This window comes from Cyclobacterium lianum, assembly GCF_900143075.1.
GTDB classification, from domain to species: Bacteria; Bacteroidota; Bacteroidia; order Cytophagales; family Cyclobacteriaceae; genus Cyclobacterium; species Cyclobacterium lianum.
Genome location: NZ_FRCY01000003.1, coordinates 230,685 through 461,370 on the forward strand (window position 1 = coordinate 230,685; position 230,686 = coordinate 461,370).

At 46.3% G+C, this 230,686-nt stretch carries 155 protein-coding genes and 1 tRNA gene (2 of these 156 only partly in view); 58 read left to right on the forward strand and 98 right to left on the reverse strand.

Annotation, left to right across the window (positions count from 1 at the left end):
• Positions 1–1,275, forward strand: partial view of an FAD-binding and (Fe-S)-binding domain-containing protein gene (locus BUB19_RS05995; RefSeq protein WP_073093611.1) — the final stretch only. It extends 1,605 nt beyond the left edge of the window; the window shows 1,275 of its 2,880 coding nt (coding positions 1,606–2,880); its start codon lies off the left edge, out of view; its stop codon occupies positions 1,273–1,275.
• A gap of 199 nt (positions 1,276–1,474) precedes the next feature.
• A complete protein-coding gene (locus BUB19_RS06000) occupies positions 1,475–2,953 on the forward strand; it encodes a Gfo/Idh/MocA family protein (RefSeq protein WP_073093613.1) in 1,479 nt (492 codons plus the stop codon).
• 45 nt (positions 2,954–2,998) lie between these two features.
• On the opposite strand, the gene BUB19_RS06005 is transcribed toward BUB19_RS06000, so the two are convergent.
• The 5 genes from BUB19_RS06005 to BUB19_RS06025 form a co-directional block, all read right to left on the reverse strand.
• Positions 2,999–3,871 (reverse strand): SMP-30/gluconolactonase/LRE family protein, encoded by an 873-nt coding sequence (locus tag BUB19_RS06005; RefSeq protein WP_073093617.1) that lies wholly within the window; start codon positions 3,869–3,871, stop codon positions 2,999–3,001.
• A gap of 156 nt (positions 3,872–4,027) precedes the next feature.
• Positions 4,028–4,912 carry a sugar phosphate isomerase/epimerase family protein gene (locus BUB19_RS06010; protein ID WP_073093622.1) on the reverse strand — a complete coding sequence of 295 codons (885 nt, stop codon included), beginning with the start codon at positions 4,910–4,912 and terminating at the stop codon, positions 4,028–4,030.
• Positions 4,913–4,923: 11 nt separating this feature from the next.
• The gene (locus BUB19_RS06015) at positions 4,924–5,715 is read right to left on the reverse strand and encodes an SDR family NAD(P)-dependent oxidoreductase (RefSeq protein ID WP_073093801.1); all 792 of its coding nucleotides are present in this window, start codon (positions 5,713–5,715) and stop codon (positions 4,924–4,926) included.
• Between the two features lies 1 nt (position 5,716).
• Positions 5,717–6,742, reverse strand: a complete 1,026-nt coding sequence (locus BUB19_RS06020; protein ID WP_073093626.1) for a zinc-binding dehydrogenase — start codon at positions 6,740–6,742, stop codon at positions 5,717–5,719.
• Positions 6,743–6,752: 10 nt separating this feature from the next.
• Positions 6,753–7,466 carry an orotidine 5'-phosphate decarboxylase / HUMPS family protein gene (locus BUB19_RS06025; RefSeq protein ID WP_073093630.1) on the reverse strand — a complete coding sequence of 238 codons (714 nt, stop codon included), beginning with the start codon at positions 7,464–7,466 and terminating at the stop codon, positions 6,753–6,755.
• A gap of 467 nt (positions 7,467–7,933) precedes the next feature.
• On the opposite strand from BUB19_RS06025, the gene BUB19_RS06035 reads away from it, so the two are divergent.
• Complete coding sequence (locus BUB19_RS06035) at positions 7,934–8,290, forward strand: hypothetical protein (protein ID WP_073093638.1); 357 nt, start codon at positions 7,934–7,936, stop codon at positions 8,288–8,290.
• Positions 8,291–8,299: 9 nt separating this feature from the next.
• A complete protein-coding gene (locus BUB19_RS06040; RefSeq protein WP_073093640.1) occupies positions 8,300–9,442 on the forward strand; it encodes a geranylgeranyl reductase family protein in 1,143 nt (380 codons plus the stop codon).
• Between the two features lie 27 nt (positions 9,443–9,469).
• Here BUB19_RS06040 and BUB19_RS06045 read toward each other — a convergent pair whose 3' ends face one another.
• The 3 genes from BUB19_RS06045 to BUB19_RS06055 are packed head-to-tail and all read right to left on the reverse strand — an operon-like array spanning position 9,470 to position 13,524.
• Positions 9,470–10,513 (reverse strand): SMP-30/gluconolactonase/LRE family protein, encoded by a 1,044-nt coding sequence (locus tag BUB19_RS06045; RefSeq protein WP_073093641.1) that lies wholly within the window; start codon positions 10,511–10,513, stop codon positions 9,470–9,472.
• 3 nt (positions 10,514–10,516) lie between these two features.
• On the reverse strand, positions 10,517–11,683 hold the full coding sequence (locus tag BUB19_RS06050) for an aldose epimerase family protein (RefSeq protein ID WP_073093642.1): 1,167 nt from the start codon (positions 11,681–11,683) through the stop codon (positions 10,517–10,519).
• On the reverse strand, positions 11,680–13,524 hold the full coding sequence (locus BUB19_RS06055) for a glycoside hydrolase family 2 protein (RefSeq protein ID WP_073093643.1): 1,845 nt from the start codon (positions 13,522–13,524) through the stop codon (positions 11,680–11,682). Before BUB19_RS06055 ends, BUB19_RS06050 begins: the two co-directional genes overlap by 4 nt.
• 408 nt (positions 13,525–13,932) lie before the next feature.
• On the opposite strand from BUB19_RS06055, the gene BUB19_RS06060 reads away from it, so the two are divergent.
• From BUB19_RS06060 to BUB19_RS06090, 7 genes are all read left to right on the forward strand, one after another.
• Positions 13,933–16,971 (forward strand): PVC-type heme-binding CxxCH protein, encoded by a 3,039-nt coding sequence (locus BUB19_RS06060; RefSeq protein WP_178371442.1) that lies wholly within the window; start codon positions 13,933–13,935, stop codon positions 16,969–16,971.
• A gap of 111 nt (positions 16,972–17,082) precedes the next feature.
• A complete protein-coding gene (locus BUB19_RS06065; protein ID WP_245802786.1) occupies positions 17,083–22,818 on the forward strand; it encodes a PKD domain-containing protein in 5,736 nt (1,911 codons plus the stop codon).
• On the forward strand, positions 22,815–23,846 hold the full coding sequence (locus BUB19_RS06070; RefSeq protein ID WP_073093645.1) for a PorP/SprF family type IX secretion system membrane protein: 1,032 nt from the start codon (positions 22,815–22,817) through the stop codon (positions 23,844–23,846). The genes BUB19_RS06065 and BUB19_RS06070 overlap by 4 nt, the downstream gene beginning before the upstream one ends.
• A 93-nt stretch (positions 23,847–23,939) precedes the next feature.
• A complete protein-coding gene (gene tyrS, locus BUB19_RS06075; protein ID WP_073093646.1) occupies positions 23,940–25,229 on the forward strand; it encodes a tyrosine--tRNA ligase in 1,290 nt (429 codons plus the stop codon).
• A gap of 50 nt (positions 25,230–25,279) precedes the next feature.
• The gene (locus BUB19_RS06080; protein ID WP_073093647.1) at positions 25,280–25,978 is read left to right on the forward strand and encodes a TetR/AcrR family transcriptional regulator; all 699 of its coding nucleotides are present in this window, start codon (positions 25,280–25,282) and stop codon (positions 25,976–25,978) included.
• A 266-nt stretch (positions 25,979–26,244) separates the two neighbouring features.
• Positions 26,245–26,445, forward strand: coding sequence for a hypothetical protein (locus BUB19_RS06085; protein ID WP_073093648.1), 201 nt, complete (start codon positions 26,245–26,247; stop codon positions 26,443–26,445).
• A 143-nt stretch (positions 26,446–26,588) separates the two neighbouring features.
• On the forward strand, positions 26,589–27,356 hold the full coding sequence (locus tag BUB19_RS06090; protein WP_073093649.1) for an SDR family NAD(P)-dependent oxidoreductase: 768 nt from the start codon (positions 26,589–26,591) through the stop codon (positions 27,354–27,356).
• On the opposite strand, the gene BUB19_RS06095 is transcribed toward BUB19_RS06090, so the two are convergent.
• The 5 genes from BUB19_RS06095 to BUB19_RS06115 all read right to left on the reverse strand — a co-directional run bounded on the left by BUB19_RS06095 (position 27,357) and on the right by BUB19_RS06115 (position 31,517).
• Positions 27,357–28,319: a YihY/virulence factor BrkB family protein gene (locus BUB19_RS06095; protein WP_073093650.1), complete on the reverse strand. Its 963-nt coding sequence runs from the start codon at positions 28,317–28,319 to the stop codon at positions 27,357–27,359.
• Positions 28,320–28,414: 95 nt separating this feature from the next.
• Positions 28,415–28,972: a 1-acyl-sn-glycerol-3-phosphate acyltransferase gene (locus BUB19_RS06100; RefSeq protein WP_178371443.1), complete on the reverse strand. Its 558-nt coding sequence runs from the start codon at positions 28,970–28,972 to the stop codon at positions 28,415–28,417.
• Entirely contained in the window at positions 28,969–29,772 is an 804-nt protein-coding gene (locus BUB19_RS06105; RefSeq protein WP_073093803.1) for a patatin-like phospholipase family protein, read from the reverse strand. Before BUB19_RS06105 ends, BUB19_RS06100 begins: the two co-directional genes overlap by 4 nt.
• 56 nt (positions 29,773–29,828) lie before the next feature.
• Entirely contained in the window at positions 29,829–30,776 is a 948-nt protein-coding gene (locus BUB19_RS06110) for an acetyl-CoA carboxylase carboxyltransferase subunit alpha (RefSeq protein ID WP_073093804.1), read from the reverse strand.
• Between the two features lie 87 nt (positions 30,777–30,863).
• Positions 30,864–31,517, reverse strand: coding sequence for an ABC transporter ATP-binding protein (locus BUB19_RS06115; protein ID WP_073093652.1), 654 nt, complete (start codon positions 31,515–31,517; stop codon positions 30,864–30,866).
• 247 nt (positions 31,518–31,764) lie between these two features.
• Between BUB19_RS06115 and sucC the strand changes: the two genes are divergently transcribed.
• Both sucC and BUB19_RS06125 read left to right on the forward strand, forming a co-directional pair.
• Entirely contained in the window at positions 31,765–32,979 is a 1,215-nt protein-coding gene (gene sucC / locus BUB19_RS06120; RefSeq protein WP_073093653.1) for an ADP-forming succinate--CoA ligase subunit beta, read from the forward strand.
• 37 nt (positions 32,980–33,016) lie between these two features.
• Positions 33,017–33,090 (forward strand) — tRNA-Arg (locus BUB19_RS06125).
• A gap of 266 nt (positions 33,091–33,356) precedes the next feature.
• Here the strand turns inward: BUB19_RS06125 and BUB19_RS06130 are convergent.
• Entirely contained in the window at positions 33,357–33,779 is a 423-nt protein-coding gene (locus BUB19_RS06130; protein WP_073093654.1) for a hypothetical protein, read from the reverse strand.
• 520 nt (positions 33,780–34,299) lie between these two features.
• Here BUB19_RS06130 and BUB19_RS06135 point away from each other — a divergent pair.
• The 3 genes from BUB19_RS06135 to BUB19_RS06145 all read left to right on the forward strand — a co-directional run bounded on the left by BUB19_RS06135 (position 34,300) and on the right by BUB19_RS06145 (position 39,236).
• Complete coding sequence (locus tag BUB19_RS06135) at positions 34,300–36,795, forward strand: M56 family metallopeptidase (protein WP_073093805.1); 2,496 nt, start codon at positions 34,300–34,302, stop codon at positions 36,793–36,795.
• A 112-nt stretch (positions 36,796–36,907) separates the two neighbouring features.
• Positions 36,908–38,116: an alpha/beta hydrolase family protein gene (locus BUB19_RS06140; RefSeq protein ID WP_073093655.1), complete on the forward strand. Its 1,209-nt coding sequence runs from the start codon at positions 36,908–36,910 to the stop codon at positions 38,114–38,116.
• Entirely contained in the window at positions 38,109–39,236 is a 1,128-nt protein-coding gene (locus BUB19_RS06145) for a mannonate dehydratase (RefSeq protein WP_073093656.1), read from the forward strand. Before BUB19_RS06140 ends, BUB19_RS06145 begins: the two co-directional genes overlap by 8 nt.
• A gap of 4 nt (positions 39,237–39,240) precedes the next feature.
• Here the strand turns inward: BUB19_RS06145 and BUB19_RS06150 are convergent, their stop codons facing one another.
• Positions 39,241–40,503, reverse strand: a complete 1,263-nt coding sequence (locus tag BUB19_RS06150; protein ID WP_178371444.1) for a hypothetical protein — start codon at positions 40,501–40,503, stop codon at positions 39,241–39,243.
• Positions 40,504–40,774: 271 nt separating this feature from the next.
• Between BUB19_RS06150 and BUB19_RS06155 the strand changes: the two genes are divergently transcribed.
• The gene (locus BUB19_RS06155) at positions 40,775–41,230 is read left to right on the forward strand and encodes a DUF1801 domain-containing protein (RefSeq protein WP_073093657.1); all 456 of its coding nucleotides are present in this window, start codon (positions 40,775–40,777) and stop codon (positions 41,228–41,230) included.
• A 44-nt stretch (positions 41,231–41,274) separates the two neighbouring features.
• Here the strand turns inward: BUB19_RS06155 and gap are convergent, their stop codons facing one another.
• The 5 genes from gap to BUB19_RS06180 all read right to left on the reverse strand — a co-directional run bounded on the left by gap (position 41,275) and on the right by BUB19_RS06180 (position 46,419).
• Complete coding sequence (gene gap / locus BUB19_RS06160) at positions 41,275–42,279, reverse strand: type I glyceraldehyde-3-phosphate dehydrogenase (RefSeq protein ID WP_073093658.1); 1,005 nt, start codon at positions 42,277–42,279, stop codon at positions 41,275–41,277.
• A gap of 271 nt (positions 42,280–42,550) precedes the next feature.
• Positions 42,551–43,582: an aldo/keto reductase gene (locus BUB19_RS06165; RefSeq protein WP_073093659.1), complete on the reverse strand. Its 1,032-nt coding sequence runs from the start codon at positions 43,580–43,582 to the stop codon at positions 42,551–42,553.
• An 11-nt stretch (positions 43,583–43,593) separates the two neighbouring features.
• Positions 43,594–45,441 carry a TonB-dependent receptor gene (locus BUB19_RS06170; RefSeq protein WP_073093807.1) on the reverse strand — a complete coding sequence of 616 codons (1,848 nt, stop codon included), beginning with the start codon at positions 45,439–45,441 and terminating at the stop codon, positions 43,594–43,596.
• A gap of 5 nt (positions 45,442–45,446) precedes the next feature.
• Positions 45,447–45,860, reverse strand: coding sequence for a phosphoribosyltransferase (locus BUB19_RS06175; RefSeq protein ID WP_073093660.1), 414 nt, complete (start codon positions 45,858–45,860; stop codon positions 45,447–45,449).
• A gap of 34 nt (positions 45,861–45,894) precedes the next feature.
• Positions 45,895–46,419 carry a hypothetical protein gene (locus BUB19_RS06180; RefSeq protein ID WP_073093661.1) on the reverse strand — a complete coding sequence of 175 codons (525 nt, stop codon included), beginning with the start codon at positions 46,417–46,419 and terminating at the stop codon, positions 45,895–45,897.
• Positions 46,420–46,589: 170 nt separating this feature from the next.
• On the opposite strand from BUB19_RS06180, the gene BUB19_RS06185 reads away from it, so the two are divergent.
• The 3 genes from BUB19_RS06185 to BUB19_RS06195 all read left to right on the forward strand — a co-directional run bounded on the left by BUB19_RS06185 (position 46,590) and on the right by BUB19_RS06195 (position 50,407).
• Positions 46,590–48,128, forward strand: a complete 1,539-nt coding sequence (locus tag BUB19_RS06185) for a GH3 family acyl-acid amido synthetase (RefSeq protein ID WP_073093662.1) — start codon at positions 46,590–46,592, stop codon at positions 48,126–48,128.
• Between the two features lie 102 nt (positions 48,129–48,230).
• Complete coding sequence (locus BUB19_RS06190; RefSeq protein WP_073093663.1) at positions 48,231–49,478, forward strand: MFS transporter; 1,248 nt, start codon at positions 48,231–48,233, stop codon at positions 49,476–49,478.
• A 131-nt stretch (positions 49,479–49,609) separates the two neighbouring features.
• Positions 49,610–50,407, forward strand: a complete 798-nt coding sequence (locus BUB19_RS06195) for a hypothetical protein (RefSeq protein WP_073093664.1) — start codon at positions 49,610–49,612, stop codon at positions 50,405–50,407.
• A 39-nt stretch (positions 50,408–50,446) separates the two neighbouring features.
• On the opposite strand, the gene BUB19_RS06200 is transcribed toward BUB19_RS06195, so the two are convergent.
• The 17 genes from BUB19_RS06200 to BUB19_RS06280 all read right to left on the reverse strand — a co-directional run bounded on the left by BUB19_RS06200 (position 50,447) and on the right by BUB19_RS06280 (position 79,162).
• The gene (locus BUB19_RS06200) at positions 50,447–51,505 is read right to left on the reverse strand and encodes a glycoside hydrolase family 113 (RefSeq protein ID WP_073093808.1); all 1,059 of its coding nucleotides are present in this window, start codon (positions 51,503–51,505) and stop codon (positions 50,447–50,449) included.
• A 2-nt stretch (positions 51,506–51,507) separates the two neighbouring features.
• Positions 51,508–52,968: a BCCT family transporter gene (locus BUB19_RS06205; protein ID WP_073093665.1), complete on the reverse strand. Its 1,461-nt coding sequence runs from the start codon at positions 52,966–52,968 to the stop codon at positions 51,508–51,510.
• Positions 52,969–53,061: 93 nt separating this feature from the next.
• Complete coding sequence (locus BUB19_RS06210) at positions 53,062–54,639, reverse strand: glucoamylase family protein (RefSeq protein WP_073093809.1); 1,578 nt, start codon at positions 54,637–54,639, stop codon at positions 53,062–53,064.
• 16 nt (positions 54,640–54,655) lie between these two features.
• A complete protein-coding gene (locus BUB19_RS06215) occupies positions 54,656–56,623 on the reverse strand; it encodes a glucoamylase family protein (RefSeq protein WP_073093666.1) in 1,968 nt (655 codons plus the stop codon).
• Positions 56,624–56,829: 206 nt separating this feature from the next.
• On the reverse strand, positions 56,830–57,915 hold the full coding sequence (locus BUB19_RS06220) for a LamG-like jellyroll fold domain-containing protein (protein ID WP_073093810.1): 1,086 nt from the start codon (positions 57,913–57,915) through the stop codon (positions 56,830–56,832).
• A gap of 25 nt (positions 57,916–57,940) precedes the next feature.
• Entirely contained in the window at positions 57,941–59,479 is a 1,539-nt protein-coding gene (locus tag BUB19_RS06225) for a RagB/SusD family nutrient uptake outer membrane protein (protein ID WP_073093667.1), read from the reverse strand.
• Positions 59,480–59,490: 11 nt separating this feature from the next.
• Entirely contained in the window at positions 59,491–62,580 is a 3,090-nt protein-coding gene (locus BUB19_RS06230; RefSeq protein WP_084097015.1) for a SusC/RagA family TonB-linked outer membrane protein, read from the reverse strand.
• A 411-nt stretch (positions 62,581–62,991) separates the two neighbouring features.
• Complete coding sequence (locus BUB19_RS06235) at positions 62,992–64,899, reverse strand: 7TM diverse intracellular signaling domain-containing protein (protein ID WP_084097017.1); 1,908 nt, start codon at positions 64,897–64,899, stop codon at positions 62,992–62,994.
• A gap of 101 nt (positions 64,900–65,000) precedes the next feature.
• Positions 65,001–66,443 carry a BNR-4 repeat-containing protein gene (locus BUB19_RS06240; protein WP_245802787.1) on the reverse strand — a complete coding sequence of 481 codons (1,443 nt, stop codon included), beginning with the start codon at positions 66,441–66,443 and terminating at the stop codon, positions 65,001–65,003.
• Between the two features lie 71 nt (positions 66,444–66,514).
• On the reverse strand, positions 66,515–66,895 hold the full coding sequence (locus tag BUB19_RS06245) for a response regulator (protein ID WP_073093668.1): 381 nt from the start codon (positions 66,893–66,895) through the stop codon (positions 66,515–66,517).
• A gap of 305 nt (positions 66,896–67,200) precedes the next feature.
• Positions 67,201–68,616, reverse strand: a complete 1,416-nt coding sequence (locus BUB19_RS06250; protein WP_073093669.1) for an enolase C-terminal domain-like protein — start codon at positions 68,614–68,616, stop codon at positions 67,201–67,203.
• A 236-nt stretch (positions 68,617–68,852) separates the two neighbouring features.
• Positions 68,853–71,234, reverse strand: coding sequence for a c-type cytochrome (locus tag BUB19_RS06255; RefSeq protein ID WP_073093670.1), 2,382 nt, complete (start codon positions 71,232–71,234; stop codon positions 68,853–68,855).
• 28 nt (positions 71,235–71,262) lie between these two features.
• Positions 71,263–72,711, reverse strand: coding sequence for a sulfatase family protein (locus tag BUB19_RS06260; RefSeq protein WP_073093671.1), 1,449 nt, complete (start codon positions 72,709–72,711; stop codon positions 71,263–71,265).
• Entirely contained in the window at positions 72,708–74,291 is a 1,584-nt protein-coding gene (locus tag BUB19_RS06265) for a sulfatase family protein (RefSeq protein ID WP_073093672.1), read from the reverse strand. Before BUB19_RS06265 ends, BUB19_RS06260 begins: the two co-directional genes overlap by 4 nt.
• A gap of 10 nt (positions 74,292–74,301) precedes the next feature.
• A complete protein-coding gene (locus tag BUB19_RS06270; protein ID WP_073093673.1) occupies positions 74,302–75,447 on the reverse strand; it encodes a formylglycine-generating enzyme family protein in 1,146 nt (381 codons plus the stop codon).
• 94 nt (positions 75,448–75,541) lie between these two features.
• Positions 75,542–77,443, reverse strand: a complete 1,902-nt coding sequence (locus BUB19_RS06275) for a sulfatase family protein (protein WP_073093674.1) — start codon at positions 77,441–77,443, stop codon at positions 75,542–75,544.
• A 3-nt stretch (positions 77,444–77,446) separates the two neighbouring features.
• Positions 77,447–79,162 carry a hypothetical protein gene (locus BUB19_RS06280; protein ID WP_073093675.1) on the reverse strand — a complete coding sequence of 572 codons (1,716 nt, stop codon included), beginning with the start codon at positions 79,160–79,162 and terminating at the stop codon, positions 77,447–77,449.
• A 533-nt stretch (positions 79,163–79,695) separates the two neighbouring features.
• Between BUB19_RS06280 and BUB19_RS06285 the strand changes: the two genes are divergently transcribed.
• A complete protein-coding gene (locus BUB19_RS06285; RefSeq protein WP_084097021.1) occupies positions 79,696–80,940 on the forward strand; it encodes an endo-1,4-beta-xylanase in 1,245 nt (414 codons plus the stop codon).
• Between the two features lie 2 nt (positions 80,941–80,942).
• Here the strand turns inward: BUB19_RS06285 and BUB19_RS06290 are convergent, their stop codons facing one another.
• The 13 genes from BUB19_RS06290 to BUB19_RS06350 all read right to left on the reverse strand — a co-directional run bounded on the left by BUB19_RS06290 (position 80,943) and on the right by BUB19_RS06350 (position 103,697).
• A complete protein-coding gene (locus tag BUB19_RS06290; RefSeq protein WP_073093676.1) occupies positions 80,943–82,472 on the reverse strand; it encodes a sulfatase family protein in 1,530 nt (509 codons plus the stop codon).
• A gap of 7 nt (positions 82,473–82,479) precedes the next feature.
• Positions 82,480–83,916, reverse strand: a complete 1,437-nt coding sequence (locus tag BUB19_RS06295; RefSeq protein ID WP_073093677.1) for a sulfatase-like hydrolase/transferase — start codon at positions 83,914–83,916, stop codon at positions 82,480–82,482.
• Between the two features lie 246 nt (positions 83,917–84,162).
• On the reverse strand, positions 84,163–85,617 hold the full coding sequence (locus BUB19_RS06300) for a sulfatase (RefSeq protein WP_084097023.1): 1,455 nt from the start codon (positions 85,615–85,617) through the stop codon (positions 84,163–84,165).
• A gap of 73 nt (positions 85,618–85,690) precedes the next feature.
• The gene (locus tag BUB19_RS06305) at positions 85,691–87,277 is read right to left on the reverse strand and encodes a RagB/SusD family nutrient uptake outer membrane protein (RefSeq protein ID WP_073093679.1); all 1,587 of its coding nucleotides are present in this window, start codon (positions 87,275–87,277) and stop codon (positions 85,691–85,693) included.
• 12 nt (positions 87,278–87,289) lie between these two features.
• Positions 87,290–90,652: a SusC/RagA family TonB-linked outer membrane protein gene (locus tag BUB19_RS06310; RefSeq protein ID WP_073093680.1), complete on the reverse strand. Its 3,363-nt coding sequence runs from the start codon at positions 90,650–90,652 to the stop codon at positions 87,290–87,292.
• Positions 90,653–90,752: 100 nt separating this feature from the next.
• Positions 90,753–91,751, reverse strand: a complete 999-nt coding sequence (locus tag BUB19_RS06315; protein ID WP_073093681.1) for a FecR family protein — start codon at positions 91,749–91,751, stop codon at positions 90,753–90,755.
• A 91-nt stretch (positions 91,752–91,842) separates the two neighbouring features.
• Positions 91,843–92,460 carry an RNA polymerase sigma-70 factor gene (locus tag BUB19_RS06320; protein ID WP_073093682.1) on the reverse strand — a complete coding sequence of 206 codons (618 nt, stop codon included), beginning with the start codon at positions 92,458–92,460 and terminating at the stop codon, positions 91,843–91,845.
• Positions 92,461–92,532: 72 nt separating this feature from the next.
• Positions 92,533–94,005 carry an alkaline phosphatase D family protein gene (locus BUB19_RS06325; protein ID WP_073093683.1) on the reverse strand — a complete coding sequence of 491 codons (1,473 nt, stop codon included), beginning with the start codon at positions 94,003–94,005 and terminating at the stop codon, positions 92,533–92,535.
• A 425-nt stretch (positions 94,006–94,430) separates the two neighbouring features.
• Entirely contained in the window at positions 94,431–94,766 is a 336-nt protein-coding gene (locus tag BUB19_RS06330) for a sulfatase/phosphatase domain-containing protein (RefSeq protein ID WP_143155921.1), read from the reverse strand.
• 231 nt (positions 94,767–94,997) lie between these two features.
• Positions 94,998–96,635, reverse strand: coding sequence for a RagB/SusD family nutrient uptake outer membrane protein (locus BUB19_RS06335; protein ID WP_073093815.1), 1,638 nt, complete (start codon positions 96,633–96,635; stop codon positions 94,998–95,000).
• A gap of 12 nt (positions 96,636–96,647) precedes the next feature.
• Complete coding sequence (locus tag BUB19_RS06340) at positions 96,648–99,683, reverse strand: SusC/RagA family TonB-linked outer membrane protein (RefSeq protein WP_178371445.1); 3,036 nt, start codon at positions 99,681–99,683, stop codon at positions 96,648–96,650.
• A 717-nt stretch (positions 99,684–100,400) separates the two neighbouring features.
• On the reverse strand, positions 100,401–100,802 hold the full coding sequence (locus BUB19_RS06345; protein ID WP_317041578.1) for a GlcG/HbpS family heme-binding protein: 402 nt from the start codon (positions 100,800–100,802) through the stop codon (positions 100,401–100,403).
• 117 nt (positions 100,803–100,919) lie between these two features.
• Entirely contained in the window at positions 100,920–103,697 is a 2,778-nt protein-coding gene (locus BUB19_RS06350) for an outer membrane beta-barrel protein (protein WP_073093685.1), read from the reverse strand.
• A 499-nt stretch (positions 103,698–104,196) separates the two neighbouring features.
• On the opposite strand from BUB19_RS06350, the gene BUB19_RS06355 reads away from it, so the two are divergent.
• The gene (locus tag BUB19_RS06355; RefSeq protein WP_073093686.1) at positions 104,197–104,865 is read left to right on the forward strand and encodes a hypothetical protein; all 669 of its coding nucleotides are present in this window, start codon (positions 104,197–104,199) and stop codon (positions 104,863–104,865) included.
• A 62-nt stretch (positions 104,866–104,927) separates the two neighbouring features.
• Here the strand turns inward: BUB19_RS06355 and BUB19_RS06360 are convergent, their stop codons facing one another.
• The 22 genes from BUB19_RS06360 to BUB19_RS06465 all read right to left on the reverse strand — a co-directional run bounded on the left by BUB19_RS06360 (position 104,928) and on the right by BUB19_RS06465 (position 140,071).
• Entirely contained in the window at positions 104,928–105,152 is a 225-nt protein-coding gene (locus BUB19_RS06360; RefSeq protein ID WP_073093687.1) for a hypothetical protein, read from the reverse strand.
• Positions 105,153–105,218: 66 nt separating this feature from the next.
• A complete protein-coding gene (locus BUB19_RS24110) occupies positions 105,219–105,383 on the reverse strand; it encodes a hypothetical protein (RefSeq protein WP_178371446.1) in 165 nt (54 codons plus the stop codon).
• A gap of 67 nt (positions 105,384–105,450) precedes the next feature.
• Complete coding sequence (locus tag BUB19_RS06370; protein WP_084097027.1) at positions 105,451–107,499, reverse strand: sulfatase-like hydrolase/transferase; 2,049 nt, start codon at positions 107,497–107,499, stop codon at positions 105,451–105,453.
• A complete protein-coding gene (locus BUB19_RS06375) occupies positions 107,489–108,886 on the reverse strand; it encodes a sulfatase (RefSeq protein WP_245802788.1) in 1,398 nt (465 codons plus the stop codon). The genes BUB19_RS06370 and BUB19_RS06375 overlap by 11 nt, the downstream gene beginning before the upstream one ends.
• 55 nt (positions 108,887–108,941) lie before the next feature.
• Positions 108,942–110,465, reverse strand: a complete 1,524-nt coding sequence (locus tag BUB19_RS06380) for a RagB/SusD family nutrient uptake outer membrane protein (RefSeq protein ID WP_073093690.1) — start codon at positions 110,463–110,465, stop codon at positions 108,942–108,944.
• A 13-nt stretch (positions 110,466–110,478) separates the two neighbouring features.
• Positions 110,479–113,844 (reverse strand): SusC/RagA family TonB-linked outer membrane protein, encoded by a 3,366-nt coding sequence (locus tag BUB19_RS06385; protein WP_084097029.1) that lies wholly within the window; start codon positions 113,842–113,844, stop codon positions 110,479–110,481.
• Positions 113,845–114,005: 161 nt separating this feature from the next.
• A complete protein-coding gene (locus tag BUB19_RS06390; protein WP_073093691.1) occupies positions 114,006–115,112 on the reverse strand; it encodes a FecR family protein in 1,107 nt (368 codons plus the stop codon).
• A 291-nt stretch (positions 115,113–115,403) separates the two neighbouring features.
• Complete coding sequence (locus BUB19_RS06395; RefSeq protein ID WP_073093692.1) at positions 115,404–116,018, reverse strand: RNA polymerase sigma factor; 615 nt, start codon at positions 116,016–116,018, stop codon at positions 115,404–115,406.
• Positions 116,019–116,110: 92 nt separating this feature from the next.
• The gene (locus BUB19_RS06400; RefSeq protein ID WP_218588545.1) at positions 116,111–117,607 is read right to left on the reverse strand and encodes an alkaline phosphatase D family protein; all 1,497 of its coding nucleotides are present in this window, start codon (positions 117,605–117,607) and stop codon (positions 116,111–116,113) included.
• A 188-nt stretch (positions 117,608–117,795) separates the two neighbouring features.
• Positions 117,796–119,253 (reverse strand): alkaline phosphatase D family protein, encoded by a 1,458-nt coding sequence (locus BUB19_RS06405; protein WP_073093694.1) that lies wholly within the window; start codon positions 119,251–119,253, stop codon positions 117,796–117,798.
• A 156-nt stretch (positions 119,254–119,409) separates the two neighbouring features.
• Positions 119,410–120,738, reverse strand: a complete 1,329-nt coding sequence (locus BUB19_RS06410) for a sulfatase family protein (protein WP_073093695.1) — start codon at positions 120,736–120,738, stop codon at positions 119,410–119,412.
• 43 nt (positions 120,739–120,781) lie between these two features.
• Positions 120,782–122,260, reverse strand: coding sequence for a RagB/SusD family nutrient uptake outer membrane protein (locus BUB19_RS06415; RefSeq protein ID WP_073093696.1), 1,479 nt, complete (start codon positions 122,258–122,260; stop codon positions 120,782–120,784).
• Between the two features lie 34 nt (positions 122,261–122,294).
• Complete coding sequence (locus BUB19_RS06420; protein WP_073093697.1) at positions 122,295–125,744, reverse strand: SusC/RagA family TonB-linked outer membrane protein; 3,450 nt, start codon at positions 125,742–125,744, stop codon at positions 122,295–122,297.
• 126 nt (positions 125,745–125,870) lie between these two features.
• Positions 125,871–126,839: a FecR family protein gene (locus BUB19_RS06425; protein ID WP_073093698.1), complete on the reverse strand. Its 969-nt coding sequence runs from the start codon at positions 126,837–126,839 to the stop codon at positions 125,871–125,873.
• Between the two features lie 158 nt (positions 126,840–126,997).
• Positions 126,998–127,516, reverse strand: coding sequence for an RNA polymerase sigma-70 factor (locus BUB19_RS06430; RefSeq protein WP_245802789.1), 519 nt, complete (start codon positions 127,514–127,516; stop codon positions 126,998–127,000).
• 487 nt (positions 127,517–128,003) lie between these two features.
• A complete protein-coding gene (locus BUB19_RS06435) occupies positions 128,004–129,695 on the reverse strand; it encodes a RagB/SusD family nutrient uptake outer membrane protein (protein WP_073093700.1) in 1,692 nt (563 codons plus the stop codon).
• Between the two features lie 22 nt (positions 129,696–129,717).
• Positions 129,718–133,005, reverse strand: coding sequence for a SusC/RagA family TonB-linked outer membrane protein (locus BUB19_RS06440; RefSeq protein ID WP_084097031.1), 3,288 nt, complete (start codon positions 133,003–133,005; stop codon positions 129,718–129,720).
• 738 nt (positions 133,006–133,743) lie between these two features.
• Positions 133,744–134,997: a porin gene (locus tag BUB19_RS06445; protein WP_218588546.1), complete on the reverse strand. Its 1,254-nt coding sequence runs from the start codon at positions 134,995–134,997 to the stop codon at positions 133,744–133,746.
• Positions 134,998–135,230: 233 nt separating this feature from the next.
• A complete protein-coding gene (locus tag BUB19_RS06450; protein WP_073093701.1) occupies positions 135,231–136,028 on the reverse strand; it encodes a glycerophosphodiester phosphodiesterase in 798 nt (265 codons plus the stop codon).
• Positions 136,029–136,086: 58 nt separating this feature from the next.
• Positions 136,087–137,247, reverse strand: coding sequence for a mannonate dehydratase (uxuA, locus tag BUB19_RS06455; protein WP_073093702.1), 1,161 nt, complete (start codon positions 137,245–137,247; stop codon positions 136,087–136,089).
• 37 nt (positions 137,248–137,284) lie between these two features.
• Complete coding sequence (locus tag BUB19_RS06460) at positions 137,285–138,706, reverse strand: Gfo/Idh/MocA family protein (RefSeq protein WP_073093703.1); 1,422 nt, start codon at positions 138,704–138,706, stop codon at positions 137,285–137,287.
• Between the two features lie 174 nt (positions 138,707–138,880).
• Positions 138,881–140,071: a DUF6807 domain-containing protein gene (locus BUB19_RS06465; RefSeq protein ID WP_245802790.1), complete on the reverse strand. Its 1,191-nt coding sequence runs from the start codon at positions 140,069–140,071 to the stop codon at positions 138,881–138,883.
• A gap of 418 nt (positions 140,072–140,489) precedes the next feature.
• Here BUB19_RS06465 and BUB19_RS06470 point away from each other — a divergent pair, with 418 nt between their 5' ends.
• Entirely contained in the window at positions 140,490–141,518 is a 1,029-nt protein-coding gene (locus BUB19_RS06470; RefSeq protein ID WP_073093705.1) for a LacI family DNA-binding transcriptional regulator, read from the forward strand.
• Between the two features lie 191 nt (positions 141,519–141,709).
• On the opposite strand, the gene BUB19_RS06475 is transcribed toward BUB19_RS06470, so the two are convergent.
• Positions 141,710–144,526, reverse strand: coding sequence for a S9 family peptidase (locus BUB19_RS06475; RefSeq protein ID WP_245802791.1), 2,817 nt, complete (start codon positions 144,524–144,526; stop codon positions 141,710–141,712).
• A 295-nt stretch (positions 144,527–144,821) separates the two neighbouring features.
• Here BUB19_RS06475 and BUB19_RS06480 point away from each other — a divergent pair, with 295 nt between their 5' ends.
• The 11 genes from BUB19_RS06480 (at position 144,822) to BUB19_RS06530 (ending at position 155,634) form a co-directional block, all read left to right on the forward strand.
• Complete coding sequence (locus BUB19_RS06480; protein ID WP_073093707.1) at positions 144,822–145,295, forward strand: Lrp/AsnC ligand binding domain-containing protein; 474 nt, start codon at positions 144,822–144,824, stop codon at positions 145,293–145,295.
• Positions 145,296–145,548: 253 nt separating this feature from the next.
• Positions 145,549–146,994, forward strand: coding sequence for a Fe-S cluster assembly protein SufB (gene sufB / locus BUB19_RS06485; protein ID WP_073093708.1), 1,446 nt, complete (start codon positions 145,549–145,551; stop codon positions 146,992–146,994).
• 13 nt (positions 146,995–147,007) lie between these two features.
• The gene (sufC, locus tag BUB19_RS06490) at positions 147,008–147,769 is read left to right on the forward strand and encodes a Fe-S cluster assembly ATPase SufC (RefSeq protein ID WP_073093709.1); all 762 of its coding nucleotides are present in this window, start codon (positions 147,008–147,010) and stop codon (positions 147,767–147,769) included.
• A gap of 27 nt (positions 147,770–147,796) precedes the next feature.
• Entirely contained in the window at positions 147,797–149,104 is a 1,308-nt protein-coding gene (gene sufD, locus BUB19_RS06495) for a Fe-S cluster assembly protein SufD (RefSeq protein ID WP_073093710.1), read from the forward strand.
• Positions 149,079–150,335 (forward strand): cysteine desulfurase, encoded by a 1,257-nt coding sequence (locus BUB19_RS06500; RefSeq protein WP_073093711.1) that lies wholly within the window; start codon positions 149,079–149,081, stop codon positions 150,333–150,335. The genes sufD and BUB19_RS06500 overlap by 26 nt, the downstream gene beginning before the upstream one ends.
• The gene (locus BUB19_RS06505; protein WP_073093822.1) at positions 150,335–150,766 is read left to right on the forward strand and encodes a SufE family protein; all 432 of its coding nucleotides are present in this window, start codon (positions 150,335–150,337) and stop codon (positions 150,764–150,766) included. The genes BUB19_RS06500 and BUB19_RS06505 overlap by 1 nt, the downstream gene beginning before the upstream one ends.
• Before the next feature lie 8 nt (positions 150,767–150,774).
• Positions 150,775–151,098, forward strand: coding sequence for a DUF59 domain-containing protein (locus tag BUB19_RS06510; protein WP_073093712.1), 324 nt, complete (start codon positions 150,775–150,777; stop codon positions 151,096–151,098).
• A gap of 20 nt (positions 151,099–151,118) precedes the next feature.
• Positions 151,119–151,535 carry a BrxA/BrxB family bacilliredoxin gene (locus BUB19_RS06515; RefSeq protein WP_073093713.1) on the forward strand — a complete coding sequence of 139 codons (417 nt, stop codon included), beginning with the start codon at positions 151,119–151,121 and terminating at the stop codon, positions 151,533–151,535.
• Positions 151,536–151,815: 280 nt separating this feature from the next.
• On the forward strand, positions 151,816–153,102 hold the full coding sequence (locus BUB19_RS06520; protein ID WP_073093714.1) for a citrate synthase: 1,287 nt from the start codon (positions 151,816–151,818) through the stop codon (positions 153,100–153,102).
• Positions 153,103–153,358: 256 nt separating this feature from the next.
• Complete coding sequence (locus BUB19_RS06525; RefSeq protein WP_073093823.1) at positions 153,359–155,056, forward strand: DEAD/DEAH box helicase; 1,698 nt, start codon at positions 153,359–153,361, stop codon at positions 155,054–155,056.
• 350 nt (positions 155,057–155,406) lie between these two features.
• Positions 155,407–155,634: a hypothetical protein gene (locus BUB19_RS06530; protein ID WP_073093715.1), complete on the forward strand. Its 228-nt coding sequence runs from the start codon at positions 155,407–155,409 to the stop codon at positions 155,632–155,634.
• Between the two features lie 56 nt (positions 155,635–155,690).
• Here the strand turns inward: BUB19_RS06530 and BUB19_RS06535 are convergent, their stop codons facing one another.
• Positions 155,691–156,632, reverse strand: a complete 942-nt coding sequence (locus BUB19_RS06535; protein WP_073093716.1) for a ketopantoate reductase family protein — start codon at positions 156,630–156,632, stop codon at positions 155,691–155,693.
• A 272-nt stretch (positions 156,633–156,904) separates the two neighbouring features.
• Between BUB19_RS06535 and BUB19_RS06540 the strand changes: the two genes are divergently transcribed.
• From BUB19_RS06540 to BUB19_RS06555, 5 genes are all read left to right on the forward strand, one after another.
• On the forward strand, positions 156,905–157,606 hold the full coding sequence (locus BUB19_RS06540; protein WP_073093717.1) for a class I SAM-dependent methyltransferase: 702 nt from the start codon (positions 156,905–156,907) through the stop codon (positions 157,604–157,606).
• Positions 157,607–157,849: 243 nt separating this feature from the next.
• Positions 157,850–158,686, forward strand: coding sequence for a hypothetical protein (locus BUB19_RS06545; RefSeq protein WP_143155923.1), 837 nt, complete (start codon positions 157,850–157,852; stop codon positions 158,684–158,686).
• A 210-nt stretch (positions 158,687–158,896) separates the two neighbouring features.
• Positions 158,897–159,307, forward strand: a complete 411-nt coding sequence (locus tag BUB19_RS06550) for a hypothetical protein (RefSeq protein WP_143155924.1) — start codon at positions 158,897–158,899, stop codon at positions 159,305–159,307.
• Positions 159,304–159,462: a hypothetical protein gene (locus tag BUB19_RS24115; RefSeq protein WP_178371447.1), complete on the forward strand. Its 159-nt coding sequence runs from the start codon at positions 159,304–159,306 to the stop codon at positions 159,460–159,462. Before BUB19_RS06550 ends, BUB19_RS24115 begins: the two co-directional genes overlap by 4 nt.
• Positions 159,463–159,618: 156 nt before the next feature.
• The gene (locus BUB19_RS06555; RefSeq protein ID WP_073093720.1) at positions 159,619–161,088 is read left to right on the forward strand and encodes a Gfo/Idh/MocA family protein; all 1,470 of its coding nucleotides are present in this window, start codon (positions 159,619–159,621) and stop codon (positions 161,086–161,088) included.
• A gap of 54 nt (positions 161,089–161,142) precedes the next feature.
• Here the strand turns inward: BUB19_RS06555 and BUB19_RS06560 are convergent, their stop codons facing one another.
• The 7 genes from BUB19_RS06560 to BUB19_RS06590 all read right to left on the reverse strand — a co-directional run bounded on the left by BUB19_RS06560 (position 161,143) and on the right by BUB19_RS06590 (position 174,731).
• A complete protein-coding gene (locus tag BUB19_RS06560; RefSeq protein WP_073093721.1) occupies positions 161,143–162,735 on the reverse strand; it encodes an ATP-binding protein in 1,593 nt (530 codons plus the stop codon).
• Entirely contained in the window at positions 162,719–169,537 is a 6,819-nt protein-coding gene (locus BUB19_RS06565) for a PAS domain S-box protein (RefSeq protein WP_073093722.1), read from the reverse strand. Before BUB19_RS06565 ends, BUB19_RS06560 begins: the two co-directional genes overlap by 17 nt.
• 324 nt (positions 169,538–169,861) lie before the next feature.
• On the reverse strand, positions 169,862–170,893 hold the full coding sequence (locus tag BUB19_RS06570; protein WP_073093723.1) for a Gfo/Idh/MocA family protein: 1,032 nt from the start codon (positions 170,891–170,893) through the stop codon (positions 169,862–169,864).
• An 18-nt stretch (positions 170,894–170,911) separates the two neighbouring features.
• Positions 170,912–171,916, reverse strand: coding sequence for a Gfo/Idh/MocA family protein (locus tag BUB19_RS06575; protein WP_073093824.1), 1,005 nt, complete (start codon positions 171,914–171,916; stop codon positions 170,912–170,914).
• 259 nt (positions 171,917–172,175) lie between these two features.
• Positions 172,176–173,387 carry a sensor histidine kinase gene (locus BUB19_RS06580; RefSeq protein WP_073093724.1) on the reverse strand — a complete coding sequence of 404 codons (1,212 nt, stop codon included), beginning with the start codon at positions 173,385–173,387 and terminating at the stop codon, positions 172,176–172,178.
• Positions 173,380–174,432 carry a cobalamin-dependent protein gene (locus BUB19_RS06585; protein WP_073093725.1) on the reverse strand — a complete coding sequence of 351 codons (1,053 nt, stop codon included), beginning with the start codon at positions 174,430–174,432 and terminating at the stop codon, positions 173,380–173,382. The genes BUB19_RS06580 and BUB19_RS06585 overlap by 8 nt, the downstream gene beginning before the upstream one ends.
• Before the next feature lie 2 nt (positions 174,433–174,434).
• Positions 174,435–174,731, reverse strand: a complete 297-nt coding sequence (locus BUB19_RS06590) for an antibiotic biosynthesis monooxygenase family protein (protein WP_073093726.1) — start codon at positions 174,729–174,731, stop codon at positions 174,435–174,437.
• Positions 174,732–175,268: 537 nt separating this feature from the next.
• Between BUB19_RS06590 and BUB19_RS06600 the strand changes: the two genes are divergently transcribed.
• From BUB19_RS06600 to BUB19_RS06615, 4 genes are all read left to right on the forward strand, one after another.
• On the forward strand, positions 175,269–177,701 hold the full coding sequence (locus BUB19_RS06600; RefSeq protein WP_073093728.1) for a TonB-dependent receptor: 2,433 nt from the start codon (positions 175,269–175,271) through the stop codon (positions 177,699–177,701).
• Positions 177,702–177,879: 178 nt separating this feature from the next.
• Entirely contained in the window at positions 177,880–181,830 is a 3,951-nt protein-coding gene (locus BUB19_RS06605) for a heparinase II/III family protein (RefSeq protein WP_073093729.1), read from the forward strand.
• A 28-nt stretch (positions 181,831–181,858) separates the two neighbouring features.
• Positions 181,859–184,111: a hypothetical protein gene (locus tag BUB19_RS06610; protein ID WP_143155925.1), complete on the forward strand. Its 2,253-nt coding sequence runs from the start codon at positions 181,859–181,861 to the stop codon at positions 184,109–184,111.
• A gap of 138 nt (positions 184,112–184,249) precedes the next feature.
• Positions 184,250–184,639 carry a hypothetical protein gene (locus BUB19_RS06615; RefSeq protein WP_073093826.1) on the forward strand — a complete coding sequence of 130 codons (390 nt, stop codon included), beginning with the start codon at positions 184,250–184,252 and terminating at the stop codon, positions 184,637–184,639.
• Here the strand turns inward: BUB19_RS06615 and BUB19_RS06620 are convergent.
• Positions 184,629–185,552, reverse strand: a complete 924-nt coding sequence (locus BUB19_RS06620; RefSeq protein WP_073093730.1) for an ROK family protein — start codon at positions 185,550–185,552, stop codon at positions 184,629–184,631. The two genes, BUB19_RS06615 and BUB19_RS06620, sit on opposite strands and share 11 nt — an antisense overlap.
• 148 nt (positions 185,553–185,700) lie before the next feature.
• Entirely contained in the window at positions 185,701–186,528 is an 828-nt protein-coding gene (locus BUB19_RS06625; RefSeq protein WP_073093827.1) for a CvfB family protein, read from the reverse strand.
• A 313-nt stretch (positions 186,529–186,841) separates the two neighbouring features.
• On the opposite strand from BUB19_RS06625, the gene BUB19_RS06635 reads away from it, so the two are divergent.
• The 3 genes from BUB19_RS06635 (at position 186,842) to BUB19_RS06645 (ending at position 192,485) form a co-directional block, all read left to right on the forward strand.
• The gene (locus BUB19_RS06635; protein ID WP_073093732.1) at positions 186,842–188,272 is read left to right on the forward strand and encodes an alanine/glycine:cation symporter family protein; all 1,431 of its coding nucleotides are present in this window, start codon (positions 186,842–186,844) and stop codon (positions 188,270–188,272) included.
• Positions 188,273–188,409: 137 nt separating this feature from the next.
• Entirely contained in the window at positions 188,410–190,707 is a 2,298-nt protein-coding gene (locus BUB19_RS06640) for an acyl-CoA dehydrogenase family protein (protein ID WP_073093733.1), read from the forward strand.
• Between the two features lie 8 nt (positions 190,708–190,715).
• The gene (locus BUB19_RS06645) at positions 190,716–192,485 is read left to right on the forward strand and encodes an SLC13 family permease (protein WP_073093734.1); all 1,770 of its coding nucleotides are present in this window, start codon (positions 190,716–190,718) and stop codon (positions 192,483–192,485) included.
• A 104-nt stretch (positions 192,486–192,589) separates the two neighbouring features.
• Here BUB19_RS06645 and BUB19_RS06650 read toward each other — a convergent pair whose 3' ends face one another.
• The 9 genes from BUB19_RS06650 to BUB19_RS06695 all read right to left on the reverse strand — a co-directional run bounded on the left by BUB19_RS06650 (position 192,590) and on the right by BUB19_RS06695 (position 209,212).
• Complete coding sequence (locus BUB19_RS06650) at positions 192,590–194,053, reverse strand: arylsulfatase (RefSeq protein WP_073093735.1); 1,464 nt, start codon at positions 194,051–194,053, stop codon at positions 192,590–192,592.
• A 229-nt stretch (positions 194,054–194,282) separates the two neighbouring features.
• Positions 194,283–195,473 carry an efflux RND transporter periplasmic adaptor subunit gene (locus BUB19_RS06655; RefSeq protein WP_084097037.1) on the reverse strand — a complete coding sequence of 397 codons (1,191 nt, stop codon included), beginning with the start codon at positions 195,471–195,473 and terminating at the stop codon, positions 194,283–194,285.
• A gap of 1 nt (position 195,474) precedes the next feature.
• Positions 195,475–199,806, reverse strand: coding sequence for a CusA/CzcA family heavy metal efflux RND transporter (locus tag BUB19_RS06660; RefSeq protein WP_073093736.1), 4,332 nt, complete (start codon positions 199,804–199,806; stop codon positions 195,475–195,477).
• Positions 199,807–200,140: 334 nt separating this feature from the next.
• Complete coding sequence (locus BUB19_RS06665; protein WP_073093737.1) at positions 200,141–201,514, reverse strand: sensor histidine kinase; 1,374 nt, start codon at positions 201,512–201,514, stop codon at positions 200,141–200,143.
• On the reverse strand, positions 201,511–202,176 hold the full coding sequence (locus tag BUB19_RS06670) for a response regulator transcription factor (protein ID WP_073093738.1): 666 nt from the start codon (positions 202,174–202,176) through the stop codon (positions 201,511–201,513). The genes BUB19_RS06665 and BUB19_RS06670 overlap by 4 nt, the downstream gene beginning before the upstream one ends.
• Before the next feature lie 714 nt (positions 202,177–202,890).
• A complete protein-coding gene (locus BUB19_RS06680) occupies positions 202,891–204,519 on the reverse strand; it encodes a phage tail sheath family protein (RefSeq protein ID WP_073093739.1) in 1,629 nt (542 codons plus the stop codon).
• A 94-nt stretch (positions 204,520–204,613) separates the two neighbouring features.
• Positions 204,614–205,090 (reverse strand): DinB family protein, encoded by a 477-nt coding sequence (locus BUB19_RS06685; protein ID WP_073093740.1) that lies wholly within the window; start codon positions 205,088–205,090, stop codon positions 204,614–204,616.
• A gap of 276 nt (positions 205,091–205,366) precedes the next feature.
• Positions 205,367–207,706: a hypothetical protein gene (locus tag BUB19_RS06690; protein ID WP_073093741.1), complete on the reverse strand. Its 2,340-nt coding sequence runs from the start codon at positions 207,704–207,706 to the stop codon at positions 205,367–205,369.
• A gap of 450 nt (positions 207,707–208,156) precedes the next feature.
• Positions 208,157–209,212: a linear amide C-N hydrolase gene (locus BUB19_RS06695; protein ID WP_084097041.1), complete on the reverse strand. Its 1,056-nt coding sequence runs from the start codon at positions 209,210–209,212 to the stop codon at positions 208,157–208,159.
• Positions 209,213–209,638: 426 nt separating this feature from the next.
• Here BUB19_RS06695 and BUB19_RS06705 point away from each other — a divergent pair, with 426 nt between their 5' ends.
• From BUB19_RS06705 to BUB19_RS06720, 4 genes are all read left to right on the forward strand, one after another.
• Entirely contained in the window at positions 209,639–211,267 is a 1,629-nt protein-coding gene (locus BUB19_RS06705; RefSeq protein ID WP_073093744.1) for an FAD-dependent oxidoreductase, read from the forward strand.
• 391 nt (positions 211,268–211,658) lie between these two features.
• Positions 211,659–213,035, forward strand: coding sequence for a glycoside hydrolase family 140 protein (locus tag BUB19_RS06710; protein ID WP_073093745.1), 1,377 nt, complete (start codon positions 211,659–211,661; stop codon positions 213,033–213,035).
• Positions 213,036–213,151: 116 nt separating this feature from the next.
• Entirely contained in the window at positions 213,152–213,655 is a 504-nt protein-coding gene (locus BUB19_RS06715) for a VOC family protein (protein WP_073093746.1), read from the forward strand.
• Between the two features lie 231 nt (positions 213,656–213,886).
• Positions 213,887–214,117, forward strand: coding sequence for a hypothetical protein (locus BUB19_RS06720; RefSeq protein ID WP_143155926.1), 231 nt, complete (start codon positions 213,887–213,889; stop codon positions 214,115–214,117).
• 9 nt (positions 214,118–214,126) lie between these two features.
• Here BUB19_RS06720 and BUB19_RS06725 read toward each other — a convergent pair whose 3' ends face one another.
• Both BUB19_RS06725 and BUB19_RS06730 read right to left on the reverse strand, forming a co-directional pair.
• Positions 214,127–214,381: a DUF7218 family protein gene (locus tag BUB19_RS06725; protein WP_073093748.1), complete on the reverse strand. Its 255-nt coding sequence runs from the start codon at positions 214,379–214,381 to the stop codon at positions 214,127–214,129.
• Between the two features lie 24 nt (positions 214,382–214,405).
• Positions 214,406–214,627, reverse strand: coding sequence for a hypothetical protein (locus BUB19_RS06730; RefSeq protein WP_073093749.1), 222 nt, complete (start codon positions 214,625–214,627; stop codon positions 214,406–214,408).
• 453 nt (positions 214,628–215,080) lie between these two features.
• On the opposite strand from BUB19_RS06730, the gene BUB19_RS06740 reads away from it, so the two are divergent.
• From BUB19_RS06740 to BUB19_RS06765, 6 genes are all read left to right on the forward strand, one after another.
• Entirely contained in the window at positions 215,081–216,346 is a 1,266-nt protein-coding gene (locus BUB19_RS06740; RefSeq protein ID WP_073093751.1) for a Gfo/Idh/MocA family oxidoreductase, read from the forward strand.
• 32 nt (positions 216,347–216,378) lie between these two features.
• Positions 216,379–219,786 carry a DUF1080 domain-containing protein gene (locus BUB19_RS06745; RefSeq protein WP_073093752.1) on the forward strand — a complete coding sequence of 1,136 codons (3,408 nt, stop codon included), beginning with the start codon at positions 216,379–216,381 and terminating at the stop codon, positions 219,784–219,786.
• A gap of 434 nt (positions 219,787–220,220) precedes the next feature.
• A complete protein-coding gene (locus tag BUB19_RS06750; RefSeq protein WP_073093753.1) occupies positions 220,221–221,372 on the forward strand; it encodes a hypothetical protein in 1,152 nt (383 codons plus the stop codon).
• A gap of 8 nt (positions 221,373–221,380) precedes the next feature.
• On the forward strand, positions 221,381–223,183 hold the full coding sequence (locus tag BUB19_RS06755) for an OmpA family protein (RefSeq protein WP_073093754.1): 1,803 nt from the start codon (positions 221,381–221,383) through the stop codon (positions 223,181–223,183).
• Positions 223,184–223,204: 21 nt separating this feature from the next.
• Positions 223,205–223,918, forward strand: a complete 714-nt coding sequence (locus BUB19_RS06760) for an SIR2 family NAD-dependent protein deacylase (RefSeq protein WP_073093755.1) — start codon at positions 223,205–223,207, stop codon at positions 223,916–223,918.
• Positions 223,919–223,957: 39 nt separating this feature from the next.
• Complete coding sequence (locus BUB19_RS06765) at positions 223,958–224,581, forward strand: hypothetical protein (RefSeq protein ID WP_084097043.1); 624 nt, start codon at positions 223,958–223,960, stop codon at positions 224,579–224,581.
• 17 nt (positions 224,582–224,598) lie between these two features.
• On the opposite strand, the gene BUB19_RS06770 is transcribed toward BUB19_RS06765, so the two are convergent.
• The 3 genes from BUB19_RS06770 to BUB19_RS06780 form a co-directional block, all read right to left on the reverse strand.
• On the reverse strand, positions 224,599–225,396 hold the full coding sequence (locus BUB19_RS06770; protein WP_073093756.1) for a hypothetical protein: 798 nt from the start codon (positions 225,394–225,396) through the stop codon (positions 224,599–224,601).
• Positions 225,397–225,560: 164 nt separating this feature from the next.
• A complete protein-coding gene (gene mgrA / locus BUB19_RS06775) occupies positions 225,561–226,577 on the reverse strand; it encodes an L-glyceraldehyde 3-phosphate reductase (protein WP_073093757.1) in 1,017 nt (338 codons plus the stop codon).
• 56 nt (positions 226,578–226,633) lie between these two features.
• On the reverse strand, positions 226,634–228,025 hold the full coding sequence (locus BUB19_RS06780; protein WP_245802792.1) for an exonuclease domain-containing protein: 1,392 nt from the start codon (positions 228,023–228,025) through the stop codon (positions 226,634–226,636).
• A gap of 155 nt (positions 228,026–228,180) precedes the next feature.
• Between BUB19_RS06780 and BUB19_RS06785 the strand changes: the two genes are divergently transcribed.
• Positions 228,181–228,714, forward strand: a complete 534-nt coding sequence (locus BUB19_RS06785) for a DinB family protein (protein WP_073093758.1) — start codon at positions 228,181–228,183, stop codon at positions 228,712–228,714.
• On the forward strand, positions 228,711–229,286 hold the full coding sequence (locus tag BUB19_RS06790; RefSeq protein ID WP_073093759.1) for a sugar O-acetyltransferase: 576 nt from the start codon (positions 228,711–228,713) through the stop codon (positions 229,284–229,286). The genes BUB19_RS06785 and BUB19_RS06790 overlap by 4 nt, the downstream gene beginning before the upstream one ends.
• On the opposite strand, the gene BUB19_RS06795 is transcribed toward BUB19_RS06790, so the two are convergent.
• On the reverse strand, positions 229,287–230,686 hold the 3' portion of the coding sequence (locus tag BUB19_RS06795) for an AMP-binding protein (protein WP_073093832.1). The gene runs 277 nt beyond the window's last position; only the last 1,400 of its 1,677 coding nucleotides appear in the window; its start codon lies beyond the right edge, outside the window — the gene reads right to left on this strand; its stop codon occupies positions 229,287–229,289. It lies immediately after the preceding gene.

The following is a 230,686-nucleotide window of genomic DNA, read 5'->3' on the forward strand; positions in this document are numbered from 1 at the left end:
GACCAGAACATAAATACCACGTTCCGGTATAAGGCAGAACAAAGCTTTCAGGAATCGGTGCACATGTGTACTGGTGTGGGCGAATGCCGGAAACTGATAGGAGGCACCATGTGCCCGAGTTTCAAGGCTACCAGGGATGAAGAGCATTCCACACGCGGACGTGCTAATGCGCTCAGAATGGCCATGTCCGGACAATTAAATGGAAACGGTCTGGCCAGCGAAAGACTTCAGGAAACCCTTTCCCTTTGCCTGAGTTGCAAAGCCTGTAAATCTGAATGCCCGAGCAATGTGGACATGGCAAAGATGAAAAGTGATGTCATGCAAATCTATTTTGACCAACATGGTGCCCGGCTCCGTGATAAAATGATCAAAAATGCTCCGGCTGTAGCCAGAAACCTTTCAGGTTTCCTGGCCAGAACAATCAATACCCTCCAGTCTACAAGCCTTTTCCGGAATGGCCTGGAGAAAATCGCCGGCATTGACCAAAGGCGCAGCCTTCCCACATACGCCTCAGAGCCTTTTTACAGGTGGTTTGAAAAGCACAATTCCTTTAGAGGGGAAAAGAAGGTGGTATTGTTTGCTGATACCTACCTGAACTACCATGAGCCTGAGGTGGGAAAGTCAGCTTTAAAGTTGCTGAATGATTGTGGCTATGAAGTGTTACTGGCCAACGTGGGCTGTTGCCAGCGGCCCAAAATATCGCATGGATTCCTGCGGGAAGCCCTCGGAGACGGCAAGCCCGTTTTGGAGCGTTTGGCCTCCTTGATGGATCAGGGGCTGGATATCATAGTTTGTGAGCCTAGCTGTGCCTCAGCGCTGAATGATGATTTTCCTGACCTACTGGAAGACGAGACGCTGGCCCAAAAACTCAAAAAACAGGTCATGATGATCGATATTTTTCTATTCAGGGAGATGGAAAAAGGCAAACTGCAGGTTCGGTTTAAATCCAAATCGGGGGCTCTACGGGTACACGGCCATTGTCATCAGAAAGCCATATATGGTACGCAGGCAATGAAAAAATCCCTGCTAGACCCCGGTACTTTTTCAGAAATACCCTCCGGATGTTGTGGCATGGCAGGGTCTTTCGGTTACGAAAAGGAACATTATGAACTATCGGAGAAAATAGGGAATGAAATACTGTTTCCGGCCGTATCAGCAACACCTCCCGGAGACAGCCTGGCCGCCTGTGGGTTCAGTTGCAGGCACCAGATACATCATTTTACCGGACGAAAAGCGAGGCACTGGGTGGAATGTGTCGATGTTGTTCCGGGCTGACATATCAAATTTTCTTCAATTCATAACAGGACCTCAAAATGAAGTATATAACATGTGGTACAGGATCTACGCTATCGCTCCCTTGGCGATAGGCCGACCATGAGTCGGAGATAGCTATACTTGTTTACGAAACGCTGATACCCAAAGTCCCCGCGTTACCTGGTGAGGGCTTCCGGTTTTAGACTAAAATTACAAATGCATGAAAAATAACCAAAGAAGGAGTTTTTTGAAAAAAAGCGCACTTGTTGCCAGCAGCATATTTATTGTCCCCTCGCATGTGGTAAGTGGATTGGGCCACGTTGCTCCCAGTGATAAACTGAATATAGCTGGCATAGGTGTGGGAGGCAAGGGGCGCCCCAACCTGAATGCGATGAGGTCAGAAAATATTGTGGCACTGTGCGACGTGGACCGCGTTTATGCGCAGCCTTGTTTCAATGACTTTCCCCAGGCCAAAAAATTTGAAGACTGGCGAGAGATGTTTGACAGAATGGGTAAGGACATAGATGCCGTGATGGTAGCTACTCCGGATCATACCCACGCGATGATTGCCGCTACAGCATTGCAGCTTGACAAACATGTTTACTGCCAAAAACCACTTACTCACTCTATTTACGAGTCCAGGTTACTGACCAGGCTTGCCGCAGAACACCAAGTAGCTACCCAGATGGGCAATCAGGGGAATTCAGGAATTGATGCCAGGGAAGTGATAGAATGGATCCAGAATGGCGAAATCGGAGAAGTAAGAGAAGTACATGCCTGGACGGACCGGCCTATCTGGCCGCAGGGCCTGGAAAGGCCCCAAACGAAAATGTCAATTCCCGAAGGCCTGAATTGGGACCTCTTCCTGGGCCCGGCCCCCTACCGCCCATTTCATGAAGTCTATACGCCCTGGAACTGGAGGGGTTGGTGGGACTTTGGTACAGGCGCATTTGGAGACATGGCCTGTCATGTGCTTGATCCGGTCTATACTGCGCTCAATCTAGGCTACCCTACCCAGATTGAAGGCAGTTCTTCTCCCATGAATATCGACAGTGCGCCTCAATCTGAAAAAGTAAGGTTTCGCTTTCCTGCACGAAGTGCACTTGAAAAGGTGAACCTGCCGCAGGTAGACGTATATTGGTATGACGGAGGACTACTCCCCTACCGTCCGGAAGGATTACCGGCGGGAGTGGACCTGATGGCCGATGGGCTTGGAGGTTGTATTTTTGTAGGGAGCAAGGATACGCTCTACTGTGGCTCGGGTGGAGTTGGCCGAAGATTGTTGTCGGGGAGAGAACCAGCCGTCAGTCCCCGGCTAAGGCGTATTCCTGAGGCTAAAGGCTATAAGGACGGACCCCATGAGCAGGATTGGATCCGGGCCTGCAAGGAATCTCCCGAAAGCCGTACACCTTCTTCCGCCAATTTTAATTATGCCGGACCATTCAACGAAATGGTGCTATTGGGGGTACTGGCTATCAGACTGCAAAGTCTCCATAAAACCTTGCATTGGGATGGCGCCAGCATGCAGTTTACCAATATCTCTGCCTCTGATCAGATAAGGGTCAAAGTATCCGATGGCTTCACCCGTATCGATGGAAAACCTCGCTTCAACAGCCAGTTTGCCGAATTAAACGCAGCAGAAACCGTTGCGGAATATATCCGTCACTCCTACCGGGAGGGTTGGAGCCTACCGGGGTAGATACAGATCCTCTGGATCAGAGACGCATCAGGAAGTGAAGTAGTCTTAAAAACGCGCACTATAGACTTCGGCACCTTTTACCGGCATTCTGCATAGAAAAACACCGCCGCTTTGAGGGTATTTTTCAATCATATCTTCCGTCATGTTTTCTCTTGCCGTTGTGATAAGCAGTGCATCTTTATTTTCTCCGACAAAAGCACAGGAAGTAACATTCGGAGCCGGAATATCTATCTTGTCCAATTGGAGGCCTGTTTCGGGATCCCACTGGTAAACGCCAAACCCGCCATAATGAGCCACCCATAACCTGCCGTTTTGGTCCATACACATGCCGTCGGGAGTGCCGATTTCCTCCGGAATGGTCACTACTACTTTCCGGTAGCTGATAAAGCCGGTTTCTGCGTCGAAGTCATAGGCCTGTATTTTTCGTGTCGGGCTATCAATATAGTACATGGTCCTCTGATCCAGCGACCAGCATATTCCATTTGAAATGCTCACCAAATCTATCTTTTTTCTGATCTGCAGATCCAGGTCTACACAATAAAGTGCTCCGGAGTTTTTGGTAAATCTGGTACTCATGGTACCAATCCACAAGCGGCCTTTTGCATCACAGGATCCGTCGTTGAAGCGGATTTCTTCCTTGCCGGATTCAACCTCGCCGAGCCATGTGAGCTCATCGGCCTCCGGAACAAATCTGGCCAGTTTCGCATCCAGGGCGAGCAGATAATTCTCATTCAAATCAGGCATCACCAGGGATAGCCGGTGCGGAAAACTCCATTTTTTAATGGTTTTCGTATTGGGTTCACACCGGAATAGCTGGCCTTTTTCAATGTCCACCCACATAAAACATTTCTCTTTTGGGTGCCAGGTAGGACTTTCGGCCAGTATACATTGGCTATCGACTAGCAATTCTGCTTCCATAATGATATTTTTTTACTATTTATAAAAACCGATGGTTACTTTCTTATTCGGCGAAACCACCCAGAATGGGGATTTTACATCAGACATGCACCGTCAGCACCATTCAGCGAATTGGTTCATTTTTAAAAAGAAACAAGGATCACCGAATCAGGAGATTCAAGGCCAGTAAACAGCTATTTTCTTTTTTAAAAACGAAACGCTCCTTTCCAACTGGTCCATTCCATCTACCCCATCCTCTATGCTGATCCATCCGTCAAAGCCCACACGCTTCAATTCGGTAAAGATGGCATCGTAATCATTCAGCCCCTTTCCAATTTCTCCATGGCTCAACCTTTTGGCATAGCCGACGGCACCACCTTCTTCCTTCTGCAGGTCTTCGATGGTGCCGTACTTGAGGTAGCGGTCGCTGGCATGCATCGTCACTACCCGGTTAGAAACCCTTCTCAAGAGTTCAAGTGGGTCTTCTCCAGCCAGAAAGGTATTGCTTGGATCGTAGTTTACTCCAAAATTGGGATGTTGAATACTGTCAACTAGCTGGGAGAAAACGTCCATTTTCTGTGCAAATTCAGGATATTCCCAGAAGTCATCTTTATAGTGATTTTCCAGAATCAGCGTGATGCCACGCTCCCGGGCATAAGGGATGCAGGCCATGATGGAATCAGAAGCAAGCTTCACCCCTTCTGTAATGCTCAATTCGGGTCTTTTTTGTCCTGATAGTACCCGGCAATACTTTCCTCCCAGGGCATGGGTCATCTCGATCCAGTGCTGCTGCTTTTTAATTTCGTTTTCGCGAAATTTTTTGTCCGGATGTGTAAAATCCGGTGAACAGCACATCATGGGAATCTCTTTTCCCACATCTTCTACCATTTTTCGGAATTTCGGCCAATTGGATGCATCTTCCATTTCCAGAAACCCTGCATACCACTCCAGTCCATCTATATCCAGACGGGAAGCGAGGCGGATCCACTCTTCCACTTTCATGGTTCCATCCTTACAAAGGGCCTGCATGTAGGCCTTGGGAAATGCTGCAATTTTCGGCATATTTTGTTTTTTTATTTAATTGTACTGGTATCTTTTGGTGCATTTCTACCGATAAGTGGATATTGCTCCAGCTCCATCACCTGCCCACTTACAGGGCCGCATTCATCGGAGAGCCAGAAAACTGCACCGGCAGCGATTTCCTCCGGAGCGATGATTCTACCTGCCGGTGCATACATATCGGGTAGGCTCTCGTACCAATTGTCTGAAAGCCCATGACCTTTCTTCCTTTCTTTCTCAGTCTCAGTCAGGACCCAGCCCGGGTTTATCTGGTTTACCCTGACCCCATAATCCCTGAAAAGGCTATCGCCGAGGTTTCGGGTCATGGTCATCAATGCCCCCTTGGACATGCTGTAAGCCAAAAGATTGGGCTCTCCGCTCCAGGCGTTGACAGATCCAATATTGAGTACATTTCCTTTATTGGCCTCCAGATCCGGCAAAGCGGCTTTGATCAGCAAAAATGGGGCAATGGAGTTGATTGTAAGAACCTTTTGAAGAAAAGATTTGTCCACAGACTGAAAATCTGATGAGACCACCCAGGCTGCGTTATTTACCACGGCATCCAGTCTTCCAAACGTTTTTTTGGCCAGGTCTACCAACCTTTCTGCACAGCCCTCCTGTTGAAGATCCTCAACGTGCAATACCGCTGCCTCCCTGCCAATGCTATTGACCACACTTTGGCCCCAATCATCTTCGAGTCCGTGCACCACTATTCTGGCCCCTTCCCTGGCACAGCGCAAGGCGATGGCTTTACCTATACCGGTAGTACTTCCTGTAACGATGATAACTTTATCTTGTAACCTCATGCTATACCGGTTTGAGTACACTTTTGACCACTTCTCCATGATGCATTTTCTCAAATGCTTCCAGCCATGAGGTAACGGGCCATATACCTCCGATAATTGGCTTAACGTCCAGCATACCCGAGCCCATCATGCCAATTACTTTTTCCCAGATGGGCCAGTTGTGACTAAAGCTACCCTGTAGCCGGACATTTTTCTGGACGATAGGATCTAAAGAAAAATTGCATGGTTGAGGGCCCCAACCCACCTTGGTAATCTGTCCATTAGGGCGTACCAGATTCATGGCTATCTTGAGGGTAGCACTCGCGCCTGCAGCATCTACCACAAGGTCTGCACCCAGGCCATCCCGGGATTTTGCCCATTCGGTAGCGTCTCCAATGATTCCTTCACATCCATACCCCTCTGCGATTTTCAATCTGCCGCTGTCTGCTTCCAGGCCCAGCACTGCTACTTCCGCCCCATTGAGCCTGGCCATCACAGCACAAAGCATGCCTATGGTACCGGGCCCGATTACAACCACCCTATCGCCCGGTTTCACAGCCGAATTTATGACCACGGCGTTATAGGCCACGCAGCAGGGCTCTGTCAGACAGGCTTCTTCAAAGGGTACCTGCTCAGGAACATGGTGCAGGCAACGGGCCGGAACCTTTACAAAACGGGTCATGGCTCCATTAACGCCATATCCAAAACCCTTTCGTGTGGGATCTAAATTGTACAAACCTACCCTACTCATGGGGTTCATGGGGTCAATTACCGCGGCGGTCTCACTCACAACCCTGTCACCGGATTTCCAACCTTCGACTCCCGGGCCAACTTCAAGTATTTTGCCACCAAACTCATGTCCCAGGACCACGGGATAGTTGACGGGCCAACTGTGATCTGCAGTCCATTGGTGCAAATCACTGCCACAAACCCCTACATTTGCGACTTCCAGCAAAACTTCTCCATACCCTATTTCAGGTTGTTCGATTTCTCTGATTTCGACGGAACCTTTGCTCTCCGCATAGTTTACTACTGCTGCTGCTTTCATTGAACTAAGTTTACTTGTTGGATTTATTCAGGGCTACATCACCGTGTGCGTGTACTGCTTCACATATTTTTCTCAAGGAAGCTTCCAGATCTCCATCGGCCGTTTTAAATGCATCTGCATCAATGGTCAGTGGTGCGCCAAGTACCACCAGGGGAGCACCATATGTTGGTGTAGAGATGGCTTGTTCAAGGCTCAGGCCACCCACAGCTTGCACCGGGATACTTACCGCATCCACGATCTCCTTCAATTGATCCAATGGGCTGGGCATGCGCTTCCCCTGAGCCGCAATCCCTCTCCTTTCGTCATAACCGATGTGGTGAACGATAAAATCACAGCCCAGGTCTTCCAGAAATTTCGCACCCTGAACCATGTCCGGACAGCCCAGATTGTCGCCCATTACCTTTACACCGTGATCCTTACCGGCTTGTACTACACATTTTATCGTCTCTTCGTGGGCCCTGGCCATCACCACCACATGTGTGGCCCCGGCCCTGGCCATCATTTCTGCTTCCAGATAGCCCCCATCCATGGTCTTGAGATCGGCCACTATAGGTGTATCCGGAAATGCTTCCCGTAATTTCCGTACCCCATGCAATCCTTCGGCTAGTATCAGTGGTGTGCCGGCCTCCAGCCAATCCACACCTGCCCGCATGGCCAGGGCGGCGGTTTCCAGGGCCTCGTCAATATTCGTTAAATCCAGACTGATTTGAACAATTGGTTTCATTCTTTTTGGTGTTATTTAAAAGGTTATTGATTTTTAATGTATCGCAATCGTTAGCGGGAATTGAGATCGCTACATCCCTGTTTCGCCTGCTGCTTTTTTAAAAATACAAATTTTGCTCCGACAGGCAAACCGCAACAGGTACCCCCGAAAATATGAAGCATTTTGGAGCATCAGTGAGGTTACCCTGATATTTGCTTTTATGAGGAATCTATTATTCCGAAAGTAATCCAAAATACCATTCATACATACAGGTAAAAAAAAATCTTGTTGATTTTGGGTTTGCATAAAATTTCGTCTTTTTGCTTTTACAGGCAATGATGAGTAAAGAAGTCAATTTAATTAATTATTTTTAAACCACCTTAACTTTCATCAATGAGTACATGATTGCATCCTAAAAGGACTATCGTCTCTCCATCGAATCAGCAGAACGAGGGATCATTGGAAAAAACACATAAATACGATCAGACATGCAGGAAAAATGGATTTTACGTTGTAAAGAAACCCTACATAAGCGAAAGCTGCATGAGGAAATACCTCTTATCATTGAGGAAAACAAGAAAGAACTGGCCATCTTTTTAAGCCTGTATACCAAAAGTGAGGGTGCCATCGCCGAAAATGTAAAGGTACTTGATTGGAAAAAATCAAGCTCAATTTTAAATGGTTCTTTGCGGCTGGGTTTTGACAAGGTTTTCTACAACGCCTGCATCAATATACATGAAACAGAACAGGAGCAGATGGATGTCAATTACGTTGCGAACGCTCCGACTACCGAGATCATCCTGACCGGGCCATATATTCCGGAAAGGGATCCTGATGAAATTTAATTCCGACAGATGAACGCTTTCGATATGGTAGTCACGGGATCCGGTCCGGCCGGAGCGATGGCAGCGTACACCGCAGCCTCCCGGCAAATGAAGGTATTGATTCTGGAAAAAGAAACGCTGCCCAGATACAAAACCTGCGGGGGTGGACTTGTCTATCGTGCCAGAACCCGCCTGCCTTTTGACATTTCACCGGCAGTCCAGCGGGAATTTTTTGAACTGGAAGTTTTCTTTGAGCATGCAAGCCATTATTTTTCAGCGAAAAGGACTGATCCCATTATCAGCATGGTAATGAGAGACGAATTTGATGCACTGTTGGTAAAAAAGGCAAGGGAAAAAGGGGCTCAGGTCATGGAAAATACCCGGCTGGAGCAATTAAAAACAACAAAGAGTGAAGTATTACTGCAAACTTCAGTAGGCGAAATAAAAACCCGCTACCTGATCGCTGCTGACGGAATATTGAGTCCCGCAGCAAAAATGGCCGGCTGGACAGAAAGCAGAAAACTTATTCCCGCACTGGAATACGAGGTGAGCGTTGGTGAGGAAGATTTCGAACGTTTATCCAGGAAAGTACGCTTTGACGTGGATGCTGTCCCGTATGGCTATGCCTGGTGTTTTCCTAAAAAAAATCATTTGTCTCTTGGTGTCGCCTGTCTGAAAAAACAGAAAATTAATTTGAAAGCGCTTTACGAGGCCTACCTGAAAAAACTTCAAATTGGCGAAATTCTCAGTTCCACGGCACATGGATTTCAGATACCTATAGGCCACCGGGTAACTAATTTTTCAAACGGCCCTGTTTTTCTCGTTGGAGATGCCGCCGGATTTGCCGACCCACTAACTGCTGAAGGAATATCAAATGCGCTGCTTTCAGGAGAATTGGCGGCCAGCGCCATCTGCGATAATTTCGACCAAACTACCCATGCAAACCTCGCCTACAAGAAAAAACTACAAGAAAAACTACTCCCGGAACTGAAAACATCGGCACTCATGGCCCGGATCTTTTATGCCCAACCTTCCATAAGAAACCTGCTGATCCAAAAGTACGGCCAAAGAGGATGCGAGATGCTGACCGATATTTTTATGGGCAAAACTGCTTTTCCGACCGACATCAAGAAGCGCCTGAGAGAAAAGATACCATTGCTTAAATTCCGTTGAATACGGCTTCTGGTGTGGGTATGAAGCTTATTTTAACGGAATCATCACCACATAGCTGTCGGCAGTCACAAATAATACATCTCCCTGCGCATTCAAAGCCACATTTGACGTCAATTCTCCCAATTTCAATCTCCCCAAATACTTGCCCGAAGGACCAAAAACCCAGACTCCACCCGGACCTGTAGCAAAGACCACGCCATCACCCCTTACCTTCAACCCATCAGGCAAACCAGGCTCTCCCGTTACCAATTTGCTGGCATCCTGAAAAATACGGCCTGTTGCAGGCTTTCCGTCCTCATCAAGTTGATAAATGTACCAATGTGGCTTATTGGGATCAGAATTGGCGATGATCAACTCCTTTTCACCCGGTAAGAACGCAATGCCGTTGGGTCTGCTGATGCTGTCCAGAAGCAATTCCAGCCTGCCATCCCGGCCAAACCGATATACCCCCTGAAAGGGGATTGCTTTGGCAGGATCATCCATATTTCCTTCCAGACCATACGGTGGATCCGTGAAATAGAGATTGCCCTGCCGGTCATAAACTGCATCATTCGGGCTATTGAAGGGGTTGGATTCATAAGCACCGACGATGGTCTCAAAATCCGGTGCAGGATCGGATATGGGAGCAAGCATCCGGGCCATACGTCTGTCACCATGCTGGCAGAGAACAAGCTTGCCGGCAGGATCCAACAGCAGTCCGTTAGAACCCAATTCCCCTCCCCTGCTTTCTGAGCCGGTATATCCGGCCGGATCCAGATAAACGCCGATACCCTCTCCTTCCCTCCAGGAATGAACCTTGTTGGCGGGAATTTCAGAAAACAAAAGCATTTTTTCCTCCTCCAGCCACAGTGGCCCTTCTGTCCATGCGAAATCTCTGCCGACAATTCTGGCTTTTGCCTCTGGAGAAATTATGTCTTTCAGGGCTTCATCAGCCATGTCAATGGTCAGCGGGAGAACATTTTCCTGGTTATCAGCGGCAGCGCCTTCGCCCCCAGCAGACAGGTCCTTCCTTTCGGAGGAACAGGCCAGCATGAGCAAAATGATTAGAAAAGATGAAAGGGTCTTTCTCATCAGCTAGTCCATTACTGAAAATTTGTACACGCATTCATGTGTATAGGTCTCTTCCGGCCTCAAGGTTACTGAGGGAAACTGAGTTTGATTCGGGGAATCAGGAAAATGCTGAGTTTCCAGGCAAATTGCTCCCCTTTTTCCGTAGGTCTTGTCTCCTTTGGAAGCAGAGGTACCATCCATAAAATTGCCGGTATACACCTGAACCCCAGGCTGGTCCGTATACACCTCCATTTTTCTTCCATTTTCCGGTACCCAGACCGTCGCTGCCAATAAGGTATCATCACTTCCTTCTTCTCTGTTGATCACCCAGTTGTGGTCATATCCTCCGGCAATCTGCAATTGCGGATAATCGGAATCTATCCTTTCCCCAATAAGATGCGGGCTGGTAAAATCCATAGGCGTCCCTTTAACGGGCCGCAACTCTCCCAGGGGGATCAATACCTCATTGACCGGAGTAAACCTGTCTGCCTCCAATTTCAACATGTGGTTTTTGACGTCTCCTTCTCCATGCCCATTCAGGTTAAAAAAAGAGTGATGGGTCAGGTTTGCGATTGTAGGCTTATCGGTCCTCGCCTCATAAGTGATTTTAAATTCATTGTCATCTGTCAGGAAGTAATTCATATGAACTGTAAGCTCTCCCGGGAAGCCGCCATGACCATCTTCCGATACGTACTTCATGGCTAATTTCTGGTCTGTGGCCTCGATTACTTCCCAGACGACGATGTGGTATCCGCCCGGCCAACCGTGCAGGTTGTTAGGACCATTATTAGCTTCGAGTGCATAGGTTTGCCCGTCCAGGGTAAATTGCGCATCCGCAATGCGGTTTCCATAGCGGCCTATGGGGGCGCCGTAATAGGATCCGGGATTGTTGATATAGTCTTCCAGATTGTCATAGCCCAGTACCACATCTTCAAAATTGCCCTCCTTATCAGGAGCGAAAAGCTCCACTACCCGGGCCCCAAAATTGGTGACAGTCATTTCCATACCATTCGCATTGGTGAGCCGGTAAAGTTTTACTGGCTTGCCGTCTATGGTTTTTTCAAAATTTGATTCGTCCATTGCTGTTAAAGATTGAGGTTCCTGTTTTTCATTAGCTTCCTGTGTTTCTCCCGGCCCACAGCCCAGGGTCAATACGGAGAGGAGAGAAGCGCATATTATAATTGACTTCATTTCATAGGGATTTTGATGGAATATAATTCAGAATGTTTATTCTTTAAAAAAGACGGTTCAAATTTGACCACCTCTCTATCATAAGTCATCAGTCCATTGACCTCTACCTCCACATCTGTGGTCTGGGTATAGATGGCGGAAGACAAACCTTTTGGAATCAGCGGTTTTAAATCACGGATCAATTGACTGTATCTATCCTGAAGCTCGGATTCATTTTTGAAGCTCTGGTAGCCCCAATTGTCCTTTTCCTGCCAGGTATGTCCTTCTACCGGTAATCCAAGGCCTCCGTATTCACCCAATACGATTACCTGATCTCCGCCCCAGACGGCCGGATCTGGCATGACTGGGTCAGGATAATTGTGCATGTCCATGATATGCCCTTTTTTGGTATAGTTTCCACCGCTGGCACCATTGACTAGCCTGGAGGGATCATGATCCACGGTCCATTGTACGATTTCATCTGTATCAAATTGTCCCCAGGCTTCATTGAACGGTACCCATACCACAATGGAGGGAAAGTTATGGTTGGCGTCCATAATTGCCTTCCATTCCTTTCTGAAGATGGCTTCTGACTCGGGTGTTCTTTCCTTCTCAGTACCTTTCCCGACCACTCCTGGTCTGGATTCCCAGCGATTGCCCATATCTCCACTCGGCATATCCTGCCAGACTAACATTCCCATCCGGTCACAATGGTAATACCACCTGGCGGGTTCAACCTTGACATGTTTCCGAATCATATTGAACCCCATATCTCTGGTTTTCTGAATATCAAACAGCAAGGCAGCATCAGTGGGGGCAGTATAAAGTCCGTCGGGCCACCAACCCTGATCCAGGGGACCATATTGAAACAAGAACTCATTGTTTAATAGCATGCGCTGAATACCGTTTGCATCCGGAGCCATGCTAATTTTCCGTAATGCCGTGTAGCCGGTTACCTGATCGATTTCTTTTCTACCTTCATTCAGGGTAACTTCTATGTCATATAGAAATGGATCTTCGGGATGCCAGACCCGGGGATTTGTAAGGGTAAAAACTGCATTTTCCTGATTTTTTACCGTTTTCTCGGCTACTACCTCTCCGTCGGCCAATAACTTTACCCGGACATTTTGACCCTCCCCGTAATGCGCAACTTCCGGTATCACCCTAATCTGCTTATTGTCCCAATCAGGTATGTTTTTAATATCTGCGATGTACGCTTCCGGTACCGGTTCCAGCCAAACGGTCTGCCAGATACCGGTGACTGGCGTGTACCATATGCCCCTGGGGTCATTGACCTGCTTCCCCCTGGGCTGTGGGCCATCATCTGTCGGATCCCATACCCGGATAGCGATGGATTGCGTCTTCCCAGACTGCAGGGCCTCCTGTATTTCAAAATAGAAGGGATCATAACCACCCTGATGCTGACCGACAGACTGTCCGTTGACAAAAACCTCTGCTTCCCAATCCACCGCTCCGAAATGAAGCAGTACTTTTCCTCTTCTCGACGACCTTGGAATTTCGATTTCTTTGAAATACCAGAGTTCCCGGTCTTTGCCCGACATTTTACCCACACCAGACAAGGCCGACTCTATCGCAAAGGGGACGAGAATCTGTCCATCGAAATTGTCTGGCATGGGGCTGTCCTTCCCGACGAGCGCATAATCCCACAGGCCATTTAAATTTTGCCATTGCTCTCTTTTCATCTGCGGCCGGGGATATTCGGGTAGCGGGTTCTGGGGGTCAACCTCCGCCGCCCAGGGAGTTAGAATTTTGTCTTTTACAGGTTCCCACCGGCTTTGCTGGCCGAAAGCCGGTGAAATCAGAAGGCTGGATAAAATCCAAATGGATAGCAGGTTTTTCATGGGTTTAAATTTTTTTCCGGGGAGCTGACGATTGATAAAAATCAAAACGTTTTTGATCCGACAACTAAGCCCTGGCGATTCGTTTGCTATTTGTTCTATTTATCTATTTGATTTTGTTTCATACATTTTAACCGTAACCTGCCCTACAATACCTATCGGCCGGCCTATAAGCCGGTGTGGCCTTGTACCCAGGTCCGATTTCATGATATTTTTTTTCAAATGTTTCAATCGCAAAGCTGAAAACATTTTTCGAAAAACGAAATCAAGCGAAAATATTAAAAATAACCCAGAAAAGTCTCGAAGACTGCCTAAAAATCCATAATTTAATGCGAATTATCGCCAGACTCCTTTTGACATTAGCCTCTGCTTCAAATGATTATCTTTCTATCCGTTTATGGTCGATGTAAAATGTTTTTAGCGCTTGCATTGCTGGCAACATTATCATTTCTCAATACCTCATGCCAGGAAAAAAAAATTGAACATCCCCTGGCAGCCAATGAAGATGTGGCCCGATACATGGAAAACTTCGAAGGGAGAGGTGACCTCACGGATACAGGGTCTGCGCCGACTGCTCCCCGGGATGCGGTCGCTGAATTTCAATTGCCTGATGATTTGGAAATTGAATTGGTTTTGGGTGAACCCAGTATTGTCCAACCGATACACATGAGTTTTGATCAGAGGGGAAGGCTCTGGGTGGTACAATATCAGCAATACCCCTATCCTGAAGGCTTGAAAATCACCAGTATGGACAACCACACCAGGGTAACCTTTGATAAGCAACCGGAAGCTCCTCCCGCAGGGGCACGAGGTGCGGATAAAATCTCCGTGTTTGAAGACACAAATGGAGATGGGCATTTTGATAAATCTTTTGACGCCATCACTGGGTTAAATATTACTACCTCGGTAGCCCTGGGAAGGGATAGAATATGGGTACTGAATCCCCCGTACCTTCTGGCGTTTCCAGATAGCAACGGAGATGGCCTGCCGGAGGCAGATCCAGAAGTACACCTGGAAGGATTTGGGATGGAAGATACGCACGCTGTCGCCAATAGCCTGCATTGGGGCCCTGATGGCTGGCTTTACGGGGTGCAGGGCAGTACCACCACCTCAACAATCAGAGCAAAAAACAGCAGGCCAGTGGCTTTCCAGGGGCAGGCCATCTGGAGGTATCATCCAGAGAAACAAACTTTCGAGCTCTTTGCTGAGGGAGGAGGAAACAATCCATTTTACCTGGAGTTTGACCGCAAAGGGAGAATTTTTTCCGGATCCAATGGATACGGGCGTGGACCGTACTACAAGCAGGGGGCCTATTATGTCAAAAGCTGGGGCAAACACGGCGCACTAACTAATCCCTATGCTTTCGGCCATTTGCCCAACATGAGCCTTACCGGGGAAAATAAAAGGTTTACTCATGCTGTCATGATGTATGAAGCAGATCTCCTTCCGCCAAAATACCGTGGCATGATGATGGCACTCAACCCCCTGCACCACTACATACAATTGACAGAATTAGAGGCGAGCGGATCCTCATTTGAAAATACCGATACGGATCTGCTTCTGGAAACAGGGGATAGGTGGTTCAGGCCTGTAGACATCAAGACTGGCCCGGACGGCGCGGTATACATTGCGGATTGGTATGACAGCAGACTATCTCATGTAGATCCCCGGGACACCTGGCACAAAAGTAGCGGCCGGATATACCGGATAAAACCAAAAGGACAACCTACTCAGTCCGATTCATTTGACCTGACTAACGCCAACTTCTCCGAGCTGGCAACCTGGCTGCAACATCCTAACAAATGGTACCGCCAGCAGGCACTGAGACAGTTTGCTGACCGACGTAGCCCAGGTGCACTTCCAGAATTGTACGCGCTTTTTGAATCGGAAAATGCTCAGCATGCACTGGAGGCTTTGTGGGCCATACATCTTTCTGGAGGTTTTGAGGGCGATTTTGTAGAAAAAGCCCTGCAGCACGCGGACCCCTTTGTACAGCTTTGGAGCATCAGGCTACTGGGAGATCGTGGTTCCATTCCCACTGAGATCTTCCCCATTTTTATGGAAGTGGTGGCCGAGAGTTTCTTTCCGGAAATGATCAGTCAAATCGCTTCTACTGCAAAGAGACTTCCTGCTGATCAGGCATTGCCGGTTCTCGACGGGCTCCTGCAACTTGACCTGGATCCTGATGACCCGGACATTGGACTATTGATCTGGTGGGCTCTGGAATCCAAAGTAGATAAGAATCTTCCTGAGGTATTGGCTTGGTGGGATAAGCCTGCAACCTGGCAAAACCCAGTGAGCAGGAAGTATCTTGCGGCCCGCATGATGAAGCGACTGGTTATGGATGCCCGGTATGACGCCGCCTGGGAAGTGCTGAAAAAATCTCCCGGAAGATCCTTTGACGAGCTCCTTGTAAACGGTTTTTACGAAGGTATGGCTGGCAGGGATTTAACAGATATTCCAAAAAAGCTTTTGGCGGAAATCTCGCTAAAAGAAGAGTTATCAGAACCTCTGATTATGGAAATGCGGGCGGGAGATTTGACACGTCTGCCAGATGCACTGAATTGGCTCAGGGATGAAAACCAACCGTTAAAAAAACGGATGGAGCTTGTAGCGATACTTGGAGAAATGAGACCGGCAAATGCTCCGCCGGTGTTGTTTGAATTGATCAGGTCAGGAAACAGTCCGGGCGCTTTGAAACAGGCTGCAATTCACGAGCTAAAAAAGTTTGACGATCCCAATATAGGAAAAACTATGGCATCCATATATCCAGCCATCCGGGCAGATGACTATGTACGTGAGGCCGCTATCCGTTTATTTTCCAGCCGTTCCATCTGGGCCGAAGCATTTTTCCATGAAATTACGGATACAAGGGTGATCCATAAAACAGATGTCCCAAATCATCTCATTTCAAATTTTTATGCGCTGCAATCCGACAGCATCACAGATCAAATGATAAAAATCTGGCCGGAAAGTGCGCCGTTGGAGCCCACTGAAATAAACGAAAGGATCAACCATTGGAAAGAAGTTGTTGCTAAAGGCAGCGGAAATGCCCTGGCGGGTAAAGGGATATTTGTTTCTTCCTGCGGTGCCTGTCATAGAATGGGGGCGACAGGTGGCGAAGTCGGACCAGATCTGACTGGCTACGAGCGTACAAATCTGGATTATTGGTTGCTGCATACCATCGATCCGAACGCAGCTATAAGAGAAGGCTACGAAACCATGGAAATCACATTGCTGGATGGGAGAAAAATTACCGGGAAATTGCTGCACGATGAAGCGGGAGTCAAATACATTGTGCCTCCCATGGGCGGAAAGGGTGAGCATGTGCCTGATGATGACATACGAGATATTCAGGTAAGCAAAAAGTCTACCATGCCGGAAAGAATTTTTGACAAGCTCAGCGAAAAAGATGTCAGGGATTTGCTGGCGTTTATCTTAAATTCATAAAATAAGGCTCAGACAAAATCAATTTTATTAAATCTATTGCTTAATTTTATTGCGATAAAATGAAATCTATTCATATTTTTGTATTTCACATAATTAAAAATGTTTTTTGTCGTGAACTTTTTTAGAAGGAGTCGGATTTTTTGTCCAAAAGTTAAATGGAGAATATGGGCCGCCGCTTCGCTAGTTCTGACATTCACCGTTACCATTTTACTGCAGACTCAGGCTAAGGATTGGCACTTGTTCCTACCCATTACTATTGTAGCACAGGAAGAGGTAAAAATATTTTTCGATGAAGACCTGGAAATCACGCTGGGCATGCTTGAAATTGAATACGATGGTGACCCGGCTAATTTGGTTTTGGAAGTAGAGGATGGAGATGATTACGAGCCTACAGGCAACAATAGCATTCAACATAACCTGGTACATAATGAAAGCTGGAACGCTGCCGGAGAAGAAATTGAGGTAAATATAAGGGTGACCGACGGCTTGGATGGCGTTGCAGTGTATGCGTTTAAGGTGCTGGTTATTCCTCCCCTTACCCTTGCCCTATATGACGAGAATCCCTGTATGGGTACCGTATCGTTAACGGCCAGGGCATACAAACCAGATCCGAACACTCCTTCGGCATCTTTTCCCTTTACCTTTTCTCTCCGCGACCCCCTGGATAATGTGATTTCAGAAAAGGTCGTCAACAACCTTGTTCCCGGCCAGGTAAGTGCCTCGGTTACTTTCGGGGAGGATGGACTTGCGCTGGATAGGAATGTGATCTACAGGATCGAGGTGGAAGATAACCTGGGAAGGACCTTGATCAGAGACAATGTATCTTTACCCCCTGCGTACAGTGTTGAATTTGAACTGAACGTCACAGGTCCCTTGTGTGCCGGAGATGCCGACGGAGTGGTAGAATACATCATTTACGGTGCCGAAGTCCCCCTGCGTTCATTCACTATCCTGGATGATAACAACAATATCGTAACAGAGCTCTACGACATTGTCAGCCTCACCAGTGATTATCTGGTTTTAAGTACCGATAATCTGGAACCGGGCAACTACACCATGGAGGTTGTAGACGGGTTAGGATGTCTGGGTTCTGAGCCGTTTGAGATCATTGTACCGGAACCGATAAGCACAGAAGAAACCATTGTCAATCCTACCTGCTCTGGCGCAAATGATGGCCAGATCGATTTGTTCATAACGGGAGGTTGGTCTAAACCATTCGTGCAAAGTCCCATATCGGAATGGAGAGCATACAACATTCAGTGGTTTGCGAGTGACGGGGAGGAATTGGGTACTGGCGACAACAGCTTTGTTACTCAAGCGGGCGAAATTACGGGTATGAATAGTACCCTCAGCGGACTGCCAGCAGGAAGTTATTATGCCGAAATCACAGAAAGTGCCAGGAAGGCAGAAATTCCTGACACAGAGCCATTGGGCTGCAATTTTGTAACACCCCTGATCGTCGTTGAGGGCCCTGATCCCCTGGATCTCAATGCCGATCCAAGCAACATATCATGCCATGGTGCGGGCGATGGATCGATCAGTATTTCCCCTGCCGGCGGTACCGCCCCTTACACGGTTGCCTGGTATGCGGGAAACTTTACGGATCTGGATGCGCCCGACCCAGCGGAACTTACAGATCTTCCTGCAGGAGCTACGGCTGGCAACTTGCAGCGACAGGGACTGGAAGCAGGCGAATATGCGGTATTGCTCACAGATGCCAACGGATGTATTATTGCTGAAAACTTCACGGTAAACGAGCCCGATCCCTTGTCAATGATTGAACGCGCTGACCTTAGAGAGGACGTGCAGTGTTTTGGGGAAGAAACCGGTATGATTGTACTAGAAATTGACAGCAGAACTACCGATCGATACTTTTTTGAGGCTTTCAGAAATGGTGATTCGGAGGGTATTAAAGCAGCCCCTATCGTTTCTACAGCTTTCGGTCCGGTATTTATCGACAATTTACCGGCTGGCAATTACCGGGTGGTGGTCACCGACGCCAATGGATGTACTTTTGAACTCAATGATATCCCGATAGTGCAACCCGATACCGGACTGCAAATAGAAGAACCGGTAATTTCCGATTACAACGGTTTTCAGATCTCCTGTCCCGGCCAGACCGACGGCAGTATCGAACTGGAAATCAGTGGAGGTGAGGGAGCACTCTCCTACCTCTGGACAGGACCCAATGGGTTTGAATCGTCAGAAAAGGATATTTACAACCTGGCGCCCGGACAGTATCAATTTATCGTCACCGATGAAAACAATTGTACCGCCTCGATAGGATCAGTTGAACTCGTAGCGCCCGCTCCCATAGGGCTGAATGAAGTTATTCCAGATTTGAACGGTTTTGAAATCACTTGTTTTGGTGCTGCAAATGGCCGTATCGATCCTAACCCTTCTGGCGGTACAGGGGAGTTTGCCTACGCCTGGACCGGCCCTGATGGGTTTAGCTCCACAGAACCTGTGATAGAAAATCTGTTTCCGGGAGAATATGGCCTGACCATTACCGATACCAATGGATGCACTGCAGAATCCAGCTATCTGCTGGAAGAACCGGCAGAACTTCTTGTAGAGGAGATTGCAGAAGAGCGCATAAATATTACCTGTTTCGGAGACGATACGGGAGCGATTGCTATAGCTTTCTCGCCTACTCCCTCAGTTTACCCCTATGAAATCCAATTGGGTGAAATGGGAGAAACGGAACCTCTGCGAACGCTCAATGATTTTGCAGCAGTGCGCTTGGACCTGACGGATCTGCGGGCAGGAATTTACTGGGTACAGGTGACTGATGCCAATGGCTGCAGCAAAATTATCGAAGACATACCCATTATCCAGCCAGAAGATGGTATAGAATTGACCGATATTTCGGTCTCTGACTACAATGGTTACGAAATTTCCTGCGCCGGAGCGAACGATGGTTTTATTTCTCTCGAGGTAGAAGGCACACAAGGTAATTTTAATTTGTCCTGGGCCGGGCCCGATGGTTTCGTCTCAGACAGCAATGAAATTTCCAATTTGGCACCCGGGATTTACGAACTTCTGGTTACAGATGAATCTGGCTGTACGCTGACAGAAAACTTCGAAATAACCGCTCCCGAGCCATTGGCACTAACAGATGAAGTGTCAGATTTTAATGGTTTCGGCATTCAGTGCAACGGAGGCAACCAAGGCTTTATCAATCTTGAAATTAGTGGCGGAAATGCACCACTAACGATCATCTGGTCCGGACCGGACGGGTTTACTTCCAATGCATCTTCCCTGGAAAACCTTGAAGCAGGTCAATACGAAGTGTTGATCGCAGATCAAAACGGCTGCCAGATCAGCAGCAACTATAATCTGACGGAACCCGATGGGCTGGAATTGCTGGAACTGGACAATGAGAAAATCAATGTGGCATGTTTTGGACAGGAAACCGGCCAATTGGGTGTCAGCCTCGGTGGACCCTCCTCAGGACCCTATCTGTTTAGCCTTGAAAACCAGGACGGAACCGTACAACGGTCATCTCCGGCCAGTATGGATATTAGCTGGGTGGCAAGTAACCTTCCAGCGGGAAACTACAGCGTATCGGTCACTGATGCCAATGGGTGTTTTCAGGAGATATCGGACCTGATCGTCTCACAACCTGAAGATGGTGTTCGTATAAGTTCAGTTGAAGTGTCTGATTATAACGGCTTTAACATCAGTTGTTTTGGTGCAGGTGACGGTTTTATACAGGTCGATGTTGCCGGTGGATCAGGCGCCTACACCTACGAATGGACCGGCCCTGATGGCTTTTCTTCCCCTGAGCCAGAAATCAACTCATTAAATCCCGGCACCTACCAATTGACGATAAGCGATGAAAATGGCTGTTCGGTCAGCACAGCACCATTGGAAATCATTTCTCCCGAACCGCTTGAACTGGGAGCCACAAGCAGTGATTACAGTGAATTTGGTATCAGTTGTTTTGGTGCTGATGATGGCAGCATTTCGCTATCTCCCACAGGCGGTACGGGCAATTATACGATCGATTGGACAGGTCCTTCCGGATTTACCTCTTCTGCTGATGAAGTTAGCGGACTGTCCCCGGGCAACTATACAGTGAGCCTGAACGATGAGAACGGTTGTGAAATCCGGGAGAGTTTTACGATCACAGAACCACCATTGCTTGAAGCCGAGCTGATTGGAAAAGTAGATGTACTTTGTTTCGGCGAATCTACCGGCAGCATTTCGGTAGCTGTTTCAGGAGGCATCAGCGACAGCTACAATTTTGATTGGACCAGGGACGGAACAGCCTTAAATATCAATGCCGCAAGCCTGGAAAATATCCCTGCAGGAAACTACAGGCTCTCCGTTTCTGATGGAAACGGATGTGCAGTACAGTTACCCGAAATTCAGGTTCTACAGCCAGAAACTGCTCTTGGAGCAAATCTTTTTCAGACGCCCGTTAGTTGCTTCAATGCCAATGATGCCAGCCTGTCGGTAGACATAAGTGGCGGAGAGGCGCCATACCAGGTCAGTTGGAACATTGGTTCTACCCAGACGGAATTTACCGGAATCGGCCCTGGTTTCTACCTGGTGACGGTTACAGACGCCAATGGCTGTAGTCTTACCAGAGAAACGACCATTGAAGAGGTAGCGGTTTTTGATGTAGATCCCGAAGTGAACCAGATATCCTGTAATGGAGCGGAAGATGGGAGTATCTTACTCAACCTGGAAGGCGGAGCAGCTCCGGTGCGCGCCATCTGGGAGCACGGACCCGAGCAGTCTTCCCTGTACAATCTGGGCCCTGGCACCTATAGCGTTTTGCTGGAAGATGCCAGCGGCTGCACCATCCAAAGGTCTTTCAATATCGTGGAACCAGACATCCTGGTAGTAGTGGAACAGGTTCGTGACGCACTGTCCTGTGAAGACGGACAAAGCGGTGCCATTGACCTGGTCGTCTCAGGGGGTACGCCTCCATACAACTACAATTGGAGCAATGGGGCCAGTGGTCCGGCATTATCGGGCCTGACAAACGGCAACTATGCTGTAGAGATTACTGACCAATCGGGATGCTTCGTTAGCCAGACATTCAGGGTAAACAGGCCCGGTCCCATTACCATCGATATGGTATCCACTACAGCCGTGCAGTGCGAACCCAGGGAAATCAGGGAAACATTTGATATCAACGTTGACGGGGGGGTAGCACCATACACCATAAGCTGGAGCAATGGAGACGTCTCTGAAAATGGCTATCGAATGTCCACCAACGAGCCTGGAAGCTATTCGGTGAGCGTCACAGATGGGTATGGATGTACACAAAGCAGAAGTTTTGAAGTTGACAACAGCCAAATTCTGGTATCTGCAGATTTTCTTTCCGAATCCTTTGTCAGCTTCGGAGAAAATCTTGTTAATTATGATATAGAATTTATCAACAACAGCAGTGGAAATATAGAATCTTATTTCTGGGAATTCGGTGATGGCAACAATAGCCTGGAAGAAAATCCACAGCATCGGTATCAGGAGCCGGGAACCTACCAGGTTCGGCTGACAGCCTATGATCAATGGAATTGTATCACCAGCTTTGACTTTGAAATAGAGATTTTGGATTATTTCCTGAAGGTGCCCAATGTATTCAGCCCCAATGGAGATGGTGTCAACGATTACTTCTTTCCAAAATTCCTGTATATCGAGTCGCTTTCCTTTACCATTATGAACAAATGGGGAGAAATTCTCTACCATACGGAGGAACTGGATTCGAGAGGATGGGATGGCACCTACCGGGGGGAAAAATCCATGCCCGGTAACTATGTTTACAAATTGAATTATACCACCACCGATGGACGGCAATATTCAGACACCGGTGCCTTGATGCTTTTAGAATGAGAAATTTATGGATTATGGGAATGGTGGGTGTGTTGCTTCTCATGGGAGGCAAAAACACTTGTGGACAGGATTTCCATTTCACACAATTTTACGCTGCTCCGTTAAACCTGAGCCCTGCTTTCGCCGGTGCGATGGAGACAAGCAGAGTAGGCGTAAATTACCGCAAACAATGGCCCGGTTTGGGATACGATTTCAATGCTGCAGGCTTTTATTTCGACACCTATTGGGACGCATCGAACGTAGGCATAGGCATCTCCGCCTCTCAGTTTACCGAGTCCTTTTTAAAAATAAGGTCTGCAGATATTGCCGGATACATTTCCTATCGGCTCACCTTAGGCACCGAAAGATTTCTTCGATTTGGCGGGCAGTTTGGAGTGGTGAACAGGAGTTTAACCCTACAGGAGCTCGTCTTCGGAGACCAGATTGATTTACTGAACCGCAATGTCAACCCCAATACCATAGACCGGCTTCCGGGAGAAGATAGCAACTGGTACCCTGACATTTCGTTTGGTGCGCTGCTTCAGGTGCCTGACTTTTGGTTTGGCATCAGCAGCAGCCACCTGACCCGGCCAAATATTGGTTTTCTGGATGATGGTATTGGCAATAATCTTCCAATAAAATGGGGTTTCCACGGCGGTTACGTAAAAAACCTGGACAACCGCATGTTTAAAACCCACCCTTTACGAAGGGTGTTTTCGGTATCATTCAATTACAAACGTCAAGGGACCTTTCAACAAATAGAAATGATCCCACAACTACAGGTTGAAAATTTTATCGGTGGCCTGGGATTCAGAAATATCACCCGCTTCAACGAACTACCTGATCAGAACTCAATCAATGCGGTGCTCGGATTCAACCTGCCAAGTGGCCTTACGATGGCTTACAGCTACGACTACATGCTGAACCGATTCAGCAACCCAGCACATGTATCCCACGAGATTTCCATTTATTTTACAGATTTGAAAAGGAAAGCGTTTCGGGATACCCTGCTGCCTTGCCCCCCGGGAAATGCTAACTGGAACTATTAATTTTCGAGGATCTCTTTCTATAATACCTGCCATTCTTTCCTGCATTTTCGCCGGATACCTTATATTTGCGGACTCATTTAAATAGCCGACAAGATGAATGATTTTATAGCAGAGCTAAAATGGCGGGGAATGCTTCAGGACATGACTCCCGGGATAGAAGCACACTTGAAAAAGGGAAAAGCGGTTGCCTACCTGGGTTTTGATCCGACAGCAGATTCCTTACATATCGGACACCTGGTAGGGGTAATGACACTGGTACATTTTCAGCGGTCAGGAAACCAGCCAATGGCGCTTATCGGAGGAGCTACAGGAATGATCGGTGACCCCTCATTCAAGGCGGCCGAGCGAAGCCTGCTGGACAAGGCCACATTAGACAGCAATATATCAGGTATCAGGGCGCAGTTGGAGAAATTTTTAGACTTCAATGCCGGCAGCGAAAATAAAGCCCTCCTTGTCAACAACTATGACTGGATGTCGCAATTTTCTTTCCTGGAATTTATCCGGGATGTAGGCAAATACATCACGGTGAATTACATGATGGCAAAAGATTCCGTAAAACGAAGGTTGGAAGAAGGAAACGGTCTGTCCTTCACGGAATTTACCTACCAACTGATACAGGGATACGATTTTTATCATTTATGGAAACATCGGGGATGCAGCATACAATTGGGAGGCTCAGATCAGTGGGGAAACATTGTGACCGGGACTGAGCTGATCAGGAAAAAAGAGGGAGGAGAAGCATTTGCCCTTACCGTACCGCTGATCACCAAATCCGATGGCAGCAAATTTGGAAAATCGGAAGGGGGAAATGTATGGCTTGATGCTGAAAAAACTTCTCCATATGCCTTTTATCAATTCTGGCTGAATGTCTCGGATGAAGACGCATCAAAATACATCCGGATTTTTACCACATTGGAAAAATCAGTCATAGAAGAACTGGAAATGACCCACGAAGGGGCACCTCATCAAAGAATATTGCAAAAGAAGCTTGCAAAGGAAATCACTTGTCTGGTGCATGGTGAAAAAGGATATTTATTGGCCGAAAAAGCATCTCAGATTTTATTTGGCAATTCCTCATTGGAGGATCTTGCGGCTCTGGACGAAAGGACGTTTTTACAGGTATTTGAAGGTGTACCGGTCATGACGCTTGACCGGCATACTTATTCCGGAAAAGAGAATATTCTGGAACTGGTATGTTCAGACAAAACCATTTTTAATTCCAAAGGTGAAGCCAGGAAAATGATTCAGGGAGGAGGGCTTGCGATCAATAAGTCAAAAGTGACTGACCCGACAGCCACTGTCCACCTTACATTGCTCCAGCAAAAATACCTGCTGGTACAAAAAGGGAAGAAGAATTATTTTCTGATAATCGTTCAGGATTAACATTATAAAAAGCAGTCGGTTATGCCCCGCTGCGCCTAACCCTGATAAACATGGGTGTTTACGAAAGACAACAAAAAGAAAAAAAAATACTCGAAGCCGCATTTCAAATGTTTGGCCAAAAGGGATTTCATGCCACCAAGGTGGATGATGTGGCAAAAAAGGCAAAAATCAGCAAGGGCCTGGTCTATTTCTACTTTAAGAGTAAAGAAGACCTTTACATGGCCATCACCCGAAAAGGGATAGACGAATTAAGGGATTTATTTAACAAATCTTTCGGAAAGCCCAAAGACAAAACCGGGTTAGAGGTGATGACGGATCTGGTAGAGGCTTACTTTAACTTTGTAAAAGAAAAGAAAGTGTATCATGACGCTTTGCTTTATTTTTTGTCTGTACTGAACCAATATCACCTGGATAAGGAAAAGGTCAATCCTCTGATATTAGAAAGCCAATACTTTAACAAACTGCTGCTAAGCCATCACGATCTGGCAAAATCGGGAATTAAAGCCATATCTCAGGGCATAAAGGATGGGAGCATGAGACCGGATCTGCAGGCGGAGAGTACTTTTTATACGTTATGGAGCATGATGATCGGCTACTGTGAGATCAGTGGCTCTATAGGCCTGGAACCTGCCGATATCCGGATCAATTCCGAAAGCTGGAAAAATGGTTTTTTGAAATTGTTTTACGAAATCCTGAAGGGAAGTGACAATCCATTCAAAAGTCCTCTGGTTCAGGGAAAGTTATTTTAGCAGAGGCGCCCCGTCAATACACCAATCTAAAACCGATAATTTTAGAATAAAACTTACTAATTGAAGGATTAGGCACTTTTATTGTGCTTATTGATATTCGGAGCGTGAAGGATTGGGTGCACTTCATCATAAAGGATGGAGGTATCAGGGAAAGAACCCGGAAATCCATTTTGCAAACATAATACCAGTCCAGCTGTTCTTCTATCGGGCACCAGGAGAATAGTGCTTCTTGAATTGTAAATCATTTTAAAATAAAATCGCTTAATATGGATTTGTTTATCGGAGCATTGTTTGTTTTGGCCATTGTTTTGGCGTTGTTTTTAATATTCAAACGGATATTTAACCGAAAGAAAGGTAAAGTTGATTCCAGTCAGGAAATCTCTTCCAAAGAAGTTTTGGGAAAAGAGGTTTCCAATATGGAAGACGAGGCCAGAAATGGTGAAGAAAAAAGCGAAGATCGAGGCTGATTTTTAGGATACCATTACTGTTGCCTGCACCAAAAATAATGCTTAGCAGTGTGTAATAATTTTGTTTCTGACAGCAGAAATATTGGTATTTTCCGCTTAAATTGGGAACAAAATATTTCCATCCTTTACAACGTTATTACGACATGGATTTAAGTTCATTATTTTCGTTACAGGATAAGGTGGCGATCATCACAGGAGCAAGCCGCGGTATCGGTTATTCGATTGCCCATTTTTTTGCAGCAGCCGGTGCAAAAGTGGTGATCAACAGCAGAAGCCAGGAAAGGTTGGATGAGGCGGCGCACAAATTAAGAGAGAAAGGTTACGAAGTTACTGGCTTTTCGAATAATATCGGGTATCCGGATGACCGGCAGAATCTGATCAACCAAACTATAGAAAAGTACGGGCAGATTGATATACTTGTAAACAACGCAGCCACCAATCCGGTGTATGGGCCTATTGAAGAGACGGATCTTCCCTTACTTGACAAGATACTTGATGTAAACGTGAAGGCTCCTTTTGAGCTTTCGAAACTAAGCCTGCCCTTCTTGCGACAATCATCTGCTGCTTCCATCATCAATGTGAGTTCAATCAGTGGCTTGTCCCCGGAGATCGGCCTTGGGCTTTACAGTATCAGTAAGTCGGCGTTGATATCCCTGACAAAAGTATTTGCCAAGGAATGGGGAAAATACGATATCCGGGTAAATGCGATTTGTCCGGGTTTGATCAAAACCAAATTTTCAGAAGTATTGTGGTCAAACGAGGTCATTAGGGAAAAATTCCTGGCTGAATTGCCCTTACAGCGGATTGGAGAGGAAGAGGAAATTGGATCTATGGCCCTTTTTCTGGCCTCTCAGGCTTCCGGCTACACCACAGGAGCCGTTTTTACTGTCGATGGTGGATTTACTGCCTGATCATTCCTGACCGGCATCTTTATCATCATCCCTTTGCTGATCTTCGGCATTTTCTTCAATCATTCTAACCCGCACCGCTTGTTTTATCGGTACGATTTGCCCCCCGACGTTTTCAGCGATAAAATAAGTCACCTGGGCTCCAAACAGGAAAATCAAAACAGAATAATATACCCAGATTAAAACCACAACAAGGGAACCTGCAGTACCATAGTATCCGCCCACGTCGGCATTGCCCATATAGAGTCCAATCAGAAATTTACCCAGTCCGAACAATGCCATCGTAACCACGGCACCCAACCAGACATCTTTCCATTTCACCACAGCATCGGGTAGGATTTTGTACATCAAACCAAATATCAATACCAAAATACCCTGGGTTACGAAAAAATTTATCACAGATGCCAGCTTCAGCGTTTCTGTATCGAATACTTCGGAAAAGTAATTCAGAAAAATTACAATCAGAGCATCTGCAAGCAGGGAAACCAGCAGCAGAAATCCTATGGATGCAACCATAGAAAAACTAAGCAGCCGGTTAACCACAAACTTTAAAAACCCACGTTCTGGTTTGGGCTTGATGTGCCAGATGTGGTTGATGCTATTTTGGAGACTTACAAAAACGGTAGTGGCGGAGAAAATCAATATGGCAATTCCCAAAATTCTGGCATAAAGCTTCTGCCCGCTGATCGAAACGTTTTGCATCACATCGTCCAGAGTCTGTGCACTCTCCTCACCTATCAAGTAAGTTACCTGATTTAGCAATTCCTCCTTCACCGTATCCTCACTATAAAGGACGGAAGCGATATTTAAAACGATGATCAACAATGCCGGCAATGAAAATATGGTGTAGAAAGCTGTAGAAGCCGCAAAGGAAACCGAATCGCTCTTTCCAAATCCTTTTACACTATCGATGATAATCTCAAAAAAAGAAAATCTTCTTAATTTTTTAATTTTTTTCTTTATCATTATTTAAACAATCGATTTAGAAAAGATCCGGGTTTAAAGCTCCAAAAATCATACCCTAAAACCTGAATGATAAAGAAATTAAAGAAATAAAAGAATTAACGGATGCCTTTGTCTGGATATTTCCCTGTAATGGTTCTCCCGAAGACCTTCATTTCTTCCATCTGTGCCTCCATATCACCGTTCGGGTGGATTACCGGCCCGATGCCTGCCAGTTTTCTCTTATAGTCTAAAAAACCAACCACTACGGGCACCTCAGCACCTGAAGCAATGTGATAAAACCCAGTTTTCCAGCGGGGAGCGTAGCTTCTGGTACCCTCCGGAGTCACCATCACCACCAATTCGTCCGCTTCCTTTAACATTTGGATCATGGCTTCTGTATAGGTTTGTTTTCTTCTACCGGGGATTCGCTTCCGGTCGATGGAGATACCTCCCAGGGCCCTGATCAACCAGCCCAGGGGGCCCACCATAACTTCCTTTTTGATAGTAAAGCGTACGGGGACATCCATCAGATAGAAAGCAGATCTGGCATAAAGCAAGTCCCAATTGCTGGTATGAGGAATGGCTATCAAAACAGCTTTGCGCAGCCCTTCAGGCCAGTCGCCGGATATCTTCCATCCCGTGATCCAAAAAACAAATCTAGCTAGTAATTTCATGATTTGGTAGGGTGAAAATCTTCATTTTTTCGTCCAGATAATTGAGGGTTTTGCCGGATAAATTGCCTGCCTGAGGCCAGTCCGGCATCATAAATTTCCTTGGCCTTCTTTATTTCCAAAACGCCGTACCTGGCAAGTCCGGGAGGATCAATGAAAAAATCACACATGCTTTTTCTGCTGTAGACATTGTAATTCATCGACATAATGACGGTACGTTCGATAAGTCCCTTGATATGTGCGATGGATTGAATTTCAGGAAGATTATTGCAGTTTACCCCAATGATGGTCTCGCATTTGCTTACCAGGGGTTCTACAGGAAGGTTATTCAACACACCTCCATCTACAAACAAGCCCTCCGGTATCCTGATGGGCTCAAATATTCCGGGTATACAGGAGGATGCCATTAACCTCCGGATCAGTGGTCCTTCGGAAAAAAAAATCGTTTGGCTTGTCTGTATGTTGGTTGCAGCAATAAAAACAGGTATGTTCAGCGCCGAAAAATCATCGATTGGCAGGTATTTGGCAAACAGGCCCTGCAACAGGTCCATCTTCAGCAGGGCTTTAAAACTGATGGAGGGCCTGAAAAATCTGAAATAATTTGTCTGAAGGATAATCTCGAGAATATCTGCCGGCTTATGGCCATACGCATACATAACAGCAGCGATCGCTCCGGCGCTGCTACCTGCCAGGTAATCAGGGTAAACACCCTCTTCGTTTAAAGCCTCCAGGACCCCCAAATGTGCTATACCACGCACTCCGCCACCAGAGAGCACCACACCAATTTTATTGTTGTTCTCCAAAATCAAACGGGATATACGATTAATGTCACCAGTCAGTACCAGAGATTGCAGTGCAATTATTCATTGACAATCCCCATGTTACAGAACTTTTCTATACGCTTTTCGATGCGTTTTTCGGGTTTCATTTTGTCCAATTCAGCCAAGGCAGCACTGATCTGCTGCTTTATTCTAACTGCCATATCCTGCATATTTCTATGGGCACCACCGAGGGGTTCCTCGATGATGGCATCGATAAGACCATTTTCCTGCATGTCCGGACCAGTAAGTTTTAGCGCTTCAGCAGCCTGCTCTTTGTAATCCCAACTCCTCCATAAAATAGAAGAGCAGGACTCGGGAGAAATAACGGAATACCAGGTGTTTTCCAGCATGTACACCTTGTCCCCTATCGCTATTCCCAGGGCTCCCCCCGAGGCTCCCTCACCAATTATGATACAGATCACCGGAACCTTTAATTTAAACATCTCTCTCAGGTTTCTGGCAATGGCCTCACCCTGTCCCCGTTCTTCTGCCTCTATTCCGGGGAATGCCCCCGGCGTATCGATCAGGGTAACGATCGGTTTGTTGAATTTTTCAGCCATTTTCATCAGCCGCAGGGCTTTTCTGTATCCCTCGGGGTTAGCCATTCCAAAATTTCTCTCCTGCCGTTGTTTGGTATTTCTGCCCTTTTGCTGACCAACGAACATGACAGTTCTGCCGTCTATGTCTCCCAAACCACCGATCATCGCCTTGTCATCTTTTACCGTACGGTCTCCAAACAGTTCGATAAAATCGTTGGTCATTTCATAAATATAATCCAGTGCATATGGCCTGTCCCCATGCCGGGAAAGTTGCACCCTTTGCCATCTGGTAAGGTTATGAAAGGTTTCTTTTTTTAATACCTGAAGTTTTTCCTCCAGAGATTTGATATCTTCAGAGAGATCGATATTTTTTCCTTTAGCTAAGTGGATCATTTCCTGAATCTTATGTTCCAGATCCGCTATTGGTTTTTCAAATTCTAACACCATAAATTGTACTTTTAACAATACAAAGTTAATTATTAATTTCTGATTACCTGCCTGGCCAGTGCCAAAGATACCATAACGGACCATTTTTCAATTTAAAATTCTTCCGTCTTTCATGGTAAGCATCCTGTCAGACATCCCGGCGAGATTTTGATTGTGGGTAACAATGATAAATGATTGTCCAAATTCATCCCTCAATTTGAAAAACAATTCATGCAATGCCTCCGCGTTTTGGGTATCCAGGTTACCGCTGGGCTCATCCGCAAAAATCATCTCTGGATTATTGACCAGGGCGCGAGCCACCGCCACGCGCTGTTGCTCCCCCCCTGAAAGCTCAGCCGGTTTGTGAGAAAGACGGGAGGATATCCCCAACAAGGATGCCAGCTCTGCAGTCCGCCTTTTTAGGAATGTTTCTGATTTTTTACCGATCAAACCGGGAATCCAGATATTTTCCTCCGCTGTAAATTCAGGCAACAAATTATGAAACTGAAAAATAAATCCGACGCGGTCGTTTCGGAAAGCAGCCAGCTTGTCGCCATTGAGCTTCAGCAAATCGATGCCATCTGCTTCCAGATTGCCGGAATCTGCTTTATCCAGGGTGCCAAGAATGTGCAAAAGGGTACTTTTTCCGGCACCTGATGCCCCTACAATAGATACAATTTCACTCTTTTGAATGGTCACATCTACACCTTTCAGTACATGTAGGTCACCGTAATATTTATGAAGCGATCGGGCAGTTAGCATATAAAGAAGTCAGTTCGAGTTAAAAACCTTAGCCAGGCTTCTGGTAAAATTAATCAAAAAATTAAAAAATGGACCAATAAAGGGGATTTAGCCTTGCCAAATAAGTTATTTCGCTGGTTTAGAATACTATATGTTGAATAATCGATAAAAGCGAAGCGCAAAGATTAGCCGAAACACCAAAAAGCCATCTCCAAATCTTGAATTATCGGACAATTGACATTAACTTCGGGCAAAAATTTTGACCAGAATGAATATACACGAATATCAAGCCAAGGAAGTTTTAAAATCTTATGGAGTAAAAATCCAGGAAGGTATCGTCGCCGATAGCCCTGAAGCTGCTGAGGAAGCTGCAAAGCAGCTAAATGAATCTACCGGGACCTCCTGGTATGTGCTAAAAGCTCAGATTCACGCCGGTGGCAGAGGTAAAGGTGAAATTAAGGAAACTGGTTCAAGAGGGGTAGTTCTGGCGAAATCTCTGGAAGAGGTTCCGGAAAAATCCAAAAATATTCTGAATGGAACATTGGTAACCATTCAAACAGGTGAAGAAGGAAAATTTGTCAAGAAGATTCTCGTGGCCCAGGATGTCTACTATCCGGGCAAATCAGAGCCAAAAGAATATTATTTATCCATATTGCTGGACAGGGCAACTGGCAGCAATGTGATCATGGCATCTACCGAAGGTGGGGTGGATATTGAAGATGTTGCAGAGCACAATCCGGAAAAAATCATTAAGGAATGGGTAGACCCTGCCCTGGGCATACAGCCCTATCAGGCAAGAAAAGTAGCCTTTCAGTTGGGACTGCAGGGCAATGCATTCAAAGAGATGGTTAAATTTATCATGGCACTGTATGCCGCATACGATGGCAGCGATGCCTCACAATTTGAAATTAACCCTGTCCTGAAAACATCTGACGACCAGATCTTAGCCGTAGATGCTAAAGTTAACCTGGATGACAATGCGCTTTTCCGTAACAAGAAGCTGGCGGAAATGAGAGACCTGGATGAAGAGGACCCGCTTGAAGTAGAAGCAGGAGAGTCAGGACTGAATTACGTCAAACTGGATGGCAATGTGGGCTGTATGGTAAATGGTGCAGGCCTGGCCATGGCAACGATGGACATGATCAAACTCTCTGGTGGCGATCCCGCTAATTTTCTTGATGTGGGAGGAGGAGCAAATGCCCAGACAGTGGAAGCAGGTTTCAGGATCATATTGAAAGACCCCAAAGTAAAAGCCATCCTTATCAATGTATTTGGTGGCATCGTGAGGTGCGACCGGATCGCCACTGGTGTGGTGGAAGCATACAAGTCGATTGGAGACATTCAGGTACCCATTATCGTAAGACTTCAGGGAACAAATGCCGAGGAAGGAGCAAAAATTATAGATGAGTCCGGCCTAAAGGTTACTTCTGCAATTACCCTTAAGGAAGCTGCAGAAAAAGTTCAAAATGTACTGAAAGGCTAAATAAAATTTACTATTTTTGCGGCACCAATGCCAGCAAGCACCCGTAGTTCAACTGGATAGAATATCGGATTTCGGCTCCGAGGGTTGAGGGTTCGAATCCTTCCGGGTGTACAAAAGCCCCCTTATTATGAATATAAGGGGGCTTTTTACTTTTTGTATGGTTGAAACCGCTTCCACCAAAGCGATCTACAGACTCCACTGCCTGATTGCAATTAAATCACTCAGCTTTCCATCAGATTATATGACGGCCACCAGATAAATCGGTTGGATCAGGCAAAGGTGCATTTTCAAAATTTCCAGCAAAAAATCATGGCTTTCATATAGGTCCAAAATTTGGTTTGGGACCTATTTGAATCCATACCTGAAAGGCTACTGCTTTATTGAGACTCTTTGATCCACTTGAACAGGGTTTGGTAGGTGACACCAGTCTCCTTGCTGAATTCTGCCTTGGACTTGCCCTCTGCCTCGGCTTTTTTCCAGGCATTAAGGATATTGGCTTTTTCCTGATTGGAATAAGTTCTCCTTCCTCGTCCCGATGACTTTTCACCTTTACTGTCCACCCCATATATAAATTGAACAAGGGAAATAAACCTGGCCGCTTCGGCCTTTGAATGTATGCCCAGCTCTCCCAAATCTGCCAAGGCAGTGTCTTTTACATTTTTGGTGACAAAGGGATGCTTTCCTTTTTTGTGGGCATCATCAATGGAATGAAATACCGTTCCCTCTGCATCTTCCATATAAAACACATTGTCTGTTTTTTGAAGATCTGCATGCTTGCTTAAAAACTCCTGAATTGACATAAATACTTAATTAAGATTTATTAGATGAATAGAAATTATATTTTTTCAAGTTAGTAACATTTTATATATAAATAACAAATACTATACCAATTTCAGAAATTAGCTTGTATTAATTCCCACAATATATATCCGACTAACTGTTTATGTATATAACCTGTCTTCATTTCTGAAATAGATATTGAAGCATCTGCTTGTAGATACCCATATATATAGGAGAGATTCAATAGAAATAGGGCAAGGAACGGTTAGAGGTTTTGTGACCTATGTTTAAACCTGGCGTGCGATCTCGTTGTACAATTTTTTTAAAAAAAATAAAAAAATGGCTAGGTTTTTAAAAACTAAATGGTTAAGTTTATCTTAAATTGATTTCCATCTAAGGGTTGCCGGGAATCAGTTTTGAGTGAATACATTACTTCCTGGTCTGGTAAATGAAATAGAAATGAGTCTGCCACAGGAAATGAAAAGCATTTCAGGAGTCTTTTGTTTCATTCAACATGTCAATCGTATAAAATCAAAACACATGACACAACTGATCAATTTCATCTGGCAAAGTACCTTTTGCCTCGCCTTTTTTTACGGATTGTATTGGGTCTTTTTAAAAAATGAAAAGACATTTTTGCTAAACCGGGTCTACCTGTTGGTAACTCCCCTGCTGGCCATGGTATTCCCAATTGTGAAAATTCCGGTGCCATTTGACAAACCCAATATTTCTCTGGAAAATACGGCATTTATCAGAGCCATTCAAACAGAGGATGCCAATGAAGTTATCGGAACATTTGGTTTGCCCGAAATCACTGTTACGGGAAGCAAACTTCCCCTCCTGTGGGAAGTAAAAGACTATCTCATGTTTGGGTATCTGGTAGTAGTAGTTATGTTGTTGTGCAAATTAGTATGGCAGTATTTCCAGTTGCGCCAGATCCTGGAAAAAGGCTGGTACCAAACCAAATATATCCTGAGCGACAACTATTTTAAAGTTCCAACTTTCGGCATGGCACCCGTATTTTCATTTTTTGACAAAATTTTCTGGGATGAAAACGAACAGCTCAGTGACAATGAAAAGAAACAGATCATACAACATGAACTGGAGCATGTAAAACAAAAACACAGCTATGATGTACTATATTACCAATTCCTCAGCATCATATTCTGGTTTAATCCGATGATTCATTTAATGCGTTATGCCCTGATAGACTTGCACGAATACCAGGCAGATGCCCGTGTATTGGCAGAGACCACCTGCAAGGAATCCTACCCAAGATTGCTGGTGAAGATGGCTTTCAAGGGTATCGATTTACCCATTGGTAATTACTTTATCCGGTCTACCACCCTAAAACGAATTGTGATGATGAAAAAACCCTATTCTATAAACCGGTTTAAGTTGATCATGCTGCTGCCGCTGATGATCATGCTTTTTGGCCTGGTATCCATGAAGACAAATAAAGGAATCAGATTACTCAACCAGTTTAAGACGCAGCCGACGGCCTTTTTAAAAAATCAGATTCTGGCAGCCCAGGATTCTATTCAGGTAGGAATCCGCGTGAAAAATGTCAAAAATCCATTACATTATGAAAGTATCGGCGTTCTGGAAAATGAACAGCTGGTTGCACAATTGGGAGAACTTTCCTATGAGTTTACCGGTATCAGGAATGAGAAGGACTATCACAGGGTCGTTCAATTGATCGAATCCCTGCGCAGCAACTCCACCCTGATAAAAAAATATGAAAATGTACTTCTTTTCGACGAGGTAGAGAAAAGGCCTGAGCCCTTGACAGGTTGGGGAAGCTGGCACGATTACCTCCAACAACAAATTCCACGCCATGGTGGTCATCTCCCATTTGTATCCGGACCGGTGGTTTTAGAATTTATTATTGATCAGGAGGGGAAAATTACCCATCCGTCCATCAAAAAAAGTCTGAACGTAAACATAGACCAAAAGCTGCTCGCAGCGTTACAAAACCAGGATGCGCCCAGGTGGCAATCCGGGCGGGATAATGGTAATCCTGCAGCCGTACTGGTTCATACCCACCTGTATATTTCCAATCCAGAAAGTTCCATTACCGTACCCGATCAATCAGCAATTGCTGACACAAAAGCAGACAGTAATCCTTCGGTAAATGATGATGAGAGCCAGACTATCGCCATTTCGGAATCTCCCCGGAGTTTGATGTATCCGGACAGCAGCGATCTGAAGACAGGCGCTATTAACCTGGGTATAGCGGCCAAAACTCACCTCGCAAAAAACCTGGTATACCCATTTGGGGATCGCAATGAAGCACATATTGGAACAGTACTGGTGCAACTTACAGCAAACCAGTCTGGAGCGGTAACCGATTACCAGATTGTAGAGAGCGTATCGCCCGAGACAGAAGCCATACTTTTAGAGGTAATGGAAGATTTGCCCGCCCTGGAACCGGTGATTGCCCAATCCGAATACCAGATCCTGCTGCCGGTGATTTTCCAGTTGCGGGGAAGTGGAGCCGCACTCCCTCCGTCCCAGAAGGAAAAATTCGGGGAAGAGATTACTGTAAACGGCTATGTATCAACTGGAAAACGCAGGATCAGGCCAGAACTACCTCCGCTGAAGCCTAAAATACCCCTTAAAATCATCAACGACAAATACATCAATTTCAATGGAATGACACTGCCATTGACCGAAGGACTTTCAAAAGGTATAGCAAGTATGATCCGGTATCATGACTGGGATCCTGAAAAAATGGAGGTAGAACTTTTTGCTTCCAATGACTTGAAAATGGGTACCATTCAGGATGTCCAGAATGCGCTTAAGGAAAACGGGCTAAATAGAATCCACTATGCGAAACCAGCGCAGGAAGAGCCTACAGAACTCCGGGTGGAGCCTTTGTATGTGCTCGACGGCGTGGTTCAAAATGGGAAGGAATTTCTAGAGCATACCAGGCCTGCGGATATAGAATCCATTTCAGTAATGAAAAATAACCAGATTAATTTATACGGAGAGAGAGCTAAAAATGGTGTGGTCATCATCACGACCAAAAAGTAAGGTCCCGATCGTTTATAAAGACATATTCCCTGCCATAATACAGCCTACTCACTCCTGTATTCTGGCAGGTTTTTTTATATTGCAGTTCTTGTAAACCCAACAATTGAAACCTATGTACTATAAAGCACTGCTTGCCATTAGCCTTTTATGTTTATTGTCCCGCCCGGCTTCTTCACAGGAGGAGTTTAACTATGAGGAATCTAAAGTTCCCGCCTATGCCCTTCCCGACCCCTTTGTATCTCTTAATGGAAAATTGATCGGTTCGGTTCAGGAATGGGAACACCAGCGAAGACATGAAATATTACGCTTATTTGAGGATCATGTTTACGGACAAGTTCCGGGAAGTATGGATAACATGCGCTTTATCCTTGCTTCAGAGGACGGGGAAGCCATGAACGGTGATGCCCATTTGAAAGAAATTGATATTGAGGTAAGCCGAAATGGTCAGTCCGTTACCGTTAGACTAATCCTTTTCATTCCAAAAGAAGCACCCAAACCTGCTCCGGTATTTTTATTGATCAATCATAGGGACCCGGAGAATATTGATCCTACCCGAAAAGTCAAAATGGGTTTTTGGCCGGCGGAGGCGATAGTTGACAGGGGCTATGCGGCAGCTACTTTTCACGTTATGGACGTCTCCGATGATAACAACGAGACCTTTCAGGAAGATATCCTGGAGACCTTATATCCAGAGCAACTTGAAAAGAAAAATGGTATGCGTGGTCTGGGCGCCTGGGCATGGGGAGCCATGAGAGCCATGGATTATTTTGAAACAGATCCGATGATTGACGCAGGTAAAGCTGCTGTGGTTGGGCATTCGCGCGGAGGGAAGGCTTCACTATGGACCGGTGCACAGGATTCCCGCTGGGCCATTACCATTTCGAATAATTCCGGTTGCGGAGGGGCAGCACTATCCAGGAGAAGGTTTGGCGAGACAGTTAGACGTATCAACACCAATTTTCCATATTGGTTTACAGATAATTTCAACCAATACAACGGCAAGGAAGAGTTGCTCCCTCTGGATCAACACATGCTGATTGCTGCAATTGCGCCCCGGGCTGTATATGTAGCCAGTGCCTCTGAAGATCAATGGGCAGACCCCAAAGGTGAGTACCTTTCGCTATTTCACGGTACCAGGGTGCACCGGGAAATATATCAGATGGACGGCGGGTTTTCTGCAGATCTACCCCACCCGGAATCTCCTGTACACCTGCCCTATGCCGGACATCACATACGAGCCGGAAAACATAACCTTACTCCCTATGATTGGGAGCAGTACATGGATTTTGCGAGCAAACTTTTTGGATTTTCAAATGAGTAAGGAAAGAAGAAAATTTCTTAAAAAAGCAGGTGGACTCGCCGGGATTAGCCTAGCCGGACCACTGGCTTACCCCCGACCGGCAGCCATCCCGGGTGGAACCTACCATCGGGATCTGGGTATGAAATTGTGCCTCGCTTATTTCTGGGGAGTCGAGAAGCGAAAGACCGCACTTGCAAGACAGATGGATGTATCGGGAGCGGTAGGTGGACTCAATCCCGCCATGGCCGGACTGAGCCAGCACAAACCCTGGTCAAGAGAAGTAATCAAAGGCGTTAAAGCTGCCTGGGAAAGGGAAGGGCTTCAGTTGCGTGTGATCGAAGGACCTCCTTCCCTGGGTACCAATACAAAATTGGGTCTTGAGGGAAGGGACGAAGAGATCTCGAATTTTATCAGCCTTATGAGGAATCTTTCCCTGGAAGGCATCGATACCATTTGCTACAATTGGATGCCTGTTATCAGTTGGGCCAGAACAGATATGGAAAGAAAAGGAAGAGGCGGTGCACTGGTAAGTGCTTTCGATATAGAAGACATTGAGGGCAAACCACTTATCCGGGACTATGGCGAGGTGAGTCACCCCATGATGTGGGACAACTTGCAGTATTTTTTGGATGCGGTGATTCCGGAGGCAGAAAAATACCGGATCAAATTGGCGCTTCATCCGGACGACCCTCCGGTATCCCATATTCAGGGAATTCCCAGAATCATGACGTCGGTAGACGCCTTCAAAAAATTACTTACCATGGCGCCCAGCGTTTACAATGGCATCACCTTTTGTCAGGGGAGCTTCGCATCCATGGGAGAGGAAAATAGTGGTGTAGACATCCCTGAAGCCATCCGTTATTTCGGCCGGAAAGAGGCCATTCATTTCGTCCATTTCCGGGACGTGAAGGGACACAAAAACAATTTTGAGGAGACCTTTCATGATGAAGGCAAAACGGATATGTACGAAGCCATGAAAGCATTGGATGAGATCGCTTTCAAGGGGCCAATTCGTCCTGATCATGTACCTACCATGGCGGGAGATACCAACGATAAACCAGGATACAGCACCATTGGAACGCTCTATGCTATCGGATACATCAGGGGTTTGATGGAAGGTGTAGGAAAGGCCGGACGCTAGTTTGTCAGGTGCCTACGATATCGGAAATATCCAGATAGTACATCTGCCGGCTACCTTCATGTGTAGAATCAAAAAAGACCCTTCTACCCTGCTGATCGCAGCGTGGATGAAGGTCGCAGCGCCATTCCCCGACAAACCGTTCCGGAGAATGAAACCTGCCTAAGATAACCTTCCTTTTGCCCGGAATATGGTAGAGATAGAGTGTAATGATCCTGTCTTTATCCGGATAGGTATCGTTCAGCACCCATTCTTCATTCGTGTGGGGCACGTAGGTATTGTGCCCGTTTCTGGTCATGTCTTCTGCCCCGATTAGTTCCATTTGTTCGGACTTGTCCTTTAGCAACCAGAATCCCGATTGTTTACCTATCGGTTTGGTCCATACCATAATGTGGTTCGGATCTCTCCATACGAAATGGGAGGAATTTCCAGAAGGGTCTGCGATGTACAGGTCCTTTCCTTCAGTATTTACAGTGATCATTCGGGTAACGAAGCCGGTCCTGGCCATGGTCTGATTATCAAGTATTTCGGGCCTCCACCGATGTAGAAACAGTAGCCGTTTGGAATCCGGGCTTACCAGCAGGTGATTGAACCAATGCCAGTTGTCTTCAATATCCTCACCCAAATGGGGAATCGCTGCCAGTTCTGCCAGACTCAACAGTTCTTTGGAATCTCCGGATTTGAGGTCCATGGTATACAATCCTATCGCAACGGGAGCTTTGGTCTGCCGGTATGGATCGGGGATCCCGGCATAGCCATACCCTGGTCGCAGGTTCTGAATCCTGTTAAATGCTGTACCTACTGCGTATTTGCCATTGGGTGCCAGCGCATAGACCGGTCGCGGCAAGGTACGGGTGGTCTGCTTTCTGATATGGTAGACCCGGCTTACGTACTGTCCGCTCTCCAAATCATTCCAAATGAGTTCTTCTGAAGATCCCGGAATCCATTGGAGCATGCAGGATTGTTGCCATCCCCAGGCAGATGATTCGCCGATACGTTTCCATTTATTATCCCTTTCCAAATCAATCAAGCCGATTTCCAGCTTGTCGTTCTTCCGGGGAGACCTCCCTTCGAAACCGACTTTACATCCCAGAGCATACCGCCCCGAAGGGTCAACCTGCCACTTGTCATAATAACCAAACCAGTGCCCATCCGGTCCGTCGGTAATTCTGACAGGAACGCGATTGTAATCAGGACCTAACCACTGCGGGCCATGGCTGATGCATGCTGACATCAGGAGTCCAGACTTGATAAATTTTCTTCTGTCCATTATTTGGGTTTATGTTTATTGTCAGGTGAAAACTATAAGGATGCAATCGGGCAGGTGATAATCCACTCTGGCATCGCTCCAACCTTTAAGATCGTCCCTCAAACCTATAATTGAAATAAATGAAGGCTTATCGCGATATATCTAATAAATAAATTTATACTTATATTGATGAATAGAAAAGGAAAACAGAAAATATATGCCTTCATGCCAATTCGCACATGGCGCGCCAGGTAATCTAATGGTATCAATCTCTTTAATAAATTCAACCATCATGTCAACACCTTCAGAAAGTATCAGTTCCTACCTGCAGTCCATACCCGATGAGAGAAAGGAAGCCTTTTCGAAACTAAGGCAAACCATTCTCCTACACCTACCGGATGGTTTTAAAGAGACGCTTAGTTATGGAATGATAGGGTACGTAGTCCCGCTGGAAAAATACCCAAAAGGGTATCATGTAGACCCCAGATTACCCTTGCCGTTTGTCAACCTGGCCAACCAGAAGCATTATATCGCCCTGTACCACCTGGGATTGTATACCAATGAAGCCCTACTCGATTGGTTTAAGGAGCAGTATCCCCGCCACAGCGACAGGAAGTTGGATATGGGAAAAAGCTGTATCAGGTTCAAAAAAGTCGATGCCATTCCTTTCGCACTTATTGGCGAGCTGATGGAAAAAATAAGTCTCGAAGAATGGATCGAAAGCTACGAGAGGGGACAAAAAAAATAGGGCTAAAATTGATTTCAGCCCTATTTTAAAATACCAATTTCGATTTACTTCTTTGCAATATAGCTTACCAGATCTACGACCTTATTTGAATAACCCCACTCGTTGTCATACCAGGCCACCAGCTTCACAAATTTATCACTGAGCTGAATACCTGCACCAGCGTCAAAGATAGAGGTACGCGCATCTCCGATGAAATCGTTGGAAACCACTGCATCTTCCGTATACCCCAGGATACCTTTAAGATCTCCTTCGGCAGATTCTTTCATCTTGGCACATATTTCTTCGTAGGATGCTGCCTTTGAAAGCCTCACGGTCAGGTCTACTACAGATACATCGGGGGTAGGTACTCTGAACGCCATTCCTGTCAACTTGCCATTCAGCTCGGGAATCACCTTTCCCACGGCTTTCGCTGCTCCTGTAGATGATGGAATGATGTTTTGGCCGGCACCTCTTCCACCTCTCCAGTCTTTTGCGGAGGGGCCATCTACTGTTTTCTGCGTAGCAGTAGTAGCGTGGACTGTAGTCATCAGTCCTTCCTCAATACCCCAATTGTCATTCACCACCTTGGCAAGGGGAGCCAGGCAATTGGTTGTACAAGATGCATTCGAAACAAATGTCATGTCTGATGCATACGAAGATTCATTTACACCCATAACGAACATAGGCGTATCGTCCTTTGACGGAGCAGACATCACCACTTTTTTTGCACCTGCAGCAATGTGTCCCTTGGCGCTATCCTTGGTAAGAAACAGTCCGGTAGATTCTACGACGATTTCAGCTCCCACATCAGACCACTTCAGATCTGCCGGGTTTTTTTCTGAAGTCACGCGGATGGCATTTCCATTGACGACCAATTTGCCATTATCCACGGAAACATCCCCTTTGAATGGTCCATGGGTGGAGTCATATTTAAGCATATATGCGATGTAATCAACATCGATCAGGTCATTGATACCCACTATCTGAATATCGTCTCTTTCCTGGGCAGCCCTGAATACAAGCCTCCCTATTCTACCAAATCCATTGATTCCTACTTTAATTTTTTCCATAATGTAGTTGTCTAGTCTATCGTTTTAAAAGATTGATTGTTGTTATTGAAACCCCTTTCATTGGCCGTTAAATGAAAACTATATTGAACAATTTATAATTAGCCAGATAGGAGATTTGAATAGTCTATCCGAAATTTTCAATGGTCAAATTTATAAAAATTTAATTTATCATTGAAACTTTGCTTTTGATTAGTTGAAAAAACTTGTACCCCCGGGCTTCTGTTACAGATTTTGAAATTTAAACGATATAGGTCAAAGATTTCCGGTAGACTCAAACTTTATAATACTCCACCAGATTCCCGTCAAATCGGGCTACTTTCTCAACCAGCTTGTTTCTAGTAGCCGTATCAAAAGCCCGGAAGCTTTTGGCCAGACCGATTTTCTCCTCCAGCATGCTGGCATTATCAGCCCCGGTGATCAACACGCTGATCGGCAGGGACCAGGAAAAATGCACTGCTTCCGCTACAGAAAGTGCATTGGGAATGATCTTCGGTTTGTCGCCATGGTTAAAATGGGATGTGCCTCCAAAAAATCCACCATTGGCCAGAGTTTTCATGGCCATGGGAGCCATTTTTTTTTCGACCAACACGGGCATTACATTATTGATAAAACTTTTGTAGTTTGGATCAAACGCATTGACGGGCATCTGACAGGCCTGAAGCAGGTCGGTGCTTTCCAGCATGCGCAGGTGTGCATTGTAATCCGAGTGTCCGGAAAATCCCACATACCTCACCTTGCCACTTTCCTGCGCTTTTCTGACCACGTCCAATACGCCATTTTTCAGCCGGTTGTCCACATCGCCCGGACTCGTAACGGCATGGATCAACCACAAATCCAGATAATCGGTCTTCATTCGCTTCAAAGTACCTTCCAGGTGTGCTTCTGCTGTTTTACCGTCTCGTGCTGTGGTTTTGCTTTGGATAAAGGCCACGTCCCGGTATTTTGGGGTCAGAAATTGTCCATACCTGCGCTCACCTGTTCCATTGCCGTAGGATTCGGCGTTATCAAAAAAACGTATGCCTCCTGCTATCGCTGTCTCAATGGTTTTTTCTGCCTCCGCCTCGGGCATCCTGGCTATATGCGCCCCACCCAAACCCAGCATGGTCACCGCTTCTCCGGTGTTGCCAAATTTGCGCTGAGGCAACAGGTCCCCCCATTTGTCGCGCAGCACAAATTTATCCATACTCGATCTGGCTTCAGCTCCCTGCAACTCCATTACATTCATCGGCAACATGATGCCTGCAGTCAATCCTGCCAGGGACTTTAGAAAGACTCTTCTGTTTTTATCATTTCCGGTATTCATCTTTTTCTGGGTTAGAATTCAACATTTATTCCTGCAGTAATATTTATCCCGGGCATGGGATAGCCATTTTCCAATTGATAGCTGGTATCAAACAGATTGTTGGCGAGTACATAACAGCTCACATTTTCAATAACCTGATAGTTCAAGTCAATATTCAGAAGGGTATAATCGATGGTCTCGTCTTCCGCCTGAGGACTGTTATTCAGTCCGAAAACCTGTTGCAAAAAAGGGGTGACTGAAAACTTCCCGATCTGTCTCCGGACCTGCATATTGAGGTGATGCCGCGGAGCAAACAGCACATTATCGGTCACATCCAGGAAGCTATAGTTAAAAACCAGGTCAACTGTTTCCCCCGGGCTATAACGAACCTGACTTTCCAGGCCGCGGTTTCTGAAGGCTCCGGTATTTCTATTCACCGGAGGGCTTTCCGAAGGATCTATTTGGATCAGGTTATCTCCCTTGGTATAGAAAAATACAAGGTCCATCTCCAAATCCCTGTCAGGAATGGAGCGGGTAATGGTCAGCTCGTGATTCCAAAGAGTTTCGGGATTTAATGCATCATTGGATGGAGGGAATAAAAAGAGGTCTACCACAGATGGGCTCCTGAAAGCTTTGGCAGAGGACATTTTTAGCAGGTATTTCGGGTTGAATTCATAGGAGAAGCCAAAGCCCGGTACCGTAGATTTTCCAAACTGGGCGTTGTTTATCTCCCTTAGGCCTACGTTTACATGTAGTCTTTCCCAAATCGATTGTTCCACCTGTAGGTAAATGTCAGTTTGGTTGATCCTATGTGTTATATCAAGCCCTTTAGCCGCTGCCGGCGGCAGGCTCGGGTTTACAGCTTCCCCCCCAAAGCGGTTGTGATCAATGCCCAGAGTCAGGGTTTGCCCGGGGATCAACTGCAGATTTTGATAAAGGGTAAACCCCTGGCTGAAATCGGTTGACTCAAAGCCGCTTTTAAAATCATGGTTGCCGAAATTGTGAAAGAATAAGGCCGCCCCGGAAATTCTATCCCCCTGGTTTTTTACACCCAGGGAGACTCTACCGCGCAAATAGGCTCTGCGGTCCTCGGTTAATGGGGAGGCCAAAGTTCCAGGGTGATAGTAAACAGCGTCTGACAATTGAAAATCAGCCATAAGATTGATATTTTCCTCAGCCTGAAAACTCAGTTTGTAAAAGAGTGCACTGTTTTCGAAACTATCCCGGGCATCTTTTCTGAAACCCTCCGTCTTGCTCCTGTTCAAAGAGACCAACGACTGCCATTTTCCTTTCTCAAAATTTACTTTACCTGTAAAACTATGCGTACCAAAACTACCTGAAGCAGCGCCGATTTGCCCTGACCAGCCCTCTTTGCCCCCCTTGTCGGTAATCAGATTAATGGCCCCTCCCATGGCATTGCTTCCATAAAGTACGGCGGCTGCTCCCCGAATGACCTCTACCCTTTCAAAATCTGATTTCTGATATGCATCCGCAATGGGATGCGCAAAAATCCCCATAAATTGAGGTTGTCCATCGATTAAAACCAAAACCCTGTTATTCGGGCTGCCACTGATTCCCCTGATCGAGATGTTTCCACCAGACCCCGGTCCTACTCCAAACCCCAACAGAGATCGGTCATTCACCATCAGCCCGGGCACGTGTCTCACCAGGGCAGGCAGCACGTTGATATGCCCGGAGGCGTTTAACTGGCCTTTATCGACAACGGATATACTGGAGGAGATCTGAGAGGCATCCTGTGCCATACGGGTGCCGGTCACCACTACCTGATCCAGGCCCAGGGTGTCGGATTGCTGAGCAGCCAGGGGGCTTTGCAGCAAAAAAAACCAGCCCAGGGGCAAGAGCAAAATGCTGTATTTCATCCCATTCACGTTTTTTTCCATGGCCAATTGACACAGGACTTTACTTTTGGAAATAATACCAGGTCTGCCGTTCCTTTCAACACAAAGGTATGCACTTCATTCTTTGCCAATTTCTCTTTGATCAATGCCAGTGTCTTGCCCGTAACGGCCACATCATCAACGACCAGAATTCGCGGATAGCTAAAAAAATCCCAGTTGAACTCCTCCAATATCTGAGGCTGCTGGTATTGCGGCTCATTTTCATCATTTCTGTGATTGACCCGAACCACTTTCATCGACACACCCAACTGATGTGCGATCATACAGGCCGGATACACTCCTCCCCTTCCGATACCCAGGACCAGGTCAACTTCGGGAAAATCGAAAGCATACAGCGCTTCGCTGATGGCGTCAAAGCTAATATCAATTTTATCCTGCATTTCTCTCTACGCTAATGAACGGGTTTAACCGCAGCTAGTCCCTGCGGTGATCTCTGGATGTCCCGGCTACCACAAATCCAAGCACAATCAGGACAACTGCTCCGGCCCAGCCCCTGCTCAGGGATCCGAGAAAATAATCTACCGGAGACAACGAAGCATACTGGAGCCAGACTAGGGCAGCAGCGCCAATCAGTTTGGCCACCAATAGAGAGGGTAGTACTGCCCAGCCGGTACCCAATCTATTTTTCAGATAGGCCAGAGAAAGCGTAAAAAACACCAGCTCCAAGGTAAGCAAAAGCATCAGAGACCATTGGTCGTTGCCTGAAATCAAGAAATTTAATGCCGGTGACAGGGCCGCCGCAGCCAATGCTGGAGTTTTTCCCAAAAGTACCAGGGCAATCAGCGGAACATAAAACATGGGCAACAATATAGCGCCCAAAGGGGTCCCCTGCACTGGAGGCGCAAGATGGATGGTTACAGGCAATAAAACCGCTGCTGTAAGTGTAATCAGTGAAATTAGCAGAGGCCTGCTTTTATAATAATGATGTAGGTATTGCATTTGCTGAACTGTTTGATTCCTTTGAAAATGTAAAAAAAATTACGCAGTCCTGCAATTAAAATTTAACCAAATGCCCTAACGTCAACGATTTGCGGGGAAAGCAATATGGTCTGATAATTGTTAGTCATCATGTATAAAATCGTTTAATTCTAAACTTTACACAGCAAGGTATGCCCGTCATCGGTGAATTGATAAAAAAGGCAATTGATTTAGGTGAAAAACTAAACACTGAATCCAGGCCGGAAGAGAAACAAAACAAAGTATTGCAGGAACTATTGGATAAAGCCAAAGACACCTCATTTGGAAAATACCATGGTTTTAAAAATATTGGCAAATCAGAAAACCCTATATCCAGCTTTCAGCAGCAGGTCCCATTTCACGATTATGATGCGCTGTATGATCTTTGGTGGAAAAAAATCCGTGAAGGGCATGAGGACATCACCTGGCCCGGGATCAATCGTTTTTTTGCGGTCAGCTCAGGGACCACCAGCAATAGCAAATACATTCCGGTCACAGACGATATGCTGGATTCCATCAGGAAAACAGGCATACAACAGATCATGACCCTATCTAAGTATGATCTGCCTTCAGACTTTTTTGAAAGGCAGATCATGATGCTGGGCAGCTCAACCGACCTACAAGAAGACAACGGCTTTCTGGAAGGCGAAATCAGCGGCATCAGCGCCAGCCAGATTCCTTTTTGGTTCAACAATTTTTACAAACCAGGACCTGAGATATCGGCCATCGAAGACTGGGATGAACGAATAGAAAAAATTGCAGAGCAGGCAGCAGACTGGGATATAGGTAGCATTTCGGGGATACCCTCCTGGATAGAATTGATGATGAAAAAAGTGATATCCCACCATGGAGTTGACACCATCCATGACATTTGGCCCAATCTGGCTGTCTATACACCCGGAGGTGTAGCATTCGAGCCCCACAGAAAAAGTTTTGAGCAAAATCTTGCTCACCCTTTGATCTACATCGATACCTATCTCGCATCGGAAGGATTTCTTGCTTTTCAGGCCAGGCCAGATACGGATGCTATGGCGCTTGTACTGGACAATGGTATTTTCTTTGAATTTGTCCCTTTCGAACCCGAAAACATGACCGATTCGGGGACCATTCATCCTGATGCGAAAGCGCTCACCATAGCTGAAGTCGAAGAAAATAAAGATTACATATTGGTTATTTCTACAGTGGCCGGAGCCTGGAGGTATATGATCGGCGACACGGTTTCCTTTACCAACAAAGAGAAGGCAGAGATAAAAATTACCGGAAGAACCAAGTTCTTTCTTAATGTGGTGGGTAGCCAACTCAGTGTGCATCAGATGGATCAGGCCATAGAAGCTGTGCAGGAAAAATTCAACATCACTGTTCCCGAATATACCGTGAGTGCAGTCCGGGAAAATGGCGAGTACCTGCATCGCTGGTATCTGGGCAAAGAATCAGGTGAGGCCGATGAAGCAGCGCTGACCGAATTTCTGGATCAATGCCTGCAGGAAAAAAATAAGAACTATAAGGTGGCCAGGAATAAGGCCCTGAAATCGATTGATGCAAAGCTGATTCCTGCAAGCATTTTTATTGATTACAACGAAAAGCAAAAGAAGAAAGGGGGACAGGTAAAATTTCCCCGGGTAATGAAGGAAGAGGCCTGGGAAGCCTGGGAAGATTTCGTCCGTGAATCCAATCGTCTGACAGACCATTGAAACCAAATTCAGCAAAAATCAATTGTTAATATTGTCAAAGGACAGGAATTGACGATTGATTTTTGCCTTTGACGAAACAAGCCTTATACAAATTAACGCTTCATGGCCCTGCTGATTTTTAAATCACTGTCTTCTACCAATTATCGGTTTTTCTTTATGGGGCAGGCTTTTTCCAATTTGGGCAATATGATGAAACAGGTGGCGGTCGGATGGCTGGTCTACCGGCTTACAGGATCCGCATTGCTGCTGGGCGTGGTTTCTTTTTCCAGGGAAATCGCCGCGTTTTTGTTTTCTACAGTCGCGGGCGTACTCGCAGACAGGTACAATAAACACCGCCTGTTGATGGTCTGCCAATCCCTCATCGCGGTCAACGCCATTATCCTGGCCCTGCTGACCATCACCGATGCGATCAGCTTTCAAACACTGCTTGCTTTGGAGATCGTATTTGGACTGGTCAGTGGTATGGAGATGCCCTCCCGCCATGCCTTTGTCAATGATCTGGTAGAAGATAAAACCTACCTGACCAATGCCATCGCCCTAAATTCTTCGCTTTTCAACACAGCCCGGATTGTGGGGCCAGCTCTGGCCGGCATACTCATTCCCATCATCGGTGAGGGGTATTGCTTTCTGCTCTATGCCGTTGCAAGTAGTGCAGTGGTAGTAATATTTACCTATATTGAATACCGGCCCTCCGGGAAAAAACGAAAAGGTAAAAATTTTGCAAAAGAGTTTCGGGAAGGAGCAGTCTTTTCCATCAAAACAAGACACATACGCTTTCTGATATTATTTGTCGCGGGAATTACCCTGATTGGTGTCTCTTACATGGTGATCCTACCCGTAATGGCTGCAGAGGTATTTATGGGAGATGCGGTGATTTTTGGCTACATGACCAGTGCCGTCGGAATAGGATCCTTGCTGGGAGCTTTTTTTGTCGGGGCCAGAAATAATGTAGTAGGACTGGATAAGCTGATTTTATTGGGTACATTGATTTTTGGTCTGGGATTGGCAGTTTTTTCGTTCAGCACGATATTGTGGTTGTCTCTCCTTGCGCTGATAACCACCGGGTTGGGCAGGGTGATCATCTTCACAGGTTCCAATACCCTGCTGCAAACCATAGCTCCGGAAGAAAAAAGAGGCCGGGTTTTGAGTTTCTACATCATGTTATTCATGGGTGCGCTTTCGCTGGGGAGCTTCCTTATCGGATTGCTCACTGATTGGATGGGAGCTCCATTTGCCCTGATGATGGGGAGCCTTGGTGTGCTGGTTATGGGCCTGTACTATGCCAAAAGTCTTCCCCTACTCAGAAAAAGGACCTACAGAGCAATTAAAAAATCGGAATTATTGACCTGATCCTTATACCGGAAACCTGTAACCTTTAATAGATCCGGGCAGTGCCGGGGACATGGTACCTGATTTTGAAGCCAGGCATTTTCGCTTGATCACCGGGCCTGGACAGCTAGTTTAACCAAAAAAAATAATTTATGAAACCGCTTACTTTACTTGTTTTAAATAGTTTGAGTCTGGTGTTTACCTTGACTATCAATTACCTGGGTGGAACCGGAAAGTACTTCCAAAATAGTGTCGGAGAGATCAGCAGCCTTTATCCTACGGCCATCACGCCGGCTGCCTATGCTTTCTCCATATGGGGATTGATCTACCTGGCATTGACGGCATTTCTGATATATCAGTGGTATACCTATGCCACCGGACGGCAGTCCCTCACCGTTATTCCCACCGGTATTTGGTTTACTTTCGCCAATCTGGCCAATGCTTTTTGGGTATGGGCATGGACGGCGGAGTACCTGTTGTTATCTGTATTGCTGATATCACTGCTTCTGTTTTCGCTGGTAAGGCTGATCCTGCGGCTTCGCCTGGAAATTTACGATGCTCCGCTTCAGGTTATTTTTTGGGTTTGGTGGCCCGTCTGTATCTACACCGGCTGGATTGTGTTGGCTACAGTGCTGAATATTGCTGTAAGTCTGAAAAGTTTTAATTTGCTATCCGGGGCTTTTTCCGAGACAGTATGGGCTGTGCTTTTACTGATCGTTGCCGGTATCATTTACATTTGGATAACCCTTCGAAGAAACATGCGGGAAGCAGCCCTGGTGGGTGCATGGGGCCTCGTGGCCATCGCTGCAAAACAAGGTCAAAGTTACCCCAAAGTGGCCTTTTCAGCCATTGCAATAGCAGGTTTGCTGTTGATCATCACGGTAATACATGCTTACCGCAACAGAAAAACTTCGCCTATTGTTAAGCTGATTAAGGGAGAATGGACCTGATTGGTTATCCGGGGAATCAGTTTGAGGTGTTTTACCTGGTTATAGTTTTTCCGATGAACCAGTGAAATAGTTTTTCATTACCTTCTGGGCCATTTGGTGCTGAGGGCTGAAATCAGGTTGTCTGTTGCCCCGTTCAGGGTACCATTTCCAGAAATACACGCCTTGAAACCAGGGTTGATGCCAGACTGACTCAAAAAATGCCGTATAGCAGCGGGCCTGAACCTCCTCCGACAAAACTGCCTGCTTCCTGTCCTTTGGCCAAAGCCAGGGAGCATCCGCCGCGTCGCTGGTATTGCAGTATCCGAGCTCGGTAAATAAGATCGGCTTTTTATACTTAAGATTAATTTTTTCCAGGTCTGGAATTACCCTCTCCCAGCCCAGCATAAGCTGATCTAAAGCTGGGTTCTCACCGGAAGCGAGTGGAAAATAGGCCTGAACACCGATATAGTCCAACGCATCCCAAAATCTTATGGATTCATATTCGGTAAAATTTGCGGCATAAGTCAGTTTGCCGGAGTACACCTCTCTTACTGCAGTGATGATTTGCCTCCATTCCATTTCCCGGTGGCTGGTTTTTTCCAGTTCTGTGCCTATACAAAACAAGGGCAGATTCCGCTCCTCGGAAAGGGCGGCGTAGTGTAGAATAAATCTCCGGTAATTCTCAAACCACTCCTTCCAATCTTGCTCAGACTTCATGGCAATTTCCCCGGGCCATGAGCCAGATACCCATATATGGGGCTTGATGATACTGGTTAAACCCTGGCTACGAGCGGTATCAATAGTTGCGGTCAGGCCTTCGCTTCTTTCCCCCCACCACATCCTATCGCTGTGCATTTCCCACCTGATCCGGGAGTCTGCCGGATCTTCCTGCCAGCCAAACGGCGTCTGTGATATGTGGCTTACACCTGCAGCAGTAGCACCCGCCATCTCTCCTCCTTTCAAAGGATTCCTGCTACCTACCCAGCAGACTCCGCGGTGTTTGGTATTCTCAAAACGCACAAAATTTTCAGCCTGTTTTCCTGTATGGCAGGTTGCTGTAAAAAGAACGATGCCTAAGGCAGTAATCAGCCCTGACAATTTATTTATATATGTTCCCATGCTCATTTGCTTCGGTACAAGATATAAAGAAAACTACTGATCATCAGCAGGTATACCCAACTAAATGGAAGGGCCATCAATACCAGCAGTTGACTGATCGATTCCAGGAGTTGTTCCCGGCCCACAAAAATGGTGGCTACCGTAAATAATACCAGGATCAGCCCCCATCCAAGGAGATTTCTTTTTCTGGGCTCCATGTTGCCATTATCTGCAAACATTCCCAATACATAGATGGCCGAATCAATGGAAGTAATTAAAAAAGTAAAAACCAACAGCAATCCCAATGATTTGATAATCCCTGCCATAGGCAGACTGTCAAAAAATACAAATATGGAACCATATAGCGAGTCAAACTGTCCCGCATAGGTCTCCGGATCCCCAATCAACGCAAAGGCCTGAGAGCCAAATACCGCAAACCAGAAAAAGGTCCCGAGTGAAGGCACGAGCAGCACCCCCAGAATGAACTCCCGAAAAGTCCGGCCCCTGGAGATCCGGGCGATAAATACTCCCGTAAACGGAGCCCAGGAAAGCCAGAATGCCCAATAAAAATAAGTCCAGTCCATCAGAAAGTCTTGCTCCACTTTCATTGATCCAATATTGAGACTCATGGGCAAAAAATCCTGCAAGTAACTTGTCAGTGCCAAGAAAAAAGTCACAAATACGCCAAAAAGATCTCCGGAAAACCAGGTAAAAAGCATTAAAAACAATGCCAGAGCAATATTGAACCTTGACAAATTACGGATTCCCTGGCTCAATCCCGTGAAGGCTGACAGCGTGGCGAGAGACCCCAGAAACACCACTACCCAGGCATTGTTGGTGTAGTTGACATCCAGCAGGCCAAAAAGCTCCCTAAATCCGGCCAGCAACTGCCGGCTGCCCAATCCTACCGCACCAACCACACCAAATAGCGTACTGATGATAGTGATCACGTCGATCGGTACACTCAGCCAGGGTTTTTGAAACCTGCCTGCCAGTACAGACGAACTGAGCATTAGCCTTCCCTTCCCATATACCAGATAACCGATGATCAGACCAAACATCCCATAGAAGGCCCAGGGGGTCAATCCCCAGTGAAAAAACGTATATTCCAGGGCAAAGATATCCGGATCAAGTACTGAAGGTCGCGGCGCCTGCGTATAGTAATATACCGGTTCCTGAACCGCCCTCAGCATCAAACCTGCTCCCATGCCGGTACTGTACAGCATGGCCACCCAGGAAAACCATCCGTACGCTACCGGTCCATCACCCAATCGGGTATTTCCCAGAGGAGATACCGCAATCGACAATAACGCCAGAACAATCGCCAGGCCCAGGAAAAGGTAATAGCCCCCAAAATAATCCAGCGTGCGGGCTGCCGTATCCTGAATCCAGACTTTGAACTCCACAGGAATACTAAATGCCAGAAACAAAAAAATCAGACAGGCAGCAATGGACACGAGAAACGTAGGCTTATTGGTAGGCATCAGCAGGCTATGGCTAAATTTGCCTGAATATACAATACAAATGCAAGCCTGTTCCGAAAACCACCGGTTTTTCTGCTTCGCAAATTCTGGAAATTATTCCGGGAAACTAAAACCAAGTTTCTTCAGGCCTTCCTTTATTTCCGGGGCTTGCATGAAAAGGTTCCAGCCAAGGCCGGAGCGGTAATTTTCTATCATCGCTACGACAGGACCCTGGTCAATTGCCAGATACCGCTGCGGATACCAGGCTTCTTCAGGGCTCAGAGCATCATAAAATCCATACCGGCCAAAAGTCTTCTCCCCGTAATTGTAGTAAAGATTCTTGAGAACCGCCATACTTTCCTCAGGCGTATAGGGCATGGATGACAGGGCAGCTGTAGGCGAAATGACGCCCAAATCATTGCCGGGGCGGTGGGCGGAATAGCCATTGGTAGAATAACTCGCTGTCAGGCCCCATAAATCGGGTCCGTACCCTTTATATCCTGCCTCATTCTCTATACACCATTGCCGGTTGATCAGGCTATGGTTGCGGTTATGTTCCCAATAATCAGCGTATCTATCACTTAATCCTTTCGGATTCAATCCCAGATAGGAATAATGCGCCCAAAACAAGGGACCACCGTATTCAGGGGACCCGTTGTGAGATAGGGGTAGCGGGTGCCCATAGGCGCTGCTTTCATTTTGAATGTTACCTGAGCGTGCCCACCCTTCATGATACACCTGCTCCGGCACCGAATGGGTGGGAGAAGAGGCGGCCAGAATATAAGTGATGAGACACTCGTCATAGCCCCGGATAGCAAAATTTTTCTGCCAGCCAAAATTGGGAGACCAATGCCAATAAAGTACGTTCTGTCCATCCTGCGTATGCCAGTCCCATTGCATATCCTTCCACAAATTATCGATCTTGTCCGCCAGAGATTTCTCTCTTTCGGTTCCGTCCCGGTAATATTCCCTGACTGCCAGCAGTCCCTGCATCAGGAAAGCCGATTCCACCAGATCTGCTCCATCATCATCCCTGCCAAATGGCTTTACCTTTCCCGTCTCGCCGTTGATCCAATGTGGCCAGATGCCATGAAAACGATCCGCCTGCTGGAGAAAATCAACTATTCTTTCGAACCTGGCGAGGCCTTCCGCCGCAGTAATCCAGCCTCTCTCCAAACCTGCGAGAAGTGCGAATAATCCAAATCCGGTACCACCGGTGGTCACAATGTTTTGGTCATTCTGGGGATATTCTCCGTCGATGTGAATCCGTTCCCTGGCCATTCCTGAATTGGGCTCGGCACCCTCCCAGAAATACCTGAAAGTGTAATATTGAACCATGTTCAGCAGCTCCTCCTCGCTCATGGTCTTTGTTTCTACGGCCACTTCCCCCACAAGCCTGGAACTCTCCCCGGTCCGGGCCTCTATCTTATAGTGCAGCCCCAGGTTTTTGCCCAGATCATTCACAAAATCCAGGTAGAGGGTATCGGACAATTCTGCCCTTTTGGCATATTCTCCATCTTCCTTTCGTACATAAACGACATAATTATCGGCATCAGCTATTGGATGCCAACTCAGTTCTACATGCCTGTCATAGGCTCTGGATTCCACTTCACTGTTTGCCTCGGGCTTCTGCGCACAGGAATATCCCGCCAGCATCAACAGCCATATCAGGTTACAAGCATTTATTTTCATGGTCCTGCATTTAATGTTATTCATAGGTAAAGTCTAATTTTTCCAATCCTGCGGTGATTTCCTCATTTTGCATGAAGTAATCCCAAAGCAATCCGGATCGGTGGTTTTCTATCATCAGCAAAATAGGCCCCTGATCTATGGCCAGGTAGTCAGCAGCAAACCATTGTCTTGTCAGGTCAAATGCATCCAGGAAACCCATTTCACCCCAAAGCCGGTCTCCCAGTTGATAATAAAAGAATTCAAGCGCAGCCATCGATTCCCCGGGCGTATAGGGCATGGAAGACAAGGCTGCTGTAGGCGTGATCACCCCCAGGTCACGCGATGGGGAATGCGCTGCATAGCCATCGGGGTTATCACTTGCAGTTAATCCCCAGGATCTGGGGCCATATCCTACAAATGAAAGTGGATTCTGTATGCAATAGGCCCGGTTGATCAGGCTGTGTATGCGATTCTGCTCCCAGTAGCTGGCATACCTGTCTGCAAGTTTTCTGGGGTCTAATCCCAGAAATGAATAATGGGCAAAAAACAGCGGACCTCCCCTGTCCGGGCCCAGAGGAAGTAAATAACCGTGGTAATTTTGTCCATTTCTAATAGCCCCATCTCTGGCCCAACCTTCATGGTACACCGTTGCGTCAATCGGGTGGGTAGGTGACGAAGCCGCCAGGACGTAGACGATCAATGCTTCATTATATCCGGATACTGACATATCCATGGCCCAGCCCAAATCTGCTGACCAATGCCAGTAGAGTCGGTTTTGACCTCCCCGGGTATACCAGTCCCATTCTACCTCCTCCCAAAGGCGGGTAATCTTGTCCTGCAGCAGTTTTTCCTCGGAGCGGCTTTCATCAAGATAACTACGTACAGTCAGCAGCCCCTGCATCAAAAGTGCCGTTTCTACCAAATCTCCACCATTGTCAAGCGCACTGAAGGGAATGGTCGTTCCGCTATTGCCATTCATCCAGTGAGGCCATACCCCATGAAATCGATCGGCCTGCTCCAGAAAACCAACCATTTTATTCAACCTGTCTATCCCGGCTTCCCTGCTGATAAAGTCTCTTTCTATCCCCACCATGAGCGCCATGATCCCAAATCCCGACCCACCAATTGTAACCAGGTCTCCTGAACTGCTGCGCTCTCTCGCCAGGCCACTTACAGGATGTGCAAAATCCCAGAAGTACCGGAAAGTTTGTGCCTGAACTTTCTCCAAAAGCGCATTTTGATCAATTAGAGGGAATTTGGTGTTTTCTGCAGGCTCCGTGTAGAAAGTAAGCTCAAATGCTTCTATGGGAATGCCACTACATGCATCCTCTCCTGAGGGTATCATTAGGGTAAACTGTCTCAGATCCCCAAGAGGAGCCAGGGACCGGATCTGGTAATGAAGCGAATCTTCGACATGAACCAACTGTATAGGAATAATCCCTTCTCCCGTTTCCTCCAATCTTATCGCATCCTCATTCAATGAAACGGGATACGAAAACTGTAGATCTAATTGAAATTCGAGATTGGCATCAACCCAGTGGCGACTCCCCAACCGGCTTGCATCCAAAAGTGTAAAAGAACTCACGGAGATGGATGTTACGAGGGTTGAAAATCTGAGTTCCTTACCCACGAATTCCTGGCCATCCTGACCCCGTATACCTGAGAGAATTTGCAGCGTGTACCTGGCGCCTTCCTCCAGCACGCCTACAGGCAGCAACCTGATGGATTTATTGCCATCCAGAAAGCTGGAGTTTACTGTGACCTCATCTCCGGTATCCGTATTTGTGAGTATTAGATTTCCGGTAAGAGATTCCGGCCTGAGGGGTACAGAGAAGTGAAGCTGTATAGATTGGTCAAATGGCACATTCTCGGCCATCTCCTGCCCGTCGATAGCAACGTTACCAATCGTCGCACCTGTCAAATCCAGAACAGGTGCTTCTGCCTGCTCCGACTGGCAGCAACTACATATCAGTCCGATCAATAAAAAAACTATCCGGGCTAGCATCTGATATTATTTTCTTCGTTGGGGTCAATAATGTTACCGATTCGCTTTCCCGGTACACTGTACTGCTCCAGCCTGCGCCTGAAGCCCGATTTACCAGGATATAAAGTCTGCACATGGCCTTTCAGGGAGGAAACAGGGCTATCCGTTATAAAGCAAAAACAACAGAAAGTTTCCTTCCTGTCGTTTTTTGCAATACTTCAACGGTTTCAGTTGCTCTCCTCCATCATGATGTCCTGGATCTCAGCCTGGCTCAGGGCCCTGCTGAAAATCCTTAGCTCATCCAGTTCACTTGAGGTAGACAAATGCCCCCAGCCGGTAAACCGCGGTGCACCGGAAGCTACGGAAAGGATATCGCACCCAGTCCAGTCGATTCCTGGAAAGCTACCCTGGCTGACCACTTCTCCATTGATGTAAACCGTGCACTGATCCGTTCCGATGGTAAATGCGATGTGATTCCAGGTATCAGCTCCGGGATCTATGTCAGCAGCAGCCCCACCATCAAACCAGTTTTCACCTGAACCATTGCCTACATTCAATTTAAACCGCTGCATTCCACCTGCATTTTCCCTGAATAATCTGAATCCTGCGGTTCTGTTGTTCATGGCTGTAGGATTTGATTCATCCGGAGGACCCATCACCAAAAGTCCGGCACGGTCGGGTGTACCGTTCAACTTGTACCAAAAGACTGCACTAAACTCCCCGGATTGAAGATTTTCTGCTTCGTAGGCCAGATAGGCATCTGCCGCTCCAGAATAGGCGCGACCTGAAACGCCGTCTGCAAAACCGGGAGAGCCCGACACAGTAGGGGTCTGAATGCGTACCAGCTCAGTATAATCCCCGTCAAACGGTAGATAAAATTCCTCCCCTGCGTACACGGGCTGATAGGGTTCGATTTTTTCAAAAGCTACCAAAGTACTTGTCTCTTTGCCGGACAGGTCTCTGGCTATCACTTCCAATTGGTGTTCGCCATTGGTCAGGTTGTCATAGTCGACTGTACCCAGGAATCTCCGGTAATCTCTGAAGTCCTCAAATCTGGCTATTTCCTCTCCATCCAGCTCCACTATGACGGTTTCTATTTCTATATCGTCCTCTACTTCCAGGTCAATTTCAATACTGGTGACATCCTCTGTTACCCGGATCTGGGTTCCCTCAATCGGGTAATTCACGGTGACTTCGGGAGCTTCGTTGTCTGCTCCCGGTTCTACAAATTCGATATCGTCTATATAGCCCTCGGTGCAGGCAGACAGGCAGAGCGCCAATGCCGCAATAAGGCTGATCCATTTATGTCTCATTTTGGAATAGGTTTTATGTTTCAATTCATTCTTCATTTGCGGCCTCTCTGATTTGAGGCAGGATATCCTGCTGCTCCAGCGGATAGGGCAGGTAGCGGTCACCCTCACTGAATGTCCTTCCCGCATAATTCAACTCATCGGTACGATCATATCTGATCAGATCAAAGTATCTGATGCCCCATTCCATGGCAAATTCTGCGAATTTTTCATCCAGAACTGCATCCAGGTCTACTGAAGGAAGGTTGTTTAATCCTGCTCTGGCTCTAACCTGATTTACAGCCTCGGTTGCTGACAGGACCTGACTGCTGGCTCCATTGACCAGTGCCTCGGCATGTAACAGCAGGACTTCCGCGTACCGGATGCAGGTGAAGTTTTTATTTTCGCCGTAAGTAAATCTCCCCGGAGTAAGCTGGGTAGAAGGAAGGTAGTGTTTCCCGCTGAGAAAGTTGTATCTGGGGTGGTTGTTAAATACATCGCCATCCGGACTGACATTGGATACCCAATCCGGTAAATTCTGATAGGCTGCATCCGATTGGATGGCTGCTATCCCGTCAGGGGTAAACAAGACAGAGGTAGTCAACCTCTCCTGTTCATTCCTGTCGAGCATAAACTTGACGTATTTTTCTGTAGGTTCGAAAAACCCCCAGCCTCCCCCTGCACCGGACACTGCCGGAGTCCAGCTTGAAGGACCGAAAAAATCCCACAGGTACCGGGTCCGTGTCCCGCTGGCCTGGCCAAAATCGGAATACTGCAGTTCCAGCAGGTTTTCGTCATTCAGCTTTCCTGGTATTTTAAATAGCTGGTAATAATCCGGCTCCAGCACAAACAGCCCGCTACCGATGATTTCATCTGTAGCTTCCACCACAGCAGCGTAATTGCCCAATTCCATATTAGCCCTGGCTTTCACTGCCAAAGCGGTGTAGCGGGTCACTCCTCCCCTGACATCAGCCCGTTGATTGGGCCGCACACTCGGTAAATCGGGAATCGCAGCATCCATTTCCATGGAGATATGTTGCATGACGGTCTGGTAATCGGAAAGCTCTACGTTAAAGAGGTGGCTGGGTTCTGAGGCATTGGGAATGAGCACCGAACCCCATAGTTTGGCCAGGTACATCAGTTCAAAAGCACGCATTACCCTGATTTCAGCGATGTATTGTCTGGCATTGGCCTCATTGGCCCCGGCCTCCCTGTATTTTTCGATTTCTTCCATCGCACCGTGCCAGTACAATAGGTCCGAATACAGGTTGAGCCAGGTAGAATTATACATCCAGAAATTTCTGTCATATCGAAATTCATCTGTTTCAATCAGGGGAAACTGATCGCCGGCGGCGTTGACATCGTCTCCCCGCACACTTATAAGCGGGAAGGTCTCCCATTGCAAACTGTACAATTCAGCATAGGCTCCGTATAGCAACAGGACCATGTTTTCAGTCTGGGAATAGTCTGTGTCCTCGGCGATAAATTCATTCTCCAGAGGCTCGTCCAGTACGTCCGTACAAGACGGCCCCACCAATAGGATCGAAACTGCCAAAAACAGAACGGATATATATTTGTAGGTAGTCATATTCGTCTTTTTTATAGTTTAATGTTTAATCCAACAGTATAAATTGCAGGAATAGGGTACACCTGCCTGTCGATACCATTGGCTACTTCAGGGTTGAAACCGTTGTAATTAAACATTGTCAATGGTCTCTCAGCGGTGAGCGTGATTCGGGTCTCGGGCATTTGGGTCCCGAATACCTCCTTGTCTGCAAGCGTGTAGGCCAGCCTCACATTTTGGATACGGAAATAAGAACCATCCTCCACGAAATAATCGCTAAGGTTCTGATTCCATCCCTTTCTTAGTCCGGCAGCAGAAGGATACCTGTCCGATGTGCCTTCACCTCTCCAAAGGTTATTGGCCAGCTCTGCATCTATATTGGTATCATTGGTGAAAATGATCTCTCCCCGCTTTCTGTTCAGGATCTTATATCCAGACTGTCCCTGAAAAAGTGCAGAGAAATCGAGGTTTTTATACCTAAACCCTACGTTGAATCCGTAAGTAAGGCTTGGCAGAAAGGACCCCAGAACCACCCGGTCCTGATCATTGACCACACCGTCGCCGTTCTGATCTCTGAAAATCAGGTCGCCGGGCTGAAGGTCATTGTCGTTGATAAATTCCTGACTGTATCCATAGCTGTTGATTTGCTCCTGTGACTGGAAAACACCATCTGTCTCATAGCCAAAAAATGCCTGGTAGGGTTGTCCTATGATTGACCGTTGTCTGAATTCTGCCGAACCTGCGTCCAACCCTTCGGCACCGCCGAGGTCAAGAACAGTATTTTTCAGCGTACCAAAATTGCCTCCGATGTAGTAGGAAAAATTTGTCGTGAGGTTGTCTTCCCAATTGGCAGCTACTTCTACGCCCTGGTTTCGGATTTCTCCCACACTTCTTCTTTCGCTGGCCCGGATCACCGGAGGGATGATACTCACCGCCAGATTGCGCGTGTCCCTGATAAAGTAATCGGCTTCCAGAGACAGGCGGTCCCGGAAGAGTCGGGCATTCATTCCGAAGTTTCTCTCTACAGTCGTCTCCCACTGGGCAATCAAGTCGAAGGTAGGATCCAGTCTGCGCCCGATGACCAACACGCCATTGATGGCAGCATTATTTTCAACGAGTACGGGCGCTCCCACAGAGGGACTGATACCGTCGTTACCCAATTGTCCCCAGGACCCGCGGAGCTTGAGAAAATTGACGGCATCTACATCAAAGAAGGCCTCCTCAGTAAGTACCCATCCTGCTCCAAAGGTCGCGAAATTACCCCATTTCTTTTGAAATTTATTGTTTCCATCCCGACGAAACGTTCCATACAGGAGATAACGGTCATCAAAATTGTAAGCTACCCGTGAAAAATAGGATTGGAAAAACAACCTGGAACCACCGTCACCGATGCCGTTCAGGTCAAAATCTGTAGCATTGTTCAGATACCAGAATTGTTCCTCATCCCTGTCGGGGTTAGGATTGATATTTTCTCCTCTGGCAAACAGGGATTCGTTAGTTTCACTCCTGTAGGACTGTCCCAATACCACCGTCAGGTTGTGCCGGTCAAAATTGTTTTGATAGGTAAGAAAATTGTCCCAGATCTGGTCAAACCGATTGAATGTTCTTCTGCTGATGGACGACTGCCGCTCGGTAACTCCGTCATTATAGGCAAAGCCAACACTTCTGCCGTTGACACTTTCCAGGTTGTAATTATAGGAGGTCTTGAAAGTCAGATTATTGGGAATAATTTCCAACTCAGCATAGAAATTTCCCAAAATCTTGGCGATTTTGTTCCTGTTGTCAGAATAGAACAGACTGTAGAAGGGATTTTGATTGCCTCTGTACCCGATTTGCTGGGCATTTGAAAGTTGATAGGGCTGGGCATCTGTATTCTGCTCATCGTATACCGGAATAATCGGCACAGCGAAATAGGACCTGAACCAGGCACCATTGTCTCCATTGTACTGCTCAGCAGTACTGACGTTTAGATTACCGCCAACGCTTATCCAATCCTTAAGGTCAGTATCCAATTTGATCCTGAAGTTCATTCGCTTGTAACTGTTGCGGGTGTCCTTCATCAGACCCTGCTGGTCAAAGTAACTGCCTCCCACCGAATATCTGGTCCGTTCATTACCGCCGTTAAAAGTCAGGGTATGGTTTTGAATGCTGGCGGGCTCCATCATTTCTGCATACCAGTCTGTATTCACATCCGGCAGGCTGGGATCTATCCGGCTTCTACCATATCGCTGTATGGCATTCCGTACAAAGGCGATATCAGGGGCCGAACCTGTTTCATTGATGTATCGCACAAATTGCTGGGTATTGGCCATTTTCAGAATATTCTGTGGATTTTGGATTCCGTAATAGCCATCGTACACAATCTCCGGCTCCTGATTGTAGTTACCGGATTTGGTTTCAATGACCACCACACCATTTGCGGCACGCACTCCGTATATCGCAGAGGCAGAAGCATCTTTCAAAACGGATATGGTTTCGATGTCATTTGGATTGAGAAAGTCAATATTATCGAAAAACATGCCATCTACCACATAAAGCGGAGCGGCCCCACCTTCAAAAGAGCCTACCCCCCTTACCCTTACCGTAGGCGAGGCACCAGGCGCACCGTTACTGACGATCTGCACACCAGCTACCCGGCCCTGAAGGGCCTGCATGGCCTGAGAGTTGGGCGTTTTGATGATATCGTCCGACTTGATGGTAGTAATGGCTGAGGTCAGGTCTTTTTCCCGCTGGGTACCATAACCTACTACAACTACTTCTTCCAGGTTCTGAGAATCTTCAGAAAAAACAACGTTTATCTCGCTGCGGCCATTTACACTCACCTCCTGGGTCTCAAATCCGATAAAAGAAAATACCAGAACAGCGTCCCGGGAACTGACGGTCAACTCATAGTTGCCATCCATATCGGTAACGGTACCATTGCTGGTGTTCTTTTCCAGAATATTCACTCCTGGGACCGACTCTCCTGAAGGATCTGTCACATTTCCGGCCACGGAAATTTGCTGGGCCTGCGCGCCGGTACTCCAGATGCTCAACATCAAAAGCAATAAACCGGCGTACCATCCCATTTTAATTGAAATCTTGGGTTTAAAATATCCCTTGTCGAAAGTAAAAGGAATCTTCATACATCAGTTAAATTAGGTAGTAATTAATAATTTAATTAAGAATAAATAGGATGAATTGTATTTCTCCGAAAAGGTAATCTAAAGCGTTAAGAACAACCCAATACCTTTAAAAAATGTTAAAAACAACTGGTGAAAATTCCGTTGTGTCAGAGGCAAAAAATCACATGACAATATCATTAAAACTGGCTTCCAGATTGATAAAATCGATATTTTTAGAATTTCTATCAATCGATAATAACAGGGTAAGCACAGGCTGATGATTAGCTTTACGGCATAGTCGACTCCGTTCCCCATCAGCACATTTGCAGGCGAAGAAAACCGGCACGTATCTTTTAGCCGTGGATTGGCGAGAAGCTACTACAGTACTTCTGCGGGGGACTTAAGACCGGCACATTGCCAGTAAGTAAAAGATCAGGCCTGCAAGGGTTGCAAGAGAATGAGTTCCTCCCAGCCGGGGCGTGCTCCGTCTGCCAGGGACGGTACTTTCTGGCCTACTTTTTTCCTGAAAGCCCATATGGTATTGCGGCTTATCTGCAGGCTATCCGACAGCTCGTCAAGGGTAATTTTTTCCTGCACCATAAAAGAGGCATACAGTATGTAAAATGCCTTTTCCAGGGGAATTTTTATGCCATGAAAAACAGTCCCTGCGGTCACTGAGTCAATATGTCCGCAATGGGTACAACGGCGGGAAAACCAATTTGGTCCTTTACCAAACCGGGTCCTTCCACATTGCCTGCATGCAAAACCCTTTCCCCATTTAAGTTCCTCCAGATACCTGTAGCAGGCAGATTGGTCGGGAAAAATCTTAGCAAACTCCTCCCGGGACAGCGATTGTTGTTCCATTCGTGCCTTATAGGAATCCCGTATAGAACTTTTTAGCTTCCAGTTGTCTTTATCGAGTAAGGCATTGATCCTTTTGATCTCTGCGTCTTTGAGCTGCAATTGCAGGTTTACTTGTTCCAGCAGATGGTTTTTGTCCTGCAATTCTGCAGTACGCTCCCTCACTTTGGATTCCAACTCCTTGTTTACCTTTTCCTTGAGCGCAATATTGTCCTTATATTGAGCCAGTGAGCGCTTTAGCGCCTTATCCCTGATTTCCTTCATGATTCGGATACGGTCGCCAAGGGCAAAGGACAACAATACCATTTCTATCAGAAACGCAAAATGCAGGCTGTAATAGACAACGGTGTGGTGTGGAATGATGGCATAGCTGGCCAAAACTTTTATCAAAACACCCAGGAACAGCACCCCATAAGCCATGACAAAAAACCGGGCCGCCTGGAAATTTTTCAGCAACAAATAGATCCCTGATGAGAAGATCAACATAAATGGCAGCAGGTCGTAATAGGAAATTTCAAAATAGGAAATATCGACAAAAAGACCAGCGGAGAAAATCAGGGCTTTAAAAACCAGCGAAAACCAAAGCAGGTAGTGGAATTTTCTCGCCCGTCTGCGGGTATTCAAAAAGCGGATGGTAAACAGCACGGCCCAAAACGCAATAAAAAAACTAAATAACCCATTCACGATAATATTCAGCTCCGGAAACCGGGGCCAGAAAAACTGAAACCCGATGCCATCAAGACTCATGGCGTAAAAACCCACGCTGAGCAGATATAAGATATAGTAAATGTATTTCATCTCCCTCACCGCCAGAAAAATGAGAAAATTATACAGGGCAATGATCAAAATCATGCCATAAAACAAGCCGTAGAGAAAATATTCACTGAGCGCATAATGAATAAACCGGTTGAGCGAGCGCACAGCAATACGTATATCGGCTTTCTGGCTTGAGTTTATTTTGAAGTAAAAGTTTTCAATTCTGTCTTGTCTGTTGGGAACCTCGAGCTGAAAATTTTTATGGTTGTAAAGGCGTAGCACAAAGGGGTAGCTATCTCCCATCAATTTCCGTTGGTACGCTCCGCTTTCATCAGGGTAGTAGGCTTCTATCTTATCAATACTTTGATCATAAAACTCCAACAGCCATTTCTTCTCACTCTGAGGGTTGTTTGCAATTGAAAGTTTGACCCAATAGGTATGGTTGGTATCAAAGTCGTTTTTACTGAAGTCTGCATTGATTTTAAAATGCTGCTGAAACGGCTCTTTTATGATATCCTTAAAATCAAGCGTGTCGCTGGTATCTTCGTAAAACTCAAGCTGATCTATTGCATATATTCGTTCGTTCCAGTTGTCGTCTATGCGCAAAGTTGCCTCACCGGATATTCTCTGGCTAAAACCCAGCTCAGCGAGCATTAAAAAAGCCAGCAAAGGGCAGAGTTTGATCAGGTCAATTGTTTTCCTCAAACGAAATGGGGTATACATGTTCCGTTGCCTTTGTAAAATAACCCAGGCAGATCAAAGATCAGTTCCCGTTTGCAAAACTAATCCGGATAGCAATCCCCTGACTCCGCCCTGAACCTGATTTAAAACCAACCGCTAAACCAACTATTTCTCAGTCTTTTAGGCTTCACTGCCGATCGGTCCATTTCGTAGGGAAGCATCCATACTTTCCCTGAGCTATCGCCAAAATAAAGCTGGCTTCTGCTAAATTTATCCGGATTGCCGTCGGCCCAGAAATAGTAAAAGGGATCTTGTCCATTCACCACTCTCCTGATATAGTTGTGGTTCCGCTCACTTCTTCTGGTCAGGGATTTGGTTTTGACCCAATGAGCACCCCCATCGCTACTTTTCCACATCTCCACTTCGCCGCCTGCTCCCCACTCCTGGGGACTGTTGCTGGTCGGGCCAATTACCATCCAGTCATTGCCGGAGACCCAAAGGCTTCCCATGTCATAGTTTTGGTCCGATTCCGTAATTACGTGATCTTCCCATGCAGCACCATTCCAGTGCACCACATGCCATTTTCGACTGCCATTTTCCGGGCCGGGATGATGCCCGATACCTTCCACATATAGCGCGATCGGATTGCCGTCGGCGTCAAAATTCACATCTTTCAGGTAAACATTCCTTTTTTGGCTGAAATATTCCCTGACCAAACCCGAGGAGGTTAGGTTAACCACGGGAATTTCTACCTTATTGCCTTCTACATCTGTCCAGGTCTCCCCGAAATCGACACTTTGAAAATAATACAGATTGGTTCTTAAGTCTACGTTGCCATTGGGATGCCAATTGCAAAAGAACCCAATTTTATTGCCGCTTTGGCCGCTGATCTGATAATGTCCGCTGTTGGTGTCTCCATTTCTTATGATGGCTACCAATTTGCGATCTTCAGACCAATTCATTCCATCCGCGCTGGTCTCAAAATACAACTCCCGGACGCCGGTATATTTTGTAAATAAATTGAGAAAGCCACTGCCGTTTATGTATTTTGGCTGTGGGTAGGTCATTTCTTCCTCCGATATCTGCTCAAAATCACTAATACTGTAGGGCTCACGGCTCCTGTACTTAAAACCCATTCTCCTTCTGCCTCTGCCACTTACAAATACCCATATATGTCCAGCGTCATCTATGGACAAACTGGGATTGTCATGGGGATCATCTACACCCAATTTGTCATGGACAATAACCGGCTTGCTCACCAGGCCTGTTTCATGATCAAACATGCCTATCATGCACAGAAGGTGTTTCTCACCTTCGGATCTGGTACCTCCGTAAACAAAAAATGTTCGGTTTACCTCGGGTGCATGTATCGCCAGAGGAATATGTTTGGCCGTGTAAGTACCGAGTCCACCTGAATATTTATCTCCAAATTCAGAAAACTGACCCAAGGTAAACCAAATGCCTTTGTAGCCATCGACAGCAGGAAATTTCTCCTGAGCAACCGTCGGTTGACCAAAAGAAAATAAAATAAAAATTAAGTTGGAAAGGATAAGGCGGGTCAGATGCTTCATGAGGTCTTGTATCATTGAAGCACAAAAATAAGTAATTTGTCGAAGAATTTACTCCGTATATTGCTGGTATACCGGGAATCGAAAATTTATAATTTAAATTTTTCTTTAAACTGAATAAAATCCTGAATACTGAATGGTTTAACCCAAAAATCAACGATTCTTTTGTAGTTTTTTGCCTTTCGTTTGTCCGCCGGCTCAATGGAGGAAGTGATGATGATCACCTCAATATTCTGCGGAACATTCATCGATTCAAGCATATCCAGAACATCCCAACCCGACAATCCCGGCATATTGATATCTAAAAACATGAGATAATCTTCAGACCCGGGCGCCTGGTCAGCTATAAAATCCACCAGTTCTTCTCCGTTGTTGAAAGAAGTCACTTCCTGCTCAATACCGGCCTTTTCCATCAGTTTCTTTTGGAGCAAGATAACGATGGGATCATCATCTACCAATAATATTTTCACCTTACAGCATTTAGGGTTGATACAGCAATCCTGAATTCAGCCGTAAATCCAACCTGGTATGCCAAAAAAGAAGCTGGAACAAGGAATAGATTTGACATGCAGTTTTATATATTTAAAATACATTTTTTCAAATGTAAAACAAGAAAAGTGAATTAAAAATAAATTGAAGCTATTTTTTCGCTAAAATTCAGTCATTCCGGATTTTGTGATAAAAAATGTTTGTTAAATGATAAAAAAAACCATAGTCATGCCCGTTTTATTCCCAAAAGACCTGTTAAAGGCTACTTTTCCGGAAACAGCCACCATCAAATTTCAAACAATCCTTTGTAGTGGGGGCTGATCGCCAGAATTCCGCCACTCTTTTCGTAAAATTCCGGACCTGTGGGATATACACCGTCTTTGGTATGTACCCAGGAAGCATCCGACATGGGATGGTAGCCCAACATCTGATCCCAGTTTTTGTAATATTGGTGCCCATTCGTTTCCTGCAAGCCCAGATCCATATCAGGGAAAGGAGCCAGACGGGCGGCTACATTTTTATTCCAATCTACCAAAATCGGGTTTACCGTCAAATCTGCACAGAAGCAGGGAACCTGCTTTTCATGCGCTGCCTGCACGATTTTCATGGTCATGCTCATGGTCTTTGCAATGGCTTTTACAGCGATTGCAGAATATCCCTGCTCAATTCTTTGCAGCGCGTCTTCGACCGTATGTGCGCTTTCATCAGCGGCAATACGTACACCCAGATCTCCCACATAGGTATCGTTGTCTTCCCCAAAGGGCTCCTCTATGACTGCTATCTGGTCAAAAGCCCCTATCTTTCTGGCATGGTCCAGAAACCGCTCCAGGGTTTCTTTCTGCTCATACCGCTCATTTACGTCAAAATAGTAGGGAATCTTTCCGTTGCTTGTATGGGGAGTCTCCAGGTGACCGAGGGTTTTATGCACATCAGTTAGAAATTTGATGTCCTTCTCAAGCATTTCCTTTTGGGTACCGGCTGCTCCGGTTTTTAGCTTCATGATGAAATGTCCTTTATCTGCAGCTGCCTTAATATCCTTAATGGACGCTCCTACACTGAAAGAAGGAATGCTGGCAACCTTATCATGTTTGTGTGACAATCCGGGCCGATACGCTTCCGGGATCATTTCATCAAAATTTCTCAGGCCGTTTTCCTCAGCATATACCAGCCAGGCAGCGTTGTCTACCGGAACCAGAGCATTCAAGGCAAAAGTCTTCTTTAATGCCGCATTCCCGGTGATTTTTTTTCCATAGGTATATACTTCCGGGAATATTTCGTCCAGCAATGTCACCGGATCGCTAAAGCTGGTTTCTTTTATAATTTGCAGCGCTCTTTCCGTCATTGCATACATCAGCGCATTGCCTGCTGTGGTGGAGTGAGCCTGAAACACAGCCTTGTCGGACCACAATGTACCCTGTGTACCTATTCCTATTTTTTCTACGCCTCCTTCCGAGCGCATCAGGGCTACCGTCTGCCAGGCCTGTGTGATCGCACTCCCTTTGAAACGGTAAGGGGAAAGGGGTTCTCTTTCGAAGTTCGAATCCGTATGGACGATTTTTATTTGCTTCTTCATGTTTAGCTGTCTTTTTGGCTTTCCCAGGCTAATGGAGGGAGAAATCCCCAGGCTTCCTGCAGCCAGCAAAGCTCCGGATCTATTGATAAATGTACGCCTGCTCCATCCTTTTGTGTTTTCTGAGTTCATTTCTTTGTAGTAGTTTCTTATTGCGTTCAACTTGACTAACCATTGCGTATAGATATGCCTGCTAACCTACAGGCAACACTGCTGCAAAAATTAAATCACCATTCCCCAGTCTGTTGATATCTACTTGTCCTGCGGATAAAATCATCTTTTAGCGGCTAAAGTCTGTCATTGCTTTCTTAAATTCATTTGCATGTGAACGGATAGATTCCGTAATTTCCCGGAGCTGATGCAAATGGTCACAGTTTTGCCCTGCCCCGAACCGCCACCTGTGATGGTTCAGTCGGTTTGGGAATATGATTGAGCGTGTACCAGGCTTCTGATGACCACAATGGATCTCCCGATTTACTCCTCAACTGTTCTGAGATTTTGAAATAAATCACATGTTTTTCCCTGAGCCCGCGTAGCTTCAGGTACAGTTTTTTACCGTCAGCGGACCAATCCGCCTGCTCCGGAACCAACTCCTCCAAATCCAGTTTCGGGCCACCATAGGAAGCCGTTGGTTCATATCGCCACTGTTCCAGATGAATCATTTCCGGCCTGAAATTATCCGGATTCATGGGTTGAGTAAATTCAATCTCAAAACCATCTGACCGGGCACGAATGGCGAGCATTTCAGCGGTCGGCTCACCATTGTAACTTAGTCTTTCGAGTCCAAACTGGTTTTCTTTCCAGCTCCAACCACCCACCATACCTACTTCTCCCACATACAAGGCACCATCCGGGCCCCAAACCAACCGGTTGACGCCGGCGGCAAATCCCTGGGAAAAACGAAATACTGCTCCCTGGTATTGCCCGTTTACCTTCTCCAGAAAATCCCTCTTGATACCTCCATGTGACACATCTCCATGCAGGAGTTGACCCTTGTAGGGGCCATCTTTCATCAAAACAGGCTCGGAAGGAGAATTTCCGATTTCCTTATCGGGCAGCCATATCGCCGGTGGCACCATCTCCGGAGGGTTCTTTTCCTGCCCGGCGGTAAGCCCCCATGCCATGCCATTATAGGCACCCTGTTGTACATGGATCAGCTTGTTTGCCGGGAGCCACTGACCCTGGTTGTCTGTCACGAAAAGCTCCTCGTCCATTCCAAGCCCAATTCCATTGGGAGTTCTCAGGCCGTAATCTATAGTCTCATAGCTCCCATCCCTGCTTATCTTTAAAGTGCGTCCTCTATCCGGGAGTTGCCGTTCGTTGGCCATCAGGCGCATGGCCATGGACAAGGTAATGTAAAAATGATCATCCTTGTGGACCAGCCCAAAGGCAAATTCATGGAAATCGTCCGTGACTCCCCATGCATCACATACCACCTTGTATTCGTCAATAACTTCGTCTCCGTCATGGTCTATCAATTGGGTCAGTTCGTGTTTTTGCAAAACGAAAATTTCCCCATCTACCACTTCCAGGCCCAGCGGTTCGGCCAGACCTTCTGCCACCCGCTTCACCGTTATCTCTGCGGGATCGTCTTCCCTGATCCCCTCGACCAGGTACACTGCTCCCAGGGAATCCCAGGTGCTGACCAAAAGCCTTTCGTCTGGCAGGAAAGCAAGTCCGCCCACTCGTGGTTGAAAATCCTCACGATGAAGGGTAGTAAGGTCGTAACTTGGGTGGACAGCCTGTAAAGGAGCGCCATGGCCGGGGAGCGGACTTTCCTCTTCCTCTGTGGAGGGTACATTCCGGCTGACCTGAATCTGCTGCTCTCCACTGCTTTCTTCTGTTTTAAAGGTAAAAATATAATCTAAAATGGTTTTGATCTCCTTTTCTGCCAAATCCGGATGGGGATTCATTGGCGTCTCCCCCCAGCGCCCCTTTCCTCCTTCCTTTATCTTGCTGGTAAGCAGTGCATAGCTATTTTTGTCCTTTGGATACCGGGATGCAATCTGTTCAAATGAAGGCCCCACCATGGCATTGTGTTCTTCATGGCAGGTATAGCAATCGCTATTTTCCATCCACAATATCCCCAAATGGTCATAGCTATCCCCGATCGACGGAGCCTGCTGCGCCGGCAATCTTTCAAAATAATCCCTGATCACCGTTTCATCGTCTATAATATGGCGCACGGTTCCATTTTCGCTGATCAGCTCAAGGCTGAGCCCGGCAGGCTTCCCCACCACTTGAAAAGACCTCTCAAAACCCGGATTCCCGCCCTGGTCTCTGGTGAATTCCGGACTTTCCTGCAGGGAAATCTTTCTTCCATCGTTGAGCAAGAAATCAAAGTTCAGGGTAATTCGATTATGCCTTAGTAAATAGCCCCTGAATTTGGTTTCAAACCCCAGTTCCCTGCCCCCTTCTGCAATCACCCATTTGTCCGGCAGCTCTCCTTCTTTGTAGTAGGAAGTCCCCCAACTGCCTGGCTGAATATTTTTTTTGTTGGTAAATACAGTTCCTTCAGCCAAAATCCCACCCTTCCATACTTTGTAAACCTGGCCTTTCTCCAGGTCGTAGGCTGCATAACAGGCCGTATCCAGCGCCAGGCTGAGCATCCTGGGCTTCCTGTCCAGGACAGAGCGAAATGCCCAGGGATCCCTTGGCCGCTCCGGTGCTTCTTCCGGATCCGGCGAGCAGGCCGTTAAGACAAGGATGGCAAGGACGGAGAAGAAAGGAAAACACCTTTTTATTTTCATTGTTTTGCTATTCAATATTCCTATCAGGTCAGAATGGACCCTTAGCGGTTGTGGACAATGCATCTGGTCCTCCCGGCATGGTTCCTCTTGATCTATCGATCTCAAGTGCTTTACCCGTTTCCTTATCGTACCAGTCGGGCGTGAGGTTTTCAGGCAGCGTATCATCGGTCTCTTCAATCCATCTGTCCAGTATCCCCCGCAAATGGTCCAGGGCTAATTGATCATCCGCTAGCGTTGCTCTGTTTAGCCATTGGCCGGGATCTTTACTGATAAGGTATAGTTCTTCATGTGGCCGGGGGGAGGCAAATACATCAGCCTGCACCGCATTGAGCAGACCTGCATCCCGCTGATTTTTCAGGTCTTCATAGGCCTTGCTGGAATTGGAGTCAGCAGGCCCGGGGTTTGCTGTCTGTGGCCGGCTGTTGCGAATATACAGGTAATCGCCAGCCCTGACCATGCGCTCGTGGGCTTCGTGGTCGTGCCAGTTGTGCTCTGCAAAAACATACTTCCTGAAGGGCAGGCCCGGGTTCTGCAACAGCGGACGAAAACTTTTTCCCTGAAAATTCTCTTTTGCTGTTATACCTGCCAGATCCAGAAAAGTCGGCGCCAGATCAATACTGCTGAGCAAACTTTCCGAAACCGAGCCCTTTTTGACGATACCCTCAGGCCACTTGACGATCAGCGGTGATTTGATACCTGAATCAATCAATCTGGTTTTGCTCCTGGGAAATGGCCGGCCATTGTCCGATAGAATCATGATCACCGTCTGATCCAGCACACCCTGCCCGGCCAACTCACGTTCTACCTGCCCGACAAAATCATCAAAGCGAGCGATTTCATCGTAGTATTGGGCCAAATCCTTTCTTGTACCGGTAGTGTCTACCAATTGCATGGGGACATCTACCAGGTCTTCATCATGTGTGCCCGAAAAGTCATTGGAGCCCCAGGGACGGTGGGCGTCCAGTGAAGCCAGCCAAAGAAAAAATGGCTTGTCCCTCGGTCTTTCCCTGAGCAAGGGAACCCAATATGCCTCTCCTCCATCACCGATTTGCGCTCCCTGGTCGTAGATCAGATCAAATCCCTCTCTGGGGGCCGGGCCCATGTGCCATTTTCCGGATTGGCCGGTAAAATAACCCGCTTCCTGCAAGACTTCCGGAAAGGTGAGTATAGCGGGAGGCAGGGGTGTATGCAATTCAGCGGCACCCGTATTGTGCGGGTACCTGCCGGATATGATGCTGCAACGGCTGGGACTACAGGAGCTTGAGGTCAGGTAAAAATTGGAAAACTGTATCCCTTCCTGCGCCATTCTATCAATATTGGGCGTTCTTACAAGTGTATTGCCTGTGATGCCCAAATCCTCATAGCCGATATCATCGGCGATAATCATCACAATATTCGGCCTGCTCTGCTGCGCAAAGGTGTTAGAAAAGCAGGTCGTTAGCAAACCAATCAATACTGGTAAGAATCGGTAACTCATTCCTTAAAATATTTTTCGTAGTCAGAATCGTTTACCCAGCCGGTGTTAAATTCCTCGCCCTGCATAAAGCGGCTATAGAAATTTCGCTGGCTTTCCTGTGCATATTCGTAATTGTCAAACACTTCCCCATTCCCAAACATGCGGGGATCATCCTGCGCTCTGAGTTCGTTTTCCATTTGTAAAGCCAGCTTGTCTTTGATATTCTGATATTCCGGGTGCAAGGCCAGGTTATTTATACAAAGCGGGTCTTTTTTCCTGTCATACAATTCTTCAGATGATCTTTTTCCAAAAGAAAGGTTCCAGTAGTATTTCTCCCCCGACACCCTTCTCTGATTCAAAATGACAGTTTTTGTAGCCCCACCGTCGGTATTGAGGTAACCTGTTTCGGGATTTCCGGCCGGCCAGCGGCTGGGTTCAAAATTTCTGATATAAGTAAAATCCTCGGTTACGATACCCCTGATGGGATAACCCTGATCATCGGGTCTGCCGATATCATGGCGCTCCTTGCCTATCAAAACGCTGCTTCTGGCAGGATCTGTTTTGCCGGACGCCTCGGTGTCAAAAAGCGGCAACAGGCTTTTTCCGCTCATGGCCGCCACCCCTGCACTGTCGGGATCTACTTCTGCCAGTTCCAGAAAAGTAGGCGCAAAGTCTGCGAAACTGACAAAATCAGCAATTACTCTACCGGGATGCTGAATGCCCTTTCCCCACATGATCGCCAGTGGCAGGTGGTTGGAAAGCTCATAGGCCTGACCTTTCACTCTGGGAAAAGGCATGCCGTTATCGGCCGTTACCACAACCAGGGTGTTGTCCAGTTCGCCTCTATTTTCCAGCTCCTCCAGCATCCTCAGCAGGTGCTGATCAAAATATTCCGTCTCAAAAGCATAATCCAGTAAGTCATTTCTCACTGAGTCAGTGTCCGGCCAGAACGCCGGCACCTCGTCAATCATATCCAGCGTTTTGCCGCCCAACTCCACGCCCGAGCCATAAGCATATGCCCGGTGAGGTTCTGTAGACCCATACCAGAAATAAAAAGGCTTATCTTCAGGCTTTTCATCAAGAAATTGCCGGAAATTGCCTGCATAATCTACCCGGCTGATCTGGTCCGTAGGCGGGTCAGTTGTGACCTCACTGTATCTTGTTCCGGTAAGCATTCTCGGTTTTCCGTTTCGCTCTCCCGGGTTACCGGGTGCCCAGCCCTTTCCGGTGAATCCCGTAAAGTATCCATTCTCCCCCAGCACCTCCACATGGGACAAAAACTTTGAAGGAAAATCAGGGACATGATTGGCCGCCTCCTCCAGTTGCCAGGAGTTTCTGCCTGTAAGGATAATGGATCTGGAGGGAGAACACTTCGCGTTTGGAGTGTAAGCCCGGGTAAACAACAACCCTTCATTGGCTACCCTGTCAAAGGCCGGGCTTTGAATCCAATCTGTGCCGTAAGCACCCATATGTGGGAAGGACAGATCATCCGCAATAGCAATCAGGATATTGGGGCGCCTGTGTTCTTCTCCTTTCTGCTCCTGGCAGGAAATGACCATCAGGATAATAAAAAGCCTGAAAAGGTTTTTTGGGTAACACATATTGATTCAACTAATTGGATGAAACGCAGCGAAATCCGGTGTGCTCCAGTCCGGTATCGGGGGATGATTTCATTTTGGCACTTACCCGGTAGCCTTCACAATAAGACACATTGCAGAGGAAGGAACCGCCTTTGACAACTTTCTTTGGCACGGTAGGTTCCTGTGGGTCAAAGCTGTCTCTGGGTCCCTGAGGGTTAACAGCCAGGTCCGTTTGCAAGCTGCTGTAGTAATCCTCCCTGTACCAGTCATTTGTCCATTCCCATACATTGCCGGCCATGTCATACAGGCCGTAGGGATTGGGATCATACGATTTCACAGGCGCCAGGCCCTGAAAACCATCTTCCCCTTTGTCGGTAACCGGAAATTCTCCCTGCCAGATATTGGCCATAAAACCACTTTTCTCCACCGGATCATCTCCCCAGGGAAAGGATTTTTGCTGCAGTCCTCCACGTGCCGCATATTCCCATTCCGCTTCCGTGGGCAGGCGTTTTCCGGCCCATTTGGCGTAGGCCAGGGCATCATCCCAGGCAATATGCACTACGGGGTAATTGTCCTTGCCTTCTATGCTGCTGCCTGGTCCCTGAGGCTGTCTCCAATTGGCGCCCGGAGTCCACTCCCACCATTGGGATGCATTGTTCAGGGCGACGGATCTGTCGGGAGAATTGAAGGTCAATGATGCTGCGACCAGTACCTCCTCAGGAGGTTTGGGTGTACCAGGCGGCAGTTGCTTTTTTATCTCCTCCCAATCCGGCTTCTTTTCTGCGATGGTCACATAGCCGGTTGCCTCCACAAAGGCGGCAAACTGAGCATTTGTAACTTCAGTTTCGTCCATCCAGAAACCATCTACCTTAACCTTGTGCGCGGGCAGCTCATCCTTCCTGCCCCGCTCATCGGTGGCACCTCTGGTAAATTCACCACCTTCTATCCAGATCATCCCCTCGTGAGACCGCGGCTCCTGTCTTTCGGCGATATCATTTGTACCGGCGTCTGCTTTGGGTGCAAAACGATCCGGAACGTTGTCATGACAGGAGGCCATGTCTGCGGTAGTCCCCTCTTCGGTCATTTCTTCCTTATTGTCTGATTGGGAACATGAGTATTGAAAAGAAAGGGCCAGTGCTGCGATATACACAAGGTTTCTTCTTCTAGTATTTATCATTACGAAATGCGTTTAGCTTTCAATTTAAACAAGATAGACAAAACTGCCTATTGATCGGTTTATTTTTTGATCATTGGCCAATGACGGACTTGAACTACCAGTTGCCATTCAGATAATCCAACCTGCGTTCGACTTCGGGATTGGTGTTTCGCAATACAAGTGTACTGGTATCAACGCTCCCTGCATACTTGCTGTGGTCTTTAAAATAAACGAGCGTATTCATGGCAATTAAAAGGGATACGGGATCATTCTCCTTATTCATCCAATCCAGAATTGCAGGCACGGGATTGCCCTTTTCCAGCACCCCGAACAGCTCAATTGCCCTCAATTTCACCAAACGGTCCTGCTCTGATTCCCAGGCGGGAAATTCGCTGTAATCCTTCCCGATCTCTTTTCCATGGGCTGCGGCAACCTGATAGGCCCAGTACTTTTCCAAGGCAGACCCTCTCCTCAGGATCTCCATTAAATCCTCCTTTACCCCTGCCCATGGAGATAAGGCGAGATCATTGATTGCAATGATGCGCTTCAGCTTTTGGTGATAATCTCTGCCATAAGCTACCGGATCTTCCATTCCCTCCCGGATCAAAAAACTTTCGGGTAAAAAGCCAAGGTCGTTTTTTTCCAATAACCAATGATTTAATTTTTCCCTCATTTCCCTGAGTTTTCCAGCCCATTGCGGATCCTCTGCCAGATTTCTGGTCTCAAAAGGATCATTTTCGAGGTCGTAAAGGCGCTCCACAGGCTTGGGTTCAAAAAAAGCCCCCTGCACAGCCCCCAATTCTCCAACCTCATACCTGTCTCTCCACTCTGCAAATGCCGGCATCTTATAGCGGTAGTTGTTTTGCAGCCCATCCGGGTAGATGGGCTGGAAACTGCGGATATATTTCCACCTGCCTTTGCGCAACGAACGCAACAGGTCATATTTTTCGTCAAAACGATCTGCATGCCCATATGCCTGATCCCGGCTCTCCAGCTCATGCTGCTCCAGTCCCTCCCCCAAAAATGCCCGGCCATCCATGGCTTCCGGGATGTCCAAGCCCGCCAGGCGCAACACAGTGGGGGCAAAGTCAATAAAACTCACAAATGCTTCTGGCCGCTGACCTTTTTCGTAGGGAACCAGGTGCTTCCATTTCTCCGGTACCCTGACCACCAGGGGCACATGCAGGCCGGTCTCGAAAAGGTAACCCTTGCTGCCGGGCAGTACCCCGCCATGATCTCCGAAGTAAAAAATAAAGGTGTCTTCCAACAGGCCTTCTTTTTCCAGTTCTTCGATTTGCCTACCCACCCAATCGTCTATCTCCCTGATTTTATCGCGGTGAAAGGCCGTGGTAAAACGAAAAAGAGGCGTGTCGGGATACTGAGGGAATAACTTCACCTTACCCGGATCATCAACAGGCTGATAGCTCTCCATCAGTGACAAGGGGAAATGCAGCCGGCTCTCATGGGAGCCCGTATAGGTCTCCTGATGAAAAAAGGGCTGTTCTTTCGTCCCCCTGTTCTGCCAGGAAGCGGAGTTGGATGAGGCATCCCATACCCCTTCTCCTTCCTCGGCATTGTAGTCCTTTTTCGCATTATTGGTCGTGTAATATCCTGCCTGGCGCAAGTAGGCAGGGAACATTTCCAGCCCCTGCGGCATGGGTGCTATTGCTATTTTGCGGTGCAGGTGCATGCCGGTCCGGGTAGCCAGTGTTCCGGTAATCAGCGTACTTCTGGCTACTGAGCAAACAGGGGCGTTGGAAAAAGCATGCTGATAGGTCAAACCATCAGTTGCCAATCGCTGTATGTGAGGACTTTCAACGCCTCCGGCTGCAAACAGCTTCATGAAATGCATGGAATTGTCCTCGGAGATCAAAAATACAATGTTGGGTCGATCCTGTTTTTCCGGTATATTTTTCTCCAGGCTTTCGCCCGACACTCCGGTGACCAAAAGCGCAACGAACAACCCGGCAGCGCCGGTCACCTGTGTGGTTTTTCTTATCCAATAGCTGTCAGTCATGTTTTAATCAATTTGAATCTGATGATGAAAGGGAGTGAAACCGGTCAAATAAGCCGTAGGCGCATCCATTTTGGGCAAGCCCCCTCTGATTTGTACCCAGCTGTGCCGGTGCAGGCCAGGGCCAAAGTGAATCGCCGAATTTCCGGTTGAATACTTCCCTTTTCCATCTTTGAGGAAGACCACGTCCTCCAGCTCCTCATGTGGTACGGTGCCTGCGAAAGTCCCCCCCGGGCGGAAAATCAATTCTACCGCCAAAGGTACATGATCCGTACCCCTGATATCAATTTCCAGTAAAAAGCCCTTTTCGCTTTCGGTTATGGTAACGGTACTGGTGAGCTGCTGGACTTCCGAAGTAGGCCGCTCTGATCTGGGCATTTTAGCCCAATCGCCGTCCCCGGGAATCCTGTCTTCGGGAAAAGGCTGGTAATACGGACCTTCAAGGTAACTTGTCAGCACATATTTGCCATTGTCTTCTGTCATGGAATCGGCTGCGAACTGCCCCTTTCCAAAAAAGGCACTGGCCATCCTGATGCCCTGCAAAACGACTTCTTTTTTATGAAAAGTAAAGAAAACGGTACTCCCGCCCAGTATGGAAGCATCATAATTTCCCCGTCTGATCCTGGTCAAGCTGGAATTTTCAAACGTTCTGGCATAATTGTCAGGCAGCGGTTTCGGTGCAGGCAGCTCTCTCCAGAGGTCGGGATCTTCCAGAAAATAATACAGAAAACCGGTAGTTTTAGCAAACGCAGTTTCCTCAATCAATTTGCAGGCGGCAGCAAACTGCGGGTTTCCGTCCTCAAGGGCCAGGTAGCGATAAGGGTAATAATAGTTTTCCAGCGTGCCGATGATGGAATTGTCCTGCCTGCCGGAGGCTTCGGTGACAATCTCCCCATTCGGATGCAGGTAATAAAAATTCATCTCCAGATTCTTCCTGACATGGTCCAGAAGCTCTGGCATGTCAAATCCTCTAGCAATACTGATCAATACCCGGTCGCTCAACGAAGAATAAATGTAACTGCTCTTTTCCTCATACTGACCATCTGCATCGATATCAATCCCCTCCATCAGCCACCTCTCCGCCCTCTCGGGATAGCCCTCATCCTTTTTGATTTTGTATAGCTCTGCCAGGGCCGAACAGACTACCCAGCGGTGGTTTGGGGTATGTATTCCTCCTGCTTTCAGGGCTTCGCCTCCCTGTATTAAAAACTGATAAAGGGGTTTCAGGATTTTTTCTTTCCCCGGGACATTGCTTTGGTCCAGAAGCCGCCAGACCGGTGCCAGCCATTTGACAACAAAGCCTGTGTCGGGGGTAGAATGAAAATTGGTCGAAAGCAGGTCTATGGTCCCGTCTTCGTGCTGCAAATGCAAGAGAAAGGCTGCTGAATGGGACAGCTTTTCTACCAGTGCTTCATCCTGGTAGAATCGGGATTCGGGGCTGATCAGGGAACATATGCCTGTCTTGAGGAAGCTGGTAGCCGCATGGGGCGTGGCCATACCATAGGTATCCAATATTGCTCCAAAAAAAGGAGATGATGGATCAGCTACATACCGTAGCTGTATGCGTTCTACCGCCTCGTCGTTATTTGCAATCATTTGGATCAGCCAGCCGGGCTTTTTGTCCTGCCCCGCCAAAACTGCAAGGCTGTCCAGAGAAAACGGGATCAGGGGTGCCAGGAGGCTGATTTGGCTATTTTTACGGATAAAAGATCTCCTATCCATTAATCTTGGTTTTGTTTTGGGTTTAAATGAAATGCTGAATATACCCATTTTTTGTTGGGCTGAAACATGATGACCAAACTTTTCGAAAGATCGAAATTTCAGTATTAAAAAATCAACACATAATTACAGACTTAAGTCCTCTAATCAGAGGCCTTCCTAACAAAATTTACAAATTTTGACGAGGTTAAGTACATATCCTGTTTCAAATCATAATTCATCAGAGATTCATTTTTCTTCTATCAGGTTTTCTTCCTGGTGCCAGCCATAGAAGAATCTTAAAAAATATTCCCTTTTAGGTTTGCATCGCTAAGTGGGATGCCAATTGGCGTGGCAACGGTTTATTTCCACTGGGAATGATTTTTGGCGAATCCATTTTTTATGTGATTCAAAAGAATGGAAAGAAAGGCTTGGTGCTTTAAAAAGCCTTCCCGGATACGAAACCTGTCAGGCTTCCAATTACTATCAGCTCTGTAAATTTTTACCTGTTTTAAAAAAATCGTACATTCCCTGCTGAATTAAAACCTATTATAACCATGATCCGCAAACCATTCCTATTTGTTTTCCTGAGCCTGAGCTGCATCCTGAACAGGCCGGTTGATGCCCAGAGCCTTGATGAGTCCATTGCGCAACACCGCAAGGGCCTGTTGACCATCAGGGCCGAACCGGGAACCGAAGTCACCATTAAGCAGGTTTCCCACGAATTCTGGTTTGGGGCCGCAATTGCCAATGGCCTGGGATCGGGCAGGATGCGTCCGGATGATCTGGAGCAGTACAAAAAGTATTTCTTAGAAAATTTCAACAGTGCAGTGACCGAAAATGCCCTGAAATGGGCCAGTATGGAACCCGAAAAGGGGCAGGTAAACCACCAGACGGTAGAAGGAATCCTGCAGTGGACGGAGGAGAATGATATACCGCTCAGGGGACACAATTTATTCTGGGGCATAGACAAGTTTGTGCAGCCCTGGGTGAAAGAACTAAGCGATGCCGAGCTGGAAAGTACCATCAGGGAAAGGGCCATATCCATCGCCCGCCGCTACCGGGGGAGATTTGTGGAATATGACCTGAACAATGAGATGATCCATGGCAATTATTATGAGGAGAGGCTCGGACCGGAAATTACTGCGAAAATGGCCCGTTGGGTGCTGGAAGGAGACCCTGAGGCCAAACTGTACCTCAACGATTATGATATCCTGACAGGAAACCGCCTGAATGATTACCTCGCCCAAATCAGGGATCTGCTGGCACAGCAGGTTCCCATTGCCGGTATAGGCGTGCAGGGTCACCTGCATGGCAGTACATTTGACCGGCAGGCATTGCAGGCAAGCCTGGACTCCCTGGCTCAATTCGGCCTACCCATACGGATCACAGAGTTCAACATGCCCGGCCAGCGTTCTGAATTCTATAAAGATACGGATCGGAAAATGAGCCCGGAGGAAGCATTCCGAAATGCAACGGAACTGGTAGACTATTACCGCATTTGCTTTGCCCATCCTGCGGTAGAGGGAATCCTGATGTGGGGCTTTTGGGAGGGCGTCAACTGGATCCCTGCCTCCTCCCTGTATACCCGGGATTGGCAGGCCACCCCGGCCGCAAGGGCCTATCAAAACCTGATTTTTGACGTCTGGTGGACAAGTACAACGGGTATCACCGATGCTACAGGCACACTTGTTATTCCAGCCTTTTACGGAGATTACCAGATCACCGCAGATGGACAATCCAAACAGATTTCTCATCAAAAGGCGCAGCAGGCTAAAGTAGTGGATTTCCCCGGTCGATAATATTACTTGTAATCTGCTCCCGTAAGGCTTTCCAATACGGACTGTTGCCAGGCCCTGAGTTGTTCTTCCATCTTGCCGGCAATCTCCGGATGGTGGTCCATCAAATTGTTTTCCTCGGCAGGGTCGGCATGAATGTCAAACAATTCTCTTCGGGCATCCTCACCCGTGTCACCATGAATTACCAGTTTGTATTGGTTGTCGAGCAAAGCTCTCGGGCCTGAGAAATCTTCCTCCCGAATATCTGGATACTGGTAATTTCTGAAATTTCTGGTAGCTATCCCATTCATTAGTTTGACCAGGGGGGTAGTGCCTTTCTGAAGCTCCGGATCGATGTAATCTTCCAATCCCTCCCCACCATTTCTTGGCCGGCCGTTCCAGAAAGCGATGGGCTCTGGCCTTTGGTCCATATTAGTCTCAAATAAAGGCAGTAAACTTATGCCATCTATTGGTCGCTCAGGTAAATCAGATCCGAGGATATCCAACAAGGTCGGTAATACATCGGAGGAAACTGCGTGGGTATCACTGATCATGTTTTGATCGATTCGGGCAGGCCATTCCAATACAGCTGGTACCCGTATCCCTCCTTCGTATATAGACCCTTTTTGTTCGCGAAAGGGTACGGTAGCATTGCCCTCCTGGGGCGTACCGTTGTCTCCAAAATACCAAAGCAAGGTATTGTCTCTTTGACCCGTTTCGTCCAGGTAATCTCTCAACTGGCCAATAGACCTGTCCATGGCAGTAATTTCTGCAAAACGTTCCTGCAAGACCTCCCTTTGGAGGCGCTCTACAGGTGCACCGGTTTCGTTGGAGGTCAGCCGCACCATACGGTCGCCAAAATCCTCCGGCAGGTCGGCATATAACGCGAGATCTTCTTCAGTACCGCTGTAAGGCTCATGTGGCGATCCGTACCAGATGACCACAAAAAATGGTTTGTCCTGCTCAAGTGCTTTGTCCATAAATTTCCGGGCTTCATCAACAAGTACTTCGGAACTTTCGCCCTCAAATATCACCGGTTCGGCGCCATTGCGGGACAGAGGCGGATCCATTTCAAAGAAATTGTCATGTGAAAGGTATTCTTCAAAACCCATAGCCGCAGGATTGGTGGGCGATGAGGATTTTACAGGTCCAAGATGCCATTTGCCGTAATGGGCCGTCGCATAGCCGGCTGCTTTCATCAGGCTGGCGATACTGATTTCCTCCGGACGGATAGAATATCCGGGAGTGAAGGTCCCATATCGATTGGGGTGACGTCCGGTAATGATGCTTCCGCGCGTGGGCGAACATACCGGAGAGGCAGAATAAAACCGATCCAGACGCAACCCGCCGGCTGCCATTTCATCCAGGACAGGCGTGTGAAGGTAGGGGTGCCCGTTATAGCCGGTCTCATCCCAGCCATGGTCATCCCCCAATAGCAGGACTACATTTGGCAAATTGGGTTCTGCTTGTTCTTCAGCTTGCTGCTGGCAGGAAATTGTCGCCGGAAGCAATGCCGTAAGGAATATGTATTTCAGGTTTTGGATGATTTTTCTCATAGGTTGGTTACTTTTTTCGGGCTTGTATATGTAGGCTCTTTTTCTCTCTTTGCAGATAGCTGCTGATTTCGTTTTCAATCAACCGGTGGGGCTCCTCCATTTTGCGGACGAGGTCGGGGCTTCCACCAGCTAGATCTCTGGATTCGGACGGGTCTTCGCGGAGATTAAACAGCATCCAGGAATCCTCTGGCTTCTCCCTTATTATCTTATAATCGCCCCAAATGAGGGCCTGCTGGGACTGGTAGGCAAAGTACAAAGCAGCATGAGGGGAATGAATGGTCTGGCCGGTAAGTACGGGAAGGAAATTCTTGCCGTCTATAAACCTGTCCTGCGGCATTTCTGCCGCTGTAAGCGCTGCTACACCCACGAAGATATCCGGCGACCAGAGCCGGGTGGCAATTGTGGAGTTGGCCTTTATTTTTCCCGGCCACCGGGCTATGGCAGGAACATGGATACCTCCCTCCCATAAGGTCACTCCGGCACCGCGAAATGGAGCATTGGATTGGATATCCAGATAGGGATAAAATGCGCCATTGTCTGAGTAAAAAAACACAAAGGTGTTGTCTGCCACACCCAGCTCCTCTAAATGAACCATTAACCTGCCGACGGCCATATCAATGGCTGTCACTACCGCCTGAAACCTCTTTCCGGGATCCGTTTCCTCCGGGCTGAAATCATAGGGTTCAAAAGCGTGGTCTGGTGCTTTCCAGATATTGGCCTCTCCGGGTTCGATATTTCTGTCTCCCGGATGATGAGGTGCATCGAAGGGAAGGTAAACCATCCAGGGAGTGTTTCCGGAAGATTTCTCCCGGATAAAATCAATGGCAGCATCAGCAAATAAATCCGTACTGTATTGTCCATGCCTGTTGATGGCGTTGGTGTTGTGGTATAAATCTTTCCTTCCGGCATAGACATGTGTGAAATGGTCGGCATTTCCGGAAGCGATGCCCAGAAATTCATCGAAGCCTCTTTCGGTGGGCCGGGACCCTGGAGCGAAACCAATGTTCCATTTACCAAAGGCCGCAGTGGCGTATCCATGGGGGCTTTTTTTTACTACCTGAGGCAATATGATCTCGGAGTGCGGGAGGCCTATCCCGTAGTTGCCCTCCAGACCTACCAATTGTTTGTCCAATTTGTTTCGCTGGGGGATCCTTCCGGTCAGCATCGTGGCACGAGAGGCAGTACAGGTAGGGGATGCGGTGTAGAAGTTGGTTAACCTGGCGCCCTGGCTGGCAAGCCTGTTCAGGTTTGGGGTGATGATGGCCGAATTCGGATTAAACGGGCTGAGGTCTCCATAACCGATATTGTCTACCGTAATGATCAGGATGTTGGGGGCCGGGTCTGCATTCTGGCCTGATAGCGCCAGCGGCCTTAGCCAGATGCAACAAAAGACCAGGAGCAACAATCCCTGGGTTGACAATCGATTAACCGGTTTTCCTCTCATTACAATTTTAAAGTTGTGGTTTTTGTGTCATAGGCTTAAGTTAACCCATTTTCGGAAAAATAAATATACCATTTTGCACCCTATTCCGAAAATTTGCCGGGTTTTCATGTCTGTTCATCTGCTGATTTGGCTGTCCCAGCATGGTCGCTTCCGGCTTCATTATTATTCAAAGTACCTTTTTGATGCGGCACCAATGGTTACCTTTAGAAGATTGTTTTCCCTATCCCCTGTCAGGCTCCCCAGGATTCAGGTATTGCTATCTGTCTCCGGAAGGTCATTTTCCCGAAGTTTCCGGAGCTTTTGCCGGAGGATTTCCTGCATCTCTTCTACCCTATGCCGGTAAGCTGGAAAATGGGCCAGGTTGGTGTATTGTTTCGGATCTATTTCCATATCAAACAATTCCATCCCTTCCTCACCATTCTCGCCGTACTGGATAAATGCCCATTTCTGGTTTCGGATCAGAAACGTATGGGTTCCCCTCCAGACATTGACCGAGAAAGCAAAATCTCTGGTTTGATGGGTTGGATCTTCCAATGTCCGGGCAAAGCTTATTCCCTGAATCTCATCTTCCGGTTCGACACCCGCTAGTTCGGCTATGGTAGGATACAGATCAATCAATTCTACAAATGAATCGCAGACCTGTGCTTCCTTTCCCGGAACTTTCACGATCAAAGGCACTCTGGAAGACTCTTCCTTCAGACTGACTTTCATCCAGAAATCGTGTTCGCCCAGGTGAAAGCCATGGTCTGATGTGAAGACCACAATGGTATTGTCTTCCAATCCCTCTTCCTCCAGGGTTTGCAGTATCTTTCCGACCTGTGCATCCATATAAGTAACAGATGCATAATAGGCTGCTATCGCCTTTTTCTGCTGCGCTTCCGTCATTTTCGCATTCAGCGTGGTGACATAGTTGATACCCTTTTCCGGAATATCATCCCAATCTCCCAGTACCTTAGGAGGCAACACTACCTGCTCATAAGGATATCGGTCAAAGTAGTTTTTTGGAGCAACAAAAGGAACATGAGGCCTCACCAGCCCTACAGCCAGAAAAAATGGCTCGTCCTTGAGTTTTCGGATCAGTTCAGTTGCTTTCTGTGCTGTTTTCCCATCGGAGTGTACCCCGTCATCTCCATCTGCTTTAACGATGGTCATGACATTTCCCCCCTTCCTGGGCAATAAGCCAAATGGGTTGTTTTGCACCAGCTCGGCCTCTCCTGCTGCAGTCCATTCCGGACCCTGGCTATTGTACCGTTCATTCCAGGAGGCTTCATCATCCGTACCGTTGGAGCCTTTCTCGATATCTCCGGGTACGCCCATGTGGAAAATTTTACTCACACGGGCGGTATGCCAGCCATTTTCCTTAAACAGTTGTGGCCACATTTTCTTATCCGGTCCGATATTTTCCCTTCCACTGACGTAGCCAAAGGTGCCGGTAGCATGTGGGTAATAGCCCGACATCATCGAAGCGCGGGAGGGGCCGCAGACGGGATATTGACAATAAGCCCTGGTAAAACGCGTACCCTCACTGGCCAACCGGTCAATATTGGGGGTGTATCCGGCACTGTTTTCATAGGAAGATACCGCGGTAGTGGTCAGGTCATCCGAAATGATAAACAACACATTCGGCTTTTTAGCAGTCTGGCCAATGGCGGAAAACCAACCCATCAGGAACAATCCAATCAGTAAATATTTTTTGATCATGTCTCGTTTGTTATGGCTTGTTAATTGAAAAATGGAAAAAGATCCCTCCTGATAAAATGGAGGGATCTTTAAATCAATAGCCTGCGTTTTGTGTCAGATTGGTATTCAACTCCCGCTCCCGCTGGGGAATGGGCCAAAGGTAGTCCCTGCCGGGGTCAAAGGACCTGTCAAATCCATCGAGACGGATCTGTTTCCACTCTCCATCTTCCTCATAATACCTACCCATGGGTACTCCCGGCATGACATCCTCTGCCAGCTCCCATCTGCGGATATCAAACAAACGGAAACCTTCGAAAGCCAGTTCTACCGATCGTTCTCTCCGAACGATATCGCGTAATTCTGCGGTGGTAGCCGCCATTTGCGGCATAACCGGAGGCAGATCGACGCTTTCCCGCTCCCGGACTTCATTGATGGCATCATATACTGTCTGATCGATCTCACCCAGCTCGATCTTTGCCTCTGCATAAGTCAGTAGTACCTCCGCATAGCGCATCAGAATGATATTCAGTCCGGAATTGGAAGGATTGGTGTAGTCCTCTTCATCAACGTATTTGCGGATATTGTATCCGGTGGCCGTGGAATAAACGGTGATCTGAACGGCATCCGAGCCGTCCGTCCCCGGCGTAGATCCATAAGTGCCGCCGTCAGGCAAAGGGGTACGTTCGGAGATAAATACTGAATGATACAAGCGGGGATCCCTGTTTTCCAAAGGATTCCGCGGATCATATCCACTCTGGGGATCACTGATCGGCAGGCCATTGGCCATGGGATACAAGTCGATCATGGCTTGTGTAGGAACGTAAAGGCTTCCGGTACTACCGGGAATCTGGCTCCAGGGTGCGGCAGTGGCATAAATGTTATGTGAATTGACATCAGCGGCAAATTCTCTGGCCAAAATCACCTCCTGGCTGTTTTCACCTTCATACTGAAACAATTCGAAATAGTCCGGATAAAGCGTATACTCCTGACTATCAATGATGGTTTTGGCTGCCGTTGCAGCTTCCGCATATCTTCCGGCATAGAGCATGGCCCTGGCACGAAGCCCCAGCGCCGCTCCCTTTCCTATCCGGCTTCCATTCTGGTAGGGTAACCAATCAGCTGCCTGGGCCAGCTCTGAAGAAACAAAATTCCATATTTCCTCTACCGGTGTACGCGTCACAGATCTTCCGGTTTCGATATCAATCCCTGAGGTAAGCAGGGGCACGTCCCCGAATAGCATGGCCAGCTTGATATAGTGGTAGGCCCTGAGTGTCATTACTTCCCCTTTGAGCCGGTTGATGGCATCCTGGTCATTCTCTTCTACCTGATCAATGTTGTCCATAAAGTCGTTTGCCCTGCGAATCGCCTGATAAGCATCTTGCCATTCGTTGAAATAACGGCCGGAAGCGATGGTGCCAAAACCCCGCTGCAAATCCACATTGGCATTGAATGGATGGTTGGTCAGCAGGTGATCCGAAAGGCCATCGTAAGAAAAGATGCTGGTTCCGTCAAGCGTCGGATAGACCGCATTGGCAGCAAAACCTGCATCTTCGAGGGTTTGCCAGAAAATTTCTTTGGAAATTCTATCGTTGGGTATGGTTTCCAGCAAATCGGGTTGACAAGCCATCCATGTCAAAGAAAATGAGGAAATCCATACGATTATATTGCTATATTTTTTCATCTCAAATCTTGTTTAAAATCGAACATTAGCTCCCAGTGAATACATACTAACCTGAGGATAGTACTGACCCCTGCCGGAAGGTATTTCCGGATCAAGGTCCCAGCGATTCAGTTCTGAAAAAGTCAATACATTGGTAGCGCCCACATACAGGCGGATGCGCTGGACGGACAGCTTATCGATGATTGCAGCAGGCAGGCTGTAGCCCAGTACAATATTCTTTAACCGCAGGTAGGAAGCGTCTATCAATTGTGTATCGGAGGTCTGAAAATTTCTACCATCTCCTTTAATGGGCCGTGGAAACTCGGCATTTGGATTTTCCGGTGTCCAGTAGTTATCCGTGTAAATGGCATGGGTAAAGGTTTCGTAGGTAGCGATCTGCTGAAAGGCCCCATCCAATCTGGTCTTGTGTCCCGCTGCTCCCTGAAACTGCAGGAACAGGTCAAAATTACCATAGGTAAATGTTCCGTTCAGTCCGAAATCAAATCTCGGAAAGGACAGGCCAAGGTACTGGTGGTCTTCCTCATTGATAATTCCGTCTTCGTTTACATCCAGGTATTTGACATCACCCGGAGCAGAGTTGGGCCGAAGGGTTGGATAATTGTCAGCAGCTTCCTGGGTTTGAAATACGCCATCTGTCAGATAGCCCCAATGGGAATTGATTGGCAAACCTTCTTCTATAATGAATCGGGGACCTGTAGTACCGCCCGAAATGTAAGGCCCGGAATCGACGAGGTCCATTACCTCGTTCGTATTGTCACTAAAGTTGAAACCCAGGTCATAGGTCAGCTTCTGGCCACCCCTAAGATTTAATCCGATTTCATATCCTTCATTCCTGACTTTACCGGCATTCTGGACGGGAGCACCCAGGCCGATCAAAGCAGGTATGGGCAACTGCAGGAGAATACCATCGGTAAGTTTATTGTAATAATCAAATGTCACTGATAGTCTGTCATCGAAGAGTCCCATATCAAAACCGATATTGGTCTGATAGGTAGTCTCCCAGGTAAGGTTTTGATTGGCCAGATTGGACTGGGCAAAACCCTGCACGGGGGACTCATCAAAGGAGTAATTGATGGCGCTCAGGGTTTCAAAATAGGTATACAAACCTACCGCCTGATTGCCGGTCGCGCCCCTGGACCCCCGCAGCTTGAACTCGTTAACGGTTTCCCTGAGGTCGAGCCAGAAGTTTTCTTCCGAAAGCCTCCATCCTGCTGAAAAAGAAGGGAAAAAGCTGTAACGATTGTCCTCACTAAACCTGGAAGATCCATCATACCTGCCGTTGAGTTCAAAGAAGTATTTGTTGTTGTAATTGTAATTGAATCGGGCAAAATAGGATCTCAGGCCCCATTCGGCATCAAAACCGTTGGCATCCCGATTTTCATTGGAACCCTGGCTCAGCGATTGCACGTCATTGTTGTAAAATTCCTGGCGGAAGCCGCTTACCTGGTTGCTTCGGTTGTCTATGGTAGAATAGCCCAGCAGACCTGTAAATTTGTGCGCTCCTATATCCTTTTGGTAGGTGAGCAGGCTGTTCAGGGTGTATTCGGTCAGGTACCTCCTGAATTCGGTAAGGCGATTGACCTGGCGCTGGGCGACCCGGCCGTTTAGGGGATCCCGATTGAAATACCGGTCAGAAAATGTCTTGATCTGCGTATGGTCATTCCGCATGGCATACTGGGTAGAAAAAGTGAGGCCAGGCAAAATGTCATAGTCAAACTTAATACTTCCGGTAATGTAGTCATTGAGTGTCCGGCTCTCCCCGGTCAATTCTGCGAAAATCAGCGGATTGTTTACCTGAGGACCCAGCCCGTATTCACCGGTTTCATACCTGGGCCAGGAAAACTTGCTCGCATGCAGCATGTATTGAAATACCCTGGCTTCCCCGTCGCCGGAGGCGGAAAGACCGGCAGGCTGCATGGACTCCTTGGTTCTGTAATTCAGATCTCCCGAAAACCTGATTTTTTCGGAAGCTTTTAAGTCCAGGTTGATCCGAAACTCATTTAATTTATCGCTGAAGTTTGGAGCTACTCCATCAATATTCTGATGGCGTACGCTGAAACGGCCACTGAAGGATTCTCCCCCTCCGCTCACAGAAAGGGTATGGTTTTGCTGGGGTGCTACCTTCAGCATGCCCAGTTCATCTCTTCTCCAGTAAGGATAGGGCAGCGGAAATTCCGGGCTGGGGGCATTGGCCACGTACTCCTGAATAGCCTCCTCAGTATAAGGCAATGCCCTGCCGGCATTGGCATGAGCGACGTTTTCCAGGCGCAGGTAACTTTCCACATCCATGTGTTCGGGGCGGTTGGTCACATCCTGTAGTGCGTAGTAACCGTCATAGGCTACACTGATTCTCCCTTCTTTTCCTCTTCTGGTGGTGACCAGAACAACGCCGTTGGCAGCCCTTGATCCATATATGGCAGCCGAAGAAGCATCCTTGAGTACAGTCACCGATTCAATATCGTTGGGATTGATATCATTGATTCGCTGCTCAATACCGTCTACGATGATCAAAGGATTGTTATTGCCCAGCGTAGTGATACCCCTGATGCGGATATTGATATTGTTGTTGCCTGGCCGGCCGCCCTGGTCGACTACGGTCACTCCCGGGGCAAAACCCTGCAAAGACTGCTGGAAATCTGCTACCGGCCTTTTTTCCAATACCTCTCCCGAAACGGCTGCCAGGGAATTGGTAACCGACAATTTTTCCTGAACACCATAGCCAACTACTACCACTTCGTCCAGGGAAGTTTGGTCTTCCTCCAGTATAATTTCCAACTGCGTACGGTTTCCGGGTACGATCCGTTGGGATTGGTATCCGATGAAAGATATCAGAATCACTCCACCCTCAGGCACATCTAACTGGAAGGTACCATCTATGTCGGTGACTGTGCCGGTAGACATTCCTTCGATAACTACGGTGGCTCCCGGAATAGGCTCGCCGCTTGCGCTTTTTACAATTCCGCTGATCGGGTCATCCATTTCAGACTCGTGTAGATCAACTTTCCGGATGTTCTTTAAAGATCCCACATAAATGGTGTTGTTCACCTGTTTGAACTTCAGCTGCGATACGCTGGAAATTTCAGCCAGTAAGGAGTAAACAGAATGCTTTCCCGGCTGGAGGGTGATGTATTGATCAGGATCTATTAAATCGTCCGCAAAAATCACATGATACTGTGTTTTGGCTTCCAGCTCCCTGATAATGGCTGCAATTGGCCATTCTGTCTTTTCCAGACTAATAAAGGTTTCATCGATGGGCTTGATTTGTGCTTCCGTATCGTTGGCCAGCAGGGTGGTCAGGAAGAGGGACTGAAGTACCAATCCATACAAGAGTTGACGTGATACCATCTTGATTAGGTAAAGTATGTTTCTTTTCATAATTTGACATGTTTTTATTGTTGATACATAATAAAAGCGGGCAGGGTAAACCAGGACATTTGGCGATGGAAAGGTTTATCCTGCATTTTTTTTTCATAGGCTATTGGGGATAAATGGTGACGATATCATTTTCAATATGGTGTGTGAAATTCAGGGTAAATCCCAGACCTGTAAGCATATTGTCGAGATTGTCATTAGAAAAGGTGCCGGAAACGGTTCTGTTCAGGTCAAGGTTTCCAGTCGTCCTGACAGATACCCCGTACCAGGTTTCAAGCGAGCTTATTACCTCTTTAAATTTTTCGTTTTTGTAATGGATCAGTCCATCTTTCCAAAGAAACGGATCTCTATTTTCGAATGTGGTACGCTGAAGCTTTTCCGGGTTATCCTGGCGAAAAGCAGCCATCTGACCCGGGTCCAGCAAAAGGAAGCCATCTTCAGTACGACTGGTTCTCACTTTCACTTTCCCGTCCAGCAGGGCCACATCCGTTTTATTTTGATGTGATTTCACATTAAATTTTGTTCCTAATACTTCCGTAGTCAATTCCCCGGAATGAACCCTGAATGGTCGGTTTGCATCGTGGCTTACTTCAAAAAAGGCTTCTCCCTCCAGAAAAACTTCTCTGGAATCTCTAGAAAATCTATTTGGAAAGCGGATTTTTGAATTGGCGTTTACCCAAACCTTGCTGTCGTCTGAAAGCTCCAAGGCCAATTTCTGACCAGGTCGCACCGTTCTTTCTACCCATTGCACCGGCTCAGGTGAAAGCTCAGGAGCCTGAGCATGGTCTTGTATTACCTTAAATCCCAGGAATGCAAGACCGATGATAAAGAGCCAGACTGCTGCAGACCGAATTAATGCCGGATGAAATAATGGTTTTTTTTCAATAGGCGCTCTCTTGGCAATACCGATATTGATCCGTGAAAGAAGTCGATCCCGGCGTTCAGAATTTGCCGGGATTTCTTCTTGCTGCCTCCACACCTCTTCCAGTATTTCTTCCAATTCCCGGTCTGAGCCTGGTTTGCTCAGCCAGTCTTTGACCCGCTTGGTCTCGGAAGGACTTGCCTGCCCATGGATAAATCGCCTGATAATACTTTTGTCCAATGTAGTCTTGCTTTACTTAGAATACACAGGCACTAAAAATAATACTTAACGGAATGCTGAAAAAATTGCAGCGCCGCAAATAAAAAAGAAATTAGAAGAGCATAATAACCAAATTATATATTCCAAAACAAAAAATAAACACCAATTTATCTAAATTTTTTCCCTTGAAAAACTTCTTTCCCAAATATAAATGATGTTCTATCGTCCGAACAGAAAGTTTTAATTTTTTTGCTATCTCCCTATTGCTCATGCCCTCCACCCGGCTGAGCAGAAAAACCCGCTGTTGTACCTCTGGCATTTCTCCAATGCTGCTCATGACCTGCAGCTTGCTTTCCTGAACACAAATTTGTCGTAGAATATCTGCACCATCCATCTGGGATTCGACTGGAATTGCAGTAAGCTGACAATGTCTGCTGATATTGCGCAGGTGGTTTAGTATCTGGTTTTTCAAGGATCGGAAAAGGTAAGCCCCGATATTTTTACCAGGATCCAGTTGCTTTCTTTTTTCCCAAATGTTGACAAATATGACCTGCACCACTTCTTCTGATTCATCGGGATCTCCTAAAAATGTATCTGCAAAGCCCAGCATTTTATCCACGTACCTTTGATAGAGTTCATCAAAAGCCGATTTGTCACCCTGCCGGAGCAGCAGCACGATTTCGGATTCTTTACGTTTGGAATGCTTTCTCACTTCATCCAGATCATTCAAGCAGGATTAAATTAAATAAAAAATTGTCACAATATCCAGCGGGCGGCAAAACTTCGCAGTGAATTTCCTGACTCAACCCACAAACCGTTCCTCATGCACTACTTCTCCCAAGACATCCCGATGCTCGAAAAGGATTTCAGGTTTTCCGTTTTGGCGGGCAACCCGAATACTTAAAAATCCCCCTTTGAGTCGCAAAAACCGATGCTCCGGACGCACATCTCCCTCCTTCCAGCCCTGGGAATGGAAATCGCTTACCGGACCCGATCCAAATTCCATCAAGCCGGTCTCCTTATCCTGTGACACATATTGCCAATGCCTGTCCCCATTGACCACATACATATTGGGCTGGCTTGAAAGAAAATTTCGCAACCACTCCCCCTCGTGCCGAAAACTCTCATTGGCATGGTTGTCTGTTTTATTTTCCCGGTCAGGCCCGACTACCGGAGTGGCGGTAAACAGGATCTTGAAGGTGGCATCCGAGGCTTCCACGCTTTCCTGAAACCATTCCTTTTGTTCTTCTCCCCAAATGGTCTTCTCAGGACCATCTTCCCTGGTGTTTTCAGAGCGGTATTCCCTTCCTTCTACCAGCCATACCTGCAGGTCCCTACCCCAGCGAAGCGTCCGGTAAGGCTTCCCCTCTATGGGCACATTTTCATACCAAAGTTTTAGCCCATCATCAAAGGTAAGGTCGCCATAAGGCCCTTTTCCCCGGTACATGTCATCTTTCAGCAAATCGTGGTCGTCTTTGACCATATATACCGGAACTTCCCTGTAAAAATCCCTGAGGGACAACCAGCCATCCATGGCATGCCATTTGTGCCGGGCCTTCTCCAGGTTTTTGGCCAGGGGTCCGGGCTTATCGTAATAGATGTAGTCGCCGGTATGGATAAAAAAATCCGGCTGCAGCCGTCGCATGCTATCGTACGTCTGAAATCCCCTACGCTCATCATCAAAACTCCAGAAATACTGGCAGGTAGAGGTGGTGAAAAATACAGGAGCAGGTTGTGTATCGTAAGGAGGCGTTGTGAAACTGCCGGATTCTTTCCTGATAGCACCATTCGCTGCCGGTTTTGCCTCCCATTCCACCTGATAAGCCGTATTCGGCTGAAGTCCTTTTATGGGTATTTTTACGGTAAAATCTTCAGCCGCGTCCGCAGCCTGCCAGGAAGAGTTGTAAACTGAGCGCCCACTTTTGGTTAAAACCTTTGCCCTCACCAGGCCCGGGGATCCCGATACCGCTCCATCCATTTCAGCCACAGGTTGTTCTTCATCAAAATCTATGGGATGACGGAATACTTTCTCCTGCCGCTGATGGCGCACGGGCTGGGGAAATTCCTGACCGCAAAGCCGGGTCCAGAGCATGGCTGATTCTTTACTTACCTCAGCAATTTTAAATCCATTGGTGAAATAAACACCTGTATTGGTCTTTGAAATCAGGTCCAATAGTTTTTGAAAGGGTTGGGAAATTACTTTTGGAATGGCCATTAGGGAAAGAAGGCTCAGCCCTGTTTTCTTGAAAAATCCCCTTCTGTTTGCTTTGTTCATTGGTAATTGGGTTTTATATGGGTACAGTTGATGTGATCAGAAACCGGATCATAGCACAGCATAAAGCAATATCCGTTGAAATAAAAGTTTTTTCCAACTGAACCAGAAGTTTAATCTGTTGCTATCTTTATCCGACCCTTTGCCTGCTTTGCTGATCCTGGTGGTTAAATCTAAATAAAAATCCTGTGACCTGTATGCGCTTTATACCTTAATTGGCCTAATCAACCTATTGCAATATTTGAATTTAACCCACCTTGCAAATAACAAGGAATCTTTGGAGTTAACTTTCACTGATGATTCTGAATAACATATCCTTAGGGAAGTAGGTCATTTGGGTTATTTTTTCTAATGTGATGATTCCATTCTATTGATCCTGATAAAATTAAAGCATCCTACATTACAATACAGTTACCCGCTATTGAATATCAATACCTGACACCTACATCTTCCGCCCAATCAGCGTAATCCTGGATCATTTCCTCAAGTATTTCCGGGTTTTCTGCGCCGATTTCGTTGAGTTCAGTGGGGTCCTTTTCCAGGTCAAATAATTCCCAGTCAAATTGCGGTGCTTTGGAAATGATTTTCCATTTCCCTTGTCGCATGGCCTGATGCCCAAAGTGCTCCCAATACAATTCCCGGTTTTGCTCCATTCGCTCCCCTTTAAAAACAGGTACAAGACTTTTCCCTCTCAGGGGTTTTAGTTGGTTTCCCTGGTAGCGTTCCGGATACGCCGTATTGCCTAATTCCAAACAGGTTGCCATGATAATGACAATATCAGGTCTGTTATCTTCTTTGGTTTCACTTTGTGGTTGACAGCTCAATATCAGAACCAAAAAACAGCCATATTGGATTTCTTTTCATTGAAATTTGAGGAGAGGATTGGTTGTAAAGATATTTTAAAATTAGCCCTTGCTTCAATATTGAGATCTCATACCATCTAAAAAGAAGAGGCCCCGGATACTGTGCCGGGGTCCTCCATTTTTAATCGATTATCAATAACCGGGATTTTGCGGAAATTCTCCCGGATTGCTTACCCTGTCGATTTGTGTCTGGGGAATGGGCCGGACCAGGTGCATTTCCTGAATATTGGGAGCTGCATCGAGATTGTGCTGCCTTACCCTTTCCAACAAGGTTCCGGTTCGCTTCAAATCATACCAGCGGTGCTTTTCTCCTATCAACTCCCTGGCCCTTTCTTCGAGGATAAAGTCCAGATCAATGTCTCCCGGACCCACTTGCATTTCCTCCTCCATTCCCGGCAAGGCTGCACGTGTACGCAACACATTGATGTAGTCGGCTGCTGCTGAGCTGTTATTCTGCCTCCAGGCGGCTTCGCAGGCGATCAGGTACATTTCGGCCAGACGCATCACGGGAAAATCCCTTCTTCCGGCAGTTTCATTGATACTTGGCCGCAAGGGATCCAGAAATTTCAATAGCGAAGGGTAGTTTCGGCGCTGGTTGGTGCCGATTTCCTGATAGGCACTGACATTTCCTATCCAGTTGCCTTTGTAGTCTATGATCCAATAGGGTGCGGCCTGTTTGACTTCATCGGGTACCGGCTCCATGACAATATGGATGGCTGTGTCTCCGGGATTAACCTGTTGGCCATTGATCTCCCCGGGTATATTGGCGTACCAAACGGTCTTGAAAGAGCCATTCCAGCGTGCGTCCATTTCCCTGTCGTACAGGCTAAACAGGTAGTTGGTGGGTAAAAAGCGTTGAAAAGGCCGTCCATTTTCCGTATCCCTGACCATGGCAGGATTGAAGGTATAATCGAAAATAAAATACAAGTGACCAGAATTTCCGGGCCCGTTCAATAATGGGTCGTCGGTAAACTGCACCGTCCAGATAAACTCGCTATTGTCTTCATTATTGATGTCCCACAAGTCAATATAAGGAGTGACCAGTTCAAAATTGTAATTGTTGATCACATTAGCCGCCAGCCGTTCTGCTTCTGCCCAATTACCCCGGGTCAAATGCACCCTGGCCAGCAGTCCCTCTGCTGCAGCCTTATAGGCCCTGCCTGGTTCGGATGCACTTTCGGGCAGGTTGGCCACAGCAAATTCAAGATCCGGAAGAATCCCGGTCTCATAGATGGTATTTTCCGGAGTACGATTGGCTTCCGTCTGTACCCCTGATGTTTCCTCAAGAGAAAAATGTACATCTCCCCACTGCTGTACCAGGTGGAAATAATACAATCCCCTTAGAAACCTGGCTTCTGCTTCAATTTCTGCCTTCCTCTGATCGGAAATACCACTAACATCCTCAACCCGGTTTACCACCGTGTTGCATTGGTTTACTCCTACATACAGGTTATTCCAGATGTTGGTTACCGTCCCGCTGGTACCCAGGAAATTTGGGGAGTAATTGTTGATATGGGGGTTATTGGCGATACCTCCAAAACCATTGGTGAAGATATCCGTTCCGGTCACAGTCAGGAAAAAACCGTTTTGCTGACCATAAAAACTTCTCAAAGTGGTATAGGAAGCTCTTAAGCCATCCTCTATACCTCCGGGAGTCGGATAATACCCATCTGCTGTTGCCAAACTTACCGGGTCTTCTACCAGTACCTCCTCACAGGCACCCATACCAAGAGCGAGCACCAATCCAAATGTTTTAAATATATTTTTCATCTTTCGGATCATTTAAAATTTCAAATTCAAACCAAAAATATATGTAGCTGTGGTGAGGGGACTCCCACCGCCGACGATGCCATTGGACGTTTCAGGATCTACCCTCGTATAGGGAGAAAAAATAAAGCCATTATTTACCGTGGAATAAATCCTGGCAGATGTCAATCCCAGTTTGCTGATCAATCCAGGGGCAAAATTGTAACCCAGGGCAATATTCCGGATCTTGATATAGGATCCGTCAAAATACCTCACCGCATCCGAGTACAAGGGCGCCTCTCCCGCGTTGGGTCTGGGTATGGCATTGGTGGGATTGTCCGGTGTCCAGTAATCCAGATTGATCGAATTGTACCTGCCCTGCCAGTTGTTGCCACCCAGGTTATGGTAATCACTCCTTAGCATTTGACCCATTCTGGCGTGTACCAATATGGATAGGTCGAAGCCTTTAAATGATATCCTGTTGGTCAGTCCTCCGGACCAATTGGGTACGGTAGATCCCAGGACTTTTCGGTCGTCCGCATTGATGTTGCCATCAGGCTCTTTGGTGAGTTCACCGTCTGCATCCCGGCCGTTTACGTCATTGATGCGAATATCTCCAGGTTGTTGCCCAAAATCAGCCGCCAGATCTGCTTCATCGCTTTGCCAGATACCGGCCTGATCAAAACTGTAGAATACATTGACCGGCTCGCCGATAAACCACTGGTTGCCCACATCATCGCTCTGCCCGTCAAACAACTCCACAATTTGTTCCCTGTTGGAAAATACATTCATATTGATATCCCACCTGAAGCCACCTGGGCGGTTGATCAGATTCGCATTGGCGGATAATTCCCATCCTGAATTGCGGGTACTTCCTATGTTTTGGAGCACGGAGTTGTATCCGGACGTAATCGGCAGCAGCCGATTCAAAAGCAGGTCACTGGTATTGGTTACATAATATTCCAGGGAACCATTGATCCGGTCATCAAATAAACCATAATCCAAACCAATATTTACCGTCTTGGAAATTTCCCATCTCAGATCCGGATTGGGGATGAGGTTGTTGCCATATCCAAATCCGGCATTGGAGCCAAAAATATAGGTAGTCCGTTCCAGTCCACCCAAAGTCTGAAAAGGATCGATAGCCGTATTTCCAACCTCTCCGTATCCCCCTCGAAGTTTAAGGAACGAGACCTGGCTTCCTTGCAGAAATTCTTCTTCCGTTAGAACATATCCTGCAGAAAAAGCAGGAAAAAAGGCCCACTTATTACCGTCTGCAAGCCGTGACGAGCCGTCTGCACGGCCTGTTAACGTAAACAGAAACTTGTCGTCAAATCGATAATTGACCCGTCCCATATAAGACATCAGGCCCCATTCACCCAGAGAACTTCCTATTCCGGTAATGGTAGAGGAACTTCCCAAATCATAGAACAGGGATTTTTCAATAGGTATATCCTGTCCCGACAAGGAGGAGCCTTCAAACCTGCTGGCCTGGATGGAAAAAAGACCCACCAGATTAAGTGCATGCTTGCCAAAAGTCCTGTCGTAGGAAAGGATGTTTTCCTGGGTATAGGCAAAATCCAGGTCATTGCTCACTGACCCTCTGTTGATATTTCCCTCCAGTCTGCCGGTGTAGGTACCTCGTCTGGCCTGATTGAAGTCTGGCCCGTAATTTACCCGAAACTTAAGGTGCTCATTGAATTGGTACTCTGCAAAAATATTGGCAAAAATCCGGTTTCTGCGGGTTTCATCGATATACTGGAAAGGCTGATAATTCAGCAATGGATTGGCCAGCAATCCTTCCCGGGGATTGGGAAAGGCCAGGAAATTTCCTTCCTCATCGGTCGGGCCGACCAGTGGGGAATAGCCCAGGGAGTTGTTGTAAGGCGCATTGGACATTTGATTTCTTTCGCTGACACTCACCGTTCCGCTCAGACCAAGGCGAAGTTTGTCTGTCAACTGAGACTCCAGGTTGATCCTTACCGAGGTCCGTTCGAAGTTTGTTCCGGGGATATAGCCGTCTTCGTTAAAGAATGAACCGGAGACATAATAATTGATTTTGTCCGTACCTCCGCTTACCGACACCTGGTGATCCTGCTGGCTGCCTGTGCGTATCGCCAGGTCCAGCCAGTCGGTGAAGCGTCCGGCCTGCAGGTTTTCGATTTCCAGGGGTGCGAGAAAATTGCTGTCAAAACTGGAGTCGTCTCCTGCATGGCCCCTGGCTATCCTGGAATATGCGGCAAATTCCCGGCCGTTCATGAGATTCAGGTCCTGTATGGGTTGTTTGACTCCATAGTACCCATCGTAGCTGATAACCGCTTTACCGGTCTTGCCTCTTTTGGTGGTGATGAGAACCACACCATTGGCTCCACGGGAACCATATATGGCCACCGCACTGGCATCTTTCAATACTTCCATGGATTCAATATCATTGGGGTTGAAATCACTGATATTGGCACTGGTGGGAATACCATCGATGACATACAGGGGATCGTTGGAAGCATTGATGGATCGGTTGCCCCTGATACGGATCTGTACCGGAGACCCGGGAGATCCATTGGCCCGGACAATATCTACGCCGGCTAGCCTGCCCTGAGATTGCTCCAGAAAATTTCCCGCTGGGGTTTCCTGCAGGTCCTTGCTGGTCACAGAAGATATGGCCCCGGTAAGGTCGCTTTTTCGCTGGGTACCATAGCCTACTACCACCACTTCCTCCAGGTCCGACTGGTCTTCCTGCAGGGTAATATTCAAGCTGCTTTGATTGGTAATGGTAATCCGCTGGGACTGATAACCGATAAAGGAAACCTGAAGGATATCTCCTTCATTCGCTTCTATGGAAAATCGCCCATCAATGTCAGTGACAGTTCCCGTATTAGAACCTTCTATAACCACCGTTGCACCAGGGACAGGCAAGCCATCTTCATCCAGCACTGTCCCGGTGATGGTGATGAATAATTGTGATTCTTCCGGTTGAATCGACCTGTCGGGATTGGCATGTGTAAGCATAGCATTACACATGAATAGTCCCAGGAGGAGAACCATTTGAAACTTAAATGGAGTAAATTTTTTCATGGGTTTATGGTAAAATTTAGATTGATAAATAAATAATAACCTGTTGATCAGGTCTTGGTGTTTCATAGCTGTTGTATCGGGAGGATCATTTAAATCAAAGGGAAGTCATTTTTTTACGCCTGGGAGACAGCATTTTTTGGGCGACTTTTCCTGTGGATTAATATAAGAATTCTTTTTTTAATCTAATAACCATTAAGAAAAATAGAATAATTTAGGTATTTACCTAAATTAATAGACGATAAATTTATCCCAAACCCTGAAATTTCCATTGTAGGTATTTTCCACTGGCATCAGAAAATCATATTGAATCCGGCACTTTTCCAAAAAATACAAATCAATACATATTACTCAGGATTGAACTATTTTAATAGAAAAAAGTAATCGGCTACCCTTTCCACAAATTTGGCTTCGGGAAAACTGGTCATTCGGAAAGTTAAAAAAATAACTAAATTTACATTCTTAATAACAAATAGTCTCCTGACAGTTCTCTTTTTTTGTTGGGTTTTGAAAAAAGCAAGTCAGCGAAATCCCACTTGTCAGGAAGTATTTTTGAAATGTGTAGTTAAAAAGGTTTCATTTTTCCAGTCTACCACAATGCAATCCCAACATCCCGGACCTAATTCCATCAGTATACAAAAATGCCTTCAGCAGGAGCTTTTTATGGCAGCCTACTGAAGGCAGAAATAATTTATTTAGTTTTAGAGTTGAATTTTGCTGTTAAAGTGCTTTGGCTCCAGCTTCGGCTACTTCGTGGTCGTCTTCTACTGTACTACCCGAAACCCCGATGGCCCCCACGATCTCTCCTGCCTTGTTTTTGAGTACCACACCTCCTGGAAACGTAATCAGGCCCTGATTGGAATGCTCTATATGGTAAAGCGGCGAACCCGGCTGAACCATGGGACTTAACTGAGCCGTGTCCATATTAAAGAATATTGCCGTCTTTGCCTTTTTGATACTGATATCTACCGAGCCCAGCCAGGCTCCATCCATGCGTGCAAATGCCGTCAGATTGGCGCCAGTATCCACTACGCAAATATCCATTTTCGTACCTTTGGATTCCGCCTTCTTTTTGGCTGCATCAATTACTTTTTCTGCTTCTGATAATGTAACGTTCATCATGTATAGGGTTTAGTAATGAAAATTGACTCTGCAGCCTCCATTGGAAGGTACAGAATAAATAAATATACGATTTTATTTTGCCAAAAACGGGAAAGTATCCCAAAATGTGAATAGGGCTTAGTTACCCATCCCCTGTGCTGATCCGGCTCCCCCGAAGCTTTTCAGGTTATAGGTAAGGGTAAGCATGAAAAACTGTTGCACAACCTGCGTCCGCTCATCCTCAATGTATACATCGGTCACGTTTCGATCGATGCTGGTATTTTGATTCAGCAAGTCGAATACCGTCATTTTCAGTTCAAACTTTTCTGTTGGGGGGAATCGATAGCCCAGATCCGCGTTCATCAACCATACAGACTGGTCAAAATCCTCGCCCAGGCCCTGGTACCATTGGTTGTTTACATTGGTACTGACAAAGAAGCCCCCGGCAAAATTCCAGTAAAGGTCCAGTCTGGTGCTTTGGGTGTAATAATTGTTATCCAGATTTTCCTGCAGGCTACTGCGGACGATATTGTAATTTCCCCGGGTAGACAAGTTAAAATCCAGGTGCTCTCCCAAATTGCTGCTGATACCAATGCCAGGCCCCATGTAGATATTCCGATTGTAGTTGGTTTGGTTGTTGATCAGTCCCGGTCTGTTGGTTATCCCGGCTCTGGCACTGAGATTCAGGTTACTCTGCATAAAATTGAGTGGAAATCCAAAGGAAAAATAGCTTCTCAGGTCCCAGTAATTGTCCAGGTTTTCCGGTCGATTCAATTGTCCGCCCTGCCGCAGCAATACATCGCCCTGTAACAGGGTATCCCTACTGGCGATATAGGTTGCATTACCCAGGTAGTCGCTGGTCATCCTGGCGCCCAGATACATAAAGAAGGACCTGTTGTTTTCGGGATTCATCTTGCGGATCCGGGTATACAGTCGGTGCTCGTACTCCTGGTCCAGGTTCGGATTTCCAGTAGATATCTGTATGGGATTGCTGTTGTCTATTACATCCTGCAACTGCCGGACCGAGGGAGCGTCTGTATCTCCCCTGTAGTATATGCGGATATTGGTATTTTCATTGGGATCGTAAATGAATACCATTCTGGGTACAAAATTTCGAAAAGTACGTTTGGTGTTCTCAAAGCCCGGGAAGAGCCGGTCACTATCCAGGATGGAGACCTGATAGTCAAATGAGGAAAAGATCCTGATTTTATTTTTATTGTATCGATAGCCCAGGCCTAGCTCGTGCTGCAGATAGGTGTTTTCAAATTCGTTGGTCAGGGTAGAGTCCAGCTCAAATAAGGTAGACTCCATTTCCCTTTGAGATACCTCTTGCAGGGTGTTGCCCAGGTCATTTCCCAGTTCATATTCCAGCCTTACCTGAGAGTGATCTGCTATCGGTTCGGTGTATTCAACTTCAAATTCGTAGTTAAACGAACTGGAGCTACCCAGTGTATTCTGGATCAGGCTATCTCTCATCCCGGTCTGATAATCTCTATTCACAGAAACCAATCTGGATTCATTGCTGCGATCTTCCATGCGGGTATCAAACTTGGCGGAAAGTGTCCTGCCCTCCTTATCAAACTGATACCTGTAGGTAAAGTCGCTCAAAAAGCGAAAGGATTCATTGCTTCCCGAAGTGGTATTTTCCGTCTCGTTAATGGGCGTGGTGGGGTTAAAAAGATTCTGTGCCGACAGCAGATTGAAGGAAGTCCCCTTCTCATACCTAACCCTGGGCCGCCAAATAATGGCATGCTTTTCGGACATGTCATAATCGAGCCGAAGATCCAGCCGGTGATTCTGGCTATTGTTTTCGCTGTTCCGGATTTCATCATACAATTGGAGGCTGTCGCTGGGAAGGATATATTCCCTTGAAGAATTCCTGTTCAGAAAATTGTTGCTTTCGTTAAAAAAGTAGCTACCGGTAAGCCGGGCTCTTTCATCGTCAAATTTGTCCGTAAAGTTAAGGCCAATAGCATTGGTATGGGTGATTCCCGGCCGCTCTCTGGTAGTCAGCGGATTGCCCCTTCTTCCACCTCCACCACGTCGGTTGTCGCTCCCGCCAAATGCGCCGGAGAGGTCATCCGCTGAAAAATTCTGTTGGTTAATATTGTTGCTCAGGCCAAGGGCGGTGATGCGCTGGGCTTCGCTGAAAAAATTCACACTACCGCCTACCAGGTAATTGTCATCGGTACCATATCCGGCAAACATGCGTCCAAACTTGCCTCCACGTTTTTCCTTCTTGGTAATGATATTGATGGTTTTGATGGTCTCTCCGTCGTCAAACCCTGTCAGTTGGGCCTGATCACTCAATTGATCCAGAAACTCTATCCGGTCAATGATGTCTACCGGCAAATTCTGCAATGCCATAGCAGGATCATCGCCAAAAAAGGGCTCTCCATCTACCAACACACGACCTACGGTCTCGCCCTGAACCTCAATGGTCCCACCCTGCATGACCACCCCTGGCATCTTCCGGATGAGTTCGCCGGCACTGGCCTGAGATCGGGTCTGATAAGCCGATGCGTTCATGGATACCGTGTCACCTTTCATTTCTCCGGCAATCGCCTGACCTTCGATTTCGTAGGTTTCCAACAAACTCCCTTCCTCCACCAATTCAAAGGTTCCCAGATTTCTGCCGGACAGGTCCGTCAGGGTTTTTGTCAAATCTTCATACCCGACAAAGCTAATACTGATTTCAATGGTATTTTCTGCAGGACGGGAGAATTCAAAACGACCCCTTTCGTTTGTAAATGTATTGCTCAAAGTGTCCCCGGCTGTGTTGGTAATAAAAACATAGGCGCCGGGAAGCGTTTCTTTGCTGCTCTTGTCCTGCACCTTGCCCCTGACCGTGGATTGTGCCAGGACCAAGCTGGTAAAAAATAAAAATATTACAAATAAATATACAAATCGAATCATGTTGGTTTAGGTAATATTATATAGAAAATTAGTTTTATCATTATTTATACATTCTAAAATAACAAATGTTTTATCCAATTAAATTTTTATTCTATTAATGGGGCATTTCGTTAATAAGTGGAGTAAATCTGGGTTCTTGCCAGACCTTTCATTGGTATTTTACCAAGATCTTGCACATCCTGGCGCCAAACTGCATCGCAACCCACTGTAGAATCCCGCAGCATCTTCTTAAAAACTATCGGATCCATTCCCGAAAGGGCCACAGGCCGCTTGCCATACCTGTTTTTGAATTACTTTTTTTATATTATGAAATACATTTTTTTGGTCTTTAAATTACTTTTATTATCTTAGGACTTTCAAAAGGACATACATTGTTTCCTTTGAATTGTTTAATCTCAGACTTTTAAATAGAAATCTAATGAAACAGCACAAAGCACCTACCTGAAAACTCCCTTTTCATTCTAAATTTTTCTTGGTTTTAATCAAATAATATTGAAAAATGAAAACTTTTAATGTAATCAGCCTGTCATGCTTTCTTCTACTATTATCCAGTCCTGCCTTCAGCCAGATCAACCTTGAAGGATTCAGCATTGGTGCACATGGTTCATATATCATGGTGGGTGGCGACACAAAGATCAACAACGCCGGCGGTGGAGTGAAACTTTCCTATGCTGTAGAGGAAGGTATGGTAGCTTACCTGGGCTACAATCACTATCTGCCCTCTTACCACGACACCTATATTTATGGCTATCGTTCCAATACGGAAATTAGCCCCATGCATATCGAAATAGATGCTGTGGAACAGATATCCCTGCAGCAGTGGGTGCTTGGTGCAAAATATTATTTACTGGGGGATTATGAAGCCAGAGGGTCACTTTATGGCCTTGCAGAGATGGGATACATGCGGGCTCCGACCCAAACGCGTTTCTCTTCCTACGATCAGGAAAACTACCGGCCCCGGCAGGATGACGGATTTAAAACCGTCTATACCACATACAATGTCAATATTGGTATGGGTGGTGAGGTAGATCTTCTGGTGGGATTTTTGTTTGCCGAAGCGAAATTAAACCTTCCTGCAAACAGGGCAGGCAACCGGACTATGGTCTCAGAGATTCCTGCTGCCCTGTCCTTCAATGCGGGCATGAGATTTCCACTTTATTTCTTCTAATTTTACCAATGAGACTCAAACCAATACGTTTGCGCGTCTGGGTCGGGAAAATTGATGAAGGTTCATGATTTACGCTTATTCTTTGGTTTGTAAAGCAATTTGAAGACCACTGCAATGACGATGAATGAAATGACTATGTAAAAGATCAGTCTGAATGGAGAGGGATTTAGCGGGTATTCATCCGCTCCCCCTTCTTCGGCCTGGCCCATCGCATACCTCAGCTGGACCAGAAAAGAAAAAAAGAGAATTGGGATATACCTTGAAATGCTGGAAAGCCGATTCATCATTTAATCATTTGGTGCTGCCTTATAACAGATAACAAAAACCTGTCCAAAAAAGGATTTTTCTACTTATTATCTGATATTCAAAGCAATGATGCCAAAGACGATTCTGTCGCTAAAGATCAGGCGGATCCACTGCCTATGCCCTATTGGCATTTCACCACTCCTCCAGACCTGCCAATAATTTTTCTTCTTAAAACCTGCCTCGCCTCTGCCAGATTTTTCGTACCTATACATGGGCTGGCTTTTGCCGGCCATTAATAGATGATAGGAGTAATCGTCGTCTATTGTAATGTTCGTCTATTTACGAACCCAGGTGAAAAACAGGCAAGGGTTCATTTTGAATGCCTGAACCAGACCATCGAATCTCCAATACCTGATTCTGGCTGGGCGCCTCAATTTTTGTCACAATCCTGATAGGGTGATAGCCCTCTTCCAACACCAGCCTGGTCTTGCCGCTTCCCCCGGATGGCGACGGGTGGTCGTCATCTAGGAGCAGGGCCTCATGCACGTGCATCACCAGACCCTGGTTGGTTTGATAGCTAAACTCGTATTCTCCGGTACGAGGCACCTTCACAAAACCCTCATAAACCATCACGTTATCTTCTGTCGCTCTATTAATGGCTTCGATATGGGGCAAAATTCCGGATTCGTTCGGGGTGACTGATCCCCTCCGGATAAAGGGTACCCAGGGGGATGGTATATTGAATTCAGAAACCATGATCCCGGCCACCATTCTCCCCTCCGGTGAAATCGCCGGTACCGGTTCCTGATCATAGGGCCGTTCTGCAGAAGCATTGTAACGCCTCCAGCGCAGCACCGTTTTTTTCATTTCCTCCTGAAGGCGGACAAATTCTCCATTGGTACCTGCAAGATTCCGGGTCTCTCCCGGATCATTCTGCGTGTCATAAATACCAAAATCGTCTTCGTGCGAAGTGATATTGTACCGGATCCCTTTATAGCCATTGAGGTACAGTACCTGCATTTCTCCCCTTCTTTGATCTCTTTTAGTTGCCTCGAAGGCCTCGTAACTTTTGGTTTTGTTGTTTACCTGGTATTCAATATACACTTTGCCTTCATGCTCGGTTTTATTTCCCGAAAGGATCGGCCATAGCGATCGACCATCGGTATTTGCCGGTGCCGGCAGGTCGCTGATCTCCGCAAATGTGGGCAACCAGTCGTGAAATCCGGAAGGGGAATCGTTTCTAATGCCTTCCGGGATTTTTCCCGGCCACCTGACCAGTGCCGGTACCCGTATTCCTCCTTCCCAGGTATCCCGTTTGGTGCCATCCATGACTCCAAAACTTTCAAAAAACGTAGGGTCATAATCTCCGTATCCGTAAGATTCATGATGGGGTCCATTATCGGAGGTAAACACGATCAGGGTCTGCTCATCAATATCCAGATCCTGCAACAAATGTATCAGGTCTGCGACAGCATTGTCTATTCTTCGCACCATAGTTGCGAAGCGCTGTTGTACTTCCGGCCAGTCTTCATTCCGATAATCCGGATGAATATAGCTATTTACCTCTCCGTTTGCCGTATTGATATAATTTCCCTTTTCTCCGATAAATTGCACACCACCATCGGTCCCGCCCGCAGAAGGATAGGGCATGGAAGGAATTTCCAGGCCTGCATGGGGCGTGTCATAGGCCAGATACATGAAAAAAGGTTGATCGGGGTTGCTTTTCTTGTGGTCCTGGATGTATTTTTTTGCCCGGGCAGTAAACAAGTCTGTGGTGTAGCTACCGGCCAGATCAGCGGAAATTTCCTGGTTACCGTCCCACAGTTCCATGGGGCCTCTATTGGCCACATCATGAGCCGGATAGTGGTTATGGCCGTCCCGGTGACGTACATATCCAAAAAAATAGTCAAATCCTCTTTTTGTAGGATAAGCTTCCCAGCTCGCCGGACTGTCACCCTCCAGGCCCTGAAGACCATATTTACCAATCAGGGCCGTAGCATAACCTGCTTCTTTCAAAACGGTAGCGAGGTTGTGGTTCTGGGGGAGGGCTTTATCGAATTGATTGTTTCTGATCTCGGCATGGCCCTGGTGCAGGCCCAGCAGCAGGGTGGCCCTTGAGGGAGCACACACTGGAGCCGGAACATAATGCCGGCCGAGGATCATTCCTTCTGCTGCCATTTTATCGAGATTTGGGGTACTGTGATACGGTTTGCCTTCCGCCTTGCGCCTGTTCTGGTACAGTATGCCCAAATCACCATAGCCCAGATCATCGGTAAGTATAAAAATGATATTAGGCTTTTTATCTGCCTGGTTTGAACCGAGTAATCGATTAGGTATAGAAAGACTGCCAAATATCAGAAAAGAATATACAATCAGTTTACAATTCATTCAGTTGTTGATTTATAAGGTTCATTTCAAATGCTCTATCGTAAAGCGGGTTCGCCTGATCCGGAACGGGTGCATTGACTTCCAGCCTCCAGGCTTCAAGCAGCTCAATCATTTGGTTCCTGATTTCTACCTGACTCCGCACCAGGTTGTTTTTTTCGCCGGGATCTTCCTCGAGATCATAAAGTTCGTAATCCCCATCTTCAAAATAATGATGGAGCTTCCATTTGCCCTTCCGGACCACTGAACCTGGCCGGGTCCTGAACAGGGGATCCCGGCCCCCATCTTCCCTGGGATTGTAGGCCTGGAGGTAAATGGGGAAATGCCAGAAGAGCGCCCTCTCCTCCATGGACTGATTACTGAATAGCGGGGAAAGATCCTGGCCGTCCAACTGCAAATCAGCAGGGACTTCTGCGCTGATAATGCTTTTAATGGTAGGGAAGAAATCCATATTTGTTACCGCAAAATCTGTATTGCTACCCGACTGAATATTGCCGGGCCAGCGCATGATCAGCGGTACGCGAATGCCACCTTCGTAGTAGGATCCCTTACCTGCTCTCAGGGGAGTTTGATAGGAAATATCCCGAATGCCACCATTATCAGAGGTAAAAATCACCAGGCTATTGTCTGCCAGATCTAGTGCATCCAAAACGGCCATCAACCTGCCTACATTCTGATCTACAGAGGCCACCATGGCTGCATAATCTGCCCGGTCCTGCCCCTCTGCTACTGGCTTTCCGGCAAAGGTATCGATCAGCTCCGCTTTACCCATGATGGGTGTGTGCACGGAGTAGAATGGCAGGTACAAGAAAAAGGGATTGTCCTTATTTGCTTTTACAAATTGAATGGCTTCATCGGTCAATCTGTCGGTCAGGTATTCACCATCTGCTCCGTTTTCGATAAAGTCAATTTTGTAAGGACTGAAATATCCGCCACTGCCCGGGTTGCCCCGATGGCTGCCTCCCACGTTCAGGTCAAAGCCGTGTTGTAAAGGGTCTTCGTTGATATGCCATTTGCCGAAGGTGCCATTTACATAGCCGTTATCCTGCAGCATCCTGGCCAGGGTATAGATGGAGTCCGGCAGGAAATCGCGGTTGGGGGTAGGAATGATCTTCCGGGTTTTGGGGTCACCTCTTTCGGACTGGTCTACCGTATATACGCCGTGAGCAGGCGTATTTCTTCCACTCATCATGCAGGCCCGGCTGGGCGCACAATTGGCAGCAGCGGCATAGGCATGGTAGAAAACCATGCCCTGCCCTGCCAATTTATCCAGGTTTGGCGTTTCGTAATATGCGCTGCCCATAAAACCCAGGTCTCTCCATCCCAGGTCGTCCACATTGATCAGGATGATATTGGGTTTGGTCTGTTTTCCATAGGTTATTATGGGCATAGCTATCAAAATAAGACAGCTACACAACAAATGCTTGCCTGTTGTCAGGATTTTCCTAATTGCCATAACCATTATTGGTGGGGTCTGAATCCAGAAGTGCCGGATTTAAGACGAGTTCCTCTTCCGGAATAGGCAGCTTGATGTGATGGGGTTGAATATTGCTTCCAGGATCATAGGTACGGTATTCGGCATTTTTTACCGTTTCCAGTAAGATCCCCCAGCGAATTAAATCATATCTTCTATGACCTTCACCTGCCAGTTCCCATTTTCTTTCCGTCTGAATAGCACTTCGCAATTCAGCCTGTGTTAAGCCACTGTAGGGTTGATCTGGCTCATAGGCCCTTTCCCTTACTGCATTGATATATTGATAGGCGTTGCCCGGTCCATTTAATTCATTTTCTGCCTCTGCAAGCATGAGGTAAACATCAGCCAACCTGAACACCAAAGTAGCTTCTCCATGATTGCCTCTTGGAGAATTCACAAAATCAAAATTGGTGAATTTTGCCATGTATTGAAATGTTAGCTCGAAGCCAAGATATTCCCCTAAAATGTTGTGTGGTCTCCTCAGGTCGTCAACAGGAAATTCGTTGATAAAACTTAATATGGGGACCGTAAGACCGTATCCGTTAAATTCCTCATTTCTAGCTGCCAAAGCATCAGAAAGAGGCCCCCTATCTGCCGGGTTTCTGGGCTCGTCCCTCAATCGGGGATTAAAACCATCTGTACGGTCCTGTGCATTACCAGGCACATCTTTTTGAAAATCAATTGCCCATATTATCTCATCGTTAAATGGATTATTCACATCAAAAACGTCCCCGTAATCTGGCAGTAACTGGTGAGGTGAATTATTAATTATTTCCAAACATTCTTCCCTCGCATTTGCCCAATCCTCCTGCCAGAGATAAATCTTCGCAAGCAAAATTTTTGCCGCCCATACGGTAGGTCTACCCAAATCACTTTCCCCGTATATCTCCGGAAGCAAATTTTCTGTCTCTATTCTCGTCAGATCGCTGATGAGGTTACTTCTGATTTCATTGACCGGGGTTCTCCCCAGGCTGGCCGCATCAGCGATAGGAATTTCTTCATCATAATAAGGTACATCACCCCATAAATTACTCAGGTGATAGTACGCATAACTTCTCAGATACAACGCTTCGCCTATGGATTGATCTTTGACAGCAGCACTAATATTCGGGCTGTTTTCGATATTGGTAATTACTGAATTGGCATCTCCGATCATCCTGTAGATCAACTGCCATAATTGCCTGGCATTTGAATAATTACTTTGGGTCAGGGTATAATTCTGCATGGGTTCATTACCGCCAAATTGCCGGCTGGACTCCAATACATCTGCACCTAACTGAGTGAAGGTATGGATACCTTGCCAATTGCCGTAGAAACCATTTTGTCGTAGATTCAGATAGATGCCGTTTACTGCCAATACTGCCTCTTCATCGGATTGGTAAAACGTACTTGGGTCAATAATACCGCGCACTTCCTCCTCCAGAAAGCTTTCGCATCCGATAGCCAGAACTGAGAAAATCAATAAGCCAAAAATTTTATCGTTTAATATTTTCATGGTCAATTAAGGTTTAGAAGTTTGCGTTCAATCCAAAAGTAAGGGTTCTGGCATTTGGGTATTCCGCCCGGATAATACCCCTTACCACGCTTCCATAGGTATTGCCAGATTGCGGACCAATTCTGCTTGCTTCCGGATCATATCCTCTGAAATTAGAAATCAGAAATATATTGGAACCACTTGCATAAACATTTAGGTTATTTATGAATTTATTGTTTTTCAATGGCACCGTATAGTTGAGCATCACATTTCTCAGCCTCAGGTGAGACCCGCTTTCCACCAACTCGCTGTTTGAAGGAATATCTGAAATACTGACTGTTCCACCTGCCCTGGGAATGTATGGATGGGGGTTATCCGGCGTCCAGCGATCCCTCGCCATTCCGTAAATATTCTGGTCGCTCCTGCCAAAAAAGCCTCTTTGCGCAAACTCATTGTAGACATCATTTCCGAATGTACCCTGAAGAAAAATATCCAGGGAGAAATTCTTCCACTGTATACTATTGTTAATTCCGCCAAAGAACAGCGGCTCCGGATTTCCAATAATTTCGAAGTCATCATTGAAACTGATAAAGCCATCTCCGTTGGTATCCTTAAATCTGGGGCCGCCAACTACAGCCCGAAGTCCGCTATACCTGAACTGGTCCAGTTCCTCCTGGCTTTGCCATGTACCCAGATATTCAAGGCCAGTAAAAACACCTACGGGTTCACCGACAATTAATTTTGCGGCCTGACCACCCTGATCAAGGAAATGGATGTTGATCTCATTTACTCCCCCCAAATCCAGGACCCGGCTTCTATTTCCGGATATCGTAAAATCCGTAGACCACCTGAAGTCATTCCTATCCATATTTACGGACCTAATCATCAGTTCAATACCCTGATTTTGTAAGGAACCAATGTTTTCAAGCCTCTGGCTAAACCCGGTTTGACGGGGAATCTCTCTATTTAAGAGTAAGTCAACCGTTTTTTTGTAATAATAATCAATTTCCAGGCTCAATCGATTATCAAAGAATCCAGCTTCCAGGCCAATATCGAATTGGGAGGTTGTCTCCCACCTCAGATCCGGGTTGGCGGGCCTGTCTCGTCGTACGCCAATACCCTGATTTCCATTAAATATTACTGTGCCAGGGTTTAACACAGCTAATGTGCTGTAGGAGTCAATAGCTTGACTTCCAGATCTTCCAAAGCTTGTCCGCAGTTTTAATTCGTCAAAGACATTGAGATTCCGGATAAATTCTTCATCTCCTAATCTCCATGCAAAAGCGCCAGATGGGAAAAAGGCATACTGATTATTTGCTCCCGAAAATCTGGATGAACCATCTACCCTCCCCGCCAGGGTAAAAAGATATTTGTCAGAAATTGTATAATTGGTTCGTCCGATCCAGGACACAATCTGGAAGGGATCGTTGTAATTTGAAGTGATCCTGAAGGTTTCAGGATTTCCTAATTGTAATACGTCAAAGGAAACACCGTCATTGGGCAAACCATCCGTTTGGGCTGTAAATCCCTCTGTAGTAGAAGTTTGCCAGGTAAATCCACCCAAAACATTAATCCTATGGTTTGCAGACAATTGCTTGTCGAAAGTAATTGTATTCTCCTGTAAGATCTGATTATTGAAACTATTCGTGATTCTACCGAAACCGCCCCTTTGAGCGGCAGCCCTTGATGGTACACTGCCAGATTCAAAAACATTTTGTTTTCGCCAGTTTAATTGCGGACCGATGGTAGACCGAATGGTAATTGATTCAACAGGCTTGTATTCGATATAAAAATTCCCGAGTAAATTATTGATCATGGTTTGGTTGCTTTGCATCCTAAGCAAAGCTTCCGGATTATCGAAGGGGCCCCCTTGTACGTAATCTTCATCCCACAGTGTACCGTCTTCATTGAAAACCGGAAAAGTAGTCAATGCTCTCCTGGCCTCCCAAAGACTTACCAGGTCGTTGTCATTTTTGACAAACGAAGTATTGATCCTTGTCCCCAAAGTCAGGTTCTCCGCCAGCTTAAAATCCAGATTTGCTCTGAAACTGTATCTTTCAATTCCAGATTCTCTGATTATCCCGCGCTGATTCATGTAATTTCCGGAAATAAAATAATTTACCCGTTCTGAATTGCCCCTCACAGATAAATCCAAATTGTTAATCGGAGCAGTTCGGGTGATCTGTTCCTGCCAATCGGTATTACCGATCAGGCTCTCGTCTACGAATGGATTGGCTTCTCCACTGAATTCAGTATATTCAAAACCATAAGCCGCTCGCTCCGGGCCGTCTAAAAAGTCGATTTTTCGCGCCAGATTCTGAAAACCGGTATAGGCGTTTAACGACACCGTAGGTTTACCTCCGGCTACACCTTTGCCACTTTTGGTGGTAATTAAGATAACACCATTGGCACCGCGAGTTCCATATAGGGAGATCGCCGACCCATCCTTCAAGATATCAATGGATTCGATATCATTTACGTTAATGGTGTTTAGATTGAAATTAGTACCTGCAATAAAGCCATCTATTACATAAAGTGGTTCGTTGTCACCTTGCACAGAATTTCCTCCACGGATGCGTATAGAGGCCCGGGCTCCCGGGCTGCCACTCACAGAGGTCACATTTACCCCGGCTGCTCTGCCTTGAAGCAACTGATCCACTCTTGGCGCTGGTAGATTAGTAAGGTCTTCAGCGTCTACCTTAGAAACAGAACCTGTTAAATCAGTTTTTTGAACCGAGCCATATCCCAATACGACGACCTCATCCAGAGAAGATTGGTCTTCTGCAAGGGAAACATCGACTGTGCTTTGTGTCGTAATCTCGACAGACTGTGAGCTGTATCCAATGTAGGAAAACACCAATACAGACCCTTCGGGTACAACGATGGAATATTTCCCATCAAGATCCGTCACTGTACCCGTACTGGTTCCCCTCACTGTAATACTCGCACCGGGTAGTGGCTCCCCACTACTATCTGTAACCGTCCCTGACACACTAATATCAGCCGCTATTTCTACTTTTGAAACAGGTCTGATATTTTTCCCTTTCTTGACATGTATGTTATAGTCTACTTGCTTGAAGGAAAGATTGGTTTGATTTGCCAGGCCCAACAATACATTATAAAGTGAATTGTTGTTTGACCTAATCCCTACATTAGGGAGATCCCGCAGCTCTTTGTTGGTATAGACGAAGTTGTATCCTGTGCTTTTTTCCAGTTCCCGAAAAATGTTCTCGATTTTCACATCATCCAGGAATAGTGACACTGGTACTTCTTCAATATTTTTGACTTGGGCATTTCCGTTCCATGCCATGAGAAAACTCATGGTAAGACACTGGAAAAGAAACGCAATGGAGAATAACCTGGTCATGCGTGTTACATGCTTAAGTATGGATTTTTTCATATCTTTGAATGGTTTGTTTAGGCGATGCCAATTGGTTAAGCAAACGTTTCCCGACTCAGAGATTGCCGTCTCTGTAATCGGATAACCTGCCACGGATGCAGCAACATCCGTGGCTCTTTTTTATTATTTGGAAAAGACTTTTTACATAGGCAGTTTGAAGTTTAAGTTGATTTATCAAATTTTACAGTAACCCGGTCTTCATCCAGCTTAAATCTAAACCGGGCAGAATAACTCAACCCTTCCAGCACGCCTTCAAGCGTCTGATCTACAAATTTTCCTGATAGGAGTACACCTCTCTCTGGTCGATTAAGTACTTCTATTTGAACTCCATACCAGTTTTCCAACACCCTGATAGCTTCCTCTACAGGCGTCTGTTCGAAAAGAATAGTCTTTCTTGTCCAAGCCAGCACCTTTTCTTCCTTTATGCGGTGCTTGTTGTGAACCTGCCTATCTATGACTACATTCAACCCCTCCCCAGGCATCAGGATAACTTCCTGCGGCTTTTCAAACTTCAAACCCACATTAACCTTCCCCGTAAGTAAGGATACCTCAAGTGGTTCATTTTTATAAGCCGTGATATTAAAGGAGGTACCCAACGCTTTTGTAGATACCGGTCCTGTCTTCACCACAAAAGGTCGCAAGCTATCTTTGGCCACCTCAAAATATGCCTCGCCAATTAAAAACAGCTCCCGCTTGTCTGCTTCAAAATTCTTGACGTACCGCAACGAACTTCCCGAATTGAGAATCACTCTGGAGCCATCCTGTAGCCTAAGTGTAGATTTGACACCCGGGGGCACTGAGTATTCTTCATAAACCAATGGGATTTCTACCGCCTCTTCCTCAGGATGTTCACGGAGTAAATTGAATAATATCCCCAATGAAAATACAAGAAAAAGTATCCCCGCTACCCGATAAAATTGATGACCTGACCTATAGGCTATATGCTGCTGCCGATCTGCAAAACTCCTAAGGGTACTTTCGGAACTTATAGAGATAGTCTTTCCTTCTGCTTGCTCTTTTTCTGGTTCATTGATGAACTTATTTATTTCAGTCCATATGCCCTCGATGCGTGAGTCGCTAATCTCACCAACGTTTCTCGATAAATTTATCAGGGCCCTCCGGGCCAGCTTCATGTTTTCATATTTTTCCGGGTGTTTTTCCAAAAAACCTTCCCAGAAGGCGCTGGATTCCTCGTCCGGTGCCAAGACCCATTTTTTAAACTCTGGGTCCAGCATAAAATCTTCAACTGTGTATTCGGTCTTACTCATAAAAGAAACCTTTCAACTATCTTAAGCCCGGAAAAACCAAAAGTTATCCTCCGAAAAAAATAAAAAATTATTCTTTTCAGGTGAGTTAAACAAAAATCAATCGGAAATAAACCTCAAACACCATCCCTGTTTGATATCTTCAGGGAATAGTTTGTACGCTAATAATGGAGTTATCGGGAGTAAAGCGATCTAAACAGATCTAACCAGAAACCGATAAAAGCTGATGAAAATCAGACCCACATAGCTAACTATAGTCATATCGGATTGCCGTTAAAAAAATGACCGTGTTTTTCACCAGGGAGAGGGGGTGGTCAGGTAAGCTGTTACCAACAAGATGGCTTTTCTAAGAGTGGAGAGCGCTTTCCAGGCTAATGTGTAAACCGACCGAAGGTTGATACCCATCAATTTGGAAGTCTCCTCATAAGAAAGATTCTCAAAAAATAAATACTGAATGACTTCATTCTGCCGAATGGGCAGTTTTGTCAGAATGCCAGCTACCTTTTTTTGAATGGCTTCTTCCCGTTGCGCATTAATGATTTTTACTTCTACGCTCTCAATCCTGCTGGGAAAGAACATTGCAGCTTGTCTCTGCTTTTCGCTTCCTTTAGACGCTTTCTTTTTTTCTTTGTTAATCCTATTAGAGAGCGACCTGAACAAATACAACCTTACATTGTCTGTAGGCTTGATATTCTTCTTATACCTCCACAGGTCGATAAAGAGCTCCTGAATGCAATCCTCCACAAATTCCGCATCCCCTGTTATGGAGGTACCTAGTTGAAAAAGCAACCTGACATACCTTCTGTATAGTTGTTCGAAAGCATACTTATCTCCGGATTTCAGCCCAAGCCAAAGCTCTTCAGGACTGGTTTCCTGAGGTAGTGAATTTAACTTAGGAACAATCTCCATGCTATGATTTTGGGTTTATTCGCTTGAAGTTCCCTATTTTAACTTAAAAAGCAAATTATTTAAGCATTTTCATTCAAGTTTCAAAAAAGTAATCATGGTGTCAATTCACTTCTTTTGATGGTTCTTTCAAAGATATGGTCACCATCTTCGCCTACCAGGCGAAATACAACAGCTGGATCATCACTGGAAGGAAGAAAGGTAAATTCCCCAAAGGCAAACTCTCCATCAATGCCATACAACTGGGTATTCCAGCTTGGATCTTTTGCGGGTGGACCTACTCTTGCTCCCAAACTTGCCGCCTCAAATTCAAAAAATCCAAAATCGGATTTTCTGGGAATGGTAAACCCACGAGCGCCGTGTCTGTCTCCTGAAATGAGCAGCACCCCGCTTATACCGTTATCTTCGATATATTTAAAAATTTCCTCTCTACCATCCGGATCATTGACCCCCCAGGAATCTTTACCATCGGACACATAATCGCTCCACATGGTGCCACAGGACAGGATGATAAAAGGTCCCTTGCAGTCCGATAACTGCTCCTTCAACCAGTCCATCTGACTTTTTCCCAAGAATGATCCTTTTTTACCGGTCCTGTAAAACCGGTTATCCGTCATGATAATATCAAAAGGGCCGATTCTTTCCCGGGTAAATATCCCCTGGCTGAGGGACTCTTGTCCATAAGAAGAATTTACCCAGGAATGCTGAAATACTTTTCTTACTCCATGCCGGTCTTTTGCTGAGTAACCTTCAGGTATTCCGGCTTTGTCATTGTCGAAGTAATCATGATCATCCCAGGAAGCATAAACCGGCACTTTTGAAGCAAAGTCCTGCCAGGCTGGCAAAAGATCCCTGAGCAGATAATCTGCCCGGTGCAAGCCCAGATGGTCATTCCGATCCTGCACTGCTATATCTCCCAACAATAACATGGCATGGTTCCCCCTTTTCCTGATCCTTTCTAATAGTTTGTGATTGCCCAATCCCCAGCGGTGGGGGCAGGAGCCAAAAGCAATTTTCACTTTTTCACTATTGTCCAATTCTGGTAAGGTTGTGATCACTTGTTCAACATCCGAAGGAATAACTTTACCATTGACAATAATCTTGTAGGGGTACCTGGTGGAAGGCTTCAAACCATCAATTTCTATTACGGCAGATAAATCCGTTTCAATGGTGGCGTATACGGGACCAAAGATGAATCTTTCCTCTCTATGCTTTATTTCTACTTCAACCTTCGACGGCTGCAAAGTTCTAACCCATACAGCTGCCTTATTGGCTTTAATCTGGCCCAGCATGGGGCCTGCCAGGATTTTGCGTCCCTGCTCTCGTACCAGATTTTTGAAAGAATCGGATGTCATTAAATCGGCATAGGAACCATATTTATTGGATGACAAAATTTGATAGGCAGATTCATACAGTGCTTGATCTGCATCGGGAGTGGTTTCCCAATATTTCAATATTTCCCTGCTATCCGTACTTTTATTCATGGGATGTCCTTGTTCTCCAAAATTCTGTGCATGAGATGGAAAGAACAAGAGCATTAACAGAAACCAGGTGAAGCACAGGTCTACTGTCAGAATGGTTTTTCTGATCAAGGTCTTTTGGGGTTTTATATGTCTGGTATTCATCACGCTTGGTAAACTTAAAATGCAACAAATGACGTAAATTCGAATCTGGCCATCCGCCTGGCTTGAGATTTCTGCCCTGATCCAAAAAATTTCTGATGCCGGTTTTTCTAATTTCTTTTAACCTGGATCCTAATCGAGTTCAAATGTTTTAATCTCTATGCTTCAAATTCTTCCCGATGCATTTCATCACCATTTACATCACAATGTCTGAATTCAATTTTTGGAATATCATTGTGACGAAAAACTTTAATGCTTAAAAATCCTCCCTTTACCCTCAAAAATCGGTGTTCCGGCCGATTGTCATCCTGGTCCCATCCCCCGGACTGTGCATCAGAAACAGGCCCTGCTCCAAATTCCCTCAGTCCCGTCTCCTCATCTATCGAAAAATATTGCCAATGTCTGTCCCCATTCACCACAAAAACACCATTCATGTCTGCCAAAAACTGCCGCAACCAATTTCCTTCTTCCCTGAACAACTGATTGGCATGGTTGTCCATTTTTTTCTCCCTGTCTGGCCCTACCACTGGCGTAGGAGAAAAAAGTATCTTAAAGGTAGCATCAGAGGCTTTCATGGTATTGGTAAACCACTGTTTCTGTTCGTCTCCCCAAATCGTTCTGGCATTTTGGATTTGAACCTCTCTTGGGGTACGAAATTCTCTCCCCTCGACCAACCAAATCTGCAAATCCTTACCCCACCTGAAAGTTCGGTAGGGTTTATCTTTCAATGGTACATTCTCCCGCCATACCTGAAGCCCCTGCTCCAAAGTAAACTCCCCCAAAGGATTGGAATCCGGAAACACATCATCTTTTAACAAGTCATGATCGTCCTTTAGCATATAAATGGGTACATGCTGATAAAATTCCTTTAAAGAAGGCCAGCCATCCATGGCATGCCATTTATGACGGGCTTTCTCCAGATTATCCACCATAGGACCTATACGGTCATAGTACACATAATCTCCGGTATGAATAAAAAAATCAGGATCTATTTGACGCATGGCATCGTAGGTTTTAAAGCCCCGGTCTTTGTCATCATGATTCCAGAAGTATTGACAAGTGGAGGTGGTGAGCAAAAGGTCTGTGGGTCTTGCTGCGGTACCTGCTGTCCTGAAGGAGCCGGATTGCCGGGCCGTAACGCTACCATTTTCCGCTTTACCTTCCAGGCGTACCCTATATTCGGTATCGGGTTCCAAATCTATAAAGGGAAAACTGACCGTAAAATCCCTCTCGCTACTTGCCTGTTGCCATTCCGACACCTGTTTGCGTCTCTGGTTTTCCACAATTGCCCGTACCCATCCGGGTGAACCGCTCACACCACCATCCATTTCCCTGACTGGCATTTGTTCATTAAAATCAATGGGGTACTCGTTATTCTGTGTTTCGTGTTTGGCTTTTGGATGGATAAGTGGATTGGGTTTTTCATTGGCGCACAAACGGGTCCAGATGATCACTTCAGAAGCTGACACTTCCATCATTTTGAAGCCATTGGTGAAATAAACCGGGTCATTAGTCAAATTGAATGGGTCTCTGGCCCGAATCTTATTTACGGGCGTGATCAAACCGCCTGTCAGCCAGCCGATCTTTGTCAAAAAGGAGCGTCTGTTTTCCGCCATATTTTCCAGGTATTTGAGTTGTCTATCTGCAGTATCTACTCAAAAATCCCTAAAAATACCTATTTGAGTCAGACAACATTTGGCAATGGACACTTTAAAGGGCTTAAAAACCAAAAGAGCAGAGAAAAACCCCTGCTCCTTGCTTTAAGTTCATGGCTATTGCTGGTCGCTACCCGTATCGCCATCCCACCACTCGTCCAGATCGGCCAGTAACTTTTTGACAATTCCAGGCTTTTCCTCTGCCAGGTTTTCCGATTCCATGGGATCCTTCACGATATCATACAAAAGCACGTCCTGGTTGGATGGATTGGCCGGACCCGGATCTATCAGCTTCCACTGATCACTTATCAGCATACGGCTTTCCAGTGTCTTTTCGGGTTGGTCTACAGCTACCATGTCATGAGAGAAATCCATACTGTAAATCTGCTTTCTCTTCGTGAGTGCTTTCTTATCCATTACATTAATCCCCTGCATCTCAGGCCGCGGGTCCATCCCTACTGCAGCCAGGGTAGTAACGGCCATATCGACACTGCTCGCCAGGTTTTTGGTATCCATACGCGGGCTGATTTTCGCCGGCCATTTGTAAATGATCGGGGTCCGGATGCCCATGTCCTGGGGATCTTGCTTTGATCCGGGTGCATAACGATTGGGACGATCCGGATCCTGTATCCAGCCATTGTCTGTTACAAACACCACCAGTGTGTTTTCCGTCAGGCCCACTTCTTCTACTTTGTCCAATAGCTGACCTACGGTAATGTCCAGCCATTCACACATGGCCCAGTACGAGGCTACAGCTTCGGCAGGTGCTTTGGGTAGGTATTTCTGCAATAGAGAATCGGGTGGCGTGTGTGGGGAATGCGGCAAAAATGGGGCGTACCAAATAAAAAAGGGATCATCATCAGAAATGGCCTGGTCCATAAAATCAAAGATGGGATCCATGCCTTCCCTGCCGATTTTCAGACCCTCATCTCCGTGCCTGCCTCCCCTGCCGGGATCTCCGTGGGTCATGCCATCTGTAAATCCTCCTTCACTCCAGTGGCCTCCCCACCATTTTCCGGATTGAAAGGATACGTAGCCCAATTTCTGAAGGAGCTGCGGGACGGTGGGATGCTTTTGAAACTCATCCAGATAGTCTTTGTAAAGCCTCGATCTGGCCGTTTGCCAATCGGTTTGGTATCTTGGCTTTTCGGAAGTAAACAGGGGATCGTTTCCGGTGATCCCATGTTGATAGGGATATAAGCCGGTGATTATTGAAGCCAGGGAAGGACTACAGAGAGGGGCAGTAACATAGCCTCTGGTAAAAGTTAATCCATCTGCAGCCAATTGATCAATATTCGGGGTCTCAATGTGCGGATGTCCCATAAAGCCATAATCGGTCCAGGACTGATCGTCCGAAAGGATATAGATGATATTGGGTTTCTCGGTCTGGCTGAATGCATTCCCGGAAAGCAGAAATACAAACGCCAATGATATTAGATAACGCATATATATTATTTAATAATTATTTGATCAAACTTAGCTCGCTTGCTCAATATCCCGGATTCTGTTCAAGCCGATTAATCAGAATTTGCTCAGCCGGAATAGGGGCCAGTAACTTATTTGGCGTAATATTGAACGAAGCGTCGAAAAGAAAGGGCTTCATTTCTTTTTCTCTGGCACCGTGCTCAGCCATTACTTCAAGGGCTCGCCCTGTTCTTTTTAAATCATACCACCTTTGGTTTTCGAAGCAAAACTCTACCTGGCGTTCCTTAAGGATCAATGCCTCGAGGGAAGTTTGGTTATACCCGGTAAGCGGATCCGTTAAGCCAGCTCTCTCTCTTACCCTTTCAACAAAAGGAATTGCTTCTCCCGTTCTACCCATGGCATTCAGTGCTTCAGCATACATCAGCAACACATCAGAATATCGCAAAACAGGTAAATTGTCCCCGCAGCGGTCATCTGGCGCAGAAACCGGAGGCTTAAACTTTCCGGTATAGGATAACTCCCGAATTTCCCCATCCCAGTCCTCTCCTACCCAGGTATTTATAGAGACCGCTTTTCTTTTATCGCCTTCCTCAAAAGCATCGATCAAATCCTTTGTGGGTATATTCCAGCCCGCACTAATAATATTAATATTGGGCCGCTGGGTAATCTCACCTTCGGAACTCCAGGGAACAAACATAAAAATAAATCGATTTGAAAGCTCCCTGTTGTTTTCTGAATATTGAACTGAAAATATCGTTTCTGTAAAATCAGGATTTGAGGGGTCAAATAAATCCGCATAATCAGGAAGCAGGGAATATTGATTTGATTCAATTACTTCCTTCAAATTGTTTTCTACCTCCACGAAATTGCCCAGAGTCAAATTGACCTTACCCAATAGTGATAAAGCAGCATACTTATTGGCTCTTCCGTCTTCATGCACATTCTCCGATAGTGAAAAGTGGCTAACGGCCTGATTCAGGTCGTTGATAATTGACTGGTAAACTTCTGCTTCACTTGATCTTTTTATTTCTACCGCTTCCTGAGAGGTTATTGGGCTGGTAACCAGGGGTACGCCACCAAATTGCCTGACCAGGTTAAAATAATACAGTGCTCTTAAAAATAATGCTTCGCCGGTTGACCTGTCTTTGTAGGCTTCATTGGTCCAGATAACGTCTGGCCGATCTATTTCCGAAAGCAATTTATTGCACCTGGTAATGCCATTATAAGATTCTGCCCAGAAACTACTGTATCCTCGATTATCTGAGGTGATGATAAACTGATCTATAACTCCCCTTACAGCCTCACCTGTCCTGATGTTGTATTGAAAACTGGTATTGTCAGATACCAATTCCGCCAGGACCCAATGGAGGTCCTTTTCATAGTTTCTCATGGGTACATAGCAACCGTTGGCCAACAAGATGTATTCCTCCTGACTTTGATAAAAATTACCTTCGTTCAATGTTGTCTCTGGAAACAGCTCCAGGAAATCTTCGGAACAGGAGCTCCCTGCAAGTAATACAATTATATATATTAACTTTTTCATTTTAATAGATTTGTGTGAATATCATAAATGGGGCCTAGAAGGATAAATTTATGCCCAATGAAGTTGTTCTTGAGAGCGGGTAGGACGTCATGTCAAAACCAGGTACAAGTGTATTGTTTTGGTTCGCAGCCTGACCCTCCGGATTTGCACCTTTGTAGTTGGTAAACATGGCCAGATTCTGGACCGTCATATAAATTCTGGAGCCCTTCAGGATTCTAAGCCTTTCCATCAATTTCCCGGAAAACGTATATCCCAGCGTCAGATTAGAAATTCTCAAATAGGAGGCATCCTCCACCCATAGAGTGGACACCCGATGTCCCCAACTGGGCCTTACCTGAGGAATACCGGAATGAATGCCGTCTCCCGGATCTTCCCTACTTCGCCATCTGTTTTCCCAATCCCTATCCACATTGAAAAAACCTTGTAAATTATCCGTGGTTTGCCTTAGTCCATTCATTACCTGACCACCCTGCTGACCATTGATGATTATGCCTAAATCAATTCCTTTATAGGCAAAATTATTCGTTAGACCGAAAATGAAATCAGGGTGGGGATTACCAATTATGGTATAATCCAAAACATCATTAATTAAACTATCGCCATTGACATCTCTATATTTGACATTTCCTTCATACACTTGTGGTGTCTTAATAATGGCCGGATTTTCAAGGTCTTCCGGTGTATAAACACCTTCCAAAACGAATCCGTAAAACTGCCCTATGGGCTTACCAACAACTGAAATGTGGGTAGGATTACCATCGTTATTCCCTGCCAGTATTCGAACCGTGTTGTCATTAAGTGCTATTACCTCATTCCTGTTGAAGGCAATATTGGCGTTTATATTCCATGTAAATTCCCCCTCATAGGGTGTGCCTCCCAGGGCAATTTCCAAGCCGGTATTTCTCACATTCCCCTGGTTGATTGTCTGGGAATTGAACCCGGTGATCGCCGGAATGACGTCATTCAGGAGCATATTATTGCTTTCCCTTCTGTAGAGATCCACCAACAATGAAAGTCTGCTGTCCAGGAAGAGGAAATCGAGCCCTAAATCAAATTGATTTGACTCCTCCCATGTTAAAAAGGGGTTAGACAAACCTACACTGGAAGCAGTTACCTGATTGTCATCAAAAACATAAGAACCAGCAGAGATCGTAGCAAGGTGAGCGTAATTCCCGATATTATTATTACCGCTCTTACCGTAACTCGCTCTGAGTTTCAATTCATCGATCCAGTTGATATCCGAAAAGAAACTCTCCCTGGAAATCCGCCAGGCCGCAGCCAGAGAGGGAAACAGCGCATATCTGTTTTCCCGGCCAAACCGGGAAGAGCCGTCGGACCTGAATGTGGTAGTAAGCAGGTATTTATCTTTCCAAGCGTAATTTATCCTCCCCAGGTAGGAAATCATGCTCCATTCATTGACTACCTCTCCCCAGGACTCAATGGCCTGAGCTGCATTTATCGTTCGTATCAGATCATTTGGAAATGGATCCGCGGCCAGGGAGATGCTATTGGAAGTGAATTTCTGGGTTGTATAACCCAGCAATGCATTGATCCTGTGATCTCCTTTGGTTAAATCGTAGTTTACTGTGTTCTCTATCAGCCAATCAAAACTGTTGCTCCTGCTATTGGAGGAAAAACCTGTTCCCGGAGTTGGAGGACGGTTTGAGTCCCCGACCGTACTGGGAATAAATTGCTCAAATTTTGAAACTTCAAAAATCGTATTCAAAGAGCTGCGGAATCTCAGATTCGGTAAAATTTCAACTTCAGCGTAGGCGATTCCAAGGTTTTGAAAAGTGTTCTGTTGTCTGTGAGACTCCTGAAGAACAAACAGGGGGTTGGCAAAACTCCAGGCAGAATGAAACCTACTTTGTGGTGCTACAATATAGGGTTTTAGATTACCATTTTCATCATATGGGGTAGAAATAGGGTTTGCCCAGATGCTTACTCCCAGTACATCCCCTCTGTTCAGATTGGTATTAGCCCTATCCTGCTTGATAAATGTAGGTTGAATGGAGGCCCCTAACTTAATTTTGTCAGAAACGTTGGTCTCAATGCCCAGATTACTGCTAAACCGTTCGATTCCCGTGTGCTTCAATACACCTTCCTGCTTAAAATACCCGAGGCTAAAATTTATCCTGGAATCCTTTGTGCCTTTTTGCAGGCTAAAATTGTGGTCTTGAATAGAGGCCGACTGAAGGACCAGGTCATACCAGTCGGTACCCGGACCGCTGAGTGCATCCAGATTCCGATATTCCTCAGGATAATCATTCAGATTAGGTTCTCTATTCTCGGTTTGCCTTACTCCAATATCTATCCTGTCTCGCTGAAATTGTGCAAATTCCCTTTGATTCAACAAATTCGGCCTTCCTTTTTGAGGCACCTGTTGCACACCAACCATAGAAGAAAAATTTACGTTGGTCTGTTCGTACTCGCCCTTTTTTGTTGTAATCATTATCACTCCATTTGCACCTCTGGATCCATAGATCGCAGTGGAAGAGGCGTCTTTCAGAATTGTAATCGATTCGATATTGTTGGGGTCAATGAACATCAGGGGATTGAGTGTTTGATTCATGCCTGAAGAATAAGGCATGCCATCAATGACATAAAGCGGTTCATTTCCAGCTCCCAGAGAACCACTCCCCCTGATTTTCACAGAAGTACCTGCACCGGGAGCACCTGATACCTGCTGGATCTGGACGCCCGCTACCTGGCCCACCATCTTCTGATCCAGGGTAGAAACCGGTAAATTTTTTATTGCTTCCTGATTTACTGAGGAAACGGCTCCGGTAACATCCTCTTTCTTTTGTGTGCCGTAACCAACCACCAGAACCTCCTCAAGCGAAGATTGATCTTCGGTCAGAACAATCTGCAGATTTGTCTGATTGCCAATACTGACAGACTGGGTCTGATAACCGATAAACGAAATCCTAATGACATCTCCCTCATCTGCGTCTATCGAAAAATTCCCATCAATGTCAGTGACTGTTCCTGTACTCGTTCCGTCTATAATCACCGTGGCACCGGGAATGGGCGCTCCACGTTCGTCGGTTACTGTTCCTGATATTTCAACATCCGCCCAAAGCTCGGCTTCCTCTCCAGATTCGTCTATACCATGTTCCCGGTAAAGTACCTCACTCTTTACCACATAAATTTGTTCATTGACACGCTTGAAATCATAATCAACCTGCTCGGTAATCTTCTTGAGCATGGATTTGAGATCCGTGGATAAATTCAGCGAGATCCGGGTTTTGTCTTTAGCTACTTCCTGGTTGTACGCAAAGATAAAATCAGTCTGCTGTTCCAATTCCGCCAATACCGTTACCAGCTTCTGGTTATGGGCCTGTATCTGTACCTGATAATCCTCCATGCTCTGGCCGGATCCTGGCTCTGCCATAATTACCTGAATGACAAGTAATTGAAACAAAAAGTACTTTAGGGTTTGTTTTGAATAAAGCACAATTAGCCTTAGTAAATTATTTTTCATAATTTTAATTGTTTTTTGTTAAACATGGTGGTTTTCCACCGATCCTGATCCGGGACTGTTGCAGCAGTTCCGGATTTTTTTGAACATACATTTTGAAATTAAGCTGTTTACATAGGTTGTATAGTTTTACATCTTACATTTATTATAGGTTATCCTCAGCGTTCGTTCCCCGGTATTCTCGACTTCGAATTCGACCAGGTTTTTCAGACCATACAAGACCGCAAATAAATTTCCATTGGCATAAGTGGCTTTTATCTGGCACTGGTCCATACCCACTCCGTTGATTTCAATCGTATAGTTGTAGATGGAGGCCAATCGCTGTATCACTTGATCGAAGGGGTCCATATCAAAGCTAATGGCACCCGCTTTCCAATCCAGAAAAGCATCTGTTGCCAGGTTCTCCACAAGAATCTCTTCCCGATTGGCTCTGGCGATGGCCATTTGCCGGGGGAGCAGCTCCACAGGAGCAGTTCCTGGCTTTGCTTCCTGATGAAAAACAGCTACCTTTCCGCTTTGTACCGCCACCCTTACCGCCGAATCCGGATGAGCCCGGACATTGAATGCGGTACCCAATACTACTGTTTTAATTCCCTGACTAATTACTTCAAAGGGTGCATCCTTATCCGCTACCACTTCAAAAAAAGCCTCACCGGTGAGTGCAACTTCCCTTTTTCCATTGGCGAATGTTTTGGGGAATCTCAAGCTGGTATTGGTATTTAAATATGCCAGACTGCCATCTGGAAGTATGATGGAGGCTTTTTGCCGCTCATTGGTAGTTCTTTCTTCCCAGATGACCTGCCTTTCTGGCAGATAGATTGAGTATAACAAAAAGCCAAAGGATATACTCAAAATGAGCGATGCGGCGACCCGAAGAGAAGGATATAAGCTTTCTTTGGTTTTCTTTACGTCAATTTTCTGCCCAATGCGGCTTCTAATGCGCTTCCGGACTTCCTCTTCCTCCCTCCCAGCCAATTCCCAGGACAATTGCCTTTCCTGAAGTTTGTCCAGTACCTGCAGTAACAAGGCATTTTCGTATTCAGAAATACTGCCGGATTCCTTTTTTCGCAGAAGCTTGAGAAATTCTTCTTTAGTCATGTTAAGTTTATCTTTAGGAGAGTACCAATTTGTATCTTTTCCACTTAGTCAGGTAACCAAAAAAAATTCTAAATTCTAAAAAATAATTATCTAATTGATCTGCGGAAAATAAAAAAACAACCTAATTAATTCTATTTTGTATTAAAAAAAAATAAAACCTAAATCCATGCATCAATAATACCTATAAAACAGAAATAAATTTGGGCAAGGTTTTTTTTAATAGTTTTTAATGCTCTGTACAAATGAGCTTCTACGGTCCTAACGGAAATATTCATTTGACGGGCAATTTCCGGATTGGATAACTCTGAATCACGGCTTAACTGAAAAACTTCTTTGCATTTTTCAGGCAGGCCATATACACTTTCTTTTAAAATTTTATCCAGGTCTTCAAGTTCCAGCATATGATCGGCCATTAACTTCTCCGGCAAATGTGCGAAAACAACCTCTAGGTCTGTTGTTTTTTTCAGATCCCGAATTGTTTTTAGAACCTGAAACTTAACCGCCCGGAACAGATAGGACTCCAGGTTTTCGATCCTATTATGGCTTGCCCTTTCCCACAAGTCTACAAAAACTTCCTGAACCAAATCCTCGCAAACCAGCTGATCTTCAAAAATTTTAAACGCATAACAATAAAGCCGTTTCCAATACCTTTCATAAATGGTATCGAAAGCTTTCAAGTCCCTTCGGAACAAGGCAGCACAAAGTTCATTATCGTTTATTTTGGGCTTGATCATTTACAAGTTAAGTGTCCTAATTTAGGCGTTTTTCCGGTTTGAAAAAAACCGAATCAAAATCTTCCATAAACATAACCTTTAGGTTTTGAAACTATAGCCTAGTCTCTGCTCATTAGGTTTAGCTTTATAAAAGAAGGATTCTACTTCTTGCCCGGATAATGAGGCGTGAAGCTTATAGCTATATTAATGGACTTTCTTTCAATAGGGCCTATGTTTTAACAGTCCTTTTTTAGTGAAGATTTCCACGGGTATCATCGCCCAAGCCCCATCTGAAGCTTCGGGATGATATTTTCAATCATAAACCAAGTCGAATTCAGGTGTTTAATAAAGATGTTGGCCAGCACGAGAAGATCAAGTGCAAACAACAAGGCAGACGGATTACCATCTGCCTTCTCGTTTCTAGCCTGTCCCAGGTAAAGCTGTCCACTTGTCAGTAGCCCGGGTTCTGCACCAGGTACCCTTCAGCCGCAGAAGCACCGTCTATTGCGGACTGCGGGATAGGAAATACCCGCTTCTGAACGTCGCTGTCGGTTTTCTCGGTCCAGGTGCCTTCGTACTTACCGAATCGGATCATATCCGTTCGCCGCTGATGCTCCCAATAAAATTCAAAGCCGCGCTCCCTGAAGAGAATATCCAGGTCCATTGATGTGAGGGGAGGCGGGATAACTGCTGGCCTCGCAGTTCGCGAAGCCCGCACCAGATTGACGTCCGACAGGGCTCCACCAGTGTCGCCCATGCGCAGTTTGGCTTCAGCACGCATCATATAACAATCGGCTAAACGTAAAATCACCAGGTCGGCTTCCCCTTTATTTCGGCCGTCATCTGAAGATTTGCTCCACTGGTATTTTTCAACCCTGAAACCTGTATTGTAGTCACTGCCCTCTGCAGTAAAGTTGATGTCCTCGACAAAATCCACGTAGGCATTCTCTTCGGCGCGCCGCCAGTCGCGCAGGGGTCCTATCTTGTACCTGCCATCAGCTGTCTGAATAAAGGGCAACCTTCTTCCCGTATTTTGCAAGCCATATTGCAGGCCACGATAAATTCCCCGGTTTACTTCAAAATCCTCCGCAGAAATGGCAGAATCCGCCGGGATAATCATTCTTTCCCAATAGAACCTGGCATCAGCATCGGCAGGATCTGTAGGGCCGTAAGCGTCTACCCAGGACTGATACCAATCCGAAGTGATGCCCGGTCCATCTGTACCATTACCTCTTGGGAATAGCGGATTACCGTAAAAATTGTCCGACATGGAGAAATAGGACATACGGTTGTGCCCATTCAGGTCGGGCCGTTGATCAACCGCAAATACCAGCTCCGGGTTATCATGATTGTCATTGTTAAAATTGGCAAAGTACTCTGCCGACAAGCTGTATTGACCATCGTTGATGACCATATTGCTGTATTCAATAACCTTATTCATATCGGCATCGGAAAAGTCGAAGCTGGCAGCGTATGGATCTCTCCACACGGCAGCATTAAGGTGCAGACGAGCCAATAAACCATATACACCACCCCTGGTCAGTCGTCCCGGCCCAACATCAGTTTTCAGATCAGGTATCACTGCTTCAAATTCTGTACGGATGTACTCGACCGCCTCGTTGCCACGGAGAATTTCAGACAGCTCCCCAGCATCATCTTTCCAGAACGTGATTCCCCAAAGATCCAAAACGATCATGTTGTAAAAAGCCCTGAGGCCTCTTACTTCGGCCAGGAAAACCCGGGCTTCCGAATCCGACTCCGCCAGTGGTGTTAATATATTAATTGCTGTGACGGTCCTTGAGACCATCACAGTGAGGTAATCCCAGCATTGCTGGATATTGCTATGCACAGGACCCCAGGTGTGCTGATGCAATTCAATGTAGATGCCATTATCACCCCAGTCCCTGCCTCCGCGATAGGGCAATATAGCCTCATCTGTTGGTATTTCCTGTACGGCAAAATACCTTGTATGTCTGTAAAACTCAGGCAACATGCCGTAGGCGGGTGCTACAACACCACGCACCAGGTCACTTTCCTGCCCCCCGCCGCTTAGAGATTCATCTAAAATCTGTTCCTGCAGATCTGTACAACTGCCAGCCAATACCGCAATTGTCAAGACAATTAGTTTTATAGTATTTTCCATGGTACTATTCACTTTTGGTTTATTAAAAAGATGCGTTGAGCGACATTACAAATGTCCTGGCCCTTGGGTAACCGTTCAGGTCGATCCCTGCCGACTGAATCCCATCCACGGAGCGATCCTGATTTACCTCAGGATCATACCCGGTATAGTCTGTGATCAGGAAAAGGTTTTGTCCTGTCAACGACAAGCGCAATTCCTTCGCCCAACTTGCAATGCCCAGGTTAGTAGTATTGAAGTTGTATCCCAAAGTCGCATTATTCAGGCGAAAGAAGGAACCATTCTCCAGGTACCGGGTAGAAACGGAGGAAGAATTGATGATACTCTCCTCGGGATACTCCAATGCTTTGTCGGTCGTATTGAGCGCGTTGGCCAATTTTGCTTTGTAGAATTTGTTCATCGCAGTATTGTTGTAGATCATATTGCCGGAAACACCATTAAAATTCGTACCGATGTCAAAATTCCGGTAATTGAGATTCAGAAAGAAATTATAGGTCATATCCGGCAGTGCGCTACCCACTACCATACGCCCTCCATCTTCCGAATCTTCAAATACCGACAAGCCATCTGGTCCGATACCAATGAACCTTTGCATATAAAATGTTCCGATAGGATGACCATTTATCAACCCATTGATCGTTGCTCCGGTGAGTCCCGAACCTTCTGCACTTCCCGTCGTGACAATAGTAAAAGGGGAGTTCTGCACTTCATTGTTGATAAAGGTCGCATTACCGCCGATACTGTAATAAAGTCCCCCCTCTGTATTGTGCTGGTAATTGAGTGCCAGTTCCAATCCTTTGTTGGTGATTTTCATGTCCTCAACATTTGTCCAGTAATCCGTGGCAGGCTGAATTGGGTCCGGAGGCTTTACTTCAAGTAAAATATTGTTGGAGACCTTATTGAAATAATCTATCGTTCCCGAAAGCGCGCCCTCAAATAGCTCGAAATCTATACCCACGTTCGTCTGAGTAGACACCTCCCACTGCAAGTTTGGGTTTGCCAATCGAACGAAGGCTGTTCCGGCCGTGTACGGCGGCTCCTGCCCTCCCAATGGGTAACTATCCTGATTGGATATGCGTGTGGTATATGATGCCTGCGTGATTTTATTCGGTATTTCCTGATTGCCTGTCTGTCCCCAACCTGCCCGAAGTTTTAAATCGCTAAATGGTGAAGACTGCATAATTACCTCTTCAGACAATCGCCAACCGGCCGCGAAGGAGGGAAAAGTACCGTATTTATTGTTAGCTCCGAATTTGGAGGATCCATCTGCCCGTAAGGTCGCAGTCAACAAATATTTTTCACGAAAATCGTAATTGACCCTTCCAAAAAAAGATTGTAATTCATTGATATTGGCCGAACCACCCGGTGGATTGTCCACCAGGTTCAGCCGCTGTCCTAGACCGGGATTATAGCGTGGTTCTATCCCATTGTCGGTGAAAAGATCAACACTCCAGCTTCTTCCTCTGTTGTAAATCCGCTGGTAGGAATGACCGCCTAGTACAGTAAAACCATGGTCGGTCCCTATCCCGAAATTATACGTCAGATAATTTTCGATCAAAGTGTTCTCACCGTCTGAGAAACTCTGCTCCAAACGCCCTTCTTCGAATGGATCTTTATTCGGCATGCTTTGATTATCAACAGCACTCGACCGGGTGTCATAGCCAAAATTTGCCTTATACACCAAACCATCAATAATTTCGAAAGAGGGTGATATGCTTAATAGCGTTCGTCTTGTCTCACTGAAACGCGTGTACAATTCTGCTGAATACAGTGGGTTAATCAAGTCCGGATATCTGACCGGCATGCCATCAGCATCGCGAGCCGGATATGTGGGGTTAAACTCGAGCATTTCAGAAACCAGCCTGCTTTGAGGAGCATTTTCGCCTTTTTCTATACTGGAGCCAAGATTAAAATCAATACTTAATTGACCGTCCCATAATTTTTGTGTAGCACCAATCCTTCCGCTATACCTTTTAAATCCGGTATTGAGGACTATGCCCTGCTGGTCGAGATATCCAAGTGATGCGCGGTAATTGAAATTCTGGCTGCCTCCCTGAAACACCATGTTGTGGTCGTTGGTTATTGCAGTTCGGGTTAGTTCATCCTGCCAATTTGTATCGCCCCCCCGATCCTCAAGTATGCCTCCAACGGCAACAACCTGCTGACGAAACTCATCCGCCGAAAAAACAGGTATTTCCCTTGCCATATTGGAAATACCAAAATTCGTGTTTACGGAAACCTTGGATACACCTGCCGATCCCTTTTTGGTTGTAATGATCACTACGCCATTGGCACCTCGCGCACCATAAATTGCAGTGGCAGAAGCATCCTTCAAGACGTCAATCGACTCGATATCTTCAGGGTTTAAAAAATTAAGAGGGCTGTCAGCTCCGCCTGTTCCTGCAAGGCCAAGTGGAAAACCGTCTACCACAAATAAGGGGCCGGTACCCTGCCGAATACTACCCTGTCCGCGAATAATAATCCGCTGCCCGCTTCCAGGGGCCCCGCTGGAAGAGGTTACATTGACGCCAGATACTTTACCCTGCAAAAGTTGTCCCGGGGAATTGATAATCCCTCTATTAAAATCTTCACTTTTTACTGAGGCAACTGACCCGGTGATATCCTTTTTCTCCTGGGTTCCGTACCCGACCACCACCACTTCCTCGAGCGCAGTGAGGTCGGGTGATAGAATAACATTCATAACACTTTCATCACCAATTTCAATGCGCCTGGATTCGTAGCCAATGTACGAAAATACTATGGTAGCCCCCTCAGGAACTTCCAATGTATAATTACCATCCAAATCGGTAACGGTTCCGACCGATGTACCCAAAATGGTGATCGTCGCGCCGGGGATAGGATCTCCGTTCTCGTCCCTCACCGTCCCGGATATTTCTACATTCAGCGATTCTGGGGTATCCAGACCTGCCGGGAGAGTCTCAGCGGAAATCATCCCAACCCCGCTTTTCACTTCAAAACGCTGATCATTTTCTTGCTTAAAACCGGAATCCTCCAGCCTGCTGTTTCGCTTCAGATCTGTGTTTAATTCCGGCTTCACCGCTAGCATGACGGGGAGGTAGTCACTGGTTATTTCCTGGTTATAGGCCAGGGTAATATCCGTCTGCCGCTCCGGTTCTGCCAGACCCCTTACCCATTCCGGCTCCTTCATCTCCACAATTGCCTGGTCGTCTTCCATGCACTTGCTGGATCCAGGATTTGCTACAATCACTTGAATGAAAAGCATTTGTAGAAAAATGTGCTTAAGGATTTGTTTGGAGTAAAGCACAATCAGCCTCAGTAAATTGTTTTCCATAATTTTAAATGTTTAATCGTTATACAAGGTGGTTTTTCCACCTATTCTGGCCATGGACTGTTGCGCCAGTTTCTGATCTTTCTGAATCAGGTTACTATTAGAGCTTATCACATAGGCGTTCCATTTTTACCGTTATACCTCTGAAAATTATTTTCTATAGACTAATAGGGGTCAATTTGCTATTTCAATCCACCGTATTTCCGCCGATCTGAAATTCAAAGCAGTCTTCCTCCTTCTATTTTGACAAGCCAACCATTGCTTCGTGTTTCGTGTAGCTTTTTAAATTCTATTTTTTTCTATCAAGTAGTTAGCTTCCTAAAGATAGGTTTCTGAATCCGGTACGCAAGTAAACTAAAAATCTAACCAATTTAAGAGGAAGCTATCACGTGGTTAACCTGACTAAAATAGGGTTTTTGAGATTATAAACAAAATAATAGTAAAACCTCATCGCAAATAAGTAAAACCGGCTTTAAATTCGTCCAGCCAGAATTTCTTTCAACAGGTTTTAAGTAGTTGACCTTTCCCTGATTTCACCGGAGTATTCACGGAGTCAGTGGTTTCCTTCTTCGACAAATCAGCATATCTCCCTGACCGGTAATACTCCTTTACGTTTTTCGGCGTGCAGGTAAGAAAGCCTTTTTGACTTCATAGTATTCCAAAACATATTCTGCCCCAATCCAGAATTAACGGTCTTCCACTAAGGGGATTCTTTAGAAAAAAATAGCACCGACCGGCAAATTAAATGCCCAATTCCACCTGAAAGCGCCAGATAAAATTATTCCGTGGTGTATTCGATACCTCTGAGTATGCGGCTAATACCTCATAGGTAAGATCGCTTTGCAGTTTGAAACGGTGGCCCCGGAGATACCTGGTCAGCCCCAATGTGAAGTGCTGCAACTCTGGCTCGTATTGTCTGATTTGCCCTCCTGGGTTCAGCCGCGTGTACCGCCCTGCAAACTCCAGGTCATTGGGCATAAGATAACTGGCCTGAAAATTCTGGCCCAGACCATTGTAAACATACCTTACATCATTCTCTTCATTAAAGGTCAGCGGATTTTCAGAGGTACGGTATAAGAATTCACTCGCAAAGGCAAAGCCCCGGTATTTGAATAGCCAATCGCTCATGTAGGTCGCCATATCGGTCGGCTGATAGAGCAGTGTACCGATTTGCCCGCCGGTTCGCAAAGTATTAAAGTTCTTGTTTAGCGTCATTCCAATAGACATTTTGGGCGTTTTCTCTCGCATCAGGTCTCCCTCAAAGTAATCCCCAAAAGCTTCAAAGAGGCCAAAGGGTAACAGCTCTATCCTACCGGTATAGGATAACTCAGAAACTCCCCCGAAAAAATTTCTACCCTTACCCGTACTGACTGCTCCCAGTAAAACATAGTGAAACCTGTTGCTCAACCGGCGGGTATATTTGCCCTGCAAACCGAAATCCCTGTCTACATTAAGCGTGGCGTTGACGACACTTCTGTCTACAAACTGCAGGTCACCCGAGCTGTTTACCCGTTGCCGGTTTCCGGGGAGTTTGGTCTGACCAAGACCCAGGGTAAGGTTGTCGTTTACTTTATAGAATATCATGGCATCCCTGAGAATGTTGGGAAATTGTGTGCGCTCCCAATCCATGTCTTCCGGGGTAAAGGATAGCTGAATGACATAGGTTACCCTTGGGTGGTAAACAAAACCATCAAAACGAAGCCTGAGCCTCCGCACCTTCCCTTCAATATTTGTTGGGTCCCCTTCATCAAAATTAAAAACCGCCCTGTTCTGAATCCTAAACCTAATGTTAAGAGAAAAAACACTGTCTGGTGAAATCAGTCCGAGTCCTTTCCCAAATGTGAAATAGGGCACCTGAGTAAACTGTGTGGGTGCATCTATCATCGCCTGAATACTGTCCGTAGAAAGGGTATCCTGGGCTCTCAGTGGCTGCAAGATCCCTGTAAAAATAAAACAAGCTACAAGCAAGTGTAAGGAAAAAAGGGTTCGGATCATGGTTGAGGAAAATGTTTGACCGCTAAAATAAGCATTAAACCCATTATTGGAGATGTCAGTAGTAAATTTGGATTAAAACATCAGGTAATTTGTGGAAAAGTGCATTTACTATTTCATTCATGATTTACGGGGAAATCCCAATTGCCGGAATGGCATCATGAAGGTGTATCCTTTACTTTCTGACCTTTTTGAAAAAAGTTCCTATCTCTGAGACAAACTGAAATAACCTTCAATCAATAGATAGGTTTAATTCTTCTTATTCCAAACTTTTCAGCCTGCTCCATGGCTGCAGCAATGTCATTCACCAAAGGAAAATCTACCCCCAATTCAAAGAGTGTCCTGAAAGCTTCCGGTTCATCTGTACCGAAATAATTTACTTTGATTCCCTTACGATGTAAGTCGGCTGTGTAATCTTTGAACTCATTCCGGATAGCTCCCCTAAGCTGAATGAAATTTGCTTCCATACCTATCGTGGTCGTTACATAATCTTCACCTCCGCTTAACCTTTCCATATTACAAATTAATATTGACGCGGATGCCTTTCGGGCACCAAGGCGGGACTGTTCCTGCACGGCAAGAAATGCCTGATGCGTCCTGCCTTTTTCTTCGAGCAGCCGGGCAACGCTACTTCCCAGGGATTGCCCGCCTCTTAAGTGAATGTTTAGCCAGATATTCCTGGGCATAAGGTCCAGTACTTCCTCCAATACTGGTATCCGGGTGCCGCTAAATCTGCTATCTTTCCAACTCCCGGCATCCAGGCTTCTCAGTTCGGACAAGGTCAACTCAGCTACAGCTCCGCTTCCGTTCGTGGTCCGGTCTACAGTGGCGTCATGCATGAGCACCATTGCAGTATCCCTGCTAAACTGAACGTCCAGTTCGATCATCTGGGCTCCCACTCGTATGGCTTCCAGAATAGCAGGAATGGTATTTTCAGGATGGGTGGCCATGGCCCCTCTATGGGCACAAAATCCCTTTTCCGGCATTTCGGTGTTTTGTGCCAAAACGGGACCAACAGCCAATACCAATAGCATTGAGTAAACAAATAATTTGCGCACCATTTCAATTTATACCAGTCGCAATAAGATTTTGCTAAATATACCTTTCCAGGGCCATTTCCAATCCCCTCAATTCTGCCAGGCCTCTAAGACGCCCGATGGCAGAATATCCCGGAATAGTCTGTTTTTTCAGGTCGTCCAGCATTTGATGGCCATGATCCGGCCGAAAGGGAATCGACTTCTTCCTTGTCTTGTTGATACGGATGAGGATTTTCATCACCTGCACCATATCCACGTCTCCGTCTAAATGGTCAGATTCGTGGAAATTACCGTGAAGATCCTTCCTGACATTTCGCAGATGAACGAAATGAATGCGATCGGCTATCGCTGCAGTGATAGCAGGCAGGTCGTTGTCTTTTCGGCCGCCCAGGGATCCGGTACACAGGCAAACCCCATTGAATGGGTCTGGTATGGCATCGGTGATAAATTCCAGGTCCTCCAGGCCCGAAGCTATTCGTGGCAAACCCAATATTGCATAAGGAGGATCGTCCGGGTGCAGCGTCATCGTAATGCCTCGTCTCTCACAGGTACTTTGAATGCTGCGCAGGAAATACAGCAGATTGTCACGCAAACCCTTTTTGCCGATTGATTGGTAGCGGCGAATACTGGCAGAAAGACCTTCCAGCGTCATGCTTTTTTCCGTAGGCACCCCCATAAGCACTATTTCGGACAACTCCTGCTTTTTTTCTGCAGACATGCTGTCCCAGCTTTTCCGGGCATCTTCCAGGATATTGGTCGGGTATTCTTTCTCCGCTCCCTCTCTATTGAGAACAAAAAGGTCAAAAGCGGCCAGGTCTGCCCAGTCAAAAGCCAGGGCTTTGGCGCCTGATGGCAGTTGTTTTTCCAATTGCGTTCTGGTCCAGTCGAGTACTGGCATAAAATTATAACAGACCAGCCCGATACCTGCTTCTCCCAGATGCTCCAGTGTCTTGCGGTAGTTGTCAAGATATTGCTCACATTTGGTATCCCTGGTTTTTATAGATTCATGTACCGGCACAGATTCCACCACAGACCATTTAAGACCGGCATCTTCAATGATTTTCTTTCTTTCCAGAATTTCATGCAGGGGCCACACTTCCCCATGGGCTATATGGTGCAGGGCCGAAACTACATCAGAAGCGCCGGCCTGGCGAATGTCCTGCAGAGATACAGGATCATTCGGCCCAAACCAGCGCCAGCTTTGAATCAAAGACATATCTATATAGAATGCTTAAATTTTGAAGTTAGACGATTCAGAGAACATATTGTGTTCCGTAGGGATACCGGTTTGGCCGCGAAAGCATGGCATTCGCTTCATCGTCATTCTTGAATTTCTCCCGAATGGGATCCCAATACAATTTTCTGGGTAGCTTCATTGCGATGTGCGACAGCAAACAGGCACTGCAGGAACGGTGGGCCACCTCCACCGGGGCGATGGGTTGTTCCCTGGAGACAATACAATCCAGCCAGTTTTTATGCTGCTCTTCGCTTGCATACAGGTGAATTTCCTCCGGCCCGATTTCTGAGGTAAGAATTTTCTGATCGCTGGCTTTAAACGCCTCACTGGGCTTGCCTCCGGGCACAGGATCACTGTCGGTTACCCCTACGTTTCCACGGGCTACGAATATCCAGCCATCTGTACCTTCAAATCTTACGCCGTTGGGGTAGTCCCCGCTCACCTCCATGATCACGTCATTGTCGTATTTGGCTGTCACTTTGAAGTCTCCATGTACTGTCCAGAGTCCCTCAGTAGGAAAGGACGCCGTAGCCTCGAGCTCAATCGGACCTGAATACTCCTTTCCCATCCCCCAGTGGGCAATATCCAGGTGATGTGCTCCCCAACCAGTGATCATTCCGGCTCCAAATTGTTCGCATCGGAGCCATCCCGGACGGGAGCGTATATCGGATTGGGAGTGCACCCTGTCCAATGTATACGGCACCCACTGCGTAGACCCCAGCCACATGTCATAATTGAGGTTTTTGGGTACCGGCATTTCTGCGGCGTTGCCTCCGGCAGGATCTCCCGGCAATCCGACCAGAATACGTTCAATTTTGCCAATTCTTCCATTTCTGACCAGCTCACAGGCTCTCTTAAACTGCGGCCAGGGATTCATGGAGCGTTGCTGACTTCCTATTTGAAAAATAGCTCCGGTACGGTGAATGGTATCGCTCATCATCCGGCCTTCTTCTATGGTGAGCGATGTAGGCTTTTGCAGGTAAATGTCCTTTCCTGCAAGGGCGGCCTCCATCGCCGGCTGGGCATGCCAATGATCGGGAGTACTGATGATCACGGCATCTACATCTTTGTGGTTAATCATTTCCTTGTAATCTTCAAAGACCTTGACATCCACGTAGTTGCTACTTCCTGATTTGTCAGCATATTGCTTCTCTATCCAGGTTTTGCCCCGAGCGGCACGGTCCCGGTCCACATCTGCCACGGCTACCACCCTTGCAATATCGTTTTTCATGGTCTCAGGCAGATCATGCGTCATGGCGATCCTGCCGAAGCCTACCTGTCCGATGTTGATCTTATTGCTGGGCGCATTTTTTCCGAACACAGACGCCGGCACAATAGTCGGAAACCCGGTAACTGCCAGGGACGCGGCGAGGGCGCCCTTGGTACTGGATTTCATAAAATTTCTTCTGGAAAGATTGGATTGTTTTTCTTTTTTCATGGAAACACGTGGTTTGGTTATCCTGTTTATCGATTGTTGTTAAATATCTGATATCCTTTTGACAAGCCATTTGCCCGGAAAAATGGACTCAAAACAGGCAGGCGCCCGGGAAAATGTTTACCTGCTGTTAATCCGGGAAACCTACCGGAGCATCGCATTGCGGCAGCATATCGTTTATTCTTTTTGAATGGTAATTTTTGGACTATTTGCAAACTGTTGCCAGGCCGCCTCGGCATCTTCCGGACTTATCTTTTCGGAGGAAACCAGAAATCTATAGTTGAGCAGATAGGTTTTTCCCGGGGCCAGATCCCAATCCATATTTTTGGTTGGTGCAAAATTGGCATACATGTCTCCCCGGTCATAAATATCCTCGGGCCAAATCCTGAGTGGTTCAGGATGGTTGTAGTTGGCAGGAAAAGACATCATCACTACGGAAGCGTAGTCTTCGTCAATTTCGCCCTGAACGATACACCACCTTGCGAGGCTCCCGTCAGCGGCCTTTCTGTTCAGACCCTCTGAAGTAATCACTTCACTGTTGTCCCGGTTCCACTTCTCAGTAGCTCTCCATCCCAGACTTCCATAGCGATATTCCTTTAACGTTACGGGATGATCGCTCGCGGGATTCAAGAGGATACTGATATCGGCCAGATAATAGCTATCCGCTTCATCCAGGGCAAATATGCGCGTTCCCTGAATCTCCCTCATCGCAACCTCGGGTTCGGAACGGTTTTGGAGCACCAGGTGCTCGTGTAAAACCTTGTAGCCGGCAAATACCGGACCATGCGTTTTACTTACGAAATTCGCAAACCGTACGGTGCCCTGCTTCTCCTTTAAATTCCAGAAATCAATCGTTTCTCCCTTATACTCTGCTCTCGTCCAGGGATTCCAAAGCCCATAATGGTGGTAATGGTCCGGTGGCTGTATCCGCGTGAGTGATTTTCCCGAGGGAGACCACATCGGGTGCACAAAGCCACTGCGTGCATAAGCAGGATCTGCGCCTTCAGGAGGATGCACGGTAGCATGATTGTATTGCCACAAATCTTTTGCACCCTTCGCAATTATCAGCGCCTTGTCTGTCTGCCGCACAGTCAGACTGCCGGAAGCGCTGCCAGAAGGCTTTCTGTGTAGCTCAAACGTCCTGAGCATTCCAGCGCCCATGGCGGGTTTTACTACCCAGTGCAAGGTTCTTTCACCCATATGATCTATCTGAAACGGGATTTGCTCCGCACCTTTTTCCGTCACCTCCATCATGGTCAGTAATGAATCTGCTGTGTGGGTTACCGGATCCAAGGAAATGGAAACCGGATAGGCATACTTTGAGCTTACAGGCATTTCTACGGCTATCCTGGCTATTTTTTGCGCCATCGTGACTATTGGAAACGAAATAATTAGGAATAAAGCGAAAGACTGTTTAATTTTCGTCATGAATCAAATGAGGTATAATTTCCTTTCTAATAATCGTAAACATATCAATATATTTAATTTGTTACAACCGATTTCATATAATTTTATGCTCCCCAGGCTTCCCAAATCAGCTAACAAACAAGAAAATAAGAAAACAGATAACCAACCCCAACGCAATAAATGAAATGTTTCCCTTAATATCTGAAGGCAAAATCCTAAAAATACATATATTTTTAACTAAAATTCGGTCATTTATTCTTTGTTTAAATAAAATACTACATATTATTAATTTACCCAAAATTTTAAATACCTTGAAATCGGTTGCATACTTCTAAAATTATTTATAATATTATCTGCGTTTAGTAGTTCAAATTGATTGATGAAGAAAGAAATCACCATTTATGATATAGCGGCAGACGTAGGATTATCCCCTACTACGGTCAGCAGGGCTTTGAGCAATCACCCCCGGGTAAAAGACGTCACCAGAAACAAGATCCTTCATGCTGCCAAAACACTGGGATACCAATCCAATATCTTCGCCTCCAGTCTGAGGAAAAGAAAATCCAATAGCATCGGCGTCATTGTGCCCAAACTCAACAGTGCATTTCAGTCTGCGGTGTTGGCGGGAATGGAAAAGACAGCGACCCAGGCGGGTTATAACCTGATCATCAGCCAATCCATGGAATCGCTGGACAAAGAGATCTCCAATACATCTATCATGTTTAACAGCCGGGTTGACGGGCTGCTGGTGTCAAAGGCCGGCACCACCGATAACATCGAACATTTCCGGCCATTTTTTCAAAAAAACATCCCGGTATTGTTTTTCGACCGGGTACCGGAAAACAACCATTGTACCGGTGTAGTCATCAACAACACCCAGGCGATCTACGATGCTACAGCACACCTGATCAAACAGGGCTGCAAGCGGATTGTACATGTGTTGGGCAATTTACAGATCAATGTATATGCAGACAGGTTGAAGGGATACAAGTATGCACTTATGGATCATGGTTTTGTCTTTGACCCTGCCAATATCATCACCAATGAGCTGGACGAGGACTCAGGAGAGCGCATCGTTGAAAAAATCACGCAAATGAAGCCCATGCCGGATGGCTTACTGATCTCCAACGACACCAGTGCCGCCAGCTGCCTTATGGCTCTTAAAAAGAAAGGTATCAGCGTTCCGGAGGATATAGCTATTGTCGGGTTTAACAATGACCTGATTTCCAGAATGGTCGAACCTAATCTTTCCACCGTCCATTATCCCAGCTACCACATGGGGGAAGTAGCCATGAAAAACCTGATCAACCATCTTGACGACGAACACCAGGAGATTCTTCAGAAAACCAACACGATTACCTTGCGATCCGGACTCATCATCCGGGAATCATCGCTAAGGAAGCCTTGAAATAAAAAAGGCGCAGGTCGCTGTGGCCTGTAATCTGTTTATACCCCCAGGTCTGGCCGCCCGGGCTGTCGGCATTATATGGACTGACTCTTGCACACTCATTCCCGGAATTTACGAAAACATTCAGCTAGCCTGTAGTTGATGGGATAGATGTTGACTATTGCTTTCATTAGCTTATGGGCATGACCATTTTATTCCTCACTCAACTCGTATTTCAGCGTTTTCCCCTTTTCAATAGCTGGAATACCTTCCTTCATCCATAGTGGCTCCGGTGCCCCCTTCAGGTAGTGGTCAAAAAACTGAGAAAGCCGGATACTCAGATCCTTTTTGTTTTTGCGCTCCCTGAGATTGTGGTCTTCACCGTTGTATACCAGCAGCCAGGAAGGAACACTGTTTCGCTTCAACGCCATAAAAAACTCAATCCCCTGATACCAGGGTACGGCACCGTCGGCGTCATTGTGCATGATCAAAGTGGGCGTCTGGATCCGGTCTGCATAGAATAAGGGAGAATTTTCCAGATAATGCATGGGCTTTTCCCAAAGTGTACCACCTATTCTGGACTGGGTTTGCTCATATTGAAACATGCGGCTCATGCCGCTGCCCCAGCGGATACCCCCGTAGGCGGAAGTCATGTTGGCTACCGGAGCACCAGCCCCGGCGGCTTTAAACATGTTAGTTCTGGTGATGATATAGGCTACCTGATATCCACCCCAGCTCTGCCCCTGGATGCCGATATTGGCCGGATCGACAAATCCCTTAGCAATCATGGCCTGCACTCCGGGCACCACACAATCGTAGGCGCTGGGACCGGGCAATCCGATTTTGTATTGGATGTCAGGTACAAAAACCAAATATCCGTTACTCACGAAAAAGGGGATATTGATAATAGAGGCCGAAGGTACGGGGGCCCGGTACCGGTTTAGTGTAGTCGAACTCCTCTCATAAAAATAAACCATCATGGGGTACTTTTTTTCCGGATCAAAATTCTCCGGTTTGAAAAGTAATCCATCCATCATGTCGCCATCATGAACACGGTAGCTTACCAGTTCTGCACTCCCCCATAAAATGTCCTCTTGCTGTGGATTGATATGGGTAAGCTGTCTGCTGTTTTTGAACGGACCAGTGGCAAGGTATACATCCGGAGGATGGGAAAATGTCGATTTTTGGTAAAGGTAATTTGAACCATTTTCAGCTCTTTTCAACCCATCAAAAGCCGCAGCACCGAAAACCAGCACTTCAGGGTCCTGCCTTCCACAGGCATCAGCAATAAAAAATCCACTCTCCATAGTATTCATATCCATTCCGCTAAAAACCAGTTTCTGGTCTAAATCCACGAAATGCACATCCGGGTCCAGGTCGATCAGGCGATATCTGACCTGGTTTACATCACCATGTCCATTGCTTAAATTTACGGGAGCTTCCTCTCCCTTCGGATCGATTTTCCATATATCATATTTCCCATTTACCAGAAAATACCGATCATCTGCCGACCATCCGGCATGGCCATTGCTTCCGGGAAAAGATGGGCTGTCGTGCAGGTCATCATAAAAAATATCCTCTAAGCCGGTAGTCAATGCTATTTCTTCTTTGGTTTTCAACACGTAGGCCATCCAGGTACTGTCAGGATTACTGTACCAGAATGCGTATCTGCCACCCGGAGATATCCTCGGACTCCCCACTACTTCCCTGGCCAACAAATCCACTTGTCCGGTCTTTACCGATACCCTGCTTAAGTCCTTTCCGATTTGTATATTCCAACTGTAATTTTTCCTGTAGGGACGGTCATTCAGAGCAATCGCCCAGTCAGTGGTATAATCGGGATTAAAATGCACCTCGCCGGTGTTCGGATCACCTATTGATAGCACCCGGTCCTCAGCGATATGATAGACCGCAACAAAACTTTCCTCCTTTTTATCCTCCAGATTCTTGAGTTGCATGGGTTGTATTTCGGCATCCTGCCAGCCCCAAATATCTACACTCACCCGTTCCTCATCCAAAATGGAGGTGTCCGAGGCATAGACATAGCTCCGCAGAGGTTCCTTCCAGCCAAAAAACAACTTCTGTCCATCCTTCGAAAACCTCAATGGATAATGTTCACTGATAGTCTTATTTGCCAGTTCTTTTCTGAGCAGTTGCTGCCCTCCTTCCTGATAAAACAGGTCGAAGAACTCAACGCTATCTTTGGCCGATTGCCTGCTCCCCAGAAAAGCAAATCGGCCTGCATCCTCAGAAAATACCATGTGCCTGTATTGTACCAGACTGTCCAGGACGGTAATTTCCTTTTCTGATTCCAAATCAAGTAATCTTAGCTGAGAAGCAGCCTGATCATTTCCAGGAAAATTTTGCACGAAAAAGAGCCGTTCACCATTCGGCGCAAAGCCATATTTACTGACATTCTCCCTCACAATAGCCCTCTTTTTTCCAAACCTTTCTATATGTAAGGTGAATGTCTTCTCCTCGTCTCTGTTATCATTTTTTTCCTCCTTCTGGCTGCCTGTTGTGTCATTTCTTACTTCATAGGCATACCAGCTCTTGCGCTCGTCGGGAAGCTGGAAATTTTCCACCCCGGGAATTTTCACGATCGATTTCGATTCAAGATCCATGACAAACAGACTGTCCATTGGAAATTCGCTTTTGTCGATGCCCTTAAGTTTCATTAATCGGATAGAATCACTTTCGGCTGTGATCAATCCAATCGCCCAGTGACTGTCTTCAGAAAAATTCAAACGCTTCAACCGGGGCACTTTTATGCCCGACATACCTTTAGATGTCGGTATCAATTGTGCACGCCCATCTCCATCTTGCAAACTGACTTCGATTCCTACCCATTTGCCATCCGGGGAGAGGGTCGTTTGCGATACAGACTCCCAACCATCGTAATCATCATGTGACAAGGAACGCTTGTGCTCCTGAGCATGGCCAGGCCAAACCAGAGCGGTAAACAGGATAAAAAACAGGAATAGAAACGATTTGGTGCGCATGGGAAACAAAGCTATTAATTTTAACATATTACCACATCGGTGTACACTTATTAACTCATTGATTCAGGATTTCAGTAAAAGCATCTTTTAGTTAAAAAACACCCTATATTTACAGCATAAGGGGCGATTTTGAGATATCCTGACTTACTCTTTTTTACACGCAAACGATCCCTCAGATCGGTCCGGACCTCGGTAAAAATAGAAAAATCAAACAAGCAAACCCTCTCCTTTCTTCAAAATAGAAAAAAGTTTTCAAATTCTTTGACAATTCGATAATTAAAACAGATCTTTATTTGAAAATTAACAATTAACTCATTGAATAATGGACAAAATTTTAGATATTGATAATATTGATCTTAAAATCATTTCCCTGCTCAATGAAGATGCCAAAACCCCATTTACCGAAATTGCCAAAAAGGTATTTGTGTCCTCGGGTACCGTGCATGTCCGCATGAGAAAATTAGAAGATTTAGGTATTGTCAAAAGCGCAACACTGAATATTGATTTCTCAAAATTAGGATACGACATCTCTGCATTCTTGGGGATATATCTGGAAAAGAGCTCCCTTTACGACAATGTGATTGAACGGCTCAAAGAAATAGCCGAGGTCATCAATGCCTATTATACCACCGGGAATTACAGCATCTTTGCCAAGATCATTTGTAAAGATACCAATCACCTGAGAGATGTATTGAACAAGATACAAATGGTAGAAGGAATAGACCGTACAGAAACCCTCATCGTCCTTGAAGAAAGTATCAACCGGCCCATACAGCTTCTGGAGGGTAAAAAATAAACCTGTAGTTAATTATTAAGATTAAATCTAAATAAATAATTTATTTAGTTTTTTGTATATTACATGTGGTTTTTTCAATACCTGAGGGGTGTCAAATTCGACCATATTTGATTTTTAACTTGTTGTATTTCAGTAAATTGGTATCGGAAAGCTTAATTTATTCCTTTTATTTAGCGGCAGTTCGAACAATAAAAAATAGATTAATGTTGTATATTTGTGCATCAAAATATAATTAGTCTAAATAACTCGTTTTATGAGCAAAGACAATGAAATTTTAGAAGAATTTACCTCGAAAGAATATGAACACGGCTGGTCAGTAAATTACGAAGCTGATGAAGCGCCGGTCGGCTTGAATGAAGACATTATCAGGTGGATTTCTTCCAAAAAAGAAGAGCCTCAGTGGTTATTGGATTGGAGACTGAAAGCTTTCAGGCATTGGGAGCAAATGAAAGAACCCACCTGGCCCAATGTATCCTACCCCAAGATCGATTATCAAAAACTGAGGTATTACTCTGCTCCCAAACAGAAAAGTAAGCCGAAAAGTATAGATGAAGTCGATCCGGAATTGCTCAAAATATACGAGCGACTGGGCATATCCCTCAACGAGCAAAAGCGGTTGCAGGGAATTGCCGTAGACGCCGTTTTGGATTCTGTTTCCGTGGGTACGACCTTTAAAGAAACATTGTCTAAGCTGGGCGTTATTTTCTGTTCTTTCAGCGAAGCGGTAAAGGAACATCCCGAATTGGTTAAAAAATATCTGGGCTCTGTAGTTCCGGCGACTGACAATTATTTTGCTGCGCTTAACTCTGCCGTGTTTTCGGATGGATCTTTTTGCTACATTCCTAAGGGAGTGAGGTGCCCGATGGAATTGTCTACTTACTTCCGTATCAATGCGGCAAATACCGGCCAGTTTGAAAGAACACTGATTGTGGCGGAAGACAAATCCTACGTATCCTATCTGGAAGGTTGTACTGCGCCGCAGCGCGACGAAAATCAATTGCATGCTGCGGTAGTGGAAATATATGCCGCAGAGAACGCTGAAGTCAAGTATTCCACTGTACAAAACTGGTTTCCCGGAGACAAGAATGGTAAGGGCGGGATCTATAATTTTGTGACCAAAAGAGGTATCTGTGCGGGAGATTACTCAAAAATTTCCTGGACGCAGGTAGAGACAGGTTCGGCCGTGACCTGGAAATATCCTTCCTGTATATTGAAAGGAGATCATTCTACAGGGGAATTTTACTCAGTAGCCGTGACCAATAATTACCAGCAGGCCGATACGGGAACCAAGATGATTCATATCGGGAAAAACACCAAATCCAGGATCGTTTCGAAGGGAATCTCAGCTGGAAAATCTCAAAACTCTTACAGAGGTCAGGTACAGATCATGAAAAGAGCTTCCAATGCCCGTAACTTTTCTCAATGCGATTCGCTTTTGATGGGAAACAACTGTGGTGCACATACTTTTCCCTACATCGATATTCACAATTCTACAGCCCAGGTAGAACATGAAGCAACTACTTCCAAGATCGGAGAAGATCAGATATTCTATTGCAATCAGAGAGGTATAGATTCTGAAGATGCGGTAGCGCTGATCGTCAACGGCTATGCCAAAGAAGTATTGAATCAATTGCCGATGGAGTTTGCCGTAGAAGCACAAAAGCTACTGGCGCTTACATTAGAAGGAAGTGTAGGATAAAAAATAGAAAGAAATGTTATCAATAAAAAATTTACATGCCTCGGTAGAAGGCACTGCTATACTGAATGGTATTAATCTGGAAATTAAACCCGGAGAGGTACACGCTGTCATGGGACCAAACGGTTCCGGCAAATCCACCCTGGCCTCAGTGCTTGCCGGCCGGGAGGAGTATGAAGTCACCGAAGGGGAGGTTTATTTCAAAGGAAAAAACCTTCTTGAGCTCAGTCCGGAAGACAGGGCCAGGGAGGGCGTATTCCTCGCCTTTCAGTATCCGGTGGAAATACCGGGCGTAAGCTCAACTAACTTCTTGCGTACCGCAGTAAACCAGGTCAGAGAATATAGAGGTCAGGAACCTTTAGACGCTGTTAAATTTCTAGCCTTGATGAAGGAAAAGATGAAGCTGGTAGAAATTGACCAGAAACTACTTAGCAGAGCGCTGAACGAAGGTTTTTCAGGTGGAGAGAAAAAGAAAAACGAGATCTTTCAAATGGCCATACTTGAGCCTACCCTTTCCATACTTGACGAAACGGATTCCGGCCTGGATATTGATGCCCTCAAAGTAGTGGCCAATGGAGTAAACCAGTTAAAATCCAAAGACAATGCGACTATTGTTGTTACACACTACCAGCGGCTTCTGGATTATATCGTACCCGACTTTGTTCATGTCCTTTTTAATGGACAAATAGTAAAATCCGGCACCAAAGAACTTGCGCTGGAGTTGGAGCAGAAAGGATATGACTGGATCAAGGATGAAGTCTCCGGCACTGCTGTCTGAATTAGTTTTAAGATTTCAATATAGCATATGTCATTGTCCGTAAAAAAAGACGATAAATTATCAGATTTGTTTCTTCAAACCAAACCCGTCCCCTCTGGCCTGGAGGGATTTTCAGGTTTGAAATCTGAAGCACGGCAAATTTTGCTGGAGCGGGGCTTTCCCACTACCAAGAATGAGGAATACAAATACACCAATATCAGCAAGAGAATTGCTGACTCTATAGAAAATCCTGACGCCCCCTCTCCTATTTCGGATACAAGCCAGATAGAATCTTATCGTGAGCTTTTGGCTTCGATAGACGGCTACGAGGTGGTTTTCAATAATGGCATTCCGGATCTAAGCCAAACAGACATGTCTGATGCGAAGTTTGACGCCCAGCTTTTTTCCGCCATGGATGCGTCAGTTGCCGGCAGAATTGGCACCATAGAAAAAAGTGAAAAGGATGCCTTTAGTGCATTAAATACGCTTTCCTTTTCCGAGGGATTGTTTATCAATATCCCTGACGGAACGGTTGTGGAAAAACCAATTGTTTTGATCCACTATGTACAGGCAGATAAAAATGGTGACTGCATCCATCCAAGGTATTTTGTAAAATCCGGCAAAACCTCCCAGGCAACGATAATCGAATTAACGGTATATACCGGTAGCCAAACGGTTTTCGTCAATGCGCTCTCCGAATGGTCGGTTGCCCCGAACGCCCATATCCGGCATTACAAGTTGCAGGATGGCCACAAAGATACGCTGGAGGTACACAATACCAGCGCAGATGTAGACCGGGATGCGACGCTTATGTCTGTGGTACTAAGCCTTCAGGCAGGTATGATCCGAAATAACCTGAGTCTGAATCTGAATGCTGGAAATTGCGAGGGCAACATGTATGGATTGTATCTGCTGAATGGAAAAACCCATGTAGACAATCATACCAATGTGGACCATACCCAACCGAATTCCGATTCGAATGAGCTTTACAAGGGTATCTTGACAGATCATTCCCGGGGGGTGTTTAACGGCAAGATTTTTGTCAGGCAAATCGCCCAGAAAACCAATGCGTTTCAACAAAACAACAATATACTTTTGTCCGAAGACGCTACCGTCAACACCAAACCTCAACTTGAAATATGGGCGGATGATGTGAAATGTTCTCATGGATGTACCACGGGACAGCTGGACGAAGAGGCCTTGTTTTATTTGCGGGCCAGAGGGATGAGCAAAGAATCGGCAAAAGCCTTACTACTGTATGCTTTTGCGGGAGAGGTACTCGATAAGATCAGTATTGAGCCTTTCAAAAAATATTGTGAAAAAATAGTGCATGAGCGACTGGGTGGAAGTTATTGACAAGAACAGAAAAGAGATTGATGTAAAACAAATCCGGAAGGACTTTCCGGTGCTGCACCAGGAGGTGAACGGTAAGCCTTTGGCCTATTTCGATAATGCTGCGACGACGCAGAAACCGGCTCAGGTGATTGCTGCGCTGGAGCACTATTATAAAAAGGACAATTCCAACATTCACCGAGGAGCACATACATTAGCCTCCCGTGCTACCGAAAATTTTGAAAATACGCGTAGCAGTGTAAAGGAATTTATCAATGCCCCTTCCAGAGAGGAGGTTATTTTTACCAAGGGCACCACAGAAGCGATCAATCTGGTGGCCAGCTCTTTTGGAGAGCGATACATCCATGAAGGCGATGAAATCATCATTTCTACCATGGAGCACCACTCCAACATCGTCCCGTGGCAACTGCTCTGTGAGCGAAGGAAAGCCATTTTAAAGGTCATCCCCATTTTCAAAAATGGAGAAATGGACCTGGAAGCCTACAAGAAGCTATTGTCTTCAAAAACCAAACTGGTGTCTGTGGTGCATGCTTCCAATGCCCTCGGCACGGTCAACCCCATCCGGGAAATGATCGATCTGGCGCATAATTTCGGTGCCAGATTTTTGGTGGACGGCGCACAGAGTGCTGCCCACTTACCAGTGGATGTTCAGGCACTTGATTGTGATTTCCTCGTCTTTTCCGCCCATAAAATGTACGGGCCTACGGGTGTGGGTGTCTTGTATGGCAAGCGCAGTCTGCTGGAAGAAATGCCTCCCTATCAGGGAGGTGGTGAGATGATCAGTGAAGTGCGATTTGAAAAAACCAGTTTTAATGAGCTTCCCTACAAATTTGAAGCAGGCACCCCTAATATTGCGGATGTAGTCGCTTTCGATCAGGCGATTTCCTATATCAACCGGTACGGCAAAGATAAGATTCATTCACACGAGTCTGCCTTGCTGGCTTACGCTTTCCAAAAATGTGTTTCCATCAGGGGATTTGAACCGATTGGGACAGCCAACGAAAAGGTGAGCGTACTAAGTTTCAACCTGAAAAATATCCACCCTTTTGATGTGGGCATGATGCTGGATGCTTCCGGCATAGCTGTACGGACGGGCCACCACTGTACCCAACCACTGATGAATTGGTATGGAATTGAAGGAACTGTCCGGGCCTCTTTTGCTGTTTACAATACCACTGAAGAAATTGACCGGCTTTATGAAAGTCTGGTACGGATATCTAAAAGAAAAAATTGATGGAAGATATCAATACGGTACAGGATGAAATTATCGATGAGTTTGGGATCCTTGGTGACGATAAGGAGTCTACCATCTTTTACATCATGGAATTGGGTGAGCAACTTGCGGATTTTCCCGAAGAGGAAAGGAAGGAAGACAATATCATCAAGGGATGTCAATCCAAGGTTTGGCTCATTACCAGCTATCAGGACGGGAAAATTCAATTTCTCGCAGATTCAAATACAGCCATTACCAAAGGATTGATCAGTTTGCTGATCAGGGTGCTATCTGATAGAACTGCAAGGGAAATCATTGATGCCGATCTCTATTTTATCAAAGAAATAGGGATGGGTAATATTATTGGCTCTCAAAGGTCTAACGGACTGGCAGCCATGATCAAACAAATGAAGCTTTTTGCACTGGCATACCAATCAAAAATTGACGCATAAGGAGGCATATGGAAAAGACAGATCAACAGGAGGAAATCAAGAGAAAGGTGGTGAACGCCATAAAAGATGTGTATGACCCTGAAATTCCGGTAGATGTGTATGAACTGGGCTTGATATACGAAATTACAGTATATCCGGTCAACAATGTGTACATATTGATGACATTGACCTCTCCCAATTGCCCGGCAGCGGAGTCTATCCCCTCAGAGGTCAAAAGCAGGGTTTCTGAAATTGAGGGAATAAATAATGTAGAAGTTGAATTGACATTTGATCCTCCCTACTCCCAGGACATGATGTCTGAGGTAGCAAAACTAGAATTAGGGTTTTTGTAAAAATATAAATCATTAAAAATATGTATCCAGAAGAATTGATCGCACCCATGCGTGCAGAACTTACAGATGTAGGCTTCAAAGAATTTCGAACTTCAGAGGATGTGGAAAAACACCTCAAAGACCATAAAGGTACGACCTTCGTAGTCGTAAATTCTGTTTGTGGCTGTGCGGCTGGCGCTGCCCGCCCGGGCGTACGGTATGCACTGGACAAGTCTTCCAAAAAGCCTGGTACCCTTGCCACAGTGTTTGCGGGAAATGATACAGATGCAGTAGGCAAATTCCGGGAACTGGTAATGCCCTATCCGCCCTCATCTCCGGCAATGGCGCTTTTCAAGGATGGGGATCTGGTCCACTTTATTGAACGGCACCATATTGAAGGCAGAAATGCACAAATGATCGGAGATCACTTGATAGAGGTGTTTGAACATTTTTGCTAAGAAAAGCCCTGTCGGGGCTTTTTTTTTAAGTTAAACCAGTGATAGGGCTATAAATAAGTGCGCAGCGAGTGGAGGGTGCCTGGCCGGAATTGCCGTACATCCATAGAATTAAGTGCATTTCAATAGGTATAGCTCAGATAAATTCATTTTTTCATCTGGATTTTACCTTGATTCAAATAATAATAGTAAAGGAATTTGGTCAATTTTTCTTAAATTTGATCCAAATATTATTTTGAATTAAACAGAATTAGAATTTTATAATACATTTAATCAAATCAATATGTCCGATAATGCTAAACTCTCCTTTAAAGGAAAAGAATATGAACTCCCAGTTATTGAAGGTACTGAAAATGAACAAGCTGTAGATATTGCCAAACTAAGAGGGCAATCCGGCCTGATCACCATTGATCCCGGATACAAAAATACCGGATCTACGAAGAGTGCCATAACTTTTTTAGATGGAGAGCAAGGTATACTGAGATATAGGGGTTATAATATTGAAGACCTGGCCGAAAATTCGAACTTCCTGGAGGTTTCATACCTGCTGATCAACGGTGAATTGCCTACCGAGTCGCAATATAAAAGCTTTTCAAACAGAATTACCAAGCATACGCTTGTGCATGAGGATATCAAAAAGATCCTCGATGGTTTTCCGTCTGTAGCCCACCCCATGGGAGTACTTTCCTCCCTGATTTGCTCACTAACGGCATTTTACCCCAATTCTCTGGATCCCAACAATACCGATGAAGAGATCCAATTGAGTATCGTCAGGCTAATGGCCAAAATGCCTACATTTGCTGCATGGGCCTACAAGAATAAAATGGGTCATCCAGTGAACTATCCGGACAACAACCTCGATTACTGTGGCAATTTCATGAAAATGATGTTTGCCCTGCCATCTGAAAAGTACGAGGTAGATCCTGTTATCTCGAAGGCGCTGGATCAATTGCTGATCTTGCATGCAGATCACGAACAAAATTGTTCTACTTCTACTGTAAGGATCGTGGGCTCCTCTCAGGCAAGCATCTATGCCTCTATCTCTGCGGGTATCAATGCGCTATGGGGGCCGCTACACGGTGGTGCCAACCAGTCAGTGATCGAAATGCTTGAAGCAATCAAAGCCGATGGTGGTGATTCGAAAAAGTATCTGGAAAAAGCCAAAGACAAAAATGATCCTTTCCGGCTGATGGGTTTTGGGCATAGGGTGTACAAAAACTTTGATCCCAGAGCGAAAATTATCAAAAAAGCTGCTGATGAAGTACTCGATAAACTTGGCATTTCCGATCCGGTCCTGGAGATCGCAAAAGAACTGGAGAATGCCGCTTTAAACGACGACTATTTTGTTGACAGAAAACTGTATCCAAATGTGGACTTTTACTCCGGCATTATCTACCGGGCACTGGGTATCCCTACAGATATGTTTACCGTAATGTTTGCTTTGGGAAGGCTTCCGGGCTGGATAGCACAGTGGAAAGAAATGAGAGAAAACAACGAGCCTATCGGCAGGCCTCGTCAGGTTTATGTGGGTTCTACAGAAAGGACCTATGTGGCCATGGACAAACGCTGACAGATTCCGTGCAGGAATCACAAGCTATAAAAAGGGGCCTTTTGGCCCTTTTTTATTCAGAATATTTTTTCCTTTAATCGTTGGTTTCCAAAGAATAATTCTAATTCACCTCCTTAATTAATTGCTTTTCAAAACATTTTTCCTTATCTTTGCACTTTATTAGACAAATTTTTCTCCTGCGCCGTGGGGTTCCTTATTGTTGATCGACACTGGGATATTTAGGAATACCGTGGCTTTGAGAAGTAAGGAACATTTCATGGAAAAAGAATTATTATTTTCGGACCTTGGGGTTTCAGAAGAAATCCTCAGGGCGGTGGAAGATATGGGCTATACCCAACCTTCCCCCATTCAATCACAGACCATCCCGTTACTGCTTCAGGGTGCCGATGTAATCGGTCAGGCGCAAACGGGTACTGGCAAAACAGCAGCATTCGGAATCCCCATCATTGACCGCATAGATGAGCGCAAAAGTAAACCTCAGGCACTCATCCTCTGTCCCACCAGGGAGCTGGCAGTACAAGTAGAGGGCGAGATTGTCAAACTATCCAGGTACAAGAAAAAAATCACATCTACCTGCATTTACGGAGGCGAGCCTATAGATCGCCAGATCAGAAGCCTGAAAAAGGGTGTTCAGATCGTGGTAGGAACGCCCGGCAGGATCATGGACCATATGGACCGGGGTACATTGGACCTTAGCCATGTCGAGGTGATCGTGCTGGACGAAGCGGACGAAATGCTGGACATGGGCTTTAGGGATGATATAGAAACCATCCTCAGTTCCATGCCGGAAGAGCGGCAGACCGTGTTTTTCTCCGCTACTATGCCCAAACCTATATTGGAACTTACCCGCAAATACCAAACGGAACCCGAAATTGTAAAGGTGCTCCGAAAAGAACTGACGGTAGAAAACATCGCCCAGGTCTACTACGAGGTAAGATCCGGACTGAAGAGTGACCTGATCAGCAGGCTGATCAACCTGCACCAGTACAAGCTTAGTGTTATATTCTGCAACACCAAAAGAGTAACCGACGAAGTGACTGAAGAACTCAATGCCAGGGGCGTTCCTGCCGAAGCCTTGCATGGTGATTTATCTCAAGCTCAGCGGACGAAGGTGATGAATAAATTCAGAAAGGGCCATTGCTCCGTCCTGGTAGCCACAGATGTAGCTGCCAGGGGCATAGATGTCGAAAACGTTGAAGCTGTCTTTAATTTTGACCTGCCTCTGGACGAAGAAAACTACGTACACCGCATAGGTCGAACCGGTCGGGCAGGAAAAACCGGAACAGCGATCAGTTTTGTTTCCGGAAGAAGAGATGCCCGTAAAATCAACGACCTGGAACGGTTTATCAAGACCACTATAGATAAAGCTGCACCTCCCTCGGTAGATCAACTGCTTCAAATGAAAAAGGACCAATTGATCAAGGATATCCACAGACAACTTGCCAAACCGGATGGCAATGAGGTATATGAGGAGGCCATAGGAAACTTATTGGCAGAAGGATTAAGCCTGGAGCAGGTCGCCATTGGCCTGGTAAAACTTCAGTTGGGTGAAGCTATAGAGAAATTTAAAGACATGAACTTCACCCCCGAAAAAGACAGGGGCTTCGGCAGAGATGAGCGGCGACCCAGACGAGAAAGAGCCGAAAGAGATCGCGGCGGACGTGGACCCCGTTCTGGTGAGAGGGGAGGCAGAAGAAATAAAAAAGACAGAGAGCCCAATATGGCGCGTCTCTTCCTGAACCTGGGAAAGAAAGACCGCATCCGACCCAATGACATTGTTGGTGCAATCGCCGGTGAAACCGGAGTATCAGGTAAACACATTGGCGAAATTGATATTTATGATAGTTTTTCCTTCGTTGACGTACCCAAAAAAGATGTGTCTCATGTGATCAGCGTCATGAATACCAATACTATCAAAGGCAAACAGGTCAATTTTGAAATTTCAAAACCCTGATTTTCCCAGATTAAATAAATTTATAATTAAAAGAGCCATCCTTTGAATAGGATGGCTCTTTTATTTTGCTTCAGCGCCAGCCTGGCGATCAATGCACAAGCTTCGCATCATTTGTTCACCGGAATGCGATCGTTGGTAATCTCATTGTGCTGACAGGGCGAAACGATGTTAACCCGGGGTGTAGGCAGACCCTTAAAAATCGGACAAAATTTTATTGTTTTGGAGATATTGTTTCTACCATTTCCGGCAACATTTGTGAAAAATCCAATTCACTATGTTTATACCCTTATACTTTTTCGATTAACCGAACTCCTTTGTTACCTTTGAATGGCACACTAACGATACAATTCATGACAGAACAGCATAAAAATAAAGAAGGGTTGCGCGTTCTGATAGATGTCATCCGCTATGTTTTTCTGGGATCAGCGATACTAATCATTATATTGCAGCTATACATATATTACAAATCAGGCGATGCAAGCCTGTATAATCAACTGTATCAAATGAGCGGGGCCATTTATCCCCTGGCCGCTTTCGTAGTCATTACGCTGCTCAAAAACAGTAAGAAAATGGAATGATTAAGGAATTGATAAGGAAACACATTGGCTGCAAATTGAAGAAAAACCAATCAGACCTACAAGCCAGCGGCTTTCCGGATATTCTGGCTGATCAGACCTTCCATCAGTTCGAAGGTTTCCGGATTTAAACCACGGTAAAGCGACTTTTCGATCACCTCATCTATCAGTGTTCTCTTTTCACCAAAATGGCCGGAAGCGACGTCAAGCTGAAACGATGATCGGGCATCTTCAGGAAATTGACCCATGAGACTGCGGGCGTCTTCAATATCCGCTTCCGAAAGCTCGATTTCCTGACTCCGGGCCAGCTCCGCCAGTTCCTCCATTAAGTTGCTCCAAATTTGCATCAATTTAGGATCAGCCCTGATTTGCCCAAAATTAACCTCATAGGCCGCAGTCAATGCCGCTAGGCTGGAGATAAACAGGAATTTCCTCCATAAGTAATCCTCTGGATTACTGGTTTGGATCACTGGTATCTGAGCACTGCGTAAAGCTTCGAATACCCATTGATGATTGTCGCTTTCCGGTATGCCGCAGACTATTTTACCCGGGCCACCCAAATGCTTCACATGACCGGGCTCCTGTACATTTGAAATCAAATAAATACAGGAATCCAGCACCTCTGCGCCATTGACTAAAGGCTTTATCTGACTGGAAGCATCAACCATGTTTTGCAGTGGAATCACCAGGGTCTTTTCAGAAAATAAGGCAGAATTTTCGGCAATGGCGGCTTTAAGGGAAGGAGATTTGGTGGCCACCAATACCAGGTCATAAGGCCCCTTAGCTGCTCCGGACAATTGGAGGCTGTCGGGAAAAAGATGGCCATCGAAAGTATTGGAACTAAAATGCAAGCCATTCGAATGGATGCGTTCATAGCTGTTTCCCCGGGCAATGAAAATCAGTCGAAAATCGACGTCACCCCTGTGTAATAATAGCTTCGCCCCTATAAATCCTCCAACCCCGCCTATACCTAAAATGGCTATTGTTTTTTCCTTTTTCATTTGCTGATTCACGCTGTTTATAATGCATAAGCCTGACCTTATCACACCGCCAGGTCCGATTTTCCCTCGCCTGTCAATAGCTCATTGGCTTCCCCGTCAAAAGTGATGGAAAAATTAAATTTATGCAAATACAAACCCTCAATCTGCCATTGTTTTCAGAAACAAATTGCGGCCAATAGCCGGGCCCCACAAATATTGAAAAGAATTTCTTTTACAATCCCCGATAAATCCTTATTTTCCATTATAATTTTACCTACAATCTCCTGAAAACTTTGAACAAACTGGCTGAAAATTGGCTGTACCAGGAATACCAGCAAACGGGTAAAGACTATGCTTCATTGGATGAAGTAACTGTCTATGATCCCGTTCACGATGATTTCCGTAACATTGATGCAGAATACAAGCTGATCGAAGAATGGCTGGAACCTGATAAGAGCTGCACATGGGCGGACATAGGATGTGGTACCGGTAACTTTTCCGTTTATTTTGCAAAAAAGTGCGATAAACTCTATGCCTTCGATATTTCTGAAACGATGCTGGAATTCGCAAAGCAGAAAGCCAGGTCTCAGCTCCTTAGTAATGTTGAGTTTCAACAGGTCGGTTACCTGAATATGAATCTGCCTGATAGTAGCCTGGATGCGGTGATGAGCTCCCTTTCTTTACATCATCTTCCAGACTATTGGAAAGCAAAGGCCCTGGAAAACATATACCGAACGCTCAGACCTGGAGGCAGGCTTTATATTTATGATGTAGTCATTCCGGATGAGCAGGGAGATGCAGCCATTCAGGCTTTTATCGAAAGTCAGGCAGAAAGAGGTGGAGATTTTCTGCGGGAGGACACCCTCATTCACTTCAGGGAAGAGTATTCTACATTTGATTGGATAATGAAAGGACTTATCGCCAGGCAAGGATTTACACTTAGCAGGGAAGTTACCGAAGATGGCGTTTTGAAAAGATACCTGTGCCAGAAGTAGTGGCCATTCCGCCCAGGCAACGGGTAGATATCACCGCAGTGCGGTAAAGGCTGTTTACTGATGATCCCGGAAATCGGCGATGTTGCGTGGCAGCATGGAAAAAATCGCTCTTTCCTGGTTGGCCACAGGCGCAGGGCCACATGTCATGCGGATAGGACAAGGTCAGTTTCTGGTACCGAGTTGGTTTATATTTCGAACGCACCTGTCAATTTCCGGGAATTATGGGTATATTTATTGATGCCAATGATCAACCGATGCCTTATTTGTCTCCTGATTGGTTCCTCCCTTGCCTGCACCAACCTGAAACCTATCCAGGCATTGTCTGAAGAGGCTTTAAAGGGCCTGGATGAATTTCATGAAATCGAATATAGTTTTACCAGGAACTGCCTGGAGGATTGCATGTTTTCGAAAACCAGCCAGTACCAGATAGAAAGGAATTTGCATTGCGGATGCAGTGAATACCAGAAGGCAGATACGCTGGTCAGAGAATTGTACCATGCTCTGGCGGAATATTGGAATGGCTTGTTGCGTTTGTCAACATCAGAGCAGCTAAGGTACCAGTTAGACGGTCCGGCGAATGCGCTGCAGGGAGCTGGCTGGAACCAGCTTGACTCCGAACAGTTAAGTGCGATCCGGAAATTATCGGAAATAGGACTCAATGCAGTTGCCGGAAAATACAGGAAAAAAAAGATCCGCCAATACATGACTGAAGCCGAGCCCCATCTTAGGCAGATCAGCCAAAAGCTTGTGTTTATTTTGGAGAATAACCTGCTGGGCTTGCTTGAAATACAGAAAGAGAATTGGTACATGTATTATAAATCCCTGCTGGTGGATACCGAACTAAACGATAGGGAACGCGGGTTGGTGACAGAAAAATACTATTCTCTCATTGACAAAACCGACACCATACGGCAAAAAACACTGATACTGACAAGGATATTGGACGCGATAGCGATACACCACAGTACTTTAGCTGATGGCGAGATCGAAGTTAATAGTGAGGATTTCGGGCAAGAGGTCAGATCCATGGCAAAAAGTGTTCACGACCTGCTGTATGATTTGGAACAATACAAGCAGTGATTTCGACCTGGTGTCTGCATTCGAACCAAGGCGTAAATATTCAGTGTGTTGGCTGCTGCCAAGCATTTCATGTAAAACAATTAAACCAAACACATGGAATCGGGCATGGCCCAGTCAGCACTGCGGAATGATCAGCCAGAATGTAAGGTTTCCCGTCCGATTGGCTTCATCCGGGCGCACATATGGCCGTTAAAAGACAATTATAATCCTATGAAAGAGAGATTGGATAGCATGTTCTTAAGCCAATTGGCAGATGACTTTTTAGAGATCGCCAAGAAATTCAACGACTTCCGGTTTGAAAAAATAAGCCAACAGGAAATCAGCCAGGAGGTCTTCAGAGAAATGGGCAAGAAAGCTCAGTTGCTGATGAATAAAGCGAGGGAAATGAAATTGCTGTCCACTTTTATTGTGGAAAAGGAAATTGCTGAAGCCCTTTTTCAGCTACGGTCGATCAATGTAGAGATCAAGCAAACGCTGAACACATTGGAGCAGATACAGGTAGTATTCGATCTTATCGGCAGCCTGGGGGCACTTGCAGTGGGAATAGTAGAGAAAGACCCCACTACCATATCTGAAAAAGTCAATGAAGTGATCAATGTGTTTAAAAAAAAAGCGGAATGAAAAAGGCTGCCCACCGTTTGTCGGAAGAAAATGGCAGAAGCAGGCCTGTTGAAAATGCTTCGCCGGTTTGTTACTTTGGAGATCCGGATATTATGGAAGATTATGAGCTACCCGACCCGATTACCCCAGCACCTGCCAAACCAAAGACGCGGTAAACCGATGGTCCTGGCATGGGTATGCCTGGAATAAATGCCTATAGGAACTACCTTCTATCCACCATTTTTTGCATGAACTGTATTAAAGCCGGAATTGCTAAAATCTTTCATCAATTATTTTTATTTTAGGCCGATCAATTAATCAGAAAACTTAAAATGAAGAAAAACAACACGCCCGAGGAAGGTAATTCCAGAAGGAATTTTCTTAAAGCATCTGCAACTGCAGCTGCAGGATTTTACATAGTACCCCGCCATGTACTGGGTGGCCCCGGATTTAAAGCTCCGAGTGACAAGCTTCGAATAGCGGGCATCGGTGCCGGAGGAAAGGGTTACAGCGATATCAGAAGTTTTTATGAAAGTGGCAATGCAGACATAGTAGCCTTATGTGATGTGGATCCTGAAAGAGCATCCAGAAGTATAGAAGCATATCCCAAAGCCAAATTTTATAACGATTACCGGGTGATGCTGGAAAAAGAAGGCAATAACATCGATGCCGTTTCCGTATCCACTCCGGACCACAATCATGCTGTACAGGCACTCATGGCCATGAAAATGGGCAAGCATGTATATGTACAGAAGCCCTTGACACATACCATTCAGGAGGCCAGAATGCTTACTGAAGCGGCTGAAAAATACAAACTCGTCACCCAGATGGGAAATCAGGGAGCCTCTGGTGATGGAGTAAGGCAAATGCGTGAATGGTACGCGGCAGGCCTGATCGGGGAAGCAACCAAAGTGCAATGCTGGACCAACAGGCCGGTATGGCCGCAGGGTGTGCCCTGGCCAGGTGAATCCGGAAAAAAGCCGCCCAAAAATCTGGATTGGGATCTTTGGCTGGGCACAGCAGAAAAGAAAGGCTACGTCGAAAACCTGCATCCTTTCAATTGGCGGGGTTGGTGGGAATTCGGAACCGGAGCTCTGGGTGATATGGCCTGCCACATTATGGAACCAGCCTTCCGTACGCTGGACCTGGGCTATCCTACATCAGCGGAATGTAGTGTTGGATCTGTCTATACCGGCGAGTTTACCCAAGGGTACTTCCCGAAAAGTTGCCCCCCTTCTTCTCATATCACCCTGAGATTTAAAAAGCCCGGTGGTGAAGATCTGGAATTTCACTGGATGGATGGAGGCATCAAGCCAAGCAGACCGGAAGAGCTTGGACCTAATGAGCAGATGGGTGACGGTGGCAATGGAGTCATCATTGAAGGGACAAGAGGAAAGATGATGTGTTCTACCTACGGAATAGATCCAAAGTTATTACCTACTTCTATCAACGAGAGCATCAATGTAGCCCCTACCCTTCCCAGAGTTGAGGGAGCTATCGGAGGACACTATGCCCAGTGGGTAAATGCCTGTATTGCCGGGCATGGTAGCAAAGAATACCAGGAATTGAGTTCGCCCTTTTCCATTGCAGGCCCGCTTACCGAATCGGTCCTGATGGGAAATCTTGCGATCAGGAGTTATGACTACAGGGAAGAGAAAGCCGATGGAAATGGCTACAACTATCCCGGAAGAGATATCAGCTTGCTTTGGGATGGCAAAAATATGAAAATCACCAATTTCGAACCTGCCAATCAATTTGTTTCCAAAACATACCGCGAGGGATTTGAACTGCCGGCCGTTTAAACCGGTCGAAGCACCGATCTGAAATTTAAGCCACTGCAAGCGTAGTGGCTTTTTTTATTTGGGTAGGGTAAAATAAAAGGTGGTACCTACACCTACTTCCGATTCCAGCCAAATCCTCCCTCCAAAATACTCCACGGTTTTCTTAACGATAGCCAGGCCTATCCCGGTGCCTTCATACGTTCCATTATCATGGAGCCGATTAAAAATCAGAAATATTTTATCGTGATATTCCTCTTCGATACCGATACCGTTGTCCCGAACAGCTACCAGCCATTCCTTTTCTAATGAATCAACATTGATATGAATAATCGGAGTTTCATTCGATCTGTTATATTTCAATGCATTTTCTATCAGATTTTGAAACAAATGTAGCAGCAGAGGCTTGTCCAGCTTAAATTCCGGTAAATCATGATATTGAATGACAGCCCTCTTTTCCCGGATCTGTTTCCGGAGAAGGTGCTCTATTTCCTTCATAATGAGCGATAGCTGAACAGGGGATACTTCATCGGTACTTCTGCCAACCCGGGAATAAGCCAGAAGGTCCAAAATAATTTGCCTCATTCGTTTGGCTCCGTCTACAGCAAAATCAATATATTTCAGGCCTTTTTCATCCAGAACTGATCCATATTTTCTTCCCAAAAGGGTGACAAAACTACTGATCATCCTCAGCGGCTCCTGCAAATCATGGGAAGCTACGTAGGCAAATTGCTCCAATTCCTGATTGGACAAATATAAATCATGTGCTTTTTTTTGCAGATCCTGATTTGCCAGCGCTAAAGCTCTCGTTTTTTCTGCGACCTGCCTCTTTAGTCTGATGGGTTCTATGGTCTTCTGATATACAAAATATGCAACCATGCCTGAGAATAGCAGTCCGGAAATCAGGAATAAAAGGGAATTTCTCAGATAGTTGGGGTGTAGTAATTTGACGAACAGCATCCAATCTCCCTCTTCAATAAAAACGCGGGCGACAATACCTTTGTCAAATTCCGGATCTTCATTAAAATTGAACAGGGTATATGCTCCATTTCCGTCAGTTTTAGCCAACTGATAGACATAATTTTCACTTCTCCCGCTTGTGTCGATCCCCAGGGCCTGTCTAAGGGATTCCATCCGGATGATAACGGCAGAAAAGCCCCAAAAAATACCGCTTTTGAAGATGGGCAAGCGCCCCACCATGGCCATTCCACCCTGATATAGTTCAAACGGACCTTCGAAATACAGCTTCTTTCGTGCAATAGCTTTTTCTGCTGCCCTGCGGTGGTCTTTGTCTGAAAAAATGTTGTACCCAATTACTGCTTCATTACCTATCAGCGGAAAAGTCCTGATGATGGTCTCTCCTTCCACCAGTTGAAGCGCATCCAGATTCGGGTTTTGGTTTAAAATCTTGTTGCACAAGGTATCAAAATCACTTTCGATCATGTCCTTTTCTACCAGGAAAGCCAGCAAATTGGTAGAGCTTACACTGTTTGCCAGTACATTTGAGAGGAGATTTTTTAAATTGTAAGCCTCTTCTTTCACCAGCATCGATTCATTGCTTTTCTCCAATGAATAAATTTTTCCCGCTAAAAAAATAATCCCGGTAGACAAGCCCAGGAATACGAGCCAGGCCCGTTGCACTGGCCTAAGTCTTCTATGCTTTCCCACCATGCTCCTCTTCCACTTTTGGCAATGAAAAATAAAAGGTACTTCCTACTCCTTCTTCCGATTCCACCCAGATCTTTCCACCCAGGTTTTCTACGATCTTTTTCACAATGGCCAATCCCATTCCCGTACCTCCGTACTTTTCCTTGCTGTGGAGACTCTGGAAAATGATAAATATCTTTTCATGAAATTGTGGGTCTATTCCAATCCCATTATCCGCCACGGCAAAAAGCCACTGATCGCCCTCTGCACTGGCGGTAATATGGATCACCGGAGAACCGTCCTCTTTACTGTAGCGCAAGGCATTTCCTATCAAATTCCCAAACAGTTGCATCATCGGGGACTTGTAGGTGATCAATGCCGGTAACCTATCGTAAACCACTTTTGCCCTCTTTTCTGCGATTGCCTTTTTATGAAGCAGGCAGACCTCATCCAAAATTTCATCAAGTTGAATGATCTTTAGTCCTTCATCTGTCTTGCCAACCCGGGAATATTCCAGCAAATCCAAAATTATCTGACGCATGCGTTTGGCGCCACCTAAGGCAAATCCGATATATTGATGCCCTTTTTCATCCAGTAGTTGCCCATACTTTTTGTCCAGCAAACCAATGAAACTGCTCACCATGCGTAGCGGTTCCTGGAGATCATGCGAAGCCACGTAGGCAAATTGTTCCAATTCCTTATTAGAAATTTCTAAATCTCTGGCATGCTGCTCCAGTTGTTCGTTTAAAGCCTGAAGTGATTCTTCGTATTCCTTTCTGTAGGAAATGTCTGTCATGGCTCCCACCACCCGGGTGACCCTTCCCTCATTGTCTCTGATAAAAACGGCGCGGTCCATCACAAAAGCATAATAACCATCCGCCATCATAAAACGGTATTCCTCAAACCAGTTGGTCAGGGTACTGCTTTCCATGTATTCGCGGATCTTCTGGCTTACCCTGTCCCTGTCCTCGGGATGGATCAAGCTGAGAAGCAGATCGAAATCAGGTTTGAATTTTTCCAGATCATAGCCAAACAAAGTCGAAAAGCCCCTACCCCACATCAAGTGGTTTTCTGCTACATCAAAATCCCAGATGGCATCATTGGTAGCCTCTGAAATTTTCTCAAACCGCTCATTCGACTGGCGGATTTGTTCTGCTGCCGACTTTCTATCTGTGACGTCCCTGAAAAAAACACTGATGCCTTCCTCGGTTGGATTGGCACTTACTTCAAGCCAAAGTTTTAACGGACGATAGTACTCTTCAAATAGCACCGGTTCCTGGTTTCTTACAGCGGTATCATAGGCACCGAAGAATTTTGAGTCTTTGGCCATGGGGAAATTTTCCCACAGGCTTTCTCCCAATATGTGCTCTTTCAATACTCCGGTTAATTTCTCCGCATTTTTGTTCCAGTACTGCACCTTCCAGTTTTTATCTACAGAGAAAAATGCCTCACCTATACTTTCCAGAATGGCATTGCGCTCTTCAAAAGCCTTCTGCAGGGAAAGCTGATTGCGCCTTCTCTGTATCGCCGCCGAAAGATTTGAACTAATATTCTGAAGGAAAGAAGTTTCACTTTGAGACCATTTCCTTTCGGAATTGCAATCGTCAAATCCAATAAAACCAAAGAGCGCTTTATCTATTTCTATAGGCAACACCAGACATGATTTGATGCCCTGCTCTGCCAAGACGGGCTTCAAGGCGGATTTCTCCGGTAGGCTGGAGGTAATTATCTGACTGGCCTTCCCCTGCCTCAATGGCTCAAAAAACTCCGGAAAATGGGCTAGGGGTAGGTTTTGAAGATCAGGATTGTCTATCTGGGGGCTTGTATGCCCATTGGTCCATTCAAACCGCTGGCTGCAAACTTCAACTCCGCTTTGTGGGTCTTGGTGGTTTTCAAAATAGTACACCCTGTCTACCTGAGCTACAGTCCCGGTAATCTCGAAAACTCCCTCCAATGCAGTGTACCAATCTTCTTCCTGCAGAAAGGTGCCGATCACCTTTGAAATGGCAGAAAGCAGTTCATTTCTTCCGGCCAATTCCTGCTCCAGCATCTTCCTATCGTGAATATCCTGCAGACTGCCATATAGACGGACACATTCACCAGCTATAAATTCAGTCTGCCCGATACTTCGGACCCATATTTCCTTACCAAACGCATTGATAAGCGGTAACTCAAAATCCCATCCTTCTCCTCTCTCTATAGCTTTTTCTATGGTTTGTTTTACGTATTCCCTTACATCCTCCCGGTAAAAGCCGATTGCTTCCGGGATATCCAAAGTCAGCTCGTTTCCGATACCGTAAATTTCCTTTGTAATATCCGAAAGGTACAATACCTGGGCAGGGACATTTATTTCCCAACTTCCAACTCTGGCCAATTGAGTGGCATTGTTGTGAAGGCTTTGCAATTCCTTCATTTCGGTAATATCGTAGCCATAGGCAAAAACCATCCCTTCATCACCGAAAGGTTTAGAGGAATTCCAGGATATACACCGGAACTCGCCCGACCTGGTACGGTATCGATTGATGTAATTCTTGGCCTGACGTTTACCTGAGACAGTTTCCGTAAATTCCTTGCTCGTTTTATCTAAATCCTCCGGGTGTAGGAAATCAATAAAAGGCTGACCTACAATTTCTGATTCCTCGTAACCTATAATTTCACAGAAGGCAGGATTTACTTTTACGAAATACCCTTTGGGAGAAGCAATGGCCAATATTTCCGGGGCACTCTGAAACATGAGAGACATTTCTTCCTCCTGCTGCTTTCGCCTGATTTCCCCTCCCAAAAATGTGGCGACGGGAAGAAAAAAGTCCTGCATTTGCGTGCTGATCTCCTGATCAGACAAAAATACCAACACCCCAATCGGCTGGTCTTTGTACAGCAGCGGCAAGCCTAAAGCAAATTCAAGCCCTGCGGCTGCGGATGAGGACTTTCTCACAAATGAATCCAGCTTCCCCAATCCTTCCCAAACTTCACCCTGCCCCGTTTGCCATACCTTCCCCGGTAGCCCCTCTCCGGACTTCAGGTTTGAAACAGCCTTGTTTTTAGCGTAAAATTGTTTTCGTTTTTTGTCCTTAAAAAATGTACAACTTAAATTCAAGGCAGACTGATCACTGCCGGCCAACCAAATTTCAGCGGCAAGGTAGCCCTCAAAATCCGCAAGGTACTGCAGGGCATCTCTTAAGATTGCCTCCAGGCTTCTGTCCTGTTTAAACAGGTGAGCCAATTCACCCTGAATCATTTTTTGGTTTTTCTCCCTTTTGCTTTCGGTAATGTCTCTCAAAACACCTATCATGCGTATGGGCTTGCCCGCATCATCCCTGATCAGGTGTCCTATTTCCTCTATATCCAGATAGGTTCCATCTGCTTTTCTTAACCGGGACTCTTCATGCCAGCGAAAGACGGTTTTGTCGTCCATAAATGCATCCCATTTCTTCTGATCTGCCTCCAGCTCTGAAGGATGTTTTAGTGCCGGCCAGTCGGCCAATTTTGTAATTCCCCCACCCCGCTCATAGCCAAACATTCTGTAAAAGCCATCTCCCCATTCGAACTGATCGTTGATTACATCCCAATCATAAATGGCGTCATTTGTGGCCAGGTTGACATACTCGTAGCGTTCATTGTGCTTCCTTAGCTCCCGCTCAATCTTGATACGCCTGCTGATATCGATGCCCATGCACTGGATCTCTTTTGGTTGACCATGTGCATCGACCACACAGATAAAGTCCCAAAGGGTGGTCACAAAACCTCCCCCCCTGGCCGGTTTATCTATCTCCACCTTAAACACTTTTTCCGGTTGGGCAATACATTGCTCTACCACTGTCAACACTCCTTGCTGATCATGCTCACAGATGGAAGACATGCAGCTTTTTCCCAGAATATTACCGTCAGGATAGATCCAGCCAAATTCCTGTATGAATTTCTTATTTACATAAGTATAATTGCCCTCCAGATCAGTTCTGATCACAAAATTGGTTTGGGATTCATAAAACCCTCTGTAACGCGCCTCACTGTTCATGAGTTTTTCCTGCGTCTCTATCAGACCGGTAATGTCTGCACTGTTCAAGACCACCCCTTTTATCGCTTCATCGTCCGTAAGATTGGTAGCCACACTTTGCAGCCAGCACCATCCGCCTCCTTTTATCCTGAAGCGGAACGGAGATATTTTGACCCTTTTCCTGTCCCGGACATTGCTGAAATTCCTGTGGACTTCCTCCAAATCATCCGGATGAATGAAATCACCGAGATTCTCACCAAGAAGTTCCTCTTCAATATATCCTGCAATAAGGGCGAAACTGGGACTGGCATACAGGCAGCTGCCTTCCAGATCCACAACTGCAGTCAGGTCTGAACCCTCCTGAACCAACGCTTTAAACCTTTTCTCACTTAAGGCTAGTTTTTGGTCAGAAGCTATCTTTTCTGTAACATCCCTGGAATTAGCTACTATACCTTGAATTGATGGGTCATCAATCAAATTGGTTGCAACTGTCTCAATCATTCTCCAGGAGCCATCACTGTGTTTGAACCTAAATGGGGGAATAGCTATTTTTCCGGAATTTTGAATTTTTGAAAATTCTTCAAAAACTTTTTCCCTATCCTCAGGGTGAATAAAACTAAACGCATTGTTACCGATAAACTCCTCCGGGCTGATGCCCAAAATCTGGGTTGAATTAGTATTGACGTATATATAATTGCCCTCAGGGTCTAAGATAGCAATTAGATCACTTCCATTCTGAACCAAAGATTTAAACCGTTTCTCACTGAGCATCAGCTTCTGTTCAGCCAGCTTCCTTGGTGTAATGTCCACCATTAATCCCCGCAGGGCTACCGGTTTACCATTTTCCCTGACCACCTTTACCAGATCGTGAAGCCAGACTTCCCTGCCGTCTGCCGCGATCATCCGGTATTCAAAGCTGTGGTCATAACCCATTCTGGTTTGGTTTTCACAATAGTCAAGTGCTTCCTTTTTGTCATCCGGGTGAATATGATTTTGCCAGAAATCAGCGACACCCATCCATTCCCCGGGCGTGTAGCCCAAAATGTTTTCAACCTGCTGACTGATAAAGCTGAACTTCAAACTATCCACTTCTGCTTCCCAAACTATCCCGTCAATGGATTGTACCAGATCCTCAATTTTTCGATTGGTGTTTTTAAGTTCCCTGCTGATTTCTTTCTGATCTATCGCTATCGCCAGATTTTGCGTAATCGTCTCGAGCAGTTCCCGTTCTTCGGGAAGAAAGGGCTCTTTACGATTTCCAGATTGTGGAAAGGGAGAAGTCATCACAGTAATCCGGAGAGATTTTCCGGATCGGGTCCTAAACTTCTGTTCGAGAAAAAAATCAGTTGGCTTAAAATCAGAACTTAAATAGGATTTCCCATCAAATTCAATTTCGGCCGATGTATGCTCAGGTCGGGCCCAGCCAAGGGGCAATAATTTAATAGCGTCGGTCAAAAGTTGCTCGATATCATCCACCTGATTACTGAGTCGGCTGATCTGATAGAGGCATTTCTGCTCCTTTATGCGCTCCTGCAGCGAATCCATAGTGAGGTTCAGCTTTAGCGCGGCCATTTTTTCTGTGGTGATGTCAAAAATCACCGCATCCCAGATTGTACTCCCATCTTCCATTTGCCTGGGAGTACCCGTTCCTCTGTGCCAATGAACTCCACCATCCGGATGGTGGTACCTCCATTCGTGCGTCCAGAAAGACTGCTCCTGTGCCGATTTCCGGATCGTTTCCAGGTGGGCGTCCAGATCTTCTCTCTCGTACCGGTCCCATACAAGCTGGTTGTTTTTCATCGCCTGTTCCGGAGCTATGCCCCAGAGGTGCTTCGCACCATTGCTTACCAACTGCAATTCATCTCTCCCGTCCGGGTAACGTTTGTAGCGGTATACCACACCCGGAATATTGTCACTGATGGTTTTGAATTGGATTTCAGTATTTTTCCTATCGGTAATATCTGTGTGGGTACCAGACATGAGCAACGGAGCTCCCTCTTCCGACCATTTCACCACCCTACCCCGGTCGTTGATCCAGACTTCATGACCGGCTTTGTGAATCATGCGGAGTTCGATGTCGTAAAAGTCGGTCTTCCTGTCAAAACAATCTTTCAATGCCGCATCAGAATGCGCTATGTCTTCCGGATGGACTAGCCTGTACCAGGTGTCCATGGTGACGGGCTCCAGTTCTTCCAGCGTGTAGCCGACAATTTCAGCCCACCTGCTATTGATCCTTACCTCATCGGTTTGCACATTCCATTCAAATGTACCCACCCGCGTCGCTTCAATGATATTATCAAGCCGGTTTTTCTCCTCCTGCATGATTGTCCTGGTCTTATCCAGTTCCAGGTGATTTTTTCGCAACTCCAATAGCTTAATTACCTGATCCGCCAATGCCTTCAGGGAGGTCACCTGTTTGTCATCCAATACCCTTGGTTTTCTGTCAATGACACACAAAGCCCCCAGTGCCTGTCCATTCGCTGCATATAAGGGTACGCCCGCATAAAAAACGATGTGAGGGTCATTTTTGACCAAGGGGTTATCTTTAAAACGCTGATCCTCTCTGGCATCCGGGACGATAAAAATTTCCCGCCCGCTTTTAGCGGCGTAGCGGCAAAAGGATTGATCGATGGGTGTCTCCTTTAAATCCAGCCCTTGCCGGGCCTTAAAAAACTGCTTATCTGAAGCCAGAAAGGTAATCAATGATATCGGTGTTTGACAAATATAGGAGGCGATACCAACTATATCATCGTATTCCTTTTCCGGCAACGAATCCAGGATGGAGTATGACTGCAAGGCTTCCAGGCTTACAAAGCTTTTGTGATCTTCCATAAAAAACAAAAATTACAGCCAGACAGCGTTAAGTAAAAGTACACGGGACATATTTTTTAACTTTTGCTACAAAGAATTAACATGATGTAAATTAAACGGATCGCCTCTAATAAGTCAATTACATCATTAATTTAATAAAGTCAATTAAAAAAACATAAATTTATTACTTTCTGTCTCAGAATATTTATCTAAAAAATAACCAAAAACATTTTATTGCATGTATAAAGCAGATCGCGCAAATTATTTCAATTCCACAGGTAGGAAAAGGAAAAAGTATATCAATTCCTGAGTCAAAAAATGCTATTGTTTTATTTGCCTGTTCCCTTACAATTGGACGATTCTATTCAGAGAAGATGATTGGTAAATACCTAAGATAAGTGCCAGAGACCTTCTGGCATCCGACCCGGTTACCATGGGATTCTGATTGTTTCTGACTGCCCGTACCATGTCCTCTACCTGGCCCTGATGCAACTTAAAATCTATGGCCATGGGGTCGGAAGCACCGCTGCCTCCTGGATTATTGCCGTCTTGAGGTAAGCCTTCTTCGCCCTTGACATTCCACACCACAATCTTTCCGGCTTCCAGGATGATGTTTCCTTTCTCGCCATATATTTCCAGGCGCTCAGGATTGCCGGGATACAGCGAAGTGCCTCCGGTAATGGTGCCCAATGCTCCATTTTTAAAATTTACGACTGCTGCTCCAAGGTCCTCGCCCTCTATCTGATGTACCATGGTTCTGACCTGACCAAAAACCGCTGAGGCATCGCCCATGATATCCAGCAATAAGTCGATGGTATGGACCCCCTGGTTGATCAGGGCAGCCCCTCCGTCGCCCTTTTTGGTTCCCTTCCAACTACTTGAGGTATAATAGGCGGGTTCCCGGTACCAGTTGATAGCAGCTGTGCCCATCAATAATTTTCCGATTTTCCCGGCCTGCACCGCTTCTTTCATCCTAAGGTAGCCTGGTTTCAATCTGTTTTGGAAAATGACCCCTAGTTTGACGCCAGCTTCTTCACAGGCGCGGATCAGTTGATCTGCCCGCTCCAGACTCACCTCAATGGGTTTTTCCAACAAGATATGCTTTCCTGATTTGGCGGCAGCTATGGCTGGTTCCAGATGCTGACCACTATGGGTACAGATGCAAACTACATCAATTTCTTTATGTGCCAGAAATTCATCCAGGTTGTGGTAGGCAGGCACCTTAAACTTTTCTGCAGCCAGTTTTGCTCTTTCATCACTGGAACTACAAACTGCCATTAATTCACTGTCTTTGCATCCGCCGATAGCAGCGGCATGCATTCCCGCTATGGCTCCTGTGCCAATTATTCCAAATCCTAATGCTTTGTGTTGCGTCATCCTATAGTATGATTCTGGTTATTTATATTTGCCGATCATTTCTTCCATCACCCGGTTGGTCCTTGCAGCAGATTCTCCTGTGCTGGGACAAATCGCCTCTTTCCCCAACAGTTCATCTACGATGCTCTTTATCAGGAAAAACTGTATGTTTTCAGGCATTTCAAATGCAAATACCTGCTCGCCCTTTCCATTCTTTCGCAATGTGACATCCGTTCCCCAAAAACAAGGGAAGCTGATTTCTCCCTCTGCACCGATGATTTTTATTTCATCTTTTCTGGACGGCTCTCCGGTGGTGAAGCACCAATTTCCCGCGCCCAATACACCGCTACTAAACGAAAAGTTGCCCAATACTATGTCTTCCGCTGGATACTCCCCTGCCTGATTTGAAGCTACACCACAGACATCGGCAATGGGTCCAAGCAAAAAATCCAGTAAATCCAACTGGTGTGAACCCAGATCATAAAAATACCCCCCTCCCGCCTTTTCCGGGTCTATCCTCCAATTTTCTTTCAGGCTGGCCTTGACATCAGGATGGCGAGGCTGGTTCATCATGATGGTTACATATCTTGGTTTGCCTATAGCACCCTCATCAAGCAGGGATTTTACCTTCAAAAAGTTTGGCAGGGACCGCCGGTAATAGGCTACATATAATGGAAGGCTCGCCTGCTCACAGGCTGCAATCATTTGCTTACATTCCTCAAAGTTTCGTGCCATCGGTTTTTCCACATACACCGGCTTTCCTGCTGTCGCAGCTTTTATCGTCAGCTCCATGTGCGCATGAGGAGGAGTAGCAATGTATATGGCATTTACTTCCGGATCATTGATCAGATCATCGGCATCATCGTACCATTTGGATACACCATGTCTTCGGGCATAGTCCGCGGCCTTTTCTCCATTTCGGCGCATGACGGCCACAAGTCTGGATCCTTTGATCTTTTGCATGGCAGGAGCACTTTTCTTCTCACAGACGTCCCCTGCTCCAAGTACTCCCCAATTTACCTCAGTATGCTTGAAACTCTTCATGGGGTTAAACTTAGGAAAAAGATTTGAAAAAAGCGCACCGGAGCGATTTACATTCGGTTTCCAGGTTCCGATATCCTCTGATATAAAGGGACCCCTATGTCCCCGGAATTGGTCTTTCCCTTTTCCGATGGGCACAAATCTTCCAGGATCAACTGGCAATTCACTCTGGATTCGGAATTATAAATTCCGAACATCTGACCCATGATTACTGATGATCATCCAATCAGCTATCGTCATTTTCACAGCGCATACCCTACCGCTATTTTGGTAGACTTATATAGAATGTAGTGCCAGTACCCTTTTCCGAATGAAGCCAGATTTTCCCTCCCATATGATTGACGATTCTCCGCACGATTGCCAACCCCATTCCACTTCCCTCCTTCATTTTCTCATGCTCCAACTGCTTGAATAATTTAAAGATTTCGTCATAATGGCTTTTATCAATACCAATACCGTTGTCCGCCAACCTTAGCTCAAAGGACGCTTCATTTTCCACGGCAGAAATGTTGATTTCGGGAACGGTTTTCTCCGGAACGAATTTTAATGCATTGGATATCAGGTTTTGAAACACCTGCTTCAAACCTACAGCATTGCCCGCTATTACTGGTAATTGGTCCGAGAAAATACGGGCATTTCGTTCTCTAAGCTGTCTGCGCAGCATTACTTTTACTTCTGCCAATATCTCGTTTAAATCCACCCGCTCCTGTTTTGAATTGTTTGTAGCCCGGTAAAAGTGAAGCAGGTCATCAATCATATTGCCAAGGCGCAGTGAGCCATCTAAAGCGAAACCCAGGTAACGTTTACCTTTGTCATCAAGGCGGTCTTCATATTGCTCCTTTATCCTGCCCATGAAGGCATTTACCATTCTCACGGGTTCTTTCAAATCATGGGAAATGGAGTAGGCAAACATTTCCATGCTGTCTCTTGCCGCCTGTAGCTCTGAATTCAACAGATTCACCTCCTTATTTTTGCGGGAAAGCTCCCTTTGCTTGTTGATCAGTTCATTGTTTAGTTCTGTAAAGTCGTTCAACATCAAACCATTAATACCCAGATTATCTTTAGCAGATTGGGCCAGCTTGACTTTCTTCTCTGCCAAACGGATCATGTTCAACTGTTCGCTGTAAATCTGCATGATCTCATCCATGGCTTTCTCGACGGCGGCAGTCTCCGTACTGCCGCACAATAAGATATTGTCATGAATCAAATACCCTGAAAAAGTAAACCTGAGGCTTTCATTCAGGTATTTAACATGCAGTTGTATGTGCTCCTGCATCCCCTGGTCCGTTACCTGTACCCAAAAATCTCCCAATGCCTCTAAAGAATCCGGAGATATGACTTCATGGATCTGTACCGGAACTTTCTTTTCAGAAAATATGCCCGCATGGTCCAGTAAAATTTCATTTACCGCTCCTTTTCGGTTACATTTCAACATGACCCTCAGGATACGGTCTTTATTCTCAGCGTCAGCCATCTACCAATCTTTTAGCAGTTAAAACAGCCCCATCCGCATTTTCTGCAAAACCGTCGGCTCCTACTTTTTTCCACAAACCCGCATTGATTTTAAAGGGGTAGCCTCCTACCAATATTTTCAGTTTACCAAATTCCCTGCTGCAGCGTATTTTTTGGATTAGCCTGCCAGCATGGCTGACATGGGTAGGTAAAGTCACTGAAATGGCCAGTAAATCCGCTCTATAGGTATTTAAGGCCTCCAGCAATTGCACATGAGGCATATTGGCGCCCAGGTAAAAGGTATCCCAGCCTTCCATCTCAAAAATATCTGCCAGCATCCGGATCCCCATCTCATGAAGTTCCCCGGCAATGGAGCAGGCTACCATACGCTTACCAATTTTGGGGCTGGAAAAAATTTTCGGGTATAATCCTGCCATGATTAACTGCGTGGCCGCTGTACAATAATGCTCATGGGCTACGGATATGTGATTGCATTGCCAGAGTAAACCCACTTCGTACTGGGTTACCTGAAAAATATGCAAATAAATATCCTTTACAGACTTTCCTTGATCTACCAACTTATTGATCAGCCTGGCCGCCGCCTGCCTGTCTGCATTGAGCAGGTATTGAAGGTATTGCTCCGCTTCCTTTTTTAAAGGGTTTTCATCGCGAAAAAATGATCCTGGGTCTGTGACTTTAAGGTTTAATTTTTGCCGGGCAAGCGCAAAGTAAGGTTGGAGTGCTGCAGCCTCACGCTTGCCAAAGAATTCCTGAAGAACACGTTCGATATAAATCAGATTCACTTCCAGATCATACCTGGAAATCTTCCTGGCTTCCAGCATGCCCGCAGCCCAGAGGATATAATTGCCATAAATCTCCGGATGATCCATGGCGAGGGCTTCCGCTAAAAATTCCAGGTGATAGCATGCATCTTCCTGGCAACGATCCCTACCCGCATCTCCATATTTCTTGTCCAGGTCGGGGTTTTTCTGAAAATGCAACTCCGTGATCTTTTCGGCCAAACCCAGCTTATTCTGGAGAATAATGCGGTCAATTTTTTCCTGCATGATCAGCTACATATATATTCAAACCTGGTGAGTGTCCAGCTATGCGGCACCAGTCTCAGACCCTTGGGAATCCCGCCATGGGAAGCTTTGAGGTGATTGCAGTGCCAATAATCAAAGTCGTTTTCACTTTCCCAATACGTGATTAGGTGAATTTCTGCCGGATCGGCCAGGGGACTCAATACATCCATCTTAATAAACCCTGGCGCCCCTTCTACAAACTTCGGACGGTCCCGGAAAGCATCCTTTACTTTTTCTTCCATGCCGTTTTGCACGGTGAACTTACTGATGGCAGCTATCATTGTTATCTCGCTGTTATTTGTGTTGATAATTCCTATTTTACCTCGCTAGAAAATAGGTTGCCAGTCGGCATCAAACCCTATGCTACTCAGGTAAACTACCGTCCTATCGCCGATCTGATTCCTTTCGCCGGACATTTGAAAAAATCCGGGACTCTGAAGATAGCATACGAAATTTACCCGTTCTTTTCAAATTTTAATCCTTTTGTTTCTTTCCAGATTTGGCAGGCAATATACAAATTGTTTGCCAAAGCCAGTTACTGCTACCTCGGTTTGCCCTGAGTTACCAGCAAGTCTGGCCAGTATTCCGGGGCAGGCCTGCCGAAGGCATCATTGGTAGGTGAATGATGTGGTGCTGAATTTGCCAGTTGCAAATAAAACGATGCCCATCGTCAGCTTTTTATAATCCTTGCCCGGCGAAAACCCCAAGCCCTGCTGCACAACAACTCCAGGATTCAAACCCAATTCGGAGGTCTTTACGTTAAACCAATAGACAATCAATAACCTATGATTGCGCGTAAAACATAATTTGTTTTTAAAATGCTGTTACTGAAAAAACTCAAAATATCATTTATTGGTCTGTTTATGGTGCTGTTCATAGCAGGCCTTTCCTTTTCCAATCTACCCGTTCTAGAAAAGGTCAAAACCAATCTATCGGTCTGGAAGACCAATTATGCTCCTGAAAAAGTTTACCTGCATCATGACAGGAATTTTTACAGGGCAGGGGACGTGATCTGGCTTAAAGGATATTTGGTTCAGGCTTCAAACAGGTTGCCTGGAAACAAAAGTAAAATCATGTATGTAGCCTTGGTTGACCAGCAAAATCAGGTGGTCAGCAAACTCATGCTGGACGTTGCCGAAGGTAAAGCCAATGGTGACATTTCGATTCCTGAAGACCTTGATGAAGGACGCTATTTTCTGAGAGGATATACCAACTGGATGGGTAATTTTGATGAACAGTCTGTCTTCAGCAAGGAAATCTACATTTGGAACTGGGATTCCGTTGCAAAAAGACAACAATCTGAGAACATTGCCACTCCCGACTTCCAGTTTTTTCCAGAAGGAGGAAGTCTTTTGGGAGAGATTCCGTCTAAGGTAGCTTTCAAGGCTACCGGGCCGGACGGACAGGGGCTGAAGGTATCTGGTGAAATCCGTGACAGCTCTGGAAAAAAAATAACCGATTTCCAATCCCGTCACCAGGGAATGGGGACATTTGAGTTCATTCCCTCTGCTACAGAGCAATATACGGCAACCATTGATTTCCCGGGAGGTTTTTCACGTGAGGTTTCGCTACCGGAAGTAGCCACATTCGGTGCCCACATGAGTCTACTTTATGGCGAAACACAAATTAAGGTCAACGTTTTTCACCGCGAAAAGGATGATGGCAGGCTTCTGCTGACTGGCATAGCTCAGGATGAGCTGCACTATTCGACCACGCTTGATTTACCTGCCAGTGGAGACACCAGCCTGGTGATTCCCACATCCGAATTCCCTACTGGCATCACCAGGTTTACCCTCGCGAAAGCATCCGGGGAGCCATTAAACGAGCGACTTGTATTTGTCGATCATGAAGACCAGATCCGGCTAAGCCTGCAAGCCAATCAGGAAGAGCATGGCCGCAGAGAACTGGTGGAACTTGAAATCACATCCAAAGATCCGGCAGGAAACCCGGTAGCTGCAGATCTTTCTCTGGCAGTTGCAGAGGATCAGCTTGCCGGTAATTATACAGATCAATTAGACATAGCGTCCTATCTCCTGCTGGCTTCCGAGGTGAAGGGGCATATCGCTTCTCCCGGATATTATTTCAACCCGGAAAACGCTGACCGGTATGAAGTTCTGGACCTGCTCCTGATGACACAGGGCTGGCGGGGCTTTACCTGGCAACAAATTGTCTCGGACGATTTTCCGGAAATTACAATTTCCCCGGAAATGGCCATCAAGGTGGATGGCTATCTGAGGAAGGATAATGGCGACCCTATCGCCAATGGAGATGTGGTATTGTTTATCAAAGACAAATATGAAACCTTTATCTCCGCAGAAACAGGTGCAGAGGGTCAGTTTGGTTTCGAAGGTTTTTACTTCCGGGATTCGATCGATATACTGATACAGGGTACGGATGCGCGCGGCAGGACCAGCGATGTCAATGTAAGCCTGGCAGACCAAAGCTACCAACCATCTCTGCCGGATACACTGCCATTTTATTTGAGCAGAAAGGTCGCGGAGTTTGGCAGGGAACAACTTTATCCCAGCCAGGCCCTGTTCCAGGGTGTCGCCGCAGAGCCGGGCAGTCTGGAATTGGGTGAAGTATTGCTGGAAGAGGTAGTAGTGGAGGGAAGTGCTGAAATCTCAAGACCAATGACCCTTCACCGAAATGCCGATGCTGTGATCGAACCCAGCCAGCTTCCTCCGGCTCCTTCAGGCAACATACTGGAGGTATTGCAGGGCAGGGTAGCCGGACTCCAGGTGGTCCCGGGAGGTCCAAACCAGTTCAGGGCTGTGATCCGGGGCCAGGGCTCTCCGCTTTATCTGTTGGACGGTATTCCTGTTGATGAAAGCATGCTACAGAGCATCAACCAATTTGATATCAGTAGAATAGAAATTTTAAAAAGCCCCGCCAATATTGGCATCTACGGAGGTAGAGGTGCAGGGGGAGTCATCGCATTGTATACCCGGAGAGGACCTGATGAAATAGATATTGAAGAAACGGGTGATCATATCAAAGTATTCCGGATCGGAGGATTCAGTAAATCCAGGCAGTTTTATTCTCCGAAATACGGGGAAAACCAGGTGTTTGACCAACCGGACAGGCGAAGTACCATCTATTGGAATCCCAGCGTAAAAACCGATGAAAACGGAAAAGCCAGTGTAAGCTTCTATACCGCCGACAGGAGTAGCCTATACCGGGTAACGGCAGAAGGGATTGCCGATAATGGGAAACTAGCCCATTCGACGCTAGGCCTGGAGGTATATTGATAGTCAAACCTGCTACTTCGGTATGACCGTAAGACAACGGGTCCAGGCCCAGGCTGCAATCTTTCCCATCAATTATAGCGATTGACACCGGACTTACCAATAGGAACACTTTTCTGGCAATTTTAAGTATAACTGCTTACTTTAGGGCTATTAACCTTCAATAAACCCGTGTCCTGAAATGAGCAAAAAAATTGCCATATTTTTACTGTTTTTACTTGCCCCTGCGGTTTCGGCGCTTTCCCAGACAACTTCACCAGGAGCTCCTCTGGTGTTTCCGCAGCAGTTTGTCCATCCGGGAATACTCCAGAACCGGGCGGATCTGGACTTCATGAAAAAGCAGATAAAATCCGGAGAGCGGCAATGGCTTGCAGCCTATGAAATGTTACAACAGGAAGCATCCCTGGATTTTAAACCCGAACCATTTACCCATGTGGTACGTGGCTCTTACGGAAGGCAGGGACAGGGACACCGTGAATTGTCTGCCAGTGCCGTGGAAGCCTACCGACATGCCTTGTTGTACTACATTAGCGAGGACCCGGCCCATGCCGAAAAGGCCATTTCCATCCTCTCTGCCTGGTCGGAAAAGCTTTGGGATTTTGATGACAATGATGCCAAACTTATTGCCGCTTTGACCGGACAGCATTTCCTCAACGCTGCAGAGATCCTTCGCTATACCTATGAGGGCTGGGAAAAAGCTGACATCCTTGCTTTCGAAAAGCTGATGCTAACTGTTTTTTATCCCTACATCCGTGACTTTTTTACTGAAGCAAACGGCAACTGGGATGCTGCCATGATCCATACCATGCTTTGCCTGGGCATATTCACCGACCGTCCGGATATCTTCCAACGGGCCGCCGAACGATTTTACTGGGGTCCTAACAATGGAGGTATATCCAAATACATTTATCCCAATGGACAGATCCAGGAAGCCACCAGGGACTGGCCCCACGTACAGCTCGGACTCGGAGAACTGGCCAAGGCAGCCCAGGTGGCCTGGACCCAGGGCATGGATTTTTACGAGGTGGCAGACAACAGACTTGCGCTGGGCTACGAATATACTTCCCGGTATATGCTGGGCGAAGAGGTCCCTGCCTATGGTTCCATATCTCCCCGGGGAAGGGGCCAATTCAGGGATGTTTACGAATCGGTTTACCAGCATTATACGCAAATAAAAAATGTAGAAATGCCTTATACTGCCGAGGTAGTCAAGCAAACACGTCCCGCCTCTTCCTGGTATTTTCTGGTATCGCAAAGGGCTCCTCTTTCTGCTGCTCAAGCTACTTTAGTTCAGCGGCAGGCGAATGCTCCCAGTCCGCAAACGGGAGCGCTGGCCAATCCCCAATTCACGCCAGGGGCAGGTGATCTGCAAGTCAGCCCCGGAGAATCAATCCAGCAAGCGCTAGAAAAGGCCGCTGGCACAGGGCGCAGGGTGATTTTGGATGAGGGCATTTTCGAATTGACAGAACCGCTGCTGATACCGAGCGGAACCCATCTGGAAGGTAAGGGACTGTCTACCATCCTGATATTGGAAAAAGGTACGGCGGGGCTAACAATGGCCAATAAATCGCCAGACCTGAGGACGGTCACTATTCGTCACATGGTACTGGAAGGGGCCGAATCGGTGGATCAGGGCACAGACCCCAATCAGGGACGGCGACAGCGCGCCAGACAGTCCGCACTGAGAAGGGAAGGCATTGTCTTTGCCGCTGATTCCGCTCACCAAATGCAGGACATTTATCTGGAAAATGTCACCGTCCGCAACTTCACCAAACATGGGGTATCGCTGAGAGGCGCCGCCAACGTGAAGCTCATTCAGTGTGATTTCAGCGACAATGGCTCCAACGTAGTGCCCGGAAAGGGCCTGCACCACAATCTTCATCTCACCCGGGTAAAAAACGTAGTAGTGAGAGACGGACGATTCAGTAATTCTCCCTGGGGGAGCGGCATACACCTTTCCTTTGGCGAAAACGTCCTGTTGGAATCCAATGAAACCGCCCGAAACAAACTGCAGGGTATTCATTTGACAGAAAGCAGCACACTGATACTGAACGATAATCTCCTCGAGGGCAATGACCGCCATGGTTTGTTTATAGACCACTGGATGCAAGGCACGGAAGATTTTGTAGTGAAAAATAATACCAGCAGGAACAATGGAGGGAAGGGTATCTTTATCGCAGAAAACAATTCAGGAGATCTGGGCTATAACCTTTCCATGGACAACAGGGAGGACCGGATATATGGAAAATCTACTTCGGAGTTTCAACAAAAATCCATACCGCTGCTATCTTTATTGACCTTTGATAGCGGATCCTCCTCCCACGTTTCCCGAGATAGCCTTGATAATCAGCTCCTCCTCGCCCGCCGGCTCCTGGAATATTACAGGGCAAGGACTGCAGTAAAGCATCCGGTCGGAATTCAAGGCCCAAAGGCGTCGGAAAACCAGGCAACTGACAAGGACATGCAGGTAGCCGCAGACGCACTGGCACACATCATGGTAGGACAGCCCGCCTATCCTCCATACTTCGTAGGTAACGACATCGACTGGGAAAGTCGGCCGGTAAAGGACGATGAATGGGTATGGCAGTTGAACCGAATGACTTTCTGGGAATCTATGGCCAGAGCATACCGGCGCACAGGAGAGGAACAATACGCCCGGGAATGGGTCCGCCAGATGATGGATTGGGTCGAAAAAAATCCACGAGACCCTGAGCACCATTATGCCTGGCGGTCTATCGAAGCAGGCATCAGGGGCCACAGGTGGACCAATCTTTTTGCCTATTTCCTGCACTCCCCTTCTTTTTCTCCGGAAGCGCTTGTGAGCTTTTTGTCTTCGGTGCACGAGCACGCAGAATTTCTGATGAGTAAATATTCAGAAGGCAGCAATTGGGCCCTGATGGAGGCAGAGGGGCTTGCTTTTATTGCCATGACCTTCCCTGAATTCAAATCCTCAGAAAAATGGCTGGAGGAAGCGGTAAGAAGGTTCAATAAGGAAATTCATAATCAGGTTTATCCGGATGGCCACCAGCGGGAGCTGGCCTTTGGCTATCACATGGGAAGTATCCGCTGGTTTTTGCGCAGCTACGAAATGGCAGCAATAAATGAACGGGAATCGCTGTTTTCTGAAGACTATCTCGAATTGGTAGAGAAAATGTGTGAGGTCCCCATGAAGCTTGCCTTTCCTGACGGCACCACACCCCAGTTTGGCGATGCATGGACAGGAAAACCGGGGCAGTATTCCGATCGCTTAAAGGAATGGGGCAAGTTATTTGACAGGCCGGATTTTCTATACATCGCTACCGGAGGAAGGGAAGGAAAAAAACCGGAGGAAACGACTTTCGCTTTTAAAGAAAGCGGTCTCTACTCCATGAGAAGTAGCTGGGATGAAGACGCGATCTGTCTGGTGATCAAGTGTGGTCCGGATGGCGGCGGACACAGTCAGCCCGACAATGGCACTTTTGAGCTCTATGCCGGAGGCCGAAACCTTACGCCCGATTCCGGGAGTTTTATATACAGTGGGGATCCTGAAAACCGCGCCTGGTTCAGGCAGACAAAAGTACATCAGACCTTGACCCTGGACGGGGAGAATGCAGCCTACGCGCCTGAGCTACTGCTTTGGCAGCCTGGTGAAAAACATGACATACTGGTGGTGGAAAACCAAAGCTATCCGGAGCTGAAGCATAGAAGAACAGTCATATTCGTGAATAAGGAATTTTTTATACTTATCGATGAGGCACTCGGGAATGCCCGGGGCGAGCTGGATCTCAATTTTCAGTTGGCGCCGGGGGAGGCAGCATTTGATTCCTCCTCGCTTTCTGTAAATACTGCTTTTGATCAGGGATATAACCTGGTCATACAAACGCAGGCCCAATCTGGAATCAGCCTGAAGGAATCGGAAGGGCAGGTTTCTTTTGTCTACACCATAAAGGAACCCCGTCCCGCATTTTCCTACCGGATAGACAACGGGAAAGGAAACCGCAACAAGAGGTTCATTACCACCCTGCTTCCCTACCTGGGAAAACCTGAGCCCATTGAGGTACAGGTGATGCAGGGAAAGCGCCCAGGCTCCGAAAGCATGCGCCTGCGTGTGAGCTACCAGGGTAACAGTGAGCTTATCGAATACAAATTCTGATCACCCTACAATGGAAAAATTAATCGAAATGAAAATTTTCATTACATCTCAACTCGCATTGCTAATCCTTTCTTTTTGGATCCACTGTTTGCCTGTGGGCGCCCAGAACAACAGTTTGCCGGAGCTTCCTTTCCACCTTACTGCAGCGCCCTGGCATGAATCAGAGCTGGAGAAAACTGCATTTTTGGATGCCATCGCCTCCACCTGCCGTGTAGTAGCCCGGCATCAGGACAGTTCGGGAGCCATTATCGACCCCTATCTGGATCGGGAGCATCAGTATGCCACCCCTTACTTTGCCTTTGCTGTTGGGGTGTTGTTGGAAGCCGGAAAAGGCGAAGGGCTGCAGGAAGCGGGCATTCTGGCCATGGAGCACAGTACTGCTGATTTTGCGGCCGGAAGCAAGTCTATCCCTGATGAACATGGCGAGTTTTTTATCAGCCCCCTCAGCCATGCGCTTGAATTATACCGTCCGCATATCAGCCCCGAAACCTACGAGAGCTGGGAACGGAGAATGCAAACACCTTTGGAACGGGTCATGCAAAACTTTGACGGAAGGATCAACAACTGGAGGACCTATGCCATGAAAGGCGAATGGTCCCGCGCCAAACTGGGCCTGGTAGACCGGGATCAGGCCGTGGAATTTATCGAAACCGCCTGGCACGAACTTTCTCAACGGGTGCGGATCGTAAATGACAAGTGGAACCTGTATCAGGACTGGAGCAGCGATCCACAATCGCTTGCAGTGGAAGCAGTGGGAAGAGGTAATCTGATAGGTCTGGTAATGGAAGGCTATGATGGCCCCTCTGCCGGCGAAATGAAGGCCGCCATCAGGCGTGGAACCCAAACCAGCCTGCTGCTGCAGGCTCCAGATGGACAGGCACCTGCAAATGGCCGCACAGACAATCATATCTTCAACGATGTGCTCTATCAGTTGGCATTTGAAAGCCTGGCCGAGGATGCGCTGGCCCGGGGAGACAGCCTGCTTGCCGGTCAATACCGGCGGGCTGCCAATCTGGCCTTCCGCAGTATACTGCGTTGGCAGAGGGAGGATAAGCCCTGGGAAGGATCTTTCTTCATCACCAAGAATCATTTTGAACCCGGCTTACGGGTGGGTTACCAGCCAGCCAGTCAATGGGGAAATTATACAGGAGCTACGATCCAGCACCTTGCGGAGGCCTGGATGAGCAGACAGTCCACAATTTCCGAACAACCTGCGCCAACGGAAATTGGCGGCTACGCCCTGGAAACAGACGGTAAATTCGGCGCTTTTTTTGCCAATGCGGGAGGCCTTCAGGTCGTTGCTAATCTGCGGGGAGCGAGTATACCCAAATACAACCTCAGTTGGACCCCTTTGGGCGTAATTCGCTTCAGTAAAGCGGGATGGGATGCGAGACTCGGCCCCTCGGATGGAGAACATGACCTGAAAGCTGGTACCCAATATGTCATGCGGACGGGGAGCGGTGATACCCTGGATACCTACAGGAGATTAAGTGGAGTAACATTCGGGCCGGAATGGGTAGAAAGAGACCATTGGGTCAGGATCGCCGACCTAGCAGCCAATTACCAGGCAGTCCCTGAAATTCACTTTGTCCATCCTCTCCTGGTTAAGTTTACTTTGCATTATTCTTATGTCACCGGGCGAGGTGGCCCCTATTTTAAGCAGCATTTCACCATCACTCCCGACCTGGTGGTAAGCCGGCTGAGCAGCCCCCAGTCGTTGCCTTATGGCCTCACGGTGCCCCTTTTGGAAAATGACGGTAGGCCCTTGCAAACGGGCATGAATGAAACGATGGTATATACCGGTTTCCCTCTGGAGGGAGACAGGCAGTACTTTATCAGTCTGAATAAGGATATCCGCATAGATTCTAATGCTGAAGCCATCAGAAGCACTTACGGCTGGCTAAAGCCGCTTCGGTTTGAAAGCAAGGAACCTTCTGTAGACCTGATGGTTTATCCCAAATCTCCCGAAAATCCAGAGGCAGATGAGCTACTTAGCTCTTTTTCCTGGACAGAAGACGGATTTTCCACGCTCCTGGCTACTGTTAAAGAAAAAACCTATATCGGCCAAACATCGGCCGGTGGTGAAGGAAAGGAATTGGACCTGAATGGCGATGGTACAGCAGATGTAAGCTTTGACGCGGTTTGTCAGTTTGTATTGCAGCTAGAAAGCCAGAGGATCATCCGTGCTGAAGCCGACCGGCAGGTGACCATGACCTACCAGGGAAAAGACTATACCCTCATGGCATCGCGGCCGCTGCGACTTCCGGTAGCAACTGAATAAGGCTTTCTACTGAAACATTATGCAGGCGGCGGTATGAGACGGGGCAAAAAAATCACAAGGGGTATTTATCCTGTAACCAAACTATCTGTTTACATTTGGCGTTCAGATTTCACCCATGAGCAAAGAAACAAACCGATTATGAAATACTCCTGTTCTTTTTTGTATTTGACTTTTATATGCGCATTTGTTCTCTTTTCCTGCACCAGCAAGCTGGATGCAGGAAATATAGATCTGGAAGCCTGGAAAAAAGACAGAGATGGTTGCCTGGGCCTCAGACTGCAGCATACTGAAGAATTGCAGAGGATAAAAAACACTTTTCTCGCCAAATACAATCAGGAGATCATCAAAACCTTTGGCAGGCCTGACCGGGTAGAGTTGGTAGACAAAAGCCAGAGTTTCTTCATTTATTTCCTGGAGCCTTCTGACGAATGCGGGCTGAAAATGGAAAAAGAACCCCTGAAGGTTCTCTTTCGGTTAAATGCCATTAGTAAGGTAAGTGAAGTGACCATTACATCTCTCAATCCATAAAACAAAGGGCTGCAGCACCAAGTGTTCCGGCATCATTTTCCAGGCTGGCCCTCTCCAGTTTCAGGTCTGACAGGTAATAAGCGCTTAAATATTGGTGGATGGTTTTTTTCATGGCAGGCATAATATGAGGCAATGCAGCCGATATGCCTCCACCGAAGTAAATTTCGTTGACGTCGAGTATGCGTACGGTAGACACGATCGCCTCGCCCAAAATTTCCCCAACTTCAGCAAAGGTCTTTAGTGCTACTTTATTCCCATTATTCGCAGCAGCTACCAATACATGCATGCCCAGCTCTGCATTAGCCAGTTCTCCGGCATCGCCAGAAAACGATTGCAACATCTTCCTGGCTATATTCAGAATACCGTTGCGACCGATGAGCGGTTCCAGCCGGCTATTTCCCCTCGAGAGCATATGCCCCATTTCCATGGCATTTCCCCGGACGCCTTTAAACACTTCTCCATCGATGATCAGGGCACTTCCTATGCCTGTGCCCAGGGTGATAAAAAGGTAACTGTCGGAATTGTCTCCTGTCCCGAAATGCAACTCCCCTACCGCTGCTGCACTGGCATCGTTTTCCAAATGAAAAATGATATCCGGAAACTTGTCCGTCAGTGCACCTTTAAGGTTAAATCCGTTCAATTCGCCAATAGCCGGTATTTCGAGTGTAGTGGTCCTGTCTTTGCTGACCAGACCAGGGAGGCCTATACCCACATGCTTTACTTCCGGATATTTTTTCAGGTATTTGCCTACAGTTTCAACAAATCCCATATTAAAGCCCTGGGGGTGTTTTCGCAGTGATCCTGTTTCTTCTTTAGCGAATTCGATGATGTCCCCCTTGGTATTCACCAGACCAATTTTTACATGGGTACCTCCTACATCGATTCCTAAAAAATTTTCAGTTTTCTTATCCATTATTATTTTTTCAGTTTAAGGTATCATGCTTTCCACAAAAGGAAGCCTACTTGGTTTTCCAAAGTATTAATTTTGGTAAAAATATATTTTTTTATTCTATTTTCGCCATGATACGCTTTAAAGGGCGGAATAAAACTAAAATCGGGCATCAGGCCAAATAGATACCATCTTCTTTAAGCACAATTTTTTTCTTTTTATACAATTGCCCCACACATTGCTTGAATTGCTTCTTGCTCATACCCAGGGCCTCTCTGATCACTGACGGATCCGATTTATCATTTAGGGGCAAAAATGGGTTTTCGGACAACTTTTTCAGGATGGTCTCTGCCCCCTCTTCAAATTTTTGCCGGCCTACCGGCGCTAGTTGAAGGTCAATTTTACCATCCTCCCGCACTTTCTTGACAAAAGCCTTCACTTTATCCCCTACTGCAAGGGGTTTAAATGTCTCATTGCTGTAAAATAAGCCTTCATAAAAGCCATTAATCAATGCCTTGAAACCAAGGTCTGTCCGGTCAAAGACCAGGGCCTCCACTTCCTGCCCTGCCTGGAAAACACTGGTGTCGTCCAGGATAAAATCCTCATATTTACTCACTGCAAGAAGGCGGTTGGTTTTGTAGTCTATACATACCATCACCAATACCTTATCGCCTCTTTTTACCTTTTGTTTCATCTCTGAAAGGGGAAGCAGCAGGTCTTTTTCCAGGCCCCATTCGAGAAAAGCGCCAATTCCCGTCACTTCTTTTACTTCCAACACCGCAAACTGGTCTACCAAGGCATGCGGCCGATCGGTAACGGCTACAGGGCGATCCTCGCTATCCGTGTAGACAAATACTTGCAGCACATCTCCCTCTTTCTCCTCCCCGCTAAGGTAGCGTTTGGGAATCAGTACCTCAGTACCATCGCTTAGTCCCAGGTAGGCACCATTTTCGGTAAACCGATTAACAGGTAGCTGGCTTATTTTTCCTAATTCTTTCATCATGTATTTCCGTAAAGGCCCCGTTGTCGTTAATTTTCCCGAACAAAGGTAGCGATTTTTGCAGTATCGGGAGGATAATCGGGGTAAACCAATTTATGGTTACTGGCCGACAGCGCAAGGAATGTATTCTTCATCCGCCTGCATATAACTGCACAGTCTATTTTCTGAAAGCAGCTATCGTGTCAGGCTTCATTTTAAAAAATTACGATAAATCTCCTCAACATAGGATAATTATTCAAGTCAAAATTAGAATTAAACATAAATTGGTTTTCTTTGTGATCAGTATTCGAATGGACCTAAGCCAAAATTTTATATGGAGTCAATAATTTACGCCCTCAACGAGATCATCTGGAGCAATGTCCTGATCGTACTGTGCCTGGCGGCAGGAATATATTTTTCCATCATCACCAAATTTCTTCAAATCAGGTATTTCAGGGAAATGGTCAAACTATTGTTTGGAGGAGAATCCTCGGACAAAGGCGTAAGTTCATTTCAGGCATTTGCCATAGCCATATCAGGTAGAGTAGGGACAGGAAATATCGCCGGTGTAGCCACCGCAATTGCTATGGGCGGACCGGGTGCTGTGTTCTGGATGTGGATCATTGCCTTTCTGGGGAGCTCATCTGCATTTATTGAAGCCACATTGGGACAGATGTTTAAAGAAATCAAAGGAGGAGAATACCGGGGTGGACCAGCATTTTACATTGAAAAAGGACTGGGCATCAGGTGGTATGCTATGCTATTTGCGTTTGCTACCATCCTCAGTACCGCATTTTTTCTTCCGGGCGTGCAGAGCAATAGCATCGCCCTGAGCGTAGAGAATGCTTTTCAAATTCCGGTATGGGTGACTGGACTGGTCATCTGTTTTTTCCTGGCACTGATTATCTTTGGCGGTGTGAAAAGGATCGGAAAGGTAGCCCAGATCGTGGTACCTTTTATGGCTGCAGCCTATATCCTTATGGCTGTTGTGATCATGGCCCTAAACATCTCGGAGATACCGGGTGTCATCAAATTGATCGTTAGCTCAGCCTTCAATATGGACGCTACCTTCGGTGGCATATTTGGCATGGCGATATCCTGGGGTATCAAACGGGGCATCTACAGCAATGAAGCAGGCCAGGGTACCGCTCCCCACGCTGCCGCGGCCGCAGAAGTCAGTCATCCGGTGAAGCAAGGCCTGGTGCAGGCATTTTCCGTTTATGTTGACACCCTGTTTATCTGTACCGCAACGGCTTTTATGATTTTATTTACCGGGCAGTACAATGTCGTCAATCCCGAGGGTGGCTTTATTGTAGAAAATTTACCCGGCGTACCATTCGGCCCAGAATTCACCCAATTCGCCATCAGCAAGCATTTTCCCAATTTAGGTCCCGGATTTATTGCCATCGCACTCGCCTTCTTTGCCTTTACCACCATCATGGCCTATTATTACATTGCTGAAACCAACCTGAGCTTTTTGCAAAGAGACAATACGCAGCGCTGGCCACTTTTTCTGCTAAGAACACTCATTTTAGTGGCCACTTTCTACGGTACCATCCGCACAGCGGCTTTGGCCTGGACACTTGGAGATATCGGAGTAGGCATGATGGCCTGGTTAAACATCATCGCCATTTTTCTACTGAGAAAACCTGCCATGGCAGCACTGCGGGATTATATGGAACAGAGGAAAAAAGGACTGGATCCAACTTTCAATTCGGATACCCTGGATGTAGACAACACCGAAGAATGGGATAAAATCGACTAGTGATCGGGATCGCTGCTGTACGTTTTGAAAAAGAATAATTCCCTGAGCTGCCAAAGCATTTAACTTTTGGTAGAATTTTTGAATAGGATGAAATTATTTTCTTACCTTTTTAGGAATAATAATCCAAAACTAACGGAATGCAACAATCCCTTTCTCAACCCACCACAGGCAGTTTAGTATTGCTTCCTGTACTATACATGGTATGGTCCGATACACTGATCACCGATCAGGAATTGATATCGCTGAGAAGTTTTTTAAAAGATATTGATTGGCTCAGTGATTCAGACCGGAAATTCCTCAAGGAAAAACTAGATCCCGGCTCGCCACCCGAGCGCGAGGAGCTCGAATTCTGGTGGCAAGCCATCAGGGGAGCCGTGCAGGAAAGGAAAACCTATGCTGATCTGGTCAGTGTAGGCATAGATTTGCTTCAGCAGAAAGCACCCGAAGAGGCCCACACTTTTCCATTGGAAAAAGTGCAAGCAGATTTGGGGAAATTGGAAAAACAATTGGGAATCGTAGGGAAATCGGCAGCTCTGATTTTTAAATCCGAACACCACAATATCTCTACCGGGTACCAAACGCGCCAGGCGTTTGATACAGCAAAATTAACAGCCCTGTTGGATGGAGACAGAAAACCGCTCATTGATGAGCTGAAAACCTTTATAAGCCAAAAAGAATTTGACTATGTCGATCCGGGGGATCTCGCGACGTACAGGAATCAGGTACTTGATTGGTGTAAAATTCTGGCAGACAGCGGATATGGGTCTATTGGATTTCCTGAAGCCTACGGTGGAAAAGACGATATGGAGGGATATTTTCTGGTGATGGAGACCCTCAGCTACCGGGATCTGAGCATGGTTATTAAATTTGGTGTGCAGTTTGGGCTCTGGGGCATGAGTATACTCTCTCTGGGGACGAAAAAACACCATGATCGCTACCTCCATGCCATCGGCAAACTTGAACTTCCCGGATGTTTTGCCATGACAGAAACCAACCACGGCTCGAATGTCAAGGGTATAGAAACCACCGCCACCTATAACCACGATTCCGGCAGCTTTACCATTCATACCCCTCACCAGCATGCCAGAAAAGAATACATTGGCAATGCAGCACTTCATGGACAGATGGCTACGGTATTTGCCAAGTTGATTATTGATGGCAGGGACTATGGCGTCAGTGCCTTTGTCGTCCCCTTAAGGACCGCTAATGGTCGCTTACTTCCCGGAGTTTCAATAGCCGACTGCGGCCGAAAGATGGGCCTGAATGGAGTAGACAATGGGCTGATCGCTTTCGATCAGGTAGTCATTCCAAAAGAAAACATGCTTGACAGATTTTCTTCCGTAGACGAGCAGGGCAGGTTTCAAAGTCCTATTCCGGGCGACAACAAACGTTTCTTTACCATGCTGGGCACCCTGGTAGGTGGCCGCATCGGCATCCCCAGGTCTGCCAATGCCGCTTCCAAATCCGGACTGACCATTGCCATCCGGTATGGGGACAAAAGGCGTCAATTTGGCCCGGAAGGAGGAAAGGAAATCCCCATTCTCAACTACCGCATGCACCAGCGCAGACTAATTCCTCTGCTGGCCAGAACCTATGCCTGTCATTTTGCACTGGATTATGTGACGGCCAGATTCCTGAACCGTAAGGAAGCGGAAATGCAGGAAATAGAGGCATTGGCGGCCGGCATGAAAGCGTATGTAACCTGGCACAACACTGCCGCCTTACAGGAATGCAGGGAAGCCTGCGGAGGAAAGGGGTATTTGTCGGAAAATCGGATTGATGCCTTAAAAAATGATACTGACATCTACACCACATTTGAGGGAGACAATACCGTCTTGCTCCAATTGGTCGCCAAAAGCCGTTTGAGTGCCTACAAAGAGCAATTCGAAAACATGAACCTGTTCACGATCATCAACTACGTGGCGGCCAGGACAAAAACGTCGATTACCGAAAAAAACCCGCTGATTATCCGGAATACCGATGAACAGCATCTTTTGGATCCTGACTTCCACCTCAGTGCATTTGAATACAGGGAAAACAGCATTCTTGATTCGGCAGCGAAACGATTGAAACGCCTGATCGACGAGGGAATGGATCCCTTCGATGCCGTGAATGTGTCGCAGCACCACCTACTCACAATGGGCGAAGCTTACATCGAAAGAATAGTGCTGGAAAAATTTCAGGAAAAAATAGATCATGAGACCGATCCGGAAATCAAAGAAGTGCTGAAAAAACTGTGTGATCTGTATGCACTTTACCAAATTGAACAACACAAAGGTTGGTACCTGGAGCAGGGCTATATGGAGGGCGTAAAAACCAAGGCCATCCGCAAGATGGTCAACCAACTTTGCTGGGAAATACGGAAAGATGCCGTACCACTGGTAAATGCCTTCAATATACCCGATTCCTGTCTCTCGGCTCCCATAGCCCTTTAGCTGCTTATATGGAGGAAATCATTGTATTTGCCGTTCTCGGCCTCTCCCTCGTTTTCTTTACCTGGGGCAAAATCAGATACGATCTGGTGGCATTGCTCGCCCTTCTCTCCCTGGCAATTCTGGGATTGGTGCCCTTTGAAAAGGCATTTCTCGGTTTTGGACATCCCGCTGTGATCACCGTTGCTGCAGTTCTGATCGTCAGCAAAAGTCTTGAAAAATCCGGCATCGTGAATGTCATCGTACGGGTGATGGATAGGGTGGCCGATAACATGACCCTACAGGTGGCATCCATGTCCGGAATAGTTGCTCTTTTATCGGGATTCATGAATAACGTAGGGGCGCTGGCGATTTTTATGCCGGTGGCCATACAAATCGCAAGAAAAAACAATTATCCTCCCTCCCTGGTGTTGATGCCCATCGCCTTTTCTTCACTGCTGGGAGGACTTACCACACTGATCGGTACTCCCCCAAACATCATAATTGCGGCATTTCGTTCTTCCAGCGGGGTTTCCTCTTTCGACATGTTTGACTTCACCCCTGTAGGCGTAAGCCTGGCTGTCGCCGGAGTGCTTTTCATTTCGTTGGTCGGATGGAGATTGTTACCTGCCAGACGGTCCGAGGCATCCGGAGAAGATTTGTTTCAGATAAAAAATTATATCACAGAAGTAAGGATAAGTTCCGACTCAAACTTAGACGGTAAAAATATCTACCAGCTTACCGAGAATGAAGACATTGAGGTCAAAGTCCTGGGTATCGTGCGCAATAAGGAAAGGATCCATGCCCCGGGGCCATTTCAGCTACTCCAGAAAAATGATATCCTTATACTGGAATCCAGCACTGCAGATCTCAAGGAGCTGATTGACAATTATGACCTGCACATGGTAGGTCACGAAGACTTCGTCGAATCAGTAAACGACAGCACAGACATCACCATTACTGAAGGGATCATTCAAGCCAATTCCCCACTAATAGGCCAGACCGCAGCTAATTTGCACATGCGTTCCCGTTTTGATGTGAACCTGCTCGCCCTGTCCCGCGGCGACCGGACAATAGTAAAAAGAATTGATCATGAAGTTTTTCGGGCTGGAGATGTGTTGATGCTGCAAATGAGAACACAAAACCTGTCCGACACGCTGGATGAAATGAAATGCCTGCCCCTTGCCAGCAGAAGTCTGGACATCGGCAAACCCAAACAAACTTTTCTGGCCATAGGCATATTTGTCGCCGCAATAATTTCTGCAGTCGGCGGTTGGCTGCCCGTAGAAATAGCCTTTACGCTGGCGGCCATCGCAATGGTGATGAGCAGGGTTCTCCCACTGAAGGACTTTTATACCAGCATTGACTGGCCGGTAATTGTTCTTCTGGCCGCTATGATTCCTGTGGGAGAAGCATTTGAAACCAGCGGTGCCGCGAATTCTGTCACTGAGCTGATGTTGGTGTATTCGGACATTTTCCCTGCCTGGTCCATGATCCTGGTCATCATGCTGACGACCATGATGCTCTCCGCGTTGATCAACAACGCGGCCACGGTGGTGTTAATGGCACCCATTGGCCTGCAGATCGCGCAGACAATGGAGCTATCTGCCGATCCTTTTCTGATGAGCATCGCCATTGGTGCATCCGCATCCTTTCTAACGCCGATTGGCCATCAATCCAATACACTGGTAATGGGACCCGGGGGATATCGCTTTTCTGACTATTTGAGGCCCGGGCTGCCATTGACCCTACTGGTGCTTGCTTTAGGCGTGCCGCTGATACTCTGGATTTGGCCGCTTTAGCGGTTAGAAGCGTTTTGTTCTACAGCGGCAGCCAGTCCCTGTGAAAGTGCTGTACAGGCCAAGGAATATGCACCCCTGTTTGGACTCCAAGTCTTATAACTTTCTCATTCTTCATTTCTCTCCGCCGCATATAATTTGAAAACCGGATTGGGGCGATGACTGGACTGCATCAAAGCTTTTAACTCCGCCACCCGCTCCGGCTGTTGATCTGCCAGGTTGTTTTGTTCTCCCGGATCTTCTTCAAGGTGGTACAGTTCGATAGGCGGATCATCATCCCTACTGAGGTTTACCCGTATGGCCTTCCATGGCCCTTTTCTTACGGCTTGTTTGCCACCCTGTTCGACAAACTCCCAGTAGAGAAACTCATGAGCGCCTTGCTCATCGGCTCTACCCAGAAGTGTCGGGGCAAAGGAAATACCATCTGTATTTTCAGGCACGGTCGCACCGGTTATCTCACCGAAAGTGGCATAGACGTCCCAGAAAGCAGAGGGGTGATCCGTTTTGCCCGGGGAGATCTTCCCCGGCCAGTTGGCAATCATCGGCACCCGGATACCTCCCTCGTACAAGTCCCGCTTGTGCCCCCTGTAAGGACCATTGCTGTCGAAGAATTCCGGATCCGCTCCGCCTTCCAGGTGAGGCCCATTGTCCGAAGTAAATACCACCAGCGTATTTTCTCTCAACCCAAGTTCTTCCAGTTTTGCCAGGATCTCTCCTACCTGCCGGTCCAGCAGTTCGACCATGGCCACGAAGGCTGCCCGTGGATTTTCCTGAGACATATAACCTCCAATTTTATAATTGGGTCCTTCGTCCACGCCCTGGTAAGGCGTTTCCTCAAACCTGCCCAGATGCCTGGCCATCTCCTCCCCGGGGGCAATCAGCTCCGCATGCGGAATGATGCTGGGCACATACAGAAAAAAAGGATTTTCCTGATTGTCTTCGATGAATTTCAAGGTCTGCTCCTGAATTAAATCGGGTGCATAAAGGCCAAGATTCGTTCCGGCGTTTTCCTCCAATACCAGCGAATCCTGGTTGTGCCAGAGGTGGTAAGGGTAGTAGTTGTGTCCCATGCGCTGGCAATTGTACCCGAAAAACACATCGACCCCCTGATTGTTGGGATCTCCCTCTGACCCGGGGTAGCCCAGGCCCCATTTTCCAAAAGCCCCGGTGGTATAGCCCGCCGCTTTGAGAGATTCAAAAATGGTAAAAACCGAGTCGGGTAGCGGATACTGACCTTCAGGCTGTATTTCGTAATTGCCCCGGACGGGTGCATGCCCCGTATGCAGGCCTGAGACCAGGGTACTTCTTGAGGGCGCGCAGACCGTAGATCCGGAATAATGTGAAGCGAAAAACATCCCTTCCTCCGCCAGTCTGTCCAGATTGGGAGTTTTTATGTGCTGCTGGCCGGTAAATCCCAAATCCCCGTAGCCCAGATCATCTGCCAGGATGTATACGATATTGGGTTTAGGGGTATCCGAAAGATCATCCTGACGGGATTGGTCGACAGAACCCGAAGAACAGGAAAATAATCCCAAGGCCAGTAGCAGGCCAAAACAAATGGTTTGTTGCATGATTGAATATAATAGGAAAGGTTAAAGTGGAAACTTAGCAATAATTTTCCGAAAACGGAAAGACTGCTTTCGGTCAGTGTACAGGGCCAATGTTTGGGCATCTTTCAAATCTAATTGCCATTGTTGTGCACTCACTGTTAATAGCCGAGGTACTATTAGCAATAGGCCAACAAAATAATTCCTGCTTTCCATAGTCATCTACCTAAGTGACAGTTTCCTTTACACATCACTATTCTTTAATAAGATGAAATGATCCGTTAAGCAGGAATTTGGTGGTTTCATCCAAGCCGGGGGAATCTAAGATTTCAACATGGCTATTATTGGAAAGGCCCTTTTTGACTTCCCTTTTAATGAACGTATAGCCTGTCTCCGACCTATTTTGAAGTGTTAAAACATAAAAGTTTTCCTCGATTTCAACCAACGCATCTTTGGGCAACGCCCATTTTTCTTCCGACCTAGTATAAATAACCGCTTCGACATACATACCAGGATTAAATCTTTCCGCAAGTTTCTCGTCCACTAAATGCCCATGAATCCCCAAAGTTCTTTCTTCCGGGTCAATGGTTTTACTGATTAAATATATGAATGCTTCATATTCTTGACTATTGTCTTCCTGAATCCTGAAACGAATGGGTTGTCCAACACTGATTTTTCCCAGGTCCTTCTCAAACACGTTCATTTCCAGGTGCACATGGTCTGTATTGACGATGGTAACAGCCATTTGTGATGGAGTCAGATAAGCCCCCTTTGAAATGGCCACTTCTGTCACATACCCATTTATAGGAGATCGTACAGAAAGGCTGGTACGGATGTTTTCAATGGTGAATGTACTTGGGTCGATGCTCATAAGCGCCAATTTCTTGCCTAAAGATGCTACTCTGGCTCTCGTTACTGCGTAGTCAGATTCAGCTTTAAGAAATTTCTTTTGAGAACTGATACTGTCCTGAACCAGGTTTTTTTGTCGCTCATAATCCGATTGAAGATAGGCCAATTGCCCCTTTGCTTCCAGAAAATCCTGTTGAATCTGTACATAATCCGGATTTTCGAGAACGAAAAGCTCTTGCCCTTTTTTCACACTTTGGCCTGGCAATAAACGGATTTCTTTCACCGTCCCGCCAAAGTAACTGCTTACCGCGGCCCGGTTTTCGGGCGGTACATCAATCATGCCTTTGGCTTTTACCACTTCATGGAAGGGCACCCTTTCCATGTTTCCCAAAGTCATTTTGGAGGACTGAAATTGAATTGTAGAAATCTCATAAGTTTCCACCCCAGACGATTCCTGGGCTACATTGGAAGCCACTTCCGGATCCGAACTGGAAGAACAGGAAGAAAGCCCAACGATAACCGAAATGACCCAGAAGCCAAAGGCAGGCCGGTTTATGAGGTGATTTCTTCTGGTTTTTAGGTATGCGAAGTTCATATTAATTCATTAAGTAGTTCGCTTCCAGTACTGTCATGTTGTACTGAAAAAGGCTGCTCAAATAGTTTGTTTCAATCGTTGTTGCATTTTCCAGCAATTGGACGTACTGGAGAAAATCAATTTCACCGTTTTGAAAGGCTTTTGTGGCATGAATAAGGGTTTCTTCAGAAAGTTTTCTACCCGATAGTTGGTAATAGTTGATCCCTTCTTCATATTTTTTCAAGTCTGAGCGAAGCGACCGATATTGCGAAATCAGCTGCATTTTATAATTTTCGGATTGGGATTCCAGAATGGAAGCACCCGTTTTAGCCGCGTCTATTTTAGACTTTTGAGCACCAAACCATAATGGGATCCCAATACCTACCTGAAAGCCCGGATAAGTTTGAATCCCTGTTCCATTATTGATACCCCTGAAAACAGAAGCTTTCAAATCTGGCAGCAGTTGCTGTTTTTCCAGATCGATTCTTCTGTCGGCAAGTGTTAACGCATCCGAGTAGTATTGAAGTGCAGGATGAGTTAGCGTATCCATCGGTTTTAATTCCAACCGGGTAAGTGATTGACTGATGGCCGTGTATTCCGAGCTTGATTGAAGCCATTTGTTCAGCCTGATACGCGCTTTTTGTTGGCTCTCCTGAATCTGCCGGAGCTGGATAGAAATTTCCTTACTTTTAGTCTCAGCGGTTAATTTCTCCAGGTAATTGGACTCCCCTTGCTCAAATTTCCTATTAGCAGCATGCTCAAAGGTACTGTACAGACTATCCAGATAGCTGAAATTAGTTAGCATCTCCTGCCAATAGACGATTTCATGGTAGGCTTTCAACACCTCCTTAGTTACCAGATAGTTATCCATGGCAAATTGGTCAGTAGCCAATTTAATTTCGCCTTTCATCACGTTTCTCTGGGAACTGTAAACAGTCGGGAATTTAAGCGATTGACTCAGGCCCCAAACATTGAGCACCAAATCATTGGGGGCTATATTGTTTTCATCTTTACTATAATAAAACTCCGTTTTACCAATGTCAATGGCAGTTCCCAACAATTGCTTACTTTGCTCTACCCGTTGATAAGATGCTTGTAAACCCCTATTATTTTGTAAAGCAATTTCCACTGCCTGATTGGCCGAAATTTTTTCACCCTGACCGTATCCAAATGCAGGAAGGCTTATAAAAAGCAAGATCACCAGGCCTTGTACTCTTGACTTTAATTTTGGAAAATGCCCTTTCCTATCAAACAATGCGTAAAGAACGGGTAATACCACCAGGGTAAGTGCGGTGGCGGATATTAGTCCTCCTACCACTACGGTAGCCAAAGGCCTTTGCACTTCCGCTCCCGCGGAAGTTGATACGGCCATCGGTAAGAAGCCCAATGCTGCCGCCGATGCCGTGAGAAGTACAGGACGTAACCTGTTTCTGGTGCCCATCAAAATCCGTCTGTTAATGTCTTTGATGCCGTGCGCCTTAAGCTCTTTAAATTCTTCGATCAGGACGATTCCGTTCAGCACCGCAATCCCAAAAAGGGCGATAAATCCAACCCCTGCTGAAATACTGAATGGCATATCCCTAATATACAACAGGATGACTCCACCTACGGCTGACATGGGAATGGCACTGTAAATAATAAGGGCTTCTTTCACCGAATTAAAGGCAAAATAGAGTAGTATGAATATTAAAATGAGAGCTATGGGTACCGCCACCAATAAGCGGTCTCTGGCCGTCCTAAGATTCTCAAACTGGCCTCCATATTCCACCGTGTAGCCAACTGGTAAATCAATCTTGCTATTGATGACCTGCTGAACGTCCTTCACTACCGACTCTAAATCCCGGTTACGTACGTTTACCCCAACCACAATCCTCCGTTTCGTGTCGTCTCTCGATATTTTAGCAGGTCCTGTAGTATAGCGTACGGTTGCAAATTCACTGAGAGGAACCTGATTTCCATTTGGTAGTTGAATGGTGGCCATTTCAATATCCTCCAAATCCCTGTGGTGTTCCTGATCAAATCTAACCACTAAATCAAATTGCTTTTCACCTTCAAATACGGTTCCGGCAGCTTTCCCGGCAAAGCCCATGGAGATGATGCTGTTAAGTTCATCCACATTCATCCCATATTTTGCAATCATTTGCCGGTTATAATTCACCGACATTTGTGGCAGCCCCGCCACTTTCTCGACGATGATATCGGCTGCTCCTTCGATATGTTGAATGGCCTTTTCTACTTCCAGGGCCTTGTTGTAAAGAATGTCCAGGTCTTCACCAAAAATTTTAATGGCCAAGTCGGCACGCACTCCGGTGATCAATTCATTAAAGCGCATTTCGATAGGTTGGGTAAACTCAAAATCGACTCCGGGTATTTTCGCTGCAAGTGCTTCTTTGAATTTATTGGCCAACTGATCCTTGCTTTCGGCTGACACCCAATCTGCTTTTGGTGCCAACTTGATCATGACATCACTTTCTTCCATGGACATGGGGTCTGTAGGTACTTCAGCAGCTCCAATCCTACTCACTACCTGCTTTACCTCGGGAAATTGCAATAGAATCTTTTCCATACGGGTAGTGGCTTTTATCGTATTGGTCAGGGAAGTGCCTGTTTTAAGTACGGGTTGGATCACAAAATCACCTTCGTCCAGTGTAGGCACAAATTCACCTCCCATGCGACTAAAGAGAAAGCCAACTACAATCATCAATACAGCTGATAGGCTCAAAACGGTTTTTTTCTCCCGAAGGGCCCAGGCCATGGTAGGTTTATACTTGTTTTCCAAAAAAGTGATGAGGCGGGAGGAAATTGTTTTTTTGTCAGGGTCAGATGGCTTAATAAACAAAGAAGCCATTACGGGAATGTATGTAAAGCACATTATCATGGCTCCTACCAAGGCAAATGAAAATACCAGGGCCATTGGCCTGAACATTTTTCCTTCTACGCCTACCAACGAAAGAATGGGAATGAAGACAATGATGATTATAAGCTGACCAAATACAGCAGAATGCATCATTTTGCTTGCACCATGATGGGTGATTTTATCAATGTAATTTTGTTTTTCTCCTTTCGGCAATGTCATCAATGTGGACCTCTCTGCCGTTATTTTGAAGGCTATGAATTCTACAATAATCACCGCACCATCTATGATAATTCCGAAATCAATGGCTCCCAGACTCATCAGGTTGGCATCCACTCCGAAGAAATACATGAGGGATAAGGCAAAAAGCAAACACATGGGAATGACAGATGCTACCACAAGTCCGGACCGTATATTCCCAAGCAGCAGTACCACCACAAAAACCACAATTAAACATCCTAAAATCAGATTTTCGGCTATCGTAAAGGTTGTTTTACCGATGAGTTCACTTCGCTCCAGAAAGGGATTGATTTGAATACCCGGAGGTAAGGAAGCCGATATCTCAGCTACTCGTTCCTTTACTGCCTCTATCGTAGCTTTGGAGTTGGCTCCTTTGAGCATCATCACTTGGCCCAATACTTTTTCTCCTTCTCCATTGCCGGTAATGGCACCAAACCGGGTGGCATGTCCAAAACCTACGGTCGCGACATCTTTAATAAAAACGGGAGTGCCTTTTCGGTTTTCAACCACGATGTTTTCGATATCTTCCAGGGAGGCTACCATGCCTTCCCCTCTGATAAAATAAGTTTGGTTGGTTTTTTCAATGTAGCCCCCCCCGGCCACGCTATTGTTTTTTTCCAATGCCAAAAAGGCCTGGGAAATAGAGATATTCAAACTTCGGAGTTTTTCCGGATTGAGCGCCACTTCGTACTGTTTGAGATGACCGCCCCAGGTATTTACCTCTACTACTCCCGGTATGCCGGAAAGTTGTCGCCTGACCACCCAATCCTGTATGGTACGCATATCCGATAAGGAATACCCGTCACGATGTGCCGAATCCACCTCTATGACATACTGATAAATCTCACCCAGGCCAGTGGTGATGGGCCCCATGAATGGTTTTCCGAATCCGGCAGGAATTTTATCTTCGGCTGCCTTTATTTTTTCAGCAATAAGTTGTCTGGGGAGATAAGTACCCATTTTATCATCAAAAACTACCGTTACCACGGAGAGCCCAAACTTAGAAATGGATCTTATTTCTTTCACATTGGGCAGGTTGGCCATTTCCAACTCTACCGGATAGGTAAGAAATTTCTCCACGTCTTCAGTTGCTAAATTTCGGGAAGTGGTTATGATTTGTACCTGATTGTTGGTGACATCCGGAACAGCACCAATGGGAATCTCAGTGAGGGAATAAATTCCAAAAGCTATCACTCCCGCTGAGAACAAAAGCACGATCAGTTTGTGGTGAATACTGTATTGTATGATCTTCTCTAACATTGATGGGCTGCATTTGGTATTCTCTTCAAATGTAGCCGACCAGTCCTAAAGCCTTTCTCAAGACTTTCTTAAGATTGGCTTAAGATCGCGAGGTGTTCTAAACCCAGCTACGGGAATAACCCAAAATTATTGATTTCCACTGCTGTAGTTACTTGAAATTCTCTCAATAAGGTGCCATCCATCGCAAGCAGAGAAGCAGCCCAATGCCCGTAACTTTTCGGAATGATAAAATTTTACGATTAACTATCCCTAGGATTTCCAATAATAAGCCTCTTTTTGGCAAAATAACAGGTAGGCTTTCAGGTCTCCCGTAGATTTTCTATTTCCGGATGGGTCAAAAAGTAATTATTACATTCGTACCCTGACCAAAGGTGCTGGTAACATTCAATTCAGCTTGAATGGCGTTGGCACATTTCTTTGCTATAGCCAGTCCCAGACCATTTCCCGGAATTTGCCGGTGACTCAAGGCATCAGATCGATAGAAACTGTCGTAAATATTGTTTAAATCCTCCTCTTGGATTCCGATTCCCTCATCCTCAATATTACAGATGATTCGGCCACCGACAATATCTACACCGATACTTATCGTCCCCCCATTATGAGAATATTTAATGGCATTGTTTAGGATATTGTCAACGATCATATTGCTGTAAAAAGGAGGCAAAAGTGCTTTTTCAGATTGATTGATACTTAGGTTTATGTTCAATTTTTTCTCTTTTATCAGGTTTTTAAACCGCGATACAGATTCCTCAAGGAGTGTTGAAATAGGGATTAGGGAATCCTTTTTGCTTCCGGCAGATGTTTCTAAACGGGCCAACATCAGAAGTTGCTCCAAGGTGGCCGTCATTCTGTCTATTTCTTCAAGACTGTAAAGTATCTTTTCTTCGTACTCTTGTTGGGATCTTGGTTTCCTGATCAGCACCTCCAGGGTACCCCGCAAGGTGGCAAGTGGGGTTCGGAGTTCGTGAGAAGCATCCGAGGTAAATTGCTTTTCCTTTTCTATGGCCTTTTGAATACGCTCCAGCAAGTCGTTAAAACTGGATGAAAGAAAATGGATCTCATCCTGGTTTTTGGGGAGATAAACGCGTTCATTCAGGTTGTTCTGGGTGATGTGCGTGATGGTACGGGTCATTTCCTGTATAGGTCGCACACTTCTACCCGCCAAATACCTTGACATGAAGTACAAACCTACCAGAATCACAACGTAAGAAACCATCAAGACCTCCTGTAACCTGGAAATCACGGAAAATGCAGACTCAGATGAAATGGCCGCAATAATATATCCTTTCACCTGCCCGTTATTTGTAATCGGTAGTTGAACCTGTCTGATCGGAATTTCCGTTAATTCGGCATTGTAATGTCCACCGTCTGACCCTCCCTGAAAAATTAAAAAATCTTGCTTAAGATTTGGAGATCGATCCATCACAGTGCCTCCCCTGTCATTCAATTGAATAAAGACTGGATTGACCTGTGTCTCGGTGTGTTCACGTTCTTGCCATTCTTGCTTGTTGATGAATTGAATGCTGTCCTTTACAAATTCGATCTCGTTTAAATGTTTTTCGGCTTCGTAGGACAAATCACTGTCCAGATTCTGAATAACAGTACTCCTAACAATAAAAAATATCGTTCCGAATACAAAAGCCATGATGATGGCAGTGGCCACCATATAATTGAACGCAATTCTATTTTTGAAACTAAGGCTTATCATTCTTTTGCAATATATCCTACGCCACGAACGGTCTGAATGAGATTTTCCTCATCTGACAAGGATAGTTTTCGTCGTAAGGCATTGATGTAAACATCTATGATACCCGTATTGTATTCGAAGTGAATATCCCATACACTTTCAATGATTCGTGTTCGCCTGCACACCTTGCCTTTGTTACGGATCAGGTACTCCAGCAGTGCAAATTCCTTCTGTGTAAGGTAAACCTCTTCTTTTCCTTTAAACACCTGATGTGTAGTTGTATCCAGGGAAATCGGCCCAAGGGTAAACAGGGAATGTTCCCCCATCTTTGGGCGAAGCTGCACTTTGATTCGCTCCAGAATTTCTTCGAAATGAAAGGGCTTCTTAATGTAATCATTTGCCCCAGACTGCAAACCAAATAAGGTTTCGTCAAGCGTGTCCTTAGCCGTTAGAAAAATAACAGGAGTGATTGGGAATTCTTTTCTGAACTGCCTGCAAATTTCAATACCGCTTAATCCCGGGAGCATCCAGTCCAACAAAAGGATATCGTACTCTCCCGACAAAGCCATCCTCAGGCCCGATTTACCCTCATCAGCCACATCCACAGCAAAAGACTCCTCCTCTAAGCCTTGCTTAAGGAAAGCCCCAATTCCCGGCTCGTCTTCAACTATCAAAATTCTCATTTACCAAATATCCAAATTAGCCGCTTAAATATCCATTAAATGAATCTTAAGAAATGCTTAAAATTCCAACCAGCTACTTTTTATTACTAGGTTATTCTTTCATTACTTTCTGCAGTCCATAGCCCTGGCTAATAAACAACCAATTGATATTTCTTACCGGTTTTCGTACGGATAACGATACGCGTCTTTCCCGATTTGTTCACCATTCTCTTTTCGATCCCGCTAATCGAAGAGAAGTCTATATCCGTTTGTCCCCGTTGGATATTTAATTGGTGAGACTTAAAAATAACTCTTTCATTGGTCAAAAACAGCTTTCTCCCAACGCCTTCAAGCCTTTTAACTAAGGCAGCGGGTCCCTCCTTTTCAATTATTTCATTTGGCTCCAGCACCGGATGAATGGTTGCACCTATTTTGGTAAATACTTTTCCGGCCTATGCATTTAACAGATAAGGAAATACCAGACCAAAAGTAATACCGAAAAACAGCCCCTTGAACAGCAAACTATTCAGCGACTCCACCTTGTTATCTGCCGACAAATAGTCCATTGTCCAAATTCCGAGGGTATATAGCGCTCCCATTTGAGAAGCTAGCGTCAGGCGGTATTCCCAGTCTGTTCTTAATTTTCACTCTCAATTTACGATCGTTTAGGAACCATTTTCAGCACTAATGGAATAAAATCGCTACAATCTTAAATTCAGGATCAAACTGGGTTTCTTATGTTTTTTGCATGGGCTGCGCAAAAGAAATTTCAATAAATTCAGCCGGTCTGTTGACGGCTACTGAAGCGGATACCCGCATTATACCACTCTGGATATCCTCATCCGTCATCGTTTCCCCTAACCCCACCCGCACGGAGAATGCCTCTAATGGGCTCGCTCCGACCAAAGCACCCATTTTCCACTGCTGTGTCAGGTAATTTTCCAGCATGGATTTGACAGTGATCCAGGTAGCAGCCTGATTGGGTTCAAAGGTGTAGGCTTTGACGGCCGCCAGCATCGATTGTTCGAGTACCATCACCGTCCGCCGCACATGAATGTATCTCCATTCGTTGCTGTTTCCATCCAATGTGCGCGCACCCCATACCAGCACGCCTTCTCCAATAAAGGAGCGAATCGCATTGACCGCTTTTCCATCCAAGGGTGTATTCAGGTATTCCTGCTCTTCTGTGGAAATGGGTACAGATGGGGCCATGACGGAATTCAGTGAAAGATTGGCAGGGGCCTTCCAAACCCCACTCGTGGAATCCACCAACGTGTACAACCCGGCCATTGCGGCCGCAGGTGGCAGTTGATTCAGGTACTTTTGCAAAAGTCCCATTAATGCTTTATACGACTGACTCATCGCCAAAAGCGTGCGGTGCAGGTTAGCGGGAGATAATTTGCCGAAGGTATCCTGGTCATCGTCCCAGCTATTCACGACAGCTGATGTATAATCGGGAAGTTGTTTTACCATAGATAAAACCCGCTCCTTTCGTACCGCTTCGCTTTCTAATTCATTTTCAGGATGATCGGTCAGCGCAAGTTCTCCACTGATCATTTCAACCAGCAGTGCCAGGCTATCATCCGTCAGATTTTGAAATGACAATTCTGATTCCTGCACAATCGTTGTTTCCAACCAGGGATAATATGCCGCTGCATAACTTAGTGATTCGGTTCCGACCCCTTCCCTGAACCGATCCACTACGGACTTCTCGCCCGCAGGATTTTGAAAGGCTTTGTAGCCTTGATACACATCCAAAATGGCCATCCGGTTGCCCATCTGTCCGCAATGGGCGATTTCCTTTCGGCACAGGCTATAAAATGCCTCGGCTGTATCCAGAGATACGGCATCGGGAAGCAGTACCAGGGTGGGTTCAGGTTCATTTTCCAGCCTACGGAGTCCGTCTGCGAGCCTTTCATCCCTAATCTGATCCTTATAATCACCCACAGAAATGATATAGCAAGCTCCCCCACCATTCTGAAAAAAGAATCGCATAGCTTCATACAGCCTGAAGACGGTTCCGACCCGACTCACATAATAGGCTTCCTTGTCACCTATCAGGTTCAGGTGCATATCAAACTTAGCTAGCTTTTCACCCCTTTCCTCTTTTTTGTCCGCTTCACTTCGGGATTTATCCCCTTCCCCAGTAGCTTTACGTATTCGAAACCGATAGTCTGCCGGACCACCAAACCACCGCTCAAATTCCCTTAACGAGCTGATCCGGAGGAGGCCATCTGCACCCGCAGCCGGAATTTTTTCAGTATACCCTATAAATGCAGGAATTGCAGTTGCAACTTCCACCACTGAAGAGGGGAAAGCGTTTTCCTCTACAATGTATACCCCAGGATTTTTAATTTTTTCCATTAGTTTAAGGTTAAGCGCAGGCCAAGTTACCCATTTTAACCATTAAGCAAGTAAATATCAGGTGTGGAAATATGCTTGATTTTCCTTATTTAAGCTAACTTTTAAAAACCCTTTTAAGGTAAAGTAATTGACCGGTGTGGTAGGAATGGTGATTGGCCATGATGATGATCTCCCGAAATATCGTATAATCCGGAACATGGGCAATCGGGGCAAATAGGTTGATTGAATTGTCCTCAATCAATCGGATCAATGCGTTGCGGTCAGCCATAAAACCTTCAATGGATTCATTCCAGGTTTTAGTATCCGTTTCAGCATTTGGCCAATAGTCATCCGGCCATTTCATTTCCCGGTAGTTGGGATTTTGAATAAAGTCGATGATATCCCGCTGAGCGAGACGCATGTGTTCCACCAGGTCCCAGGGGGAATGGGGAATTCCAGCCACCTTTTTATTGATGGCATTCAGGGGAAAATCAGCCACTACCCGCTCAAAGGTAATGTGGGCTTTTTCACCACTCAGCGATTCGATCAGGTGTTTACGCAGAATCTGAGTTTCAGTTCGGTTTAAAGGCATAAGTCAGGTTTTTACTGCTTTGTATCATCTTCATTTATCCCCTGGGTAAAACGCATTACAGCCAAATGCTGTGAATTTTCGAGAAGCGTAAACCGGTCAGGTGTGATTTCAAGACATAAATTACATGTTAGACAGGAAAAACCCTTAGAAAACCTCATTTTTCCGGGTTAGAAAAAAACACCTGTGAAACGGATGGCATTTGCCTAACCTTTCTTTTTCCAGTAGCGATTTCATGCACCTATTTGCTTCTCTAAACAACCCGGCTATTTCTGCCGATCATTGCCTGATCACCCACACATCTGTGACCCGCGACTGCTGTCTCCAGTTCAGGTGCTCCTCATCGGGTTTGTCAAAACTAATTTTTAGTTTGCCTTCGCTGATCAGCTCCCCTGGTAGTGGGAATTCCTTAAATTCCTCATAGCCCTTTTGATATTTCGAAGGGGTAAGCCGCTGTCCATTGGCACGCAAAAGGGCCTCACCAAAGCCTGATACGCGGATCAGGTAATCGGATTCAGGATCCAGCTCATCGTACTCCAGGGTCGGCGTAAACTGAAAGAGCTGTGTAGAAAGCCGCTTGCGGCTGATCCCGTTGTTTTCCCATAAAAAGTCGATCGCATCATTGGTTTTGGAGGTTACATGCCGGACATCAGCACTGGAAATATTATCGTAAAAGCTGCCTTCTCCCGGTGATTCATAGCTTCGGATAAAGTCCAGCCGGGCCAATTTTTCCGCTTCAGATTCAAATTGACGAATTTTAGCAAACTCGTCTTCCAGCCACCAGCGGTTGTTGAGCGGGTAATCAATAAAATCCAAAACAGCACCCCTTTCGGCACCGCTTGCCTGGTACTTTTCCACACTGCTCTGTGCGCCTATGCTTTGGAATAGCATTTCAGCATAGGCCAACACTTTTTCCTTTAGTTCCTGAGAAACTGGGTCTGTATCTGCTTTTTGCAGATGTTGCAGGGCTTTGGACATGGCCTGATCAGCTCCAATGGAATCTGCCTGGCCCAGGATTTCATAGGCTTTAGCCTCCAGCTCTTTTTCGAAGGCCAGCCGGTCCCGTATATAGGCATCGTAATAGGCCCGCATCAGCAATTGCTGCCAGCGCCAGTTACCGGACAGCTGCGGATTAGCAGCTTCCAGCCTTTTCCACAAGGCCAGGGTTTTTTCTATGGCTGGATTCTCCAAAATGGGACCGTCCCAATTTTCCTCCAAGGCAAATATACCCCTGGCAGCCTCCTCTCCTACCTCAGCACCAAAGAAAAAACGGGTATACTCCGCTACTATTGTGGCAGGGGCTTTCCCTGGATCCCATCCCAACTGGCTCCACATGACCTTGTTTATATCGTCATGGGTACCATCGGAATAAGTAATAAAACCATCGGTATAAGGGCTGTCCCTTTGAAAAAGGCGTGTGTACATTTCCGGCTGAGGATTGCAGGGTTCCCTTCCCAGGGTCAGGGCAAAGGCCTGATCCCAGTTTTCCACTGGATAATGACAGCGAATGGTATGGGTAATATCCGGATAGAACCTGTGCATGTATTTCTCCGGAAGGAGCTCCCGTTCCAGTGCTATGGGAGGGCTACTGGGGCCGTAAACCAAGCCCCTTAACCAATCCGGACTATTCTTATCCAGGTAATCAAAAAAATAGGTTACCTTCTCTTTGTTAAAACCCTGTAAAGAAACCCAAATACCCGCTTCCGGATGATATTCCTTCAGAATCTTTGACAGATCCTCCAGATAGGGTATCAGATCGGAAGGGTGGTTTTCCCCTGGATCTCCCCCCGGGACAAATACCGCATCCAAACGGGGACATCTGGCATAAAAGGCCTCCTGTGTCTCCAAACCCTCCTGATGGGCGCCTGGTTCAGTAAGGTCCCGGGGCGCCGGTGTCCAAACCCAATAGTCAACACCGTATTTTTCACAAATTTTGCTCAACTCCACTTCCATTACTTGCGGGTCCACCTTGAAGTGGGGGCTGGAATTCCCTTTCTGACAGGGAATGTTTTCAAACGCATTGGCTCCAAAAAGTACCTGTTCCCTGAAATGCTGGTCAAATTGCTCCACTGTCCAGGCGTCCCAGGAGTTGGCAGTATTCCTGTAACCAAACTGGTGGCCTCGAAGTGCATATTGAGGTGATTCAGAAAAATCAATGTCAGCATCCAAACTGATTTTTCCCTCGCTCATTCGGACCGTACGTAGTAGTTTGCCAATACCATAATAAATCCCACGGATATCCGCACCAATCACCCAGAGCGTGTTCCGGTCTCCCTCTTTTTCATGAAAAATCCGGTACCCTTCCCGCTTTTGTTCTACCGCATGGGGTCCTATCCGAATGGGAACAGTTTTCCCGTACAGGCTGTCAGCGGAAGCCAGAGTAAGTGCAACAGTAAGCTTGGAATTCCAATCCCGGCCTGTTTTCAGGGACTTGCTGGTCCTCTTTTCGATTTCTTCGATCAAAATCTTTTTAGCCGTTTTCTGTACGGTCTCCTTCATCTGCGGCGAAATCAGGATAACTGCCTCTGAAAGATCCAGGTCCTGCTGCTCCCTGGCAGAGCAGGAAAACAGGGACCAGATAACTGAGGCAAATAAACAGGTGTATGCAAATCTTTGCATTGAAAATGATTCAGGTTAATATGAAACAAGCCGATTGCCAGCTTAGAGCCACCGGCCAAAAGTGCGTTACAAGTATCGCCCCCACTGTATTACGCCAAGTAAGGTGAAAATTACCAAGGAGAGTGTTCTCTTTTTTTAAAATGAACCATGACCGGATATAATCAGCTAATTTCCACCGGCCAAATTTAGGTCATCATCAGGGGATTGATCTGTGAAGAGTCCTATACATTTTGACCCGGGCCATTTGTGGACCAAAAAAAGGCCGAAAATACTGAATTAGTACCAGGCTCGTATACCGCTCCCTGGTCTCCCGGGAATCGCCCGCATGAACCTGCTGATTTCCGGTAACGACCAGACAGGTATCTTCCGAACCTATTCAGCCATTGATTTCCCTAAACCGAAAAACAATAGTCAAAGATGAGCTCCCCATACCCGATTGATCTTTTTATATCACAAGCCTATAAAGCGAAAAGACGCTGATTCCATGAAATAACCCGAGCTTTCCCCTGAATAGGTTCGGTGGTCCGATAAATCCAGTTTGCGTACAGGTGCTTTTTTGCTGAAGTCAATCTTTTTCAAATCGACCCAAAAGGCATTGGGGGTCAGGGCCGTTTCAAAATAATACACCAGGTTTTTCTGGTCGGCCACCATGCGCCATCGGGTGGTTGACAGATTGGGATAGCCCTCAATTTCAAAGCCGTAAGGGACCGATACATTGCGGATAACACTAAATACACTGGCCACAGCCACCCGGGTATTGTCAGTTTGTGGGATAGAATTCAGAAAAAACGAGGCCCGCACAAAACGATCGGAGGAAGTGACCGATCCTGGTAAAAAGGTCTTGCCCGGGATGTTTTCCCAGTATTTGCCGATGGCCAACTGCTGCTCATAGGGAGGATCGTTGGTCATGACCTGGTAAGATGGATCGTGGTGGATCACCAGTCTACCGCCAATGTACTCCAGAATGGCGCTGTCACCGCTGGCATCGGAAAGTGACAGGTGCACCGTAGTAAACTTATTTGTCCCCGGAATAAAATCAGACACAACGGCAAAGGTAGCTTGACGCATGGCTGCCACCGCAGCCGCCACGGTTGCAAAATTATCCAGCATGTACTGGGCCCAGAGCGAAATGGCCAGGCCTTTTTTGTCGCCCTCTTTGTCAAAGGTGGGGTAAGTGGACTGTACCAGCCAAAGCATGTTTGCCACCAGTCCTTTTTCGTTCATCCCATCTGTAGTGGAAATGTCCCAGGAACTCACCGCCAGGCTGCCGTATCTGGATACCCATTCTATGGAATTTTTCCCTACTTCTCCACTTCGCTTCATTCCCCGGGGGAATATCCACTGATTGGCCGGGATTTCCAATGAAAAATCCATGGTCCTCCCGGTAATTACAGTATTGTCTGGACCACGGTAAACCACACGGGTGCAGGAATGGGATTCAGGTATTGAGCCAATGTTGGCCAGCAGGACCAGGAACAGGAAAAGGCATTTTTTTAGGAGTGACATTTTCAATATGTTTTTGGTTGACGATAAAAAGGAGACCGGTAATGAAATCCCTGGCTATGATACGGGTGCACGCTACCTGTATATAAACTACTTCTATGCATTAATCAATAACATAAACAGTAGAAAACCCTTGTATCATTTTCATTTTTACAGAAGTAATTTAGTGATTTTCGGAAAAATCATACAGAATTTGTATTAAAATTAGCATTTAGTTGCTCTGCAATATATGCAACGGATGCCGCTTGCCCGCCACGAAGAAATTAAAAAATTAAGTACCTTGTGGCTGAAAGTAAATCTAAATATAGCATCGACCCAGGCAGCTGGTCAGGAATAAAAAAGCAGGGAATTATCTGCACAATCTGACTGTGGACAGGCGTGAGAATAAGCCGATTTCCGGGACCAGCCTGCAAATATTAAAATTAAGAAATGAGAGCTAGCCCAATTTACCTGTACCTTTTGCTCTGTCTCAGCACAATTCCAGAGCCTGCCGCCGGCAGAGAAAACACTTCACAAATCATCGAGGCCGATGTTTGCATTTATGGCAATTCCAGCGCTTCAATATTCGCTGCCGTTCAACTGAAAAAGAGAAACAGAGAGGTGGTGATTGTCAGTCCGGATAAATACATTGGAGGCATGACTATTGAAGGTCTGGGAGGTTCAGATATCAACAACCATTCGGATTTTAAAAATGATAAGGTAATCGGTGGCCTGACCCTGGAATGGTACAGAGAGGTGGCCAGTCATTATGGGATCGAAGATTTTGACCTGGAAAGACATAAGTCCCAAACCTGGCGATTTGAACCCCATGTGGCCGAGGCGATCTTTAAACGTTGGCTGACTGAATACCAAATCCCCGTCTATACCGAATCCAGATTGCGCCTGAACTTTGATGCTGTAAAAAAACAGGACGGTAAGATCATTTCCATCGAAACTTTAGATGGTAAGACCGTTAAGGCAGACCTCTTCATCGATGCCTCCTACGAAGGCGACCTGATTCATTTCGCAGGAATATCTACCATCGTAGGACGAGAGCCCAACAGCCTGTATCAGGAAACCAAAAACGGTATCCGACACAGCAATACCTATCGCAATTTTGAAGTTGCGGTCGACCCCTATCTGGAGCCAGGAAATCCGGAAAGTGGCCTGATCCACACCATACAGGACGAGCCGCTTGGCGAAGCAGGTAGCGGTGACAAGCGTATTCAGGCTTTCTGCTTTCGTGCCTGCCTTACAAAGGATGAGGCAAACAAGGTTCCCTTTGTCAAACCCAAGAATTATCATCGGGAATGGTACGAAATATACCTCCGCTACCTGGAGGCTGGGGGGGAGCTTTATCAACCCTCCTATTCTATTCCCAATAACAAAACAGATTTAGGTGCCTGGCACGATCTTTCACATAACCTCTATGGTATGAATCACACTTACCCGGAGGGAAATTACCAAACCAGGGAGGAGGTTTACCAGTATCATCTTGACTTTACCCGGGGGCTGTTCTGGTTTCTGGCAAACGATCCGGAGGTACCTGCAGCGCTCCGAAATGAATGGCAGCAATGGGGTACAACCAAAGATGAATTCACCGACAATCAGGGATGGCCCAGAATGTTGTATATCCGGGACGGCAGAAGAATGCAATCGGATTATGTGATTACCGAGCACCATACGCGAAAAGACAGCTCCATTCAAATTGACGATCCGGTGGCCATCGCTTACTGGCCCCCGGATGTACACCATGTCCGGCGGATTGTGAAGGAAGGAAAAGCCTATAATGAAGGTTTTGTTTTTGGAGGAGAAAACTGGAAACCCTTTCCTATTCCTTACCGGAGCCTGGTCCCCAAAAAGTCCGAATGTACCAATCTCCTGACCCCCACCTGCCTTTCGTCCAGTCACATCGCCTTTGGGGCCATCCGGCTGGAATGGACGTTTATGCTGCTGGGAGAAGCTGTGGGAATGGCAGCGGATTTATGCCTGGAAAAGGATCTAGCCGTCCAGGATCTTCCCTATGCGGCATTAAAAGCCCGGCTGGAGGAAAACCGGCAAATCATTGAGCTCCCGTAGCCAGGAGCCATGCGGTCCGGCCAATCAGCAAGATTCTTGAAATTCAACCGGAAGAGGCTTTATTTTAAGCTTAGATACTTCTACATAAAGTAAAAGGACTTGTTCATTTAAAATATTTGAATTTTTGACCTGAGGAGCGGGTGAGGACTTCAATCTAAATGGTAGGGCAAAATCCGTGTTCCAGTCTGCGCTTCAGCTAAAGTTAGAAAAGAAGGCGATACTGCCACCACAATTTAACTGATATTGCCAGCTAAAAACTTTTTATATCGTCTGATTGGTATTGTTCTCTTTTTAAACGAAATTGATCTTGATTGCAACTATACGAAAGTACTTGAATTTCTTTACTTTCGGTTGGAGTCCACTCATCTTATCAAACCAAAGAAAAAAATAAATGAAAGGCATCCTACTGCTCATTATCACACTACTACTGCCCTTTCTTAGCAATGGGCAGGGACTCCCTTCGTTGAAACTGTCTGACAACCGACGCTATCTGGTGACAGCCGACAACCGCCCCTTTTTCTGGCTGGGAGATACCGCCTGGGAATTGATCCACCGCCTGGACAAAGGCCAAATTGACCTATACCTGAAGGACAGGTCTGATAAGGGTTTTAACCTCATACAGACTGTAGTACTTGCAGAGCTGGATGGACTAAATACTCCCAACGCATACGGAGATAAGCCTTTAATTGACAATAACCCCGAAAAACTGAATGAGGCTTATTTTGCCCTGGTAGATTACCTGGTGGAAAAAGCCGGCACAATGGGCATGTACATTGGCCTTCTACCTACATGGGGAGACAAATTCAATAAAAAATGGGGAACAGGCCCGGAAATATTTACCCCGGAAAATGCGAAAAAATTCGGAGAACTACTGGCTAAACGATACAAAGACCATACGAATATCATATGGATCATGGGTGGCGACAGAGCCATGGAGGAAGAAAGGCATTATCGCATCGTTCGCTCCATGGCTGAAGGTATCCGCTCGTTGGATCAACAGCACTTAATTACTTTTCACCCTGTAGGTGGACGAAAAGCAACAGACTTTTTCGGGAAAGAAAGCTGGCTGGATATGGACATGTTTCAGAGTGGTCATAGCCGCATGGCCAAAGATTACCAATTCGTGTTGGCATCAAGGGCACTGGACCCGCTAAGGCCGGTAATCAACGGCGAGGCCCGCTATGAAAATATACCGGACCGTTTCTGGGACGATGAACACCATGGCTGGCTGGACGCTGCAGATGTGAGAATAGCCGGTTATTGGAGTATGTTGGCCGGAGCGGCAGGATATACCTATGGGTGCAATGATGTCTGGCAAATGTATGAAACAAGCCGTGATCCCGTCATTAATGCCCGCACAGGCTGGCAGGCAGCTCTAAGTCTCCCCGGTGCATCTCAGATGGGGTACATGAAAAAAATCTTTGAAGCCCTGCCCTGGCAGCAACTGGAGATGGATCAAGGCCTCATAATCGGAGAAAACCCTGAAAACGAATCACATATTGTGGCAGCCAGAACCAAAACCTCCGATCTGGTCCTGGCCTATACGCCCATTGGTTCACCAATAAACATTGACCTGACCAAAATGAATGCCCCCAGCATCAAAGCCTGGTGGTATAATCCCAGAAATGGAAAAATCGCAGCCATCGGGGATTTCGAGACAAATGCGCCACACAAATTTACACCCTGGGCATATGGCTGGGGCAGTGACTTTTTACTGCTCCTCACAGCAAGCGAATCCAAAGTTGATTTTACTCATTTTATGGAGTAAATTCACTTCTTTCAAGGGTTTGCTTTTGACCGGGAGAAAGCTGAATATTCTGCGGGTTTGATAACTTCAGAAAAAATCCGGTTGATGCCGGAAATATTTCGCAATATAAACCAACAATGACAGCAAAATCGAAAAAAAACTATACCATCCCTCCGGGCGCAGACATTGGCCATGTGCACTTGAAGGTTTCGGATATTCAGCAGTCACTGGACTTCTACTGTGGTTTGCTCGGATTTGAAATAACCAGCAGGTACGGTGAAGATGCTGTATTTATTTCAGCCGGTGGATACCACCACCATATCGGGCTCAATACCTGGTTCAGTAAAAATGCGGGGCCGGCAGCTAAAAATACTCCCGGCCTGTTCCACACAGCTATAAGGTACCCTTCACGAAAAGACCTGGCCGCTATTCTTCAACGACTTAGCGAGAAAAATTACCCCATTACCGGGGCGGCAGACCACGGCGTATCAGAAGCACTTTATCTGGATGACCCCGATAGCAATGGGGTCGAATTGTATTGGGACAGACCCCGTGATCAGTGGCCGGTCGAAGAAGATGGTTCCTTGAAAATGTATACCAGAAGGCTGGATATAGCGGGTTTACTGAGAGAATTAAAGTGACAGTTTACCGGTGCATTCCCCTGGTTTGAGGCGTTCCGCTTGCTTTCCAACAAGTGGAAGGATCCCGGTATACCAACCCTGATCCTCCCGCTAAGAAGAAGAAAATCCTACAGGATGAGCATTAGTTTAATCCTATTGAGCTCGCAAAAGAATTGAAAATTGACTAGCCTTTACCACTGGTTTTGGCCTGCTATTTGTGCATTTAGATATATGAAATGTATTAATAACGCTATGAAGCCAATTTTACTGGGCACCCTACTCATTCTATTGAACAGCCTGCAGGTGGCAGCACAGAAACAACCAGGTATTCCCCAGCCCAGGGGACCAGTAGATCTTTCTGACACTTCAAATCTTGTCATTTTCGTCATTCTCCCCATTGTGGTACTGGTGCTATTTTTCTTATGGAGGCGGGCAATGAAAAAGCGAAAGGCAGAGGAAAATGAAAACGCACAAGACGGGTAGGTTTTTACCTCAATGCGACCGCAGTTTCGCAATCAACTCGTCCTTTCTGAGTTTGCTTATGCCTGACAGGCCAATTTTCTGTGCCTTCTTATACAACTCGTCTTTGGTCCATTCTTCATAAGCCGGAGCTTTCCCGCCTTTCTTTCCCGCCTTTTCGTCGGGTGTATTGGCTATTCGTGCAGCCTTTTCCTTACTGTAACCCTGATCTTTGAGCGCTTCGTACTGCTCTTCATTTTTAATTTGGGGCCGTTTATTTTTACTCATGGCTTTTAAAATTTACGGTTGCCTTCATGCATTGTCTCGCCTGAATTTATCGCTTTCACTACTCCACTCTTTATCCGCCTCTTTGGCTCGCATCAATTCGTCTCTGGATTTTTCGTCTCCCTTTTTTTCAGGCTCTTTTTTCCTGGTCTTTGGTCCCTTACCGTCCTGCGCTTCTTCCTGTGCCTTATCGAAACTGTTGTCTTCAAAATCTTCTTCTTTCCTGTTCTTGTTGTCTTGGGTTTTCATAATTTTCTATTTTTATTTTAACGTGGTCAAAACCGATCGTTTCTGCTAAGCCCGAATGTGCGTCTTGATTTTCCAACCAATCTCCTTCAATTGATTCACATTCCATTTTGGCTCCTCTGCCTCAGCTTATCCTAGTGCCTTACTGCACAATTTCGAACCACACATTTACAATTGAAGCTACCAATGGCGTACCAAAACCATTCCAATTAGGATGATTTTGGTAATTTTTTGATTGTATACATCTAGTGAAATGCCCTCGCCTGTAGCCAGGGTATGCAGGCGCCCCCGCCTTACACCGGATCAGGGAGAAAGCGTCCATCAGGGCTTTTTGCCGTTCTCCACTTTTCGAAGGGGTTGTTCACAGCAATATATCACCCAATGTCCCATTTTATTTGTTTATCCTTTTTCAAGGAAATATATTCACGTGTTGATAGAAAAAAAATTTGTATAATCATGGATCATAAAACAAAAAATTCCAGAAGATCCTTTATCAAAGGTAGTCTTTTGGCACTTGGCGGCATCAGCATTGTGCCCAGACATGTATTGGGCAAAGGGCATCTGGCGCCAAGCGACCACCTCACCAAAGGAATCATCGGAGTTGGTGGTATGGGACGCGGGCATTTCAATTATGCCGGTACAAAGACGGTAGCCATCTGCGATGTGGACACCAGACATATAGGTATTGCACAGGAGACACTCGGTAAAGGGGTAAAGACTTTTGCAGACTACCGTGAGCTTATTCAGTTGCCGGAAGTTGATATTGTTCATATCGCTACACCGCCCCACTGGCACGGAATCATGGCAGTAGATGCCGCACGGGAAGGCAAGGACATTTGGTGTGAAAAACCGATGACCAGAACGATTGGAGAAGGAAAAAAAGTAGTAGAAGCTGTCAAACAGCATGGCAATATTTTCAGACTGAACACCTGGTTTCGATTTGATGCCAATTTTTACGGCATGAATACAGAGGTAAAAAACATCAAAAAACTGGTGGATTCCGGAATGCTGGGCTGGCCGTTAAAAGTAACTGTCGGAAAACTGACAGGATTTGACTGGAAATTTTACTGGGTAGGAAAAACCGGGCTGCAACCCATGCCGGTACCCAGAGAACTGGATTACGACCGTTGGCTGGGGCCGGCGCCGTTTAAGCCTTATCACGAGCACCGTACACATGGCACCTTCAGGGGATATTGGGACTATGATGGAGGCGGATTGGGAGATATGGGTCAGCATTATATGGACCCCATCCAGTACTTTCTTGGCAAAGATCACACCAATCCTATACGGGTTGATATTGATGCGCCGCAGCAACATCCCGATGCAGTGGGTACCTGGAGGAAGATCACCTATACCTATGAAGATGGCTGTCAGATCATTCTGGATGGCGAGGGCACCACGGAGGCTCCCTATATTGAGGGACCCAACGGCAAACTTTACAGGGGGTTTAAATCCGATATCCCAAATATGGAACGCAAACTGGCACAGTTTCCGGACCCAGATCCTCAGGTGACAGACTTTGTAGATGCGGTAAAAAACAGAAAAAAATTCGCATTAAATGAGCAGAACGGGCACCGCTCCTGTACTTTGGTAAATATGGGGCTGGTAGCATTGAGACTGGGGAGAAGCCTGGAATTTGACCCGGAAAAACAACAATTTATCAATGACGAAGGAGCTAACCGCCTCGTTGACCAACCCATGCGGGCACCTTACACCATTTGATCTGTTTATCAATAAAGAATCAATCCAGTAACATGCAAAAACAAACAATATTTAAGACTGCCCTGATCCTTTCACTGCTAGTGGGACAGGTATTTTTCGGAAGGGCACAAAATCAATTGGACGATGGGCGGACCACCGCCACCAAGATTGCTGATTTACTCAACCGGTTTCCCGCGCCAAATGCGCAGGCCATGGAAACAGCCATGCAGCAAATGGAAGACCTTGGCGAAAATGGTATCAGCCAGATGGCGACCATGCTACAACCCGGAAGCAACAACGAGAACCTGGAATATGCATTGGCAGGATTTGCCTTCTATGCCAGTGAGTCAGGAAAAGACCAGCTCGCCAGAACTGCCGTGCAGGCCTATGGAAAGGCTTTGGATAAGTTAAATGATCCTGAGTCAAAACACTTTTTGCTGACCCAATTAAAGTGGATCGCCAAAGAAGATGCCATTCCTTATATAGAGCCCTACCTTCAGGACGAGCGCTTGTCCGGTATCGCTTCCCGTATATTGGCGAATATTGGTTCCAGCTCAGCCGAAAGAGCGCTTATACTTGCTTTAGGGGCAAGTGAAAACCAGGCCCGGCAGCTCAATTTTATTGAAGCTTTGGGAGATTTTGGCAGTAAAGAAGCATTGGCCGAAATAACGCCATTTGCCACATCTGACAATCCGGCTGTTCAAAAAGTCGCGCTTTATGCCCTGGCCAATATTGCAGATCCCGCCAGTGCCAAAACCTTTTATGCGGCCGCAGAAAGTGCCCAATTCACCTTTGATGCCAGCAATGCATCTGCACTATACCTGAGGTATATCGACAATCTGGGAGAAAAAAGTCAGGCCAAAACTGCATTCAAACTGGCCAGAAAACTTCATAAGAAGACCAGCGCCGCAGACCATTACCATACCAAAGCAGGAGCTTTGGGTTTGATGGCGAAATACAACCCGGACAAGTCGGGTAAATGGCTACAGGAAGCAGCTTCAAGCGATAACTTCAGGTATCGTGGGACAGCCCTTAAACTCCTGTCGGACGAAGACCTTGTCTCTGAACTGGATGATTGGAAAAAAACCCTGGAAAAGGGATCTCCTGAAGTAAAAGCTGCCATCATTCGCAGAATGGGAGAAGTGAAAGATAACTCCATCGCGGGTGCCATTGTTCCTTACCTGCAAAGTGAAGATGAGGCGGTGCGTATGGCCGCCATACCTGCAGTGGTAAACGCCGGGGAAAGTCTGGCACTCGAAAATTTACTGGACAAACTGCCCTCAGCCAGCGAATCTGAAACCGAAGCCATTGTAAAAGCGCTAAAAAGCATGGACGGAGACAATGTGACGGCAGCCTACGCCTCCAGAATACCCGATGCCAGTCCGGAAAATAAAGTGCTGCTACTGAAACTGCTTGCATCACGGGCCGCAGAAGATCAGGTAGATGTAGTATTGAATGCTGCCAGAAGCAATTCGCCAGAAGTAAAGGAAGCCGCAATGACTGCCCTCTCCTCCATTTCCACGGCATCCGATCTCGATCAGTTGGTATCGCTATTGAAAGAAACTACTGATCCTGCAAACCTGGAGAAAATCCAGGATGCGATCATCGTGGCCAATGCCCAAAAGGATGATGTGCTTACCGAAACCAACTGGGCCATGGAGTTGCTGCCAGAACTTGCCGGGGACAAGCAAATGTATTTGTATAAGGTGCTTGCCAAAACCGGTGGCAATCTGGCATTGGAAAAATTGCAGGACATCTATGAAAATGGAAATACCGCACAGCGACAAGCCGTTGTTTCAGCACTAAACCAGGCCGATGACGCCAAAGCCACCGGACCTCTGCTTCACATTGCCAGAAATTCAAACAATCGGGCGCAAATAGAAGCCGCCCTGATGGGATATATCCGCCTGGTGGCTTCGGTAAACAGCCCTGATACCCAGAAGGTCCTGATGCTAAGAAATTCGTTAAATCTTGCGGAAGAAGGAGAAACCATTAAGGCCGCCCTTGAACAAATCGGGAATTACCCGACCTTCCAGGCGCTGTTGGTAGCAGCAGCCTACCAGGAGAAAGCTGCTTACCAACAAAGCGCTGCCCGTGCAGTAATGAAGATCGTACTGAATAACGATACCATATTCGGTGACAAAGTGAGGGAGATCGTAGAAAAAACCATTGCCGTCATCAGCGGACAAGACAGCCAGTATTACAAAACGTCCCTACAGAAATATCTGGATGAAATGCCCGAGGGCAGGGGATTTTATGCCCTCTTCAACGGAGAAAACCTGGATGGATGGAAAGGTGTGTTCAGCAACCCCATACAAAGGGCAACTATGAGTGAAAGTGCCTACAAACGGGAGCAGAACAAAGCCAATGAAATGATGGAAAAAGGCTGGAAAGCCGAAGATGGACTCCTGGTGTTTCTGGGAGAAGGCCAGAATATCGCTGCCACCAAAGACTACGGAGATTTCGAAATGTTTGTAGATTGGAAAATCACTGAAGACGGAGATGCAGGGATATACCTGAGAGGCACACCCCAGGTACAGATATGGGATCCTGCAAGGACAGACGTAGGTGCTGAAGTCGGCTCCGGAGGACTTTATAACAACCAAAAGCATCCCAGCAAGCCTTTGAAACTGGCCGACAATCCAGTGGGCGAGTGGAATACCTTTCACATCAAAATGCAGGGAGAAAAAGTAACTGTATATCTGAACGGTGAACTGGTTGTAGACGAGGTAACACTGGAAAACTACTGGGATCGCGAGCAGTCCATTTTTCCGGAAGGGCAGATCGAACTACAGGCCCATGGAACCTATGTAGCTTACCGCGATATCTATATCAGAGAATTGGTGGGTGCTCCAAAGTTTGAACTCAGTGAAGCGGAAAAGGAAGAAGGGTTTGAGGTCCTGTTTGACGGTACCCACCTCGACAAATGGACCGGAAATAAAACCGACTATGTAGTAGACAATGGGGTTTTGGCCATCTATCCCGACCGTGGCGGTCAGGGCAACCTGCTTACTGAAAAGGAATACGGTGATTTTGAATTCCGCTTTTCCTTTAAGCTTACTCCGGGTGCCAACAATGGCCTTGGCATCAGGACCCCAATGGAAGGAGATGCAGCTTATGTAGGCATGGAACTGCAAATTCTTGACGATACAGCGGAAATTTACAGCCAGCTTAAGCCCTACCAATATCACGGATCTCTGTATGGCGTAGCTGCCGCTGAAAAAGGACATCAAAATCCTGTAGGAGAATGGAACGAGCAGCGGGTAATCGTCAAGGGTGACCAGATCCGGGTGATTTTAAACGGAACCGAAATATTGGACGTCAATATTGCGGAAGCGAAAAAAGATGGTACGCTGGATGGAAGAGAACATCCGGGCCTTTTCCGGGAGAAAGGACATATAGGCTTCTTGGGTCACGGCGATATCGTATATTTTAAAGATATCCGTGTAAAAGAATTGTAAAAGGCCCGATTTCGAAAATATCAAAGGCTGTCTCGTTTCTGAGGCAGCCTTTTTTGCTTTCCGCTAAAACCTGTTCTGTAAGGTTTTGCTGCCCCGGAAAAAATACTAACAAGTCAAAAAAAGGGCCGTACATCTGACAAAAAAAGATTTCTTCATCGCGGTCTCTGAAGCTCCGTATTTTTTATCAGCTTTCTTTCTGATCATCAGAGAGTTACTTGCTAGTCGATTTTTATCTGTCCAAAATTATTCTTTACCCGCCCAACAAAGTTTCTATCCGGCAGTTTCAAAGTCACAGAAGTTCCCCGTTTTTGTATTGTTTTCTAAGGCGTTTTCAGCTCAAATAGGATCAATTTTTGATCCCGATTACATTGGTAATAAGACTCATATGCGAAATAACAATAACTTGTATACCAACCATCCAAACCCCTGATTAAATGAGAAAAATTTTATTATTCGTGGCCCTAATCAATCTGCCTGCCATAGCGCAGGAGCAATCCGTCCTTTATTCTCCTGAAGAAAATAAAATCAACCGTGGCCGCCCACTACCTTCAGAAGAACCATTTTATATTCAGGGCAACCTGCCAGAGGGAATCAAACGCGTGGAACTTTCTATCTATAAAAGTAAAAAAAATGAAAACCTGGCGGATGGGTACTCCTGGAAGGCTGCATACCAGAGCGAACCTAAAAATTATGAACTTTTTGTGGCCTATCCACTGCGCAGCAATGAAAATTATACATTGAAGTTCTATTATTACATCCTCGCCTCTGATGAGGAAATGCTTGGCCTTCAGGAAGCGCTGCAATCAAATCTGGCCTCTTATGTCAATGCAAATTTTATTGCCACCAAGCGAGGCATCAGTGCCCTTACCAATCCGAAAGCCATGTTGACGCATCTGGATCAAATAGTTATTCAGGGATTGCAAAATTACACCCATCCCCTTACGCAGGAATTCCTGGGATTCAGCGATATGGTAAAAATCAAATTGGAGCAATTAAAGGATGTAAAGCTAAAAGGAGCCAGATTCAACCTTTTGTCTAAAAATGAGGATTCCAATGCAAATGGACAGGCAGAATACATGAACCAACTTAAAAATGAGCTTATTGATCTGCTGCATGCCGAAGTAGACCAGTACCTGCGTACAAGTCTGTTGATGTTGGTAGATGTTCGCGAGCTAAAAAATTATCCTACCGAGAAAAAGCCTTTTTACCTCCCTCTTAACCTCGGTTATGCCGGTACCTATTTTAGCGGAGGCTTCAATGATCTGGATTATGGTACATCTGCATTTGCAGGTATATCTGTCCCCTTAGGCAACAGGAGCTTTACCCGGTTTCTAGGAAATGCATCCGTTTCAACCGGTGTCTTCTTTTCCAACATGGAGGATAGTAACGATACGGAAATCAGCGGGCCATTGATCGGCCGTCCGGTATATATTGGGTTGGGTTACCGCATGTTCAGGATTTTGAGATTCAATGTTGGTACGGTGCTCACCGCCTCAGATGTGAATGCCAATATTGAGAACATAACCTTATATCCATTTGTCGGCTTCTCTGCAGAATTTAATGTTTGGGTTGGTTTCAACAAATAGTTAGATCGATGATACGCAAAAGTCTGCCCCTTTTTTATTTTCTATTATTATTTGCCACTACATCAAGCTATGGGCAATTGTACCCCTATAAATGGAGAGTAGGGTTGGGGACGGATTTCAGCCGCTCCCTGAATTCTTATCAAATAAATAAATTTTCGGATCTGAAACGCATTTATGAATTGGATCAACCACTCCGTCCGGAGAAAAATTGGACCCTGAGTATTGAAAAAAGGTTGAGCCCTGGATTAAGCCTGGCGCTTTCGGGGAGCAGATACACCTTATCTGAGACCAGCCCAAATGGTGCCGTGCAAAATTCCGGGATTCTTCGGATACGGGAAATTGAAACTACAGCTACCACGTTTGGTACTTCGCTGATGCTGAGAACGGATAATGGCAAATTGCTTGGAGAAAATGCTTTTTTTGCCCCTTACCTTAGTATTGGTGCCGGATGGATTTACCGGGAAGGAAAAGGACAGCAGGTGAAGATGGCCATTGAGCCATTACCAACCATAATAATAAATGAGGATTCAGGATTTGAGTATTCAAAAAACAATCTGTACTGGTCGGCCGGGTTCGGCACCCGGCTAAAAGTGAGCAAGCAGTTGGAAGTGTTTTTCCAATCGGATATTGAGGGCAACCTGAGCCAGATAAACGATGAAAATACCTACTTTGGTATGCTGAATCAAAGCGCTCCTCTGGGAAAAAATTCACCTCCTCTCGGATGGCTGGTACATCACCGAATGGGTCTTAAATTCAGTTTCGTTCCTTCTGAAAAAGCCTATCGTGCCAGCGTAATCAACCCTTCAACGAAAGCCACCCGGCAGGTTTTGTCAGCAGAGACGCAGCCATCTGAGAATGAAAACGGTTTGCTCTCTCTAAATGCCACGGTTAGCTTGACTGAGAGAGGAATCAACGTTACTACACAGGCCAAACCTGAACCAATGAAAGAAGCCGACCCTGGTATTAGCGACAGAACCGGGGCAAATGAGACCATTTATTATTATTCCTACCCAGGAAGTCCGGATGCAGGCCAACAGGGAACTAGATTCAGACCTGAGGCAAGCCAGAATAGGATCGTGTATGGTCATTCCGGATTCGAAGAATACGGTCAGCGCAGTAATCAATATGGATATCAGGATATCCGAAGATCGGGGACAAATTCCACTGGCATACCGCTTAGATCTACCCAGCCAGACAGAAGTGCGAGCTGGCTATTTTGGGTACCTCCTATTGCTGCCTTATCCTCTCTAAATAACGCAGCGGATCCTACATTACCAGCCGCTGCGGACAGCTCTGGTTTTCAGTCAAACATACCCAAAAGCCCTGAACCGATGCAGAAAAGAGATATAAATCCGGTATACGAAGTCAACAGGGCTCCGGTACCTTCAAAATTATTCAACCCGGGCTTTTCCAATACCATTTTTATCCCGGTTCCGGTAACGACCCATGGAGACAGTTTAAAAAAAGAAAGAATGAAATTGCCGGTCACTCGGGTAATGATCTATTTCGAAAATGCGAAAAGTGAGTTGTCCGCGCCTGCTTTCGAAAAATTGAAAGAAATCGCCGGCACCCTCTACGATTACCCGAAGGCAGCAATCTCCATTAAGGGCTTCGCAGACCATACCGGAAGTATTTCATACAACATGGCGTTAATTGAGAAAAGATCGCAGGCTGTAGCTGAAGTTTTAAGAATACAACATGGAATTCCGGCAGATAGAATACAGCTACTCCCGGGGGCATTATTGGTCAGAAGTGAAGTGAAAAAGCCGAGAAAAGAGGATCGGGTGGTAGAATTACAGATCTTGTTTTAATTTTGTAAAAAAGAGATGCTTATGGAGCTACGACAAAAACGAAGGCTGGTAGTCTTGACGGGAGCGGGTATTTCAGCTGAAAGTGGTATCAGAACCTTCCGGGATGACAATGGGCTCTGGGAAGGTCACGACCTGGCTGAAGTTGCCACGCCGGAAGGATGGAACAAAAACAGGGCACTGGTTCTCGATTTTTACAACCAGCGCAGGAAAGCCTGTCTTAAGGCCAAACCCAATGCCGCACACCTGAAACTTGCCGAACTTGAAGACTCCTATGAGGTGACCATCATCACGCAGAATGTAGATGACCTTCATGAAAAAGCCGGTTCTTCGCACATCATCCACCTTCACGGGGAACTGTGCAAATCACAAAGCACAGTAGATCCGCGAATCACCTACCCGATCGATGGCTGGGAACTAAAACTGGGGGATACCTGCGAAAAAGGTTCTCAATTGAGGCCTTTTGTCGTTTGGTTTGGGGAACCTGTACCCAAAATGGTGGAAGCCATTGCGGCAGTCTCTCAAGCGGAAGCATTGGCCGTTATTGGCACCTCCATGCTGGTGTATCCAGCTGCCGGCCTCATTGACTACGCTGAGGAAGCCATTCCCAAATTTATCATTGACCCCAGTATTCCTTCTCTCTACCCTATAGCCAACCTCTTTCCTATCGCTGAAAAAGCGGGTACCGGAGTAGCAAAAATGGAAAAAGCATTGCAATCGTGGGAGTTTGAGGACTAACCTCAGATTTTTTTTACATTTGTTTTTAATCCTGTCATTTTGAAAACAGCAACAAGAAAACGGCCACAGGCCTCCCTGGCGAAAATACTGGGAAAAAACACGCTCAAATTAACCCTTGCCGGAATATTTATTGGATACCTCCATTCCGAAGATGGCTGGGTAGCTCTTTTTCTGGCCAGTTATTTGGTATATACGTTGACAAAAAGATGGCAATCACCTGCAGCAGACAGGCAGGTATATCTTACCGGCGCCATATTGAGCGGAGTGCTGGGAGTTTGCTGCGAGCTTTGGGGGATCTATTTTGGCTATTGGGAATACCATGATCTGGGCCCGGACAGATCCTTCCCCTTTTGGCTGCCTTTCGCCTGGGCACTGGCCTTTACCTTTATCTACCAGCTTGAAAAGGACCTGTTTCTACTATCCGGAACCAGGCAATTGTCTGTAAAAATCATCATTACTTTACTAGTGGCCATGATATTTCCGACCTATGGGGAGATCATTACCATCAATATGGGAGTCTGGACCTATTTCTGGCCATATCAGATCTTAGGCGTCCCCCTGCTGGCCATAGGCTTGCTGGTCATTTTCCATTCCGGCCTTAATTTCCTGATGGTATTACTCTGCAGAAAATTCGGTTGGAAAAATGAAGTCTTTAATCCCTGACCGTCTGGCGCTGGAAATCACCTTACCACAGTCTCAAGGGTGGCCAGGTAGACCCATTTCTGATCCCTGGAATTCAGCCCTTCTTCTACGGCCAGCTGCTGCTCATCGGTAATTTCCATGTCCTCAAATTCCATAGAATTAAAAAACTGAAGGTAATCCGAATAGACATTCATGGTCATGTGCGTGGATTTGGCTTCACTCCCTGTTGGTAGGGCGGTCCGTAAAAAGCACCAGTTTTCCATTAAGTCGGCCTTTATCTTCCGCTGGTGGTGGGGTAAAAAAACTTCCTGTTCCGCTCTTTCGTAATCCTGAAATTTCCCCTCTACCGCCTTCATCAGGTCAAAGGAGGCGAGAATACCCGGTCGGAATTCAAAATCATCGTCAGTTCTGGCCACTTCGACCATATAACTCCTCACAGCAAGGTCCCGCATATCCAGTGCATCCCTCATTTTTTGCCTCGCTTCTTCTTCGGACATGTCCGGATAAGCTTTCAAAGCATTGGCTACCCACTGATCCATATCATTCCCATTCATCATTTTAACCGGATCACTGTAATAGGTAACAGTAACATATTGAAAATTTTCCCCTTCCAGATCCGAACCGGATTGCAGGGACCAGAGATCCCATCCATTGATATGTCCTTGTTCTTTGGATATCTTGTGAACATTGGCCAAAAAATCCTTGTATTCCAAATAATCCAGCACCTTGTCTGGCTCCACTTTGATAAATTCAAAGACCAAATACTGCTGTTCCTGTCCGTATAAGTGAAAACAGACCAATAATGTGACGAACAATCCTGTTAGCTGCTTTTTCATGACTTTGGTTATTTGGGTACAAAGACAATATACAAAGTTTAAAACAAAAAATATACCGATTATCCGTTTTTTTAGCCATTAGGATTCATTTGTATTGTAAAATAAAAACCCTGAACAAGCGAAGCCTTGTTCAGGGTACATCAATTCTTTGGACCGCTACAGCTTTAGGCCAGTATCTTTTCTATTTCCTCGAGTTCTGATGCAGTGAAATCGCGCTTTTTTAAACTATTGACATTGTCTTGTAGCTGCTCTGCCCTGCTCACTCCTACCAATACAGAAGTTATCCGCTTGTCTTTCATCAACCAGGCAATGGCCATCTGAGCCAGGCTCTGCCCCCTGTCCCTGGCCAGGCCATTCAGTCTTTTCACTTTCGCCAGCAGATCCGGCGTAATCTTACCTGTATCCAGATACCTTCCGTCCCGGACTGCCCTGGAATCCTCAGGAAAACCATTGAGGTACTTATCGGTCAATACACCCTGTTCCAGGGGAGAAAAGGCGATCGCTCCTATCCCTTCTGATTCCAATGTGTCCAGCAGTCCATCCTCTACCCACCTGTCCATCATGCTGTAGCGGGGCTGATGGATCAGACAGGGCGTACCCAAATCTTTTAAAATTTGTGATGCTTTTGCCGAATCTGCCGCACTGTATTGAGATATCCCTACATATAGCGCCTTTCCCTGCCTGACGATCAAATCCAAAGCACCCATGGTCTCTTCCAAAGGTGTGTCAGGGTCTGGCCGGTGATGGTAAAAGATATCCACATAGTCCAGGCCCATCCTTTTGAGACTTTGGTCCAGGCTGGCGACAAGGTATTTTTTGGAACCAAAGTTGCCATAGGGACCCGGCCACATGTCCCATCCTGCCTTGGATGAGATCAGCAATTCGTCCCGCAGAGATCGAAAGTCTTTTCTGAAAATACGCCCGAAGTTTTCTTCTGCAGAACCGTAAGGTGGCCCATAGTTATTGGCCAGGTCAAAATGGGTAATCCCCAGGTCGAAGGCAGTTCTAAGAATCGTTCTGCCATTTTTAAAATCGTCGCTGTGTCCAAAATTATGCCACAAGCCCAGAGATATCATGGGCAGGTCCAGCCCACTTTTTCCGCATCTTCTGAATTCCATGTTCCCATACCGGGAGGGGTTTGGCAGGTAGGGAAGTAAAGGGTCCTGATCGTTTATTTCCATAGTAAATATGCTATTTATGGTGATTGAAATGACTATCCAAATGGTACAAACAAATATTATCCGGAAGACAGTGGGATGATGCGATCACTGGAAAACCTGCTGATAAAAGATCGAAGCAGCAGTCGGGTTTCTACCACCCTTTTGACAGGCTTAAGGCAGCCCAGCACCTCGTCAACATGGCTGAAATCCATGGCCTGATCCACGTAGCCAAAGGCCGATAAAAAACCCTCTTCGACAAGCAATACCACTTCTTCCTCCGGGCCTCTTCCCTTGTCCTTTATCAGAAACCGCTCTCCCTCTCCCAAATCTTCTCCAAAAGCTGCCTCTGCCCGCTGGTTGTAGGCAACGGCGTTCTCCTTTGCACAGCAAGCCCCGCTGCATTTACCAAACTGAAAATCGTAACAGGCTCCCGCGGTCTTCTGTATGCCGCTCAACTTGGGACAGAGCGTATAGGTGTCAATTTTATCAGAGAGGCACTTCCACGCTTCCGCATGGTCCGTAAACGACATTAGCGGCTTTACGCCAGGAACAATTTTGTTGATTTGAAATCGGATGAAGCCCTCCTGATCCAGGTAAGAATAAATCCCCCAGGAAACCGATCTGACTTTCAGGGAACGGTTGTATTTGGGCCAGAGTCTTTTTATCTCCATGGCTTCCAGGAGCAATGCCAGCAATTCGCTACCGGTCAATTCAAAACTGACATCGAATATCTCGCTTTTGAGATTGATTTTGGATTTACCGGTAAAATGCCCCATAAAGCGACTTTTGATGTTGATGGCCTTCCCGATGTATATTACTTTACCATTTTGATCATGAAAATAATACACCCCGGTAGCCTCGGGCAATGCCTCGTATTGTTCCCTGCTGATATTCGGAGGTAAGCTCAGCGCCTTGTTTCTGCCCCTAACCGCCTGACTTATTTCGTCCAGTTCATCCGCCTGAAGCAACTGGCCGAAAAGAAGAGCTGTCGCCCAGGCGTCGCCCAATGCACGGTGCCGATCCCGAACCTGTATGCCCCTCGACTCACATAACCGGCCGAGACTGTAACTTTTTAATCCTGGAAATATCTTTCTGCTAAGCCTGACGGTACAAAGCCTTTTTGGTTTAAACATTTTGTTGACCGCTTCAAACTCCCGTTTGATAAAATTATAGTCGAATGACACATTGTGCGCGACAAAAACTTTGCCTTCAAGCAGCTCCAGCAATTCATCCGCTACTTGTTCAAAGGTGGGAGCCCCATCCAGCATGCCTGAGTCAATACCCGTGAGCCCGGTAATAAATCCTGGCACAGGCCGCCCGGGATCCAGTAGCTGCTCATAGTGGCCTGTGATTTTCTCTCCGTCATGAAAAACAATCGCGATTTCTATAATGCGGTTATTCGCAGAAAATCCTCCGGTAGTTTCAATATCGACAATGGCGTACATCAATGGAAATATAAATAAAGGCATTAGTCGGCAAAATTGGAAATGGAATGTTTTGTTTTCTTTCTTGAATTCTTTCTGCCAAATGCGTAATATTAAGTTTTATACTCCGTTTTTGACCAGTATAATTTTCAGCATCATCAACCCGGTAAACCACTAGTTACAGATTAATCCAAACTTTAATGAAAGAAAAAGCCGATACCTGGCAAATGGAACTGACCCAAATCACCTGGGAATTTGAAAAATTGCTCAGTGCTCATGATTTGACCAGACTGAACCAAAAGCCTGATCCAAACCACTGGAGCCCAATGGAAATGATCCAGCACCTGATTCTGGTCAACACCTCCTATTTCCCCATTTTTGACCGGTTAAAAAACAACACACACAAAAGCCCGCTTCTCGGAAAAGTCCCCTTTGTCGGCAAACAAATGGGTAAAATGATATTGACCGCCACCAAAAAACCAATGAAAACGAAGACTTTTAAATCCTGGGAACCTTCAGGCAGCAGTTACAACAACGATTTACTGACTGCATTTTTTAAGCAGCAGGATGAGCTATCCGGGTATATTCAGCAACTAGATCCTTTGCTTGACCGGAATACCATGATCAGCTCACCGGCAAGCGACTGGATTGTCTATACCCTGGATGATGCATTTGAAATCATTATCCACCACGAGAAAAGGCACCTTTCCCAACTCAAATCGCTACTGCAATGAAATCAGAAAAGGAAAAAATGCTGGCCGGCGAATTGTACCTGGCATCCGACGAAACCCTGGCTAAAGAAAGAACGCATGCCCGCCGCCTGCTGAAGGTGCTAAACGACAGCTTTCCTGATGAACACCACAAAAGAAAAGAAATACTGACCGAATTGTTTGGAAAAATCGGGAATGATTTCGGTCTTGAACCACCTTTTTTCTGTGACTACGGCTACAATATCCAAATCGGAGATCAGGTGTTTTTTAATTTTAACTGTGTCATTCTGGATGTCACTCCTGTCACCATAGGGGATCGTTGCCTGTTTGGGCCCGGTGTTCATATCTATGCAGCGACGCATCCGGTAAATGCTGAAGTTCGTGGCAGCCTGCAGGAATTTGGAAAACCCGTCCATATAGAAAACGACGTCTGGGTAGGAGGCGGTGCCATCGTCTGCCCCGGAGTGACAATAGGCGCCAGAAGCATCATTGCGGCCGGAGCGGTGGTTACCAAGGACATCCCTGCAGATGTCCTGGCAGGAGGCAATCCTGCCAGGATAATCAAATCTATCGACGAGAGGCCAAAAGAGACCTGATCAGTTATTTTTTTTGTGGTTTTCCCGTATCACTCTCCTGAGAATCTTCCCGACATTGGATTTGGGTAGCTCATCGACAAAATAAACTTCTTTGGGCACCTTGTAGCTGGTCAGGTTTTCCCGGCTGAAAGCGATCAGTTCGTCGGCAGTCAACGGAGCATCATTTTTGACCACGTAGGCCACTACCTTTTCAGTAGATCTCTCGTCCGGCAAGCCAATTACGCCTACCTCATCGACGGCATCGTGAGCAGCCAGGGCATCCTCTACCTCATTGGGATAAACATTAAAGCCAGAGACCAGAATCATTTCCTTTTTCCGGTCTACTATCTGTAAAAAGCCGTCCTCATCCTGAAGCGCAATGTCTCCGGTTTTAAACCATCCATCTAAAAAAGCATCTTTTGTTTCTTCTGGTCTTTGCCAGTAGCCCGGCATTACCTGTGGCCCTTTGACACACAACTCTCCCCTTTCACCCATAGGCAAAGAGTTGCCTTCGTCATCCACAATCCGGACCTCCGTATTGGGTAGCGGAACGCCAATGGTGCCCAATCGCTCGGTGCCATCAATCGGGTTGCAAGAGACTACCGGAGAGGTTTCAGTCAGTCCATAGCCCTCTGCAAGCGGCGTTCCGGTGACATCTTTCCATCGTTTGGCGACTGATTTTTGTACTGCCATCCCTCCTCCTACGGCAATTTTCAGCGAGCTGAAGTCAAGTGCCCGGAAAGATGCCTGGTTGAGTAATCCGTTGAAAAGGGTATTCACTCCTGTAAATACGCTGAAAGGATGCTTTTTCAGCTCTTTGCAAAATGCCGGCATATCCCGGGGATTGGTGATCAACACATTGTGGGCACCAATCTTCATCATGGCCAGACAATTGACCGTCAAAGCAAAAATATGGTATAAGGGCAGGGCAGTGATGACGGTCTCCTCCCGCTCTTTGAGTTTGGGCTTCATCCAGGCAGAAATTTGTTGCATATTGGCAACGATGTTTCCATGGCTCAGCATGGCCCCTTTGGATACACCCGTAGTGCCTCCGGTGTATTGTAAAAATGCCAGATCCTCCGATTTTAAAGATGGTTTTTCAAGGGTTTTATTTTCCCCGGCAGCCAGGGCTTTATTAAAAGTCCAGGCTCCGGGCAAGGAATAGGCCGGTACCATTTTCTTGACATATTTGACTACCAGATTAACAATGGTCCCTTTTAGCCCTCCCAGAAGATCGCCGATTTCAGTGGTGACGATATGCTTGATCCCCAATTCCTTGCTGATTTTTTCCAGGTTATGGGCAAAATTTGCCAGAATGACGACCGTTTTGACGCCGGCATCGGAATACTGGTGTTTCATCTCAGAAGCAGTATACAAGGGATTGGTATTCACCACAATCAGCCCTGCCCTTAAAGCGCCAA

Coding starts and splice junctions, on each gene's coding strand:
- BUB19_RS06000 (WP_073093613.1), top strand. CDS start 1,475: ATGAAAAATAACCAAAGAAGGAGTTTTTTGAAAAAAAGCGCACTTGTT.
- BUB19_RS06005 (WP_073093617.1), bottom strand. CDS start 3,871: ATGGAAGCAGAATTGCTAGTCGATAGCCAATGTATACTGGCCGAAAGT.
- BUB19_RS06010 (WP_073093622.1), bottom strand. CDS start 4,912: ATGCCGAAAATTGCAGCATTTCCCAAGGCCTACATGCAGGCCCTTTGT.
- BUB19_RS06015 (WP_073093801.1), bottom strand. CDS start 5,715: ATGAGGTTACAAGATAAAGTTATCATCGTTACAGGAAGTACTACCGGT.
- BUB19_RS06020 (WP_073093626.1), bottom strand. CDS start 6,742: ATGAAAGCAGCAGCAGTAGTAAACTATGCGGAGAGCAAAGGTTCCGTC.
- BUB19_RS06025 (WP_073093630.1), bottom strand. CDS start 7,466: ATGAAACCAATTGTTCAAATCAGTCTGGATTTAACGAATATTGACGAG.
- BUB19_RS06035 (WP_073093638.1), top strand. CDS start 7,934: ATGCAGGAAAAATGGATTTTACGTTGTAAAGAAACCCTACATAAGCGA.
- BUB19_RS06040 (WP_073093640.1), top strand. CDS start 8,300: ATGAACGCTTTCGATATGGTAGTCACGGGATCCGGTCCGGCCGGAGCG.
- BUB19_RS06045 (WP_073093641.1), bottom strand. CDS start 10,513: ATGAGAAAGACCCTTTCATCTTTTCTAATCATTTTGCTCATGCTGGCC.
- BUB19_RS06050 (WP_073093642.1), bottom strand. CDS start 11,683: ATGAAGTCAATTATAATATGCGCTTCTCTCCTCTCCGTATTGACCCTG.
- BUB19_RS06055 (WP_073093643.1), bottom strand. CDS start 13,524: ATGAAAAACCTGCTATCCATTTGGATTTTATCCAGCCTTCTGATTTCA.
- BUB19_RS06060 (WP_178371442.1), top strand. CDS start 13,933: ATGTTTTTAGCGCTTGCATTGCTGGCAACATTATCATTTCTCAATACC.
- BUB19_RS06070 (WP_073093645.1), top strand. CDS start 22,815: ATGAGAAATTTATGGATTATGGGAATGGTGGGTGTGTTGCTTCTCATG.
- tyrS (WP_073093646.1), top strand. CDS start 23,940: ATGAATGATTTTATAGCAGAGCTAAAATGGCGGGGAATGCTTCAGGAC.
- BUB19_RS06080 (WP_073093647.1), top strand. CDS start 25,280: ATGGGTGTTTACGAAAGACAACAAAAAGAAAAAAAAATACTCGAAGCC.
- BUB19_RS06085 (WP_073093648.1), top strand. CDS start 26,245: ATGGATTTGTTTATCGGAGCATTGTTTGTTTTGGCCATTGTTTTGGCG.
- BUB19_RS06090 (WP_073093649.1), top strand. CDS start 26,589: ATGGATTTAAGTTCATTATTTTCGTTACAGGATAAGGTGGCGATCATC.
- BUB19_RS06095 (WP_073093650.1), bottom strand. CDS start 28,319: ATGATAAAGAAAAAAATTAAAAAATTAAGAAGATTTTCTTTTTTTGAG.
- BUB19_RS06100 (WP_178371443.1), bottom strand. CDS start 28,972: ATGAAATTACTAGCTAGATTTGTTTTTTGGATCACGGGATGGAAGATA.
- BUB19_RS06110 (WP_073093804.1), bottom strand. CDS start 30,776: ATGGTGTTAGAATTTGAAAAACCAATAGCGGATCTGGAACATAAGATT.
- BUB19_RS06115 (WP_073093652.1), bottom strand. CDS start 31,517: ATGCTAACTGCCCGATCGCTTCATAAATATTACGGTGACCTACATGTA.
- sucC (WP_073093653.1), top strand. CDS start 31,765: ATGAATATACACGAATATCAAGCCAAGGAAGTTTTAAAATCTTATGGA.
- BUB19_RS06130 (WP_073093654.1), bottom strand. CDS start 33,779: ATGTCAATTCAGGAGTTTTTAAGCAAGCATGCAGATCTTCAAAAAACA.
- BUB19_RS06135 (WP_073093805.1), top strand. CDS start 34,300: ATGACACAACTGATCAATTTCATCTGGCAAAGTACCTTTTGCCTCGCC.
- BUB19_RS06140 (WP_073093655.1), top strand. CDS start 36,908: ATGTACTATAAAGCACTGCTTGCCATTAGCCTTTTATGTTTATTGTCC.
- BUB19_RS06145 (WP_073093656.1), top strand. CDS start 38,109: ATGAGTAAGGAAAGAAGAAAATTTCTTAAAAAAGCAGGTGGACTCGCC.
- BUB19_RS06150 (WP_178371444.1), bottom strand. CDS start 40,503: ATGGACAGAAGAAAATTTATCAAGTCTGGACTCCTGATGTCAGCATGC.
- BUB19_RS06155 (WP_073093657.1), top strand. CDS start 40,775: ATGTCAACACCTTCAGAAAGTATCAGTTCCTACCTGCAGTCCATACCC.
- gap (WP_073093658.1), bottom strand. CDS start 42,279: ATGGAAAAAATTAAAGTAGGAATCAATGGATTTGGTAGAATAGGGAGG.
- BUB19_RS06165 (WP_073093659.1), bottom strand. CDS start 43,582: ATGAATACCGGAAATGATAAAAACAGAAGAGTCTTTCTAAAGTCCCTG.
- BUB19_RS06170 (WP_073093807.1), bottom strand. CDS start 45,441: ATGAAATACAGCATTTTGCTCTTGCCCCTGGGCTGGTTTTTTTTGCTG.
- BUB19_RS06175 (WP_073093660.1), bottom strand. CDS start 45,860: ATGCAGGATAAAATTGATATTAGCTTTGACGCCATCAGCGAAGCGCTG.
- BUB19_RS06180 (WP_073093661.1), bottom strand. CDS start 46,419: ATGCAATACCTACATCATTATTATAAAAGCAGGCCTCTGCTAATTTCA.
- BUB19_RS06185 (WP_073093662.1), top strand. CDS start 46,590: ATGCCCGTCATCGGTGAATTGATAAAAAAGGCAATTGATTTAGGTGAA.
- BUB19_RS06190 (WP_073093663.1), top strand. CDS start 48,231: ATGGCCCTGCTGATTTTTAAATCACTGTCTTCTACCAATTATCGGTTT.
- BUB19_RS06195 (WP_073093664.1), top strand. CDS start 49,610: ATGAAACCGCTTACTTTACTTGTTTTAAATAGTTTGAGTCTGGTGTTT.
- BUB19_RS06200 (WP_073093808.1), bottom strand. CDS start 51,505: ATGGGAACATATATAAATAAATTGTCAGGGCTGATTACTGCCTTAGGC.
- BUB19_RS06205 (WP_073093665.1), bottom strand. CDS start 52,968: ATGCCTACCAATAAGCCTACGTTTCTCGTGTCCATTGCTGCCTGTCTG.
- BUB19_RS06210 (WP_073093809.1), bottom strand. CDS start 54,639: ATGAAAATAAATGCTTGTAACCTGATATGGCTGTTGATGCTGGCGGGA.
- BUB19_RS06215 (WP_073093666.1), bottom strand. CDS start 56,623: ATGCTAGCCCGGATAGTTTTTTTATTGATCGGACTGATATGTAGTTGC.
- BUB19_RS06220 (WP_073093810.1), bottom strand. CDS start 57,915: ATGAGACATAAATGGATCAGCCTTATTGCGGCATTGGCGCTCTGCCTG.
- BUB19_RS06225 (WP_073093667.1), bottom strand. CDS start 59,479: ATGACTACCTACAAATATATATCCGTTCTGTTTTTGGCAGTTTCGATC.
- BUB19_RS06230 (WP_084097015.1), bottom strand. CDS start 62,580: ATGAAGATTCCTTTTACTTTCGACAAGGGATATTTTAAACCCAAGATT.
- BUB19_RS06235 (WP_084097017.1), bottom strand. CDS start 64,899: ATGTATACCCCATTTCGTTTGAGGAAAACAATTGACCTGATCAAACTC.
- BUB19_RS06240 (WP_245802787.1), bottom strand. CDS start 66,443: ATGATACAAGACCTCATGAAGCATCTGACCCGCCTTATCCTTTCCAAC.
- BUB19_RS06250 (WP_073093669.1), bottom strand. CDS start 68,616: ATGAACTCAGAAAACACAAAAGGATGGAGCAGGCGTACATTTATCAAT.
- BUB19_RS06255 (WP_073093670.1), bottom strand. CDS start 71,234: ATGAAAATAAAAAGGTGTTTTCCTTTCTTCTCCGTCCTTGCCATCCTT.
- BUB19_RS06260 (WP_073093671.1), bottom strand. CDS start 72,711: ATGAGTTACCGATTCTTACCAGTATTGATTGGTTTGCTAACGACCTGC.
- BUB19_RS06265 (WP_073093672.1), bottom strand. CDS start 74,291: ATGTGTTACCCAAAAAACCTTTTCAGGCTTTTTATTATCCTGATGGTC.
- BUB19_RS06270 (WP_073093673.1), bottom strand. CDS start 75,447: ATGATAAATACTAGAAGAAGAAACCTTGTGTATATCGCAGCACTGGCC.
- BUB19_RS06275 (WP_073093674.1), bottom strand. CDS start 77,443: ATGACTGACAGCTATTGGATAAGAAAAACCACACAGGTGACCGGCGCT.
- BUB19_RS06280 (WP_073093675.1), bottom strand. CDS start 79,162: ATGGATAGGAGATCTTTTATCCGTAAAAATAGCCAAATCAGCCTCCTG.
- BUB19_RS06285 (WP_084097021.1), top strand. CDS start 79,696: ATGATCCGCAAACCATTCCTATTTGTTTTCCTGAGCCTGAGCTGCATC.
- BUB19_RS06290 (WP_073093676.1), bottom strand. CDS start 82,472: ATGAGAAAAATCATCCAAAACCTGAAATACATATTCCTTACGGCATTG.
- BUB19_RS06295 (WP_073093677.1), bottom strand. CDS start 83,916: ATGAGAGGAAAACCGGTTAATCGATTGTCAACCCAGGGATTGTTGCTC.
- BUB19_RS06300 (WP_084097023.1), bottom strand. CDS start 85,617: ATGATCAAAAAATATTTACTGATTGGATTGTTCCTGATGGGTTGGTTT.
- BUB19_RS06305 (WP_073093679.1), bottom strand. CDS start 87,277: ATGAAAAAATATAGCAATATAATCGTATGGATTTCCTCATTTTCTTTG.
- BUB19_RS06310 (WP_073093680.1), bottom strand. CDS start 90,652: ATGAAAAGAAACATACTTTACCTAATCAAGATGGTATCACGTCAACTC.
- BUB19_RS06325 (WP_073093683.1), bottom strand. CDS start 94,005: ATGAACAAAGCAAACAGAAGGGGATTTTTCAAGAAAACAGGGCTGAGC.
- BUB19_RS06330 (WP_143155921.1), bottom strand. CDS start 94,766: ATGGCAACCTGTTTGGAATTAGGCAATACGGCGTATCCGGAACGCTAC.
- BUB19_RS06335 (WP_073093815.1), bottom strand. CDS start 96,635: ATGAAAAATATATTTAAAACATTTGGATTGGTGCTCGCTCTTGGTATG.
- BUB19_RS06340 (WP_178371445.1), bottom strand. CDS start 99,683: ATGAAAAAATTTACTCCATTTAAGTTTCAAATGGTTCTCCTCCTGGGA.
- BUB19_RS06345 (WP_317041578.1), bottom strand. CDS start 100,802: ATGATGAACGTTACATTATCAGAAGCAGAAAAAGTAATTGATGCAGCC.
- BUB19_RS06350 (WP_073093685.1), bottom strand. CDS start 103,697: ATGATTCGATTTGTATATTTATTTGTAATATTTTTATTTTTTACCAGC.
- BUB19_RS06355 (WP_073093686.1), top strand. CDS start 104,197: ATGAAAACTTTTAATGTAATCAGCCTGTCATGCTTTCTTCTACTATTA.
- BUB19_RS06360 (WP_073093687.1), bottom strand. CDS start 105,152: ATGATGAATCGGCTTTCCAGCATTTCAAGGTATATCCCAATTCTCTTT.
- BUB19_RS24110 (WP_178371446.1), bottom strand. CDS start 105,383: ATGTATAGGTACGAAAAATCTGGCAGAGGCGAGGCAGGTTTTAAGAAG.
- BUB19_RS06370 (WP_084097027.1), bottom strand. CDS start 107,499: ATGAATTGTAAACTGATTGTATATTCTTTTCTGATATTTGGCAGTCTT.
- BUB19_RS06375 (WP_245802788.1), bottom strand. CDS start 108,886: ATGCCCATAATAACCTATGGAAAACAGACCAAACCCAATATCATCCTG.
- BUB19_RS06380 (WP_073093690.1), bottom strand. CDS start 110,465: ATGAAAATATTAAACGATAAAATTTTTGGCTTATTGATTTTCTCAGTT.
- BUB19_RS06385 (WP_084097029.1), bottom strand. CDS start 113,844: ATGAAAAAATCCATACTTAAGCATGTAACACGCATGACCAGGTTATTC.
- BUB19_RS06390 (WP_073093691.1), bottom strand. CDS start 115,112: ATGAGTAAGACCGAATACACAGTTGAAGATTTTATGCTGGACCCAGAG.
- BUB19_RS06395 (WP_073093692.1), bottom strand. CDS start 116,018: ATGGAGATTGTTCCTAAGTTAAATTCACTACCTCAGGAAACCAGTCCT.
- BUB19_RS06405 (WP_073093694.1), bottom strand. CDS start 119,253: ATGGCGGAAAACAGACGCTCCTTTTTGACAAAGATCGGCTGGCTGACA.
- BUB19_RS06410 (WP_073093695.1), bottom strand. CDS start 120,738: ATGCGTTATCTAATATCATTGGCGTTTGTATTTCTGCTTTCCGGGAAT.
- BUB19_RS06415 (WP_073093696.1), bottom strand. CDS start 122,260: ATGAAAAAGTTAATATATATAATTGTATTACTTGCAGGGAGCTCCTGT.
- BUB19_RS06420 (WP_073093697.1), bottom strand. CDS start 125,744: ATGAAAAATAATTTACTAAGGCTAATTGTGCTTTATTCAAAACAAACC.
- BUB19_RS06425 (WP_073093698.1), bottom strand. CDS start 126,839: ATGACTAAAGAAGAATTTCTCAAGCTTCTGCGAAAAAAGGAATCCGGC.
- BUB19_RS06435 (WP_073093700.1), bottom strand. CDS start 129,695: ATGGAAAATACTATAAAACTAATTGTCTTGACAATTGCGGTATTGGCT.
- BUB19_RS06440 (WP_084097031.1), bottom strand. CDS start 133,005: ATGGAAAACAATTTACTGAGGCTGATTGTGCTTTACTCCAAACAAATC.
- BUB19_RS06445 (WP_218588546.1), bottom strand. CDS start 134,997: ATGATCCGAACCCTTTTTTCCTTACACTTGCTTGTAGCTTGTTTTATT.
- BUB19_RS06450 (WP_073093701.1), bottom strand. CDS start 136,028: ATGCTATTGGTATTGGCTGTTGGTCCCGTTTTGGCACAAAACACCGAA.
- uxuA (WP_073093702.1), bottom strand. CDS start 137,247: ATGTCTTTGATTCAAAGCTGGCGCTGGTTTGGGCCGAATGATCCTGTA.
- BUB19_RS06460 (WP_073093703.1), bottom strand. CDS start 138,706: ATGAAAAAAGAAAAACAATCCAATCTTTCCAGAAGAAATTTTATGAAA.
- BUB19_RS06465 (WP_245802790.1), bottom strand. CDS start 140,071: ATGGCGCAAAAAATAGCCAGGATAGCCGTAGAAATGCCTGTAAGCTCA.
- BUB19_RS06470 (WP_073093705.1), top strand. CDS start 140,490: ATGAAGAAAGAAATCACCATTTATGATATAGCGGCAGACGTAGGATTA.
- BUB19_RS06475 (WP_245802791.1), bottom strand. CDS start 144,526: ATGTTAAAATTAATAGCTTTGTTTCCCATGCGCACCAAATCGTTTCTA.
- BUB19_RS06480 (WP_073093707.1), top strand. CDS start 144,822: ATGGACAAAATTTTAGATATTGATAATATTGATCTTAAAATCATTTCC.
- sufB (WP_073093708.1), top strand. CDS start 145,549: ATGAGCAAAGACAATGAAATTTTAGAAGAATTTACCTCGAAAGAATAT.
- sufC (WP_073093709.1), top strand. CDS start 147,008: ATGTTATCAATAAAAAATTTACATGCCTCGGTAGAAGGCACTGCTATA.
- sufD (WP_073093710.1), top strand. CDS start 147,797: ATGTCATTGTCCGTAAAAAAAGACGATAAATTATCAGATTTGTTTCTT.
- BUB19_RS06500 (WP_073093711.1), top strand. CDS start 149,079: ATGAGCGACTGGGTGGAAGTTATTGACAAGAACAGAAAAGAGATTGAT.
- BUB19_RS06505 (WP_073093822.1), top strand. CDS start 150,335: ATGGAAGATATCAATACGGTACAGGATGAAATTATCGATGAGTTTGGG.
- BUB19_RS06510 (WP_073093712.1), top strand. CDS start 150,775: ATGGAAAAGACAGATCAACAGGAGGAAATCAAGAGAAAGGTGGTGAAC.
- BUB19_RS06515 (WP_073093713.1), top strand. CDS start 151,119: ATGTATCCAGAAGAATTGATCGCACCCATGCGTGCAGAACTTACAGAT.
- BUB19_RS06520 (WP_073093714.1), top strand. CDS start 151,816: ATGTCCGATAATGCTAAACTCTCCTTTAAAGGAAAAGAATATGAACTC.
- BUB19_RS06525 (WP_073093823.1), top strand. CDS start 153,359: ATGGAAAAAGAATTATTATTTTCGGACCTTGGGGTTTCAGAAGAAATC.
- BUB19_RS06530 (WP_073093715.1), top strand. CDS start 155,407: ATGACAGAACAGCATAAAAATAAAGAAGGGTTGCGCGTTCTGATAGAT.
- BUB19_RS06535 (WP_073093716.1), bottom strand. CDS start 156,632: ATGAAAAAGGAAAAAACAATAGCCATTTTAGGTATAGGCGGGGTTGGA.
- BUB19_RS06545 (WP_143155923.1), top strand. CDS start 157,850: ATGATCAACCGATGCCTTATTTGTCTCCTGATTGGTTCCTCCCTTGCC.
- BUB19_RS06550 (WP_143155924.1), top strand. CDS start 158,897: ATGAAAGAGAGATTGGATAGCATGTTCTTAAGCCAATTGGCAGATGAC.
- BUB19_RS24115 (WP_178371447.1), top strand. CDS start 159,304: ATGAAAAAGGCTGCCCACCGTTTGTCGGAAGAAAATGGCAGAAGCAGG.
- BUB19_RS06555 (WP_073093720.1), top strand. CDS start 159,619: ATGAAGAAAAACAACACGCCCGAGGAAGGTAATTCCAGAAGGAATTTT.
- BUB19_RS06560 (WP_073093721.1), bottom strand. CDS start 162,735: ATGGTGGGAAAGCATAGAAGACTTAGGCCAGTGCAACGGGCCTGGCTC.
- BUB19_RS06565 (WP_073093722.1), bottom strand. CDS start 169,537: ATGGAAGATCACAAAAGCTTTGTAAGCCTGGAAGCCTTGCAGTCATAC.
- BUB19_RS06570 (WP_073093723.1), bottom strand. CDS start 170,893: ATGACGCAACACAAAGCATTAGGATTTGGAATAATTGGCACAGGAGCC.
- BUB19_RS06575 (WP_073093824.1), bottom strand. CDS start 171,916: ATGAAGAGTTTCAAGCATACTGAGGTAAATTGGGGAGTACTTGGAGCA.
- BUB19_RS06580 (WP_073093724.1), bottom strand. CDS start 173,387: ATGGCTGACGCTGAGAATAAAGACCGTATCCTGAGGGTCATGTTGAAA.
- BUB19_RS06585 (WP_073093725.1), bottom strand. CDS start 174,432: ATGCAGGAAAAAATTGACCGCATTATTCTCCAGAATAAGCTGGGTTTG.
- BUB19_RS06590 (WP_073093726.1), bottom strand. CDS start 174,731: ATGATAGCTGCCATCAGTAAGTTCACCGTGCAAAACGGCATGGAAGAA.
- BUB19_RS06600 (WP_073093728.1), top strand. CDS start 175,269: ATGCTGTTACTGAAAAAACTCAAAATATCATTTATTGGTCTGTTTATG.
- BUB19_RS06605 (WP_073093729.1), top strand. CDS start 177,880: ATGAGCAAAAAAATTGCCATATTTTTACTGTTTTTACTTGCCCCTGCG.
- BUB19_RS06610 (WP_143155925.1), top strand. CDS start 181,859: ATGAAAATTTTCATTACATCTCAACTCGCATTGCTAATCCTTTCTTTT.
- BUB19_RS06615 (WP_073093826.1), top strand. CDS start 184,250: ATGAAATACTCCTGTTCTTTTTTGTATTTGACTTTTATATGCGCATTT.
- BUB19_RS06620 (WP_073093730.1), bottom strand. CDS start 185,552: ATGGATAAGAAAACTGAAAATTTTTTAGGAATCGATGTAGGAGGTACC.
- BUB19_RS06625 (WP_073093827.1), bottom strand. CDS start 186,528: ATGAAAGAATTAGGAAAAATAAGCCAGCTACCTGTTAATCGGTTTACC.
- BUB19_RS06635 (WP_073093732.1), top strand. CDS start 186,842: ATGGAGTCAATAATTTACGCCCTCAACGAGATCATCTGGAGCAATGTC.
- BUB19_RS06640 (WP_073093733.1), top strand. CDS start 188,410: ATGCAACAATCCCTTTCTCAACCCACCACAGGCAGTTTAGTATTGCTT.
- BUB19_RS06645 (WP_073093734.1), top strand. CDS start 190,716: ATGGAGGAAATCATTGTATTTGCCGTTCTCGGCCTCTCCCTCGTTTTC.
- BUB19_RS06650 (WP_073093735.1), bottom strand. CDS start 194,053: ATGCAACAAACCATTTGTTTTGGCCTGCTACTGGCCTTGGGATTATTT.
- BUB19_RS06655 (WP_084097037.1), bottom strand. CDS start 195,473: ATGAACTTCGCATACCTAAAAACCAGAAGAAATCACCTCATAAACCGG.
- BUB19_RS06660 (WP_073093736.1), bottom strand. CDS start 199,806: ATGTTAGAGAAGATCATACAATACAGTATTCACCACAAACTGATCGTG.
- BUB19_RS06665 (WP_073093737.1), bottom strand. CDS start 201,514: ATGATAAGCCTTAGTTTCAAAAATAGAATTGCGTTCAATTATATGGTG.
- BUB19_RS06670 (WP_073093738.1), bottom strand. CDS start 202,176: ATGAGAATTTTGATAGTTGAAGACGAGCCGGGAATTGGGGCTTTCCTT.
- BUB19_RS06680 (WP_073093739.1), bottom strand. CDS start 204,519: ATGGAAAAAATTAAAAATCCTGGGGTATACATTGTAGAGGAAAACGCT.
- BUB19_RS06685 (WP_073093740.1), bottom strand. CDS start 205,090: ATGCCTTTAAACCGAACTGAAACTCAGATTCTGCGTAAACACCTGATC.
- BUB19_RS06690 (WP_073093741.1), bottom strand. CDS start 207,706: ATGCAAAGATTTGCATACACCTGTTTATTTGCCTCAGTTATCTGGTCC.
- BUB19_RS06695 (WP_084097041.1), bottom strand. CDS start 209,212: ATGTCACTCCTAAAAAAATGCCTTTTCCTGTTCCTGGTCCTGCTGGCC.
- BUB19_RS06705 (WP_073093744.1), top strand. CDS start 209,639: ATGAGAGCTAGCCCAATTTACCTGTACCTTTTGCTCTGTCTCAGCACA.
- BUB19_RS06710 (WP_073093745.1), top strand. CDS start 211,659: ATGAAAGGCATCCTACTGCTCATTATCACACTACTACTGCCCTTTCTT.
- BUB19_RS06715 (WP_073093746.1), top strand. CDS start 213,152: ATGACAGCAAAATCGAAAAAAAACTATACCATCCCTCCGGGCGCAGAC.
- BUB19_RS06720 (WP_143155926.1), top strand. CDS start 213,887: ATGAAGCCAATTTTACTGGGCACCCTACTCATTCTATTGAACAGCCTG.
- BUB19_RS06725 (WP_073093748.1), bottom strand. CDS start 214,381: ATGAGTAAAAATAAACGGCCCCAAATTAAAAATGAAGAGCAGTACGAA.
- BUB19_RS06730 (WP_073093749.1), bottom strand. CDS start 214,627: ATGAAAACCCAAGACAACAAGAACAGGAAAGAAGAAGATTTTGAAGAC.
- BUB19_RS06740 (WP_073093751.1), top strand. CDS start 215,081: ATGGATCATAAAACAAAAAATTCCAGAAGATCCTTTATCAAAGGTAGT.
- BUB19_RS06745 (WP_073093752.1), top strand. CDS start 216,379: ATGCAAAAACAAACAATATTTAAGACTGCCCTGATCCTTTCACTGCTA.
- BUB19_RS06750 (WP_073093753.1), top strand. CDS start 220,221: ATGAGAAAAATTTTATTATTCGTGGCCCTAATCAATCTGCCTGCCATA.
- BUB19_RS06755 (WP_073093754.1), top strand. CDS start 221,381: ATGATACGCAAAAGTCTGCCCCTTTTTTATTTTCTATTATTATTTGCC.
- BUB19_RS06760 (WP_073093755.1), top strand. CDS start 223,205: ATGGAGCTACGACAAAAACGAAGGCTGGTAGTCTTGACGGGAGCGGGT.
- BUB19_RS06770 (WP_073093756.1), bottom strand. CDS start 225,396: ATGAAAAAGCAGCTAACAGGATTGTTCGTCACATTATTGGTCTGTTTT.
- mgrA (WP_073093757.1), bottom strand. CDS start 226,577: ATGGAAATAAACGATCAGGACCCTTTACTTCCCTACCTGCCAAACCCC.
- BUB19_RS06780 (WP_245802792.1), bottom strand. CDS start 228,025: ATGCCTTTATTTATATTTCCATTGATGTACGCCATTGTCGATATTGAA.
- BUB19_RS06785 (WP_073093758.1), top strand. CDS start 228,181: ATGAAAGAAAAAGCCGATACCTGGCAAATGGAACTGACCCAAATCACC.
- BUB19_RS06790 (WP_073093759.1), top strand. CDS start 228,711: ATGAAATCAGAAAAGGAAAAAATGCTGGCCGGCGAATTGTACCTGGCA.